General features: G+C 72.1%; 173 protein-coding genes, 7 tRNA genes and 1 pseudogene (2 of these 181 running past the window's edge). 98 read left to right on the plus strand and 83 right to left on the minus strand.

Going from position 1 to position 230,686, the window contains the following annotated elements; all coding sequences use genetic code 11:
* Positions 1-1,153, minus strand: partial view of a hypothetical protein gene (locus tag WMF36_RS01810; protein WP_437577830.1) — the 5' portion only. 203 nt of this gene lie to the left of the window's left edge; the window shows 1,153 of its 1,356 coding nt (coding positions 1-1,153); its start codon is at positions 1,151-1,153; its stop codon lies off the left edge, out of view.
* Between the two features lie 19 nt (positions 1,154-1,172).
* On the minus strand, positions 1,173-1,751 hold the full coding sequence (locus WMF36_RS01815; protein WP_437577831.1) for a protoglobin family protein: 579 nt from the start codon (positions 1,749-1,751) through the stop codon (positions 1,173-1,175).
* Between the two features lie 363 nt (positions 1,752-2,114).
* Here WMF36_RS01815 and WMF36_RS01820 point away from each other — a divergent pair, with 363 nt between their 5' ends.
* Positions 2,115-3,002 carry an SDR family oxidoreductase gene (locus WMF36_RS01820; RefSeq protein ID WP_437577832.1) on the plus strand — a complete coding sequence of 296 codons (888 nt, stop codon included), beginning with the start codon at positions 2,115-2,117 and terminating at the stop codon, positions 3,000-3,002.
* Here the strand turns inward: WMF36_RS01820 and WMF36_RS01825 are convergent.
* Together WMF36_RS01825 and WMF36_RS01830 are read right to left on the minus strand one after the other, a co-directional pair.
* Entirely contained in the window at positions 2,999-3,433 is a 435-nt protein-coding gene (locus WMF36_RS01825; RefSeq protein ID WP_437577833.1) for a hypothetical protein, read from the minus strand. The two genes, WMF36_RS01820 and WMF36_RS01825, sit on opposite strands and share 4 nt — an antisense overlap.
* Before the next feature lie 68 nt (positions 3,434-3,501).
* Positions 3,502-4,215, minus strand: coding sequence for a hypothetical protein (locus tag WMF36_RS01830; RefSeq protein ID WP_437577834.1), 714 nt, complete (start codon positions 4,213-4,215; stop codon positions 3,502-3,504).
* An 86-nt stretch (positions 4,216-4,301) separates the two neighbouring features.
* Here WMF36_RS01830 and WMF36_RS01835 point away from each other — a divergent pair, with 86 nt between their 5' ends.
* The 3 genes from WMF36_RS01835 to WMF36_RS01845 all read left to right on the plus strand — a co-directional run bounded on the left by WMF36_RS01835 (position 4,302) and on the right by WMF36_RS01845 (position 7,002).
* Positions 4,302-4,943 (plus strand): O-methyltransferase, encoded by a 642-nt coding sequence (locus WMF36_RS01835; RefSeq protein WP_437577835.1) that lies wholly within the window; start codon positions 4,302-4,304, stop codon positions 4,941-4,943.
* Between the two features lie 104 nt (positions 4,944-5,047).
* Entirely contained in the window at positions 5,048-5,947 is a 900-nt protein-coding gene (locus WMF36_RS01840) for a type III pantothenate kinase (protein ID WP_437577836.1), read from the plus strand.
* A complete protein-coding gene (locus tag WMF36_RS01845) occupies positions 5,944-7,002 on the plus strand; it encodes a FecCD family ABC transporter permease (RefSeq protein ID WP_437577837.1) in 1,059 nt (352 codons plus the stop codon). Before WMF36_RS01840 ends, WMF36_RS01845 begins: the two co-directional genes overlap by 4 nt.
* Positions 7,003-7,042: 40 nt before the next feature.
* On the opposite strand, the gene WMF36_RS01850 is transcribed toward WMF36_RS01845, so the two are convergent.
* The 4 genes from WMF36_RS01850 to WMF36_RS01865 form a co-directional block, all read right to left on the minus strand.
* Positions 7,043-7,441 carry a (deoxy)nucleoside triphosphate pyrophosphohydrolase gene (locus tag WMF36_RS01850; protein WP_437485865.1) on the minus strand — a complete coding sequence of 133 codons (399 nt, stop codon included), beginning with the start codon at positions 7,439-7,441 and terminating at the stop codon, positions 7,043-7,045.
* A 90-nt stretch (positions 7,442-7,531) separates the two neighbouring features.
* Complete coding sequence (locus tag WMF36_RS01855) at positions 7,532-8,644, minus strand: FHA domain-containing protein (RefSeq protein ID WP_437577838.1); 1,113 nt, start codon at positions 8,642-8,644, stop codon at positions 7,532-7,534.
* Positions 8,645-8,792: 148 nt separating this feature from the next.
* Positions 8,793-9,413: a Holliday junction branch migration protein RuvA gene (gene ruvA / locus WMF36_RS01860; protein ID WP_437577839.1), complete on the minus strand. Its 621-nt coding sequence runs from the start codon at positions 9,411-9,413 to the stop codon at positions 8,793-8,795.
* Positions 9,410-9,928 (minus strand): hypothetical protein, encoded by a 519-nt coding sequence (locus WMF36_RS01865; protein ID WP_437577840.1) that lies wholly within the window; start codon positions 9,926-9,928, stop codon positions 9,410-9,412. The genes ruvA and WMF36_RS01865 overlap by 4 nt, the downstream gene beginning before the upstream one ends.
* A 116-nt stretch (positions 9,929-10,044) precedes the next feature.
* On the opposite strand from WMF36_RS01865, the gene WMF36_RS01870 reads away from it, so the two are divergent.
* From WMF36_RS01870 to WMF36_RS01880, 3 genes are all read left to right on the plus strand, one after another.
* Positions 10,045-10,455, plus strand: a complete 411-nt coding sequence (locus WMF36_RS01870) for a hypothetical protein (RefSeq protein ID WP_437485873.1) — start codon at positions 10,045-10,047, stop codon at positions 10,453-10,455.
* Positions 10,452-11,780 carry a LysM peptidoglycan-binding domain-containing protein gene (locus WMF36_RS01875; protein WP_437577841.1) on the plus strand — a complete coding sequence of 443 codons (1,329 nt, stop codon included), beginning with the start codon at positions 10,452-10,454 and terminating at the stop codon, positions 11,778-11,780. The genes WMF36_RS01870 and WMF36_RS01875 overlap by 4 nt, the downstream gene beginning before the upstream one ends.
* A gap of 324 nt (positions 11,781-12,104) precedes the next feature.
* Positions 12,105-13,757, plus strand: a complete 1,653-nt coding sequence (locus WMF36_RS01880; RefSeq protein WP_437577842.1) for a tetratricopeptide repeat protein — start codon at positions 12,105-12,107, stop codon at positions 13,755-13,757.
* Positions 13,758-13,802: 45 nt separating this feature from the next.
* Here WMF36_RS01880 and WMF36_RS01885 read toward each other — a convergent pair whose 3' ends face one another.
* The 3 genes from WMF36_RS01885 to WMF36_RS01895 are packed head-to-tail and all read right to left on the minus strand — an operon-like array spanning position 13,803 to position 19,786.
* Positions 13,803-14,153: a hypothetical protein gene (locus WMF36_RS01885; protein WP_437577843.1), complete on the minus strand. Its 351-nt coding sequence runs from the start codon at positions 14,151-14,153 to the stop codon at positions 13,803-13,805.
* A complete protein-coding gene (locus WMF36_RS01890) occupies positions 14,150-18,832 on the minus strand; it encodes a sigma 54-interacting transcriptional regulator (RefSeq protein WP_437577844.1) in 4,683 nt (1,560 codons plus the stop codon). The genes WMF36_RS01885 and WMF36_RS01890 overlap by 4 nt, the downstream gene beginning before the upstream one ends.
* Positions 18,833-18,844: 12 nt before the next feature.
* On the minus strand, positions 18,845-19,786 hold the full coding sequence (locus WMF36_RS01895; RefSeq protein ID WP_437577845.1) for a hypothetical protein: 942 nt from the start codon (positions 19,784-19,786) through the stop codon (positions 18,845-18,847).
* Between the two features lie 321 nt (positions 19,787-20,107).
* Between WMF36_RS01895 and WMF36_RS01900 the strand changes: the two genes are divergently transcribed.
* The 3 genes from WMF36_RS01900 (at position 20,108) to WMF36_RS01910 (ending at position 23,106) form a co-directional block, all read left to right on the plus strand.
* Entirely contained in the window at positions 20,108-21,271 is a 1,164-nt protein-coding gene (locus WMF36_RS01900; protein WP_437577846.1) for an alpha/beta hydrolase, read from the plus strand.
* Positions 21,272-21,341: 70 nt separating this feature from the next.
* Entirely contained in the window at positions 21,342-22,562 is a 1,221-nt protein-coding gene (locus WMF36_RS01905; protein ID WP_437577847.1) for a GNAT family N-acetyltransferase, read from the plus strand.
* Positions 22,563-22,575: 13 nt separating this feature from the next.
* Positions 22,576-23,106, plus strand: coding sequence for a DnaJ domain-containing protein (locus WMF36_RS01910; RefSeq protein WP_437577848.1), 531 nt, complete (start codon positions 22,576-22,578; stop codon positions 23,104-23,106).
* 77 nt (positions 23,107-23,183) lie between these two features.
* Here WMF36_RS01910 and WMF36_RS01915 read toward each other — a convergent pair whose 3' ends face one another.
* From WMF36_RS01915 to WMF36_RS01950, 8 genes are all read right to left on the minus strand, one after another.
* On the minus strand, positions 23,184-26,510 hold the full coding sequence (locus WMF36_RS01915; protein ID WP_437577849.1) for a protein kinase domain-containing protein: 3,327 nt from the start codon (positions 26,508-26,510) through the stop codon (positions 23,184-23,186).
* 549 nt (positions 26,511-27,059) lie between these two features.
* Complete coding sequence (locus WMF36_RS01920) at positions 27,060-27,773, minus strand: thioredoxin family protein (RefSeq protein WP_437577850.1); 714 nt, start codon at positions 27,771-27,773, stop codon at positions 27,060-27,062.
* A 38-nt stretch (positions 27,774-27,811) separates the two neighbouring features.
* On the minus strand, positions 27,812-28,705 hold the full coding sequence (locus WMF36_RS01925; protein WP_437577851.1) for a hypothetical protein: 894 nt from the start codon (positions 28,703-28,705) through the stop codon (positions 27,812-27,814).
* Between the two features lie 2 nt (positions 28,706-28,707).
* On the minus strand, positions 28,708-29,670 hold the full coding sequence (locus WMF36_RS01930) for a phosphatase PAP2 family protein (protein ID WP_437577852.1): 963 nt from the start codon (positions 29,668-29,670) through the stop codon (positions 28,708-28,710).
* 17 nt (positions 29,671-29,687) lie between these two features.
* Positions 29,688-30,044 (minus strand): cupin domain-containing protein, encoded by a 357-nt coding sequence (locus WMF36_RS01935; RefSeq protein WP_437577853.1) that lies wholly within the window; start codon positions 30,042-30,044, stop codon positions 29,688-29,690.
* Positions 30,045-30,157: 113 nt separating this feature from the next.
* Positions 30,158-31,900, minus strand: coding sequence for a DUF4139 domain-containing protein (locus WMF36_RS01940; protein WP_437577854.1), 1,743 nt, complete (start codon positions 31,898-31,900; stop codon positions 30,158-30,160).
* A 19-nt stretch (positions 31,901-31,919) separates the two neighbouring features.
* The gene (locus WMF36_RS01945; RefSeq protein ID WP_437577855.1) at positions 31,920-34,196 is read right to left on the minus strand and encodes a DUF4139 domain-containing protein; all 2,277 of its coding nucleotides are present in this window, start codon (positions 34,194-34,196) and stop codon (positions 31,920-31,922) included.
* A gap of 74 nt (positions 34,197-34,270) precedes the next feature.
* Entirely contained in the window at positions 34,271-35,992 is a 1,722-nt protein-coding gene (locus WMF36_RS01950; protein ID WP_437577856.1) for an Eco57I restriction-modification methylase domain-containing protein, read from the minus strand.
* Positions 35,993-36,346: 354 nt separating this feature from the next.
* Here WMF36_RS01950 and acpS point away from each other — a divergent pair, with 354 nt between their 5' ends.
* Both acpS and WMF36_RS01960 read left to right on the plus strand, forming a co-directional pair.
* Positions 36,347-36,874, plus strand: coding sequence for a holo-ACP synthase (acpS, locus tag WMF36_RS01955; protein ID WP_437577857.1), 528 nt, complete (start codon positions 36,347-36,349; stop codon positions 36,872-36,874).
* Positions 36,871-38,676, plus strand: a complete 1,806-nt coding sequence (locus WMF36_RS01960; RefSeq protein WP_437577858.1) for an NAD(P)H-hydrate dehydratase — start codon at positions 36,871-36,873, stop codon at positions 38,674-38,676. Before acpS ends, WMF36_RS01960 begins: the two co-directional genes overlap by 4 nt.
* 132 nt (positions 38,677-38,808) lie before the next feature.
* Here the strand turns inward: WMF36_RS01960 and WMF36_RS01965 are convergent, their stop codons facing one another.
* A complete protein-coding gene (locus tag WMF36_RS01965; protein WP_437577859.1) occupies positions 38,809-39,456 on the minus strand; it encodes an NADPH-dependent F420 reductase in 648 nt (215 codons plus the stop codon).
* Positions 39,457-39,833: 377 nt separating this feature from the next.
* Here WMF36_RS01965 and WMF36_RS01970 point away from each other — a divergent pair, with 377 nt between their 5' ends.
* From WMF36_RS01970 to WMF36_RS02030, 13 genes are all read left to right on the plus strand, one after another.
* Positions 39,834-40,553 (plus strand): RNA polymerase sigma factor, encoded by a 720-nt coding sequence (locus WMF36_RS01970; protein ID WP_437577860.1) that lies wholly within the window; start codon positions 39,834-39,836, stop codon positions 40,551-40,553.
* Positions 40,554-40,868: 315 nt separating this feature from the next.
* Positions 40,869-42,227, plus strand: a complete 1,359-nt coding sequence (locus WMF36_RS01975) for an NAD(P)/FAD-dependent oxidoreductase (RefSeq protein ID WP_437577861.1) — start codon at positions 40,869-40,871, stop codon at positions 42,225-42,227.
* A 58-nt stretch (positions 42,228-42,285) separates the two neighbouring features.
* On the plus strand, positions 42,286-42,951 hold the full coding sequence (locus WMF36_RS01980) for a helix-turn-helix domain-containing protein (RefSeq protein ID WP_437577862.1): 666 nt from the start codon (positions 42,286-42,288) through the stop codon (positions 42,949-42,951).
* Positions 42,952-43,111: 160 nt separating this feature from the next.
* Entirely contained in the window at positions 43,112-43,435 is a 324-nt protein-coding gene (locus WMF36_RS01985; RefSeq protein ID WP_437485918.1) for a DUF2325 domain-containing protein, read from the plus strand.
* 15 nt (positions 43,436-43,450) lie between these two features.
* Positions 43,451-44,470, plus strand: coding sequence for a sulfate ABC transporter substrate-binding protein (locus WMF36_RS01990; protein WP_437577864.1), 1,020 nt, complete (start codon positions 43,451-43,453; stop codon positions 44,468-44,470).
* Positions 44,471-44,476: 6 nt separating this feature from the next.
* Complete coding sequence (cysT, locus tag WMF36_RS01995; RefSeq protein ID WP_437577865.1) at positions 44,477-45,373, plus strand: sulfate ABC transporter permease subunit CysT; 897 nt, start codon at positions 44,477-44,479, stop codon at positions 45,371-45,373.
* Positions 45,373-46,278 carry a sulfate ABC transporter permease subunit CysW gene (cysW, locus tag WMF36_RS02000; RefSeq protein ID WP_437577866.1) on the plus strand — a complete coding sequence of 302 codons (906 nt, stop codon included), beginning with the start codon at positions 45,373-45,375 and terminating at the stop codon, positions 46,276-46,278. The genes cysT and cysW overlap by 1 nt, the downstream gene beginning before the upstream one ends.
* A 248-nt stretch (positions 46,279-46,526) precedes the next feature.
* Positions 46,527-47,351: a hypothetical protein gene (locus tag WMF36_RS02005; protein WP_437577867.1), complete on the plus strand. Its 825-nt coding sequence runs from the start codon at positions 46,527-46,529 to the stop codon at positions 47,349-47,351.
* 197 nt (positions 47,352-47,548) lie between these two features.
* A tRNA-Cys gene (locus WMF36_RS02010) sits at positions 47,549-47,620 on the plus strand.
* A 110-nt stretch (positions 47,621-47,730) separates the two neighbouring features.
* The gene (locus WMF36_RS02015; protein WP_437485927.1) at positions 47,731-48,234 is read left to right on the plus strand and encodes an N-acetyltransferase family protein; all 504 of its coding nucleotides are present in this window, start codon (positions 47,731-47,733) and stop codon (positions 48,232-48,234) included.
* Between the two features lie 121 nt (positions 48,235-48,355).
* On the plus strand, positions 48,356-50,962 hold the full coding sequence (locus WMF36_RS02020) for a penicillin-binding protein 1A (protein WP_437577869.1): 2,607 nt from the start codon (positions 48,356-48,358) through the stop codon (positions 50,960-50,962).
* A 137-nt stretch (positions 50,963-51,099) separates the two neighbouring features.
* Positions 51,100-51,465, plus strand: coding sequence for a c-type cytochrome (locus WMF36_RS02025; RefSeq protein WP_437577870.1), 366 nt, complete (start codon positions 51,100-51,102; stop codon positions 51,463-51,465).
* A complete protein-coding gene (locus WMF36_RS02030; protein ID WP_437577871.1) occupies positions 51,462-51,929 on the plus strand; it encodes a hypothetical protein in 468 nt (155 codons plus the stop codon). The genes WMF36_RS02025 and WMF36_RS02030 overlap by 4 nt, the downstream gene beginning before the upstream one ends.
* A gap of 49 nt (positions 51,930-51,978) precedes the next feature.
* Here the strand turns inward: WMF36_RS02030 and WMF36_RS02035 are convergent, their stop codons facing one another.
* Genes WMF36_RS02035 through WMF36_RS02045 form a run of 3 tightly spaced genes read right to left on the minus strand, consistent with a single transcriptional unit; the run spans position 51,979 to position 60,369 of the window.
* A complete protein-coding gene (locus tag WMF36_RS02035; RefSeq protein WP_437577872.1) occupies positions 51,979-55,587 on the minus strand; it encodes an AAA family ATPase in 3,609 nt (1,202 codons plus the stop codon).
* Between the two features lie 26 nt (positions 55,588-55,613).
* Positions 55,614-59,204 carry an AAA family ATPase gene (locus tag WMF36_RS02040; RefSeq protein ID WP_437577873.1) on the minus strand — a complete coding sequence of 1,197 codons (3,591 nt, stop codon included), beginning with the start codon at positions 59,202-59,204 and terminating at the stop codon, positions 55,614-55,616.
* Positions 59,205-59,262: 58 nt separating this feature from the next.
* Positions 59,263-60,369 (minus strand): cytochrome-c peroxidase, encoded by a 1,107-nt coding sequence (locus WMF36_RS02045; RefSeq protein WP_437577875.1) that lies wholly within the window; start codon positions 60,367-60,369, stop codon positions 59,263-59,265.
* 387 nt (positions 60,370-60,756) lie between these two features.
* Between WMF36_RS02045 and WMF36_RS02050 the strand changes: the two genes are divergently transcribed.
* Together WMF36_RS02050 and rd are read left to right on the plus strand one after the other, a co-directional pair.
* Positions 60,757-61,596 carry an SDR family NAD(P)-dependent oxidoreductase gene (locus WMF36_RS02050; RefSeq protein ID WP_437577876.1) on the plus strand — a complete coding sequence of 280 codons (840 nt, stop codon included), beginning with the start codon at positions 60,757-60,759 and terminating at the stop codon, positions 61,594-61,596.
* A 159-nt stretch (positions 61,597-61,755) separates the two neighbouring features.
* A complete protein-coding gene (gene rd, locus WMF36_RS02055; protein WP_437485945.1) occupies positions 61,756-61,920 on the plus strand; it encodes a rubredoxin in 165 nt (54 codons plus the stop codon).
* Between the two features lie 400 nt (positions 61,921-62,320).
* Here rd and WMF36_RS02060 read toward each other — a convergent pair.
* Together WMF36_RS02060 and WMF36_RS02065 are read right to left on the minus strand one after the other, a co-directional pair.
* A tRNA-Ala gene (locus tag WMF36_RS02060) sits at positions 62,321-62,393 on the minus strand.
* Positions 62,394-62,526: 133 nt separating this feature from the next.
* Complete coding sequence (locus WMF36_RS02065) at positions 62,527-64,680, minus strand: hypothetical protein (RefSeq protein WP_437577877.1); 2,154 nt, start codon at positions 64,678-64,680, stop codon at positions 62,527-62,529.
* Positions 64,681-64,910: 230 nt separating this feature from the next.
* Between WMF36_RS02065 and WMF36_RS02070 the strand changes: the two genes are divergently transcribed.
* Entirely contained in the window at positions 64,911-65,219 is a 309-nt protein-coding gene (locus WMF36_RS02070; RefSeq protein WP_437577878.1) for a hypothetical protein, read from the plus strand.
* On the opposite strand, the gene WMF36_RS02075 is transcribed toward WMF36_RS02070, so the two are convergent.
* On the minus strand, positions 65,180-65,614 hold the full coding sequence (locus tag WMF36_RS02075) for a hypothetical protein (protein ID WP_437577879.1): 435 nt from the start codon (positions 65,612-65,614) through the stop codon (positions 65,180-65,182). The genes WMF36_RS02070 and WMF36_RS02075 overlap by 40 nt on opposite strands.
* Positions 65,615-65,730: 116 nt before the next feature.
* On the minus strand, positions 65,731-66,558 hold the full coding sequence (gene argB / locus WMF36_RS02080; RefSeq protein ID WP_437577880.1) for an acetylglutamate kinase: 828 nt from the start codon (positions 66,556-66,558) through the stop codon (positions 65,731-65,733).
* A gap of 153 nt (positions 66,559-66,711) precedes the next feature.
* On the opposite strand from argB, the gene WMF36_RS02085 reads away from it, so the two are divergent.
* Positions 66,712-67,881 carry a M20 family metallopeptidase gene (locus tag WMF36_RS02085; protein WP_437577881.1) on the plus strand — a complete coding sequence of 390 codons (1,170 nt, stop codon included), beginning with the start codon at positions 66,712-66,714 and terminating at the stop codon, positions 67,879-67,881.
* Positions 67,882-68,141: 260 nt separating this feature from the next.
* Here the strand turns inward: WMF36_RS02085 and WMF36_RS02090 are convergent, their stop codons facing one another.
* Positions 68,142-69,422 (minus strand): class I SAM-dependent rRNA methyltransferase, encoded by a 1,281-nt coding sequence (locus tag WMF36_RS02090; protein WP_437577882.1) that lies wholly within the window; start codon positions 69,420-69,422, stop codon positions 68,142-68,144.
* A 30-nt stretch (positions 69,423-69,452) separates the two neighbouring features.
* Between WMF36_RS02090 and WMF36_RS02095 the strand changes: the two genes are divergently transcribed.
* The 14 genes from WMF36_RS02095 to WMF36_RS02160 all read left to right on the plus strand — a co-directional run bounded on the left by WMF36_RS02095 (position 69,453) and on the right by WMF36_RS02160 (position 88,303).
* A complete protein-coding gene (locus WMF36_RS02095) occupies positions 69,453-70,526 on the plus strand; it encodes a hypothetical protein (RefSeq protein WP_437577883.1) in 1,074 nt (357 codons plus the stop codon).
* Between the two features lie 509 nt (positions 70,527-71,035).
* A complete protein-coding gene (locus WMF36_RS02100) occupies positions 71,036-72,247 on the plus strand; it encodes an FIST signal transduction protein (RefSeq protein ID WP_437577884.1) in 1,212 nt (403 codons plus the stop codon).
* A gap of 23 nt (positions 72,248-72,270) precedes the next feature.
* Entirely contained in the window at positions 72,271-74,139 is a 1,869-nt protein-coding gene (locus tag WMF36_RS02105; RefSeq protein ID WP_437577885.1) for a GAF domain-containing sensor histidine kinase, read from the plus strand.
* A 110-nt stretch (positions 74,140-74,249) separates the two neighbouring features.
* Positions 74,250-76,217: a 4-alpha-glucanotransferase gene (locus tag WMF36_RS02110; RefSeq protein WP_437577886.1), complete on the plus strand. Its 1,968-nt coding sequence runs from the start codon at positions 74,250-74,252 to the stop codon at positions 76,215-76,217.
* 147 nt (positions 76,218-76,364) lie between these two features.
* On the plus strand, positions 76,365-78,050 hold the full coding sequence (locus tag WMF36_RS02115) for a serine/threonine-protein kinase (protein ID WP_437577887.1): 1,686 nt from the start codon (positions 76,365-76,367) through the stop codon (positions 78,048-78,050).
* Complete coding sequence (locus tag WMF36_RS02120; RefSeq protein WP_437577888.1) at positions 78,047-79,042, plus strand: hypothetical protein; 996 nt, start codon at positions 78,047-78,049, stop codon at positions 79,040-79,042. The genes WMF36_RS02115 and WMF36_RS02120 overlap by 4 nt, the downstream gene beginning before the upstream one ends.
* Positions 79,043-79,055: 13 nt before the next feature.
* Complete coding sequence (locus WMF36_RS02125) at positions 79,056-79,457, plus strand: hypothetical protein (RefSeq protein ID WP_437577889.1); 402 nt, start codon at positions 79,056-79,058, stop codon at positions 79,455-79,457.
* Positions 79,458-79,497: 40 nt separating this feature from the next.
* Positions 79,498-80,688, plus strand: coding sequence for a substrate-binding domain-containing protein (locus WMF36_RS02130; RefSeq protein WP_437577890.1), 1,191 nt, complete (start codon positions 79,498-79,500; stop codon positions 80,686-80,688).
* 282 nt (positions 80,689-80,970) lie between these two features.
* Positions 80,971-81,927, plus strand: coding sequence for a hypothetical protein (locus WMF36_RS02135; RefSeq protein WP_437577892.1), 957 nt, complete (start codon positions 80,971-80,973; stop codon positions 81,925-81,927).
* A 42-nt stretch (positions 81,928-81,969) separates the two neighbouring features.
* Positions 81,970-82,740 carry a thioesterase II family protein gene (locus WMF36_RS02140; protein ID WP_437577893.1) on the plus strand — a complete coding sequence of 257 codons (771 nt, stop codon included), beginning with the start codon at positions 81,970-81,972 and terminating at the stop codon, positions 82,738-82,740.
* A gap of 91 nt (positions 82,741-82,831) precedes the next feature.
* Positions 82,832-84,478 (plus strand): fumarate hydratase, encoded by a 1,647-nt coding sequence (locus tag WMF36_RS02145; RefSeq protein ID WP_437577894.1) that lies wholly within the window; start codon positions 82,832-82,834, stop codon positions 84,476-84,478.
* Positions 84,479-84,851: 373 nt separating this feature from the next.
* Entirely contained in the window at positions 84,852-85,166 is a 315-nt protein-coding gene (locus WMF36_RS02150; protein ID WP_437577895.1) for a hypothetical protein, read from the plus strand.
* 14 nt (positions 85,167-85,180) lie between these two features.
* Positions 85,181-86,107, plus strand: a complete 927-nt coding sequence (locus WMF36_RS02155) for an alpha/beta fold hydrolase (protein ID WP_437577896.1) — start codon at positions 85,181-85,183, stop codon at positions 86,105-86,107.
* A gap of 546 nt (positions 86,108-86,653) precedes the next feature.
* Positions 86,654-88,303, plus strand: coding sequence for a serine/threonine protein kinase (locus WMF36_RS02160; RefSeq protein ID WP_437577897.1), 1,650 nt, complete (start codon positions 86,654-86,656; stop codon positions 88,301-88,303).
* Between the two features lie 398 nt (positions 88,304-88,701).
* On the opposite strand, the gene WMF36_RS02165 is transcribed toward WMF36_RS02160, so the two are convergent.
* The 4 genes from WMF36_RS02165 to treS form a co-directional block, all read right to left on the minus strand.
* Positions 88,702-89,289, minus strand: a complete 588-nt coding sequence (locus tag WMF36_RS02165) for a superoxide dismutase family protein (protein WP_437577898.1) — start codon at positions 89,287-89,289, stop codon at positions 88,702-88,704.
* 214 nt (positions 89,290-89,503) lie between these two features.
* Complete coding sequence (locus WMF36_RS02170; protein ID WP_437577899.1) at positions 89,504-90,043, minus strand: hypothetical protein; 540 nt, start codon at positions 90,041-90,043, stop codon at positions 89,504-89,506.
* Positions 90,044-90,148: 105 nt separating this feature from the next.
* Positions 90,149-91,015, minus strand: coding sequence for a hypothetical protein (locus WMF36_RS02175; protein ID WP_437577900.1), 867 nt, complete (start codon positions 91,013-91,015; stop codon positions 90,149-90,151).
* A 463-nt stretch (positions 91,016-91,478) separates the two neighbouring features.
* On the minus strand, positions 91,479-94,874 hold the full coding sequence (treS, locus tag WMF36_RS02180; RefSeq protein WP_437577902.1) for a maltose alpha-D-glucosyltransferase: 3,396 nt from the start codon (positions 94,872-94,874) through the stop codon (positions 91,479-91,481).
* Between the two features lie 422 nt (positions 94,875-95,296).
* Here treS and WMF36_RS02185 point away from each other — a divergent pair, with 422 nt between their 5' ends.
* Both WMF36_RS02185 and WMF36_RS02190 read left to right on the plus strand, forming a co-directional pair.
* A complete protein-coding gene (locus WMF36_RS02185; RefSeq protein ID WP_437577903.1) occupies positions 95,297-95,896 on the plus strand; it encodes a hypothetical protein in 600 nt (199 codons plus the stop codon).
* 138 nt (positions 95,897-96,034) lie between these two features.
* Positions 96,035-97,636 (plus strand): serine/threonine-protein kinase, encoded by a 1,602-nt coding sequence (locus tag WMF36_RS02190; RefSeq protein WP_437577904.1) that lies wholly within the window; start codon positions 96,035-96,037, stop codon positions 97,634-97,636.
* 26 nt (positions 97,637-97,662) lie between these two features.
* Here the strand turns inward: WMF36_RS02190 and gspC are convergent, their stop codons facing one another.
* From gspC to WMF36_RS02205, 3 genes are all read right to left on the minus strand, one after another.
* Positions 97,663-98,619 (minus strand): type II secretion system protein GspC, encoded by a 957-nt coding sequence (gene gspC, locus WMF36_RS02195; protein WP_437577905.1) that lies wholly within the window; start codon positions 98,617-98,619, stop codon positions 97,663-97,665.
* A gap of 284 nt (positions 98,620-98,903) precedes the next feature.
* Positions 98,904-100,691: a cytochrome b N-terminal domain-containing protein gene (locus WMF36_RS02200; RefSeq protein WP_437577906.1), complete on the minus strand. Its 1,788-nt coding sequence runs from the start codon at positions 100,689-100,691 to the stop codon at positions 98,904-98,906.
* Entirely contained in the window at positions 100,688-101,275 is a 588-nt protein-coding gene (locus WMF36_RS02205; protein WP_437577907.1) for a ubiquinol-cytochrome c reductase iron-sulfur subunit, read from the minus strand. Before WMF36_RS02205 ends, WMF36_RS02200 begins: the two co-directional genes overlap by 4 nt.
* 247 nt (positions 101,276-101,522) lie before the next feature.
* On the opposite strand from WMF36_RS02205, the gene WMF36_RS02210 reads away from it, so the two are divergent.
* The gene (locus WMF36_RS02210; RefSeq protein WP_437581841.1) at positions 101,523-103,883 is read left to right on the plus strand and encodes an autotransporter assembly complex protein TamA; all 2,361 of its coding nucleotides are present in this window, start codon (positions 101,523-101,525) and stop codon (positions 103,881-103,883) included.
* A 66-nt stretch (positions 103,884-103,949) separates the two neighbouring features.
* On the opposite strand, the gene WMF36_RS02215 is transcribed toward WMF36_RS02210, so the two are convergent.
* The 5 genes from WMF36_RS02215 to WMF36_RS02235 all read right to left on the minus strand — a co-directional run bounded on the left by WMF36_RS02215 (position 103,950) and on the right by WMF36_RS02235 (position 109,305).
* Entirely contained in the window at positions 103,950-104,210 is a 261-nt protein-coding gene (locus tag WMF36_RS02215; protein ID WP_437577908.1) for a hypothetical protein, read from the minus strand.
* A gap of 273 nt (positions 104,211-104,483) precedes the next feature.
* On the minus strand, positions 104,484-106,862 hold the full coding sequence (locus WMF36_RS02220) for a (Fe-S)-binding protein (RefSeq protein ID WP_437577909.1): 2,379 nt from the start codon (positions 106,860-106,862) through the stop codon (positions 104,484-104,486).
* A 217-nt stretch (positions 106,863-107,079) separates the two neighbouring features.
* Entirely contained in the window at positions 107,080-107,775 is a 696-nt protein-coding gene (locus tag WMF36_RS02225) for a hypothetical protein (protein WP_437577910.1), read from the minus strand.
* A 13-nt stretch (positions 107,776-107,788) separates the two neighbouring features.
* The gene (locus WMF36_RS02230; protein WP_437577911.1) at positions 107,789-108,625 is read right to left on the minus strand and encodes a TrmH family RNA methyltransferase; all 837 of its coding nucleotides are present in this window, start codon (positions 108,623-108,625) and stop codon (positions 107,789-107,791) included.
* A gap of 152 nt (positions 108,626-108,777) precedes the next feature.
* Positions 108,778-109,305 carry an ureidoglycolate lyase gene (locus WMF36_RS02235; RefSeq protein ID WP_437577912.1) on the minus strand — a complete coding sequence of 176 codons (528 nt, stop codon included), beginning with the start codon at positions 109,303-109,305 and terminating at the stop codon, positions 108,778-108,780.
* A gap of 251 nt (positions 109,306-109,556) precedes the next feature.
* Here WMF36_RS02235 and WMF36_RS02240 point away from each other — a divergent pair, with 251 nt between their 5' ends.
* From WMF36_RS02240 to WMF36_RS02255, 4 genes are all read left to right on the plus strand, one after another.
* The gene (locus WMF36_RS02240) at positions 109,557-110,141 is read left to right on the plus strand and encodes a LemA family protein (protein ID WP_437577914.1); all 585 of its coding nucleotides are present in this window, start codon (positions 109,557-109,559) and stop codon (positions 110,139-110,141) included.
* 17 nt (positions 110,142-110,158) lie between these two features.
* Positions 110,159-110,959, plus strand: a complete 801-nt coding sequence (locus tag WMF36_RS02245; RefSeq protein ID WP_437577915.1) for a TPM domain-containing protein — start codon at positions 110,159-110,161, stop codon at positions 110,957-110,959.
* 200 nt (positions 110,960-111,159) lie between these two features.
* Positions 111,160-112,371, plus strand: a complete 1,212-nt coding sequence (locus WMF36_RS02250) for a thiolase family protein (RefSeq protein ID WP_437577916.1) — start codon at positions 111,160-111,162, stop codon at positions 112,369-112,371.
* Between the two features lie 132 nt (positions 112,372-112,503).
* Entirely contained in the window at positions 112,504-113,073 is a 570-nt protein-coding gene (locus WMF36_RS02255) for a peptidylprolyl isomerase (protein WP_437577917.1), read from the plus strand.
* Between the two features lie 188 nt (positions 113,074-113,261).
* Here the strand turns inward: WMF36_RS02255 and WMF36_RS02260 are convergent, their stop codons facing one another.
* The 3 genes from WMF36_RS02260 to WMF36_RS02270 all read right to left on the minus strand — a co-directional run bounded on the left by WMF36_RS02260 (position 113,262) and on the right by WMF36_RS02270 (position 117,278).
* Complete coding sequence (locus WMF36_RS02260) at positions 113,262-114,338, minus strand: hypothetical protein (protein WP_437577918.1); 1,077 nt, start codon at positions 114,336-114,338, stop codon at positions 113,262-113,264.
* Between the two features lie 163 nt (positions 114,339-114,501).
* Positions 114,502-115,590: a CHAD domain-containing protein gene (locus WMF36_RS02265; protein ID WP_437577919.1), complete on the minus strand. Its 1,089-nt coding sequence runs from the start codon at positions 115,588-115,590 to the stop codon at positions 114,502-114,504.
* Positions 115,587-117,278 (minus strand): ribonuclease J, encoded by a 1,692-nt coding sequence (locus WMF36_RS02270; RefSeq protein ID WP_437577920.1) that lies wholly within the window; start codon positions 117,276-117,278, stop codon positions 115,587-115,589. Before WMF36_RS02270 ends, WMF36_RS02265 begins: the two co-directional genes overlap by 4 nt.
* 324 nt (positions 117,279-117,602) lie before the next feature.
* On the opposite strand from WMF36_RS02270, the gene sppA reads away from it, so the two are divergent.
* The 3 genes from sppA (at position 117,603) to WMF36_RS02285 (ending at position 124,030) form a co-directional block, all read left to right on the plus strand.
* The gene (sppA, locus tag WMF36_RS02275; protein WP_437577921.1) at positions 117,603-119,390 is read left to right on the plus strand and encodes a signal peptide peptidase SppA; all 1,788 of its coding nucleotides are present in this window, start codon (positions 117,603-117,605) and stop codon (positions 119,388-119,390) included.
* 540 nt (positions 119,391-119,930) lie between these two features.
* Complete coding sequence (locus WMF36_RS02280) at positions 119,931-123,350, plus strand: vitamin B12-dependent ribonucleotide reductase (RefSeq protein ID WP_437577922.1); 3,420 nt, start codon at positions 119,931-119,933, stop codon at positions 123,348-123,350.
* A 173-nt stretch (positions 123,351-123,523) separates the two neighbouring features.
* The gene (locus tag WMF36_RS02285) at positions 123,524-124,030 is read left to right on the plus strand and encodes a hypothetical protein (protein ID WP_437577923.1); all 507 of its coding nucleotides are present in this window, start codon (positions 123,524-123,526) and stop codon (positions 124,028-124,030) included.
* Positions 124,031-124,066: 36 nt separating this feature from the next.
* Here WMF36_RS02285 and thiL read toward each other — a convergent pair whose 3' ends face one another.
* The 6 genes from thiL to WMF36_RS02315 form a co-directional block, all read right to left on the minus strand.
* Positions 124,067-125,056, minus strand: a complete 990-nt coding sequence (gene thiL, locus WMF36_RS02290; protein WP_437577924.1) for a thiamine-phosphate kinase — start codon at positions 125,054-125,056, stop codon at positions 124,067-124,069.
* Positions 125,057-125,066: 10 nt separating this feature from the next.
* A complete protein-coding gene (locus WMF36_RS02295; protein WP_437577925.1) occupies positions 125,067-126,671 on the minus strand; it encodes an ATP-binding protein in 1,605 nt (534 codons plus the stop codon).
* Positions 126,668-127,396, minus strand: coding sequence for a GTP-binding protein (locus WMF36_RS02300; RefSeq protein WP_437486028.1), 729 nt, complete (start codon positions 127,394-127,396; stop codon positions 126,668-126,670). Before WMF36_RS02300 ends, WMF36_RS02295 begins: the two co-directional genes overlap by 4 nt.
* A gap of 99 nt (positions 127,397-127,495) precedes the next feature.
* Positions 127,496-129,313 carry a dynamin family protein gene (locus tag WMF36_RS02305; RefSeq protein ID WP_437577927.1) on the minus strand — a complete coding sequence of 606 codons (1,818 nt, stop codon included), beginning with the start codon at positions 129,311-129,313 and terminating at the stop codon, positions 127,496-127,498.
* A gap of 48 nt (positions 129,314-129,361) precedes the next feature.
* A complete protein-coding gene (locus WMF36_RS02310; RefSeq protein ID WP_437577928.1) occupies positions 129,362-130,255 on the minus strand; it encodes a M48 family metallopeptidase in 894 nt (297 codons plus the stop codon).
* Between the two features lie 162 nt (positions 130,256-130,417).
* Positions 130,418-131,473: a homoserine kinase gene (locus WMF36_RS02315; protein WP_437577929.1), complete on the minus strand. Its 1,056-nt coding sequence runs from the start codon at positions 131,471-131,473 to the stop codon at positions 130,418-130,420.
* A 326-nt stretch (positions 131,474-131,799) separates the two neighbouring features.
* Between WMF36_RS02315 and hflX the strand changes: the two genes are divergently transcribed.
* A complete protein-coding gene (gene hflX, locus WMF36_RS02320) occupies positions 131,800-133,662 on the plus strand; it encodes a GTPase HflX (RefSeq protein WP_437581842.1) in 1,863 nt (620 codons plus the stop codon).
* 45 nt (positions 133,663-133,707) lie between these two features.
* Here the strand turns inward: hflX and WMF36_RS02325 are convergent, their stop codons facing one another.
* The 6 genes from WMF36_RS02325 to WMF36_RS02350 all read right to left on the minus strand — a co-directional run bounded on the left by WMF36_RS02325 (position 133,708) and on the right by WMF36_RS02350 (position 139,281).
* Positions 133,708-134,658, minus strand: a complete 951-nt coding sequence (locus tag WMF36_RS02325) for a hypothetical protein (protein ID WP_437577930.1) — start codon at positions 134,656-134,658, stop codon at positions 133,708-133,710.
* A gap of 10 nt (positions 134,659-134,668) precedes the next feature.
* Entirely contained in the window at positions 134,669-135,892 is a 1,224-nt protein-coding gene (locus tag WMF36_RS02330; protein ID WP_437577931.1) for a PEGA domain-containing protein, read from the minus strand.
* A gap of 151 nt (positions 135,893-136,043) precedes the next feature.
* The gene (locus WMF36_RS02335; RefSeq protein ID WP_437577933.1) at positions 136,044-136,652 is read right to left on the minus strand and encodes a precorrin-2 dehydrogenase/sirohydrochlorin ferrochelatase family protein; all 609 of its coding nucleotides are present in this window, start codon (positions 136,650-136,652) and stop codon (positions 136,044-136,046) included.
* Positions 136,653-136,749: 97 nt separating this feature from the next.
* The gene (locus tag WMF36_RS02340) at positions 136,750-137,535 is read right to left on the minus strand and encodes a hypothetical protein (RefSeq protein ID WP_437577934.1); all 786 of its coding nucleotides are present in this window, start codon (positions 137,533-137,535) and stop codon (positions 136,750-136,752) included.
* The gene (locus tag WMF36_RS02345) at positions 137,532-139,094 is read right to left on the minus strand and encodes a BamA/TamA family outer membrane protein (RefSeq protein ID WP_437577935.1); all 1,563 of its coding nucleotides are present in this window, start codon (positions 139,092-139,094) and stop codon (positions 137,532-137,534) included. Before WMF36_RS02345 ends, WMF36_RS02340 begins: the two co-directional genes overlap by 4 nt.
* Positions 139,063-139,281 (minus strand): pentapeptide repeat-containing protein, encoded by a 219-nt coding sequence (locus tag WMF36_RS02350; RefSeq protein ID WP_437581843.1) that lies wholly within the window; start codon positions 139,279-139,281, stop codon positions 139,063-139,065. Before WMF36_RS02350 ends, WMF36_RS02345 begins: the two co-directional genes overlap by 32 nt.
* Here WMF36_RS02350 and WMF36_RS02355 point away from each other — a divergent pair.
* Positions 139,247-139,324: pseudogene (locus WMF36_RS02355) on the plus strand (hypothetical protein); the annotation flags it as partial. The gene WMF36_RS02350 and the pseudogene WMF36_RS02355 overlap by 35 nt on opposite strands.
* Here the strand turns inward: WMF36_RS02355 and WMF36_RS02360 are convergent.
* Complete coding sequence (locus WMF36_RS02360) at positions 139,308-140,210, minus strand: hypothetical protein (protein ID WP_437577936.1); 903 nt, start codon at positions 140,208-140,210, stop codon at positions 139,308-139,310. The pseudogene WMF36_RS02355 and the gene WMF36_RS02360 overlap by 17 nt on opposite strands.
* Before the next feature lie 169 nt (positions 140,211-140,379).
* Between WMF36_RS02360 and WMF36_RS02365 the strand changes: the two genes are divergently transcribed.
* Complete coding sequence (locus WMF36_RS02365) at positions 140,380-140,934, plus strand: hypothetical protein (protein WP_437577937.1); 555 nt, start codon at positions 140,380-140,382, stop codon at positions 140,932-140,934.
* Between the two features lie 19 nt (positions 140,935-140,953).
* On the opposite strand, the gene hisIE is transcribed toward WMF36_RS02365, so the two are convergent.
* Together hisIE and WMF36_RS02375 are read right to left on the minus strand one after the other, a co-directional pair.
* Complete coding sequence (gene hisIE, locus WMF36_RS02370; protein WP_437577938.1) at positions 140,954-141,643, minus strand: bifunctional phosphoribosyl-AMP cyclohydrolase/phosphoribosyl-ATP diphosphatase HisIE; 690 nt, start codon at positions 141,641-141,643, stop codon at positions 140,954-140,956.
* 3 nt (positions 141,644-141,646) lie between these two features.
* Complete coding sequence (locus tag WMF36_RS02375; RefSeq protein ID WP_437577939.1) at positions 141,647-143,116, minus strand: prolipoprotein diacylglyceryl transferase; 1,470 nt, start codon at positions 143,114-143,116, stop codon at positions 141,647-141,649.
* Between the two features lie 214 nt (positions 143,117-143,330).
* Here WMF36_RS02375 and WMF36_RS02380 point away from each other — a divergent pair, with 214 nt between their 5' ends.
* The gene (locus tag WMF36_RS02380) at positions 143,331-144,083 is read left to right on the plus strand and encodes a hypothetical protein (RefSeq protein ID WP_437577940.1); all 753 of its coding nucleotides are present in this window, start codon (positions 143,331-143,333) and stop codon (positions 144,081-144,083) included.
* 5 nt (positions 144,084-144,088) lie between these two features.
* Positions 144,089-145,663 carry an MXAN_5187 C-terminal domain-containing protein gene (locus tag WMF36_RS02385; protein ID WP_437577941.1) on the plus strand — a complete coding sequence of 525 codons (1,575 nt, stop codon included), beginning with the start codon at positions 144,089-144,091 and terminating at the stop codon, positions 145,661-145,663.
* Positions 145,664-145,862: 199 nt separating this feature from the next.
* Here WMF36_RS02385 and WMF36_RS02390 read toward each other — a convergent pair whose 3' ends face one another.
* Both WMF36_RS02390 and WMF36_RS02395 read right to left on the minus strand, forming a co-directional pair.
* A complete protein-coding gene (locus tag WMF36_RS02390) occupies positions 145,863-146,015 on the minus strand; it encodes a hypothetical protein (protein ID WP_437486057.1) in 153 nt (50 codons plus the stop codon).
* Positions 146,016-146,380: 365 nt separating this feature from the next.
* The gene (locus WMF36_RS02395; RefSeq protein WP_437577942.1) at positions 146,381-148,177 is read right to left on the minus strand and encodes a serine/threonine-protein kinase; all 1,797 of its coding nucleotides are present in this window, start codon (positions 148,175-148,177) and stop codon (positions 146,381-146,383) included.
* Positions 148,178-148,862: 685 nt separating this feature from the next.
* Between WMF36_RS02395 and WMF36_RS02400 the strand changes: the two genes are divergently transcribed.
* The 18 genes from WMF36_RS02400 to panB all read left to right on the plus strand — a co-directional run bounded on the left by WMF36_RS02400 (position 148,863) and on the right by panB (position 167,910).
* Positions 148,863-148,935 (plus strand) — tRNA-Thr (locus WMF36_RS02400).
* An 81-nt stretch (positions 148,936-149,016) separates the two neighbouring features.
* Positions 149,017-149,098: transfer RNA gene (locus WMF36_RS02405), tRNA-Tyr, on the plus strand.
* An 80-nt stretch (positions 149,099-149,178) separates the two neighbouring features.
* Positions 149,179-149,251: transfer RNA gene (locus WMF36_RS02410), tRNA-Gly, on the plus strand.
* Between the two features lie 16 nt (positions 149,252-149,267).
* Positions 149,268-149,343 (plus strand) — tRNA-Thr (locus tag WMF36_RS02415).
* 52 nt (positions 149,344-149,395) lie between these two features.
* On the plus strand, positions 149,396-150,586 hold the full coding sequence (gene tuf, locus WMF36_RS02420) for an elongation factor Tu (protein ID WP_437577943.1): 1,191 nt from the start codon (positions 149,396-149,398) through the stop codon (positions 150,584-150,586).
* 10 nt (positions 150,587-150,596) lie between these two features.
* Positions 150,597-150,767, plus strand: a complete 171-nt coding sequence (gene rpmG / locus WMF36_RS02425) for a 50S ribosomal protein L33 (protein WP_437577944.1) — start codon at positions 150,597-150,599, stop codon at positions 150,765-150,767.
* A 29-nt stretch (positions 150,768-150,796) separates the two neighbouring features.
* Positions 150,797-150,869 (plus strand) — tRNA-Trp (locus tag WMF36_RS02430).
* 186 nt (positions 150,870-151,055) lie between these two features.
* Complete coding sequence (secE, locus tag WMF36_RS02435) at positions 151,056-151,574, plus strand: preprotein translocase subunit SecE (protein ID WP_437577945.1); 519 nt, start codon at positions 151,056-151,058, stop codon at positions 151,572-151,574.
* Between the two features lie 30 nt (positions 151,575-151,604).
* Positions 151,605-152,135, plus strand: coding sequence for a transcription termination/antitermination protein NusG (gene nusG, locus WMF36_RS02440; protein WP_437486067.1), 531 nt, complete (start codon positions 151,605-151,607; stop codon positions 152,133-152,135).
* 117 nt (positions 152,136-152,252) lie between these two features.
* The gene (rplK, locus tag WMF36_RS02445; protein WP_437577946.1) at positions 152,253-152,696 is read left to right on the plus strand and encodes a 50S ribosomal protein L11; all 444 of its coding nucleotides are present in this window, start codon (positions 152,253-152,255) and stop codon (positions 152,694-152,696) included.
* A gap of 146 nt (positions 152,697-152,842) precedes the next feature.
* The gene (gene rplA, locus WMF36_RS02450; protein WP_437486071.1) at positions 152,843-153,553 is read left to right on the plus strand and encodes a 50S ribosomal protein L1; all 711 of its coding nucleotides are present in this window, start codon (positions 152,843-152,845) and stop codon (positions 153,551-153,553) included.
* 3 nt (positions 153,554-153,556) lie between these two features.
* The gene (gene rplJ / locus WMF36_RS02455) at positions 153,557-154,087 is read left to right on the plus strand and encodes a 50S ribosomal protein L10 (RefSeq protein WP_437577947.1); all 531 of its coding nucleotides are present in this window, start codon (positions 153,557-153,559) and stop codon (positions 154,085-154,087) included.
* Between the two features lie 98 nt (positions 154,088-154,185).
* Positions 154,186-154,572, plus strand: a complete 387-nt coding sequence (gene rplL, locus WMF36_RS02460) for a 50S ribosomal protein L7/L12 (RefSeq protein ID WP_437577948.1) — start codon at positions 154,186-154,188, stop codon at positions 154,570-154,572.
* Between the two features lie 369 nt (positions 154,573-154,941).
* A complete protein-coding gene (gene rpoB / locus WMF36_RS02465; protein WP_437577949.1) occupies positions 154,942-159,078 on the plus strand; it encodes a DNA-directed RNA polymerase subunit beta in 4,137 nt (1,378 codons plus the stop codon).
* A 141-nt stretch (positions 159,079-159,219) separates the two neighbouring features.
* Positions 159,220-163,503, plus strand: coding sequence for a DNA-directed RNA polymerase subunit beta' (gene rpoC, locus WMF36_RS02470; protein ID WP_437577950.1), 4,284 nt, complete (start codon positions 159,220-159,222; stop codon positions 163,501-163,503).
* Between the two features lie 390 nt (positions 163,504-163,893).
* Positions 163,894-166,107: an HD domain-containing phosphohydrolase gene (locus WMF36_RS02475; RefSeq protein ID WP_437577951.1), complete on the plus strand. Its 2,214-nt coding sequence runs from the start codon at positions 163,894-163,896 to the stop codon at positions 166,105-166,107.
* 23 nt (positions 166,108-166,130) lie between these two features.
* Positions 166,131-166,760 (plus strand): GNAT family N-acetyltransferase, encoded by a 630-nt coding sequence (locus tag WMF36_RS02480; protein ID WP_437577952.1) that lies wholly within the window; start codon positions 166,131-166,133, stop codon positions 166,758-166,760.
* Positions 166,761-166,962: 202 nt separating this feature from the next.
* Complete coding sequence (panB, locus tag WMF36_RS02485; RefSeq protein ID WP_437577953.1) at positions 166,963-167,910, plus strand: 3-methyl-2-oxobutanoate hydroxymethyltransferase; 948 nt, start codon at positions 166,963-166,965, stop codon at positions 167,908-167,910.
* Between the two features lie 106 nt (positions 167,911-168,016).
* Here the strand turns inward: panB and WMF36_RS02490 are convergent, their stop codons facing one another.
* Both WMF36_RS02490 and WMF36_RS02495 read right to left on the minus strand, forming a co-directional pair.
* Positions 168,017-170,110, minus strand: a complete 2,094-nt coding sequence (locus WMF36_RS02490; protein ID WP_437577954.1) for a VWA domain-containing protein — start codon at positions 170,108-170,110, stop codon at positions 168,017-168,019.
* Complete coding sequence (locus WMF36_RS02495) at positions 170,107-171,051, minus strand: DUF58 domain-containing protein (RefSeq protein WP_437577955.1); 945 nt, start codon at positions 171,049-171,051, stop codon at positions 170,107-170,109. Before WMF36_RS02495 ends, WMF36_RS02490 begins: the two co-directional genes overlap by 4 nt.
* 263 nt (positions 171,052-171,314) lie before the next feature.
* On the opposite strand from WMF36_RS02495, the gene ftsH reads away from it, so the two are divergent.
* The gene (gene ftsH / locus WMF36_RS02500; RefSeq protein ID WP_437577956.1) at positions 171,315-173,174 is read left to right on the plus strand and encodes an ATP-dependent zinc metalloprotease FtsH; all 1,860 of its coding nucleotides are present in this window, start codon (positions 171,315-171,317) and stop codon (positions 173,172-173,174) included.
* Positions 173,175-173,235: 61 nt separating this feature from the next.
* On the opposite strand, the gene WMF36_RS02505 is transcribed toward ftsH, so the two are convergent.
* The 3 genes from WMF36_RS02505 to WMF36_RS02515 form a co-directional block, all read right to left on the minus strand.
* Positions 173,236-174,675: a choice-of-anchor D domain-containing protein gene (locus WMF36_RS02505; RefSeq protein ID WP_437577958.1), complete on the minus strand. Its 1,440-nt coding sequence runs from the start codon at positions 174,673-174,675 to the stop codon at positions 173,236-173,238.
* 62 nt (positions 174,676-174,737) lie between these two features.
* Positions 174,738-175,976, minus strand: a complete 1,239-nt coding sequence (locus WMF36_RS02510; RefSeq protein WP_437577959.1) for a serine/threonine-protein kinase — start codon at positions 175,974-175,976, stop codon at positions 174,738-174,740.
* A complete protein-coding gene (locus tag WMF36_RS02515; protein ID WP_437577960.1) occupies positions 175,973-176,905 on the minus strand; it encodes a LysM peptidoglycan-binding domain-containing protein in 933 nt (310 codons plus the stop codon). Before WMF36_RS02515 ends, WMF36_RS02510 begins: the two co-directional genes overlap by 4 nt.
* Before the next feature lie 164 nt (positions 176,906-177,069).
* On the opposite strand from WMF36_RS02515, the gene WMF36_RS02520 reads away from it, so the two are divergent.
* Positions 177,070-178,110 carry an OmpA family protein gene (locus tag WMF36_RS02520; protein WP_437577961.1) on the plus strand — a complete coding sequence of 347 codons (1,041 nt, stop codon included), beginning with the start codon at positions 177,070-177,072 and terminating at the stop codon, positions 178,108-178,110.
* A gap of 145 nt (positions 178,111-178,255) precedes the next feature.
* Here WMF36_RS02520 and WMF36_RS02525 read toward each other — a convergent pair whose 3' ends face one another.
* On the minus strand, positions 178,256-179,782 hold the full coding sequence (locus tag WMF36_RS02525) for a glycosyltransferase family 39 protein (protein WP_437577962.1): 1,527 nt from the start codon (positions 179,780-179,782) through the stop codon (positions 178,256-178,258).
* A complete protein-coding gene (locus WMF36_RS02530; RefSeq protein WP_437577963.1) occupies positions 179,775-181,433 on the minus strand; it encodes a helix-turn-helix domain-containing protein in 1,659 nt (552 codons plus the stop codon). The genes WMF36_RS02525 and WMF36_RS02530 overlap by 8 nt, the downstream gene beginning before the upstream one ends.
* A 220-nt stretch (positions 181,434-181,653) precedes the next feature.
* Here WMF36_RS02530 and WMF36_RS02535 point away from each other — a divergent pair, with 220 nt between their 5' ends.
* The 5 genes from WMF36_RS02535 to WMF36_RS02555 all read left to right on the plus strand — a co-directional run bounded on the left by WMF36_RS02535 (position 181,654) and on the right by WMF36_RS02555 (position 187,032).
* Entirely contained in the window at positions 181,654-182,877 is a 1,224-nt protein-coding gene (locus WMF36_RS02535; RefSeq protein ID WP_437577964.1) for a DUF1015 domain-containing protein, read from the plus strand.
* Between the two features lie 32 nt (positions 182,878-182,909).
* The gene (locus WMF36_RS02540) at positions 182,910-183,347 is read left to right on the plus strand and encodes a rhodanese-like domain-containing protein (RefSeq protein WP_437577965.1); all 438 of its coding nucleotides are present in this window, start codon (positions 182,910-182,912) and stop codon (positions 183,345-183,347) included.
* Between the two features lie 166 nt (positions 183,348-183,513).
* Positions 183,514-184,278 carry a glycosyltransferase gene (locus WMF36_RS02545; RefSeq protein WP_437577966.1) on the plus strand — a complete coding sequence of 255 codons (765 nt, stop codon included), beginning with the start codon at positions 183,514-183,516 and terminating at the stop codon, positions 184,276-184,278.
* Between the two features lie 220 nt (positions 184,279-184,498).
* Positions 184,499-186,667, plus strand: coding sequence for a HAMP domain-containing sensor histidine kinase (locus WMF36_RS02550; RefSeq protein WP_437577967.1), 2,169 nt, complete (start codon positions 184,499-184,501; stop codon positions 186,665-186,667).
* Positions 186,664-187,032, plus strand: coding sequence for a response regulator (locus WMF36_RS02555; RefSeq protein ID WP_437486111.1), 369 nt, complete (start codon positions 186,664-186,666; stop codon positions 187,030-187,032). Before WMF36_RS02550 ends, WMF36_RS02555 begins: the two co-directional genes overlap by 4 nt.
* Here the strand turns inward: WMF36_RS02555 and WMF36_RS02560 are convergent.
* Together WMF36_RS02560 and WMF36_RS02565 are read right to left on the minus strand one after the other, a co-directional pair.
* Positions 187,020-188,033 (minus strand): squalene/phytoene synthase family protein, encoded by a 1,014-nt coding sequence (locus tag WMF36_RS02560; protein ID WP_437577968.1) that lies wholly within the window; start codon positions 188,031-188,033, stop codon positions 187,020-187,022. The two genes, WMF36_RS02555 and WMF36_RS02560, sit on opposite strands and share 13 nt — an antisense overlap.
* Positions 188,034-188,779: 746 nt before the next feature.
* Entirely contained in the window at positions 188,780-192,721 is a 3,942-nt protein-coding gene (locus WMF36_RS02565) for a serine/threonine-protein kinase (protein WP_437577969.1), read from the minus strand.
* A 538-nt stretch (positions 192,722-193,259) separates the two neighbouring features.
* Here WMF36_RS02565 and WMF36_RS02570 point away from each other — a divergent pair.
* Together WMF36_RS02570 and WMF36_RS02575 are read left to right on the plus strand one after the other, a co-directional pair.
* Positions 193,260-193,781 carry a hypothetical protein gene (locus WMF36_RS02570; RefSeq protein WP_437577970.1) on the plus strand — a complete coding sequence of 174 codons (522 nt, stop codon included), beginning with the start codon at positions 193,260-193,262 and terminating at the stop codon, positions 193,779-193,781.
* A 317-nt stretch (positions 193,782-194,098) separates the two neighbouring features.
* Positions 194,099-195,235 (plus strand): hypothetical protein, encoded by a 1,137-nt coding sequence (locus WMF36_RS02575; RefSeq protein WP_437577971.1) that lies wholly within the window; start codon positions 194,099-194,101, stop codon positions 195,233-195,235.
* Positions 195,236-195,299: 64 nt separating this feature from the next.
* On the opposite strand, the gene WMF36_RS02580 is transcribed toward WMF36_RS02575, so the two are convergent.
* The 4 genes from WMF36_RS02580 to WMF36_RS02595 all read right to left on the minus strand — a co-directional run bounded on the left by WMF36_RS02580 (position 195,300) and on the right by WMF36_RS02595 (position 200,561).
* Complete coding sequence (locus WMF36_RS02580) at positions 195,300-197,090, minus strand: glycoside hydrolase family 15 protein (protein WP_437577973.1); 1,791 nt, start codon at positions 197,088-197,090, stop codon at positions 195,300-195,302.
* A 220-nt stretch (positions 197,091-197,310) separates the two neighbouring features.
* Positions 197,311-198,867: an AMP-binding protein gene (locus tag WMF36_RS02585; RefSeq protein WP_437577974.1), complete on the minus strand. Its 1,557-nt coding sequence runs from the start codon at positions 198,865-198,867 to the stop codon at positions 197,311-197,313.
* Between the two features lie 10 nt (positions 198,868-198,877).
* Positions 198,878-199,147, minus strand: coding sequence for an acyl carrier protein (locus WMF36_RS02590; protein WP_437577975.1), 270 nt, complete (start codon positions 199,145-199,147; stop codon positions 198,878-198,880).
* A gap of 28 nt (positions 199,148-199,175) precedes the next feature.
* Complete coding sequence (locus WMF36_RS02595; RefSeq protein ID WP_437577977.1) at positions 199,176-200,561, minus strand: cystathionine beta-synthase; 1,386 nt, start codon at positions 200,559-200,561, stop codon at positions 199,176-199,178.
* Positions 200,562-201,024: 463 nt separating this feature from the next.
* Here WMF36_RS02595 and WMF36_RS02600 point away from each other — a divergent pair, with 463 nt between their 5' ends.
* Positions 201,025-202,392 carry a sigma 54-interacting transcriptional regulator gene (locus tag WMF36_RS02600; protein WP_437577978.1) on the plus strand — a complete coding sequence of 456 codons (1,368 nt, stop codon included), beginning with the start codon at positions 201,025-201,027 and terminating at the stop codon, positions 202,390-202,392.
* A gap of 97 nt (positions 202,393-202,489) precedes the next feature.
* Here the strand turns inward: WMF36_RS02600 and WMF36_RS02605 are convergent, their stop codons facing one another.
* A complete protein-coding gene (locus WMF36_RS02605; RefSeq protein ID WP_437577979.1) occupies positions 202,490-202,789 on the minus strand; it encodes a CsbD family protein in 300 nt (99 codons plus the stop codon).
* Positions 202,790-203,216: 427 nt separating this feature from the next.
* Here WMF36_RS02605 and WMF36_RS02610 point away from each other — a divergent pair, with 427 nt between their 5' ends.
* Both WMF36_RS02610 and WMF36_RS02615 read left to right on the plus strand, forming a co-directional pair.
* Entirely contained in the window at positions 203,217-203,474 is a 258-nt protein-coding gene (locus tag WMF36_RS02610; RefSeq protein WP_437486136.1) for a GlsB/YeaQ/YmgE family stress response membrane protein, read from the plus strand.
* Between the two features lie 357 nt (positions 203,475-203,831).
* Positions 203,832-205,046 (plus strand): pyridoxal-phosphate-dependent aminotransferase family protein, encoded by a 1,215-nt coding sequence (locus WMF36_RS02615; RefSeq protein WP_437577980.1) that lies wholly within the window; start codon positions 203,832-203,834, stop codon positions 205,044-205,046.
* Between the two features lie 40 nt (positions 205,047-205,086).
* Here WMF36_RS02615 and WMF36_RS02620 read toward each other — a convergent pair whose 3' ends face one another.
* Together WMF36_RS02620 and WMF36_RS02625 are read right to left on the minus strand one after the other, a co-directional pair.
* Positions 205,087-206,985 (minus strand): chloride channel protein, encoded by a 1,899-nt coding sequence (locus WMF36_RS02620; RefSeq protein WP_437577981.1) that lies wholly within the window; start codon positions 206,983-206,985, stop codon positions 205,087-205,089.
* A gap of 1 nt (position 206,986) precedes the next feature.
* The gene (locus WMF36_RS02625; RefSeq protein ID WP_437577982.1) at positions 206,987-207,460 is read right to left on the minus strand and encodes a MarR family winged helix-turn-helix transcriptional regulator; all 474 of its coding nucleotides are present in this window, start codon (positions 207,458-207,460) and stop codon (positions 206,987-206,989) included.
* A 338-nt stretch (positions 207,461-207,798) separates the two neighbouring features.
* On the opposite strand from WMF36_RS02625, the gene glyQ reads away from it, so the two are divergent.
* A complete protein-coding gene (gene glyQ / locus WMF36_RS02630) occupies positions 207,799-208,746 on the plus strand; it encodes a glycine--tRNA ligase subunit alpha (RefSeq protein WP_437577984.1) in 948 nt (315 codons plus the stop codon).
* Between the two features lie 57 nt (positions 208,747-208,803).
* Here glyQ and pyrE read toward each other — a convergent pair whose 3' ends face one another.
* Genes pyrE through WMF36_RS02650 form a run of 4 tightly spaced genes read right to left on the minus strand, consistent with a single transcriptional unit; the run spans position 208,804 to position 210,890 of the window.
* Entirely contained in the window at positions 208,804-209,382 is a 579-nt protein-coding gene (pyrE, locus tag WMF36_RS02635) for an orotate phosphoribosyltransferase (RefSeq protein ID WP_437577985.1), read from the minus strand.
* Positions 209,379-210,092, minus strand: a complete 714-nt coding sequence (locus WMF36_RS02640; RefSeq protein ID WP_437577986.1) for a bactofilin family protein — start codon at positions 210,090-210,092, stop codon at positions 209,379-209,381. Before WMF36_RS02640 ends, pyrE begins: the two co-directional genes overlap by 4 nt.
* A 3-nt stretch (positions 210,093-210,095) precedes the next feature.
* A complete protein-coding gene (locus tag WMF36_RS02645; RefSeq protein ID WP_272097558.1) occupies positions 210,096-210,410 on the minus strand; it encodes a bactofilin family protein in 315 nt (104 codons plus the stop codon).
* Positions 210,411-210,464: 54 nt separating this feature from the next.
* Positions 210,465-210,890 carry a bactofilin family protein gene (locus tag WMF36_RS02650; protein WP_437577987.1) on the minus strand — a complete coding sequence of 142 codons (426 nt, stop codon included), beginning with the start codon at positions 210,888-210,890 and terminating at the stop codon, positions 210,465-210,467.
* Between the two features lie 375 nt (positions 210,891-211,265).
* Between WMF36_RS02650 and WMF36_RS02655 the strand changes: the two genes are divergently transcribed.
* Both WMF36_RS02655 and WMF36_RS02660 read left to right on the plus strand, forming a co-directional pair.
* On the plus strand, positions 211,266-212,660 hold the full coding sequence (locus tag WMF36_RS02655) for a styrene monooxygenase/indole monooxygenase family protein (protein WP_437577988.1): 1,395 nt from the start codon (positions 211,266-211,268) through the stop codon (positions 212,658-212,660).
* Between the two features lie 309 nt (positions 212,661-212,969).
* On the plus strand, positions 212,970-215,423 hold the full coding sequence (locus WMF36_RS02660; protein ID WP_437577989.1) for a family 43 glycosylhydrolase: 2,454 nt from the start codon (positions 212,970-212,972) through the stop codon (positions 215,421-215,423).
* 51 nt (positions 215,424-215,474) lie between these two features.
* On the opposite strand, the gene WMF36_RS02665 is transcribed toward WMF36_RS02660, so the two are convergent.
* A complete protein-coding gene (locus WMF36_RS02665; protein WP_437577990.1) occupies positions 215,475-218,594 on the minus strand; it encodes a VWA domain-containing protein in 3,120 nt (1,039 codons plus the stop codon).
* Positions 218,595-218,979: 385 nt separating this feature from the next.
* Here WMF36_RS02665 and WMF36_RS02670 point away from each other — a divergent pair, with 385 nt between their 5' ends.
* The 4 genes from WMF36_RS02670 (at position 218,980) to WMF36_RS02685 (ending at position 222,897) form a co-directional block, all read left to right on the plus strand.
* A complete protein-coding gene (locus WMF36_RS02670; protein ID WP_437577991.1) occupies positions 218,980-220,128 on the plus strand; it encodes a serine/threonine-protein kinase in 1,149 nt (382 codons plus the stop codon).
* Between the two features lie 126 nt (positions 220,129-220,254).
* A complete protein-coding gene (locus tag WMF36_RS02675) occupies positions 220,255-221,631 on the plus strand; it encodes an AAA family ATPase (RefSeq protein WP_437577992.1) in 1,377 nt (458 codons plus the stop codon).
* Between the two features lies 1 nt (position 221,632).
* Positions 221,633-222,181: a hypothetical protein gene (locus tag WMF36_RS02680; protein WP_437577994.1), complete on the plus strand. Its 549-nt coding sequence runs from the start codon at positions 221,633-221,635 to the stop codon at positions 222,179-222,181.
* Positions 222,182-222,303: 122 nt separating this feature from the next.
* Positions 222,304-222,897: a Uma2 family endonuclease gene (locus WMF36_RS02685; protein ID WP_437577995.1), complete on the plus strand. Its 594-nt coding sequence runs from the start codon at positions 222,304-222,306 to the stop codon at positions 222,895-222,897.
* Between the two features lie 662 nt (positions 222,898-223,559).
* On the opposite strand, the gene WMF36_RS02690 is transcribed toward WMF36_RS02685, so the two are convergent.
* Together WMF36_RS02690 and WMF36_RS02695 are read right to left on the minus strand one after the other, a co-directional pair.
* Positions 223,560-225,626 (minus strand): VWA domain-containing protein, encoded by a 2,067-nt coding sequence (locus WMF36_RS02690; RefSeq protein WP_437577996.1) that lies wholly within the window; start codon positions 225,624-225,626, stop codon positions 223,560-223,562.
* A gap of 1 nt (position 225,627) precedes the next feature.
* Positions 225,628-226,530, minus strand: coding sequence for a DUF58 domain-containing protein (locus WMF36_RS02695; RefSeq protein ID WP_437577997.1), 903 nt, complete (start codon positions 226,528-226,530; stop codon positions 225,628-225,630).
* Positions 226,531-226,874: 344 nt separating this feature from the next.
* Between WMF36_RS02695 and WMF36_RS02700 the strand changes: the two genes are divergently transcribed.
* The 3 genes from WMF36_RS02700 to WMF36_RS02710 form a co-directional block, all read left to right on the plus strand.
* On the plus strand, positions 226,875-228,032 hold the full coding sequence (locus tag WMF36_RS02700) for a zinc-dependent alcohol dehydrogenase (RefSeq protein ID WP_437577998.1): 1,158 nt from the start codon (positions 226,875-226,877) through the stop codon (positions 228,030-228,032).
* Between the two features lie 456 nt (positions 228,033-228,488).
* Positions 228,489-229,946: a hypothetical protein gene (locus WMF36_RS02705; RefSeq protein ID WP_437577999.1), complete on the plus strand. Its 1,458-nt coding sequence runs from the start codon at positions 228,489-228,491 to the stop codon at positions 229,944-229,946.
* A gap of 11 nt (positions 229,947-229,957) precedes the next feature.
* Positions 229,958-230,686: the 5' end (the start) of a vWA domain-containing protein gene (locus WMF36_RS02710; RefSeq protein WP_437578000.1), read on the plus strand. It continues 837 nt past the right edge of the window; only the first 729 of its 1,566 coding nucleotides appear in the window; the start codon lies at positions 229,958-229,960; its stop codon lies beyond the right edge, outside the window.

The raw sequence follows: 230,686 nt of genomic DNA on the forward strand, positions 1-230,686 counted from the left end.
GGCGCGGCTCGCCCTCGTCGAGCGCCGCGCCGCCGTAGAGCTGCCACAGCGCGGCCTCGATGCCCGCCGCGGCCTCGGGGTCGTCCCACGCCGAAGCCCACGCGGTCCCGGTCGCGTCCGTCTGCCGATCGCGCACGAACAGGGCGCGATCGCCGTCCCAGGTCGCGGCGAGCGCGCGCATGTCCCCGAGCGAGGGCGCGCCGTCGAGCGGGCGCAGGAGCAGGTAGGAGAGCCACTCGCCGAGCGAGTCCCAGTCGAGCGGATCGAGCCGGTCGGCGAGCTCGGACGGCACCTCCTCGAGCCCGACGCGCACCACGGGATCCTGGCCGTCGAGGGTGAGGATCTGCTGGGTGGTCGCGGGGATGCGATCGGAGAAGAGCGCGTCTTCTCGCGACCAGTCGAACGGGAACGGCCTGTCGGACCTGGGCGACGCCGCGCTGGCGCCGGTGAGGTTGTGGACGCAGTACTCGAACCCGAACCCGTAGGCGAACGACGGATAGTCGACGAACAGGGCGGGGAGCTCGTTCTTCTCGAGGATCTGCTCTCCCGCCGAGCGCGCTGCGTCGATGAGGACAGCCCAGTTGATCTGGTCCAGATCGGCGTCGCTCTGTTCCTGCACGAGGAAGCGCACCTCGGCGAGCATCGCGTCGCCCTCGACCGCCGCCCTCAGCGCGAGGTGCGCGTCGCTCGTCAGCGTCGCTTCGAGGAGCCCGCCGAGGTCGAAGTGCTGGTCCTGGAGCCCGTGGACGTACTCGTGGATGAGCACCTGGTCGTCCACCTCGCCGATGAGCGAGATCGCCTTGTTCTCGGGCGAGTACCAGGCGGCGAACAGGTCCATCGACTGGCCCAAGGTGGCGTGCAGGTCCATGTCCGGCGGGAAGTAGCCGAGCCGGCCGTAGGTGGCGGCGAGCGTGGCGAGCTCCTCTTCCGCGATGGCGGCCGCGGCCTGCGCCGCCTCCGCGTCGACCTCGTCTCGCGTGACGGTGCGGACCGGCACCTCGCGCTCGAACGACAGCTCGCGCACCTGCTCGGCGCGCGTGGCGAGCCAGGCGAAGCGGCTGGCCGCGGGGTCGTCGTCGTCGCCGCAGCCGGCGATCAGGGGAATGGACGACAGCAGGAGAACGAGCGCGGGTTGCCGGAAGAATCGACGCATGGCGCTCCACCTCGCATGTTCACGCCCCCTGCACGTGGTGGCGCGCGAGGAGATCGTTCTGGATCCAGAGCAGCTTGTTGAAGGCGCGCAGCGTGCTCACCTCGGTCTGCCGGTCGAGGCCGAGGGACAGGATCGTCTGCAGCAGGGCGTCCGCCACGAAGCCCATGAGCGCGTTGATCTGCACGAGCGGGACGACGAGCTCGGGATTGCCGGCCTTGGCCGTGTGGATCCGCCCCACCATGTCGAGGTAGGCGACCATCTTCACGTCGTAGGCGTGGGTCACGAGCCGGACGAGGTAGTCCGCGAGGTGCTTCTTGCGGAACTTGACCTGCTCGTGATCCAGCGTGAGCGACAGGAGGTCCACCGGGGCTTGCCCCTCGTAGCCGTGCTGCTTTGGCACGAAGTGGCGCTTCGTGGCGTCGTAGAGGAACAGCTTCTCGTACACCGCGTCGACGAGCCCCTCGACCCGCGGGGCGAGGTGCTGCGCGGCGCCGTGGATCGCGGCGATGTCCGCCTGTCCAAAGCCGATGAACTCGATGAGATACCCGAACCTGGTTTCGAGATCTGACTCCAGCAGCTTTTCGTCGATGTGTTTCATGGCAACCGATGCTCCTCTTCGCCTTCGCGCGGGCGGCGTGCCGCGGAACAACGCAGGCCGACGACACAGGAGCAGCTGTCCGCTGTCAAGCCTTGACTTGGCGGGGCCATCGCGGGCTCATCGGGCCGCCGCGCCGCGCGCGCGTTCGCCGCCGCGCCCCGCGCTCGATCGCGGAAAGCCACCTGGCGCCTTCACGGCGCACGGAGGCCCCGGCGGTGATGGCCGCTCGTGCGGCCGGGTAGGGGGAGCTCTGATCCAGAGTGCAGGCTGCGACCGATGGTCGGGCTGGCCTGCCGTTCTTATTGCCATGTACCGCTGGGAGGGCGATCGGCCTCTCACCACGAAACGGCATCAGGAGGAGGCATGCAGAACACTGGACCGAGCGAGGATCCGAAGGGCGCGGGCCCGAAGCCGCCTTTCGAGGGCAAGAGTCAGGACCGGCCCGGCATCGAGGCCAAGATGGATCCGAGGCCCGATTACGGCGAGTCGTCGTACAAGGGGCTCGGCCGGCTGAAGGACCGCGTCGCGCTGATCACCGGCGGCGACAGCGGGATCGGCCGCGCCGTCGCGCTCGCGTTCGCCCGGGAGGGGGCCCACGTGGCGCTCTCTTACCTGAGCGAGCACGAGGACGCGAAGGAGACGGCGCGGGTCGTCAAGGAGGCGGGGCGCGATGCGATCACGATCCCCGGGGATCTGGCCGACGAGGCCCATTGCCGGAAGGTGGTCGAGGAGACGGCGCGCAAGTTCGGGCGGATCGACATCCTGGTGAACAACGCGGCGGAGCAGGGCAAGGCCGCCGAGCGGTTCGAGGACATCGACGCCGCGCGCCTGGAGCGCACGTTCCGCGTGAACATCCTCGCGATGTTCCACCTCGTCCGGCTCGCGCTGCCGCACATGAAGGAAGGCAGCTCGATCATCAACGTCGCCTCGATCCAGGCGTATCAGCCGAGCCCGACTATCCTCGATTATGCGTCCACGAAGGGGGCGATCGTCACCTTCAGCAAGGGCCTGGCGCAGGACCTCATCCAGCGCGGCATCCGGGTCAACACCGTGGCGCCCGGCCCCGTCTGGACGCCGCTCATCCAGCAGTCGTTCCCGGAGGAGAAGGTGGCCACCTTCGGCAAGGACTCCCCGATGCAGCGCCCTGCGCAGCCGGCCGAGCTCGCCCCTGCGTTCGTGTTCCTGGCCTCGAACGAGGCCAGCTACATCAACGGCGAGGTGCTCGGCGTCACGGGCGGCAAGCCGCTCTAGGAGCCGCTGAACTGCGTCAGATCGATGCGGACACCGAGGTGGAGGAGCGCCTCCTCGGGCCGGGTGAAGGTGCCCACCGGCCTGACCTGCCCCTTCGAGAGCCGCTCCACCTGGAGCACCCCAATCGCGCTCTTCAGGAGGACCGCCGTCTTCTTGAACCCCTGCATCAACCGCGCGTTGGACGGCGCGAACGTCGCCTCGAACCGGTCGTCGTTGCGCATCGGTGCGTCCCGGGCGTCCACGAACAGGAGAGAGCGCGGTCTGGAGATGATCCCGAGCGCCTGCTCCAGGCGCTGGAAGTTCTGCTCGACCTCCCCGAGGCTCGGATAGGGCGGCGAAAACCGCTTGAGGAACACGAGCTGCTGGGCCGGGTCGTGGTAGACGGCCGTATACGGGTTCCGCTCGAGCTCGATCAATCCGCGGAGAGGCACAGCCAGATGTTAGGCCCATTCCCCTTTGGCGTCGACCCCCGCGGCGCCGCGCCGCGGACCGCGGCGGCTCACCGCTCCTCACAATCGACGCTGCACTGCGCCCCTTCGCACGCGAAGACCTCGGCGGCGGCCGGCGCGCCGCTCTCGTACAGCATGGCGCACACCCCGGGGCAATCGGCGTCGTCGGCGGCGCACGCGTCGGTGCACGCGAGCAGCCCCCTGCACACCGGGTCGGCGACGCACGCGTTCATCTCGGCGGCGCACCGCGCGTAAAGGCAGGACCCGCAGGGAGACAGCGGAGCGCGCGACGGGCACTGCGCGTCGCACCGCTCGGCCGCACAGCCGCCTTCGAGCAACACGTCAGAGATGCCCGCCTTGTGCGCGGTCATGCACCTCTGCCGGCACGGCTCGTCTCCCGTGGCGCAGCCGAGAAAGCAGTTGGCCAGCGCGTCGCACTCCGCGCTCCGCTGGCACGCGCAATAGCTCTCCTGACAGCGCAGCGCGAGGCACGTCGTGCACGGGTCGCCGAGCGAAGCGCAGGCGTACTCCGGTGCTCCGCCCGCCCCGCCGCCGCCCGCCCCGCCGCCGGTCGCGACGGAGCTCGCCCCGCCGCTTCCCCCGGCGCCCGCGCCGCCCGCGCCCGCCGGACCGGCGCCGCCCGCGCCCGCACCGCCCGCGCCCGCACCGCCGGCCCCGCCCGTCCCGGGGCTGCCCGGCGCCGAGCTGCAGGCCGATGCGAGGAGCGCCACAACAGCGCACTTCTTCCAGGAAGAACGGGCCATGGTCGACGCTACCCCGAAGGCCGGCGGTAGCTCAAGGTGGGGGGCGGAGCCCGCGTGCTACCGTGGCCCGACCAAGGAACGTCCTCATGGCCCTCATCATCGATCGAGACCTGGAGCGCTACGTCCACGACCACACCGAGCCGCCCCCCGCGCTCCTCGACGAGCTGCGCGAGCACACCCTCGCCAACGAGCCGAGCGCCGGCATGCAAGTGGGGCGGGTCGAGGGCACCCTGCTCAAGCTGCTCGTCGCCCTCATGCAGGCGCGCCGCGTGCTGGAGATCGGCACCTTCACGGGCTACTCGGCCCTCAGCATGGCCGAGGCGCTCCCGCCGGACGGCGAGCTCATCACCTGCGACCGCGACCCGGACGTGAGCCGCGTCGCCCGGTCGTTCTTCGACCGCAGCGAGCACGGCAAGAAGATCAGGATCGCCCTCGGCGACGCGCTCGACACGATCCGCGCCCTGCCGGCGAGCCCGACCTTCGATCTCGTGTTCATCGACGCCGACAAGGAGCGCTATTCGACCTACTACGAGGAGGTCCTCCCGCGCGTCCGCCGCGGCGGGCTGATCGTCGCCGACAACACCCTCTGGAGCGGCGAGGTCCTCGCCCCCCAGACGGTCGACGGCCGCGCCATCGCCGCCTTCAACGATCTCGTTTACCGCGATCCCCGGGTCGAGAAGGTCATGCTCTCCGTTCGCGACGGGGTGACGCTCGCGCGCAAGCGCTGAGCGGCCAGGGCCCTCCGCGCGCGCGGGCCCGCGCAGGCGCCGGCCCGCGCGCGTCCGAAATCCTGGCGGAGTCCAGGGCGCGCGGCGCTAGAGTCCAGCCCAGCATGCTGCTCACCATCGACGTCGGGAACACCAACATCAGCTTCGGGGTGCTGGAGGGCGTGGTGCTGCAGCACCACCTCCGGTGCGAGAGCGCGCGCTCGCGCACCGCGGACGAGTACGCCGTGCTCGTCCGGCAGATGCTCGACCTCCGCCGCGTCGATCTGGCCCGCATCGACAGCGCGATCATCGCCAGCGTCGTGCCGACGCTGACCGACACGATGGTGGGGCTCGTCGAGCGGGCGTTCGGGATCGAGCCGCTCGTCGTGGGCCCGGGCATCAAGACCGGCATGGCCATCCTCTACGAGAACCCGCGCGAGGTCGGCGCCGACCGGATCGTCAACGCGGTCGCGGCGCACGAGTGGATCAAGCGGTTGCCAGAGCCCGCGCCCCGCTCCGCGCCGGCGCGCGAGCCCGCGGCCGATCCCGGCCGGGGCGATCACGCCGCCACCGGCGTCATCGTCGTCGACTTCGGCACGGCGACGACGTTCGACTGCGTCACCCCGAAGGGCGAGTACCTGGGCGGCGTCATTGCGCCGGGCATCCAGATCAGCGCCGAGGCGCTCTTCTCGCGCGCCGCGCGGCTGTCCCGCGTGGAGATCGCCCTCCCGCCCCGGGTCGTCGGCCGCAACCCCGTCCACTCGATGCAGTCGGGCATCGTGTACGGCTACGCCGGGCTCGTCGACGGGCTCGTGACCCGACTCCGGCGGGAGCTCGGCTACCCGTGCCGGGTCATCGCGACGGGCGGCCTCGCGCGGCTCATCGCGCCGCAGACCGAGACGATCGAGGAGGTCGACGACGACCTGACGCTCACCGGGCTGCGCCTCATCTACGAGCGGAACGCCGAGCGCAACAGCGGCCCCGCCACGCAGCCGCCCGCGGCGCGCGGAGGCGGCCAGGATTGACGACGCCCGCGTCCGGCCGCGATCCCGCGCGCGCCCCCGCCGCGGCGCCCGCGTCCGGCCGCGCGCCCCGGGGCTCGCTCGCCGTCGTCGCGGCGCCCGTGGTGCTCGTCGGCGCGCTGCTCCTCGCGGTCCTCCTCGGCGCCGAGCCCGTCTCGGTCGAGCGCGCCCTCGCGGGCCCGGGCCTCGACCGGACGCTCCTCCTCGATGTGCGCCTGCCGCGCGTGCTCCTCGCGGCCATCTCCGGCGCCGGCCTCGCGGCCGTGGGCGCCGCGTTCCAGGCGCTGCTCCAGAACCCGCTCGCCGAGCCGTACGTGCTCGGCGTCTCCGGCGGCTCCGCGCTCGGCGCCTCGGTCGCGATCGCGCTCGGCGTCGGCTCGGCGACCGTCCTCGGCGCCACGCTCCTGCCCGCGGCGGCGCTCGTCGGCGGCCTTGTCGCGACGGTGCTCGTCTACGCCATCGCGCGCGGCGCGGCCCAGGGCACCTCCGGCGCCTCGATGCTCCTCGCCGGCGTGATCGTGAACTCGATCGCCGCCGGCCTCATCTCCTTCCTCAAGACGGTCGTCTCCCCCTCGCGCTCCCAGCAGCTGCTCCGGTGGCTCATCGGCTTCATCGAGCTGCCCACGACCTCGGCCCTCCTCGGCGTCGCCGCCTACGTCGTCGCGGGCTGCGCGGTGCTCCTGGCCGACGCCGCGCGCCTGAACCTCCTCTCGCTCGGCGACGAGTCGGCCGGGACCCTGGGCGTCGAGGTGCGCGCCGTCGAGCGCCGGATCTTCTTCGCGTCCTCGTGCGTGGTCGGCGCGATCGTCAGCCGCACCGGCCTCATCGGCTTCGTCGGGCTCATCGTCCCGCACGCGGTCCGCCGGCTGGCCGGCGCGGATCACCGGCGGCTCCTGCCGCTGTCGCTCGTCGCCGGCGCCGTGCTGCTGACGACGTGCGACCTCGTCGCGCGGCTCCTGTTCCGGTGGCTCGGCACGGAGCCGCCCGTGGGCGCGGTGACCGCGGTCCTCGGCGGGCCGCTGTTCCTCGCGCTGCTGCGGCGCTCGCCGCGCATGTGAAGGGGGCGCGCCGGGCCGATGTCGGACCGGCGCGGGGGCGTCAGGCCATGCCGAGGAGCTTGTTCATGCTGGCCTCGTCGGCCGGCGTGAACGGGTAGCGATCGAACTCGGCGCTCGTGACCCACCGGAAGGCGTTCACGGCCAGCGACGCGAGCTCGCCGCTCTCGATGTGGCACTCGTAGAGGTACAGGTCGACGACGTAGCGCTCGTACGGGTGGCTCACGAACGAGATCAGCTGGCGCACGTCGATCTCGACGCCGAGCCGGTGCCGGACCTCGCGCTTCAGCGCGGCCGCGTCGGTCTCGGACTCTTCCACGCGTCCACCCGGGAACTCCCAGAGCATCGGCAGCACGGCGGTCGGGCGGCGCTGGGTGATGAGGTAGCGGCCGTCCTGTTCGATCACGGCGGCGACCACGCGGATGGTGCGGACCATTTCCATGGCGAGTGCCTCAGCGACGCCCAGCGTACGACGGGGCGCGGGGTTGTGCGAGCGGGACGGTCGCGTCCTCGGGGCCCAGGTCGCGCGGCCTCACACGGACACGCGGAACAGCTGCTGACCCATGAGCAGGATGTCGCCCCCCGTGATCTCGGTCTCGCCGAGGACGCGGAGGAAGGTGCCGTTCGAGCTGCCGAGGTCCGTGAGGAACAGCCGGCCGCCCTGGAGCGAGATCTGGCAGTGGAGCCCCGAGACGTAGCCGTCCTCGGGGAAGAGGATGTCGCCGCGCTCGCGCCCGAGGTGCAGGCCGGTGTCGGGGACGGGGAACGCGTTGCCGGTCGCGTCCCTGCCGATGATCAGCGCCAGCCGGGCGACGTAGCCCTTCGAGGGGCTGCCGAGCCGCTCGACCCCGTCGGGCGTCGCGGGCGCGGGGGCGAGCGACTCCAGGCGGACGATCTCTTGGCCGACGCGGAAGACGTCGCCGGTGTCGAGCTGCACCGGCGTGTCCCTGCGCAGCCTGCGGTAGACGCCGTTCAGCGAGCTCTCGTCCTTGACGAACAGCCGCCCGCCCTTGATCGAGAACGTGGCGTGGCGCGGGGAGAGGTAGCTGTCGCCGCCGAAGATCGCGCCGGCGTCGCGCCCGATCGTCGTGGGGTTCGCGGGCAGGGTGTACGTGCCGGCCTCGGTGCCGTCGGCCCGGAGCGCGGTCAGCACCACGCTCGCGGCGCCCGACGTGGACACGACCGGCGCGGGCGGCTGCACGGACAGGCCCGTCGGCTTGAGGAGCTTGAAGCCGCAGAGCGCGCAGAACTTGTTCGACGGCGGGTTGGGCTCCTGGCACTGCGGGCAGACGACCGTCCCCGCGCCGGCCGACGCCGCGGGCGTCGACGGCTGCGCGGCGGCTGCGGCTGCGGCCTTCCTGCTCGTGCCGGTGTCCTCGCCCCGGACCGGCGCCATGAACGCCGCGGGGTCGACGAGCGCGGGCGGCGGGAGCGCGCCCGGGGCCCCCTTGTGGGCGCCGGTGCCGATGGCGGTCGGCTCATCGCCGTAGTTGTTGTTCGACCGCGAAGCCGCCGGCACGCCATGGGGCGGCGTGCCCGGCGCGAACTTTTTCGGCGAAACGTCGCGAGGCAGCTCGGCGCCGCAGCCGAGGCAGAACTTGTAATGGTCCTGATTTTCCTTAGAGCACTTCGGGCAGGTGATCACCAGGCCTCCTCACAACGAGCGACCGACGGGGTCCCAAGGCGAACGGCGGCGGGAGCATATTCGCCGCGGCCGCCTTCTGTCGACTGTCTGTCGCACCTCTGTGCGCTTAGGGCCCGGAGCGGGCGGCGGCTCGCCTCGCGCGGGCGCATCACTTGGACAGCATCGCGAGCGCGTCGCGCACGAGGTCCCCGAGCGGGGCGCTGTCGACGCGCGCGCCGAGGGCGGTGACGGCCCGCTCGGCCTCGGCCGGCCGGTAGCCCATGCGGGTGAGCGCGCTGTGCAGGAGGTCCTGCTTCGCGGCGCTGACCGCGGGCGGCGAGGCCGCGGAGGAGAGCGGGACCGAGGGGAGGTGGACGAGCTTGTCCTTCAGCTCGAGCACGAGCCGCTCGGCGGTCTTCTTGCCGACGCCGGGGATGGCGGTGAGGCGCGCGGTCTCCCGGCGGGCGATCACCGCGGCGAGCTCCCCCGCGCCGAGCGCGCTGAGGATGGCCACCGCGATCTTCGGGCCGATGCTGGAGATGCCGATGAGCATGCGGAAGGCCGCCCGGTCCTCGCGCGTCGCGAAGCCGTAGAGGAGGAGCGCGTCCTCGCGCACGTGGGTGTGGACGAACAGGGTGATCGCGTCCGAGCCGGCCGGCGCGGCGATGCCGCGCGCGCGCCCCAGGGCGCCGAGCGGGACCGTCACCTCGTAGCCGACCCCGCCGACGTCGAGCACCACCGTGCCCTCGTCGCCCTCTTCGACGACGTGGCCGGAGAGCCGGCCGATCAATTGACCTTGGCCCCTTGCTGGATCCACCGGCGGACGGCGTCGCGCTCCGCCGCGGCCAGGGTGTCGCCGGTGTAGGGCATCGGTTCCCCGCACTGTTGATCGGGGGCGCACTCGAGGTCCCCGCAGCTCAGGGTGTCGTCCATCTTGTGCATGAGGAAGCTGTTCGCGGGGTCGCCGGCCGCGATCCGCGGCATCCCGGACGGCGCCCGCGACGCGGCGCCGACGTTCTGGGCCACGATCGCGTCGATCTGGGCCGGCGTGGCCTGCTCGCTCAGCCCCGGGCCGAGGTACGTGAACCCGGCCGAGCCGGCCTCGGCGCCGTGGCAGGTCGAGCTGAACGAGCAGGACCGCTGGAAGATCGGGAGGACGTCGGTCGCGAAGCTCACCTCGGGGGTCGCTCCGTCGAATGTGCTGTAATCGAAGCACTCGGTCGCCGAGGGCTCCGGGTCGCCGTCGCCGCACGCGGCGCCCGCCGTCGCGATCAGGAAAATCAAGAAGAGTTTCCGCACGTTCACCCCTCGCAGCTCCATCTGGGATGGCGCGACCCTAGCAGAACTGCGCGCGCTCTGTAACGCGCGAGATCGCCGTGCGTTTGGCCGGCCGGCGCGGCGGCGGGTAGGCTGGGCGCTGCATGAGGACTGGCCTGGGCATCTGCTCGATGGGGCTCACGCTCGCCGCGCTCTCCGCCGGGTGCGGCGGGGGGCGGGACGCGGTCGGACAGCAGCTCTCCGAGCTGCGCGCGGAGCTCGTCAGGGTGCGCGCGGACAACGCGGTGCTCTCGGACCGGGTGGGCTCGCTGGAGCGCTCGCGGGCCGCTCCGCGCGGCGCGGCGCGCCCGGGCGAGGCCGAGGCGCGCGCCGCGGCCCCGGAGGAGCCGGACAGGCCTGACCTCGAGGTGGTGCGGCTCGCGCCGGAGGACGGCGGCGCGCGGCCGCCGGTGCTCCGCTCGACCGCGAAAGGCGTCGTGATCGACGAGCCTCCGGGCGGCGGATCGACGCCGCCGAGCCCGCCACCCTCCACCCTGTCGAGGCGCAATCGATGAAGTTCCACGCGAAGGCAACGCTGGTCCCGGTCTCCCTGGCGCTCGCCGCGGCGTCGACGCTGGCGCTGGCCCAGGAGGAGGGCGCCGGCGCCGGTCAGGGTCCGGGCGTCACCGTGGTCCAGCTCCCGCAGGCCGAGCCGACCGTCGAGACGCAGGTCGTGGTGCCGGGCTACCCGCAGCCGGGGTTCGATCCGAACGCCCACCTGCCCTCGAGCTCGCGGGGCACCACGGACACGTCCCGCCCGTCGGACGGCTTCGATCTGGGCCGCCGCAGCGAGGGCCCCGCCTCGGTGCGGGGCAGCGCGGGCGGGAGCTACGTCGTCGAGGGGCAGTTCGTGCCCGAGTCGCACTCGGTGCGGCGCGGCGACACGCTCTGGGACATCTCGGGCAGGTACTACACGAACCCCTACGCGTGGCCGCAGGTCTGGGCGCTGAACCCGCAGCTCCAGAACCCGCACTGGATCTACCCGGGCGACCGGATCCGGCTCCGCGACCCGAACGAAGGCCCGACGCGCGGCAGCATCGGGCTCGGGGCGAGGCAGGCGGGTCGCGGGTCGCGGGTGCCGGCGAAGACGATCTTCCTGCGCGACCTCGGCTGGGTCGACGACGTCGAGAAGGACACGTGGGGGGAGCTCGTCGCCAGCCCCGAGGACCAGATGCTCCTCAGCGAGGGCGACGACGTCTACCTCCGTCTCTCGGACGATCACGACGTCGCGATCGGCGACGACCTCACGATCTTTCGCGAGATCAAGAAGGTGAGGAGCGGCGGCGACGCGAAGGGCGAGCTCGTGACCGTGCGCGGCACGGCGCGCGTGGACCGCTACAACCCGAAGACGCACATGGTGCGCGCGCGGCTCATCGAGTCGCTCGACGTCGTCGAGCGCGGGGACAGGGTCGGCTCGGTGGTGCGCCGCTTCGACGTGGTGCCGCCGGCGAGCGCCGAGCAGGACCTCGAGGCGAGGATCATCGCGGCGATCTACCCCTACCAGCTCTTCGGGCAGCACCAGGTGGTGTTCATCGACAAGGGCGAGAAGGACGGCGTGAAGGTGGGGCAGCGCTTCTTCGCGGTCCGGCGCGGCGACCGCTGGGTGCAGCAGCTCGGGGGCGCCGGCAAGCTGGCGACGCTCAGGCCGCGGCTGCAGGACGAGCGGCCGGCGCAGGTCGACGCGCCGAAGTTCGGCGTCGACGAGGAGCTGCTGCCGGACGAGACCTACGCCGAGCTGCGCGTCATGCACGTGCGCGAGCGCACCGCCGCGGCGCTCGTGACGCAGGCGATGCACGAGGTCGAGCGGGACGCGGTGCTCATCTCGCGCAAGGGCCTCTGACCGCCTCGCCGCGGCGCGGCGGAGGTCGCGCCGCGCGAGGTCGCGCCGCCCGCGCGAGGTCGCGCCGACGCCGCCTGCGTGAGGGAGCGAACCGTGGCGCGCGGCGGCCGGCGCGCCGCCGCTCGCGACCCGGACGGCGCGGCCGAGCGCCGCGCTGACCGCGACGAAAAGCGCGAAATTGGAATGTACGTGGACGCGTGGACGCGCGTACGGGAACGGACCGTAGGCGTGGAAGGCCCGGCAGCGGAATGTGCGTGAGCGCGCGGCCGCCGGCGCAATGTCCCCACGAGGGGGGCGCCGCCGCGGTATGATGTTCCGTCTATCATGCGTCGCCGCTCAGAAGCCCAGTCCGAGCTGAAGGGCGTGGATGGAGATCCTCCCACGCAGCGCTCGTTCGACAGCGCGTTGGATCGCTGCGCCTCGAAGAGCGGATCGCTGGCCGAGGTGCTCGGTGACAGCGCGATGCGGGGGCCCCGATCGAGCGCCGCGCCTCCGAGCCTCAACGGCACGGCGCCGGAGGCGCGCGGCCACGCGCTGCGGGAGCGCGGCAACCTGCTGCTCCGGCGGAACGACACCGTGAGCGCCGGGCGCGACTACGACGAGGCGCTCGCGATGTTCCAGGCCTCGGGCGACGTGCTCGGCCAGGCCCAGGTGCTCATGGATCGCGGCGCGCTGCGCCTGCGGGAGGGGGTCCCCGTCCAGGCGGTGCGCGACTACGACGAGGCGCTCGCGCTGTTCCAGGCCGCGGGCGACCGCGCGGGGGAGGGGGACGCGCTGCGGGCGCGGGGCTTCGCGCGCGCCGAGGAGGGCGATCTCGGCGGCGCGGTCTGCGACTACGATCTGGCGGTCCACGTCTTCCTGCAGCTCGGCGATCGCGAGCCGCTCAAGCCCCGCGCCGGGTCGCGCGGGGCCGCCGAAGGCGCCGACGGCCAGGGGCCCACGGAGTCGCCCCGCGCCCGCCCGCACGGCGCCGCGCACGCGCGGGCGCTCAAGTCGCGCGGCGATCTGCGCGTCCGCCTCCGCAACCTGCCGGGCGCGGCGCGCGACTACAGCACCGCGCTCGCGCTCTTCCAGGGCGCGGGGGATCGGAGCGGGCAGGCCAGCGTGCTCAAGGGGCGCGGCGACATGCGGCTCGGCCAGGACAACGTGACGGGCGCGGCGCGCGACTACGACTGGGCCCTCACGCTGTACCAGGCCACCGAGGACCACCTCGGGCACGCCGGCGTGCTCAAGGCGCGCGGCGACCTCCGGACCCGGCAGGGGGATCTCCTGGGCGCCGAGCGCGATTACGATCAGGCGCTCGAGCTGTTCTCGGCGACGCGCGACGTGCTGGGCCAGGCCGCCGTGCTGAAGGCGCGGGGGGATCTGCGCTCGCTGCAGGAGGATCTCGTGGACGCGGTGCGCGACTACGATCGGGCGCTCGCGCTGTTCCGCACCGGCTTCGAGCGCCGGGGCCAGGCCGCGACGCTCAAGGCGCGGGGCGATCTCCGCCGCAGGCAGTTCGAGCTTGTGGCCGAGCTCGTGGGGGTCGCGGCGGCCGACGCGTCGGACCTGGAGGGCGCGCTCTCGGACTACGAGCAGGCGCTCGCGCTGTTCGAGGTGCTCGAGGACGGCGCAGGCCAGGCCGGCGTGCTCCGGGCGCGCGGCGATCTGGTGCGCATCCAGGGGGATCTCGGCGCGGCGCTCGAGCTTTATCTGAGCGCGAAGCGGCTGCTGGACGTCGCCGGCAACGCCTCGGAGCTCTCCGCGACGCTCGCCGAGATTGCCCGGACGCACGCGCTCGGCGGCCGCGCGGCCGAGGCCCGCGCCGCGGCCGAGCAGGCGCTCGCGCGCGTCGATCGCGCGACGAGCGCCGAGGTCCGCGAGCTGGCGGAGGCGGTCCTCTCGGGGCGGATCACCGAGCGCCAGGAGGAGCGCGCCACGCGCGACTCCAAGGTGCCAAACAGCCCGAGGCGCCTCGAGCGAGACCGGTATTGAACCACAGCGCGTCCGGCGCCCGCGATCGCGCCGGCTGACGGGCGCTCAGCGCTGCCGCCTGCCGCGCGCAGGCTTGCCGCTGCCGCGCGGGGTCGGCTTGCCGCTGCGGCGTGGGGGCGGCTTGCCGGCGCCGCCGCGCGCGGCCGGCGAGCCGGCGTCATCGCGGCGCGGCGCGGGCTGCTCCGGCGGCGCCTCCGTCGTCCGGACCACGAGCAGCGCTTGTCCGCGCTCGAAGGTCGGCGTCACGCTGACGTAGCCGTTCTCGCGCGCGAAGCCCGCCGCGTCGCCGCGGTGCTCATCCATGTACCGGCTGAACCGCGTCCACAGATCGCGCGCCTCCTCGTCGGGGAGGGGCGCGCCGTCGATGGAGGCGGCGAGGTTCGATCGATCGCTCACTGGATCCCGTACTCCTTCAGGCGCCGGTAGAACGTCCGGCGGGGCAGGCCCACCACCTGCGCCGCCTTCACCCGGTTCCAGTTGCAGCTCGAGAGCGCAACCAGGATCCGCTCTCGCTCGCTCGCCCTGTGCGCGTCGAGCGACGTCCCGAGGCGGTGAAGGTCGCTCGACGGCGGCGCCCGGCCGGCGCTCGCAGGAGCGCCACCGCCGCCGAGCGGCGCGCGCGACGGGGGCGCGGCCTCGGCGCTCCGCAGCGACCGCGGCGCCGCGTCGGGGAGCTCGAAATCGTCGCTCTCCAGCTCGGGGCGGTCCGAGAGGACCCACGCGTTGAGCAGCACGTTCTCGAGCTGCCGCACGTTGCCGGGCCAGCTGTACGCCGACAGCCGCTTCAGCGCGGCGCGCGAGACGCTGCGCCGATCGCGGCCGTAGCGCGCGGCGAAGATCCCGAGGAAGTAGTCGATGAGCAGCGGGATGTCCTCGATCCGCTGGCGCAGCGCCGGGACCCGCACCTCGACGACGTGCAGCCGGTAAAAGAGATCCTCGCGGAACGTGCCGCGCGAGACCATGTCGGCGAGGTCCCGGTGCGTCGCCGCGATGACCCGCGCGTCGACCGGCTCCTCGCGCGCGCCCCCGACAGGACGGACGACCTTCTCCTGCAGCACCCGGAGCAGGCCCGCCTGCATCTTCTGCGGCATCTCGCCGATCTCGTCGAGCAGGATGGTGCCGCCGGTCACCTCCCGGAAGAGCCCCTTGCGGTCGCGATCGGCGCCCGTGAACGCGCCGCGGACGTGCCCGAAGAGCTCGCTCTCCAGCAGGTGCTCCGGGATCGCGCCGCAGTTGATGCCGACGAACGGCTTCTTCGCCCGCGGGCTCGCGTTGTGGATCGTGCGCGCGACGACCTCCTTGCCCGTCCCGCTCTCGCCGGTGATGAGCAGCGGGATGTCCGTGTCCTTCACCCGGTCGATCAGCGCGTACACGCGGCGCATCGCCTCGCTCGTGCCGACCAGGCCCTCGTAGCCGAAGTGGCCGCGGATCACCGCGCGCGCCGAGCGCAGATCCCGCCGCGTCGCGGCGAGCTGCGCGGTGCGGTGGCCGAGGAGCTCCTCCAGCTTGGCGCGCGCGGCGCGCAGCTCCTCGTTGGCGCGCTCGAGCTCGCGGGCGCGGCGCTCGTTCTCGCTGACGAGGCGCGCGGTCTCGATCGCGATCGCCACCTGATCGGCCAGCGCCGTCAGCGTGGGGAGCTCGGCCTCGAACTTCGCCGCCGCGCTCAGGCGGGTCTCCAGGTACAGCGCGCCGATCACCTGCCCGCTCCGCTGCCGGATCGGCACGCACGCGACCGACTGCAGCATGAGCTGGTGGACCGAGACGTAATCGCTCATGCGCGCGTCGTCCCGCGCGCTCGCGGTCACGACCGGCTCGCCCGTGGAGATCACCCGCTCGGCGATCGAGCTGGAGAAGCGCGCGTGCGGGTCGTCCCCGGCCTGGTCGCGCGAGGCGTGGATCGAGAGGTCGGCCGCGGCCTGGTCGCGCGAGGCGTGGATCGAGACGTCGACCGCGGCCTCGCCGGCGGCGGGTGGCGGCTCGTCGCGCGGCGGCCGCTGCAGGATGATGAACCCGCGCTCCGCCTGGAGGAGCGCGATCGCGTGATCGGTCACCTTCGCGAGCAGGCGCGTGAGATCGTGCTCGCCCGCGATCGCCCGGTTGATCTCGAGGACCCGCGCCAGCCGGTCCTCGCCCTGCTGGGGCGCCGCGCCGGGCGAGGGCGCCGCGCCCGGCTGGGTGAACGGCACCGTGCGGCTGCTCATCAGCTCGAGCATCGCCGCCGCCCGGATCTCCTTGCGCCGCCCGTCGTTCCAGAAGACCTCCCGGAGGTCGCGCGGCAGCTTCGAGGCGATCTCCTCCAGCGTGCTCAGCGCCTCCTCGCGGTCGTGGCGCGCCCGGATGAGGTGCCCCCGCTCCGTCTCGAGCTGCGCCCGCGCCTCCAGCGCGCGCCAGATCCAGTCGCGCTGGCCCGCGGCGCGCGCCGCGTCGAGCGCCTCGTCGTACGCAGCCCGGGCCCGCCGCTCGTCGCGCGCGAGCGCCGCGACGCGCCCGCGCGCCAGCGCGAGCAGCGCGCGGTGGGCGCCGGTCGTCCCCAGGCGCTCCGACGCCACGTCGATCTCCTCGCCGAGGACGCGCGGGTCCGCGCCGGCGCGCGCCACCGCGAAGAGCACGCGCTCGAGCCGCGCCTCGACCCCGTCGATCCGCCGGCCCATCGCCTCGTACGCCTCGGCGCACTCCAGGCAGAGCCGCTCGGCCTGCTCGAGGTCGCCGGAGCGCGCCGCGTGCTCCGCCTCGAGCGCGAGCAGCTGCGCGTGCTGCTGCGGCGCGAGATCCGCGCGCTGGGCGGCGAGCGCGTCGAGCGACACCCGGGCCCGCGCGAGCCGCCCGAGGTAGAGCTCGAGGTTCGCGAGGTTGAGGAGCGCCTGCCGGATCGTCGCCACGCGGCCCGAGCGCCGGCCCAGGTCGACGGCGGCCTCGAGGTGGCGGATGGCCGCGCCGAGGTCGCCCTGCAGCTTCGTGAGCGCGGCGAGGTTCAGGCGGGTCGTCGCGAGCGTGCCCGCGTCGCCGGCCTGCTCCGCCGCCGTGAGCGCCTCCTCGTAGACCGCCTTCGCCTCGCTGAGGCGGTCGTCCCGCTGGAGCGCGAACGCGAGCGAGACGAGCGCGACCGACAGGATCCGCGGCTCGCCCGTGAGCCGCGCGAGCCGGACCGCGTGCTCGAGCGTGCGCTTCGCGTCCTCGTGCCGCGAGGCGAAGCTCTGCGCGAGCCCGCGCGTCGCCACCGCCTCGGCGACGATCGCCTCGGGCGAGGCGCCGAACGCGGACGCGGTCGCGATCTGCGAGCGCGATCCCCCGGCGAGCTCCACCTCGAGCTTGACCGGGCCCACCCGCTCGACGGCCTCGCCCGCGCGGCGCTCCGCCTCGCCGTAGTCGCCGGTGCGGACGAGCGCCCGGGCCATCTGCAGCGACCAGAACGCCGCCAGCGCGGGGTCGCCCGAGGCCTCGACCTGGTCCTTCACGCGCGCGAGCTCCGCGAGCGCCCGCGCGGTGTCGCCGCGGTTCATGGCGAGCCGCGCGCGCGCGATCGTCAGGATGGACACCACGACGGGCGAGCAGTCGCCCTGGTACCGGCCGAGCGCCTCCGCGGCCGCGTCGAAGTGGCCGCGGTCGAGCAGCCGGTGGATCTCCGCGGGCGGCAGCGCCGCCCGCTCCTCGCCGGCGCCGCCCGGCCCGGACGCCTCCGCCCGGGGGGCGGGCGGCGCGTCGAGCAGCCGATCGACGTCCTCGGTCGACGCGACGGGCGCGCGCGCGATGCGCGCGACGATCTCGCGGATGCGCCCCGGCCACCGGCCCGCGCGCGCGACGACGTGCGCGGCCACCGCGTCGCTCAGCGACGGGATGGTGCGCTGCACGAGCTCGCGGGCGACCTGCTCGTCGAGCGGCGCCATCTCGAAGCGCTCGAACCCGCGCTCCGGCGGCTCCCCGAGCACGAACACGAGCTTGCCGCCGGCCCTCCGCACCTCGTCGAGCCGCTCGCGCTCCGCGTCGCCGAGCCGGTCGGCGTCGTCGACGAGCGCCGTCACCCGGCCGAGGTCGTGCCCCGACAGCTCGATCGCGAGCGCCTCGCGCGGGTCGGCCACGCTGGCCGCCTCGACCCACGCGACGGCGTACCCGCCGACCTCGAGCGACCACGCGATGCGCCGGAGCAGCGCGCTCCGCCCGGATCCGGGCGGCCCGGCGATCGAGAGACCGCCGCCCGCGGGCAGCGCCAGGATCTGCGCGAGCAGCCGCGTGGACGGCGCGTCCAGCCCGACGATCGGCCAGACCACCGCGTCCGCGCCCGCGTCGGGCCGCGCGCCCGCGTCGGCCGGCCCCGCGGTCTCCTCGTTCTGCCCGCAGGGCAGCCGCGCGGCGCGCCGGAGCGCGTTCGCGAGCTCGTCCGCGCTCGGGTAGCGCGCGTTGGGGTCCCTGGCGGTGGCCCGGTCGACGACCTCCTGGAGCGCGTCGACGACCTTCGGATCGCGCCGGACCGCGCTGTCGCGGAGGGCCTCGGAGAGGGTCGCGCCGAGGGCGAACACCTCGGCGCGGACGGTGAGCGGGTCGCCCTTGAAGAGCTCCGGCGCGGCGTAGCGGGGCGTGAGGCCCACGGGCCGCGAGCCGTCGTCACGGAACGGCGCGGCGAGTCCGAGGTCGACGAGCGTGGCGCGCCCGTCCTCGCCGACGATGATGTTCGCGGGCTTCACGTCGCCGTGCAGCAGGAGCGCGCGGTGCAGGCGCGTGAGCTGGTCGGCCGCGTCGGCGATGGCCGCGACGTTCCTGGCCAGGTCGCCTTTGCGCGCGAGCAGATCGGCGAGGCTCGTCCCCTCGACGAGCTCGCGCACCATGAAGGGCCGCCCCGACGCGGGCAGCCGGCCGAAGCGCAGCACGCGCGGCACGCCGAGGCCCTCGACGCCCGACAGCGCCGCCGCCTCGCGGACGAGCGCGAGCACCTCCGGCTCGTCCGCGTCCTCGCCGAGCGTCTTCAGCGCGACCGCCTTGCCGGTGATCCGGTCGCGGACCGCCCACACCTCGCCGCCGCCGCCCTTTCCGAGCGTCCCGATCGGCTCATACCGCGGGGGGAACAGCGGAGGCGGCGTCACCTGATCCCTCGCTCAGAGGCCATACCCGGCGGACAGCCCCATGAAGAAGCCCGTGATGGAGAAGCCGGCGTCGAGCCGCGTCTGCAGCTGCTTGATCGGCTTGTACCGGAAGCTCACCTGCGGAAACGAGATCCACGGGAACACCGATGGCTTCGAGCCCCCGTTGATCCAGCTCGGCTCGTCGTAGTCGCCGTAATGGTTGTTGGAGGCGTCGCAGTAGGGGCTGCCCGCGCCGGAGCACTTGTTCCAGGCGCTCACGTCGTCGGGGCTCGGGCTCGACGCCGTGCCGCCCGGGTACGCCTGGGCGCGGTAGAGGTTGCCGAACACGACGCCGATCCCGACGCCGGCGCCGACCAGGAACGAGAAACGGCCCTTCTCGTCGATCGGGACGTCGAAGAGGAGATCGCTCGTGAAATAGACGAGCTTCATGTCGCTCGACACCATCTCCCAGGCGAACTGGTTGTCGTTCTTCCCCTTGAAGAGGAAGGGATCCATCGAGTAGTCCGCGTAGGACACGGCCAGATCGATCTCGAGCCCGTTCTTGCGCGAGGTGAACTCCGGGCCGATCATGAAGACGTTCACCGACGCGCCGCCGTCGGCAAAGAGGTTGATCATGAACTTCGGGACGATGACGTTCCGGAGCCGGAGGCCGATGAACTTGTGGGCCTTGCCGTCCTTCTCGAGCGGGCTGTTGTCGTCGGCCGCCTCCGGCAGCGCCTCCGGCGGCGTCTCCGGCAGCTTGTCCTTCTCACCCGTCGTCTTGTCGCCCTGCGCCTGCTCGTCCTTGGCCTGCTTGTCCGCGGCGAGGGAGTCGTCCAGGTTGCTGTCGAGCCCGTCCTCCGACTGCGCGCGGGCAGTCCCGGCGAAGCACACGGCGCCGAGCAGCGCGGCGAGCGCGGCGGCCCTGGCATGCACCCCGACCGCGAGCTGCCGACCCATCTTCGAGTGGTACATTGTAGGTCACCTAGCGATGCGTAAGGTCAGGGCCGGACCCGGGCATGCACGGAACGAACGCGCCGAGGCCAGACTCCGGCTCTCCGCGCGCCCCGGTGCACCGGGTACCAGCCGAGGGGAGGGTACACGAGACGCAGCGCCGTGTGACGCCTGCGGACCGCCCGAGGCAGAGCTTTTTCCACCAGGGCATGCCAGAGAGCGCCCGCTCGCGCCCGGCACGACGACGGCGCGGGCGGCCGCCACGGCGCCGGTGTCGCACGGCGTCGAAGCGCGCCTGGCCGAGGTTGCGCACAGCAAAATAATCCGCAATAGACGGAAAGGATGATCCTGCACCAGTCTCACGTGGAGCAGACGGTCGACCGCGATGAGCGGGACAGGTTCATCAAGGAGCTGGTGGTGGTGCGGGTCCGCAGCACCGCGCACGAGATCGCGCCGGCGAGCCGTGGGATCGAGGGGGCGCGCGCGCCGGGGGTGGAGGACTCGGCCGGCGACAGGGAGGCGATCGTCCACGATGTGCCGCTCGCGATGATCCGCAAGCGGAGCGCGCGGCTGCGGAACACGGTGGCGAGCGTGCTGCTGATCCACGGGTACGGCCAGAACCGTTACATCTGGCACCTGCCGTCGCGCAGCTTCTCGAACTACCTGGCGCGGGCGGGCTTCGACGTCTTCAACCTGGATCTGCGGGGGCACGGGCGGTCGCGGCACCTCGGGGCGCGGCGGCCGGGTCACGTGACCGATTTCGTCCGCGAGGACGTGCCGGCGGCGATCGAGGAGATCCGGCGCATCTCGGGGCCGCGGCCGGTGTACCTCATCGGGCACTCGCTCGGGGGCCTCGTCAGCTACGCGACCGCGCCGACGATGGGCGACGCGGTGGGCGGGATCGTCACGCTCGGGAGCCCTTACCTGTTCACGCACGGGTCGCGGGCGCTCGCGCTGCTCGGCCGGCTGATGCTGACGGTCGACCAGCGCGTCCCACTCGGGCAGGGCGCGCTGCCGCTGTCGGCGTGGGGGGAGCCGTTCCGGTTCGTGCGCGCGTTCATCGAGAGCCCGATCTTTCCGCTGCCGATCCGGGGGTTCGTCCCGGGCTCGATGGAGACCCGGGTGCTCACGCAGCACATGTCGCTCGCCATGGACAGCGGCAGCATCACGGTGCTCCGGAACATGTTCCTGGACGCGGCTGCGTCGCGGAAGAGCGGCCACCACATGGGGAGCCTCTTCGGTTACGCCGAGCGGTTCGAGCAGCTGGACGTGCCGCTGCTCATCATCGCGGGCACGCGCGACGACCTCGCGCCGCCGGCGTCCGTGAAGCCCGCCTACAATTTCAGCCGCTCGTCGGACAAGACGTACCGCGAGTTCCCGCGCGGCCACCTCGACGTCGTGGTCGGAAGGGACGCGCCGCTCACGGTGTGGCCGCTCATCGAGGCCTGGCTGAAGACGCGCATCCGGCGTGCGGCCGCGCGAGAGCGGGAGCGGCTGAGCGCGTAGGCCGCCGCGCGCACGGCGCCGCCGGAGATCTCGGCGCCGGGATGCGCGGCTTCTTTGGTATCGTGGCCGCATGCACATCGAGCTCCGGCAGATGACCGCCGAGCAACAGGCCGAGTTCAGTCAGCCCATCCTCACCGCGTTCGGCGCGCTCCCGAACCCCGAGCGCCTCGAGGGCATGAGCCGCCTCCCGGAGCTCACGTCGCGCCTCGGCGCCTACGACGGCGAGTCGCTCGTCGGAGCCGCCGGCTCGTTCTCGCTCACGATGACCACGCCGGGCGGCACCGTCCCGGTCGCCGGGCTCACGATGGTCGGGGTGACCTCGACGCACCGCCGCCGCGGCATCCTCACGTCCCTCATCCGCCGGCACCTCGACGACGCGCGGGCCGAGGGGCGGCCCATCTCCTCGCTCTGGGCCACCGAGGGCGCCATCTACGGCCGCTTCGGCTACGGCCTCGCGTCGCAGGCGTGCTCCATCTCGATCGAGCGGGAGCGCACCGCGTTCCGCCACGAGACGGGCGCGCAGGGCCGGGCGCGGCTGCTCGGGGAGGCGGAGGCGCTCGAGGCCTTCGCGCCCGTCTGGGAGCGCGCCCGCGCGTTCGCCCCGGGGATGCTCGCGCGCTCGGAGGTGTGGTGGCAGGTCCGCCGGCTGGCCGACGACGACTTCGCCCGCCAGGGGGGCGGCCCCGTGCAGCGCGTCGTGATCGAGGTCGACGGGCGCGCGGAGGCGTATGCGCTCTACTGCATGCACCACCGGTGGGACTCGTCCCACATCCCGATCGGCTCGATCCGCGTGATCGAGGCGATCGGCGCGACGCCGCTCGGGACCCGGCTCGTCTGGCGCTACCTCTTCGACCTCGACCTGGCGCAGCGGATCGAGGCGAGCCTCCTGCCGCCGGATCACCCGCTCGGCCTGCTCCTCGTCGAGCCGCGGCGCCTGCGCCTCACGGCGAGCGACGGGCTCTGGGTGCGCATCGTGGATGTCGAGGCCGCGCTCGCGGCGCGCGCCTACGGCAGCGGCGAGCCGCTCACGCTCGAGATCACCGACCGCGAATGTCCCTCGAACGCCGGCCGGTTCCGGCTGCACGGGGGCGAGCGGCGCGCGGCGCGGACCCGCGAGGCGCCGGACGTCCGCCTCGACATCTCGGCGCTCGGCTCGGCGTACCTCGGCGGCGTCTCGTTCCGGTGCCTCGCCGACGCCGGCCAGGTCGAGGCGCTCTCGGAGGGCGCCATCGAGCGCGCGGATCGCCTGTTCCGCGCCGCGCGCGCCCCGTGGTGCCCCGAGATCTTCTGAGGGCCCGGCCCCGATGACGCTCCCGCTCCGCGGCGTCTACGCGGTGACCCCGACGCGCCGCCGCCGCTTCCTGTGGGCCGCCTGGTGGACCGATGAGCCGGCGCGCGAGCCGTTCCGCCCGCCGGACGCGAGCCAGGGCGGCGCGCGGACCGCGGAGGAGGCGCGGGCGCAGGCCGAGCGCGCCGCCGGGCGCCCGCTCGTCGAGATCGAGCCGGCGTGGGCGACGGCCTGGACGCGCATCCTGCGCGGCGAGCCCCCCTGGCCCAGGCCGCGCGCGGCGGGTCGGAAGGAGGCGCCCCCGCCGCCTCCTCCCGATCCGCCGCGGCGCGCCCCGTCGCGGCCCGCCTCCGCGCGCGGCGTGTCGCCGTTCGCGGTGCTCGGCCTGACGGAGGCCGCCGGCGCGGCCGAGGTCCGGCGGGCGTTCCGCCGGCTCGCGCTGGTCACGCACCCCGATCGCGGCGGCGACGCCCGCGAGTTCATGCGCGTCAAGTGGGCCTACGACGAGGTCATGTCCAGGCTGTCGCGCCCGAAGCGCCGCCCGTAGCGCTCGCAGCCCGCGCTGCCCGGCAGCGCGAGCGTCCCCAACGCCGGTAGCGCACGCGCTGCCCGGCAGCGCGGGCGCTACGGCCGGTCCCCGCCCGCCTCCGCGACCTTCCGCGCCTCGTCGAGGAAGCGCGCGTACTCGCGCGCGAGGAGGGGGGCGTCGCGGAGCGCTCGCTCGAGCCGCGCCCCGGCGTGCCGGGCCAGATCCCGGCGCGGCGCCGGCTCGGGCTCCGCCTTCGCCTTCAGCAGGAGCAGCGCGCCCTGCTCGGCGCTCGCCGCGGGGAGGTCCGGATCGATCGCCAGCGCGCGATCGATCAGCGCGAGCCCGGCCTCGACCTCCGCGCGCGCGTCGAGGGGGCCGGGGCCGAGCGAGGCGGCGCGCAGCCGGTGGACCTCGGCCAGGGCGCCGAAGATCCTCGCGTTTCGCTCGTTCGCCTCGAGGGCGCGGAGCAGCGAGCGCTCCGCGGCGTCGAGCGGCGGCGCAGGGCTCCTGCCCCGGGACGCGAGCCACCGCGCCGAGAGCAGGTCGATGTGCCCGAGCGCGAGGAGCGCCCCCGCGTTGCGCGGCCTCGCGGCCAGGGCGCGATCGATCGCGCCCCTCGCCGCGTGGAGCGAGGCGGTCGGATCCTCGCCGCGGTCGAGCGCCCACCGCGCCGCCTCGAGGCGGGCGAGGCCCACCCCCTGCTGCGCCTCGAGATCCTCCGGACGGAGGCGCAGCGCCGCGCCGTAGCCGTCGAGCGACCGCGCGAGCCAGACCTCCGGGCTCCCGCCGGCGAGCCGCTCGTGCCGGCCCTGGATCAGGTAGGTCAGGGCCAGGGCGCCGTGCGATGGATGGCTGTCCGGGCGCAGCCTGAGCGCCGCCTCGAGGTTGTCCTTGGCGAGCTCGAGCGACTCCTCGGGCGGCGTCCCGTGGTCGAGCTCGTACTGCGCCCGCTGCGCGTAGAACCAGCCCTGGCTGAGGAGCGGCGGCGCGTCGTTCGGGGCGATCTCGATCGCCCGCTCGGTGTGCGACGCGCTGAGCGCGAAGAGGGGGAGGGGATCGGCGCCGCGGGACGCTGTGTGCTCGGCCATCATGCCGTAGGCGATGCCGGCGTCGTTCCACGCCCAGAAGGAGCTCGGGTCGAGCGCGAGCGACCGCTGCATGCTCTCGACCGCGCGCCCGAGCGAGGGCCACACGTCGAGCCCGAGGGCGCTCTCGTGGGACGCGAGGAGGAAGAGGCTCGCCCCCATCGCGCCGTGCGCGGTCGCGTCCGACGGGTCCCCCTCGACCGCCTGCTCGCTGGACGCGATCGCCTGCACGAGGTCCGGCTTCGGGTCCGCGCCCCGCGCGAGATCGCGCCTGGCCCGGTGCACGAGGGCCCAGGCCCTCTTCGCGTGGGCGCCGCTCGCGCGCGGGCTCGCGCGGAGCGCCCTGTCGCAGCGGGCGATGACCTGCGCGAAGATCTCCTCGGCGTCCCCGCCGCGCTGCGACTCGATCAGCATGATCTCGCTCAGGGCGCGGGCGGCCGCCTCGTGGACGTCGGGATCGCTCTCGGCCATCTCCGCCGCGGCCTCGTACGAGACGACGGCGCTCCGGAACTCGGCGAGCGCCGCCGCGTGCTCCCCGAGGTCGCGCGCCGCCGCCCCCTTCGCGAACAGGATGTCGCCCTCGAGCATCCTCGCCTCGTACTCCCAGGGCGATCGCGCGAACGCGCGCCGCGCGTCGGCGAGGGCCTCGTCGAACCGCCCCTCGTAGAGCTCGATGAGCGCCGCGGTGTACGCTGACGGCGCCGCGGCCGATCTCACGCTGTCCCTCAGGTACTTGAGCGCCGGGGCCCTGTGCCGCGCCTCCAGCTCGAGCTGGTGCGCGGACCGCTCCCCCTTGTCGGCGAGGCGCCGCGCCCGGTCGAGCCCCTTCCTGTAGAGCATCCCGTGCACGAGGCCCGCCGCGAACTTCGCCTCCTTCGCGGCATACCCGCTCTCGAGCGCCGCCTCGAGGTGCGCCAGCGCCTCCTCGGGCTCGTGCAGCGCGAGGTGCCCGCGCCCGAGCGCGTAGTGGCCCGGACCCTCGACGAGGTCGCCCGCGGCCTCGCGCATGGCCTGCATCTTCCGGTCGATCTCGCCCATGCGCGCGCGGATGACCTCCTTTTCCCGCGATACCTCGTGGAGGGGGAGCGCGTACGCATAGCGCATGAACAGCTCCATCTCCTTGATGTCCTGGCCGAAGCCCTGGGCCAGGGACGCCACGTGCGCCGAGAGCTCGGCCTGGCGCGCGGCGGCGAGCTTCGCGCGGAGGGCGACGGCGCCCGAGAGCGCGAGCACGAGCAGCGCCGCGGCGCCCGTCGCGACCGCGAGCTTGTGCTTACGCGCCCGCTTCAGGGCGTGGTAAACGAGGCTCCGAGGCCGCGCGTCGATCGGGTCGCCCTCGAGGTAGCGCCCGAGATCGAGGGCGAGCATCTTCGCGGAGTCGTACCGCCGCTGAGGCTCCTTCTCGAGGCACTTCATCACGATGGTCTCCAGATCGAGGGGGATCCCCCGGTCGATCTGGCGCACCGGCACGGGCAGCTCGTGCGCGACCCGCAAGACGAGGCTTGCCACCGACGGGTCGACGAACGGCGGGCGCCCGGCGAGGATCTCGTAGAGCGTGGCGCCGAGGCAGTAGACGTCCGTGCGCCGGTCGAGCTGGCGCTGGCCCCCGGACACCTGCTCGGGCGCCATGTACGCCGGCGTCCCCTCGCCGCTCATGGTCGCGCGGACGTCCACGGCCGTGTCCCGCGCGAGCCCGAAATCGAGGAGGTAGGGGCGGAAGGCGCCGTCGGCCGTCCGCTCGACAAGGATGTTCGCCGGCTTGATGTCGCGGTGGATCAGCCCGAGCCGGTGGGCGGCGTGGAGGCCGTCCGCCACGTCGGCCACGATCTTCACCCGCTGCTCGAGCGACATCTGCTGCGCCACGCGGTGGAGCGGCTGGCCGTCGATGTACTGCATGGCGATGAACGGCTGGCCCTGCGCCTCGCCGACCTCGTACACCTTGCAGACGTTCGGGTGCTCGACGCGGGCCTGGGCCTGCGCTTCCCAGATGAAGCGCTGGGCGAGAGCCGGGTCGTTGCCCCGGATCAGCTTGAGCGCCACGTACCGCTGGAGCCGCGGGTCCCTGGCCTTGTAGACCGTTCCCATGCCCCCTTTGCCGACGAGAGACACGCACTCGTACCGGTCCCAGTCGCGGATGGGAAACCGGCTCGGCACGCGCGAGGAGGGCGGATCGACGCACTCGAACACCGTGTCCTGGCCGGCGCCCGAGCTCCCCGGCGGAGCGGTGCGCGACGGCTGGCTCTGGGGCGCGAGCGGGACGGACCTCGACGTGAGCTCCTCGTCCGTCGGTCTCGCGACCTTCGTGCTCTCCGGGCCCGCTCTTCCCATCCGGCTCATGAATCGGACCCTCTTCAACATCGAAGGCGGAGGCCCCCGGGCTCGGCGCGCCGAGCCCGTCCGAGGAGGGGCTCGGCGACCGCGCCCGAACGGCAGCGCTCTGCATAGCCCATCGCCGGCGCGCGCATCGACATGAACCTTCGCATCAGCACCTGCCTCGGCAGCTCCCAGCGCGATGGCCTCGACTCGCCATCTTCCCGAACCGCCTGGTCGCTTGCCAATGAGCGTCTCGCCTGGGGCGTGGGCTACGAGCGATGTTGTTACAGAAATGTTGTGCAACGGTAAACCGGGGTTTACGCGCATGTCAACACCCGGGACGTTCCGTGTCCCCGTGCCGTGGAATCTTCCAGGAGGGCGCGCGGGTGCGATGCGGCCCGTGCGGTGATGTCCTACGCGGCGGGAGCAGGTGGCGGGTGCGCTGTCGACCTACGAGCGACGAAGGAGATCAACGAGGGGAGACAACGTCCGTGGCGCTATTTGTGGGGCGCGCGACGTGACGCCGAGGTGGGTCAAGCTGCGATGCGGCGGATGGGCCCGCTGGCGGGTCGCTCAATACTTGACGGTGCAGCCGAACGCCTCGGTCTCTTTCGTGGAGATCGGCTTGCCGGCGGCGAGCTCGGCGATCGCTGCATCGACGTAGTTCGTGACCTGCTCGCCCGGCTCGGGCTCACCGCCCTTCGTGCTGTCGATGGCGCCCGCGTAGACGAGCGTGCCCTGCGGGTCGATGATGTACATATGCGGCGTGCGCTCGGCGCCGTACGCGCGCCCGACATCGCCCTTCTCGTCGATGAGGAGCGGATAGCTCATCCCGAACTCCTGCTTTGCCTTCGCGTTCTCGTCCTTGGCGGTGCCCTGCTTGCCCGGAGCGCCCGAGTTGATGGCGAGCCACACGACGCCCTTCTGGGCTTGCTGCGCCGGCGCGTCCTTCAGACCGCCCTTGCGGTGCGAGAGCTGCACGAACGGGCAACCGGGGTTGAACCACTCGAGAACGACCGTCTTGCCCTTGAAGTCGGCCAGCTTGACGGGCTTGCCGTCGAGGTCCGGCAGCGTGAAATCGGGCGCGGGCTGGCCGATCTTCGCGTTCTTCGCCTGCGTCGCCGGCGCCTGGGCCGCGTTCGCCTCGGCGGGCTTCGCCTTCGGGGCGTCGGCCTTGGCGGGCTGCGCTGCAACGGCGCCGGCCGCCGCGGGCGCGCTGGCCTCGCCGGGCTGGGTGCACGCCGCGAGCGCCGCGGCGAGGAAGGTCAGGGGGATGAGCTTGGTCATGCCGAGACGCTTACCACGCCCCGCGACGGGCGCATGCGTCAGGGGAACTCCGGCCAACGATCGCCGGTCGCCCACCGGTACCGCAGGCCGAGCTGCCCGAGATCCGCGCCCAGCAAGCCGAGCTGATCGGGCGTCGCCGCCACCACCATCACCGTCCCGACTGCGTCCAGGTGGTGTGTCAGCGAGACGGCCAGCACCGGGCCGATGCGCACGATGACGCTGCCGCGGCCGGGGTTGCCGAGCACCTCGGCCGCGGCGCCGAGCCGGAGCTCGCCGTACCGGTCCATCTCCCCCAGGAAGCCGAGCCGCGCGCGGTAGAGATACGGCGGCTTCATCACCGTGTGGAGCGATTCCTCGTAGAGAGTGAATCCCTCGGGCGCGCCCAGCACCGCATAACCGGTCGCCACGCCGAACAGGTTGCCTCCGAGCAGGGGTATCGAGCCCGACACCTCGATCTCCCCGGCGACGTAGCGCGACAGGGGGCCCAGCATGAGCTCGGTGTCCCTGCGCGTGTACGACGCCCGGGGCTCGAGGAAGTACTGGCTCGTCGAGAAGGCGTATCGCGCGCCGCCGCGGATCTCCACGCCGGGCAGCGCCGCGTGGAGGCCCACGTACTCCGCGCCGCCGCTCGGCGAGACGCTCGCGTAGCCCTCGATCCCGAGCCAGGACCAGTGCGGCTTGCCGAAGCCGACCGCGAGGCTCGGCCTGTAATAGATGACGCCGAGATCCATCACCGCGGAGACGAACGGGCGCGCGCCCGCGCTCCGCGCCCAGTACGAGCGCTTCTGCAGGAGATCGACCCCCGAGGGCATCGGCGGCGGATCGACGGCGGGCGGCGGCAGGTCGGCCGGGTCCTGGGCGCGGGCCCCGGCGGGCGGGAGGGCGAGCGCGGCGAGCGCCGCGGCGGCGGCGAGCGTGCGGCGCGGCGCCATCGCTAGAACCTGCCCACGAGGGTTCCGCCGAGCGGCGCGGGCACGAAGCGGATCGAGACGCCGTCCCCGCGCGGCGCGTCCGCCGCCGGGGCGCCGCCGCGGTAGTGCAGGAGCCACGGGAGCCCGAAGCCCGTCAGGGCGCCGACGGTCGCGCCCGTGAGCGCGTCGGTCGCGAAGTGCTGGTCCGAGACGACCCGCAGCGTCGCCACGGCGGCCGCCGTCCCGAGCGACGCGGCGCACGCGAGCGCGTCGGGCGCGCCGCCGCCGTACAGGGGCAGGTGCGCGTGGTGCGAGCACACGAGCCCCGCCGCCGTGAACGCGGTCGAGCTGTGGCCGCTGAAGAAGCTCCGGTACCGCTTGCTCCCCCGGCAGTCGCGGTCCTGCTGCTCCTCCGGTCCGGTGCACCCGGCGCGGTAGGGGCGCTCGCGGCTCGTGAGCCCCGCGACGACGCCGTTCAGGGCCGCGTTGAACGCGAGCGCCTCGATGTCGATCATCGCCATCTCCCACGCGACGCTGCCGCGCCCGTGCCCCCACCAGGTGACGAGCAGGGCGTCCACCGCGAGGTGGTTGGTCATCAGCGTGAGCAGGAGATCGCTCGCGTCGCGCGCCATCTCGCGCTGGCGATCGCTCCGGATGCGCAGGGCGTGGCGCGCCGAGCCGTCGAAGCCGTTCACGGTCGTCCACCGGCCCTCCGACGGCGGGATGGCCAGCGTCCCGAAGGCGGTCGCGGCCAGGAGGCCCGTGGCCACGTACTCGCTCGCGCGGAAGCCCGTCCAGCGCGGGTCCCACGCGACCTCGCGCCGCGCGCGCTCCGGCGGCGCCGCGGCCTGCGCGCCGGGCGCCGCCGCCGCGCCGGGCGCCGCCGCGGCCGGCTCGGCCTGCGCCGCCGCCGCGCCGAGCAGCGCCGCCGCGCCGAGCAGCGCCGCCGCGCCGGAGGCGGGCCGTAGGGCGGCGGTGCACCTCACGGGGCGGACCGCGCGAGTCAGAAGTCGGGGTGGCCGATGACGAGGAACTCGAGCTGCCCGGCGCCCGCGTTGCGCAGCCCATGGTGCACGTTCTTCTCGACGTGCATCATCTGGCCGGGGCCGAGCGGCACCTCGCGGTCGCCGACGATGCCGAGCGCCTTGCCGGCCAGGATGTAGATGGTCTCGCTGGTCTCGGTGTGGAGCTCGCGCGAGATCTCACAGCCGGGGTCCATCTTGCCCTTGTAGAAGCCGAAGCCCTGTCCGAGCCCCCTTCCCAGCAGCTGTGCCAGGAAGACCCCTCGGTTGGGCAAATACTCCATGACGTCTTCGTCGGCCGCGGTCAGCACCACGGCCCCGTCGATCTGCTGCCTCATGGCGATCCTCCTCCTCCGCGAGTGAAGCTGCTGGAGAATCCACCAGTTACAGAAGCGCACGGCGTCCTGTCAACGCGCTTCACGGCGAGGATCGCGACGGCGGCGGTCGCATGTCAAAAAGGCAACACCACGCTCGAGGCGGCGCGGAGCTCGTAGCTGAACGACATCGTCCTCAGCCCCTTGGGCGGCAGCTCGATGCGGCCGCGGAGAAAGCCGTCCTTCTCGTCGAGGGTCCAGCCGGCGGCCTCGCCGAGCGCGACCTCGACGTCGGCCACCTCGCTGACAGGGATCCGCTCGGTGACGAGCACCCGCTTCACGCTGCTGGAGAGGTTGGAAACAGAGAGCTTCACGCGCCGGCGGATCTTTCGGCTACCGGTGATCGCCGAGGTCTCCTGCTCCTCGTCGACGGTGCGTCGCACGCGCACGGCGTCGTCCACGCCGAAGCCGAGCTCGAACGGCTCGCCGGCGCCGACGAAGTCGAGCCGGGCACGGCCGATGAGGCTGCCGCCGCGCGCGACCTTCACCGGGCCCGCGAGCAGCGGGCGCGGCCTCCCGCCGGCGCCGCCGCCGTCGAGCGTCACGGTCGCGCGCAGGTGCGCCGCGGGGTGGGCCTCGGGGTACAGCACGAGCGCGAGCTCGGCCGGAATCGAGCGCCGCGCGATCTCGATACGCGTCGGGCGGCCGTCGGAGGGGAGGGTCACCGGCTCCGCCGCCTCGAAGATCAGCGGCTCGCCCCCGTCGTCCACGCCCGGCATCTCGTCGACGGCCCGCGCCCCGCGGCCGAGCCCGGCCATGGCGATCGCCTGGTCGCGCGCCTCGACGACGACGCGGCGGCGGTCGACCTCCGCCCTTCGCCGCACCCGGAGGACATCGTCCGCGAGGAGCGGCGCCTCGGCGCTCCGCGACGGCCGCGCGGTCGAGAAGCGCGCGGTGACGTTCTCCCAGGCCTCGCCCGTCGCCTGCCACGCCGCGGCCCACGTGGTGAGCTCGACCGAGCCGCCTGCTCCCTGCGCCTCGGGGCCGCCCGCGCCGGCGGCGGCGTGGGCCGAGAGCCGCGCCAGGTGCTCGGGGCGCCAGATCGCGCACGCGACGCGGTACGTCAGCTCGATCTCGATGGGCTGCGGCGCGGGCGCGTGCACCTCGACCTCGATCACCGCCTCGTAGCGCGGCTGCTCGATCGACCCCTCGCGCAGCCGCGCCGCGGCGCGCCGGGCGTCGTCCTCGGCGTGCGCCCGCGCCGCGCGCGCGTCGGCCGATGCGCCGAGGGCCTCGGTGAGCGCCGCGTGCAGGGCCTCGACGCCGGCGCGCCACGAGGCGAGGCGCGCGGGCTCGCCGGCGTCCTTCGGGGCCTCGCTCATCGCGTGCGCCCACTTCGCGACCAGCTGGTCGAGGTGCGCCTCGCGGCGCGACGCCCGGTCCCGCGCGCGCTCGGCGGCGCCGGCCCGGCGGGACGCCTCGCGCTGCTCTCGCTCCAGCGCGTCGATCGCCTCGCGCCCGAGCGCCGCCTCCCGGTGCGCCCTCCACCGCACGCGCGCCGCCGTCACCCGGACCGCGCCCTGGCCGTCGGCGCCCGCGCCCTGGCCGTCGGCGCCCGCGCCCGCGACGCGCGCCTGCACGGTGCGCTCGTCGACGAACACCGACACGCCGCCGATCGCGATCCACTGCGCCCCGGCCGCGACATCGACGCGCGCGGCGCGCACGACCTCGGCGCGATCCTCGAACAGCGTCACCACGCGCGCCGCGCTCGGGTGGGGCGCGCCCTCGGCGGCGCTCGCTCCGCTGCCGGTCACCTCGCTTTCGTCCCCTCCGCCGGCGCTCCGCTCCGCCCCGTCCGAACCGTCTGCATCCGTTGCCATGGTGCGCCTGTTTCCCCTGTTATTCCCGACGGTTACCGCCGACGACCTCGTTCCTGGAGGAGAACACCACGCGGTAGGTAAAGGCGACCGAGGCCTTGCCGCCGGGCGCGATCGGGACGCGCCAGCGCAGGCCGCCGCGCACGGGCTCGCCGAGCTCCTCCTGGGTGAACGGCTCGGCCTTCGGCTGCGACGAGACCAGCTTGATCTCGACGTCCTTGTCGTCCGTCACGGGGATGCGGTCGAGGACCTCGACCTCGACGCCCACGCCGAGCGACGAGGAGAGATCGATGGTGATCGTGTGCTCGACGGCGAGCGAGCCGCCGAGCAGGCCGGCGCTCGACTCCTCCACGCGCGCGTTCCTCGCGACCCGGATCCGCTCCTCGACGCCGAGGCCGGCGCGGAGGAGGCCGCCCCGGTCGACGTGACCGAGCGAGGACTGCGCCGCGAGGGCGCCGTCGACGAAGATCTCGACCGGCCCCGCGAGCAGCGGGGCGTCGAACGGGTTCTCGACGCGCGCCTCGCGGTAGACCTCGGCGGCCTCGCGCGGCACGGTCACGAACCGGGGCGCCGCCGGGGCGCGTGCGGCGCTCAGCGCGACGCGGTGGCGCCTGCCGTTCGACGGCACGTCGGCGGCGCCTTCGCCGGCGTAGAGGTGATCGAATTGCCCGCGCGACGCGCGCGGGTCCACGGCCCGGGGCGGGGCGCCGAGGTGGTCGATGTCCATCTGCGCCCGGCGCGCGGCGCGCCTCGAGGGCCCCGGCTTGTCGTGCGCGAGCCGGCCGCGCTGCGGGCCCGTCCCGGGGAGCTGCAGCGCGTCGAAGTCGAGCCACCGTTCGACCTGCGCGGGATCGAGCGGCGCGGGGGCCGCGCCGGCGCCTTCGAGCTCCTCGTCGTGGCCGAGCGAATCCTCCGCCAGATCGGCCGTGCGCTCGGCGCTCGCCATGCGGGCGAAGGCGGCGCTCGGCGCCTGGGGCGCGCTCGCCTGGAGCGCCTGCGGCGCGGGCGGACCGCCGAAGCTGCCGCCGAACGAGGGGAGCGACAGCCCGCGCGACTTGCTGCGCGCCGGCGCGGGGAACGGCATGGAGAGCGGCGCAGCGGCCGGCACCGGGGGCGGCTCGGGGGCCGAGCCGCGCTCCGGCCACGTCGTCGCCGGCGGCGGTGCGGCCCCGCCGGGTGAGGGTGCGATCCTGTCCATCGCCTCCCGCATCTCCTGTCTGGTCTGGCTCGGCACGGGCCGACTCAGCGTGGGCTCGTCGTCGTCGTCATCGTCGTTCTCGTCGGACGCGGGCGGGAGCTGACCCGGGGCGGCCGTGGCTCCCGCGGCGGGCTGGGGGAGGGCGGCGACGAAGCGGTCGAACCCCTCGAACAGGGCGTCGAGCCCCTCCGGCGCCGGGCGGTAGCCGCGGCGCGGGGGGCGCTGCGCGCGGCTCAGCCGCAGCGAGGCGAGCTCCGGCAGCCGCGTGTCCTGCACGAGATCGGCGGTGGCGAGCGCGAGGCGCACGTTCTGCCAGTCCTCGCCGGAGGCCTGCGCGACGAGGGCGTCGAGCTGCAGGGCGACCTCCGTCGCGCCGCGCGAGAACCGCGCCGCGTAGGCGGGCCACCACCGCGCGGCGCCGACGGCGTACTCGAGCCGGAGCGCCGGCTCGCCGCCTGCCCCGCCGCGCGCGGGCGCGAGCCGCACGACCACGTCGAGGCGCGCCGGGGCGCGCTCCTCGACCTCGCCGCGGGTCGCCTGGGCGGCGTCGAGCTGCGCCGAGAGGAGCTCCTTGCGGGCGCGATCGAGCTCCGCCTCGAGCGCCGCGGTGCGGGCGTCGAGGGCGGCGAGCTCGTCCGAGAGCAGCCCGCTCACCGCGAGCGCGTCGCGGATGCGGGCCGCCGGGTCGCCGGGCCGGAAGCGCCGCGCGAGCTCTGGATCGAGCGCGACGGCCGCGAGCTGGTCGCGCCAGCGGCGGAGGTGGTCGTGCTCGGCCGACAGGCGCTCGATCGCGAGCTCGAGCTCGCGGAGCTGCGCCGAGAGCGCGCTCCGCGAGACGGGCGCCGGGGGCACGACGAGCCGCGCCCGCACGCCGACGACCTCGCGCGGCGCGGCCGCCGCGTCCGGCGAGGCGCCCGCCGCCGCCACGAGCGCGCGGAAGCTCCCCGGCTCGGCCAGCGGCGTGATCCCCGGCACCGCGATCTCGATCGCTCCGCGAGGGAGCGGCTCCGCGAGCTCGACGCGTCGGGTGACGATCGCCCCGCGCGCGTACACGACGACCGCCTCGATACGGCTAGCGCACCCGATCTTCTCCGCCGTCATCCGTTCGTCCCTCGCCCGCGAACGCTGTGTGGGAGCGCGAAGCTATCACGCCGCGCCCGACGCCTGATAGCGCGCTATCGCCTCGTGTCGACGAAGCTGAACCCCGGGAGCGCGTCGATGCCATAGGCGCGCAGCGCGAGCGCGTCGAGACGGTGGAAGTCGCGCTGCCGGAAGGAGCTCCGTAGATCGCTGATCAGCGCCTCGGCGACGCTCTCCGGCGGGGGCAGGCGGATGCGCCGCAGGTACTGGGCCTGGAAGCGCAGGTAGCCGCCGCGCATCTTGACCGCGTAGGACCACACGAAGAAGAGGGCGACCCTGGAGCTGAGCAGCCCGCCGAGCGCCTCCATGTCCCAGCCCTCCGACGTGATGAAGTAGAGGTTGTGGTGCGGGTGGAACCTGCCCTCCTCGTAGACCACCTCGTTGGATCCTGCGATGTCGGGGATGAGGAGCTTCGGGATGGAGGCGAGCTCTGGATATACGCGATCGATGGTGCGGAACCAGCTCGCGGCGTTCCTCCCGGCGATGTAGCGCTTCCTGACGTCGGCCTCGTGGGCGCGCAGGTATCCGGCGAGCTTCGGGTACTGCTCGAGATTGACCACCTTGCCGTCGTCCCCGAAGGTGTTGATGACGAACCGCCCGGCGTCCCGGATGCGGCCGTCCTCGATATCGCCTCGCATGACGAGGGGCACGAGGCGGTCGCGCTCGATATCGACATCGTCGCCGCCGCCGACGATGTAGATCCTGTCGCTTCCGGTGGCGACGCCGATGCCGACGCGGGTCCCGCCCACCTCCTCGATCGGCGCGAACCGCGCCTCGAGGGCGCGCAGGGCATCGAGGTGCTCCGGTGAGCTGAGCACCCACGGGTCGTCCCCCTCGAACCAGGAGGGGTACTCCGACACGGCGACGGCGGCGCCGCGCTCCGGCGCGCCCCCCTCCGCGCGCCCCTCTGCGCGTCGAAGAGCGGCGGACGCGGCCTCGCACTCCTCCGGAGAGGCGGTGCGGAGCGTCGCGACAGGGACGCTCCCCGTCTTGCCGGGCGACACGGCGAATATCGACGGATAGGCGACGACGTCGGACTCGAACGGGGAGGCGCTGTGCAGATCGATATAGCACCGCACCCGGAACCACCTCGAGAGCATCCGGCGGAGCGGGGCGCCGTACCGGTTGAGGGTCCACCGGTCGGCGCAGATGAAGGAGAGGACCCCGCCGGGCGCGAGGAGGTCGAGGCCGCGCTCGATGAACGCGACGTAGAGATCGGCGCGGTCGTAGAGCGACCTGTACCGGTCGCGATACTCCTCCTGCAGCTCGGGCGAGAGCTGCTCGATCCGGATGTAGGGTGGGTTGCCGACCACCGCGTCGAAGCGGCGCCCCTGGCTGGTGAGCAGGAAGTCGCCGTGGGCGATCCAGGCCTCCGAGAGGCGTCGCGCGTCGCCGGGGGGCAGCCCGAGCCGCGCGAGCGCGCCGGCGACGGCGAGGCGGGAGCGGTCGACGTGATCTCGCGCGATGTCGTACGACCGGATGGCGGACTCGATCTGCAGGAGATCGCGGTCGTGTCGGCGCGCCGACTGGATCAGCCGCTCGGCGGCGGGGACGAGGAAGGCGCCGTGGCCGCAGGCCGGCTCGAGCAGCGACAGCGACGCGAGATCCCGGTCCGCCGTGTAGCCCGCGAGGTCGAGAATGAGATGCACGACGTGGGGCTTGGTCAGCACCACGCCGTGGGCCTCGCCCGACGAGCGCTCGCCGTAGTCGTAGGCGCTCTGCGGGAGCATGACCGTCAGATCGAGGGCTGTCTGCATGGGCGCCGCGGGGATGCTAGCCGCGATCGGCGCGTTTCGGCGACGCGCGACGCGCGATGCTCCGCTGCCGCGCTCGCCGCGGTCGCCGTCAGCAGCGCGGCGCCTCGGGCCGCGGCCGCCTGCCTCGCATCGGGCCTCCGCCCCGCCGGCGCGCGGCCGCGAGGGCGTTTCTCCGCGATCGGGCGAGAGGCGGCTCGCGTTTCACGGGCGTCGCGATTGAATAGGGTAGAGTCGCCTCATGGCCTTCCCCCTGCGTCTCTCTTCTGCCGATCGCATCGGGGCGAGCGCCGCCCGCGAGGGCGCCGCGGCGCCGCCGGCCGCCGGGCCGGGCTGCCGGCCCCTCGAGGTGGCTGCATGATCCTCGGCATCGGTATCGACGTCTGCGGCATCGGACGCATGGAGGAGGCGCTCGCGCGATGGGGGGAGCGGTTCTGGGAGCGCGTGCTGTCCGAGCCCGAGCGGCGCTCGCTCGCGCACCGTGTCGACCGGGCGACGGCGCTCGCGGGCCGCTTCGCCGCGAAGGAGGCGGTGGTGAAGGCGCTGGCCGGGGCGCCGGGGGTCGGCTGGCACCACCTGGAGGTGCGGGGCGCGCCGCGCACGCCGCCGACGATGGCGCTCCACGGCCCGGCGCGCGCGCTCGCGGATCGCATGGGCGTCAAGCGGGTGCACCTGTCGATCACGCACGACGCCGGCGTGGCGGCGGCGGTGGTGATCCTGGAAGGGGACGGCGAAGGCCGATCCCCGACGACGAATGACGAGGACGGCGAAGGCCGATCCCCGACCACGAATGACGAGGACGGCGAAGGCCGATCCCCGACCACGAATGACGAGGACGGCGAAGGCCGATCCCGCCTGGACGACGAAGGGAAAGAGCGCTCGTGATTCCGGTCCTCTCGCGCGCGCAGATGCGCGCCTTCGACAAGCACGCGATCCACCATTGCCACGTCCCCGGCGTGGTCCTCATGGAGAACGCGGGCCGCGGCGCCGCCGACGTCATCTCGGCGATCATCGAAGCGCGCAGCGCCGCACAGGCCGGCGCCGCCGGGCTCTCCGGCCACGCCGCGCCGCACCTGCCCGCGCCCGGCCAGGCGCCCGCGCGGGCGCGCTGGCCGGCGACGTTGCCCTCCGGAGGCGGCCCTCGCTCCGGGAGCCTCCCGCCGCCGCCGAACGGCCGCCGCGACGCCGACGATGCCCGCGCCGCGCGGGTCCGCTCGTTCCCGGTGCGGCACGTCCCGAGCCCCGGGCAGCCCGCGACGTACCCGCTCCACGCCCGCGTCGTCGTCGTCTGCGGCGCCGGCAACAACGGCGGCGACGGCTTCGTCGTGGCGCGCCACCTCCTCGCCCGCGGCGCCGAGGTCCAGGTCTTTCTGGCCGCCCCGTCCGAGAAGGTCACCGGCGACAGCCGCATCAACCACGACGCGTACGTCGACCTCGGCGGCGCGCTGACCGAGCTCCCCCCTGGCGCGTCGCTCGCCCCGCTCGAGGCCGCGCTCGCGGAGGCCGACCTCGTGGTCGACGCGATCTTCGGCACGGGCCTCGCTCGCCCGATCGAGGGCCACCTCGCCGACGTCATCGGCGTCCTCAACACCGTGACCTGCCTCTGCATCGCGCTCGACGTGCCCTCGGGCCTCGACGCCGACAGCGGCGCGCCGCTCGGCGCCGCGGTGCAGGCCGACGAGACCGTCACGTTCGGCCACCTCAAGATCGGCCTGCTCACGCCCGAGGGCGCGCGGCTCGCGGGCAACGTCCACGTGGTCGATCTCGGCGTCCCGGACCGGCCGATCCTCGCCGAGGTGGGGCACGTCGCGGAGGTCATCCGCAAGGAGACGATCGGCGCGTCGTTGCGCCCGCGCGAGGCGAGCGTCTACAAGCACCAGGCGGGCAACGTGCTCGTGATCGCCGGCTCTTCCGGCAAGCTCGGCGCCGCGCTGCTGACGGCGCGCGCGGCGATGCGCACGGGCGCGGGCCTCGTGACGATCTGCACCTGGGCCGACGCCGCGCCCGCGATGGAGTCGCGCGTCGTGGAGCTGATGACGACCGCGATCGATCCGGCCTGCATCGCGGCGTCGCTCGACGGCGCGCTCGCCGGGCGGCGGGCGGTCGCGATCGGCCCGGGCCTCGGCCTCGACGAGCGGGCGCGGGCCGCGGTGGATCACGTCGTGCTCGGCTGGGACGGCCTGAAGGTCGTGGACGCGGACGCCCTGACGCACTTCACCGGCCGCCCCGAGGCGCTCGCGACCGCGCGCGGGAGCCTCATCCTGACGCCGCACTCCGGCGAGCTCGGCCGGCTGCTGGGCCGGAGCGCGCGGGCCGTCGAGGAGGACCGCTTCGGCGCGGTGCGCGAGGCGGTGGCGCTGACCCGGGCGATCGTCTTGCTGAAGGGGGCGCGCACCGTCATCGCGCTCCCGGATGGCCGCATGCTCATCTGCATGGCGGGCAACCCGGCGCTCGCCACCGCCGGCTCGGGCGACGTCCTGACCGGGATGATCGCGGCCCTCCTGTGCTCGATGGATCCCCCCGCCGCCGCGAGCGCGGGGGTGCTGATCCACGCGCTCGCCGGGGACGTGTGGAGCGCGCAGACGGGCAGCGATCGGGGGCTGCTCGCGAGCGAGCTCGCCGAGCTCGTCCCCGGCCTGATCGCCACGCTCGCCGCCGGAGGCGATCCGCTGTCCGGGCAGGTCTAGGGCGCCAGGGACGCCAGGAGAACCCAGAAGATCTCTTTATCTTGGCGTCCTTGGCGTCCTTGGCGTCCTGCTGATTTGCTCTCTTCTCTTGGCGCCTTGACGGTTCCTATCCTCCTCGCTCGAGCTGCCGGGCTACTTCTTCAGGAGCTTGAACGCATGCGTCCACCGGTTGTTCAGCAGGCCGGGGATGCACCAGAGCATGCAGAGCGGCTCGATCGCGCGCGCCGCCTCCACGCTCCCCAGGTCCTCGGTCTCCCACCCGAAGGCGTCGAGGATGCCCTCCACCTCCTTCTTCGCGCGGGCGTCGTCGCCGCAGATGAACATGGTCGGCCGGACGCCATCGAAGTCTGGATTGACCATCCACACGCTGCCGACCGACGAGAAGGCCTTCACGAAATGGGCGTCGGGCGCGCGCCGCACCAGCCTCTCGAGCAGCGACTCGTTCGGCCCCGTGAAGAACTTGAGCACCCCGTTGACGGGCGGCTCGTCCGCGATGGGGTTCGTCGCATCGATGACCGTCTTCCCCGCGAGCGCCCCGGGGCCCGCGAGCTCGATCGCCTGCTCCGCCGCGGTCCCCTTCACGGCGAGCACGACGAGCTCGCCGAACTGCGCCGCCTCCGCGAACGTCCCCACCGTCGCCTTCGCACCCGCGTCCGCCAGCCAGGTCGCGAGCTTCGAGGGCTGGCGCGTGGCGCGCATGACGCTGTGACCGTGCTTGAGAAACCCATCCGCCAGCGTCTGCCCGACAATCCCTGATCCGAGAACCGCGATCTTGTTCATGGCAGGATCATCGCACGCCCATGGAGCCGGGCTCCAGCGCCCGGATCGACGTCGAGGATGCGCCGCAGGGCAGCACCTCGGGTTCGACTGCAGCGCGATCGTGCTCCAGCGGGCGATGAACCCTGATGCGCCGGCTGCCCAGCCCAGCGAGACGAACCCGATGCCTGCGCCGCTTGCGCCCGGCGCGGGCGGCCCAACGTTCGGCCCGCTCCCGCGCCGCGGGTCGGCTCGCCACTCTGACGGGCCTCGGCGACCTGCTGTCGATTTGACACGCGCCCGCGTGCCTCCGCCCGCGCCATCCCGCGCTTTTCGCGTCGTTCGCGCGGTCCGCTCGGTGGCACCTGCCTTGCCAGGGTCGATGCGCAGGAGGTCCCGCCATGCTTGTCCACGCTGCCCATGTCCCCGCCCGGTCCCCGAACCCAGCGCCGCTGTCGCCCGGCGTGACACGCGCGGCCGGGCGCGGGCCGTCGCTCGGCGCGGCCCGGACGGCACCGGGCGAGGGCTCGCGGGCGGCGGTCGACGAGCTGCTCCGGGGCCTTGTCGAAATGACACCTGAGCTCTTCGGCCGCGCCCTGCGGCTCTCCCGATCGCCCGCGACGGCGGAGGATCTCGTGCAGGACACGGTGGAGCGCGCCATCCGGTTCGCGGGAAGCTACGAGCGTGGGACCAACCTGCGGGCGTGGGTGCATCAGATCCTCTTCAGCGTCTTCATCACCCGCTGCCGGCGCAGCCGCCGCGAGCGCAACGCCCTCGACGTGCTCGCGACCGACCCGTGCGCGTGGACCGCGCCGGAGCGCCGCGCCGAGGTGCACTTCCTGTCGCCCGGCGTGCGGCGCGCGCTCGCGACGCTCCCGCCGACCTTCCGCGACACCGTCGTGCTCGTGGACCTCGAGGAGATGTCCTACAAGGACGCAGCGACGCAGCTGGGCGTCCCGGTCGGCACCGTCATGAGCCGCCTGCACCGCGGCCGGAAGCTGCTCGCCGAGGCGCTACGCGGCGAGGCCGAAGGCCCGAGGATCGACGCGAGCGACGCGCAGACCGACGCGCAAACCGACGCGCAGACCGACGCGCAGACCGACGTGCAGGCCGCCGCATGAGCGGTGGCGGCGGCGCTCCTCTTTGCCCGCGACTCGGTTCCTCCTCGCTTCCTCTCGCCACCAGCGCCCGGGCTCGTCATCGCAGCGAGCGCTCCTGCCGCCGCCCGGACGTCGGGGGGTGGCCGGGTTTGAAGAGGACGGCAGCAAGGCAGTAGAAAACTTGATGATTTTCCCGTCGTCCCGTCGTCCCGCCCCCCTGTGAAATCTCGCCGGGAAAGCGCGATCGCGACCCGAGATCGCGCCCGCTTGCCGCGCTGATCGGCGGCCCCTACCATCGGCGTGCCACCGAGGAAGCGTTCCTCGCCAGGAGGCACCATGGCATCGACCGCGAAAGAGCCCCACGTCGTGATCGTCGGCGGAGGCTTCGGCGGCCTGAACGCGGCGAAGGCGTTTCGCAACGCGCCCGTCCGGGTCACGCTCGTCGACCGGACCAATCACCACCTGTTCCAGCCGCTGCTCTACCAGGTGGCCACCGCCAGCCTCTCGCCGGCCGACATCGCGGTTCCGATCCGATCGGTCCTGTCGCGCCAGCGCAACGTCCGCGTCCTGCTCGGCGAGGTGACGGGCGTGGACCTCGCCGGTCGGCGCATCACCGTCGATGCCGACGCGATGGAGTACGATTACCTGATCCTCGCGGTCGGCGCGGCGAACAACTACTTTGGCCACGAGGAGTGGGCTCGCTTCGCGCCGGCGCTCAAGAACCTCGACGAGGCGCTCACCATCCGCGAGCGCATGCTGCTCGCCTTCGAGGCCGCCGAGCGCGAGGAGGACCCTGTCGTGCGGCGGCGGCTGCTCACGTTCGTCGTCATCGGCGGCGGCGCCACGGGCGTCGAGATGGCCGGCGCCTTCGCCGAGCTCGCGCGCTACATCCTCGCCCGTGACTTCCGCTCCCTCGACGCCTCGCTCTCGCGCGTGGTGCTCGTCGAGATCGGCCAGCGCATCCTCCAGGCCTTCCCCGAGGGCCTCTCGGCGAGCGCCGAGCGGCAGCTCACGTCGCTCGGGGTCGAGGTCATCAAGGGCCGCCGCTTCCGGACCATCGACGAGCAGGGGGTCGAGTTCGAGGACGGCGAGCGCCTCCTCGCGGCGACCGTCATCTGGGCGGCGGGGGTCCGCGGCACCCCGCTCGCGCGCTCTCTCGGGGTCGAGCTCGATCGCATCGGCCGCGTGAAGATTGAGCCGGACTGCTCCCTGCCCGGGCACCCGAACGCCTTCGCGATCGGCGACATGACCCTGCTCCGCGACCGGAACGGCGTCGACGTGCCCGGCCTCAGCCCCGCCGCGATCCAGGAGGGGCGCTTCGTCGCGCGCTGCATCCTCGGCGACCTCGAGGGCCTCCCGCGCGGGCAGTTCGCCTACCGCGACAAGGGGACGATGGCGACCATCGGCCGCTCGCGCGCCATCGCGAAGGTCGGGCGCCTGCAGATGTCCGGCACGCTCGCGTGGCTCGCCTGGCTGGGCGTCCACGTGCTCTTCCTCATCGGCTTCAAGAACCGCTTCGCCGTCATGTTCGCGTGGATGTGGCAGTACATCACCTTCAAGCGCGGCGCCCGGCTCATCACCGGCCACACCGCCCGCGCCGCGCTCCCCGCGGCGGCGCCCGCGATCGCGCCCCCGGCGCCCGGCCCATCACCGGCCCGGCGCGCGGTGGCGGACGCCGTCTCCGGCGGCGCCTGAGCGCCCTCGGCGCTCGCTTGCTTGACGCGCGGCCTCCACCATGGCGGATACGCCTCCAGTGAAGGCACGCAGAGCTCAGTCATCCGCGCGACCGGCGACCCCCGAGCCGCCGCCGCCCCCGGCGAGCGATCCGGGCGGTGACGAGCCGGTGCTCGACGAGTCCTCGGACCTCACGCCGGTCGTCGCCTCCAACCTGAAGCGGTTCCGGGCCGAGCGCGGCCTGTCGCTCGAGCGCCTGGCGAAGGCGTCCGGGGTGAGCCGGGCGATGCTCGGGCAGATCGAGCTGGGCCAGAGCACGCCGACCATCAACGTCCTCTGGAAGATCGCGCGCGCCCTCGGGGTCCCCTTCTCGGCGCTGATGAGCCAGGCGGCCTCGCCCGTCACGACCGTCATGCAGGTCTCGCACGCGCGCATCCTGCGCTCGCGCGACGGCGACTTCTCTTCCCGGGCGCTCTTCCCGACGGACCGGCCGCGCAACGTGGAGTTCTACGAGCTCCGCCTCGCGCCGCGCTCGGTGGAGAACGCCGACGCGCACGCCCCCGGCACCTCCGAGAACCTTGTCGTCACGGAGGGCTCGGTGGAGATCATCGTGGCCGGCGAGCGGCGCGTCCTCGAGACCGGCGACGCCATCCTGTTCGAGGCCGACAGCCCCCACAGCTACCGCAACCTGGGCAGCTCCGAGGCCGTCATGTACCTCGTCATGACCTACGGATCGCGCGGGTAACCCCCCCGGGTTTCACGAGCTCCAGCGGCCCCGTGTCCCTCCGGTATCCAAGACGTGTCGTCCGTTATACTGTCAGATCTCCCTTGCGCCCTCTGCTTTAGCGTGAGATATGTCCGCTATAGCGGCGGTCACCCGCTGCGGGTAGCAAGGAGACGGGGCGATGCGGATCACCTGGATCGGTGGGTTGGATCGCAACCAGGCGCAGCTGGAGCGGATGGCGCTGCAGGCCGGGCACCATCTGGAGTTTCACACGGGCAACACGGGGGGCCGCGGGGCGGCCGAGCTGCGGGCGGCGATCGAGCGGGCCGATCTTGTGATTGTGCTCACCGACGTGAACAGCCACGGCGGCGTGCTGCTCGCCAAGAAGCTCTGCCACAAGCTCGGCCGCGCGGCCTTCATGGCGCGCCGCTGCGGCGCCTCGCGCTTCCAGCAGCTCCTCGACGCGCTCGCGCAGCGGGAAGCGCGGTTTCTGGCGACCGGATAACGGAGAGTACGACCGATGCGATGCTTGATCATGGTGCTCTGCTGCGTGCTGGCGCTGGCCGGGTGCTCGAAGAGCGAGGCGAGTAAATCGGGCTCGGTGGAGCTCCTGAACGTCTCTTATGACCCCACGCGCGAGCTCTATGAAGAGGTGAACGCCGCCTTCGCGAAGCGCTGGAAGGAGCAGAGCGGACAGGGCGTCACCATCAAGCAGTCGCACGGCGGCTCGGGCAAGCAGGCCCGCTCGGTGATCGACGGGCTCCAGGCGGACGTGGTCACGCTCGCGCTCGCCTATGACGTCGATGCGCTCGTGCCGAGCGGTCGTCTCAAGGAGGGGTGGCAGGCGCGCCTCAAGGACAACAGCGCTCCTTACACGTCGACCATCGTCTTCCTGGTGCGCAAGGGCAACCCGAAGGGCATCAAGGACTGGGACGATCTCGTGAAGGAGGGCGTCGCGGTCATCACGCCGAACCCGAAGACCTCCGGCGGCGCGCGGTGGAACTACCTCGCCGCGTGGGGGTACGAGCTGAAGCGAGCGGGCGGCGACGAGGCCAGAGCGAAGGATTTCGTCGGCCGTCTCTTCAAGAACGTGCCCGTCCTCGACACGGGCGCGCGCGGCTCGACCACGACGTTCGTCGAGCGCGGGCTCGGCGACGTCCTGATCGCCTGGGAGAACGAGGCGCTGCTCGCGGTGAAGCAGAGCGGCAAGGACAAGTTCGAGGTGATCGTGCCGTCGATCAGCATCCTCGCCGAGCCTCCTGTCGCGGTGGTCGACAAGGTGGTCGACAAGCGCGGGACGAGGGCGGCGGCGGAGGCGTACCTCGACTTCCTCTACACGGAGGAGGGGCAGCGCATCGCGGTGAAGCACTTCTACCGCCCGCGCCATCCGGCGGTCCTCGCGGCGGCCGAGTCGGAGGGGGTCTTCCAGAAGGTCGCGCTCTTCTCGATTGACGAGGTGTTCGGCGGGTGGCAAAAAGCTCAGAAGGCGCACTTCTCCGACGGCGGCGTCTTCGACCAGATCTACCAGGCCGGTAAGTAAATTTCGGTGGCTCTCCTCTGGCGGCGACAGAGCGTTCTGCCCGGCTTCGGGCTCGCGATGGGGATCACGGTAACGTACCTGTCGTTGCTCGTGCTGGTCCCGCTGTCGATGATCTTCCTCAGGACAGCGACGCTCTCGCCCAGCGATATCTGGGCCGTGGTGACCTCTCCGCGCGCCATCGCCTCCTTGAAGATCAGCTTCGCCGCGTCGCTCATCGCGGCGGGCATCAACGCGGTCTTCGGCGTGCTCGTGGCGTGGGTGCTCGTGCGCTACAGCTTCCCGGGCAAGTCGATCGTCGACGCGCTCGTCGATCTACCGTTCGCGCTCCCGACGGCGGTCGGGGGCATCGCGCTCACGGCCATCTATGCGCAGCAAGGGTGGGTCGGCCAGTTCCTCTACCCGCTCGGGATCCAGAGCGCGTTCAGCCGTCTCGGCGTGGTCATCGCGCTCACCTTCGTGGGGCTCCCGTTCGTCGTGCGGACGGTCCAGCCGGTGATGGAGGAGCTCGAGGTGGACCAGGAAGAGGCGGCGGCGTCGCTCGGCGCGGGCCGCTTCCAGATCTTCCGTCGGATCCTCCTGCCGGCGCTCTGGCCCTCGATCCTCACCGGCTTCGCGATGTCGTTCGCGAGGGCGTTCGGCGAGTACGGGTCGGTCGTGTTCATCTCGGGGAACATGCCTTTCAAGACCGAGATCACGCCGCTCGTCATCATGACGAAGCTCGAGCAGTACGACTATGCGGGGGCGACGGCGCTCGCGCTCGTGATGCTGCTCTGCTCCTTCGTGCTTCTGTTCGTGATCAACCGGCTCCAGTCCTGGAGCGGCGCGCGCGGCTCGTCGCGGAGCCCGGTCGAGGCGCCGCGCGCGGCGCCCGCGGGCCCGGGCGCGCCCGGGGTCGCGTCGTAATGGCGGGCGCGGCGGGCAAGCTGCGGGTGAGGTCGCGCGGGGCGGTGCGCGGCGCGACCTCCGAGCCCCCGCTGGTGCGCTGGGCGCTCACGGCGGTGGCGCTCGCGTTCCTCGGGTTCTTCCTCTTCCTGCCGGTCGTGGCGGTGTTCATCGAGGCGCTGAAGGACGGCCTCTCGGGCTACTGGCGGGCGATCACCGCGCCGGACGCCGTGGCCGCCATCGAGCTGACGCTCACGACCGCGCTCATCGCGGTGCCGCTCAACCTGGTCTTCGGCGTGGCCGCGGCCTGGGCGATCGCGCGCTTCGAGTTCACCGGCAAGAGCCTGCTGGTCACGCTGATCGACCTGCCGTTCGCGGTCTCGCCGGTCATCTCCGGCATGATCTTCGTCCTCCTGTTCGGGGCGCACGGGGTGATCGGCCCCTGGCTCATCGATCACGACATCCAGGTGATCTTCGATCGCCCCGGGATCATCCTCGCGACCACGTTCGTGACGTTTCCCTTCGTCGCGCGCGAGCTCATCCCGTTCCTGGAGAGCCAGGGGGCCGACGAGGAGCACGCGGCGCTGTCGCTCGGCGCGAGCGGGTGGAGCATGTTCTTCCGCATCACCCTTCCCAACGCGAAGTGGGGTTTGCTCTACGGGGTGGTGCTCTGCAACGCGCGGGCGATGGGCGAGTTCGGCGCGGTGTCGGTCGTCTCCGGCCATATCCGGGGGCAGACCAACACGATGCCGCTGCACGTCGAGGTGCTCTACAACGAGTTCCACTTCTCGGCGGCGTTCGCCGTCGCCTCGCTGCTCGTCCTTCTCGCGCTCCTCACGCTCGTGGTGAAGCGCCTGATCGAGCACCGGGCGCAGCGCGAGACCGGCCCGGAGCTCGAGAAGGCCGCGAACGCCGGCGCAGGGTGACGCGCCCGCGCGGTAGACAGCAGATCTCGGCGCTCCGCCCCGGGTGAGCGCGGCGACAGGCGCGCTGTCGGGTTGGGTCTTTCCGCCGAGCAGGAAGGCGAGGAGGCGGGAAGAAGCGCTTGAGGATCTTCATGCCTTCCCGCCTTCATGGGAGGCCTCGTCGGGCGAGCGATAGCGAGGAGCGCCGTCGGGCTTCGCCCAGCTTGCGATTGGCCGCCTGCGCTCCAGGTTCGAGCGAGGGGAGCACCATGCGGATCTTTGAAGCGATGGGTCGTGCGATCGGGGGAGCCCTGTCTCCCTTCGTCTGGCAGGGCAGCCTTGTCCGGGGAGCGAGGCTGTTCCATCCCGACGGCGTGGTTTACTGCGCGGGGGTGAAGGCGCTCGCGATGGAGGGCGAGGTCGGCGCGCTGGCGCAGCGGCTGGCGGGGCCGGCGCTGGTGCGGCTGTCGGGCGGGATCTGGAGGTGGCGGGGCGGCAAGGGCGAGCGCCGCCCGGACGTGCTGGGGGTCGCCGTGCGCTTCCGGACCAGCGAAGAGGTGACGCCGGCGGCGAGCGCCGGCGATCAGGATCTCATCTTCCTGAGCGCGCGCCGCTTGTCGCTGCTTCCGATCGCGATGTTCACGACGAGGAGGCGTGACTTCCTGGACAACGATTACTACGCGCAGCTGCCGTTCGACGTGGAGGGCTTCGGTCGCGCGAAGTTCCGTCTGGTACCGCTGCGCGCGTCGACGACGAAGGGCAATCGCCGGGAGAGGCTGGAGCGCGCTGCGGCGGCGGGGCTCGCGCTGCTGCGGCTCGAGGTCAGGCGCGGGGGAGCGCGCGCGCGCTGGATGGCAGTGGCCGATATCGAGCTGTACGAGCCGGTGGACATCGACCAGAACACGCTTCGCTTCAACCCGTTCCAGACGGGGAAGGGGATCGTGCCGAGCGGGCTGCTCCAGGCGACGCGGCTCGCGACCTACGCGGCCAGCTACCTCGGGCGGACGCTCGGGGCACGGGTACGGGCACGGATGCCGGGCGCGCGGGGGGAGCGGCGAACGCGGGGAGAGCGGCGGAGCGAGCGGGAGCGGTAAGGGGCGTATTCCCGAGGGGCAGAGGCCGGCGGAGGGAAGCGGCAGACCTCCGCCGGCTCACGGAGGCGAAGTGCCCGTGCGAAATGCCCGTAAAGGCCGCGCGGGCGTGTAAATGTGTAAATGCGGGCGAGGGCGGCGGCGAAGGCGTTGACAGCTGGGCAGAAGTGAGGCATGACCTCCCGCCGCTTCGAACAGTCGGTGAGGTAGCCAAGTGGTTAGGCAACGGTTTGCAAAACCGTTATACGCGGGTTCGAATCCCGTCCTCACCTCCGCAAGGACGACAGTCCGGCCTGCGCGCTGAAACAGCCCCGGGGGGCGAGCGAGGAGCGGTGGGCCAGGCTGGAGCACGATCGCCGGCGACGGGATCCTCGGAAGGCTCATGATTCGCCTCCTGACCCCGGCCGACGAGCCTTTGCTCTGGGAGATGCTCTACCAGGCCATCCATGTCCCGGAAGGCAGCCCGCCGCCTCCACGGGACATCGTGCACCGGCCCGAGCTCTCCAGGTACGTGCAAGGCTGGGGACAGCTGGACGATCTGGGCGTCGTGGCGCTCCAGGAGGGCGAGGCCGCAGGCGCCGCCTGGCTCCGGCGGCTCACCGGCGCGCTGCGAGGGTACGGCCACGTCGACGACGAGACCCCGGAGCTCGCCATCGCGCTCCTGCCCCAGCACCGGGGACGAGGGCTGGGCACTCGGCTGCTCACCTCCCTGCTGGACACGGCACGGAACCGTTATCCGGCGATCTCGCTGAGCGTCTCGCCGGACAACCCTGCAATACGGCTGTACCGGCGCCTTGGATTCGTCGATGCGGGCCGGAACGGCACGTCGCTCACCCTGGTGCTGGCGCTCTCGGCTCAGCGAGGCGCGAACCCGGTGCGGCCGTAATCCAGGCCGGCGTCCGGCTCGTGATACCGTGGCGCGTTCGGAACACCTCACCCGCGCCGCCATGGCGCTGCTGACCCCGGCGCGCTGACAGATGGCCTCGGATCCCCCGCGAAGACCCGCCGTGCCGCCCCAGGCGCCCGGCCCCCAACAAGGGCCGAGCGCCCGCCCGGCCCCGCTGGAGCCCACGCTGCCGTACGACGCAGGCGCGGCGAGCTCCGACCCGACGCCGAGCGAGCGCGCACCGACGCGGCACTGGTCGCCCCAGCACGCCGCGCCGGCGCCGCCCGCGCCGGGGAACCCACCGGCGGCACCGCCCGCGCCGGGGAACCCGCCGGCGGCACCGCCCGCGGCCGGGCACCCGCTGCGGGCGCGGGCCGCCGCGGCGCTCCGCGCAGCCCTCGCGGCGCTCCGCGCGGTCTTCCAGCGGAAGCCCCACGGCGCCGGACCCAGGCCGCCGCTCCGCCCGCAGCTCGTCCGCTGGGGCAAGCGGCTCGCGATCGCCCTCACTTGCCTGGCCCTCGCCGCGGTCATCGCGTTCTTCCTCGTCGTCCGGCACTACGAAGCCGATCTGCCGACAACAGCAGAGCTGAAAAATTACAATCCACCGCAGGTGACGCGGTTTCTCGCGCGCGACGGCACGGTGATCGGCGAGCTCTTCGTCGAGCGCCGGACCCTCGTGCCCGTCACCGAGATCCCGCCGGCGATGAGCCTCGCGGCGCTCGCGGCCGAGGACGCCAGGTTCTACAAGCACGACGGCCTCAACTACCTCGGCATGCTGCGCGCGCTGATCGTGAACCTGCGCTCCGCGGAGGCGCGCCAGGGCGGCAGCACGATCACCCAGCAGGTCGTGAAGAACGTCCTGCTCACGCACGAGCGCACGCTGGACCGGAAGATGCGCGAGCTCCTCCTCGCCCGCCGCATCGAGCAGGAGCTCACGAAGGACCAGATCCTCGAGCTCTACCTGAACCACATCTACTTCGGTCACGGGCGCTACGGGGTCGAGGAGGCGGCGCGGTTCTACTTCGGCAAGAGCATCCGCCAGGTGACGCTCGCCGAGGCGGCGCTCCTCGCGGGCATCGTGAAGGGGCCCTCCATCTACTCGCCGCGCGTGAACCAGGAGCGCGCCGAGAAGCGCCGCGCCTTCGTGCTCGGCCAGATGCGCGAGAAGCGCTTCCTGCCCGCCGCGCAGATCGACGCCGCCCTCGCGGAGCCGATCCGCCTCGCCCCCGAGCCGGAGCACTCGGACGAGCTCGCGTCCGAGGTCCTCGCCGAGGCCGAGCGCGCGCTGCGAAAGGCCGTCGGACCCGAGGCCAGGTACGGCGGCTACACGGTCGTGACGTCGATCGATCCGAAGATGCAGGCCGCCGCGCGCGCGGCGGTGCGCCAGAACCTCGACGCCTACGCCGCGCGCCACGGCCTCGCCGCGCCGTTCGCCCGCGCCAAGGGGGATCCGGCGCCGTTCCAGGGCGCCCCCAGGGACCCGAACCGCGTCTACCTCGGCGTCGTGACCGGCGCCGACGACGCGCGCGGCACGCTGACGATCCGCGTGGGCACGGCGCAGGGGACCGCCGACCTGCGCAAGGAGCGTCGGTACAACCCGCGCGGGCTGCCGCCGAGCCGCTTCGCCGAGGTCGGCAAGGTGCTGCGCGTGCGCTTCGCGGGCGAGCCCGAGGCCGGCAAGCTGCGGCTGGACCTCGGACCGCAGGGCGCGCTCATCGCGCTGGACGCGCGCACGCGCGAGATCGTCGCGCTCGTCGGCGGCTACGAGGGCGCGCGCGGCGGGCTCGATCGGGCGAGCCACGCGCACCGGCAGCCGGGCTCGACGTTCAAGGCCATCGTCTACGGCTACGGCATCCACGCGCGGAAGCTCACGGCCGTGTCGATGCTCGAGACGAACCCGGCGGCGCTCGAGGGCTACAAGCCCGGCAACTACGACGAGAGCGAGGGGCAGAGCCCGAAGCGCCTGCGCGAGGCGCTCGCGCACAGCGTGAACGTGGCCGCCGTGTCGGCGCTCCGGGACGTGGGCCCCGAGGCCGTGGTCGCGTGGGCGCGCGAGCTCGGGATCACCTCGAAGCTCGGCGCCGACCTGTCCCTCGCGCTCGGCTCCTACGAGGTGACCCCGCGCGAGATGGCGGCCGCCTACGCGACGTTCGCGGCGGGCGGCGCGTACCAGGAGCCCGTCCTCGTGACGAAGATCACGGGCCTGCGCGGCGAGGCGCTGCCCGTGCCGGCGCGGCCCCCGCCGCGGCCGGCGATGACCGCGGCGGAGGCGTACATCACGACGGACCTGCTCGCGTCGGTCGTCGAGGTCGGCACGGCGAAGCAGGCGCTCTCGCTGCGCCGGCCGATCGCGGGCAAGACCGGCACGACGAACAGCGCGAAGGACGCGTGGTTCGTCGGCTACTCGACCGACATCGCGTGCGCCGTGTGGACCGGCTTCGACGACGCCACGCCGCTCGGCGCGCGCGAGGTGGGCAGCAGCGCCGCCCTGCCGGCCTTCATCGCGTTCATGGACAAGGCGCACGCGGGGCGGCCGGCGACCGACTTCCCGGAGCCCCTCGGGATCGTCCGCCTCGAGATCGACCCGGAGACGGGCGGCCTCGCGATGCCCGGCCAGGAGAACGCGGTCGAGGAGGTGTTCCTCGAGGGCACCGAGCCGGCCGGCGTGGCGCTGCCGGACCCGACCGCGATCGGGCAGGGGATCCTGGACCTGTTCAAGACGCAGTGACCGCCGTGGCGTGCCGTGCGCCTCCTCGGGCACGCGCGCTGCGGCCTCGAGCGAGCTGGCCCGGTGCCCTGGCGAGCCCTGCGTCACAACGTCGCGTTACCGGGGCCCGCGGGCGCGCTATGTTCCGGCCCGCCCGCATGACACGGTCGCCGATCCTCGCCGCCCTGCTCCTGCTCCTGCTCGTGGCCGCGTGCAAGGAGCCGGCTCCCGACGAGGGGCTCGCGCTCTCGCCCCGCGCCGCGAAGGGCAAGGCCCTGTTCTCCACCCTCTGCGCGGCCTGCCATGCCCCCGCCGCCAAGCTGGTCGGCCCTCCGCTCAGCGAGATGGCGGCCCTCTATGCGACCGACCCCGAGGGCATCGTCCGCTGGGCCGTGACCCCGGGCCGCAAGCGCACCGACGTCCCCCCGATGCCCAGCTTCCGCGGCGTCCGCGAGTCGGACCTCGCCGACGTGGCGCAGTACATCATCGAGGTCGGCACCGCGGCCGGAAAGCAGCGTCCATGATCTACTCGTTCGTCCTCGTCGTGCACTCGTGGCTGCGCTGGGCCGTCCTGCTGTTCGGGCTGGCCGCGCTGGTGCGGTCGGTCCAGGGCTGGGCCCAGCGGAGGCCGTGGACCGAGACGGATCGCAAGATCAGCGCTGCGTTCGTCGGCTCGCTCGACACCCAGCTCCTCCTCGGCCTCCTGCTCTACGTCGTGCTCAGCCCGCTCCGGCCCACCTCGATGGCCGCGCTGAAGGCCGCGATGCCCATCGCCACGCTGCGCTTCTTCGCCGTCGAGCACATCTTCACCATGATCGTGGCGGTGGCGGTCGCCCACATCGCCTTGAGCCGGGCGAAGCGGGCCGCGGATCCCACGGCGCGGCACCGGCGCATGGCGCTCGGCGTCCTCTTCGCGCTGCTCATCATACTCGCCGCGATCCCCTGGCCGTTCCTGCCCTACGGCCGCCCGCTGTTCCGGCTGCCCTGAGGCGCCGGGCGCTCGAGGTCGCTCGGAGAGGCGCGGAAAAGCGCGCCCGCTACGCCACGTCCTCCCGGCTCATCCGGAGCAGCCACAGCGGCGCGAGCGCCTGCGACAGGCTCCTCACCAGCGCCGCCTCGGCGTACCCCATCGCGTAGTCCTCGATCTCGATCGGCGCGGCCCTGCCCGGGCGGCGCGGCGGGTCGAACCGGATCCTCCGCACCACCGGCAGGAGCGCCGCCGGGTTCGGCGGGAGCGCGCGCCCGTGCCGCGCCGCCTCGTCGAACGCCGCCTGCCGCTCGAGGTGCTCCCGGACCGCGGCCGCCGGCGAGAGGCCCGGCCGGGCCGGCAGGACGCGCACCCGCACCACCTCGGGGCCGCGCGCGAGCGACGTCCAGACGTGCGCGCCGGTCTCGAGCTCGAAGAAGTCGAGCACGCACAGGCCCACGACGCTCAGGACGAGGAGCTCCGCCCCGCCCGTGAGGATCGCGTCGAGCCCCGCCGTCCCGCGGCCCTGCTCGATCGCGGGCGCGTGCCCGTGCCGATCCCCGGAAGGCGCGCGGCCGGAAGGCGCGCCCGCCCACCCCTCGACCTCGCCCCCCGCCTCGCTGTACGCGCGCGCGAGCGCCTCGAAGAGCCCCTCCTCCCGCGCGCCGCCCGGGCCGCCGGCCGGCCCCTCCTCGAAGTGCGCGGCGCGGAGCAGCTCGATCAGGACCGCGTGCTGGCCCGGCTCGTCCACCTTGCGGAGCGCGCGCCGGAGCGCGTGGCCCTCGGCGATGCACTCCAGCACCTCCTGCTTCGCCAGCCGGCGCAGCGGGCCCGGCAGCTGGCGGCGGTGGAAGAGGCGCACCCGGGAGCGATTCCACTCGTCCTCCCTCAGGGTCACGTAGCCGAACCGCCGCATCTCCAGGTCGAGCTGCTGCTGCTCGTCGTCGTCGCCGCTCCGCCGCTGGATGAGCTCGATCCGCTCGCGGAACGCCTGGATCGCGCCGCGCATCGCGTCGAGGTTGTAGACCGCCTCCGCGTGCTCGTGCGCCTCGGGCCCCTCCGCGGTCCGGCCGTGCTCCGCGAGGTGGTAGCGGATCCGCGCCGACAGGCGCGCGAGGCCGTCGTCGCGCTCGAGCTCGTCGACGAACTCGAGCAGCGGCGAGAGCTCCGCCGTGAGCGCGTCGAGCGGCCTCGCCATGAGCGGCGCGAGCGCCCACGCCGCGGCCGCGGGCTCGGCCTCCTCGAGCGCCTCGCGGTGCAGCGCGAACGGGGGCGACGCGGCGCCGTCGCTCCCGGCGGGCATGGTCGTGAAGATGCGGAGCAGCTGCATCGCGGCGGGCGCGCCGCGGGTGAGCGCGTCGCTGAGCAGCGAGCCGATCTCGTCCTCGATGAACCGCTTCACCGAGCGGGCGCCGTCCTCGGCCACGAACGCCTCGCGCGCGATCCGCTCGGCCACGCCGGCGCCCCGGCGCACGAAGACGCTCCGCTCGGCGAGCCCGCGCCGGCAGAGCAGCCGGTCGAGCTCCTTCTCGGCCACCCGCACCGCCACCTCGGGCGTCAGCGGCCGGAACGGCACGACGCGATCGATCCGGTTGAACAGCTCGGGCGGGAAGAACTCGCGCACGGCCCGCGCGACCTCCTGGGCCGACTCCTCCGCGATCGCGAGCGCCCGCGCCTCCGGGAGCCCCGCGCGGCCGAAGCCGACGCCGAAGCCGACCAGGGATCGCGCGCGCGCGCCCAGGTTGGAGGTCATCACCACCACCGCGTGGTTGAAGTGCGCGGGCCTCGCCGCCGCGTCGGTGAGCCGGCCGTCCTCGAAGAGCTGGAGCAGCAGGCTGTGCACCGACGGGTGCGCCTTCTCGATCTCGTCGAGCAGCACCAGCGAGAACGGCTGCTCCCGCACCCGCTGCGTCAAGAGCCCGTCGGGCGCGTAGCGATCGCCGATGAGCCGCGCCGGCGCGTCGGGGCCGCTCTGCTCGCTCATGTCGAAGCGGAGCAGCCGCGACGCGCTGCCGTAGATGAGCTCCGCCATGCACTTGGCGAGCTCGGTCTTGCCGGTCCCCGTCGGCCCGGTGAAGAGGTACACCCCGTACGGGCGCCGCGGATCCACGAGGCCCGCCTTGATGCGCGCCACGAGATCCGCCGCGGCGCGCACGGCCTCCGGCTGGCCGATGACCCGGCGGCCGAGCTCCTCCTCCAGCGCGCCGGCGTCGAGCGGCTCGTCGCCGCCGAGCAGGAGCCTCGGCACCCCGGTCTTCTGCGACAGGAGCCGGAGCACGTCCTGCGACGCGACCGGCCGCGGCCCGCGCGGCGCGTCGCCGCGCGCCGCCGCCTGCTCCGCCGAGGGGCTCCCGCCCGCGCGGACGACCTCGCGCAGGAGATCCATGGCCTTGCCCGGCAGCGCCTGCGCCGACAGGAGCGAGCCGCCGAGGTCGAGGATCGTCCGCAGCACGTACGGGCTCACGCGGGCGGCGTGGCGCTGCTCGAGGGCGCGGACCTCCCGCACCATGAGGCGGAACGTCTCGGAGGGGGTGGCCTCGGGGAGGAAGAGCGGCGTGAACAGGGCCGTGAACGAGGGGGCGTCCTGCTCGAGGAGGCGGAACGCCTCGGGGGAGCACTCCCCGACCATCACGATCTCGCGGCGGGAGAGCGGGCCGCGGAAGAAGTCGGCGAGCGAGCGCTCGCTCTCGCGCGACCTCCCGATCCGGCCGAAGTGCTGGATGTCGTCGACGACGAGGATCGCGCCCCGGCTGCGCGCGTCCTCGACGAGATCGACACAGCGCTTTTCCCAGTCGCCGAGGTGGCTCATCCCGGCGATGAGCCTGCGGCCGCTCACGGCGACGACGTCGCGCGCCCGGTCGAGGTTCTTGTGGGCGCCGTACCCGTCGGCCTCCAGGAGGTCGACCACCGCCCGGTGGATCAGGGTCGTCTTGCCGCACCCCGACGGGCCGATGACGATGACCGGCTGGGCCCGGCCCGCGCCGAGCAGCAGCGCGAGCTGCTCGCGCTGCGGCGACCGCGGCACGCCCGCGTCGAGTCCGCCCTCGGCCGCGCGCTGGGTGAGGCTCACGCCGAGGCTCGGCAGGACCTTCAGGCCGCGGCGCTTCTTCCAGCGGAACGCCGGGTCGGCGCCTGTGTCGTCGTCGCCCGGTCGATCCGGCAGATCCGCGAGGGCCGAGCGCGGGGTGCACGAGAACGACAGCGCCGTGATGCGCTCCTTGCCCTGGCTCCAGAGCCGCGCGATCTCGTCGTCGTCGAGCCCGGCCCACGCGACCTGGAACAGCGCGCGGAGCTGCTCATCGAGCGGGAGATCGTCGCGGATGGGCGCGGCGTCGCCCTGCCGGGTGGGGTGGTAGGCGAAGACGATGCGCTCGTGCTCCGAGGCCCAGCGCGGCTCGAGCACGACGGGGCAGAGCCCGCTCACCTTGCGGCGCTCGCCGGACCCGGAGAGCGAGAGCTCGAGGCGCACCTTCTCGAGCCGGAGGCCGCGCGGCATCTCGAACCGCGCGAGCTGCGCCGCGCGCGCCTTCTCGAAGAGGGGCCTGAGCTCCTCGATGAGCAGGCGCCGGACGCGCTCCGGGTGCCGCCCCGCCCGCGATCGCGTGCTCGGGCCGAGGCCGAGCGTCACGCACTCGACGTTCGTGGTCCGGCGTTCGAAGAGCGGGATCGTGAAGTGCACAGCCGCAGGGTAGTGGCTCCGCCGCGTCAGGCGTCCGGCAAATCCTCGTCGGACGCCGCGCCGTCCCCGCCCGCGCTGAAGTACTCGCTCCGATCGAGCCCGCTCCCCTCATCCTCGAACAGGAGCAGGTGCGCCAGCGCGATCTCGTCGAGGCGCTCCCAGTACCACGCCGGATCCATGGCGATCCGCGCCCGGCGCCCCGCGATCAGCACCGCGCCCTCCACCTCGTCGTGCTCGCGCGCGGCCGCCCCGCGCCGCCGCGCCGCGGTCGAGCCGGCCGGCGGCGGCGCGAGCGACTTATGCTCCCACTGATCCTCGGCGATGCTGGCCGCGTGCGCGACGAAGTGCACGAACACGTGCAGCCGGCCGTCGTCTGAGGCGTCGCGCGCGGCGCCCGCGTCCCGCTTCCGTACCACGAGCTCGTGGTGCCCCCGCTCGAGCGAGAGGAACGCGCCGGCGTACGCGCCGGTGCAGCGGAAGAGCACGCTCCGGAACCCCCGCTTCGGCTGCTCGAGCGCCTCCAGCACGTCGCCCGGAGAGCGCGGCGGGCCCCACCGCCGGCTCGCGGGCCACACGCCGTCGCCGGGTCCGGCCCGGTCGCCGTCGATGTGCAGCGTCGCGCTCCACCCCCGCCTCGGGAGCGCCCGCAGGAGCGGCGCGAGCCACCGCGCGAACGCCCCCTCGTCGAGCTCCTCCAGGACGAGCGTGATCGCGTCGCGCCGCGCTTCCGTCGCGACGAGCGCGCGCGGCAGCACCTTGCGGACGCCCTCCCACGCGGCGCGCGCCTCGCGCGCGAGCTCGCGCACCTCCTCGCCCTCGAGCAGCGCCATCAGGGCGAGCTCCTCGACGCTGTGCATCTCCTCCTGCGCGCCCTCGAGCTGCCTCCAGAGCTCGCTCAGCCGGTGGTGCTCGGCCTGCAGCCCCGCGGCGTCGCTCTCGTTCCGGCGGTCGCGCGAAGGGCCGCTCGCCAGGCTCAGCTGCGTCAGCAGGAACTCGATCTGCTCCCGGAGCTGCTCGACCGGCCCGAGGCCCATCCACTGGTCCACCTCGCGCCGGAGATCGCCGACCTGCTCGACGCCGAACGCCTGCTGCGCCGCCCGCGCCGCGCGCCGCCGCCGCGCCACGAGGCGGAGCGCGGGCGTCTCCGCGCGGCCGACCACGACGCCCTCGACCGGCGCCTCCGGCTCCCCCGCCTCGGCGACCCACACCGTGAGATCCCGCGCGTCGCCGCCGAGCCCCGCGAGCAGCCGCGCGAGGGGCGCCGCGAGGTGCTCCTCGACGTGGCGCCGGAGCGCCCGCGCGCCGTAGGCCGGCGCGTGGCCGTCCTCGGCGAGCCGGGCGAGCGCCCGCGGCGAGACCTCGAGCGCGACGCCCGCCTCGGCGAGCCCGCGGCGCTGGCTCAGGCGCTGCGTCGTGAGCCGCGCGACCTCGGACAGCTCCGCGCGGGTCAGGGTCCGGAACGGCACCACGCGATCGATGCGGTTCACGAGCTCCTGCCGGAACGCGCCCGCGACCACGCGCTGGTAGTGCGCCTCGTCCAGCGCGGCCTGCTCCTCCGGGGGCGCCGCGCCCCGATCGCCGGCGAACCCCGCCTGCCCGCGCCGCTCCGCCCCGCCGAGGTTCGAGGTCATGATCACGATCGCGTTGTGGAAGTACGCCGTCCTGCCGCGCGCGTCGGAGAGGCGCCCCTCGCCGAGCACCTGCAGCAGCAGGTCGAACACGGCGCGGTGGGCCTTCTCGATCTCGTCGAGCAGGAGCACGCAGAACGGCTGCTCGCGCACCCGCTGCGTGAGCAGCCCGCCCGCGCCGTCCGTCCCGCGGATCAGGCGATCGGCCGCGCCCTCGCTCGAGAACTCGCTCATGTCGAACCGCGCGAGCCGCTCGGGTGATCCGAAGAGGAGCCCGGCGAGCGCGCGGGCGAGCTCGGTCTTGCCGATGCCCGTCGGCCCCACGAACAGGAACGTCGCGAGCGGCTTGTCCGGCGGCGACAGCCCCGCCTTCACCACCGCGATCGTCTCGGCGAGCGCGCGCACCGCGCGCTCCTGTCCGATGACGCTCGCCCCGAGCTCGCGCGCCACGCGGTCGACCCGGAGCGGCAGATCGTCGCGCAGCAGGAACGCCGGCATCCCGGTGCGCGTCGAGAACAGCTCGTAGAGGTCGCTCCGCCCGAGCGTGACCGGCTCCCCCTGCGCGGTCCGCTCCCGCTCGTGCACGGTGCGCAGGTCGTCGTAAAGGCGCACCGCCTTGCCCGGGAAGGCGCTGTAGGGGAGGTACCGCTCCGCGAGATCGACGAGCGCCGTCAGCGCGTCGCCCGCGACCGAGGGGCGGTGCGGCTCGACGCGGCGGTCGCGCTCGGCGCGCTCGGCGAGCGCCCTGCGGGTGTCTTCGGCCGAGAGCGGCTCGACCCGGATGCGGCTCAGGCCGGCGAAGAAGGCCCCGTGCCGCCCCTCGAGCGCGTCGAGCCGGTCGTCCCGGAGCTCGCACACGACGCGCACCCGCCCCTCGTCGAGGTAGGGCCGCATCGCGCCGGCCAGGTCCACGTGCCCCCCCTCGGAGCGCTCGGCCAGCAGGTCGTCGAGGCTCTCGAAGTAGAGCACCGCGTCGAGCGCGGCGGCGGCCTCCATCACGCCGTGGATGCGCTCCTGCCACTGCCCGAGCCCGCTCATGCCCGCGACGAGCTGCGCGCCCGAGGTCGCGTAGACGAGCCGCGTCTGGCGCGCGACGTAGGCCTGCATGAGCGCGGTCTTCCCGGCGTGCTCCCGGCCGACGAGCAGCACGCCGAGGCGCTCCTCTCCGTCGAGCAGCGCGGCGAGGCGCGCGAGCTCCGCGTCGCGGCAGGCGAGCGGCGGCGTCGCGGTCGGGCTCCGCTGCGCCGCCACGTGGAGCGGCGTCGCGACAGCGACGAGCGCGTCCACCGCCTGCTTCCGCCGCGCGCGCTCGGCGATGGAGACGCCCCGCCGCGGCCCGCCCCCGCCCGCGGGCTCGGGCTCCGGCAGCGGGGCGTGGAGCACCTCCAGCCGGTGCGCGCTCCCGGGCAGGAGCCCCATGTGCTCCCACGTCGACAGCGTCTGCGAGGCGAGCAGCCGGCGCACCTCGTGCCGGATCGCCGGCTCGATCGGCTCGCCGGCCTCGACGTAGAACGCGTGGCCGAGGCTCGGCACGAGCACCCACGCGTCGCGCTCGTCGCGCGCCGCCGGCCTCGGCGCCGCGTGCGCCGCCCGTTCGCCGGCGGGCACGACGACGCAGGGGAAGCTCACCGGCGCCTCGCTCCGCAGCTTGCGCGGCAGATCGTCGCGCGGGACGGCGACGTCCACGGAGAGGAGCGCGGTCCCCTCCGGGAACGACAGCCGGGAGATCGCATCGGGCTGGGCGCGCGCCGCGTGCTCGCGCAGGAAGAGCTGCTGCTCGACGAGGACGTCCTCGTCGCGGCCGAAGCTCGCGGTGTCGGGCGCCGCGACGGGGAAGGCGACGCACGCTCCGTCGAAGCGCTCGCGCACGAAGACGAGCGCCCTCGCGGTGCGCCCCTCGCCTGCCTCGGGAGCGCCCTCGACGGAGGCGCCCGCTCCGTCCTCAGGAGCGGGCGCGGATCGGTCGTCGTCGCCGGAGCTCGTGCTCATCCGAGAGGGCGGAGCAGACCCGATCGGCCCGTCCGGCGCAATCGGATCGGCGCTCAGCTCACGACGGGTCGGCCTTGGGCGTGGTCGGCGTGCTCGCGGGCAGCTCGGGCTTCTTGATGTACTCGGTCGGGAGATCGCCGGTGAGCGCCTTGAGGTAGGCGACGATCGCCTTCACCTCGTCGGGCTTGGCCTCCACGCCGAGCTGGTGCCACGCCATCTTGGTCACCGTGTCGTCGAGCGTCGTGATCGAGCCGTCGTGGAAGTAGGGGAAGGTCTTCTCGATGTTCCTGAGGCTCGGGACGCGGAAGAAGAACTTGTCCTTCTCGTCCTTCGTGTGATCGAAGCGCCCGTTGTCCTTGAGGCCGGCGAACTCCTTCACGAGGCCGAGCTTCTGGAACGTCGAGCCGCCGACGGCGACGCCCGTGTGGCAGGTCGGGCAGCCGAGCGAGATGAACTTGTGGAACCCGGCCTTCTCCTCGGAGGTGAGGGCCTTGTCGTCGCCGTCGAGGTACTTGTCGAAGCGCGACGGCGTGACCAGGCCGCGCTCGAACGCGCCGATCGCCTTGGCCATGTTGTCGTAGGTGACCGGCTCCTTGTCGTCGGGGAAGGCGGTCTTGAAGAGCTTCACGTACTCGGGGATCGACTTGAGCGTCGTGATGACCCGCTTCTCGTCCGGCATGGCCATCTCGACGGGGTTCAGGATAGGCCCCTTGGCCTGGTCCTCGAGCGTGGCCGCGCGGCCGTCCCAGAACTGGGCGACGTGGTGGCCCGCGTTGTAGGCGGAAGGCGAGTTGCGGCCGCCGAGCTGGCCCTTGTGCCCGGAGGAGAACGCCTTGTTGTCCACGCCGTAGGCCGAGAGGTCATGACACGAGTTGCAGGAGATATCGTGGTTCTTCGAGAGGCGCGCCTCGTACCAGAGCATCCTGCCCAGGGTCACCTTCTCATCGGTGATCGGGTTCTTGTCGTACTCGAATTTGGCTGGCAGGACCTTGAAGGCCTTGACGTCGTTCGGATCGAAGACGAGCGGCTTCACGTCGCCCGTCGTGGAGGGCTTTGCCGCGGTCGAGGGCTGGGGGGCCTGATATTGGTTATCCGCGGATCGTTCGCAGGCGCTCAGCCCGGCGGTGACGAGGAGCACACAGATGAGAGATGAGGGCCAACGCATGATGTCTCCTGGCTCGTGAGGACGACGTCCACGGTAGATAGAGCCGCCTGCCACGTCAACGCGCGCCTCGGCCGCGCCGCCGCCGCGCCCACCGGCCAGGGCGCGCGGCTCGGCGGCCGCCGCGAGGGGCGCCTTGTGGCGCGATGTGTGTTACGGCGGGGTTGCGACTCCTGGTCTCGAAGGTAGCGCAAGGGGGGCTGAGGTGCCTCCGGAGCGCCTGTCTCCCTCCGAAGTGCGCATTCCTGCCTCGTTCGATTTGTCCAGGTACACGCGATGCGCGCCCGCCCGGCGGGCGGGAGCCGGGCGGGCGGTCTAGGACGGGAGGGAGAGGACGCCCGTCGACGGGCCTCTTGCGCGGCCCGGGGGCGCTGGGCAACCCTTGCGGCCGTGCAATCGCCGATCGACAGCGGGGTCGTGCTCATCACCGGCGCGTCGTCGGGCATCGGCCGCTCGCTGGCGCGCGAGGTCGCCCGCCGCGCCCGGGCGCTCGTGCTTGTCGCGCGCCGCACGGATCGCCTGGATGCGCTGCGCGCCGAGCTCACCGCGGCGCGGCCGGGGCTCACCGTGCTCGTCTTCGGCTGCGACGTCACCGATCGGGCGGCGGTCGACGCGATGCTCCTCTCCGTCGCGGCCGAGCTCGGGCCGGTCGACGTCCTCGTCAACAACGCCGGTTTCGGCGATCTCAGCCTGTTCGATCTCTCGGCGTGGTCGCGGACCGAGCAGATGATCGCGCTGAACGTGACGAGCCTCGCGTACCTCACGCACCGGCTCGTCGGCTCGATGGTGTCGCGCGGCCGCGGCGCGATCGCGAACGTGAGCTCCGGCTTCGGCCTCACGTTCGGGCCGGGGATGGCCTCCTACGTCGGCACGAAGCACTTCGTCACGAGCTTTACCGAAGCCCTCCGCATCGACCTCGCCGGCACCGGCGTGCGGGTGACGCAGGTCTGTCCGGGCCCGGTGCAGACGGAGTTCGCCGAGATGGCCGGCAACTTCACGGGCCTCGAGCCCCCCGCGCTCCTGTCGATCTCTCCGGAGCGCTGCGCGCGCGCCCTCGTCCGTGCGGTGGACCGGGGGCGCGCGCTCGTGGTGCCCGGGGTGGTGGCGTGGTTCGTCGTGTACCTCGGCGCCCTCTGCCCCCGCTGGCTCCTGCGGCTCGTCTACCGGCCGATCGCGCGCCTGCTGCGCAAGAAGCAGCTCGCCGTGCGCGGCGCTCCGGCGCCGCCCTGAGGCGCGCCGTCGCGGCCGCGTCCACGCAGCGCGCGCAGCGCCGATGAGCCGGCCGGGGCCGCCGCGCTGCGGGGCGGCGCGGCAGGTTCGCCTCCGGAGGCGACAGCCCTTGTGGTAGCGTCTTTCGCGGCTCGCCAAGCCCCCTGAGGAGAACCACGGATGAAGAAATATCGGTGCCTGGTCTGCGAGTTCATCTACGACCCGGCGGTCGGCGACCCCGACAGCGGCATCGCGCCGGGGACCTTGTTCGAGCACCTGCCCGACACCTGGGCTTGCCCGGAGTGCGGCGCGACCAAGGCCGATTTCGAGCCGATCGAGGATTGAGCGATCCGCTCCTCCCCCCGTCTCGACGGGGCGCGCGCCGCGGGCAGCACGGGAGGCACGGGCGGGCGGACACGTCGGTTGTCCGCCTCCGTGCCTCTCTGTGCTTCGCGGCTCGCTCCGTGTGCCGCACGCCGCGCGCGACAAGCACGGTGCCGTGAGGGCGAGGAGCTCCGCGCGCTGCGATCGGAGCTCACGCCGCTGACACGAGCTCCCTGCAGCGGAGCCGCTCCGCGCGCGGAGACCGTGGATCCGACACCGGACCGGCTCACGCAAGGCATGCGCTCGAACGCTTGCCCGGGTCGCTTCGCCGCGAGCTCACGCTCGCCGGGGATCAGCGATCAGCGACGGTGCGGAGGGGAAAGAAGAACTGCTAAGAAAGAGAACTGGACGGCTTCGAGGGTGGACCTGACAGGGATCGAACCTGCGACCTCTAGAGTGCGATTCTAGCGCTCTCCCAACTGAGCTACAGGCCCTCGCTTTCGAGAGCGCGGACTCTACTCGCCGGGACGCGGCTGTCAAGCGAAGAACGCGGTTTTCTGTCCGGCGTCCCTGTGCCTCGCCTGCGCGCGCGCCCCCCTTGTCCTTGCCCTCGCCCTGCTCCTGGTTCTAGTCCGCGGGGCTCTCGTCCGGCTGCGCGAGCGCTCCGGGCGGCTCGGCCGGGATGCGCGCCTGGGCCTTCGGGTTGTGGAAGGAGAAGAGCCGCTCGCGCTCCTCCCCGTAGCTCTCCGTCTTGCCCCACTTCGGGTTCCAGTCCTTCACCCAGTACACGTCCCCGGAGACGATCGCGTCCTCGGGCCGGCCCGTGCGCTCGGGGTAGCGGTACATGTACTCCTTCATCGCGTCGCGGTACGACGTGTTGGCCGGCAGCTTGATGCGGGCGAAGTAGTCGCACCAGATCTGGGTGTACGCGAAGCTCTTCGCGTGCAGGAGGTCGAAGTTCGGCGGCTTGCCCGTGAAAGGATCGATGTGGCGGCCGTCGACCGTGAGGGCGTCGACGACGATCGTCCCGTCATCCATCACCGGGTTGGGGGAGAACATGAACCAGCCCTGGAGGAACCGGAGCTTCTGCGCGAGGACCCGCGTCTCCTCGGGGTGAGGCACCTTCCAGCGGTTCTTGATGACCCAGAGCTCGACCGCCGCCTGGTTCACGGCGCCGGCGAACATCGCGAGCACGGCGAGCTCGCGCAGCGCGGCGAGCGTCTTCCGGCCGGCCAGCCGCAGCGGCGCCGGCGGGGCGGCGACCTCCGAGCGCTCCGGGATCCGCGCGCCGAGCGCCCGGCCCAGGCTGCGGCGGTGCGCCGCCGCCATCGCCGCGGTGGCCGCGTCGCGCGCGAGCGGCAGGCGGAGCCCCCACGCCACGGCGGGGCCGAGCGGGATGGCCGCGACGATGTCGGCGAGCGCCCCGGCGCCCTCGACCGGCGCGCCGTCGGGGCGCCGCACCGCGAGCCCGTGCGCCGCGGCGCTCGACGCCTCGAAGGTCAGCAGCCCGAACCGGTCCATCCGCTTCAGCACGCGGCAGGCGAGGACGGCGCCCGGCGACCGCGGGTCGAACAGCACGACGCGGGCCCGGTGCGCGCGCCGCATCGTGCGCGCGGCGATCTCCCAGTCCTCCCGGCCGAAGAGGAGCGTGGACAGCACGCAGAGCGCCCACGCGAACGGCCCCAGCACGAACGTCATGCCGAAGCCGATGTGGAGAATGTTCATCATGACGAGCGCGAGCCGCCGCGCCCACACGCGGCCGAGCGGCGACAGGAGGCACACCGGCAGGGCCGCCTCGAACGCCATCACCATCTTCGTCATGAACAGGATGAGGAATTTCGGCGCGTAGTCGCGGACGTCCGCCACGATCGGCGTCACCATCCGGTCGACGTAGAGCACGTAGTGGATCGCGGTCCCGTTCTTCCAGGCGGGGCCGGTCTTGTGCACCACGTTGAAGAAGTAGATCGCCGCGATCTGGATCAGCAGGACGGGCCCGAGGACGGTCACGTGATCGTTCGGCTTCAGCGGGTCGTCGATCGTGGTGCGATCGTTCAGATCGTCCGCGGTCCGCTCGCGGCTCCGCTTCAGTGACGCGAGGAGCGCGTCGACCGAGAAGCGATCGCCGAGCGGCAGGAAGCACGTCCAGAGCAGGAGCAGGTTGTGGACGACGTAGCCGCCGTTCTCGATGAGCAGGACGCGCCCGTTCATGCTCGTGACGAACACGAGCGAGAGCACCTGCATGAGCTTCGTCTTCCAGCCGACGAGCAGGCAGACGTAGGTCGCGAAGATCACGGCCCAGAGGACCCAGACCTCGCCCGGCGTGGAGAACGCGTTGACGAGCGAGAAGTTCCCGCTGCCCTGCGGGCGCCAGAGGTTCACGTGGTTCGGCAGGACGCCGATGTCCGCGAACATGTCGGTCCACGCCCACGTGCGGCGGAGCAGGTCGCCGATCAGGAAGAAGCCGAGCAGGATGCGCGTGAAGCCGAGCGTCCGCCGGTCGAACGTGAAGAAGCTGTCCCGGAGGATGTCCCACATCGAGGGCCTGCGCGGGGGCGCCGGCGGCGGGGCGTCGTCCTCGCCCTCGGCTTCGCGGTCGTCGTCCGCGGCGGCGTCGCGCCCCTCGTCGTCCGCGGCGCTGCCGCCCGCGGGCGCGCCCTCGCCTGCGCCGGAGGCTCCCGCGGCGGCAGCGGCCTTGCGGCCATCTCCGCGTCTCCCGCTGGGGTCCTCGTCCCGGAGCGTGCCCTCGGGCCCGCGCTCGTCGCGATCGTCGTTTGCGTTCATAAGGCGTCGAGGTCGATTCTATACGAGCGCAGCGCTCGCCGGTTCCCGGCTCCTACCTACCGCAACCGCGCTGGCGCCGCACGAGGCGACCAGGGTCGCGACGCGCGGGCGCGCCGGCTCCCCCTGGAGATCGCGCGGCGCGCTCGATGCGCGCGGGCTCACCGCGGCGGCGGCGCGGCGCGCTTGATGCGCGCGGCGCGGGGCGGTAACGAGGAGCGAGAGTGCCCCCGATGCCCGACGCGGAAGAGCGCCTTGCGCTCGCGGCCTGCGCCTCCCTGGCTGGCTGCATGCTGCTCGCGCCGCGCGAGTGGGTCTCGGCGGGGCTCGCCCTCGCGCTCGCGGCGGCGCTCTTCGCGTGGCACCTGCGCCTGCGCGCGCGGGCCCAGAGGGGCGTGCCGGCGGCGGGCTCGCCGGGCGCTCAGGGCTCGCCGGGGGCCGCGGGCGCTCAGGGCTCGCCGGGGGCCGCGGGCGCTCAGGGCTCGCCGGGGGACGCGGGCGCTCAGGGCTCGCCGGGCGAGGAGCCGCGGGAGCCCGCCTGAACGCGCAGCGGTGGGCGGCCGAAGCGGGCGCGCACGCGATCGACGACAGCGCGCATCTTCGGTGTCCCGAGGATCCGCCGCTCCATGCGCCGCTTGCCGGGGAGGTCGAGGAGCATCGCGCCGATCAGGATCACCAGCGCGCCCGGGCCCGGAATGCCGGGCAGCGAGAGCATGATCCCGAGCGCCACCGCGACGACGCCGAGCAGGTTCTTCCCGATGCGCGCCGACACGCGCATCCAGCCGGGGCGCCCTGGCAGGAAGGGCTCGTCTTCCTGCTTCTCCAGGTAGTCCTCGGGCAGCCGGACAAGCACGAACGCGACGAGCGACGTGGCCACGATGAAGCTGGCGACGGCCACGCCCGCCCCGATCGCGAACTGGTCGCGATGCGCCTGCACGAACAAGATCGCTGATCGGACGGCATCCATGATCGAGGCCGCGAGGAGCATAGGGCGCGCAGGCAGCCGGGGCGAGGCTGTCCGCGCGGCTCAGCGGCCGAGGCCGGCCGCGCGGCTCAGGGGACGAGCACGGTGCCGATCGAGCCCGGCGCGCTCGCCTCGCGCGCGAGATCGCCCGGGCTCAGCCGTCCCACGATGTGGATGCGGCGGACCCCCTCCGCGAGCGCGGCGAACGACTCCTCGAGCTTCGGGATCATCCCGCGCGTGACGGCGCCGCCCGCGATGAGCGCGCGCCCCTCGGCGACCGTGAGGCTCGGGATGCGCGAGGCGGGATCCGAGACGTCGCGCAGCACGCCCGGCACGTCGCTCACGAGGAAGAGCCCGGCGGCGCCGAGCTCGATGGCGACCCGGTTGGCGACCGTGTCGGCGTTGATGTTGTAGACCTGCCCGTCCGTGCCGGCGCCGAGGCAGGCGAGCACGGGCACGTAGCCGGCGCGCCCGAGCAGCTCGAGGAGCCCGCGGTCGACGCCCGTGATGTCGCCGACGAGGCCGAGGTCCACCGGCTCGGGCCCGGCGCTCCTGTAGACCTGCGGCGGCCGCTTGACGGCCGAGAGGGCGGGTCCGCTCGCGCCGTGGAGCCCGACGGGCCGCGCGCCCGCGGCGACGAGCGCGGCGCAGAGGTCGACGTTGAGCTTGCCGGCGACGACCATCTTCATGACGTCGAGCGTGTCCGCGTCGGTGACGCGCTGGCCCGCGACCTGCCGGACGGGGATGCCGAGGCGCTCCTGCAGCCGGCTCGCCTGCGCGCCGCCGCCGTGGACGACGACCGCGCGCGCGCCGTCGCGGGTGAGCGCCGCGAGGTCGCCGGCGAGGACGGCGAGGGCAGGGCTGCCCACGACCTCGCCGCCGAGCTTGATGACGAGCGGCCCTTCCGACGCTCTCACGGGTGCCTCCGCGCTGCTCTGGGACGGTTCATGAGCGCAACACGTACCACTTCTGCAGCGGGCAGGGCAGAGGTCGCCGGGTCCTCCCCGCGCCTGACCTCGCGGCGGCGCGGCAGCGCGGCGGCGCCCGGGCTTCCGTGGCATGCTGGCGTGGTGATCCAGGCCCTCCGACAGGCGCTGTCCAGCCGCACGGAGCCGATGCTCGCGCTCCTCGAGCGGCTGGTGAACCTCAACTCGTTCACGGACAACCCGCGCGGCGGCGACGCGGTGGGCGAGGTCATCGCCAACGAGCTCTCGACGATCCCTGGCCTGTGCGTGCGGCGGCACGCGAGCGCGCGGTTCGCGGCGCACTGGGTGGTGGAGAGCGAGGCGGCGAAGGCGTCGCCGGCGGGGCACGTCGCCCTCGTCGGGCACCTCGACACGGTGTTCCCCCCGGGCGTCTTCGAGGGCTTCCGCCTGGACGGCGACCTCGCGCGCGGGCCCGGCGTGCTCGACATGAAGGGCGGGCTCGTGGTGGCGATCGAGGCGCTCAGGGCGCTCGAGCAGATCGGCGCGCTGCCGGGGATCGCGGTGCGGCTCGCGATCGTATCGGACGAGGAGGTCGGGTCGCCCGAGGGTCGCCCGCTGCTGCAGCGCGAGCTCGCGGGCGCGGCGTGCGCGCTCGTGTTCGAGGCCGGGCGCGAGGGCGACAGGATCATCACCGCGCGCCGGGGCACGGGCGCCGCGGTGGTGAGGGCCACGGGCAAGGCGGCGCACGCCGGCAACGCGCACCAGCAGGGCGCGAACGCCATCTGGGCGCTCGCCCGCTTCATCGACTGGGCGCAGCGGCTCACCGACTACGGGCGGGGGGTGACGGTCAACGTCGGCAAGGTGAGCGGCGGGCAGGGCAGGAACACGGTGCCCGACGCCGCGGAGGCCGGGGTCGATGTCCGCTTCGTGAGCCTCGCGGACGGCGAGGCGATCCTCGCGGCGCTCGCCGCGGCGGCGCACGAGGCGGCGCTCGAGGTGCCCGGCACCGCGGTGCACGTCGACGGCGAGATCGCGCGGTCGCCCCTCGTGCGGACCGAGGCGAGCGCGGCGCTTTGCCGGGAGTACGCGGCCTGCGCGCGGGCGGCGGGGCTTGGCGACGCCGAGGCGCCGCTCATCGGCGGCGGGTCTGACGCGAGCTCGACGGCCGAGATCGGGATTCCGTCGATCGACGGGCTGGGGCCGCGGGGCAGCGGCTTCCACACGAAGGACGAGCTCATCGAGGTGAGCACCCTCGTGCCGAAGGCGGAGGCGCTGGCGTCGTTCCTTCTAGGGCGGCGCGCCTCGGCGAGGTGAGGTTGATCGAGAGCGCACGGCGAGCGAGGCACGCTGCGAGGCGGCCGGCCTGCGCTCGCCGCGGGCCTGCGGGCTCGTCCAGGCCAGCAAGCTGGATTGAGCCGGAGCTGGGTGGTGGCCTGATTTGAACATGAAGCCGGGGAGGCGGGAAGAAAGGACAACGGATCTTTGATGTCCTCGAGGCCCATCTTCCGCACCCACGAGGGCTCCCACATCAGCGACCGCGCCCGCGCACCTCCGGCCGCAGCGCATCGACGAGCTCACTCCAGCACAACGAACTTGAGATACCGCCCCTCCCACCACGCCGGCAGCGTCGGGTGGTCCTCCGGCTGCCCGTGGATCGCCCGGACCCGCAGGTCGTCCCGCTCCAGCGTGGCGTCGTCGAGCGTCGCCAGGAAGTCCTCCATCGTGATGTGGCTCGAGCACGACGCGGCGCACAGCACGCCGCCTCGATCGAGCACGCGCGCGACCGCCGTGTGCAGCCGCCGGTAGGCGCCGAGCGCGCGCGGCTTGGCGCGCTCGCTCGGCGCGAAGCTCGGCGGATCGCAGATGACGAGATCGTACCGGTCGCCGCGGCCGCGGGCCTTCTCGAGGAAGTCGAACGCGTCCGCCGTCACGAAGTCGTGCGCCGCCGGATCGACGCCGTTCTCGCGGAACGTGCGCTGCGCCGACGCGTGCGCGGCCGGCGCCGAGTCCACGGAGGTGACCCGCCCCGCGCCGCCGAGCGCCGCCGCCACCGAGAAGCCCCCCGCGTAGCTGAACAGGTTCAGCACGCGCCCGCGCCCCGCCGCGAGCGCGCGCACGCGGGCGCGGTTGTCGCGCTGGTCGAGGAACGCCCCCGTCTTCTGCCCTCGCGCGAGATCGACCTCCATCGCGACCCCCGTCTCCCGCACGAAGAGGCGATCCGGCAGCGGCGGCCCGTGCAGGTGCGCGAGCTTCTTCCCCTCCGCGTCGCCGCTCGCCGAAGGCGCACGCAGGCCTGCGTCCCCGCTCGCCGAAGGCGCGCGAGCGCGCAGGCCGATCGAGCGCACGCCGCAGGCGCCCAGCGCGCGCGCGAGGTGCGGGAGCAGGCGGTCGAGCCACGGCGCGAGCATGCCGCCGTCGAGGCGGATCACCGCGACGCGCTCGTACCGATCGATGACCAGCGAGGGCACCCGGTCCCCCTCGCCGTTGCACAGGCGGTAGGCCGTCGTGTCGCGGCCGGCGAACCAGCCGTCGCGCAGGGCGAAGGCGCGCTCGAGCCGCTCGGCGATGGCGCGCTCGTCGAGCGCCGGCGCCTGCGCGCGCTGGAAGACGCGGACGGCGATCGCCGAGTCGGCGTCCCAGAGCCCCCGCCCGAGGAACGCGCCCTCGGCCGACAGCTCGACAACGTCCCCCGACGCGGCGGCAGCGGCGCCGCCGGCGCGAGGCGAGCGCTCCCCGCGCCGGCGCTCCCCGGGAGGGCCCGCGCTCCCGCCGCCGCCTGTGATGCCGTCTCGGTACACCCACGGGTGGCCGCGGCGGACGGCGGCGGCGGCTGTCGCGGTGAGATGGACCCGCATCGACCCCGCCTAGCACGGTAAGCTCGCAGCGTGCTGCACCGTGTTCTCTCGATCGGCTGGGCCTGCCTCGGAGGGATCCTGCTCGCCGCGCTCGGCGGCGCCGGCTGCTCGCAGGACCACGACCTCCTCGGCCGAGATCCGCCGGGCGCGGCGAGCACGTCCGGCGCCGGCGGCGGCACGGGAGCGACCGCGAGCAGCGCGACCACCACCGGCACGGGCGGCGGCGATGCGGTCGAGCCGCCGGGGCCGACGAAGCTCACGGTGGTGAACGGCATCGGCGATCACGACGCGGTCCGCTTCTGCTTCCTCGCCTACCCCGACGGCACCGGCGCCGGCGTGGAGCCCTGGCCGAGCGCCGGCCTCGCGTTCGCCCGGGCCCGCGTGATCGAGCCGCTCGGCGCGGCGATCCCCGAGGGTACGAGCGTGCAAGCGCACGCGATCGCCGGCGACCTCGACGGGACGGAGGGGCTCGACTGCGCCGAGATCCTCGCGCTCGCCGCGGAGCCCGCGGCGCAGGTCGTGGCCGCGGGGCTCCCCGTGCTGCCGGCGTCGGTGTTCGCCGAGGAGAAGAGCCTTCTCCTGGTCGCCACCGGCTGCCTCGGCGGCGAGGGGCACACGCACGATGGGGAAAAGCAGGGCTGCGGCGACGCCTACACGGCCGACACGCCGACCGCCGGCCTCGTGGCGGTCGCCATGTCGCGGCGGACGAGCTTCGACAGGCTGAGCCTCCAGGTCGCGCACGCGAGCGCGGCGACGCCGAGGGTCCACGTGCGGCTCGCGCCCGGGCGCGCGGACGCGAGCGAGGCGGCCGTCGCGCAGGACCTCTCGTACGGCGCGATCTCGCCGTTCCCGCCGTTCACCGGCCTCTCGCGCGGCGATCTGGGCACGCTCGAGGAGGTCGAGATCGAGACCTACGATCCGCTCGAGGCGAAGGTGACGTCCTCGGTGCCGATGCGCGAGATCCTGGCGAACAGCGATGTGCCGGCGGACAGCATCGCGAACGGTCAGGGGTTCGTGCTCGTGGCCATCGGCGCTGCCCCGGAAACGGCGCGCGGCGGGTTCTGGCATCCCCTGACGTACGCGCTGCTGTGGGCGGATCCCTGAGCAGGTCCTGATCCTCCCCTCTCCGGACTCCCGCGCTGGCCGCCCCGTCAGGAGCTCAGCCACACCCCGTCCGGCCGCTCCCAGGCGACGCGCTGCAATTCCGCCTCGGGCATCAAGACGTCGTCGACAGCGGCCCGCAATCCCACGTTGACTCGCGTGGTGCGCTGCGTTGTCCGGCATTTGCGCACGACCCTGATTGCTTCTGTGCAATCGACTCAGGGGTGTCCTGCGTGCCGACGAGCTTGCAGGGGACGTTGTCGTATTGAAGGATAAGGATTCTGCTCCCTCGGTCTCGGGCGCCTACCTCCGCTCCGCAGGTCTCGTCTCGCAGGCCCTTCCGCGGCTCTGTCCGGCTCTTCTCCAAGGGCGTCGCGCCGGGAAAATCGCGAGTCGAGTGAGGAGCGGGAGCGCCCTGTACGGACGACATCCCAGGAGAATGCGCGCGTCGTGACGTTCGGGTGAATCTCCAGTATAACGCGAGTGCCTACATTCCGAGGGGGGAAGAGAACATGGCGACACAGGTGTTTGTCGGGGCGAGCTCCACGGCGGATCCAAAGAAGGCTGCCTCGGAGGCCGTGGCTGCGGCGCTCCGCGAGTCGGCGCGCTCCGAGCACGCTTCACCGCTGCCCGGACCGGCGCGACCCGCATTCGCGCTCGTCTTGTCGACGGATCAATACGACGCCGACGCGCTCGCTGCGGCCATGACGAGCGAGCTGCCCGGGGTCCCGTGGGCGGGGTGCTGCACGGCGGGGGTCTTCGCGGGCAGCCGGCTCCTCCGGCAGGGGCTCGTCGTGGGGCTCGTCGTCTCGGAGACCGTGCGCGTCGGCGTCGGGGTCGCGCAGCCGGTGAGCCAGGACGGGCGGCGCGCCGGCGTGCTCGCCGCCGCGCGCGCTCTCGAGGCGTTCCCCTCGTCCGTTCCGGCGGGGTGGAGCCGCGCGCTCATCGTGCTGCCGGACGCGCTCACGGGAAACGCGGCCGACGTCGTGCGCGGCGCGGTCGAGGTCGGCGGCACGGGCGTCGTCTGGGCCGGCGGCGGCGCGGGCGACAACCTCCGCTTCGTGCGCACCGCGCAGTTCGCGGGCGGCCGCGCCTACTCGGACAGCGTCGTCGTGGTCGCGATCGACTCGCCGGCGCGCATGGCCACCGGGATCCGCCACGGCTTCCGGCCCTATGGGCCGCCGACGATGGTCACCCGCGCCGAGGGCACGGTCCTCGCGGAGCTCGAGTACGAGGGCGCCTTCTCGGTCTACCAGCGCACCGCGCGGGCGAGGGGCGATCAGGTCAACCTCGACGGCTTCGCCACCTTCGCCATGACCCACCCGCTCGGCATCCCGCAGGCCGACGGCGAGCACGTCATCCGCGACCCGCTGCGCGTGGTCTCGCCGGGCGGCCTCTACTGTGTCGGCGAGGTCCCGGACGGCTGCCTCATCCGCGTCATGGAGGGCGACCCCATCGGCCTCGTCGGCGCCGCGCGCGAGGCCGCGACCACGGCGCGCGACGCGGTGGCCGGGCCGATCGCCGGCGCGTTCGTGTTCGACTGCATCTCGCGGTGCATGATGCTCGGCGACACGGTGCGCGACGAGCTGGCGACCTTCGAGAGCGAGCTCGGCCAGAGCGTCCCGGTGATGGGCTGTCTGACGTTCGGTGAGGTGGGCACGCTCGGCCGGGGAGTGCCGCAGTTCCACAACAAGACCGCCGTCGTGCTCGCGCTGGGGGCCTGAGCCAGGCGCGGCGGGAGCCCTGTATGCCGAGCGGTTCAGATCACGAGATCCAGGAGGAGAGGCTGGCGCTCCTCAGCGTCCTCCAGGAGCTCACGGTCGCAGCGCTCGACCTCTTCGATCCGCGCCAGTCGATGGCGATCTTCCTGGAGCGGCTCGCCGAGCGGCTGAGCTGCATCGCCGTGCTCGTGCTCGTCGAGCCGACGCCCCTCGCCCCGCGGCTCCTCGACGCCGCGGGGCTATCGGCGAGCTCGCGCGCGCTGCCCATCCCGCCGCGGTCGCCGGCCGCGGCGGGCGAGCCTGCGGGCGAGGGCGCGGGCCTCCGCTTGCCGTACCCCGAGCTCGCGCGGCCCGGGCTCGTGACGTGGCACTTCTCGCTGGAGGGGCAGGGCGACAGCGGCGCCTCCGGGCTCCTCCTCTGCTTCGAGGGCGAGCCCCCGTTCGCGCCGCGGTACCGGGGCATGATGCGCCGGCTCGCGGGGACCTTCCGCACGGCGCTCGTGCACCGCCTGCTCTACGCGCGCATGATCGAGAACGAGCTCGAGCGGGCGCGGAACCTCGCCGCGGCGGAGGCGGGGCGCGCCGCGGCGGAGGCGGCGCAGCGCCGCGCCGCGTTCCTCTCGGAGGCGAGCCGGCTGCTCTCCAGCTCGCTCAACTACGAGGCGACGCTGGTCCGCGTCGCGCGGCTGCCGGTCCCGTTCGTCGCGGACTGGTGCATGGTCGACATCATCGAGCGCGAGGCGATGCTCCGGCGCGCGGTCGTCGTCCACGCCAACCCCCAGAAGAGCGAGCTCGCGCGCCTGCTGCAGGGCCAGATGCCGATGGACGTGGTCCTTCCGTCCGGCGTGGCGCGCGTGCTGCAGACGGGCGAGGCGGTGCTCTGCGAGATCGCCGGCGCGCCCGCCCCCGAGGGCGAGCGCGGCGCGGTGGACAGCGAGCCGCCGGTGTCCGCCAGCGAGGCGCTCCTCCGGGAGCTCGGCCTCCGGCGCTACATCTCCGTGCCGCTCGTCACGCGCGGCACGATGCTCGGCGTGCTCACCATCGCCTCGGGCCGCGACGATCTCCTGTACGGCGTCGAGGACCGGGCGCTCGCCGAGGATCTCGGGCGGAGGGCCGCGCTGGCGATCGACAACGCGCGGCTCTACGAGAGCGCGCAGCGGGCGATCCGGGCGCGCGAGGAGCTCGTCGCGGTGGTGTCGCACGATCTCAAGAGCCCGCTCGCGACCATCGTCATGAACACGAGCCTCCTGCGCCGGAAGCTGCCGAGCTCGGACGAGGCGGCCGAGCTGCGGCGCCCGGTCGAGCGCATCCAGAAGTCGGCCGATCGCATGAACCGACTCATCCGCGATCTGCTCGACCTGGCGAAGCTCGACGGCGGCCACATCTCGATCCAGCCGGTGCCGCACGACGTCGCCCTCCTGCTGAGCGACGCCTTCGAGCTCCTGCGCGAGGAGGCGGCGGAGAAGTCGCTGCGCCTGGAGCACAGCATCGAGCTCGGCGTCGAGCGGGCGCTGTGCGACCGCGAGCGGGTCCTGCAGGTGATCGCGAACATCGTCGGCAACGCGATCAAGTTCACGCCCGCGGGCGGCGAGGTCGCGCTCCGCGCCGAGCCGTGGGGCAGGGAGGTGCGCCTCTCGGTGCGCGACACCGGCCCGGGCATCCCGGACGACCAGCGGGCGAGGATCTTCGAGCGCTACTGGCAGGCGAAGGAGACCGCCCACCAGGGCACGGGGCTCGGCCTCTCGATCGCGAAGGCGCTCGTCGAGGTGCACGGCGGGCGGATCTGGGTCGAGAGCAAGGTGGGCGAGGGGAGCACGTTCTTCTTCACGCTCCCGGCGGCGGAGGCCGCGGGCGCGACCGCGGGAGTCGCGGCGGGCACGCGCCTCGGCGCCTGATCGCGGTGATCGGGTTTCGCCGGACAGCGATGTAATCAACCCACCTAGGCGCATCTGTCCTTGATTTCGCGCCTTGGCGGGCCGATCCGTTCATCGCTATACCTACCGCGATGAACGACGTCGGCGACGACAGGGGCAACGCGGCAGAGGCCCAGGCGCGCGGGGACGAGGACGAGCGGGGGCTCGTCAGGGCCGCATTGCAGCTCCTGGGCATCCGCAACCTGGTGCTCGCGATCCACGATCCGAGCTTTCCGTCGGACGACGCGGAGGACACCGGGCGCGGGTCTCCGTACACGGAGGGGGGGCGCCGGTTCCTCCGGTTTGCGCGCGATCTCGGGTTCAACGGCGTCCAGCTCGGGCCCCAGGGGGAGACCTCGGCCGACAACGCGTCTCCGTACGACGGCACCATCTTCTCGCGGAGCACGCTGTCGATCGCGCTCGCTCGGCTGGCGGAGGACGGCCCCTGGGGCGTGCTCCTCCGCCCCGAGTCGGTGACGAAGATCGTGGCCGGGAAGCCCGGCGGCAGCGAGGGGCGCGCGCTGCACGGCTACGCCCACCGCGCGCAGCGCGCCGCGCTGCGCGAGGCGTACGCGTCGTTCGTCGACGGGCGGAGGCGCGGCGAGCTCGGGGCCCTCGCCGCTCGGCTCGACGCGTTCAGGAAGCGGAACGCGGCGTGGCTCGAGCGGGACGGGCTTTACGGTCCGCTCTGCGACGAGCACCGGAGCGGCTGGTTTCACGGCTGGTCCGGCGCGCCGGATCTGGATCGCCGCCTCTGGGCGCCCGGCCCGGGCGAGGCGGTCGCCTGCGCGGAGCGCAGGAGGGAGCTCCTCGACCGGTACCGCGACGAGCTCGACCTCTACGCCTTCTGCCAGCTCCTCGCGCACGAGCAGCACGCGGCGCTCCGGGCGGTGACGGCCGAGCTCGGGCTCAAGCTCTATGGAGATCTGCAGATTGGCTATTCGCCTCAGGATGCCTGGGCCCATCAATCGGTCTTCCTGAAGGGTTATCTGATGGGGGCGCCGCCGAGCCGGACCAACCCGGAGGGCCAGGTGTGGAACTACCCTGTCCTGGATCCGGCGCAGTACACGGACGGCTCCTCCGGCGCGCTCGCGCTCGTGCGGGCGCGGATGGACAAGATGTTCGACGAGTTCGACGGGGTGCGCCTCGATCACCCGCACGGCCTCGTCTGCCCGTGGGTGTACGCCGCCGGCGCCCCCGATCCGCTCCGCGCGGTCCAGGGTGGGGCGCGGCTCTTCTCGTCGCCCGACCTGCCGGACCACCCGCTGCTCGCCCGCTACGCGATCGTCTCTCCTGCGCAGCTGAACCGCGCCGTGCCCCGGTACGCGGACGACTGGGTCGCCTCGCTGACGCCGGAGCAGGTCGGGCGCTACAGCGTGATCTTCGACACCATCGCGAGCTGCGCGGAGGCCCACGGGCGCGCCATCACCGACGTCGTGTGCGAGGTCCTGAGCACGCTCCCGTACCCGCTCAGGGCCGTCCTCGAGCGGCACGGGCTGGGGCGCTTCCGGGTCACGCAGAAGGCCGATCTCGACAACCCGAAGGACGTCTATCGCAGCGAGAACGCCGCGCCCTCCGACTGGATCATGGTGGGGACCCACGACACGCCGCCGCTCTGGAGGCTCGTCGACACGTGGGCGCGCGCCTCCGCGCTCGAGCGGCAGGCGGCGTACCTCGCTGCCCGGCTGGCGCCCTCGCCGGCCGAGGAGGGCGCGATGGCGCGCGCGCTCGCGTCCGACCCGCGCGCGCTCGCGCAGGCCAAGTTCGCCGACCTCTTCGCGAGCCAGGCGTCGAACGTGATGGTCTTCTTCTCCGATCTGCTCGGGGTGAAGGAGATCTACAATGCTCCCGGGACGATAGGCGATCACAACTGGTCGCTGCGGGTGCCCCGCGATTACGAGCGCTCCTATTCCGAGATGCGCGCGCGCGGCGAGGCGCTCGATCTCCCGCGCGTCCTCGCGCTCGCGCTGCGCGCCCGGGGAGGCGCGGAGTCGCAGGAGCGCCGTGACCTCGCCGCGCGGCTGGAGCGCCGGTCCGGCCCGGCCCGCGGTCAGCGCTGAGCGCGCGCGGCCAGTGCTGGCCGCGCGCGCCCCCCCCGCTCGCGGCCTAATTCGCGCGAACGTCACCCGGCGTTTGCGTGCAAGTAACAGGCTGAGCGCATCCTCGGGCCTGGCTTTCCCCTCGGGGATGGAGCTGGCCTAGGTCGAATGAGCGTTCCCAGCGACCCCCAAGGTTGGCGCAAGTACCGCCCCATCGCCGAGATCGGCAGGGGCGGGATGGCCGACGTCTGCCTCGCGGTCGCCCGCGGTCCGGCCGGCTTCAACAAGCTGGTGGTGCTGAAGAGGGCGCGGGTCGAGCTCTGCGAGGACGCCGAGATCCTCGCCATGTTCCTCGACGAGGCGCGCCTCGCGGCCCGGCTCAACCATCCGAACGTCGTGCAGACGTACGAGGTGGGCGAGGACGGCGAGCGGCTCTTCATCGCCATGGAGTACCTCGACGGCCAGCCGCTCAGCCAGCTCCGCACCCGCGTGGGGTTGACCGATCTGTCGCTCCCCGTTCAGGTGCGGATCCTGACCGACGCGCTCGCCGGGCTCCATTACGCGCACGAACTGCGCGATTTCGACGGCACGCCCATTCAGGTGGTCCACCGCGACGCGAGCCCGCAGAACATCTTCGTCACCTACGACGGCGTCATCAAGGTCGTCGATTTCGGGATCGCGAAGGCGGCAGATTCGTTGTCCGAGACGCGCGCCGGCATGCTCAAGGGCAAGGTGGCCTATATGTCGCCGGAGCAGTCGCGAGGCGAGCGCGTGGACCGGCGCTCCGACGTCTTCGCCGTCGGCGTGATCCTCTGGGAGGCCATCGCGGGGAGGCGGATGTGGAAGGGCTACAACGACCTCGCGATCCTCGGGCGGCTCGGCCTGGGCGAGCTCCCGGATCTCCGGGTGGCCGCGCCGCACGTCGACCCCGAGCTCGAGCGGATCTGCGGACGGGCGCTCGCGCCGGCGCTCGGCGAGCGCCACGCCACCGCGGCCGAGCTGCACGCGGATCTCGAGCGCTGGCTCCGCGAGCACCATCCTGGAATGAGCGCTCGCGAGGTCGGCGTGTTCGTGGCGAGCCGGTTCGCGGACGATCGCGCGCGGATCCAGCAGCTCGTCGAGGAGCAGCTGCGCGACGTGCGCTGGTCCGGCAGCTACCCGAAGATCACCATCTCGGACCTCCCGAAGATCGGCGCCGGTCCGGTGTCGATGACCCCGACCTTGACGGCCCCCGCGGCGTTCAGCCCGTCGGACGCGAGCTCGATGCCGCCCTCGGTGAGCTCGACGGGGACGGGGCAGACCGGGCGAACCAGGCACCGCGGGCGCGCCTCGCGCCGGAGTCGGGTGGTGGCCGCGACCGCGATCGCCTTCCTCCTCGCCGCGGGCGTCGTGGGTGCTGGACTCCTGCGTCCACCGCTGTCGCGCACGGCGCCGGCCGGCCCCCTCGAGGCGCTCACCGCTCCGCCGGCGGCGGCGCCTTCCGCGCAGCCGGAGGAGGTGCGCCTCGTGGTCCGCGTCTCGCCCGCGGAGGCGCGGCTCTTCCTCGATGGAGCGCCGCTGTCGAGCGGCGGTTACGAGGGCCAGCTCCTCAAGGACGGGCGCGTGCGCGTCGTCCGCGCCGAAGCGCCGGGTTTCCTTGCGCAGGAAGAGAAGATCACGGCGAGCAACGATCTCGTCGTGAAGCTCGCGCTGGAGCGCGATCCGGGCGCGCTGCGATCAAGACCGGCGCCGATCGCCCGGAGCACGCCGGCGATCGCGGCCTCCTCGGCGGCCGCGACGCCGCCGCCTGTCCCGCCGCGCGGCGACGAGAAGCGGGGGCGCGGAATCGACCTGGAGAGCCCCTACGCCCGATGACGACCTCGCGAGCCCTCGCCCTCGCCGCCGCGGCGATCGTCTTCGGCCTTCCGGGCGTCGCGCTCGCCGGGCCGACCGACGGTACCGCCGAGGCCGACGCGCGCTTCCGGCGCGGCGTCGAGCTCTACAACGAGGCCGATTACAGCGCGGCGCTCACGGAGTTCCGCCGCGCCTACGCGCTCGCGCCTGCGTATCAGGTGCTCTACAACGTCGCGGGGGCGTGTTACCAGCTCAGGGACTACGCCTGCGCGCTGCGCGCCTTCGAGCGGTACCTGACCGACGGCGGCGCGCAGATCGCGGCCGACCGGCGGGCCGAGGTCGAGCGGGACATCGCCGTGCTGCGGGGCCGCGTCGCGACCGTCGCCCTCTCGACCTCGGTGCCCGACATGGAGATCGCCGTCGACGACGTCCCGGTGGGCAGGACCCCGCTCGCCGAGCCGTTGCTGATGAGCGCCGGGCGGCGGCGCATCGTCGCTGCGGCGGCGGGCCGCCCGGCCGTCACGCGGGTCATCGACGTGGCCGGCGGCGATCAGGTCGAGCTCAGGCTCGAGATCCCCGACGCGCAAGCCCAGCAGGCCGTGCGCGCCGGCCCTCGCCTCGTCGCGCCTTCGCCGGAGCAGCCCGGCGTCGCCATGGACCGAGCATCTCGCCAGGAGCGGAGCGTGCCCGTCCTGCCCTGGATCGCGACCGGCGCCCTCGCCGCGGGCGCGGCGGTCACCGGGGTCCTCGCGCTCGGCGCCTCGCGCGCTCTCGGCGCCGAGCTCGCCGACTTCCCGGGCGACGCGCAGGCGATCGAGCGCGCGCGGACCCGGACCGCGACGCTCGCGGTCACCACCGATCTGCTCGCTGGCGCCGCCGTGCTCGTCGGCGGGGTCGCGCTCTACCTCACCGTCGCCGGCGGCGCGGAGCGCTCCGGCGGAGCCCACGCCTCGTTGCCCTCGATCCGGGCCGTGGTTGCTCCGTCGTCCTTCCGGCTCCTCGGCACCTTCTAGGGCGGCGCGCGTCATGCAACGGCAGCCCTTCGCAGCGGACCAGCGGCACCTCACGCGGCGGTCATCGCGCGCGCTTGGCGCCTGCCTTTGCGCGGCGCTCTCGCTCGTGCTCGCCTCGTGCTCGGTGATCGTCGAGCAGCGGGATCGGCAGTGCGCCACGGACGCCGACTGCGCGCGGTTCGACGGCGCCCGGTGCGACCCCGGCGGGCACGTCTGCGTGCCTGCGGACGGCGCCTCGCCGGGCGGGTGCGACGGCGACAACGGTTGCTACAGCTGCACGCCAGCGACGAACGAGCAGCTCCTCAACGCCTGCACCGACGCGGCGTGCCGGCCGTTCGACAACGGGAGGCTCACGAACCTCCGCGACGGCGAGCTTCCGCCGTTGCCGGAGACAGGAGCGGGCGGGGGTCGCTGACCCAGGCCGCGGATGTGATGCGACGATGATGTGCGATGGGATGTTCCGGTCCTGCCCGATCTTCCACCCCGCGGCGGCGCTGCTCGGCGCCCTCGCCGTGGCGTCGCCCGCGGCGGCGCAGCAGGCCGTGCCGTGCTCCTCGCTGCCGTTCCCGGTCTACGTCACCGGATCGAGCGCGGTGAAGCCGTTCCTCGCCGAGCTCGCGAAGGTGCTCAGCGCGTCGACACCCCCCATCTCCGTCGTCTACCAGGGGCAAGGCTCGTGCTCCGGGGTCACCGCGTTCTTCGAGGGCGCGCCGCTCTCGGGCGCCGGCCTGACCTACTGGGACGCCGACACCGAGCTCCTGTGCGACGCCGATCCGGCCGGGAGCCCGATCGACGTCGCGGTGTCCGACGTGTTCGCGACGACCTGCGACGCCGCCTTCACGACCTCGAGCACGGTCAGCGATTTCACCGGTCCGATCCAGCCGATGACCTTCGTCGTCCCCAACGCCTCGACGCAGGAGTCGATCAGCGCCGAGGCCGCGTACTTCGTGTACGGGTTCGGCCAGGGCTCCGGCGTGGCCCCGTGGCTCGACGAGCGCTTCATCTTTCAGCGCAACGCCGGCTCCGGCACGCAGCAGATGATGGCGGCGGCGATCCGTGTCCCGGCGTCGCGCTGGCTGGGGACGCCCACGACGTCGAGCGACGACATGAGGAACAGCGTGGCGTTTTCGACGGCCGGGGAGAGCACGCTCGGCATCCTCGGCGCCAACGTGGCGAGCGAGAGCGCCTCGCTGCTCAAGGTGCTCGCTTACCAGCACTACGACCAGCAATGCGGTTATTACCCCGACTCCGATCCTCTGAAGCGCGACAAGCGCAACGTCAGAGACGGCCATTACGCGATCTGGGGCCCTCTCCACTTCCTCACCCACGTCAACATCAACACCGGAGCTCCGCTGAGCGACGGCGCGGCGCTGGTGATCGACTATCTCACCGGCAGGAAGCAGCCGCCCGCGGGGCTCGATCTCATCAAGCTCGAGGCGCAGCACGATGTCGTCCCCGAGTGCGCCATGCGGGCGCGGCGCACCGAGGAGATGGGGCCGCTCGCGTCGTTCATGCCGACGCGGTCGTGCTGGTGTTACTTCGATGCTGTCGCCGGCGGCGGCGCCGACTGCGCACCTTGCGACAGCGACGCGGACTGCCCGGCGGACGCCCCGAAGTGCAACTTCGGCTATTGCGAGCCGCAATGATCTGACGCCCGCGCCGGCTGCCGCTCGACGCCGCTCCGGTCGCGACGTTGCGCTGCCTCGCCTCGATCGGGCGACCTGCCCGCCCTCCGGCGCGGCCGCTCGACGCAGGGCGTCGCACGGTCGCGTCGGTCAAAAAGCTTGCATCCAGCCCCCTCGGGCTGCATTGATCCGGGCGAGCGCCGCGGTCATGGGGCCTCGCCCGTACGACGCGGCGGCACAGTGCGACAAGGTGGTCAATCGCCCGCAGAGCCCGTGAGTCGAGAACGAGATGGGAGACACCAGGTGAGCACGACCAAAGCGTCTCTTGGCACCCTGTTCCTCATGCTCTCCCTGGCCGCGCCTGCGCTGGCGCAGGAGGCGGCGCCGCGGCAGCCCATCACGGACAAGACGAAGGAGCGTTGGGCGAAGACCCAGGGAGGCCGGTTCGGATTCGAGGTCGACGTCCTCACCTCGTCGTACCAGGAGCAGATCATCGAGGCGCGCCCGGGGCCGGATGAGGTCACGCTCTCGGAGTCCGATCGGCTCGGCATCGCCATCACCGCCGTGATGCAGTACCAGCTCTTCGCGGGTCTCCACCTCGACGCCGAGATGCCGTTCGCTTACGGCGACGTCTCGGGCCCCCACTCCACGGACCTGTTTGGCAAGCGATTCTGGAGCACCGCAGACTACAGCGATTTCTTCCTCGGCAATCCCACGTTCGGCCTGCACTACGCCCTCAACGCGCTGCCGAACCTCGCGCTCTTCGGCGGCATGAGCGTGACGGTCCCGCTCCACCCGCACCCGAGCGCGGACCTCGAGGTCGCGGCGGTGGCGAATTTCCCCGCGCGGGCCTACTTCGACGCGCAGCGCGTGCTGCTCGGGCACTGGGCCCTCCGGGCGCGCGTCGGGACCGAGATCCACTTCGGCAAGGTCCTGTTCCTCACCCACGACGTCGCGACGCAGATCTTCATGCCGACCCGGGAAGGGGACTTCACGAAGACCGTGATCGAGCAAGGCAACGAGATCGAGTTCCGCCCGTTCGGCAACTTCGGCATCGGCATGCGCCTCCAGGCTGCCTTCCCCCTCTCGTCGAGCAACTCCGCCCAGCTGGCGGCGGAGCCGTTCATCGGCTGGGAGCCGCTCGTGAAGGGCTCCTTCACCCGCGTCGGCGCGCTTGTCGCGCTGGACGACGACCTCGGCTTCGGCCTGAACCAGGGGAAGGTCGCCACCATCCGCGTCGCCCTCGGCAGCAAATGGTAGGAGGCGAGCGCGGCAGCGTCGAGCTACGCTGAGCGCCGCACGATGACCACGAGCTCGATCTCCGATCCTTGGGTGGGCTGCCCTCGGCCGAACCCCGCTGCCCGGCTTCGTCTCTTCTGCTTTCCCTATGCCGGCGGCGGCTCGTCGATCTACGGCGCCTGGTGGCGCGAGCTCCCGGCGCACACGGAGCTCTGCGCGATCAAGCTCCCGGGCCGGGAGGCGCGCCTGAGGGAGCCGCCCTTCGAGCGCCTCACCCTGCTTGTCCAGGCCCTCGCGACCGCGCTCGAGCGCTGGCTCACGAAGCCGTTCGCCTTCTACGGCCACAGCCTCGGCGCGCTGGTGAGCTTCGAGCTCGCGCGCGAGCTGCGCCGGCGGGGCGCTCCCTCGCCGCGCCATCTCCTCCTGTCGGGCCGGCGCGCGCCCCACCTGCCCGGCCCGGCGCCGCTCCACGGCCTGCCCGATCACGAGTTCCTGGCGTGGCTCCGCCGCATGGGCGGCACGCCCGACGAGGTGCTGCGCGAGCCGGAGCTCCTGGCGCTCTTCCTGCCCACCCTGCGCGCGGATGTGGCGGTCAACGAGGCCGAGCCGTTCGTCCCCGAGGCTGCGCTCGACTGCCCGATCTCCGCCTTCGGGGGCATCGAGGACGAGCGCGCGGACCGCGCCGAGCTCGAGGCCTGGCGCGAGCACACGCGCGGGCCCTTCCGGGTCGAGATGTTCCCCGGCGGGCACTTCTTCCTGCGGAGCGCCCGGCAGCCCCTCCTGCGGTCGATTGGAGCCCTCCTCGACGGCGCCGAGCGCGAGCTGCCCGTGTGACGCCCGGCGCTGGGTGGGTGTTGAGCCCGGGGCCGGAGCCATGCAAAAACAGGGGGACCCGCAGCCTCCCTGCCCCCCGGAGACCCGAACGATGACCGATTTTCAGTACCAGGACATGCTGCCCCTCGGCCATGACGAGACGCCTTACCGCCTCGTCAGCCGCGACCATGTCTCCACCTTCGAGGCCGCCGGCTCGACCTTCCTCAAGGTCGAGCCGGCGGGGCTCACGCTGCTCGCGCGCGAGGCCATGCGCGACATCGCCCACCTCCTCCGGCCCGGTCACCTCGCGCAGCTCGCGCGGATCCTCGCCGATCCCGACGCCTCGTCGAACGACCGCTTCGTCGCCCTCGAGCTCCTCAAGAACGCGAGCATCGCCGCGGGGGGCGTGCTTCCGTCGTGCCAGGACACCGGCACGGCCATCATCATGGGCAAGAAGGGCCAGCTCGTCTTCACGGGCGGCGGCGACGAGGCGGCGATCGCGCGCGGCGTCTTCGAGACCTACCGCGTGCAGAACCTCCGCTATTCGCAGCTCGCGCCGCTCGACATGTACAAGGAGGTCAACACGAACGACAACCTCCCTGCGCAGATCGAGATCTTCGCGACGGACGGCGACGCCTACAAGCTCCTGTTCATGGCGAAGGGCGGCGGCTCCGCGAACAAGAGCTATCTTTACCAGGAGACCAAGGCGCTCCTGAACCCGGAGAGCCTGCTCTCCTTCGTCGAGGCCAAGATCCGCGCGCTCGGCACGGCGGCGTGCCCGCCGTACCACCTCGCCATCGTCGTCGGCGGCACCTCGGCCGAGCACACGCTCAAGGTCGCGAAGCTCGCCTCGGCGCGCTACCTCGACACGCTCCCGGCCGAGGGCAACGCGCGCGGTCGCGGCTTCCGCGATCGCGACCTCGAGCAGAAGGTCCTCGAGCTCGCGCAGCGGACGGGGATCGGCGCCCAGTTCGGGGGCAAGTACTTCTGTCATGACGTGCGGGTCATCCGCCTGCCGCGGCACGGCGCCTCGTGCCCGGTGGGCATCGCCGTCTCGTGCTCCGCGGACCGGCAGGCCCTCGGCAAGATCACGCGCGAGGGCATCTTCCTCGAGCAGCTCGAGGCCGATCCCGCGAAGTACCTGCCCGACACCACGGACGCGGATCTGGGGGGCGAGGTCGTGAAGCTCGATCTCCGCCGCCCCATGCGCGAGATCCGCGCCGAGCTCTCGAAGTCCCCGATCCGGACGCGGCTCTCGCTGAGCGGGCCACTGATCGTCGCGCGCGACATCGCGCACGCCAAGATCAAGGAGCGCCTCGATCGCGGCGACGGCATGCCGAGCTACATGCAGGAGTTCATGGTCTACTACGCGGGGCCCGCGAAGACGCCGGCGGGCTATGCCTCCGGCTCGTTCGGGCCCACCACGGCCGGCCGGATGGACGCGTACGTCGATCTCTTCCAGGCGAACGGCGGCAGCCACGTTATGCTCGCCAAGGGCAACCGCTCGCCCGCGGTCACCGCGGCGTGCAAGAAGCACGGCGGCTTCTACCTGGGCTCGATCGGCGGCCCGGCCGCGCGCCTCGCCAAGGACTGCATCAAGAAGGTCGAGGTGCTCGAGTACCCCGAGCTCGGCATGGAGGCGGTCTGGAAGATCGAGGTCGAGGATTTCCCCGCCTTCATCGTGGTCGACGACAAGGGCAACGATTTCTTCGCCGACATCAACAAGCCGGCCGGCCGGAAGCTCGACGTCGCGGGCTGAGCTCCCGAGCCCGGGAATCGCGGCCGGGCAGCGCTCCCTCGGCCTCCAGCGCCGGCGCGGCCGCGGCCCGGTCGCCCCCTCTCTGCGCGCACCCGATCTTCCAGGACCTCCGGGCGCTCCGCGTCGGCGGAGCGGAAATAACGAGTTGGACTGACGATCATGTCCTCCGGATCGAACGCGGAGAGCCCCTGTTTCGTCCACTCGTGACGCGGCTCCTGACCTGCTGCCATGAACGGGGGTCGACCGTGGCAAAAGGTCACATTCGAGGCGTCTTTGCGCCTGTTCAGTCCGGTTTCGGCTCCACGAGCGTCCCTGGATCTGCGGTCCGCGGGGGCACGGTCCGTGCTTTGACCTCGTGCGGAAGGAGCTGAGAATGACACTTCGACCTGATCGCACGGTGTTCCATGGCCCTGCAGATGCTGGGCACCACCGTTTCGAGGATCGGCACGGCGGTCCGGACGGGGCTCGCCATCACATGGAGGAGGAGCGCATGGAGCGGCTGGTGCGCGCGGCTCAGGAGGTCTCGGATCAGGTGGAGCGCGGAGAGCGCGACAAGCGCCGCGACGCTGGGCAGGGTGGACGGGCCGATGCTGGCGGCGTCGAGGCGCGGCCGGCTCCGAGGACCGCGAGCATCGCCGATCTCGAGCGCGCGGATGATGAGGGGATGCCCTCGCCGGAGGAGACGTGATGGGAGCGCGTGCGATGAGCCTTGATGGGGTCGTCGATCGGTTCGTGCCGAGCGCGCTTCGCAGGACGGAGCGCGCGCCCCTGGCCGGTGCGCTGGACGCGGAGGTCCGGCACGTGGACACGTGGAGCGCGGGGCGCCTCGCCTATTATGTCGACACGCGCGCGGCGGGGCGCCCGGTCGTGCTCGTTCATGGGGTCGACGCGGCCGCCTCGTCCAAGGAGATGGCTCCCCTGTTCAATGCGCTGCGCCGGAATAGGCCTGTCTATGCGCTCGATCTCCCGGGATTCGGCCTCTCGGAGCGATCGGACCGCGCTTACGATCGCGAGCTCTACCGCGCCGCCGTGCGCCGCTTCCTCACGGACGTGGTGCGCGAGCCGGGCGGCGCCGATGTCATCGCGCTCTCCCTCTCCTCGGAGTTCGTCGCCGCCGTCGCCTGCGAGGAGATGAGCCTCGTCCACAGCCTCGTGCTCGTCTCCCCGACGGGGCTCGGCCGCGAGGCGCCCGGCGCCAACGTCGTCCTCCGGGCCGTCTCGCACGTTCCCCCCGTCGCGGAGGCGCTCTATCGCGTGCTGGCGTCGCCGCCGAGCATTCGCTGGTTCCTGAAGAAGAGCTTCGTCGGCGCCCCGGATCCCGGCCTGGTCGACTACGCCATCCGCACCTCGAAGGAGCCTGGCGCCCACCGCGCCCCCCTCGCGTTCATCTCCGGCGCCCTGTTCACGGAGGGCGCCTTCCAGCGCCTTTATGCGCGTCTGCCCGTCCCCACCTTGATCGTCCACGATCAGGACCCGTATTCGCGCTTCGACCGTCTCGACGATCTCCAGCAGCAGAATACGCGTGTGGAGGTCGCTCGCGTCGCGCCCACGCGGGGCCTCCCCCACTTCGAGCAGCTCGACGCCACGCTCGAGGTCGTGCGCAGGTTCTGGGCGCAGGACCCCTGGTAGACGCTCCTCGAAGAACGACCAGGACAGCGCGGGGGCAGCTCCGCGCAGGGCGGACGTCGAGTTCTTGCTGAGCCCCGGGGTTGGTGGCGAACGACGAGACAACCGGCGTCCTCGGGGTCCTTCCAGGAGACGCCAGCGATCGAGTGGGCTGCATCACGGCAAGGCCTCCTCTCCGACTTCGACTCGCGCGGCGCCCGCTTCCGCGGCGGACCTCCGAGGACCTGCGTCGTCCATCGCGTTCCCTCGCCGTGAACCATGACGCCGTTGCCGGGCGGCTGGTGAGGTAGCGTGGGCGCTCCGTGTGCACGGTCACATGCGGACCGGTCCAGTTTTGGCGAGTTCGTTAGGACCCTGACATTCGTTGCCTCGACGGCGTTTCCCCCCGCGGCCTGCGATGGAGCGCTGCGCAACAATGCCACGGTGTGACGGCCGGACGATGGAGCGGCGCGGCACGCGTCCGGGAGGTGCGCGGCGTGTTTCCAAACATAAAAGTCTTTGCAAACTTCCGGTCAACGGGGTAATTAAGCTCTTATAGCGGGGGATGTCGTGAATGCAGGCGGCCAAACCATCTCGACGAACAAGCAAGCGAGCAGTAGCTTGCTTGGTCGATACCGCCTGATTGCAAAATTAGGCCGCGGTGGAATGGCGGATGTGTTCCTCGCCGTCTCCCGCGGGCCTGGGTCGTTCAACAAGCTTGTTGTTGTGAAGTGTCTCCGCGTCGGGATGGCGGAGGACCCGCGCTACGTCCTGATGTTCCTGGACGAGGCCAAGCTCTCGGCCCGGCTCAACCACCCGAACGTCGTTCAGACCTACGAGATCGGGGGCGAGAGCGGCGGGTACTTCATCGTGATGGAGTACCTCGAGGGGCAGCCGCTCAAGGACATCGTGAGGGCGGTGGTCAGCGGCTGTCCCGGCGCCGCGAGCTTCACGCGCGCGGCGTGGGTCAGGGTCATCGCCGAGGCGCTGCGCGGGCTGCACTACGCGCATGAGCTCACGGATTTCGACGGCGACCTGATCGGCGTCGTGCACCGCGACGTCTCGCCGCACAACATCTTCGTCACGTACGACGGCGCGGTAAAGATCGTCGATTTCGGCGTTGCGAAGGCGTCCCTGAACGCGGCGCACACCGAGAATGGAACGTTCAAGGGCAAGATGGCGTACGCCGCGCCCGAGCAGGCGATGGCGAGCGCGGATGTCGACCGGCGGGCCGATATCTTCGCGATCGGCATCGTGCTCTGGGAGCTCCTGGCGATGCGGCGGCTGTTCGACGGCGATCATGTCGCCGTCATGCACCAGCTGCTCTCGCGGGACATCCCCCGGCTCTCCACCGTCGTGCCGGACATCGACCCGGAGCTCGAAGAGATCGTGGCGCGGGCGCTCCAGCGGGACCCGGCGCGACGATTCGCCACCGCGCAGGAGATGGGCGACGCGCTGGAGAGCTACCTGCGGGCCTCTGGCGAGGACATCCGGACGGAGCAGCTCGGCGCGCACGTGCTCGAGATGTTCGCGGAGAGCAGGGCGCTCGTGCGCCAGCAGGTCACCACGCAGTTCGAGTACCTGAGCTCGCTGGACGTCACGGGCGACATCCAGCGCACCTCGATGCTCGGTGAGTTCCCGCGCGCCTCGATGGTCATGGGGATGAACCGCTCCATGTGGCCCTCCGCGACCGCGGCGGGGCTGCCTGTCCTCAGCGATCACAGCAGCCCCGTGAACTACCAGCACGAGCCTGCGGCCGTCGATCCCGACAGCCTGGGCGCGACGGTGGGGCGCGTCTCGTCCTGGCGGCAGCGCGGCTATCTCGCCTCCGCGCTCGGCGTGGCGGCGTTGCTGGCCGCCGGCGCCGGCGCGATGCTCCTCGAGAGGCAGGTGGGGCCGGTGGAGACTGCCTCGTCAGACCGGCCTATCGTCGATTCCAGGGCCGAGCAGGTGGTCGAACCGAACGTGGCGAAGGCCAAGGTCACGATCCGGAGCGAGCCTGCGGACGCGAACGTGAGCTGGAACGGGAGCATGCTCGGCAAGACGCCGCTCAGCGTCGAGCTGCCGCGGGGAATGCAGGTCGTCGTGGTGTCCAGGTCCGGCTGGTTCGACGAATCGATCTTTCTGCAGCTCTCTGCGTCGGACGTCATCGAGCGCACCGTCACCCTCCGGCGTCAGGAGGTCACGGTGATGCCCAAGCGAGACTCCGAGCCCCGTTAGAGCGGCGGTCACCCGCTTCGGATACGGGCCCACCTCGACGTTTTCGGTGCTCAGCGCACTGGAGTGCGCTTCCGCGCCGAAAACGCCGATCTGGGCCCGTCTCCTGTGCGGGTGACCGCCGCTCTGCGCGGCATGTACAGATGCGGAGGACCGTCGCTCTGGCTGGCTGCGGCCGAGTCCCGCGTTGTCTCTTACGGACGGCGCGAGCGGCTCCGAGCCCAGGGAGAGCGCGCTAGCCGGGGGGCCGATACGCCCCCCGGAGGGGGTGGCCGGATTTGAACAGGAAGGCGGGAAGGCGGGAATAAAAGATCAATGAACTTCCTGCCTTCATGTGAATCACTCCGGGGCAATTAGGCCACCACCCCCGGAGGGCCCGGACGGGCGAGCTCCGCGGAGGGTTACTCCTGCTCGATGAGGCCGCAGCCGATGCGGCCGCCGGCGTCCGGGTCTGCCGCGGCGTGCACGACGATCGCGTACTTCGTCACGTCGGTGTCCGCGCCGTCGCCGACGGTCCAGACGTCGGTCCCGCGCTTGACCATCTGCGTGCCCAGGCCACTCGCATCGCACGTGAAGCCGCCGAGTCCTTCGCCGTTGGGCACCCAGTGGGCGCCCGCATCATCACCGTTGCTGCCGCAGCTCTTGTTCTCGTGGATGTGAGCGGAGTGCTCGCCAGCAGGGCAGCCCGACAGCGTGATGGTGAGCGTCACCTCCTCTCCGGTCTGCGTGAAGGCCGCGGTCCCGGTCAGGTCGCTCGAGTTCAACCCCTGGATCTCCGCCTCGGCCCGCAGGGACGCGCCGCCGCCGTTCCCGCCGTCGCCGCCGCCGCTCCCCGACGCGGAAGTGCTCGTCGAGGCGTCGCCGCCACCCGCGCCGGTCGTGGACGACGTGCTGCTGGTACCAGCGGACGACTCGCCGTCATCCCCGCACGCGGTCAAGAGAGCGCCAGCGCCAAGGGCGAGCAACGAGAGCTTCAACCACCGTGACATAAGTCTCCTTTTCTCGGCGCGACCCGAGCGGGCAGGCAGTTGCCCCCGGACGCGACCAAGCCATCGAGGGCACGAGTATGTCCTAACATGGCGAGCGTCCAAGCAGCTCCGCCATAAAAATCGCGCATGGATCGCCCGTCCGGTGACGAAATTGCGTCGATCATAGAAAGATGTGGCCCGGCCGCCCTGCTTCGGCGCTCCGGCGCGCGGTGGGCTATCCAGTCCTGAGCGCCCGCGTGGACGAGACCGCCCTGGCAGCGAGACGATCCACTTCTCGACCAAGCCAAGCGAGAAAACCCTGGTTCCAGGGAGGGCCCTCTGGCCAGCTTGCATGGATGCGATCGGCGAGCTCGAGATCCCAGCTCCCGTAGAGGTCCACGAGAGCGTCATGGGCCCTGCGGCCGGCCAGCGCTTCAGGGGCCCCGCGAAGCTCGCCCCCGTGCGCGAAGGCGTCGTCGCAGACATAGTAATTGCACGTCGCCGCGCGCCGCTGCGGCGGGATGGTGCAGCCCTCGGGACCGTGGAAAGCGCACCTCTTCGGCAGCGGGTGGCCGTCGCTGCCCTGGGGCTCGACGCGCAGGATGAGCAGGCCGCGCCGGCCGGGGCGCAGGGTGCCTGCGGTCATCTGATCGAGCAGCCAGCCTGCGCCGCCGAGCGACACGATCCTCCCGATGTCCGACCACTCGACCCCCGGCGGGCTGGCGCAGCAGCCGGTCGGCCCCTGCGGGCAGGCGCCGCACAAGGTCGAGTGCAACCGCGTATGCGCACCTGCGAGCTCCAGCCGGATCATCCAGCGCTCGAGGATAACGGCGCATCCCGCTTCGTCCAGCGCGCCGGCGCGCTCAGCGGAGGACCGGGATCACCACACCCCGCTGAGCGTCATGCCGCTGGCCGACGCGGTGATCTCGGCGTGCGGGTGTGTGAAGAGCGCAAACCCGAGCGTGCCGGCGGCCAGCACGCCGCCCGTGATGAAGCTGGCGGCGCCGAGCTCGCGCGCCGTGAACATGGTGTTCTCGTACCGGGCGGCCCGCTTGCACTCCGGCGCGATGAGGCGAAGGCAGTTGTTGCCGCCGACGCTGCGCGCGGTCTCGTTCCGGCTCATCTCCGCGTCGTGCGCCACGACCATCAGCCCGCCGCCGAGCGCCAGGAAGAGCGTCGAGGCCGCGACGCCCCCGAGGATGAGGCCGGTCCGCAGCCCGGAAGCCGGCGGCGAGCTCGCGAGCGCAGGGCCCCTCGTCGGCGTGGGCCTGAGCGCCGGAGCCGTCACATCGAGCCGTACGTCGCGGATCTCCCCGCGGCGGACATCGACGTCGACCCGGACGGCGGCGCCGCTCAGCGTTGCCACCACGGCGTGGCGCCCCGGGTTGACGGGGATCGTCTTGTCGCGCTCGACCGAGACCTGCTCGCCGTCGATGGTGCAGGTAGCCCCGGCAGGGAGGACGATGCGGAGCTCGCCGACGAGCTGGCGCGCGCGCGCCAGGTCGAAGATCCGCGACTCGTAGAGGTCGCGCTCCCCCGGCGTGCTCGGCGGCCGCATGATCTCCTTGCAGAGCGACAGCCAGCGCACGGCAGCGGGCGCGTCGCCGATCCGGTAGGCGAGCGCCCCGATATTGCAGGCGGCGACCTGCGAGCGCTCCAGTTTCCAGATCGCCTCCCAGAGCTCCCGCGACTCGGCGAAACGACCCTCCGCCTGCGCGGCGTTCGCCTGCGCACGCAAACGGGTCACCGCATCATTATTTGAGGGCTCGGCGTGAACATTGGATGAGAAAATCAGAAGAGCGGCGGCAATGCGCAGTCCCAAGCCGAGTTGCGACATCGTGCTCACTGGGTAGGACCTCCTGGCCCGAGGTTCAGGTCAACCGCGCTCCTGGGGCTGTCCGTCGGCCGCGCAGGCTGGCAGCCTAGCAGAGACAGCCGCCGCACGACTCGACTCTTCGCCTGTCGAGCGGGCCAATCGCTCCACACCAAAGCACCTTCCCCTGTCGAGCCCCGATGCGAGCGCCGCCGGATGCGTCTCGCGGCGTGACGCGGGCGGGCTCGGGCACCGAGCAGCCCACCACGCGCCTCCGTCAGGTCTCCGCGGGCGCTGTACACGTCGGGCGCGCGCTCGGCAGGGCGCGCCCGATGCGTTCTGACCGGCTGAACGGAGAGGAAGAGGGAGGGGGGAGGAGGGGGAGGCAGGCGGTGAATTACGCCTTGGGCGTAATCAACTGCTCCAGCCCGCGCAGCGGGATGTCCAGCCAGTCGGGTCGATTGTTGAGCTCGTAGCCGACCTCGTAGATGCACTTTTCGAGCATGTAGAAGTCGAGCAGGAGCACCGTGTCGGCGTCGCTCGCGGGCACGAACGGAGCCCAGTCGTCGGTCCGCGCCTCTGCCGTGGCCTGGGCGCGCGCGATCGTCTCCAGGTAGCCCGCGAGGTAGCTCGCGGAGACCCAGGCCACCCAGGCGTCGGTCCACGGCTTGAGCACGGCGACGTCCTCCGGCCGGATGCGGTTGTCCCGGAGCGCCGAGGCGCCGGCGTAGTCGAACGAGCGCAGCATCCCCGACACGTCCCGGAGCGGGCACCGCTTGTAACGGCGCTCGCTGAGCGGCCGCGCCGGCTCGCCCTCGAAATCGATCAGGATGAAGTCGTCGCCCGTCGAGAGCACCTGGCCGAGGTGAAAATCTCCATGCGAGCGGATGCGGGTGACGTTGAACTTCCGCGACAGGACCTGCTGGAGCTTCGCGTTGATCTCGGCCTCGCGCGCGAGCAGCGCCGCCGCGTGCTCGCGCACGTTCTCGGGGAGCGCGCGCTCGCGCTTCCGGATCAGGGTGAAGGTGCGCGAGAGCATGCCGTGCGCCGACTGGAACAGCGACTGCTGGTGCAGCGTCGTGAACGGCTGCTGCCCGAACGCAGGATCCTTGCTCTCCTTCCCGAGCGTGAGGTGAAGCTGCGCGGTGCGCTCGCCGAGCAGCCGCATCCGCACGAGATCGGTGCCCATCAGCTGGTTCACCACGGGGGGAGGCGTCGCGCGCGACGCGTCGACGAGCGTGCCGGCCGGCATGGGCGGCGCGCTCCCCTTCACCGACTCCTCGTCGGCGAGCACCCGCTCGAAGAAGCGGTTCAGCGACTCGAGCGTGGTCTTCCACGCGTCGCTCTGGCTCTGCACGAACTCCTGCAGCATCGCCACCGTGGTCGTCTCGCGACCGCGGCCCTGGTACTCGATCGCCCCGGCGAGCCGCGCCGTCGCGGGGAACTGCTGGTCCGTCAGGAACCTGCCGATCTCGAGCTCCGGGTTGATGCCCTCCTCGACCTGCCGGAAGATCTTGAGGAGCAGCTTGTCGCCGTAAATGATGGTCGTGTTGCTCTGCTCGCTCTCGGCGATGCGCGCCGTGAGCTCTCCCTCCGCGCCGAGCGCCTCGAGCGTCGTCCCGAGCGGCAGGGCATGGAGCTCGCCGGCGGCGCCCGTGGCGACGCCCCGCGCCCGGATCGCGGCGAGGATCAGCGCGGCGAACTCCGGGGTGGTCAGCGCGTCGTACAGGACGCCCTCGGGCGACGCCGCGCTCTCCGGGTCCGGATCGCGCACCGTGACGTCCGCGATCACCGCGTGGCGCGTGCGCGTCGCGAGCGCCCGCGCGTGATCGCCCGTGGCGAAGCCGATCGGCACGACGTACGTCTCCGGCGAGCCGTCCGTGTACTCGATGCGCACCAGCAGGAGGTAGTGCTCCGCCACCGTCTGCTCGTTGCGCACGATCGGGACGACGTCCGCGAGCGTCGTGGCGCGCCGGGTGCGCGCCTTGCCGCGGAACCAGCGACGTGCCGCGATGAACTTCCCGAGCGCCGGCTCGAGCGCCCTGCGCCCGTCGGGGGAGAGCAGCGCCCGCCACGAGCCCTTCGTCGAGATCGCGGGCGCCGCCTGGCTCTCGCCCGCGGCGGCCACCGGCGTCGCGGGCTCCAGCGCGAACCAGAAGAAGTCATGCGGCCCGAGCGAAAGCGAGTAGCCGCGGCTCGTGACCTCCGGGAAGCGACTCCTGCCGAACAGCTCGACAGGCACCATGCCCTCGAAGCGCGCGAGATCGAGCTCGACGTACTGCGCGTACCGCGACAGGTTCGCCACGATGAGCAGCCGCTCGTCCCCGTGCGCGCGGATGAACGCGAGCACCTTGCTGTTGTCCGGGTGCAGGAACTCGATCGTGCCGCGGCCAAGCACCTTGTGCTGCTTGCGCAGGGTCATGAGCCGCTTCATCCACCAGAGGAGCGAGGCGGGGTTCTGCTGCTGCGCCTCGACGTTGATCGCCTCGTAGTGGTACTCGGGGTCGATGATGATCGGCAGGTAGAGCTTCTGCGGGTTCGCCCGGGAGAAGCCGGCGTTCCGATCCGCGCTCCACTGCATCGGTGTGCGCACGCCGTCGCGGTCGCCGAGATAGATGTTGTCGCCCATCCCGATCTCGTCGCCGTAATAGAGGACGGGCGTCCCCGGCAGCGAGAAGAGCAACCCGTTCATCAGCTCGATCCTGCGCCGCGTCTTCATGAGCGGGGCGAGCCGCCTCCGGATGCCCAGGTTGATCCGCGCCGTGTGCTCCTGCGCGTAGACGCGGTACATGTAGTCCCGGTCCTCGTCGGTCACCATCTCGAGCGTCAGCTCGTCGTGGTTCCGGAGGAACGTCGCCCACTGGCAGGTCTCGTGGACCACGGGCGTCTGCTTCAGGATGTTGACGATCGGGAAGCTGTCCTCGAGCTCCACCGCCATGAACATCCTGGGCATCAGCGGGAAGTGGAAGTTCATGTGGCACTCGTCGCCGTCGCCGAAGTACGCCGCGGCGTCGGCGGGCCATTGGTTGGCCTCGGCGAGGAGCATGCGATCGGAGAAGTTCGCGTCGATGTGGCGCCGGACCTTCCGCAGGAACTCGTGCGTCTCCGGCAGGTTCTCGCAGTTCGTCCCCTCGCGCTCGTAGAGGTACGGCACGGCGTCGAGCCGCAGCCCGTCGACGCCCATCTCCAGCCAGAAGTCGATCACCTTGAACACGGCGGCGTGCACGTCCGGGTTCTCGAAGTTGAGGTCGGGCTGGTGGGAATAGAAGCGGTGCCAGTAATAGGCGTTGGCCACCGGATCCCACGCCCAGTTCGACGTCTCGAAGTCCTTGAAGATGATCCGGGCGTCCTTGTAGAGGTGGGGCGTGTCGCTCCACACGTAGAAGTCGCGCCAGCGCGAGCCCTTGGGCGAGGTCCGCGCCCGCTGGAACCACTCATGCTCGTTCGATGTGTGGTTCAGGACGAGCTCGGTGATGACGCGGATGTCGCGGCGGTGCGCCTCGCGCAGGAGGCGGGCGAAGTCGCGCCGGGTCCCATAAGACGGGTTGATGCTGGCGTAGTCCGCGATGTCGTATCCGCCGTCGCGAAGCGGCGAGGGGTAAAAAGGCAGGAGCCAGATCGCGGTGACGCCGAGGTCTTGAAGGTAGTCGAGCTTGTCGACGAGCCCCTCGAAGTCGCCGATGCCGTCGGCGTTCGAGTCGCTGAACGCGCGGACATGGACCTCGTAGATGATCGCGTCCTTGTACCAGAGGGCGCTGCCTTCGGCGGGAGGGGGCTTCTGATCCTGGCTCATAGCTGCTCCGACGGATGCGCGTTATCCGCGCGACGATGCCGGGCGCTCAGGACACAGCGGTGCGGGCCTGATGCGGCGTGAGCACGCCGCCCGGGCCAGAGGAGGCCAGGAGGCAAGGCACGCTGCGGAGGTCCACCACTGGGCGCGCACTGCCGTCCCACGCAGGTGACGCGAATCACGTGTATAGTTTAACTACTTGGAATTGCAAGACCGCGCAGGCCCGACCTCGGATAGCACGCCACGCGCGGGGCGCAAAGCGGCGCGGCGACAGCGAACGCGTCGCGCAGCGCTGCGCGGCGCGTTTGCTGTCGAGATCGCTGCTTCGCGAGCTCGACCCACACGTCGAACCGCAGCCGGTGTAAGAAGCGCCGGCACCTCGTCCTGTGATCGGGCGAGCTCATGCCCATCGAAGGAGCATTCTCATGATGCGTGTCTTCCAGGTACTCCCGCTCTCCCTCGCAGCGCTCGGAGCGCTCGCGTGCTCGTCGACCCCTGAGCCGACGATCGACCCGAGCAACCCCTGCCCGCCGGGTCAGTGGTGCGCCTCGGCGGTGCCGACCACGACCGCGACGGCGGTGCCCACGACCACCTCGGTCGCGCCCGCGGGCCCCGCCGCCACGCCGATCCCGCCGGTCGCCGCGGTGGCCGCGACGCCGATCCTGCAGGGGATGGGAACGACGGAGGCCCCGGGCATGAAGGCGGACGGCGGGCCGTTCGCGGGGCAGTTCCAGGAGGGCCAGACGCTCGAGCAGGACATCAACATCTCGGCCGGCAAGTGCTACACGGTCGTCGGCATCGGCATCGGCGTCCAGGAGCTCGACATCCAGCTCGTGTCGCAGCCGGCGCCCGCGCTCCCGCCCGTCGTCCTCGCGCAAGACAGCACCACCGGCGCCGCGGCGACGCTCGGCGGCAAGGCCTCGGGCTGCTGGAAGAACCCGCTGCCGGTCGGCGGACCGGGCAAGGTGATCCTCAAGGCGACGAAGGGCGCCGGGCTCGCGGCCGCGCAGGTCTTCTCCAAGTAAAGTAACGCCGCCGCGCGCGGGCAGGGAGGGCGAGTCGGCGGAGCGCGGCGGCGAGGGCGCCGCTCGGCTCTTCTATTCCCGCCGCCTGCGTGCTCCCCTAAATGCAGGCGGACGCGGCCGCGCGCCGCGCGCGACGCCATGAGCGAGACCGTATTTCTCGGCCCCGATGCCAGCAGGACCTGCGCGAGGTCGCGCTGGGACTGGCTGGCGCCGCGGCTCCCCCCGGACCTCGAGCAGGAGGCGGTGCGGCGCGTCGCGTGGATGTCGCTCTGCACGCTCCTCGTGGGCGCCTTCGGCTTCATCGTGTCCGAGCTCATCCCGGGCCTCGAGCTCGGCCCTCACCTGATCCGCTTCGCGGTCTACCTGCCGTTCATGCTCGTCTCGGCGGCGCTCTTCGTGGTCGCGCGGCGTCGGCTGCTCTCGCCGTCGTGGATCGTCGATCTCTCGTTCGCCTACAAGATCCTGGGCGCCGCCTCGATCGCGGTCGTCACCAACGCGCAGCCGTGGCCGGAGGGGCCGATGCTGCCGGGCTGGTCGCCGGTGGCCATCTGGGTGCTGATGTTCCCCATCATCGTCCCGGCCCCGAGCGTGCGCACGCTGCTCACGTCGACGATGGCGATCCTCACCGAGCCGGCGTGCCTCTGGGTGCTCGTCCGGTCGGACTTCATGGAAATGCCCTCGCGCGAGGCGATGTTCCGCCGCTTCTTCCCGAGCGTCATCGCGCTGGCGCTCTCCGTGTTCGTGTCGCGCGTGGTCTTCGGGCTGGGGCGCAAGCTCGACGCGGCGCGGGAGCTCGGCAGTTACCGCCTCGTCGAGCGGCTCGGCGGCGGCGGCATGGGCGAGGTGTGGCGGGCGAAGCACCGGATGCTCGCGCGCCCCGCGGCCGTGAAGCTGATCCGCCCGGAGGCGTTCCAGGGCGAGGCGGCGAGCAACGGCAACGCGAAGGCGCGGTTCGAGCGCGAGGCGCAGGCGACCGCGGCGCTCCGGTCACCGCACACGATCGGCATCTTCGACTTCGGCGTCGCCCACGACGGGTCCTTCTACTACGTGATGGAGCTGCTCGATGGCATGGACCTCGACACCCTCGTCAAGCTGGACGGTCCGCAGCCGCCCGCGCGGGTGGTCCACCTGCTCCGGCAGGCCTGCCATTCGCTCCACGAGGCGCACAAGGCCTTCCTTGTGCACCGCGACATCAAGCCCGCCAACCTCTTCCTGTGCCGCTACGGCGCGGAGCTCGATTTCTTGAAGGTGCTCGACTTCGGGCTGGTGGCCGAGCGCAGGAAGGACGCGGCCCCCTCCACGCTGACCGCGGACAACGCGATCACCGGGACGCCTGCCTTCATGGCCCCGGAGGTGGTGCTCGGCGATCGCCCGGTCGACGGCCGGACCGACATCTACGCGCTCGGGTGCGTCGCCTACTGGCTGCTCACGGGCGCCCTCGTGTTCGAGGCCGAGACCGCGATGAAGACGGTGCTGCTCCACGCGACGGAGGTGCCCGTCGCGCCGTCGAAGCGCGCGGCGCGCCCGATCCCGCCGGCGCTCGATCGCCTCGTGCTCGACTGCCTCGAGAAGGATCCGGCGAGGCGGCCGCAGTCGGCGCGCGAGCTGTCCGAGCGGCTCGCCGCGCTCCGCATGGACGCCGAGTGGACCGAGCGCCACGCGGGGGCGTGGTGGGAGTCTGTCGCGCCGCCGTCGCTGGCGGGCCGGGCGGCCAAGGCGGCCGTCGACGCCTTCGGCTGAGCCCCGCGGGCATCGGGCCGAGGTCCTCAGCGGATGTTGAAGTCGACGGTCATCAGCTGGCCGCCGCGCTCGATCGCGACGGACAGGTGGTCCGCGGTCCGGAGCCGCGCGTAGGCCTCGAGCGCCTTCTGCGGATCGGTGATGTCGAAGCCGTTGATCGACCTCAGCGAGTCTCCGCTCTCCAGCCCGAGCGACTCGAGCAGCGAGCCCCGCTTGATCCTGAGCTTCAGCCCGACGACCCGGCCCCCTTGCCTCTCCGGGATCACCCGGGCGGAGCGCATGAGGAGCGCCTGCTGATCGAGGATCTGGTCGACCGCCGCCCGGTCGACGTGGATCTCCGTGGCGCTCACCCGCCGGATGCGGGCGGCGATCTCCGGCGGGATCGAGCTCATGCCGTCCTCGCTCCCGACCGGCCTCGCCTGAGGCCGCGGCGGCGGCTGCGGTTCCGGCGCCTTCTCGCGCGCGGTCTTCCCGAGCTGCAGCTGGCAGCGCGCGCCGCCCGCGGCGATCCAGACGCGGTCCCAGGCGATGCGCGCGAGCGTGCCGCCCGGCGCGTCGCCGCCGAGCCGCCGGAGCTGCGTCCGCCCGTCGGGGTCCTCGATCGCCGCGAACGACCACGCGTCGTCCTGCGAGGCCGCGATGAGCACCACGCGTCCGGCATCGCAGAGCGGATCGCTCCACGGATCGCCGCCCGCCTCGGGCGTGCGCTCCTCGGGATCGCCGCCCGGCGGCCGGAGGAGCGGCCCCGTCGTCGAGTCGAACGGGTTGCGCTGCAGGATCGGGTCGGCGTTCGTCGCGTGGAGATCGTCGCGCTGCGCGCGGCTTTCGACCTGCGGCAGGGAAGCCACCCTGGAGGCTCTGTCCGGGATGATCGTCCTCCCGAGCAGGTGCGAGACCCCCGCTGCCTGAAAATAGGCTGCGGACGCGATCAGCGTGCCCGCGATCCACGGGAAGTGATGCTTCACAGCCGCATCCAGGTCCACGGATCCTGCTCTTTCTGGGCTCGCGCGCGCCGCCGCCGGGGCGAGCGCCGCGCGCACGCAGGTGTGGAGGCGACCGTGCACGATGCCGCCACCGGCGCCCCCTCTCGGAGCGCAGAGCACCGCGCGTGCCGGCATGCCGCGACACGGCAGCGCGCGCGATCACCGGCCAGAGTGCGCCTTGACCCGAACGGATCAGCGCGCTCCGGCGAGCGCCGCGCCGGCGTTCATCGAGAGAGCGTGTAGGGAGGGAGGTCTGGGACGGCGTCAGCCCGCGAGCGGATCGCTCAGGGCTTCTTCTCTGGCGCGCTGGCGGCGGCCGCGGGCTCGCCGCGGCCGCGGCGGTGAACCCAGGCGGCGAGGACCTTCCGGTCGTTCGCGGAGATCTTCTCCTCGAACGCCGGCATGTGGCCCTCCAGATCCTTCGCCATCGCCGCCGGCGGGTAGGCCTTGCCGCTGCCGGGGTTCGTGATCTGCGCCTCGATCCATGCGACCGAGGCCCAGCCGCGGAGCTCGGGCGCGGCCGACTCCTCGTCGTCGGTCTTGCCGTCGAGCCGGTGGCAGCTCGTGCACCGCTGCCGGACCAGCGTCTCTCCCTGCGTCCCGGCGCTCGGCTCCCCGCGCGCCTGCGCCTCCAGGAACGCCGCGATCGTCTCCTGGTCGGCCGCGCTCATCGGCGTGAACATCTTCGCCGCCTCGGGATCCGCGGGCGGCTTGACCATCGACGGCATCATCTCCTTGAACGCCGTCTTGCCGAAGAGGTGGTCGGCGTCGGGGTTCCTCAGCACCTCGAGCGCCCAGGCCTTCGTCCCGAACCCGGTGAGGTCCGGCGCCGTCTGCTTGTCCTTGGGCGGGCCGAGATCGTTCAGCCGGTGGCAGCTCGCGCACTCCTTCTTGTAGAGGTCCTCGCCGCGGATCTCGGGATCGTTCCGGAGCATCGCGAGCGCGCCTTCGGGCGGGACGCCCTGCTTGAACAGCGCCATCGCGCGCGCGGTCCGCTGGGCGTTCTGCGCCTGCGAGCGCTGGAAGCCCTCGTCCTTCGCGTCGGACGCGTACGACTTCGCCAGGAAGCCCACGGCCCCGAGGCCGATCAGGAACAGCGGCGCGAGCGCCAGCAGCCGCGCGCGGAGCGGACCGGGCTTCCTGTCGATGAACGGGAGCAGGGCGAGGTACAGCCCGATCACCCCCGGCAGGCCGACCGTCGCGATGAGCTCCAGCGAGCCGGGGAAGAACTTGCGCAGCTCGAAGAGCGGGCGGAAGTACCACGCCGGGCGGGCGTTGTAGTCGCTGACCGGGTCCGCGGGCGCCTCGAGGGGGGCGCCGTGCTCGATGGCCGCGAGATCGAAGAGGACGACGAGCACGACCGCGCCGGCCAGGAGGATCATGCCGAGCTGCTTCGGGTAGAACCGGTCCGCCTTCGTGAGGTTGGCGCCGTGGGGCGCGCTGAAGCCGTGCTTGCGGAACAGCGCGAAGCTCGCGGCGAGCAGCAAGGCCGTGACCGCCGGCAGCACGAAGACGTGCAGGGTGTAGAGCCGCGTCAGCGTCATGTGGCCGAGCGAGCTGCCGCCGACGACGAGCTCCTGCGTGAGCGGCCCGACGACGGGGACCGCGCCCATGATGCCCGTCTCGACGCGCGTCCCCCAGTAGCCGTCCTGGTCCCACGGGAGCGGGTTGCCCGTGAAGGCGAAGCCGAGGATCACCCCGAGCAGGCCGAGCTTCAGGAACCAGCCGACCTCGCGCGGGGCGCGGTACGCCCCGTGGATCGCGATCTGCGCCACGTGGACCGCGATCAGGATGACGAGCGCCTGCGCTCCGAAGTAGTGGAGGCCCCGGATGAGCCACCCGGCGCGCAGGGTGAAGTTGATGTGCGCGACGCTCGCCCACGCCGTGGTCGCGCTCGGCGCGTAGGCCGACATGAGCAGCGCGCCCGTGACGGCCTCGACGAGCAGCAGCAGCGCGAGCGCGCCTCCCCAGACGTAGCCGATGCGCGCGCCGCCGGGGATGGGCTCGTCAAGCAGGCGACGGAGCGGCTCGCGGTACCCGATGCGCTCGTTCAGCCAGTCGCCGAGACTCATCCTGCGATCTCCTCGAGCGCGGCGGTCCCGTCACGGTAGCGCCGGTAGTCCACCTCGACCCAGCCGTCCACGACGCGCGTCGCGAGCGGATCCATCGGGCGCGGGGACGGTCCCGTCTCCGGCGCCCCCGACAGGGCGAAGCGCGACGAGTGGCACGGGCAGTTGAAGGTCTTCTTGTCGCCGTTGAGCTCGATCCCGCAGCCGAGATGGGGGCACGTGGCGCTCATCGCGCGGATCTTCTCGCCCTCCCGGATGACCCAGATCGCGCCGAGCATCTGGTCCTTCGCGACCGTGAAGGCGTCGCGCTCCTCGCCGATCACCTTGAGGCGCCGCGGCTCGTCCGGCGGGAGATCCGCGAGGCGCCCGACCCGGACCCAGCGCTCGCGCCCGCCCGCCGAGCCGGCGTTGCCAGCGGCGGGACCGGCGATGAAGCTCGCTGCCGGCACGGCGATCGCGCCGGCGTAGGCCAGGCCGCCGAGCGCCACCAGCGCCTTCAGGGCGCCGCGCCGCTCCTCGGGGGGCGGACCTCCGAAGGGCGCGCCTGCGCTCGCGGGCACCCCGTGGGCCCCAGGCTCGTGCGGCAATCCATATCCCGGGTACCCCGCGGCACCAGGTTCCTTTTGCGTCGGCTCTGCCATCTCGTAGGCTCTCCCTCGCTCGCGCCGCTCTCCGGAGGCCCACCCAGACTCGGAGCGGGCCTCCGGCGGCCGAAGCGGACGGCAGCATATCGAAAACACAGGCGTAACGTTGAATCCTCGCCATCGCGCCCACCGAGGCGATCGCATCGCCGCCGGCTCAACCGAAAGTTCTCTTTCAGGTGTTCAGGTCCCGCTGGCTCGGTTCGTCGCCGCAGCGCTCACGACGTGCGCGGCGCTCGGAGCTTCCGCCTGTGCCGCTTCGCGTCAACCGCCGGCGTGCACGCGTCCCGATCTCAGCGGGTGCGCCATCGAGGAGGTCTCCTTCGACGGTGACGAGGTGATCAGCGGCGACGAGCTCGCCGAGCGGATCGCGACGGCCGAGAGCTCGCATCTGCTCGGCGGCGCGCTCGAGCCCGTGCCGATCCTGAGCATCTGGGACGCGCTCACGGTCGAGTACGAGCGGTTCGATCGGTTCGTCCTCGAGCGGGACATGGCCCGCATCGAGCGGTACTACCGGGCGCGCGGGTTCTACAACGCGCGGGCGCGCGCGGCGCGGGTGCAGCGCACCGGCGGCCCCGGCAAGGAGGGGCGCGTGCGGGTGCGCATCGTCGTCTCCGAGGGACAGCCGGTGACGATCGCGTCGGTGGACCTCCAGTGGCGGGACTGGACCCTGGAGAAGGGCAAGGACATCGCCCGGCCGGTGACCGAGGCGAAGGGCCGGCTCCGGGTCGGCGAGCGCCTGGACGAGGAAGAGTACGAGGAGCTGAAGAAGACGCTGCTCCGGGTCCTCACGGATCGCGGCTTTGCCTACGCGACCGTCGAGGGGCACGTCGACGTCGACCTCGTGAAGAACGAGGCGCGGGTCCGCTACACGATCGAGCTCGGCCCCGAGAGCACGTTCGGCAAGGTCAAGCTGGAGGGGCTCGGCGAGCTGCCGGAGGCGCCCGTCAGGACGGCGATCGGCATCGAGGAGGGCGAGCGTTTCTCTACCGCGGCTCTGGCGGACGCGGAGCAGGCGCTGGCCGATTTCGGCGTGTTCGGCGCCGTTGCCGTGAAGCCCGAGCTCGCGCCCCCCGGGCAGCCGAGGAACCCGGTCGTCCCCGTGACGTTCTCCGTGGAGCCGGCCGCGCTGCGCGCCGTGAAGCTCGGCGGCGGCGCCGAGGTCGGCTCGCGCGTCGAGGCGCACCTCGTCGCCGGGTGGGAGGATCGCAACTTCCTCGGCGGCTTGCGCCGCTTCAACATCGAGGCCCGGCCGGGGCTGGTCTTCTATCCGGTGGAGTTCGCGAACCTCTTCGGCAAGGAGCTCGGGGACACGTTCCGCCTCCTGCCCGAGATCCAGCTGCGGTCCGAGCTCCGCCAGCCGGGGGCGTTCGAGCGGCGCACGGCCGCGGTGCTGCGCGGCTCGTTCAAGCTCTACTGCCCGCAGACCGGGGAGTTCTGCACCAAGCCTGATGAGAAAGCCGACACGGACGAGGGCGAGCCAGGAAGTCCCTCAAACCCTCCTCAGGAGCCCTCGGACCACGCGATCGTCGGCTACCGCGAGTACGTCGGTTCCATCGGCCTCGAGCGGCCCTTTCTCAAATCGGACCTGAACGCGGCCCTCCTCTACAACGTTCAGCTGAACAGCCCGTTCACCTACAACCCGGCACCGTTGCCCCCGGGTTTCGGGACCCTCTTCATTCCTTACCTCCAGGCGCTCGTGTCCTATGACCGCCGTCTGAACCGGGCGGGGAAGCCCGACCGGCTCACCCCCCATCACGGCTACTACGTCGCGCTGGACACGCAGCTGGCCGGCTATCTCGGGTTCGACACCGCGCTGGCGAGGGCCGTGGTGGGCGAGCAGGACGAGAGCAACAAGCGGTTTCACTCCGCGCGCGACATCCGCTTCCAGCCCGAGTTTCGCGCCTACCTCCCCGTCTCGAGGCGATGGACCCTCGGCTTCCGCCTGATGACCGGGTGGCTGTTCACGGGCGACTACGGCGACGCCTCCCTGGAGCCAGCCGCGTGCGACGCCCTCGGGGGCGAAGCCAGGAATTCGTGCCAGAGAGCGGTGGGGGCCGACCTGCAGCTGATGCAGTTCCGCGGGTTCTTCAGCGGCGGCGCGACAAGCAACCGCGGATATGGGTACAACGAGGTCGGCCCGCACGCCCGCGTGCCGAGCCTGACAGCCGATGAGAATGCGAACGCCGAGGACGCCCCCCTGGTCCCCATCGGGGGCAGGCTGCTCTGGGAGGCGAGCCTCGAGCTCCGGATACCGCTCGGCGAGAGCTTCGGTACCGTGATCTTCGCCGACGCGAGCGACGTCACCCGGGAGCACCGGCTGTTCCGCCCGGACGCGCAGCGCCTGCACCTCTCGGCGGGCATCGGGCTGCGCTACACGACGCCCGTCGGCCCGCTGCGGTTCGACGTCGGCTACCGCGTCCCCTGCATGCAGGTGCTCGGCGTCTGCCATGAAACCCAGGCAGATGGCTGGCCCGACGACGAGAGGCGTCCGGGCAAGCTGTTCGATGTGCTGCCCGTCGCCGTGAACCTGGCTATCGGCGAGGCGTTCTGATGTCCAGGGTTGCGCCCGGCGGGCGGCGGGCGGCCCGCATCTGACGGCGGGCCGCGGGAGGCGGGCTCAGCCCTCTTCTTCCTCGACGTTCCAGGCGGACAGCGCGGTCATCCCGATGGCGACGGCGCAGCCGCCGCACAGGGCGGGCTCCTCGATCCGGAGCTCATCGCCGCGCGACCACACGTAGAGGCCGCGCCCGGCGGGCTCTCCCTCGATGGCCGCGTCGCACACGTCGCAGCGGAGCTCGGCAGCGCCCGAGGCTGCTTGACGCGCGCGCAGCGCGCTGTCGGCGATCGCGTCGACCGAGATGCAGATCGGATGAGTCAATGTCCCCGTGAGCCGGTACTCCGCGTTTGCGGTACCCTCCGGCGTAGGGCGGGGGTCCAGGTTCGCGGTCCCCTTCAGAGCGCCTTCAATCACATCCACCTCCGGCGGCACGGCCGAATCTAGCTCAGGCCGAGACGGGACGCACGAGAAGGCTGCGCCTGATCCTCGTCAGGCGTGCTCCAGGGCGCAAATGTAGGCAGATACGCGGAACCGTACGCCGCGGAGCCCCGCGGCGCGGCGGCTCCGCGTGCGCTCACAACGGAAATGGAGGGATCAGGCGCTGGCGGACGCGGCCGTCTCGGAGCCGGCGGCGTCCTGGGAGGCGGCGTGGCTGCCGGCCGAGCGGTCGAGGGCGCAGCTCTCCTCGAGCAGCTCGACAACGTCGAGCTGGCGGATCGACTCCTCCTTGGACTGATCCTTGAGGCCGTCGGTGATCATCGTCTGGCAGAACGGGCAGGCGGTCGCGATCGTCTTCGCCTCGGTCTGGAGCAGCTGCAGCGTCCGCTTGACGTTCATGCGGTCCTTGTTCTGCTCCTCCATCCACATCTGCGCGCCGCCGGCGCCGCAGCAGAGCCCCTTCTGCCGGTTCCACCCCTCGGCCTCGACGAGCTGCAGGCCGGGGATGCGCTTCAGGATGTCGCGCGGCTGCTCGTACACGTCGTTGTAGCGGCCGAGGTAGCAGGAGTCGTGGAAGACCACCTTCCCCTCGACCGGCTTCCTCGGGACGAGCTTCTTCTCGGCGACCAGGCCGAGCAAGAAGTCCGTGTGGTGCACGACCTCGAACTTCGCGCCGAAGTCCGGGTACTCGTTGGCGAGCGTGTTGAAGCAGTGGGGGCAGGTCGTGACGATCTTCCGGATGCCGCCCTGCTCCTTGTAGCCGTTCAGGGTCGCGGCGTTCTGCTCGGCCAGCATCGCGAAGAGGTACTCGTTGCCCGCGCGGCGCGCCGGATCGCCGGTGCAGGTCTCCTCCTGGCCGAGGATCGCGAAGTCGACGCCGGCCGCCTTCAGGAGCCTGGCGGTCGCGCGCGCGATCTTCTTCGCGCGGTCGTCGTAGCTCGCCGCGCAGCCGACCCAGTAAAGCACGGGCGCCTGCGGCTTCTCGGCCAGGGTCGGGATCTCGAGCCCCTCGGCCCAGTTGCCGCGATCGATGCGCGCGAGGTTCCACGGGTTGCCGTTGACCTCCATCGCGTTGAACGGATTCCCGAGCTCGGCCGGGAACTCGCCCTTCACGAGGACCAGGTGGCGGCGCATGGAGACGATCTTGTCGACGTAGCTGATCATCACCGGGCACTGCTCCTCGCAGGCCCGGCACGTCGTGCAGGCCCAGAGCACGTCCGGGTGGACGACGTTCGCCACGAGGTCGACCGGCTTGTACCCCGCCTCCGGGACCGGGACCGGGTTCTCCGGCGCCGCCTGCTCCGCGTGCCCGGCGCCTTCCTGCGCCTCCGCTCCCTGGCCTTCCTGCGCCGCTGCGCCGTCGCCGGCTTGCCCGTTCGCCTGGGTCGCGTGGCCGTCGCCGGCGAGGCCCCTCGGACCGCCCGGCCGGTTGATGAACTCGCTCTCCCGGCCGTACAGGTGGTCGCGCAGGTCGAGCGTGAGCTGCTTGGGGCTCAGGATCTTGCCCGTCTTGTGGGCCGGGCAGTTGTCGCTGCAGCGGCCGCACTCGGTGCACGTGTAGAAGTCGAGGATCGCCTTCCAGGTGAAGTCCTCGATGCGTCCGATGCCGACCGGCGCGGCCTTCTCGGGCTCCTCGGCGGCCTTCATGACCATCTCGCCGATCGCCTCGGCGTTGCCCGCGACGAGCGGCAGCCGGCCGCGCGGGTCGAGGGCGCGCGTGAAGACGTTCGGGATCGCCGTGATGATGTGGAAGTGCTTCGAGTGCGGGAGCAGGTTCAGGAACACGAGCACCAGCGTGACGTGTGTCCAGAACCCGATGTGCGCGAGGACGACGAGGGTCCCCGGGCTGGCGCCGCCCAGGAGCACGGCGAACAGCGAGCCCGCCGGGGCGGGGAACAGGTGCCAGCGGAGCGCCGCCGGGTCCGCGGGGACGCCCGCGAACGGGGCGGTCACGGTGGCGATGCGCTCGCAGAGCGTCGCGTCGTCGGGGCCGCACGCCGCCGTGGACCCGCGGTGGTGCAGCGCCAGCGCGGCGCCGTCATAGAGCATGTCGGCCACCATCATCGTGACGATGATGCCGAGGATGAGGAGCCCCTCGCCGGACAGGGTCATGCGCCGCTCGCGCTTGATCGCCCGGTAGTAGATGAACACGAGCGCGCCGGCGACGACCAGCGCGGCCATGACGTCCTTCACGAACTCGTAGATGCCGCCGAGCGGCACCGCGCCGATGCCCGGCAGCCTCACCGGCTCATGCCCCAGGATCCAGAGGTCGAACGCCGGATCGAAGCCGCGCCCCCACAGCATCACCGTGCGGAGCAGGAGAACCAGGAATCCAACGAAGATGAGCTTATGCGCCAGCCCGGCGAGCGGGTAGTAACCCATCTTCCGCTGGCGGAAGGCGTACTCCCAGGTGCCTTTGAGGCGCTCGGCGAGTCGGTCGAGCCGATCTTCCCCGCGCCCGACCTTGAGGAGCTGCCAACGCCGGTTGGCGCTCCACGCAAAGGCCGCGAAGAGGCCGACGAGCAATGTGAGCATCCAAATGGGATTCATTCGCGGGACGTCTCCGGGTGTAAAATGGCCACATCTTTTAAGGTGGGGGGATGGTGGACGTCAACCGCGCGGCGGCGGCGAAGCGCTGTCGCCGGATCCCTTTCCTGCAAGGGCGGATACGCCGGTGCGCGATCGCATCGCGGGTCACGTCGCGCTTTGGTCGGGACGCGCGGCGGTGCGCCTCGCGCGCCTCGTCAGCGGCTCAGAGCGTGAACTCGACGCTCTTCTCCTCGCTCGCGGCGGAGGGAGACAGGTCGAGCGCCATGCTGTACGAGCGCTGGCCGACCCGCGCGCTCAGGCGGACGCGGATGGGCGCCGTCGCGTCGTTCAGCTTGTCGAGCCGCACGACGACGCGGTAGCGGCCCCGGGCCGGCTCGCCCTCGGTGAGGAAGACGTTCTCCACGTTCTGCTCCTGGCACTCGCCGCTCACGCGCGGGCAGTCGCGGTCCTTCATCAGGCCGCTCGCCGTCGGCTCCCCGACGCGGGCGAGCTCTCCCGACGGGTCGTAGACGTTGAGATCGACGTCGGCGTCGGCCTCTTCCCAGGCGATCGTGAACTGGAGGATCCCGGTGTGGAGCCCGCACCCCTCGTCGATCACGCCGTTGCAGTTGTTGTCGCGGGCGTCGAAGCAGAGCTCGACCCCCGTCGGCGTGCAGGCGATCTCGAGCCCGACGCCCTCGGGGACCCGGAGGTCCTTCGGCTCGAGGGGCGGCCTGGGCGGGGGCGGCGGCACCTCGATGCAGCCGGCGAGGGGCAGGGCGACGAGCGCCGCGCGCAGCGCGCCGCCGAGCGCCGCGCGCGCGACGGCGAGGCGCGCGAGGAGGCCGCGGGGTGCTGGCGGGCGCGGGACGGCGCCGCGGGCGCGGCGCTCGCGCCGCGGGGGACCGGGGCTTCGCATGGGGTGCTGCATGCTACCCGCCTTCCGGCTCCTTCGGGGCGCCGGCGCCGCGCTCTTCCCGCGCGGGCGCCGCGGGCGGCGTCCGCGCCTTGGGGCCGCGCGGCTTCGGGGGAGGGGACGGCGCTCCTCCGAGCGGCAGGGGCAGGTGCATGCCCCGCGCGGCGAGGATCTCCGCCGCGTGGGCGACGGTGAGCACCAGCGCGCGGGCGTAAAGCCTGATCTGGGTTGGCTCGGGCAGATCGCCCGGCCGGCCGTACGTCGCGTGCTCGAGCAGGATCGCCGCGGTGACGCTCACGTTGAGGCTCTCCGCGAAGCCCCGCATCGGGACGCGCACGGCGCGGGCGCAGGCGGCGGCCAAGTCGGGGCGGATCCCGTCGCGCTCGTTGCCGAGCACCAGCGCGAGGCGGGGGATGCCCGCGAGATCGCGCGGGGTCAGCTCGCCGTCCGGGTGCGTCGCGACGAGCTCGTGCCCCGAGGCGCGGAGCGTGGCGATCGCGGCCTCGGTGGTCGCGTGCGTGCGCACGTCGACCCAGCGCTCGGAGCCGCGCGAGACGGTGTTCGAGACGAGGAACGGCTCGGCCCGCTCGATGATGTGCAGCCGCTGCAAGCCGAACGCGTCGCACGAGCGGAGCACGGCGGCCCCGTTGTGCGGGTCGTGCGGCGCGTCCATGGTCACGGTGACCGCGTCGAGGCGCGACGCGATCACCCCGCGCAGCCGAGCCCTGCGCTCGTCCGTGACGAACTCCTCCAGGATGCGGGCGACGGCGGCGATATCGAGGGCATCGAGCGCGGCGAGCAGCCTTCGCTGCTCCTGCGCGACGAACGAGCAATTGGGGGTCGAGCGGCGCATGGACGGTTCGGGGCGCCTCTATAGCGCGGCGCGCGCCCGGAGGCTGCGGCGCAGCGCGGCCTTTGGGACCGCCTCCCGCCGCCGCGGTCCCTGCTGGCGGCGCCGGCGCCGCGCTTTGCCGGACCCCCAGCGACGGCGGAGCGGTCCGGCGGTCAGGGGTCGATCGCGATCGCGACCCGCTCGCCCTCTCCGTACTCGACCACGGCGCAGTCGCCGGGGGAGCCGTCTTCCCAGACCAGGCAGACGAAGTCGACCTCGGCGTCGAGCGCGATCATGGGGTGGTGCCACACGCCGGGGCGATAGGTGATGCCCTGGGCGCCGTGGGCGATGAAGGCGGCGAGCGTCGTGAGGTCGGGCCGGTCGCCGCCCAGGGCGACCACGACCAGGTAGCGCCGGGCGTTCATCGGCACGAACGCCTGCGTCGAGCCGGGGTGCTTCTCGAGCAGCGCGATCGGGAGCGGAAAGCTCGGGCGCGGGGCGCAGCGGAACACCGAGACGTTCAGCGCGGCCTGCTCGGGGCGGAGGTTCTCGATCGCGGCGAGGTGATCGAAGCGACGGGCGGTCCCCTGGTTGGCCGGCCTGCCGGGCTGGCCGTGCGGCGAGGCCATGAGGATGTCGCCGTACGGCGCATAGGCTGCAGGGGTGAGCGAATGGGCTGCGATGCGCGGGCGGTGGCTCATCGGAACGGGCGGCTGTGGCGGTGTGCCACGCGTGTGGCCCTCCTGCGGCGAGAGCGCCGGGCTGCGGGCACGATCACGAGGGCGAAGGGTATCACATCACCGGAGTCCCCGCGGCGCGGCGGCCCCGCGAGCGGCACGGGGCCGGGGTCTTGCATGCCGTGGACCGACGCCGTCCCCGGCGGGTAATGCAAGCGACCCTGGAGCCAGTCATGCGGATTGTTCACAAATCGACATTTCGGAAGCGCCTCGCGGTGGTTTCCCTTTTCCTGGCGGTGCTCGCCCTCATGACGTCGATGGTGGGCTGCCAGCGCTACGACATGCTCGTCGAGAAGGATCAGATCGCGGCCCAGAAGTGGTCGGATCTCGAGGCGAACCTCCAGCGGCGTTACGACCTCGTCCCCAACCTCGTGGCGGTGGTGAAGGGGTCGGCCAAGCATGAGGAGCAGACGCTCTCGAGCGTCGCCGAGGCGCGCGCCCGCGCCACCGGCATCCAGCTCAAGGCCGAGGACCTGACGGATCCCGAGAAGGTGCAGGCCTTCCAGAAGGCGCAGGAGCAGCTCAGCGGCTCGCTCTCGCGGCTCCTCGTGGTGCAGGAGCAATACCCGGATCTCAAGGCCAACCAGGGCTTCCACAGCCTCCAGGTCCAGCTGGAGGGCGTCGAGAACCGGATCCTCCGAGCGCGCGAGGAGTACAACCAGGCAGCGCGCGAGTACAACGCGGAGCTCCTGAAGATCCGGGGGCAGGTGGTGAACAAGGCGACGGGCCAGCCGTTCAAGCCGCGCGTGTACTTCACCGCCTCTCCCGAGGTCCAGTCGGCGCCCAAGGTTTCGTTCTGATGACGAGGGAGGCGGCGATGCGCGAGGTTGTCTCGAGCGGAGCTCGGCTGCGGGCCGTGGCCAGGGCGGTCGCCGCCGCGGTCGCGCTGGTCTGCGCGCTCGTCGCCCGGCCCGCCCTCGCCGACTTCACGCCGCCGCAGCTCACGGGGCACGTCGTCGACACCTCGGGGCGGCTCGACCCGCCCGACCTCCTTTACCTCGACCAGAAGCTCGACCGCATCCGCCGTCAGACCGGGTTCGAGATCGTCGCCTTCGTGGCGGGATCGCTCGAGGGCGAGACGATCGAGGACGTCGCTTACGAGGCCTTCAACACGTGGCAGCTCGGCCAGCGTGGGGCCGACAACGGCGTCCTCCTGGTGATCGCCCCGTCCGAGCGGCGCGTCCGCATCGAGACGGGGAAGGGCGTGGGCGGGGCGCTCACGGATCTCCAGTCGAACGACATCATCCGGCAGACCATCAACCCGCTGCTCCGGCAGGATCGGTTCCGCGACGCCATCGATCAGGGGACGTCCGAGATCGCCCGGACGCTCATCGCCGGGACGCCCGAGGAGGAGCGGCGGCCGGCGCCCGGAACCCAGCCGGCGCCCACCCCGGTCTCGCCGATCAAGATCGGCGTCACCCTGGTCGCCATCGTGGCGGCGCTGCTGCTCGCGCTCATCTCACCCGCCTTCCGCTGGTTCCTGTGGTTCGCCCTGCAAGCGCTCCTCTTCCGAGGCGGCGGAGGCGGCGGAGGCGGCAGAGGCGGCGGCGGAGGGTCCGGGTTCGGCGGTGGCGGTGGCGGTCGCTCCGGCGGCGGCGGATCCAGCGACAGCTACTGAGCCGCTGCGCCGCGCCAGCTCGTCCTGTGCTGAACGGAACGGGCCGCTCGGTCGCCGCGACGTCGGCCTGCGGAGCTGTGCTCCACCGGGCGTGACCCGGCGGGCAGGCGTGACATGGCCGCCGCCCCGGCGCGGAACGAAGGCTCGGGCGCGCGCGATCTCGAGGCGGCGCCCCGACGGGGCGAAGCTACGCTCTCTTCATGGCTGCTGCCCTGCGCCCCGTCTTCATCGTCGACGCCGTCCGGACTCCGATCGCCCGTTACGCCGGCGCCCTGGCGACGGTCCGCCCGGACGATCTTGCGGCCCACGTCCTCGAAGCGCTCGTGCGCCGCCAGCCTTCGCTCGCGCCGCGGCTCGACCAGGTCGTCCTCGGCGCGACGAACCAGGCCGGAGAGGACAACCGCAACGTCGCGCGCATGGCCGCCCTGCTCGCCGGCCTCCCCTACGAGGTCCCGGGCGTCACGGTGAACCGCCTCTGCGGCTCGGGGCTCGAAGCCGTGGCCGACGCCGCGCGCATGATCGCCACCGGCGAGGCCGATTGCGTGATCGCGGGCGGCGTCGAGAGCATGACGCGCGCGCCGTTCACGATGCCCAAGCAGGCCGAGCGCTTCGACCGGAGCGCGCCGACGGTCCACGATACGACCCTCGGCTGGCGCTACCCGAACCCGAGGATGGCCGCGCGGTTCGAGCTCCTGTCGATGGGGGAGACGGCCGAGAACGTGGCCAAGAAGCACGGCGTCAGCCGCGAGGATCAGGATCGGTTCGCGCTGCTGTCCCACGAGCGCGCCACGCTCGCCTGGGAGTCGGGCGGGTTCGCCGCCGAGGTGGTCCCTGTCCCCGTCCCCCAGAAGAAGGGCGCGCCCGTCCTGTTCGAGCGCGACGAGGCCGTGCGCGCCGATGCCTCGCTCGAGGCGCTCTCGAAGCTCAGGCCGGTCTTCCGCGAGGGCGGCACCGTCACGGCGGGCAACGCGTCGCCCCTCAACGATGGCGCCGCCGCGCTCCTGCTCGCCTCGAGCGACGCCGTGCAGTCCGCCGGGGTGACGCCGCTCGCGCGCGTCGTCGCGACCGCGACCGTGGGGGTGGATCCCAACCTCATGGGCGAGGGGCCCATCCCCGCCGTGAAGAAGCTCCTCCAGCGGACCGGGCTGCGCGTGCCCAACGTGGACCTCTTCGAGCTCAACGAGGCGTTCGCGGCGCAGGCGCTCGCGTGCTCGCGCTCGCTGGAGCTCGATCCGGCGCGCGTCAACGTCCGCGGCGGAGCGATCGCGCTCGGACACCCGATCGGCTGCTCGGGAGCGCGTATCGCCTGCACCCTCGTGCATGCGATGCGCGCGCGCGGCGCCAAGGTTGGGGTCGCCTCGCTGTGCATCGGCGTGGGCCAGGGCATCGCGACGCTCTTCGAGCGCGCCTGAGGTGATTTCGCCGCTCGTTCGCGCCGCCAGATGAGATAAGACCGCCGCAGCAGAACGCAGGAGGGGGGTCTCGCGGCTCTCCTCCCTCGGCTGACGGCGCCGCCTCGGCGGCAAGGAACAGGAGAAGGCCCGATGGATTTCCCCCCGATCAATGTGCCCGGCACCGGCCAGCTTCACGCTCGACTCAAGACCTCGCTCGGTGACATCACCCTCCGGCTCGAGGAGCAGCGCGCTCCCGACACCGTCAAGAACTTCGTCGGCCTCGCCACGGGCGCCATCAACTGGATCGATCCGAAGACCGGCGAGGGGATGCAGGGGACGCCCTGTTACGACGGCGTCCGTTTTCACCGCGTCATCTCGGGGTTCATGATCCAGTGCGGCGATCCGCTCTCGCGCTACCCGGACAAGGCGGCGCTCTGGGGCACGGGCGGCCCGGGCTACAAGTTCGCCGACGAGTTCACCCCCGAGCTGCGGCACGACGGCCCCGGCGTGCTCTCCATGGCCAATTCCGGCAAGAACACGAACGGCGCGCAGTGGTTCATCACCGAGGGGTCGACGCCGCACCTCGACAACCGGCACACGGTGTTCGGCAAGGTCGTGAGCGGGTTGGACGTCGTCCATAACATCGCCAACGTGGCGACCACGCGCGATCGGCCGAATCAGGACGTCGTGATCGAGCGCGTCGAGATCTTCCGGCAGTAGCCGCGTCGAGCGCCGCGCGATGGCCTCCAGCGTCGCGCGGCGCGGCCAGCGCCGCCGGCGGACGGCGGCCGGGTTGCGGGAGGTCGGAAGGAAGGCGTAAGTCAGGAAGAACGTTCAGTTTTCTTCCGATCCGTCCGCCCTCCTACGCTCTCCCGGACACACCGGGAGGCGCGCCGCGCTTCGATCGATCAGCGGGCGCAGCAGACGGTGATCCTGTCCTCGCCTTCCTCGATTTCCCCTCTGGGAGCGCCGCCGCGCGGCTGGCAGCTGCCAGCTCCGGTCACCTCGAGCGACACCGAGGCGGCGGGGGGCGGATCGCCGGCGCAGGTCCCGTTGAACGACACGGTCTCGACGGGCGTCCGGCAGCGGGACCTCTCGAAGAGCGTCAGCGTCGCTGCGCAGGCCACGCCGCTCGCGTCGCACGTGCATGGCGTGCAGTCGCGGTCGTCGATCACGGAGCTCGCGAACACGTGTCGCTCGCCGAATTCATCAGGGCAGCGCCGCTCCCCCTCGCGCCAGATGCAGACGCCTTGCTCGAACGGCGCGTCGATCTCGCGCGGGGCGCAGACCTCGGCGGCCGCGCAGCCGCCGGTGTCCGGACCGGGGGCGCACACGACCCCCTCGGTACCGAAGCGCGGCGGCGGCAAGGTCGCCTCGCCGCCCGACGCGGGGCAGGTCGCCGAATCCACGTCGGGCGCTCCGGCGCTGTAGCTGCCGGGCTGGAAGCCATCGCCGAGGTCGATGCAGTTCTCCGATTCTACCGGCAGCGTCAAGCTCGCCCCGTCACACTCGTCGCCCCCGTACACCGTGACCGCCGGCGTCTCGCACGCCACGGTCGGCGCGCCGCACGAGCACGGGCTGCAGGTCGCGGGCGTGTCGAGGACATCAAGGCCGCCCACGTCCACCCGCGTGGGGAGGCCCTCGGGACAGGCGACGTCCGCTGCCTCGGGGCCCTGGTACAGGATGCCGGGCCCTTGCCAGTCCTCGGGCACGGCGACGCACGCGAACCCGCCGCAGTCGTCGTCGGCGCAGTCGACCGCGCCGTCACCGTCGTCGTCGTCGCCGTTCAGGCAGTGCTCGGCCCCGCTTCCGCCGGTGCTCGCGGTCGTCACCTGGCCGCCTCCATCACCGCCGGCCCCGCCGGAGCCGCTCCCGGACGACTCCGGGAAGAGCTCGGGCTCGAACTGATCGAAGTCCAGGGTGCAGGCGCTCGCCGCGAGGAGAGCGATGAGCGCGGTGACGCTTTGGAGGGCAGAGCGGCGCAACACGACCTCCGGGATGGCGAGCTTCGCCTCGGTGAATGCAGCGATGGCGACGGTATCACGAACCGCCTGCCGTCATGGCGCGCTCCTCGGTCGGCGAGGCGCCGTGCCGTTCGAAGCCTTCATGCTGCGGCGCTCCTTGCTGCACCGCGCCCCGCGCGCCGCGTCACCCAGGCGGGAGCGCCGGAGGCTCGTCCGACCAGAGCGAGGTGAGCGTCTCGAGCTCTTGCGCGAGCTCCTCCGTCGCCTTGCGAGCGAGCCGCGCCCGCTCGGCGTCGAGCGCCTCGACGATGGCCGCGCGCTCGTCGGACGACAGCTCCTCCGCCTTCCTCATCTGTGCGAGCGCCTCATCGACGTCGTGCAGCTGGCCGAGGCGGCGCTGCAGCCGTGACGCGGATTTGGCGATGCGCTCGGCGCGCTCTCCGAAGAGCGGCGAGAACGTCTCCGCGGAGTAGCGCAGCCGCTTGAAGCGGATCCGGAGCGCGTGCATGGCCGCGCCGTCGTTCGGATCGCTCGCCGCGAGCGCGCGCACGTCCTCCAGGGCATCGCCGATCGCCAGCCGCGCGAGCGCCTTGGCGCCGCGCTTCTTCGCCTTCTTGCGCGAGATGCGCCGCTCGAGGCGTGCGAGGTGCGGCTCCAGCCGCAGCCTCCTGCCCTTTGCGGGCGCGTCGGCCCGCGTGTCGCCCGCCGGCGCGTCGGCCCGCGTGTCGCCCGCCGGCGCGTCGGCCCGCGGCGCGCCCTCGTCGCCCGCCGGCGTGTCGGCCCGCGGCGCGCCCTCGTCGCGCGGATGGTCCCGCCGGAGCAGCTCGACGATGTGGGCCCTCGCCTCGTGCTCGCGGCGCGAGCGCTGCGCGACCCAGGCGGCGACGGCCGCCCGCGCCGCCTCGCCCAGATCGAGCGCGGTGAGCGTCTCGCGCAGCACCTCCTCGTCGCGCAGCGTCCCGGTCGCCCCCGCGAACTCCCGGAGCCCGTCGGCGACGGGGCGGATCCGCTTCCTGCCGTAGATGCGGCGCGCCGGTTTGAGCAGCGTCCGGAGCCGGCGCAGCGAGACCCGGAAATCGTGCACCGCCTCCGCGTCCGGCTCGGCGCCCTCGCCCTGCGCGCTCGTGGCGACGACGCGCCGCGCCTCGGCGCGGACGTTCTCGATGTGGGAGAGCAGCACCGGCCCCAGGAAATCCCGCGCGGAGAGCTTCGCCCGGCCGCCGCCTCCCCCGCCGCCGTCCGCCTTCGGGGCGCCCCCCTCGAGCGGCGTCACAGCCGTGTGAGCGCCACCGTCACCAGCGGTCGCCTCCCGAGCTTCGCCTCGATCGTCCGGCGCGCCGCGAGCCGGGCGACCTCGATGATGTCATTGTCCCGGCGCCGCGCGCGCGGCTCGCAGTCGTTCACCGCCTGCGCGACCGCGCGCGCCGCGGCCCGCAGCGCGTTGCCCTCGAGCTCCCCGGTGACCCCGCGGGCGAGGACCTGCGGCGGCGCCGCGAGGGCGCCGTGCACGTCGACGACCAGCGACACGAAGGCCACCCCGGCGCGACCGAGGTTCGCGCGCTCCCGGAGGACCTCCTCGCCGAGCTCATGGCCTCCCGCCGTCGCCACGCGGCCGGTGACGGCCCGGCCGCTCCGGCCGAGCGGCTGCGTCTTGCCGATCTCGACGACGTGGCCGTTCTCGGCGACGAGCACCTCGGCCACGCCGCGCTCCCGCGCGAGCGCCGCGTGCCGGGTCAGGTGGTGCAGCGCGCCGTGCACGGGGAGGAAGCTGCGCGGCTGGGTGAGGTCGATCATGCGCGCCTGTTCTGTCCGGTGCGCGTGACCGCTCGCGTGCACGCGCCGGTCCGTCGACCACGTCACGAGCTCGACGCCGAGGCGGAGCAGACCGGCCATCATGTCGACGACCGGACGGTCGTTGCCAGGGATGACGCGGCTCGAGAGCACGACCCTGTCCCCCTCTTCGAGGCGCAGCAGCGGGTGCGTCCCCGACGCAAACCGCATCAGCGCGGAGGACCGCTCGGCCTGGGTGCCGCTCGCGACCACGAGGAGCCGCTCGCGCGGCATGGAGGAGGCGACCTCGGGCGGGACGAGCAGGTCGCTCGGCCACGGGAGCCGCCCCACCGCCTGCGCGGCCCGCACGTGCGTCTGCACGCTGCGGCCGAGGAGGCAGATCTTGCGGCGCGCGCGGACCGCGGCCTGGCCGAGGGCGAGCAGGCGCTGGACGTTGGAGGCGAAGACGCCGACCACGACGCGCGCCGGCGCGGTCTCGACGAGCTCCGCGAGCGCGTGGGCGACGTCCCGCTCGCTCCCCGCCTCGCCGGGCGAGTCCACGTTGGTGCTGTCGGACAGGAGCAGCCGGATCCCGGCGTCGCCGAGCGCGCGGAAGCGAGCCTCATCGGTCGGCTCGTTGTCGAGCGGCGTCGGATCGAGCTTGAAGTCCCCGGTGTGGACGACGAGCCCCGCGGTCGTGTGGATCGCGAGCGCCGTGGCGTCGACGATCGAGTGCGTCACGCGGAGCGGCTCCACGACGAAGCCGCCGATCGCGACCTCGCGCCCGACCTGCGTCGGCAGCAGCCTCACCTTGTCCTCGAGGGCGTGCTCCGCGAGCCGGTAGCGCACGAGCTCCAGCGCGTGCGGCGGGCCCCAGACGGGGACGTCGAGGTGCCGCAGGAGGAAGGGTAGCCCGCCGATGTGGTCCTCGTGGCCGTGCGTCAGCACGACGCCGCGCACCCGGTCGCGGAGCGCGAGCACGTGGTCGAAGCGCGGGTGGTACACGTCGACGCCGAGGTCCGAGCTCGGGAACGTTACCCCGCAGTCGATGAGCAGCACGCCATCGGCCTGCTCGAGCGCGAGGCAGTTCATCCCGACCTCGCCGAGCCCTCCGAGAGGCACGAGCCGCAGGGTGGACGGGGCTGGCGGGGGGAGCTGGCTCGGGACGGGGGCGCTCTGCTCGGGATGCACGTTCAGTGAGGGGGGTCTGCCACCCAGGGCGCCGGGGGCCCACGGCCCGCGGCTTGCTGAGCTGGTCTGTTAAGAGAGAGGACGGCTTCTTCAAGACCTAGCCGATATCGGCTCGCCGTCCCCTTCGAAACTTGGAGCGACAGTGTAGCCACAGGGTGGCCCCTTGCGTCACGCTCTCTCTTTCCAGCGCCGGCGTGAACCTGGCGGCGCCGGCCTCGCCCCGCTCGGACCGGTTCCTGCGCACCTTGTCTTCTCCGCCGTCTGACTTCCGCCCGAGGGCGGACGCCGAGCCCCCTTTCCCCTGAACGTTCCGAGGAGCCACCGGTGATCGCTGCCCTGTTCGTCAATCTCCTCCGCCTGCTGCTGCTCCCGGTCAGCGCGCTTCGCTGGGCGTTTGCTGCACCAAGGGGCGGGTATGTCGTCCTCGAAATCGACGGCCGCGTGGTCGATCTGCAGCCTCCCCGGGTCCGTCTCGGCCTCTGGTGGCGTCCCGGGAAGAAGGCTCCGCTCTCGGTGGAGCGCGTCCGGGAGCTCGGCAAGCACCTGATGAAGGACCCGCGCCCGGCGGGGCTGCTGCTCCGGATGCGGTCGGTCCATGCGGGGCCTGCGGTGCTCGCCTCGCTGCGGGACGCGCTCCTCGAGATCCGGGCAGGGGGCAAGGACATCGTGGCGTACCTGCCGAGGGGCGCCGACACCGCGATGCTCCTGCTCGCCTCGGCCGCGCGCGCCGTCGTCGTGGGGCCCGAGACGCTGGTGTCGCCGCTCGGGTTCGCGGTGGAGGGCCGCTACGTGCGCCGCGCGCTGGAGCAGGTCGGCGTCGAGCCCGAGGTGTTCGCGAAGGGCATGTACAAGAACGCCGGCGAGGTGCTCGTGCGCGACACGATGAGCACGGAGCAGCGCGAGCAGGTCGGCGCCCTGCTCGACGCGCGCCTCGGCGACCTGATCGCGGCGCTCGCCCAGGGGCGCCGCGTCGATCGCGAGACGGCCGCGCGGTGGATCGACGAGGCCCCCTACGGCGCGGAGCAGGCCGTGGCGCGGGGCATCATCGACGCGGTCGCGTACGAGGACGAGCTCGAGCACATGCTCGCGTCGGGGCTGCTCCCGGGCACGACCGCGCCGCGCCGCGCCGAGGCCTCCGCCAGCGGCTCGGCGGGCGTGGGAGCTCTTGCGGCGGGTCGGGACGAGCGGGCCCGCTTCGTGGCAGCGGGTCGTTACCTGAGCGCGCGGCGCGGGCTGTCGCTGCGGCCAATGCTGCCGCGCCCCATCCTCGGCGTCGTCGAGGTGCACGGCGCGATCGTCAGCCGCGCCCGCTTCCGGGGCGCCTCGCTGGCCAGCGAGGAGCGGCTCGTCGCGAGCCTGCGCGCGGCGCGGCAGAACCCGCGCATCCGGGGGGTCATCCTCCACATCGACTCGCCGGGCGGCTCCGCGCTCGCGTCCGACCGGATCCACCACGAGGTCACGCGGCTCGCCGAGGTGAAGCCGGTCGTGGCGTGCATGTCGAACGTGGCGGCGAGCGGCGGCTACTACGTGGCGGCGGCCGCGCACGCGATCATCGCGCAGCCGCAGACGATCACGGGGAGCATCGGCGTGGTCTCGGCGCGCTTCGCGCTCGGTCCGCTGCTCGATCGCCTCGGCGTCTCGACCGACGTCGTGAAGCGCGGCGCGCGGGCCGACCTGTTCTCCCCGTCGCGCAGGCTCGACGCGGGGGAGCGGGCGGTGATGGAGCGCGAGCTCGACGCGATCTACGCGACGTTCCTCCGCGTGGTCGCGCGCGGCCGGAGGCGTCCGGTCGAGGAGATCGAGCCGCTCGCGCAGGGGCGCGTCTACAGCGGCGCCGAGGCGCAGGCGCGCGGGCTCGTCGATATGCTCGGCGGGTTCGAGCGGGCGCTCCACGAGCTACGCCAGATGATCGGGCCGAAGGCGACCGCCATCGAGCCGGTGATCGTGCGCGCGTCGCGGTACATCCCGCCTCCGCCGCTGCTGCCGGCGCCGGTGCCGACGCTGCTCGAGCTCGTCGGGCTGCGAGGGGTCGCGGGGGAGGTGGCGCTCGCGATCCACTGCGAAGGGGAGAGGGTGCTCGCCTACTGCGCGGAGGCGACGGAGCTCGACTAGGACGCAGCGGTCGGGCGAGGTGCTCAGACAATGGCCCGTCCCCAGCGCGCCCCCCTGCACGCACCCACACCTCGCCCGGCTCCTTTGGAGGATAGGGCGGTCTGGAACCCATTCCGGGAGGGGGGAGGATTCTGTCGGGGAGAAGCTGTGCGTAATCTGTGCGCCCGGTGGGTAGCACCTGTTCAGAACTGCTCAGGGATCGCTACGAATCCCGCGGCGAACGGGCAGACCCCATATGTGGGCCCTGTTCGGCCGGAGATCCCAAGATGTAGCGGTTCTCCTTGACGCACGGGCCCGTCGCGGGTTTGACTAGCTGGCGGTCAGGCGCTCCCGAATGTCGGCGCACGCCTTTCAGACATGGCACCTGGACCTATGCTCACTGGCCGGAAGACGGAACGTTTGAGCAGGTAGCAGGGGAGAAGCGACGGGACCTGTGGAGATCCGAGGCGATGAGGCCTCGGCGTTCTCCCGGGAACTATTTGTGCTTTCGGTAGGACCCGAGTCACCGCCAGGTGCGGTAGCTCACAGGAGGACTTGGAAATGGCCCAGTCGGCAGTTGTGGGTGACGGCGGTAAGCTTCCCGCCGGGAACGGCAAGATGACGGCGCGGACGAAGGAAGATGCAGGGGCCCGTCCGGTGACCGGGGGGGCTGCCAAGGCGCAGACCAACGGCGCGGCCGCGAAGAAGGCCGCGAAGAAGGGGGCCTCGCGGCCGCGCGGGCTCGGGTTCGACCGGCGGTTCACGCAACGCGGCGTGGACCCGCTCGACGAGGTCACCTGGGAGCGCCGCTCGAGCATCATCACCAACCCGGACGGCTCGGTCGTCTTCAAGATGGAAGGGGCCGAGATCCCCGCCGGCTGGTCGCAGCTCGCGACCGACATCGTCGTCTCCAAGTACTTCCGCAAGGCTGGGATCCACGGCAAGAAGGAGCTCGGCGAGACGAGCGTCCGCCAAGTCGTCCACCGGCTCGCGCGCACCATCCGCGAGGCGGGCGAGCACTTCGGCGGCTACTTCGCCTCCACGAAGGACGCGGACTCCTTCGAGGCAGAGCTCTCGTACCTGCTCGTCCACCAGTATGGCGCGTTCAACTCGCCCGTGTGGTTCAACTGCGGGCTCTTCCACCGTTACGGCATCGAGGGCTCGGGCGGCAACTACGCCTGGAACGAGGCCTCGGCCGACGCGGGGAACGGGGGCGCCGTGGCAAAGTCGGGCGCGTCCACGAGCCGAACGAGCGCGGCGGGCGCGCTCGACGAGATCATCGAGACCCGGAACGCCTACGAGCGGCCGCAGTGCTCGGCGTGCTTCATCCAGGCGATCCAGGACGACCTGATGAGCATCTACGACCTCGTGAAGAGCGAGGCCCGCCTGTTCAAGTACGGGTCGGGGACGGGGACGAACTTCAGCGCGATCCGCGGGAAGCAGGAGAAGCTATCGGGCGGCGGGACGAGCTCGGGGCTCATGAGCTTCCTCGAGGTGTTCGACCGCGCCGCCGGCGCGACAAAGAGCGGCGGCACGACGCGGCGCGCCGCCAAGATGGTCTGCCTCGACATGGACCACCCGGAGATCGTCGACTTCATCCAGTGGAAGGTCCGCGAGGAGAAGAAGGCGATGGCGCTCATCGCCTCGGGGTACCCCTCCGACTTCAACGGCGAGGCGTACCACACCGTGAGCGGGCAGAACTCGAACAACTCCGTGCGCGTGAGCGACGATTTCATGCGCGCGGCGGCGACGGCCGCGTCGTGGGAGACGCGCTCCCGGACGACCGGCGAGGTCGTCGACACGCTGAGCGCGAAGGATCTCTGGCGCCAGGTCGCCGAGGCGGCGTGGGGCTGCGCCGATCCGGGCGTGCAGTACGACACGACCATCAACCGCTGGCACACCTGCCCGAACACGGCGCGCATCAACGCCTCGAACCCGTGCTCCGAGTACATGTTCCTCGACGACTCGGCCTGCAACCTGTCGAGCCTGAACCTCACCAAGTTCCTCGGCGAGGACGGCTCGTTCGACATCGAGGGCTACCGCCACGCGGTGCGGGTGTTCTTCGTCGCGCAGGAGATCCTTGTCGACTTCTCGGCGTACCCGACCCGGGGCATCGCGAAGAACTCGCACGACTACCGCCCGCTCGGGCTCGGCTACGCCAACCTGGGCACCCTGCTCATGCTGCAGGGCATCCCGTACGACTCCGACCAGGGCCGCTCGGTGGCGGGCGCGCTCACCGCGATCCTGTGCGGCCACGCTTACCGGGTCTCGGCCGAGATGGCCGCCGCAAAGGGGCCGTTCGCCGGGTTCGCGAGGAACCGCGAGCCGATGCTCCGGGTGATGGGCATGCACCGCGACGCCGCCTACGCGCTCGACCGCGACCGCTGCCCGGAGTCGCTCTGGCGGGCGGCGTGCGCCGACTGGGACGAGGCGGTCCGGATCGGGCAGGAGCACGGCTACCGCAACGCCCAGGCGACGGTGCTCGCCCCGACCGGCACCATCGGCCTGCTGATGGACTGCGACACGACGGGCATCGAGCCCGACTTCTCGCTCGTGAAGTTCAAGAAGCTCGCCGGCGGCGGCTACTTCAAGATCGTGAACCAGTCCGTACCCGAGGCGCTCCGGCGGCTCGGCTACCCCGAGGCCGAGGTGCAGGAGATCGTCGCCTTCGTCTCCGGCACGAACACCCTCCTTGCGGCGCCGCACGTGAACCGGGCGTCGCTCAAGGCCAAGGGGCTCAACAACGACGACCTCGCGAAGATCGAGGCCGCCATCCCCGGCGTCTTCGACCTGGATCTCGCCTTCGGCCCCTGGATCCTCGGCGAGGAGACCTACGACCGGCTCGGCGTCTCCAAGGAGTCGCGGGCGCGCTTCAGCTTCTCGCTGCTCCAGCACCTCGGCTTCTCGCCCGCGGAGATCGAGGAGGCGAACGAGACGATCATCGGCCGCATGACGGTGGAGGGGGCGCCGCACCTGCGCGAGGAGCACTACGCGGTGTTCGACTGCGCCAACCGCTGCGGCAGGAAGGGCCGGCGCTACCTCGCGCCGATGTCGCACGTCCGGATGATGGCCGCGGCGCAGCCGTTCCTGTCCGGCGCCATCTCGAAGACCGTGAACCTGCCGAACGACGCGACGGTCGAGGAGGTGCAGCGGATCTACGAGGAGGGGTGGCGCCTCGGGCTCAAGGCGGTCGCGCTCTACCGCGACGGTTGCAAGGCGTCGCAGCCGCTCTCGTCCACGAGCGACAGCAAGTCGACGGAGACCAAGGGCAAGGCGGACAAGGCCGAGATCGCCGGTCCCGTGCTCCAGGCGGCGACCGCGCTGGCCAGCCAGGCGCGCCCGCGCTCGCCCTCGGCGGCGGCGCCCGAGCGGTTCCGCCTGCCGAGGAAGCGCAAGGGCTTCACGCAGGAGGCGCGCGTCGGCGGGCACAAGATCTACCTCCGCACCGGCGAGTACGACGACGGGACGCTCGGCGAGATCTTCATCGACCTCCACAAGGAGGGGGCCGCGTTCCGCTCGATGATGAACTGCTTCGCGATGGCGGTGTCGATCGGGCTCCAGTACGGCGTGCCGATCGAGACCTTCGTCGAGCAGTACACCTTCACGCGCTTCGAGCCGCAGGGCGTGGTCGAGGGGCACGACTACGTGAAGTTCTCGACCTCGATCGTGGACTACCTCTTCCGCGTGCTCGGGGTCGAGTACCTGAACCGCTACGATCTGGCCCACGTGCAGCCGGTCACCTCGGCCATGGAGGACCCGGTCGAGTCGCGGGCGCAGGAGAGCGGCGTGGCGTCGTTCTCGCAGGCCTCCCCGGCGTCGGCGCTGCTCGAGGGCGGGGGACGGGCGTCGAGCGCGCTCGACGCGCAGCTCGAGGACATGATGGGCGACGCGCCGGTCTGCGACGGCTGCGGGCACATCACCGTGCGCAACGGGGCCTGCTACAAGTGCCTCAACTGCGGCAACAGCATGGGTTGCAGCTGAGGGGCGACGGGCGGGGGTAGGGGGAATGAGGGAGGGGCCGGCGGGGGGCCCCTCCCACGAACTCGCGCCTCTGGCGGGCCGTGCTGCGCGGGAGATCTGCGGGGACGTCCGTACGCGGTTCTACTTTGCCAACCGTATGGCTGTGCTCTGCGAAGCTTTGTAGAAGACGGGGCATGATCCGGTTGCGCTCGTCCATGGCCTTCGTCGTTCTCACCTGCGGCATCCTGTCCAGCGCTTGCCAGAAAGAAGAAGCAGAGCCGGAGACGATCCCCGCGCCCGCGCAATCGGTCGCGCCGGTGGCCGCCGATCCAGTGCCCGCTGCGACCCAGGAGCCCGCTGCGACCCAGGAGCCCGCCGCTGCCCAGGAGCCCGCCGCAGCGGCGTCCGCCGAGCCTGCGGCGGCGGCTGCAGAGGCAGACGCGGGGGCGGCGGCGGCCGAAGCGGCAGCGGGGGCGTCCCGCGGGGGAGGCGCCTCCATCCAGGCGTGCTGCACGGCGCTCCACGCGGTCGCCACCAAGTCGGGCAAGTCGCCGGAGGCCAAGTCGAAGGCGGCGACGGCATCCCATCTCTGCGCCGGGATCGATAAGCTCGTGAAGAGCGGGAAGACCCCGCGCGCCAAGGCGCTCACCCAGATCCGAGCGAGCCTCGCCGGAACCACACCGCCCGCCGAGTGCAAATGAGCGCGGGCCGGGCGCGGCGAGCGCCGGAGAGCGGCGTCAGGCGAAGTGGTCGTACCCCCGCGCCGCGAGGCTCGTGAGCTGCCCGTCCGGTCCGACCAGCGCCACGTCGCTCGCGCCCTCCTCGCGCGGCGCGCAGCGGCCGATCGCCACGAAGCCGGGGAGCGCCCCGACGTCGGGACCCGCGACCGCGATCGCGTAGTCCTCGCCGCCGTACAGCGCGAGCTCCAGCGCATCAGCGCCGAGCAGCGCGGCGGCCTCGCGGAGATCCGAGCCGACGAGCGCCCCTGGATCGAGCAGCACGCGTACGCCGCTCGCGCGCGCGAGGTGCGCCAGATCCGCGGCGAGGCCGTCGGAGATGTCGATCGCCGCGCGGGCGCTCGCGGCCGCGCGGAGGCCCGCGTCGATGCGCGCCGCCGGCCGGCGAAATGCCCGGATCGCCAGCGCGGCCGCCGCGCCGGACGGCGCGATGCCCCGGTCGAGCAGCGCAAACCCCGCCGCGGCCAGGCCGACCGGTCCCGCCAGCGCGAGCGCGTCGCCGGGGCGCGCGCCGTCGCGCCGGAGCGGCGCGGCCGCGACGCCGAGCGCCGTCGTGGTGATCGAGATCTCGCCGCCCCGGGAGAGGTTCCCGCCGATGACCGCCGTGCCGATCTCGTCGCACGCGGCGCGCTGGCCCGCGGCGAGGGCGCCGAGCTCGTCGTCGCTCACGTCCGGAGGCAGCACCAGCGCGGCGAGCAGGCCGACCGGGCGCGCCCCCATCGCGGCGAGATCGCTCGCCGCGGCCATCGTCGCCCGGTAGCCGAGATCCTCGAAGCTCAGGAGATCGCGCCGGAAATGCACGCCCTCGACGGCGCTGTCGACCGTCCAGACGAGCGGCGCCGCGGCGCCCGGGAGCGCCCCGCCCTGCGGGGCCGCGGGCGCGAGGATCGCGGCGTCGTCGCCGATGCCGCAGAGCACGTGCTCGCCGGCCGCACCGCCGAGCACGGCGCGCAGCAGCTCGATGCGCTTCCACTCGGAGCGCCCGCTCATGGAAACCCGCTCATTGAAAGATGGGCGGCACGACGCTGTTCGCCGGCGAGCCCGCGACCGTGGGCAGCTTGACCACGAACACGGTGCCGCGCGGCTCGTTCGGCTCGATGCGGACCGTGCCGCTGTGCGCCTCGACCAGGCGCTTGACGATCGAGAGGCCGAGGCCCGTGCCGCCGTGCTCCCGGGTCGAGCTCTGATCGATCTGGTAGAACGGGTCGAACACCTTCAACCGCTCGCCAGGAGGAATGCCGATGCCCGTGTCCACGACGCGGATCTCGACCGCCTGCTGGAGCGGCGCGACGAGCACCAGCCCGGGGAGGTCGTCCGTGTCGTCGCTCACGGCGCGCGCGACGAGCTGCACCTCGCCCCCGGCCTCGGTGAACTTCACCGCGTTCTCGACGAGGTTGATGAACACCTGCCGCAGCCGGTCGCTGTCCCCGAGCACCGGCGGGAGATCGCTCTCGGCGCGGATCCGGAGCTCGACGCCCTTCTTCGAGGCGGCCGGCGTCATCGTCGACGCCGCCTCGACGAGCACCGGGCCGACCGCCACCTCGGTGCGGTGCACGATCAGCGTGCCGCTCTCCAGCTTCGAGAGATCCAGGAGGCTCATGATGAGCCCGAGCAGCTGCTCGCTCTTCGACCGGATCGTATCGATGAACTCGCGCTGCTCACCGGTCAGGGGCCCGCCGATGCCCTCGGCGAGCATCTCGCTGTAACCCATGATCGACGTGAGCGGGGTCCGGAGCTCGTGCGACACCGTGGCGAGGAAGTTCGACTTGAGCCGGTCGAGCTCCTTCAGCCGCTCGTACGCCTGCTCCAGCTCGGCGTTCTTCTGCGAGAGCTCACGGAAGCTCTCGCGGATCGACGCGACGTGCATCGTCGACGTGAGGAGCGACTTGTGCCCGCTGAACAGGATGAGATCGAGGACGGCGCGGAGGTGATCCGCGATCTCGCCGAGCCGCTCCGGCCGGAGCCTCGGCAGCCGCGGCAGCCCCTCCGCGGCGCGCGCGAGCTGGGTCTGCGCCGCCGCCGCGAGCTCGGCAGCGGGAGGCTCATCGACGCCCTCGGGCAGGTACGGGCCGAGGATCGACCGGCCGATCGCGCGCCCGTCGTACTCGATCGGGAACACCTGGTAGAGCGCGCCGGCGAAGCGGGGATCCGCGTGCTCGCCGACGGCCGCCGCGCCGCGCCGCTGCGCCCGATCCGCCGGCGCCGCGCCGGCCCGTGCGGTCTCCGGCTCGTCCCCGACCGGGTCGGCCGGCGGCGCGAGCGTCGCGAGCGCGCCGGACTCCGCGAGCGTCGCGCCGCTGATCGACTGGATCCGGATCGGCAGCCCGAACAGCTTGTGGAACGAGGCCGCCATCTCGCCGAGGGCCTGGCGATCCACGAGATCCTCGAGCGAGAGCGGGCCGATGCCGACCAGATCGACGACCGGTGCAGCCGCAGGGGGCGGCAGCGTCGAGGGCTCGGGCGCGCTCGGCGCTCCGTCGCGCTTCGAGGAGCTGGGCGCGTCCGCGACGCGGGCCGACGGCAGCGCGGAGCTCGGCACATGGAGGAGATCCTCGTCGTCGAGGCCGAAATCAGCCGGCGTCCCCTTGTGGGCGTCGGGCCTCATGGAACGATCCGGGAGCTCTTCTCGAGGCTGCCGCCCATGCGCCTCGCCAGGAGCTCGCTCACCGAGCTCGTCACACCGAGCTGGCGCACCGCGCTGTTGAGGAGCTCCTCGCCGCTGATCGACAGCCGCTTCGAGAGCTGGTGCGTCTGATCGAGCGTCTCCCACGTGAGGTGGAGCAGGCCCATGAACGTCTCCACCGTGCCCATGCCGCGGGTCGCGATGGCCCTGTATACCGGCTCCTTGCCCCGCGCGGCGAGGCGCGCCAGCTCCTCGTCGCTCCGGATGTCGGGGAGGTCGCGCTTGTTGAACTGGATGACGAGCGGCATCCGCGCGAGATCGAGGCCGTTCTCCCGCAGGTTCTGGCGAAGGTCGAAGAACGCGTCGGCGTTGCGCTGCGTCTCCGTGAGCTGGGAGTCGGCGATCAGCGCGACCCCATCCGCGCCCTGGAGCACGAGCCGCCGCGTGGCGGCGTGCATCGGCTGACCGGGCACGGTGAACAGCTTGATGCGGAGCGAGACGTCGCCGTCCTTCGCGCGGAAGGTGAGCGGCAGGAGATCGAAGAACAGCGTGCGATCGTCCTGCGTTTCGAGCGTCATCAACCGTCCGCGAGCGTCCGACCCGGCGAGCCCGTGCAGCGAGACGAGGTTCGTCGTCTTGCCGCTGAGCGCCGGGCCGTAATAGACGAGCTTGATCGTCACTTCACGGGCTGCGAAGTCGAGCTGCACAGCCGCATTCTCGCATGAGCGCCGGACGATTGGATATGGCCACGGCGCCCGGCCGAGCCGGGCAGCGCCTCCTCCCTTGTCAGGAGGCGTGCGCCTCGCTCAGGCCGAGCCGCCGGGCGCGTTGGGCACGCTGGACACGGGGGGAGGGATCGGCATGCTCTCGCCGTTCTCGACGGTCCAGAGCGCGCTTCGCAGCCCCTCCAGGCGCCCCGTCAGCGTCTGGAGCGCCTCGGCCTGGGCGTCGCACGCCTTGAGCTGGCTCTCGCTGCTCGGCTCGGAGCGGACCCGCTCCTCGCGGGCCGCCTTGAGCACCTCGATGACCTCCCGGTGCAGCTCCTGGCCTGCCGTGACCACCCACGCGTCGAGCCGGCTCGCGAACTCCTGGATCATCTCGTCGAGCTTCGGCCCGATCCGGGTGGCGGCCTCGCGCAGGGCGATCGGCGCCATCTCCTTCGCCTTCTTGCGGGTCTCGGCCTCGACCTTGTCCTTCACGTACACGGCCAGGACCGGCGCCGCGAGCGCCAGGATCCCGCCGAGCAGGGCGTTCGTGAACATCACGCCGAGGCCGATCGTGAAGAGCGCGAAGACGCCGACGTCGTAGCCGAACGTGTCGACCTCGACGTTCGGCGTCTTCACGTCGCCCCCGAGCGCCTCGCTGACCCGCTTCGCCACGTCGTGCGCGTCCTCTCGGACGAGCGCGATCGTCTTCTCGGCGAGCGCCTCGAGCGCCGTGGCGATCTCCTTCGTCTCGGCCTGCGCCCACTCGGCCAAGGTGCGCTCCAGGAACGCGCCGAGGTAGACCTTGATCTCGTCGGTCTGGGCCTCGTCGATGATCGCCGGCAGCTGCCGGAGCACGTCGTCGACGAAGCGATCCAGATCGCGGCGCACCCACGCCCGGATGGCGCTCACCTCCTCGCGGATGCCGGCGCGCCGCTCCTCGATGGTGCGCGACTGGCCGGCCAGATCCTTCTCGATCATCTCGATGCGACGGCTGAGCTCTTCGCGCGACATCGCGGCCGCCCGCCGCCGCGCGTCCACGCCCTTGCCGAGCAGGCGCGAGGACTCGAGGCCCTCGCCGAGCGCGTTGTCGAGCAGGATGCGCCCGCGCTCCTCGGCGAGGAACCGGGTCAGGTGATCGAGCAGCTCCGGCATCCCGCTGCCGGCCCGGTCCGCCTCCAGCGCCCGCTCGCTCGAGATCGGGAAGACCACCGGCGTCTTCACGAGCTTCCCGAGCTCGCTCCGGATGTAGGCGAGCGCCTCGACCTCCTCGTCCTGGCTCCAGATGTCGCGCTTCGTCACGACGAAGAGGATCTTGTCGCGGGACTGCCCGAGCAGCTTGTCCTGGAGGAAGACGCGCTCGCTCTCCTTGAGCGGCTGGCCGGCGTCGATGAGGAACAGCACGGCGTCCGACCGCGGGATGTAGCTGTAGGTGATGTCCGCCCGCTGGAGCGAGAGATCGTTCACCCCCGGGGTGTCGACGAGGACCACGCGCTCGCGCAGGAGCTCGGCCGGGTACCCTACCTCGAGGAATTTGACCTCGCCGGCGCTCGACGAGCGCTCTCCGCCGACGGTGAACGCCCGCACGTCCTCGAAGGGCAGGCCCACGCGCTCGCCCGACGCGTAGACCACCTCGGCGCGCGGCTCGGCCGCGTACTCGAGGTGGTGGATCACCGCCGTCGTGGGCGTCACGCCGACGGGCAGGATCGAGGCGCCGAGCAGGGCGTTCACGAAGGTCGTCTTGCCGTGGTTGAACTCGCCGACCACGACGAGGTGGAACCGATCGGCCTCGAGTTTCTTCACGAGATCGTTCGCGATGCGCGTCGCGACGCTCTTGGCGCCGAGGGCCTCGGCGAACTCCACGAGCTCCCGGAGCGCCCCGGTCACGTCGTCTTTGCGGCTGTGGAAGGATTCGAGCATGTGCGTTGGACCTCGGCCTTGGGTCGGGAGCCAGGAGGAGAGAGCCCCTCAGCCCCAGATCTTGATGACTTCGTGCACCTTCTCGTCGACCTCCTCCATGGAGAGGCCGCCCGCGCCGAGCCCGGCGTGGCGCTGGTAGAGCTCGCTCTCGGCGAAGGCCCGGAGCGCCAGGACGCGCTTCGGCAGCCACGGGTGGTTGGCCGTGAACTCGGCGAACCTGCCGATGCCGCCCTTGCCCTCCTCGTGCTGGGCGATGAACGCCTCGAGGTTCAGCTCCTCGTAGAGCTTGGTCGAGCCGAGCGCGAGCTTGGTGAGCGCGCGCGTCGAGACGTCGAGGCTCTTCGCGCAGAGCAGCCCGGCGCGGTCGCAGGTGACCTCGGCCCGGCGCGACCAGCCGGAGAGCGCGATCATCGCCGGGCCGACGATCCACTTCACGAAGACCGACGCCATCCGCGTCAGGTAGTGCATCGCGGTCAGGTAGACGACGTGGCTGTTGTGGATGTGGCCGCACTCGTGGCCGATGACGCTGAGCAGCTCGTCGTCGGTGAAATGGTCGACGAGCGCCGAGTGCACCATGATGAACGAGTCGTCGTTCGTGCCGTAGGTGGCGGCATTGAGGTAGGGGCTGTTGACGATGTAGAGCGTCGGGGTCGCGATCCCGAGCGTGTCGGCGCAGCGGAGCGCGAGGTTGTGGACGCGCGGGAACTGCGTGGGGCCGACCTTCACGGCGTGGCCGAGGAGCTCGTTCTTGCCGACCGTCTTGAACAGCCTGACCGCGGCGGTCACGGCGAGCTCGACCGGACGCATCTTCTCGAAGGCGAGCCGCGTGTTCTTATCGGACACGTAGGCATACGCGTTTCCAGCGCCGTCCCCGCCGCCCGCGCGCTGGCCCTTCCGTCTCTCGATGAAGCCCTTGAAATCGAGCGTTCCGACCTGTGCCATCCGGCGAAGGTAATGGCCAGGCCGCGGACGCGCAACGCCGCCCTCGCCCGGCGCCGCGAACTTAACGCAAAATCACGGGGCGACTTTCGCGCACACCCGCGTCGGACGCGAGCTGGCGCAAATCAGGCGAGAGCAGACGTGAGCAGGCGTGAGCTGACGCGATCAGACGCGAAGCAGCGCGAGCAGCCCCTCCGGGCCGAGGCGCTCGAGCGTCCGCTGCCGCGCGAGGAAGCGCCGGAAGTCCTTGTAGACACCGCTGCCCTTCGGGCGGAGCTCGAAGTCGGTGATCCGCGTGATGGAGAACCTCAACGCGGCGACCAGGCTCTCGTGGAAGATCCGGCCGCGCTCCTCGGTTGAAAGCGGCCGCACCGACGTGTAACCGGCGGCGAGCGCGGCCGCGAGATCCGGGTCGAGGTCGTCGCCGAAGCACCACGCCAGCATCGTGACGGCGAGATCGAAGACGGCGCTCCCGCGCGAGGCGCTCTCGAAATCGAGCAGCGCCGAGATCTCGCCGTCCTGCCAGAGCACGTTGTCGCGGAAGAGATCGCCGTGGATCAGCGTCTCGGGTCCGGACGTCCGCGGCGCCGCGGCGCGCATCCGCTGGAGCCGGCCGGTGAGCTCGTCGACGGCGGCGGCCACCTCGGACGGGAGGGTCGAGGCGGGAGGACCGGCGGCCTGCGCAGCGCTCGCGGCGGGTCCGGGCGCACGGAGGCCCTGGAGCCGCTGGTCGAGGCTGTCGAGGTCGAACCGGCTCGTGTTCGCCCCCTCGAACGACGCGCCGACGAGGTGCACGCGCGCCAGGGCCGCGCCGACGCGACGGGTCGCGTCGGGCGTGACGCGCGCCTGGCAGAGCGAGTCGCCCGCGACCCACGGGAACACCGCGACCGGCTTGCCGGCGTGCTCTGCAATGAACGCGGCGCCCTCCGACCCGGACGCCGCATCCCGGCGCCGGAGCGGCTGCGGCGTGGCGACGCCGCTGGCCGCGAGGTGCTCCAGCATGTGCGCCTCGCGCGAGGCCGCATGGAGCTGCTGCTCCTCGTAGACCCGCAGGAACGCTTGCCCGCGGCCGTCGGCGAGCGTCAGCGCGAAGTTCGAGTTCACGCTCCCGGCGAGGAGGCCGCGCACGTCGGCGATCTCCAGGCCGTAAAGCGCGCCGATGCGGCGGGCATCTGCGAGCGAGAGGGGGGTCAGGATGGCCATCGTGGGCACGGTTGCCACGGCTCGCGCGCGGCCTCCACAGGAACCTGGAGGAGCACGCCGGGCGAGAGACGCGACGGGGCGGGAATCGGGAGAGGGTCGACGGAGAGGAGAGGGTCGACGGAGAGGGGGCCGACAGAGGCGAGCGACGAGGCGGAATGACGAAGGGGGAAGGGGAGGGGGGAAGCGACAGAGGGGGGAAGTAGAGAGGGGGAAGAGGGAGGGAAGAGGAATGAGGAGCGACGAGAAAATGCGCGCCCCGCGTGAAGATCCGCGGTGGCCCAGGTCGCAGACCGGTTCCGCGTGCGTTATGAATGAGCGGGAGCAACATCCCCTTCGACTATCGAATGCCCACCATCTACGGAAACACCACCGGACTCAGCCCCCTCGCCACCAAGACCCTAGAGCGCATCTACCGCCGCAAGGTGCCGCTCGCGAGCCTCGCCACGCCCGAGCTCATCAAGGCGCTCGCCGAAGCGTCGCACGAGACGGGGCGCCAGGTCGGCGCCCTGGTCCACCGCTCGGGCGAGGTCGACTATGTCGTCGTCGGCGACGCGACCCGGCTGATGCTGCCCGACATCGGGCGCCTCCGCGCGGCGCAGGGGCGCTTCAGAGCGCTCCGGCTCGTCCACACGCACCTCTTCAACGAGCCGCTCACGCGGGACGACCTTGTCGACCTCGTCCGCCTCCGGCTCGACCTGGTCGCGGCCGTGCAGCTCACCCCGCAGGGCGAGCCGAAGACCATCCAGTACGCGTACAACGTGCCGGTCCGCGGGAAGGAAGCGGTCACGGTGACCGTGGACGACGCCGACGGCGACGCCGACGGCCGCGGGAAGGCGGAGCTTCCGTACCGGACCGTGGGCCCCGTCGCGGTCGGCCGCGTCGACGTCGATTTCGGCGCGCTCATCCAGGCGCTCGAGGACGAGTTCGCGAAGCGCTCGCGCACGCGGTCGGTTGCCGCCAAGGACGGCCGGGCGATCCTCGTGCACGTCGCCGAGAAAGCCAAGACGGGCGCGCTCGCGCGGGCCGAGGAGAGCCTGCGCGAGCTGACCGAGCTCGCCGGCACCGCCGGGGTCGACGTCGCGGACAGGGTGCTTCAGCTGCGCGACCGCATCGATCCGCGGCTCGTGCTCGGCAAGGGGAAGCTCGACGAGGTCGTGCTGCGCGCCTCGGAGCTCGACGCGGAGACGCTGGTCTTCGACCGGGATCTCACCCCCTCGCAGGCCTCGGCGATCGCGAAGCACACGGACCTCAAGGTGCTCGACCGGACGCAGCTCATCCTCGACATCTTCGCCCAGCGCGCAGAGTCGTCGGACGGCAAGCTCCAGGTCGAGCTGGCCCAGCTGAAGTACACGCTCCCGCGCCTCGGGCAGAAGGACGACTCCCTGTCCCGCCTGACCGGCGGCATCGGCGGGCGCGGCCCCGGCGAGACGAAGCTCGAGATCGGGCGCCGCCGCGCGAAGGAGCGCGTCAGCTTCCTGGAGGCGCAGCTGAAGCGGCTCTCCCGGCAGCGCGAGCAGCGCCGCCGCCGCCGCGCCCGGCTCGGCGTGCCGGTGGTCTCGATCGTGGGCTACACGAACGCCGGCAAGAGCACGCTGCTGAACACGCTGACCGGCGCCGATGTGCTCGCCGAGAACAAGCTGTTCGCGACGCTCGACACCCGCTCCAGGCGGCTGCGCTTCCCCGAGGAGCGCGAGGTGGTGATCACCGACACGGTCGGCTTCATCCGGGAGCTCCCGAAGGACCTGTTCGCCGCCTTCCGGGCGACGTTCGAGGAAGCCGCCGACGCCGACCTCCTGCTTCACGTCGTGGACGTGAGCGATCCCGCGCGCGATCAGCACATCGAGACGACCGAAGCGCTGCTGACCGAGCTCGATCTCATCGGCATCCCCCGCATCCTGGTGTTCAACAAGGCGGACCTGATCGCCCCGGAGGAGGGGCGGCGGTCGCTCCTCGGGCATCCAGACGCGGTGCTCCTGTCCGCCACGGACAGGGAGACGACGCGGGAGCTGCTCACGAAGCTCGCGGCTCGGCTCAAGAGCCGCTGGGACGAGGCCGCGACGGTGCCTGCCTACGAGCCCGAGGCCGAAGGCGTCGAGCCGGAGGACGGTGGCCTGTTCGAGGGAGAAGCCGAGTCGATGACGGTGCTCGGTCCGCCATCGGGCGCCGGGGAGATCCGCGCGCGTGTGAGAGGGACGTTCGAGGCGTGAGCTCCGCCGGGCTCCTCGAGGAGCCCGGCGGGAGCCGAGGAGAGCTCAGGGCGTCTGGATCTCGTCACACGTGAAGACGGTGCCGAGGCAGTTGCCGCTCGCGCACTCCACGTCCTCGCCGCACCGCTCGCCGGCCGCCAGCTTGCAAGCGCCCTGGCCGTCGCAAACGTTGACGTCGCTGCAGTCCGTCCCGTCCTCGCCGCCGAGCGGGACGTTCGAGCACGTGCCCTCCGACCCCTCGACGTTGCAGGCCTGGCAGGCCGAGTCGCAGCCGGTGTCGCAGCAGACGCCGTCGACGCAGCTACCGCTGCCGCAATCGGCCGCGTCCGTGCATTCCTCACCGTTCGCGGCCTTGCACTCGCCCATGGCGTCGCACGCCTGCTTCTCCTCGCAGCCGAGGCCCGGCGTGCCCGCCGGAGCGAGCGCGCAGGTTTCCGCGTCGGCGTCGCAGACATGGCACTTCGCGCACTCCGTGTCCTCCGAGCACTCGGCGAAGCACGCGTTGGCCTCCGTATCGCAGGCGAACGTCTCGCACGACGTCGCCTCGCCGGGCTTGCACTCCACGTCGGTCCCGTCGCAGGTGCCGCGGGCTGTCTGGACGCCCTCGGAGCACGTCGCCTCGCCGCACTCAGCCTCGGCCTTCGAGGGGCCGCACGTGCCGTCCTCGTCGCCCGACGCCTTGAGCTCGGCGGTGCAGGCGTCGCATTCCTCGTCGCAGGCGGCGTTGCAGCAGACGCCGTCGGCGCAGGAGCCGCTCGCGCAGTCGTCCTCTGCCTTGCACGCCTTGGCGATCTCGCACTGCGGGCAGGTGGTGCCACCGCAGTCGACGTCGGTCTCCTCGCCGTTCTTCGTACCGTCAGCACAGCCGTTGGTGACGCCTTCGTCCCCCGGGATGCGCGAGCGGTCGACCGTGGCGATGAGCTCGCAGCCCATCCCGAGGGTCGAGAGCGCGCCGGCGCAGAGCGCCATCGCGAGAAGGTACTGGTTCTTCCACATAGTAGTCCCCTTAGAAGGTAAACCGCGCGGCGGCGCCGCCGCCTGTCGGGCTGACGAACGGAGTGACGAACGCCCTCTTCGTCACGCTCGAAGCTGCGGCCTTCGGTTCGGCCGTCGCGTCATCGGTGAGGAGCAGGACCGCGCCGGTGACGCCGAACGTGAGCGCCACCGCGAAGGACATGTCCGAGATGAGCGCGAAGCGGTCGACGCGATCCGCGGCGTCGGTCGTCGGGCTCTCGTCGAAGTCGCCCTTCGCGCCGAGCGCCTGGATGCCGAAGATCGTCCCGACCACGACGCCGGCGCCGGCGAGCCCGAGGGTCACGTAGGCCGGCACCCGAGAGCGCGGCTCGACCGACGGTGCAGGCGGCGGCGGCTGAGCCGGAGGCACCTCGGCGGCGGGCGGCGGGGTCGGAGGCTGCGCCGGCGCCGCAGCGACCGGCGCAGGCGCCTTCGGCGTCAGCGCGACGCTGACCTCGCGCGTCTCGGCGAAGGTGACCTCGAGCTCCTGGCTCGCGTCGGCGAACCCCTCGGCCGAGACGGTGAGCGTGTGCTTGCCGGGCGGGACCGAGAGCTCCTGGCCGGTCTGGGCCACGCCGTCGACCGTGATCTTGAGTCCCTGCGGCGCCTCCGGAACGGTCGCGACCTTCACCTTCGCCGGCGTCTTCTTCAGGGACTCCACGCGCCCCTGCGCCTCGGTGATCTTGTCCTTGAACTTCTCGGCGTCCGGCTTCGAGTCGAGGAACGACTGCCACGCCGCGACCGCCTCGGTCACGAGCCCCTGCTTGTCGAGCGCGAGGGCGAGCTTGTACTTCGGTGCGGCGCCGGGCACGTGCTCGTCCGCCTGGCGGTACAGGCCGGCCGCGACGGCGTACTCGGCTTTCTCGAACCTGGCTTCGGCTTCCTTGTAGAGCTTCTTCGCCTCGTCCTTCTTCTGCTTTTCCGTCAACGCCTTCTTCGGCTTGGTGATGGTCACCTTCGCCGCGGGCTCGGCGGCCTTTCCGGGCGCCGCCGTCGCGGGCGTACCGGCCGCAGGCGGCGTCGCGCCGGTCGCGGGCGGCGCTGCGGCGGGGGGAGCCGCCTGCGCCGCGGCTGCGGCGGGCTTCGCAGGAGCCGGCGTCGGCGCGGCCCCGGCGGGCGCCTGCGCAGATACCGGACTGACGTTCGTCAGCGTCAGGAGCCCAGAGACCATCGCCGCCGAGGTCAACATCGTCAGCCGGCCCGATCGTGAACGCATACCGTAAGCCCTCCTCCGCGGATAGTGTCGCGTGGGCGCCCACTTAAGCCTTGAAGGCCGCTTTACACAAGGGTTTTCGCGTTCGTTGGGTCGCGCGCGCCCTCACGTTCGCGGCGCCGGCGCCCCGGCTCGACCGCTGCGTCTCCGGACATCAAGGCTCGTCGCCTCGCTCCAGCCATGGAGGGAACCGAAGCCTCGCCTCCAGGCCAAAGCCCGAGGTGGCCTGGCGCATTCGCGCGGCCCGCTCGGCGCCACGAGGGAGGCTCTCGCGGAGCCGCCGCAGCGCCTCGATGTAGCGCGCGAACCGAGGATCCGAGAAGAGCGCGCTGAGGTCCTCCCGGATGCGCCGTATCGTTCCTGGGCTGACGCCGTGGCTGCTGAAGCTCATGGTCAGTCCGGAGGCGGAGACCACCGAAGGATTGACGAAGCTCGATACCTCCGGGCGATCCAGCGTGCAGACGAGGCGTCCGGCGTCCGCGAGCTCGCGATGGAGGCGCCGCGAGAGCGCGTCGTCGCCCGGCGCGAGGAACACGATCGCCGCGCCGGCGAGGTCGCCGTCCGCGAACGGCCGCCGGTGCAGCTCGAGCCGCCCTTCCCGGCTGGCGCGCTCGATCGACGCGTCGACCTGCCCCGGCGCGACGACGGAGACGCGGGCGCCCGCCGAGAGGAGCCGCTCCACGGTGTAGGGCACCTCGCCATCCGCGCCGATGACGAGGGCCCGCCGGCCGTTGAGGTCGAGCGCGATGGGAAAGAGGCGCATGAGGGTGGAGTAGACACGAACGGGGACGGCCGCGCAGCGATTGTAGACCGGCGGGCGCGGCGCGCGTGACGGCGGGCGAGCTCGCCGTCCGCGCGGCTCAGCGGCCGGGGGGGCTCCGGGGCTGCGGGGGAGGGCTCGGCGGCGGAGCCGGCGGGAGGAAGGCCTGCGTGCGAAACGCGAGCTTCCTGTCGGCGTTGCCGATGCGCGTAACGAACAGGCCGACGAAGGAGCCGAACAGCGAGTCGCCGGGGCCGATGGCGGTGGAGCCGGGCGGGCGGGTGACCCACCGCTTGATGCGATCGAGCATCTCGGCGCTCATGGGGTTCACCTCGACCAGCACGGCGACGAAATAGCGGCTGCCGTCGCGGACGAGGGACCGCTCGACGAGCGGCAGCTTCCGGGCTTCAGCGCAGTTGCGGAGCACGCCCTCGACGTTGATCGCGACCGTGCTCGACGGACTTCCCGCCTGGATCAGCTGGATCCGGAACACCTCGTCCCAGAGGTCGTAGACGATCCGGCAACTCTTGGCGGCGAGCGCGACGGGGTTGCCCCCGCTCTCGTGGAAGAGGTAGCCGCGCATCGTGATGACGGTGGGGAGCCCGCTGAGCAGCTTCTTCGAGATCTCGCCGTCGACCACGTCGCGGAAGCCGACGGTGAGCTGCACGATCGTCTTGTCGAGCGAGAGGCTCGCCACGCGGATGGGCAGCGCGGCCGGCGTGCCGAGCGCCTGTTGCGCGTCTGCGTCAGCGATCTCCTTCGGCCCCTGCCGGCCCTCCGCTCCGCCGGGCCCCTCCTGGGCCGCCGATCGGCGCGCGCCGAGGGAGAGCGCGGCGAGCAGCGCGAGCCCGAGCGCCGCGGCGCGACCTGCGCCCGGGCAAGTCATTTCCGCTCACCGCGCCGCGCTGGGATCAGCCCGAGCAGGTTCGAGAAGGCGAGCGTCACGCCGCCGATCGCCGTGTCGACCCGCAGACCGAGGTTGTAGGTGATGTCCACGGGCACGCGGGCGAATCCCTCGTATCCGGTCGGCGCATCGGTGAGCTCGCGGCGGGTCGCCAGCCCGTACAGGCCCGCGGCGCCGAAGAGGTCGACGCCGTAGATCGAGCCACGGCCGGCATAGACCGGGATCCGGTACTCCGCCTCGAGCTTCGCGGCGAAGTCCCCGTACCGGACCTCGATGATGTCCGTGCTGAGGAAGTTCGGCGGCTGCCTGCGATCTGGGGCAAGGTCGAGCAGCCGATCCGGCAGGAGATCGGTGAGATCGCCGACGTAGAATTTCTCGAAGAAGGGCGCGTCTCCGGCGACGGCGCCGGCGAACGCCTCCACGCGGAGCACGTGACGCAGCGGGAGGCGGAACCAGCGTTGCGCGGCGAACTCGAACCTCTGGTAGCCGTAATCGCTGCCGAACGGCGGGACGCCCACCGTGACCGAGACGGAGGCGAGCGTGCCCTGCGTCGTCAGGAAGGGCGCGTCGCGCGTGTCGTAGTCGATCGCAGCGCGCAGCGACGAGAGCACCGTCTTGCCGCCCAGGATGTCGAAATCGATGGGCTCGCGGCTGTTTCCGCGCATGTGGGAGGCGACCGTGGGCACGGTCGCGTCGATCTGCTCCAGGTGGTAGTCGAGCGACAGCCGCGAGGAGGAGGAGACGTCGTGGCCCGTTCCGAGCGTTGCGCCGAAGCGCTTGTAGGCGACGACCGCGTATCCCGTGACCTCCCGCTGCTCGAGGAGCGGGGACTCGAACGAGACGTCCCGGTTGCCGAAGAAGTCGCGGGCGTCGTTGTAGAGCACCGTCACCGTGGCCGACCAGCGGGTCCCGACGAACGCGGGATCGACGAAGCGGGTCCTCAGGGCGAGCTGGTCCGCCGCGAGGCCGACGCCGGCGCCGAGCGTGATCCCCGTCCCCGCGAGGTTGGTCTCGGCGACCTGGACGCCGGTGAACGCGGAGAGCGGCCGCGCGTTGCCTGCCGTGTCCTCGTCGGCCGCGATGCCGAGCCAGAGATCCTGCACGACGAACGTGTTGCGTTCGACGACGTCGATCACGAGCGTCGCGCTCCCGCGCTCGGCCCCTTTGCGGAGCGACAGCCCGATCGAGGTGAAGAACCCGGTGCCGAGGAGGCGGTAGCGCGTGAGCTCGATTCCCGGATCCTCGACGTCGAGCACGTCCCCCGCGCGGAACCTGACGTAGCGGAGGATCACGCGCGCGGCGGTGCGCACGTTGCCTCGGATCTCGATGCCATCCAGGGTGTACCGGACGCGGTGCCTCTCCTGGGGCGTCGCGCCCGCGGACAGCCCTGCCGCGCGGGTGCGCGCGACCGCGTGAGGTGGCGGCTCCCGCGCCGCGGGCCCTGCAACGGCGGCGTCCTCCGCGCCTTGACCGAGCGCGCGACCCGGGTGCGACCCCACGAGCAGCGCGCTACAGAGCGCGAGGAGCGCGCGGCGGAGCACCGGGGGCAGGGGAATGGCGGGGGAGCGTGAAGAGCTCCGGAATCGAGGAGGATTCACAGGATCCCTGCGACGCCGCCGGAGCCTCCTGCGACTTCAGCGATGCGCCCTTCGACGACGCACCGTTCAGAGACGCACCGTTCAGAGACGCACCGTTCAGAGACGCACCGTTCAGAGACGCACCGTTCAGAGACGCACCGTTCAGAGACGCACCGTTCAGAGACGCACCGTAACACGACCGACTCCTTCTCCGGCGGGATCGGCCGCGTTGAGCTCGACCACCGGCGCGGCGTCCTCGGCGACGGGGTCCGGAGGGGCATGGCGCGACGGCGTCCCGCGGCGGATCCGTGCCCCCGCAGGCTCGTGCTGCTGCCGCGGTGGCTCGCGCGAGGTCGGGGCGGCATCGGTGTGCTCCGCCAGCACGAGCAGGTCCAGCCGGGCCGGTGTCGGCTCGAACAGGTGATCGGCCGCTGCGAGCAGCAGCGTCCGGACCTCGGTCCGGACAATCGCGTCGCGCGTCCAGCGCGCGCCGGCGCTCGCTGCGATGGCGCGGGCCAGGAGGAGCTCCGCGCGGCCGCGCACGTCCGCGGGGATCCAGTCGGCGATGAGCGGATCCGCGAGCATGGAGAGCGTCCTGCGCAGCGCGGTGACGCGGCGGGGGCCGAACCGCTCCGGCGCGCGCGCCGCGTGGCGCGCGAGGCGCAATGCCCTGCGGAGCGCGCGCCTCGCCGCCGTGCCGACCACGGCGCCGCGCACGGTGAGCCGCTCGCGCGGCGCATCGAGGGCGCGCAGCACCGCGGCCAGCGAGAGCCCTCCCGCGATCACGAGCGCCACCGTCGCGGCGGTCGCCCCGACGCCGTGCAGCTTCCAGCCGCCGGTCGCCGCGACGAAGGCGCAGGCGGCCACGAGCAAGAGCCCCAGCGAGCCCAGCGCGCCTGCCACATGCGAGCGGTCGCGCCAGGAGCCGCGTTCGCCCTGGAGGAGCCGGGCGTAGCCGTCGGGCGCGATGAGCCTTCCGCCGCTCGGGATGAGGCCCACCATGGCTCGCCGCGCCGCGCGCCCGAGGCCGACCTCCAGCGGGCCGAGCTCGACGCCGGGCGGCTCACGGAACGGGCTCACGCGTCCAGGATAGCCCATCCCTCGCCGGCGCGGAGGGCGCGCCGCGGAGCAGCGGTGACGGCGGTGGGCGCGCTTCGTCCGGCGACGCAGCGCGCGACGAGCGCCCGGGTCGCCCAGCGGAGCGCCGCGACGGATTGCGCCCGCTTTTCACGGTCTATACCCTCGGCGCGTGAAGAGCATCGCCGTCTGCAGCCTCGCTCTCGCCGGCGCCGCCGCGGCCGGGGCGATCCTGATCAGCAGCCCCGGTTGCAGCGATACGGTCTCGTCCGTCTGCGATGGGCTCTGCGACTGCTGGCAGTGCAGCGCTTCGGAGTACGAAGAGTGCGTGGACGACGTGGAGGACGCTGTTCAGAGCGCCGAGCGCAGGGGCTGCCCGGTGGCGGCAGACGCCTTCATGCGCTGCGTCGACGCGGACATCGAGTGCATGGGCGACAGGAACGCTGCCGAGCCCACGCGCTGCGAGACAGAGAAGGACGCGCTCGCGACGTGCGGCGTCAGGGTGCCCCTCCTGGGCCCCCTCTGCGAGCGGGGTGCCCAGAGGGTACGGGACTGCGCGGGGGGCCTGTTCGAGCCCGCGCCGTGCGCGGGGCCGTCTCGATGCACGTACGCGTGCTATGCGACGGCGACCTGCGACGAGGTGCTGTCCGGCCGCTCCCCGCAGCTCACTGAGTGTGTCGCGCGATGCGTGGAGGGCATGCCTCCGCCCGGGCCGTCGCCGCGCTGAGGCGGCGACGCCCGGCGCGTCACGGTGCTCCCGCCCGGTCCTTCTGCGCCCGCAGCGCCTTCTCGACGAGGCCGCTCGTGCCCATGCGCGACGCGAGCGCGGCGAGCACGGCGCGCAGCGGGATGCCGCGCGACGCGAGGCCGACCAGCAGGTGGTAGATGACGTCCGCCGCTTCCGACGCGACGCGCTCGTCGCTCTCCCCGGCGATCGCCTGCGCGAGCTCGCCGGCCTCCTCGCGCAGCTTCGCGCCGATGAGCGGCGCGCCGCCGTCGAGCAGCTTCCGGCTGTAGCTCTTCGTCGCCGACGACGCCTTGCGCGCCTCGATCTCCCGCTCGAGCGACTCGAGCAGCGCGGACGCGTCCTGGCCCTCGTCGGCGGCCTCCGGCTCGCCGTCGGCGCGAGCGTCGACCTGCCGGAAGAAGCAGCTCGCGCTGCCCGTGTGGCACGTCGGGCCGTGGGGCTCGGCGAGGATCAGGAGCGCATCCCCGTCGCAATCGGCGTGGAGGCTGGTCACCGCGAGCGTGTTACCGCTCGTCGCCCCCTTCTCCCAGAGCTCGCCGCGCGATCGGCTGAAGAACGTGGCGCGCCCCGTCTCCAGCGTCCGGGCGAGCGACTCCCGCGTCATGTACGCGAGCATCCGGACCTGTCCCGTCAGCCGATCCTGCACGACGGCCGGTATGAGCTTGCCCTCTCCGAATGCGATCTTCACAGCCTATGCCTCTCCGGTGGTGTCGGGCGCCTCGGCAGCGTCGCCGCGTTCGCGGGCCGTCGCCCGGTCTCCGTCCTTCGCGCTGCCGCGCCTGGCCCGCGACGGCTTGTCGCCGGCCTCCGTCGGCGCGCCCTGCTTCTCGCTCGGCGTGCCGTCCTCGTCCTCCCCGTCGCCCGGCGCGTCGTCCTCGTCCTCTTCTTCCTCGTCAGCGGCGACGGTCCGGCCCTCCGGGAGGTTGAGCGCCATCGCCTGCTCCGGGTGGTCCAGGGCGGCCTTGTAGTAGATCGCGAACGCGATCGACGCGGCGAGCCCGGTCGCCAGAGCGACCGCCTGGGAGGTCGAGTACTGGAGCGACGTGGACGCGCCGAACGTCTCGGGTTTGAGGGCCAGGTACAGGGCGACCGCGGGCACGAAGGAGAGCGCCTGCGTCACCTTGCGCGCCACGTTGTCGCGGATCACGTGGGAAAACCCGATCGTGTACCCCACGGCGAAGACGAGCAGGCCGGCGGGGAGCAGCACGTGCTCCGGGAGCGTCGGCGGGATCGAGCCGCGCTCCGCGTCGTCCCGCAGGAGCTCGAGCAGATAGCGGCAGACGCCGTAGGAGAACGTGAAGAGGAGGAAGATCTCGCCGCGGAACTTCTGTCGCCGGCGCGCGAGGAGCAGGAGCGCGAGCAGCCCTGCGCCGACGAGCGACTCGTAGATCTGCGTCGGGTGCACGGCGAGCGACGCCTCGGCGGTCGGATCCAGCCCGCGCTCCTTGACGTGCTGCACCCACGCCGGGGACCCGCTGCCGTGCTCCAGCGTGCCGTCGGCCCAGTGCGGGAACGTGCCGAGCTTCTTCAGCCAGGCTGGCGCCGTCTCGCCGAGCGGCCGGCCGAAATCGCAGCCGAAGAGATAGCAGCCGATGCGCGTGATCATGAGGCCCGAGGCGAGGCTCGGGACGGCGACGTCGGCCCAGGGGAGCAGCGGGAGGCGATGGGAGCGCAGGAACAGGTACGAGCCCAGGAAGCCGCCCAGGAAGCCGCCGTACGCCACGAGCCCGCCGCGGCGGATGTCGAACATCGCGCCGAACGAGTCGAACTCGTCGAGGTTCGTGAGGATGTAGAGCACGCGCGAGCCGAGGACCGCGGCGAGCGCGGTGACGACGTAGCAGTTGGCCATCGTCTCCTTCGGCAGGCCGTCGCGCTCCGCGAGCCCGAGCGTCAGGTACCAGCCGACGACGAGCGAGAGGCCGAGCATGACCCCGTAGCTGTAGATGGGGATCGGACCCAGGGTGTAGGTCTGCTCCTTGAACTGGGACGCGAGCACGGCGAGCGCGACGCCCGCGATGCCCGCCGCGGCGGCGCCTGGTCTGTTCTTGCCGACGAGCAGCCCGATCGCGCCCGCGAAGGCGATGCCCGCAGCGATCAGGAAGACCCAGAGCAGGGGCACGGTCCAGACGGGCAGCGGGACGCGGAACAGGATGGGATGCATGGCGCCTCTCCTTACGCCTGCGATTGGGGACCATCAAGCGCCGTCTCTCGGGCATGACGCGGCGAGCCAAGGCGCTCGCGGACGCTGGTCCAGCCGCATCGGGCGGTCGCGATGCGCCCGGGCTGGCAGCGCGGCGCAGCTCCGTCCTCCATCCCGGCGACGGCGTCCGCGAGCGGCCTCGAAGTCCGCGCGCGCCGCTGCTAGCATCGATTCCGTGCTCTCTGGCCGTGCCACCCTCAGCGTCTTCGCCGTGCCTGGGCTGCTCGTGAGCGCGTCGTGCATCCCCGAGGGGCCGGCCACCGGTGACTCGAGCACGCGGCCAGCCGGGACGGTCGCGACGTCGGCGTCCGCGTCGACCGCAGGGGGCGCTCCGGGGACGCTGCGTGCGGGCGTGTTCGAGGACGATTTCAACCGGTCAACGCTCGGCCCCGACTGGAACGCGCTCAGCCCCAGGTGGAAGATCGAGGAGGGGCGGCTCTGCGTCCGCGGCGCGAGGAATCGCGGCGTGTGGTTGAAGCGCCCGCTGCCGGAGAACGCCCGGATCGAGTTCGACGCCATCGCCGAGGCTCCCGACGGCGATCTGAAGGTGGAGCTCTGGGGCGATGGTCGGAGCGGAGCGACGGCGGCGAGCTACACGAACGCGACGAGCTACCTCGTGATCCTCGGCGGATGGAAGAACACGAAGCACGTGCTCGCCCGTCTCGACGAGCACGGCGCAGACCGCCTGGAGATCGACGTGGATCTGGAGAGCGACGACGAGCGCGCGCGCCCGGTCGCGCCGGGGCAGCCGTATCGCTTCCGGATCGAGCGTCACGATGGCAGGACGCTCGCCTGGTCGATCAACGATGTCGAGTACTTGGAGCTCAACGATCCCGCGCCGCTCACCGGCCCGGGGCACGAGCACCTGGGCTTCAACGAATGGGATGCGCCGGTCTGCTTCGACAACCTGCGCATCACGCCCCTCTAGCCGCGATGGAATCGAGCGAGGTCGAACGGGAGCTTGGGGAGCTGGAGACGCGCATCGAGCGGCTGCGCGCGCTGTATGAGCAGTACTTCATGGGGATCGAGCGGCTCGAGCCGCTCATCCCGCGCAAGGACGTCGAGCGCCGCATCTGGGTGATGCGGCGCGAGCAGATCAGGAACACCGGGCTCCGGTTCAAGTTCCAGATGCTGATCCAGCGCTACAACACGTTCCAGCAGTACTGGGGCCGCATCTCGCGCGAGATCGAGAACGGGACGTACCGTCGCGACGTCATCCGCGCAGCGAAGCGGGTCGGAACGAAGGAGGCGCTCACGATCGTCGGCCGGAAGCGGGCGGAGCGCTACGCGGAGCTCGCCGAGCAGCAGACGGCAGCGGACGTCGCGGCGCGCCGCGACGTCGGCGACGACCATGAGGAGATCGACGTCGACGACGAGGCGGTCACGCTGGCGCCCCCGCCTCTGCCCGCCGCGCCGGCGGCGCGAAAGCAGCCGCTTACCGCGCTGGCCGCGCTGGCCGCGCTGACCGCCGAGGAGGCCCTGCCGCGCGAGGCCGTCGTGACGTCGGCCGTGCCGGAGGCGTCGAGCGCGGCGCCGGCCGGCCCACAGGTGCGCCCCGCGATCGTGCCGCCCGCCACGCCTCAGGCGGCGGCGGCCGTGAAGCCCGCGCCGCTGGGCGGGTTGCCCCGGGGGCTCGGCCTGACCAGGCCCCAGCAGAAGCCGCCGGAGGTCAAGCCGGCGGAGGCAAAGTCGACCGAGGCATCTGGAGCGGGGAACAGGACAGCCGCGCGCCCCACCGCCGACCGGAACCAGCCTGCGGCGGCGGGCGCCAGCCGCCAGCGACTGGCCGAGCTCGCGGCGGAGATGCGTGCTCAGCGCTCGCAGAGCGCCAAGAACGGCGACGCGGCGGCGGTCGCCGCCGGGCCGCCGGGGGCCTTGACGGACGTCGCATCTGAGCCGCCGTCCCCTCTACCGAAGCGACCGCCGCCTCCGCTCCCCATCAAACCTCCGCGGAGCCCTGCCACAGCACCGGCAGCCGCAGCGCCGGCAGCCGCAGCGCCAGCAGCCGCAACGCCAGCAGCCGCAGCGCCGGCAACCACCGCCGCGGTAGTTGCCGGCGCTGCGGCTGCTGGGGCGAGGCGGCAAGAGCGCGTGCACTCGGAGCGTCCGCCGCCGAGCCGGCGCCGTCGCTCCACCGCGCCGCCTGCAGCGGACACCGGCACGGCAGGCGGAGCTCGGCACGCGGCGCCGCACGCGTCCTCGCGCCCGCCGGACGCAGCGCGCGCCGGCCTCGACGTTGCGAAGCGCCCGCGGCCCGGGCCGCCTCCGCAGCGGTCTGCCGCGCGCGACGATGAGCTCCCGGAGCAGCGTCTGCGCCAGATCTACGCGAAGTACGTCGAGACCAAGCGCGCCGCGCGGGAGTCGACGGCCGGCGTCACCTACGAACGCCTGGCCGAGAGCCTCCGCGCGCAGGCCGCGAAGCTACGCGCGACGAACCCGGCCAAGTCGGTCGACTACGATGTCGTCGTCAAGGACGGCAAGACGCTGCTGAAGCCGATCCTGAAGTAGCCCGACATCGTCCCGCAGCCGGACGTCACCGGCGCAGCCACAGATGGCCGGGCGGGCGCGGCCAGCCAAGGAGGGAGCAGGCGCGCGCACGGAACCCACGGCTGCGAGCTCCAGGAGCTGAGCTGGCCGGCGAACCTGGCCAGCTGTGTCGCCCCGGAGAGCGCTCGCTACGTCAGATCGATGAGGTTGTTCGGGCGGATCAGTGATGTGCGACGCGGCGCCAGAGCTGCGGCAGGCGCTGGACCCGCGCGGGTACCCCGGCCTCCTGCTCGACGAAGAGGATCGCACAGGCCGTGCGGTCGGCCTCGCGCATCCTTGCGCATAAATCGGCCAGGTCATCGTCGGCGTCCACGACGTCGGCCTCGGCCGGCTGGGAACAGCCTTGCGCGTACTTTACATTGTCAAGGGCGATCCATCGCCCAGCAAACTGTTCAGAGCGACATATGTCTCGCCACGTCATTCGAGGCGCGGCCAAACGAATCTTACTGCCCATTTCCCGTGAGCGACCTTCTCCCCCATGTTCCAAAGTCAAGCGCCGACCTACTAAGTCAGATCGTGGCGTTCACTGAACTTTCAGAACCATCAGGGCAGGATCTAGCACCGGTCAAAATCGGGCGTCAAGGCAAGCCTGGAACAGTCCGGACCCGTCCGACGTTACGCCCGATCGTTCACAGCCGTCCCAGACGCCACGTTACGTTCGCCGACTGGGTTCCGTTGTCACTGACATTTTGACGGCAACTGGGACATCGCCTCGCCCGCCCCGATGCGCGCGGCAGCCACGGCGTGGGACTTGGCCGCGCACCCCTTGGAGGCGACGGCTCGCTTGGCGCTCGCGCCGATCGCGGCCCTGGCCTCGGCCTTCTTGGGGCCGTCGCAGCCCGCGAAGCGCTTCACCGCGAGATCCGTGTTGCCGCCGTTCGCCAGGTTGATCGCGGCCCTGCACTCCTGCTCGGCCTTCTCGTTGCCGGCGGGCGGGGTCTTGGGCCCCGTGGTCGCGGTCGGCGTGCTCTTCGGAGCGTCAGGGGGCGCCTTGACCTGACCGGTCTGCTCGGGCGGGGGCTCTGGGGTGGAGGGCTCGCTCGTCGGCAGGGCCACGATCGGGTCCGACGTGACGGTGACGGGCGGCGTGCCCGAGGGCGGGGGGATCGCGGTCGATGTGCTCTCCTCGGTCGCGCTCCCGCTGTCCCCCTTCGTCATCATGACGATGCCCACGACGCCGAGCACCGCGACGGCAGCGACCGCGGCGAGGATCGGGGCTGTCTTGTTCTTCTGCGCCGGCGGCGGCGGCGGCGCGGGGAACACCTGGCCGCTGCCCGTGTTCACGGGCGGGTGCGCCGGCACGGCGCCTCCCCGCATCGCCGCCTGGTCCATGACGGTGGCGGCGGCGTGATGGTTATGGTTGACGACGGTCTTGCTCGGTCCCGTGGGCGGTCCCGCGACGAACAGCGGCTCGCCCATCTGCGTCTGACCCGAGCGCGACGGCATCAGCGCGGTCCCGCTGGTCGGGGCCTCGAGCCCGACGTGGGTGCGGGGCGCCGTCCCGAGCACCGAGAGGCGGGGCCCCGCGCCGATCGTGAGGTCCTCGTAGAACTCCCGGGCCGACTGCTGGCGGTCCTCGCGGTTCTTGCTGAGGGCCCTCATGACCGCCGCCTTCATCTTCGCCGGCGCCGCGGCGCCCATGGGCACGGCCTCGAACGGGAACGGCTGCGCCGTCATGTGCTGCGTCGCCCACGCCCACGGCGTGTCGGCGTCGAAGGGCAAGCGCCCGGTGAGCATCTCGTAGGTCAGCACGCCGAGCGAGTAGATGTCGCTCCTCGCGTCGAGCTCCTTCCCCGTGAACTGCTCGGGGCTCATGTACGGCGGCGTGCCGAGCACCGTGCCCTGCTGCGTCAGCTTCTGCTCGGCCCTGGCGCTGCGCTCGTCGCGCTTCGCGATGCCGAAGTCGAGGACCTTGACGTAGTCCTCCTCGCCGGCACGCCTGGTCAGAAAGAGGTTGGCGGGCTTCAGGTCGCGGTGGACGATCCCCTTCTCGTGGGCCTCCTGGAGCGACCCGCACGCCTGCGCGACGATGCGATCGACCCGCTCGGGCGAGAGCGCGCCGCCCCGCTCGAGCGCCGTCTCCAGCGACTGCCCGGTGAGGAGCTCCATCGCGATGTAGAGCTCCCCGGTGTTCGTCTGCCCGAAGTCGTAGACCTTGATCGTGTTCGGGTGCTCGAGCTCGCTGACCGTGCCGCACTCCCGCATGAAGCGCGCGACCACCTGCGGATCCTTCGCGTGCTGCGAGAGGAGCGTCTTGATGGCGACCTTCCGCACCGACGTCCCCATCGGCTGCTCGCCGTCGTAGACGCGGCCCATCCCGCCCTCGCCGAGCACCCCGACGATCCGGAACCGGCCCCCCACGATCGTGCCGATGAGCGGATCTGCCTCCACCGGCGCGACAGGGAGGAGCGCGCCGCACGTGGCGCAGAAGCGCGCCCCATCGATGTTTGGCTGATGGCAAGCGGGACAGTCCATGCGATCGAACCTCTACCCCCGAAGCATGACGAAACGCCACCGCCGCCCGGCGCTGCTTTGCTGCGCGCCCGAGCGAACGTGCGCCGGGCAGGATCGCAGCAGCCGCGCGCCGAGCGCAAGGGAGCTCTTGCGCGCCCGAGGTGCTGCCACCGCTCGTCACGCCCGTGAGCGCGTGCGCGCCGCGACGCGCACGCGCGACGACGGCGAGTTCGGGCCCCAAGCGCGTACCCGTGCCGAGCCGCGCCGCCTCGCGCGTTGTGCGGGAGCGCTCAGCTCGACGTCCACCTTGAAAACGGTCGGCACTCGAGCGAGATCGGCGCTGCCGGACGAAGCGCGAGCTCCGGCCCGCCGCAGCTCGATGGCGCGCTTGCCCCGCGCTCCCGCAGCCGATTCCAGCGAAACGGACGAAAACGATGCACACCGCTTGACACGTCTCTTGCAGGGGGCTAAGAGCCTCCTCCCTTCGCGGGACTCGTCTACCTTCGGAACGACGTGAACGGCACCAACACCTTCACCTCGCTGCGGTCCAGCCCGGCCGGGACACTCAACTCCCGGGCCGCGCAGGCAGGCGGTCCAGCAGGACCGGGAGTTGATTGCTCGCACAGAAGTGATCGGTCTTGGGACATTTCGCTAGGTCAGCACGCTCGCCTCCGGGAGCCCCGGGGACGGGCAGCGGGTCGATGTCGCTGGCGTGGCTCAATCGGTAGAGCACCTGCCTTGTAAGCAGGGGGTTAGGGGTTCAAGTCCCCTCGCCAGCTCCGATGCAAGGCAGCAGGTAGACGGTTCGGGAGGTCACGGGAGAGACAGGGAGCGGTAAGCTCGAAATACAGAGATAATCTGGAGGGTTGCCCGAGCGGCCAAAGGGAGCAGACTGTAAATCTGCCGGCAATGCCTACGATGGTTCGAATCCATCACCCTCCACCGGAGTGAGCTTTCGCTCCGATAGCGGTCCGACCAAGATGTAGCTCCGCCGGGGTCACTCCTGGTGGAACCCCCCGCTCGCGGGCGTAGCTCAGTTGGTAGAGCGTCAGCCTTCCAAGCTGAACGTCGCCGGTTCGAACCCGGTCGCCCGCTCCGTGGTCGGTCGTTTGCCCACCTAGCTCAGTTGGCAGAGCACGTCCTTGGTAAGGACGAGGTCGTCGGTTCGATCCCGATGGTGGGCTCCAGCGAGGACAGCGCAACGCAGCCGCGAACTTCATTTCGGCAGGAGACATCTCGATGGCCAAGGAGAAATTCAGTCGTACGAAGCCGCACGTGAACGTGGGCACCATCGGCCACATCGACCACGGCAAGACCACGCTCACGGCCGCGCTCGTCAAGGTGCAGTCGAAGCGCAACCTGGCGAAGGCGATCTCGTACGCCGACATCGCGAAGGGCGGGACGGTCCGTGACGACACCAAGACGGTGACCATCGCGGCGGCGCACGTCGAGTACGAGTCGGTGAATCGCCACTACGCGCACGTCGACTGCCCCGGACACGCCGACTACATCAAGAACATGATCACCGGCGCGGCGCAGATGGACGGGGCGATCCTCGTCGTGTCGGCGCTCGACAGCGTGATGCCGCAGACGCGCGAGCACGTGCTGCTCGCCCGGCAGGTCGGCCTGAACCACATCGTCGTGTTCCTCAACAAGTGCGACGCCGTGGACGACCCGGAGATGCTGGACTTGGTCGAGATGGAGGTCCGCGAGCTCCTGTCGAAGTACAAGTTCGACGGTGACAACGCGCCGGTCATCCGGGGCGCGTCGCTGCCGGCGCTGCAGGGCGACCCCAAGTGGGAGGAGACGATCCAGCAGCTGCTCGGCGCGCTGGACAGCTACATCCCCGAGCCGGTGCGCGACATCGACAAGCCGTTCCTGATGGCGATCGAGGACGTGTTCTCGATCAAGGGCCGCGGCACCGTGGCCACGGGCCGCATCGAGCGCGGCATCATCAAGGTCGGCGACGAGGTGCAGATCATCGGCTTCAAGGACACGAAGAAGTCGATCGTCACCGGCGTCGAGATGTTCCGGAAGCTGCTCGACCAGGGGCAGGCGGGCGACAACGTCGGATGTCTGCTCCGCGGCGTGGAGAAGGAAGAGATCGAGCGCGGCCAGGTGCTCGCGAAGCCCGGGTCGATCACGCCGCACACGAAGTTCACCGGTGAGGTGTACGTCCTCAAGAAGGAGGAGGGCGGGCGCCACACGCCGTTCTTCACCAACTACCGGCCGCAGTTCTACATCCGGACGACGGACGTGACCGGCACGGTGAACCTCCCCGAGGGGGTGAAGATGGTGATGCCGGGCGACAACATCACGATGACGATCGAGCTCATCGCCCCGGTCGCGCTGGAGGAGCAGATGCGCTTCGCCATCCGCGAGGGCGGCAAGACGGTGGGCGCCGGCGTCGTCACCAAGATCCTCGCGTAGGGAGACGGACATGAGCGAGCAGGCCGGTGGGTGGCGTGCGGCGCGCATCGCCGTCTCACTGGCCTGCTGCGAGTGCAAGTCGCGGAACTACAAGACCACGAAGGCGCCCGACCAGGTGGTTTCGCTCAAGAAGTTCTGCAAGCAGTGCAAGAAGCACACGGTTCACAACGAAACGAAGTGAACGGGTGCTCAGGAAGGCGCAGCGATTCTAGGGGTATAGCTCAGTTGGTAGAGCAGCGGATTCCAAATCCGCAGGTCGGGAGTTCGAGCCTCTCTGCCCCTGCCGGGGAATGTGGGCGCCCAGGGGGCGCCTCCGAAGCCCCATCGAGCAGGCTTCTGTCTGCCGCGGGCCGGCGCGTTTGGTGTGGTTATGGCGAAGGGTCAAAAAGACAAGCAAACGCCGAAGGTCGCGGAGGATGGGGAGCCGGACGAATCTGGATCGGCCGAGCCCACCGAAGCGTCGTCCCTCGTGACGCAGGGCGAAGAGCCGGCGGCCGCTGACGCCGAAGATGGCGAGGCGCTGCGCGCCGGTGAGCCCGGGGAGGCCGAGGAGGAGGTCGCGGCCACCCAGCTCGGGACGGAGCGCTATGTGCTCGCCGGCTTCTTCGCCGCCGGGATGTTGCTCGCTTACCTCCTGGGCAAGATCGTCCACGGCGTCTGGGCGACCCTCTCCAACAAGGACTGGTTCAGCCGGGCGCTGCCGGCGGTCTCCGCGGTGGGTGACGACGACAAGATGACCTACGGCATGGTCATCGGCGGCGTCATCGCGCTCATCGTCGTGCTGCGCATGTTCCGCAACGCGGAGCTCCGCACCTGGAGCGACGAGGTTGCCTCCGAGCTGGCGAAGGTGAAGTGGCCGACCAAGAAGGAGGTGACGAACTCGACGTTCGTCGTCATCGCCACGACCACCGTGGCGACCCTCTACCTGGCGCTGCTCGACCGCTTCTGGGCATTCGTGACCAACATCGTTTACGGCGATGGAAGCTGAAGCAGGGAGACCCTGAGGGAATCAAGCGCCATGGCCAAGAAGTGGTACGTCATCCATACCTACTCGGGATACGAGGCGAAGGTGCGCGACGCGCTCCAGCAGCGCGTAAAGCAATACGGACTGGAAGATCGGTTCGGCGAGATCCTCATCCCGAGCGAGACGGTCACGGAGAACCGTCCTGGCGGCAAGACGCGCGTTCGTCAAAAGCTCAGCTTGCCCGGCTACATCTTCGTCGAGATGGAGATGAACGAGCAGGTCTGGCACCTGGTCAAGGACACGCCCAAGGTGACCGGCTTCATCGGCAACCAGGCGCCGCAGGAAGTCCCGCTGGTACAGATCGACAGCCTGCGGCGGGGGATCGTCGAGGGGGCAGTCAAGCCGAAGCCCCGGCTCACGTTCGAGGTGGGTGAGGAAGTGCGGGTCCTGGATGGGGCCTTCGCGAACTTCACCGGCACGGTCGACGACGTGAAGATGGACAAGCAGAAGCTCAAGGTGAAGGTCAGCATCTTCGGCCGACCCACCAGCGTGGAGCTCGACTTCTCAGCCGTGGAGAAGCGCTAGTCGGGGGCGAACGGCTGCAAACCTGCGGGCGAGGACCGCGTCTCCGCGGTGCTTCGCTGTTTCTCTGAATAGTAGACCGCCCGTCGGGCGGCGGTTCGATAGGGTGCGAGATTCATCATGGCGAAGAAAGTCACTGGGTACGTGAAGCTGCAGCTTCCGGCGGGCAAGGCCAACCCGTCGCCCCCCGTCGGTCCGGCGCTCGGCCAGCACGGCGTCAACATCATGGCGTTCTGCAAGGACTTCAACTCGCGGACGGCAACACAGGGAGACATGATCATCCCGGTGGTGATCACGGTCTACTCGGACCGCTCGTTCACGTTCATCATGAAGACGCCGCCGGCCTCCGTGCTCCTGAAGAAGGCGGCGGGGCTCGAGACCAAGAAGAAGCCGGGCGCGGGTTCCAAGGAGCCCAACAAGGTCAAGGTGGGCAAGGTGACGCAGAAGCAGCTGCAGGAGCTTGCCCAGCTCAAGATGCAGGACATGAACACGACGAACCTCGACTCCGCGATGCGCAGCATGGCGGGCACCGCCCGCTCGATGGGCATCGACATCGTCGACTGAGGTTGGTCGCAGCGCTCCCCGCCGTCGGGGATGCGCGCCGCCCTGGCGGCGCTCCGAACGAGGGCGCCCCGGCGGACTGGGAGAAGACTTACCACGGTAGTTTTAGGCGCACCGTGGGAGGCGAGAGCCGTTACGAAGGAGGGCATATGCCGAAAGTCGCCAAGAAGAAACTCGCAGCGCGAACATTCGTCGATCGCGCGCGAAAGTACACATTGCAGGAGGCGTGCGCGCTCGTGAAGCAAGCCGCGCCCGCCAAGTTCGACGAGACGGTGGACGTTGCGGTTCGGCTGGGGGTCAACCCGCGGCACGCAGACCAGATGGTCCGCGGCGCCGTGGTGCTCCCGCATGGCACGGGGCAGTCGCTCCGCGTGCTGGTGTTCGCCAAGGGTGAGAAGGCCAGGGAGGCCGAGGCTGCCGGAGCCGACTTCGTCGGCGAGGCGGATCTCGTGAACAAGGTCCAGGAAGGCTTCATGGACTTTGATCGCGTGATCGCGACGCCCGACATGATGGGCCTGGTGGGCAAGCTCGGCCGTATCCTCGGTCCGCGCGGCCTGATGCCGAACCCCAAGGTGGGGACGGTGACGTTTGACGTGAAGACGGCCATCTCGGAGGCCAAGGCCGGCAAGGTCGAGTACCGCGTCGAGAAGGCGGGCATCGTCCACGCTCGGATCGGCAAGGTCTCCTTCGCGGAGGACGCGCTCCAGGTCAACGCAGACGCGCTGATCCAGGCGCTCGTCCGGGCCAAGCCGGCGACAGCCAAGGGCATCTACCTGCGGAGCATCACGATGTCCTCGACGATGGGCCCGGGGGTTCGCATTGACCCGGTCCACTTCGTCGGCAAGGCAGAGGAGGCGTAGCCCATGGAACGGTCCCAGAAGGAAGCGGTTGTCGGCTCAGTCCGGCAAAAATTCGAGCGGATGTCTTCCGCGGTCTTCCTGGATTTCAAGGGAATGAACGTCGAGGCGGTCACCAAGCTTCGCGATGAATTCCGGAAGTCCGGCGTCGAGTACCGGGTCGTGAAGAACACGCTCGTCCGCCACGCCGTCAAGGAGCATCCCTGGGCGAACACGCTGGCGAAGAGCCTGACCGGCATGACCGGCGTGGCCTGGAGCTACGAGGATCCGAGCGCGGCAGCCAAGGTCGTCAAGGCGTTCCGCAAGGACAACCAGAAGCTCCAGATCAAGGCTGGGCTCATCGAGGGGCAGATCCTCTCGGGCGACGCCGTCGAGACGCAACTCGCGACGATGCCCGGCAAGGATGAGCTCCGTGCCACGCTGCTCGCGACGTTCCAGGCGCCGCTCCAGCAGTTCGTACAGCAGCTCAACGCGCCTCTCCAGAATTTCGCCTATCTCCTGAAGGCGAAGGAAGACGCGGCGGGTACGCCGGCCTGAGAGGGCGCTTTCGTAATAAATGGGCCTTGCGCCCGTCTGGTTTTGGTTTACATCGCCCCCTCCCCGGGGCGCGCAGAAGAGTTTGAAGGAGTCTTGCAATGGCTGAGATCACGCGCGAGCAGGTCGTCGATTACCTCTCCAACCTCCCTGTCATCCAGATCGCCGAGCTCATCAAGGACCTCGAGAACAAGTGGGGCGTCAAGGCTGCCCCCGCGGCTGTCGCCGTGGCCACCGGCCCCTCGACCGCCGCTCCGGCCGAGAAGCCCCCGGAGCAGACCGAGTTCGACGTCATCCTCGCGAGCGCCGGCAGCAACAAGATCGGCGTCATCAAGGCGATCCGCGAGATCACCGGTCTGGGCCTGAAGGAGGCGAAGGACCTGGTCGAGGCCGCGCCGAAGACCGTCAAGGAGCAGGTTTCCAAGGCGGACGCGGAGGAGATGAAGAAGAAGCTCGTCGAGGCAGGTGCTACCGTCGAGCTCAAGTAACGATCACCGTTCCCTGCCAGGGGAAATCGGGATCCGCCGGAGGACGGCGGCAGGGCGATCGTCCCTGCCGCACGTCCCGCTTTTGTCTGAAGAAAGGGACCGCGGGTGCGGGTCCTTGCGCAACGCTGCTGTAGAGGACCGCGGCTACGGGTCCTCGGTCAATTCTGACGAGGACCGCGGGTGCGGGTCCTCGACCAATGCCGGAGCTCAATGGGTCGCCACGCGGTCCGCTCTGCCCCCACAGCCAAGATGTTTTGGGTCCTCACACCCTGGGGACGCTCGCTCGCCATTGGTGCGTAGCTTCGTGTTCGTTGCTCGGTTCGAGTCGTGCGCCCGCCCCGCACGGCTCGTGTGAGCCGGAGGAAATCGATGCCGTCGGTCGTCCAATCCAACTTCCGCGTCCGTAAGAACCTGGGTCGCGTTCGTCGCATCATCGACGTCCCCAACCTGATCGACATCCAGAAGTCGAGCTACGACAAATTCCTCCAGATGAGCGTTCCGCCGAACGAGCGGGAGGAGATCGGGCTGCAGGCGGTGTTCCGCTCGGTTTTCCCGATCAAAGACTTCAACGGCACGAGCGAGCTCGTCTTCGTCTCGTACAACCTCGAGCCGCCGAAGTACGACGTCGATGAGTGCCGCCAGCGCGGCATGACCTACTCGGCGCCGATCAAGGTCACGAACCAGCTGATGATCTACGACACCCGCGACGGCGGGGAGCGGATCGTCCGCGACATCAAGGAGCAGGAGGTCTACTTCGGCGAGCTCCCGCTGATGACCGAGACGGGCACGTTCATCATCAACGGGACCGAGCGCGTCGTCGTCAGCCAGCTGCACCGCAGCCCCGGCGTCTTCTTCGACCACGACAAGGGCAAGACGCACTCGAGCGGCAAGCTGCTCTATTCCGCGCGCGTCATCCCGTACCGCGGCTCGTGGCTCGACTTCGAGTTCGACCCGAAGGACATCATCTACGTTCGCATCGACCGCCGGCGGAAGATGCACGCGACCGTGCTGCTGCGCGCGCTCGGGTACTCGACGCAGGACCTGCTCAACTACTTCTACTCGACCGAGACCGTGTATCTCGAGCAGGGGGGCAAGTACTCGAAGAGCATCGAGTACGACCTCCTGGCCGGCCAGCGGACGACGCGCGACATCAAGATCGGCAGCGATGTCATCGTCAAGAAGAACACCAAGTTCACCCGCGCCGCCATCCGGAAGATGAAGGATGCGAAGCTCGAGCGGCTCAGCCTCGAGCCCGAGGAGCTCGTCGGGAAGGTCGCGGCGCACGACATCGTCGACCCGGAGACGGGCGAGGTCGTGGTCGAGGTGAACGAGGAGCTCACCGAGGCGAAGCTCGAGCGGCTGCGCGACGCGAACATCGAGCAGTTCCGCATCCTCTTCATCGACGGCCTGAACGTGGGCTCGTACCTGCGCGACACGCTGCTCACCGACAAGGTGAAGACGATGGAGGACTCGATCCTCGAGATCTACCGGCGGCTGCGTCCGGGGGATCCGCCGACGCTCGAGACCGCCAAGACCCTGTTCCACAACCTGTTCTTCAACGCCGAGCGCTACGACCTGTCGAAGGTCGGCCGGCTGAAGCTGAACTACAAGTTCTACCGGGACGTCCCCGAGGACGAGCGGCCGGGGCTCGACCTCACCGTGCTCACGCCGCAGGACATCCTGGAGACGGTGCGGCACCTGATCGAGCTGAAGAATGGGCGCGGCTCGGTCGACGACATCGACCACCTCGGCAACCGCCGCGTGCGCGCGGTCGGCGAGCTGATGGAGAACCAGTATCGCATCGGCCTCGTCCGCATGGAGCGCGCGATCAAGGAGCGCATGAGCATGTCGCAGGAGATCGACACGCTCATGCCCCACGACCTGATCAACGCGAAGCCGGTCAGCGCGGTCGTGAAGGAGTACTTCGGGAGCTCGCAGCTCTCGCAGTTCATGGACCAGACCAACCCGCTCTCCGAGGTCACCCACAAGCGCCGCCTCTCGGCGCTCGGGCCGGGCGGCCTCACGCGCGAGCGGGCCGGGTTCGAGGTGCGTGACGTCCACGCGACCCACTACGGCCGTATCTGCCCGATCGAGACGCCCGAAGGGCCGAACATCGGCCTCATCGCGTCGCTGTCGACGTTCGCCCGCGTGAACGAGTTCGGCTTCGTCGAGACGCCGTACCGCAAGGTCGAGAACGGCCGCGTGACCGAGGACGTGATCTGGTTCTCCGCGCTCGAGGAGGAGGGCAAGTACATCGCGCAGGCGACCGTGAACCTCGACGAGAGCGGGCGCTTCAAGGAGTCGCTCGTCTCGGCCCGCTACAACGGCGAGTTCAAGATCGTCACGCCCGAGATGGTGGAGCTGATGGACGTCGCGCCGAACCAGATGGTGTCGGTCGCCGCCGCGCTCGTGCCGTTCCTCGAGCACGACGACGCGAACCGCGCGCTCATGGGCGCCAACATGCAGCGCCAGGCCGTGCCGCTGGTCCAGTCGCACGCGCCGCTCGTGGGCACCGGCATGGAGGAGCGGCTCGCCCGCGACTCCGGCGTCTGCGTCATCGCGCGGCGTCCCGGGGTCGTCGAGAGCGTCGACGCGACGCGCATCGTCGTCCGGGCCGAGGGCGAGGGCGCCGAGGTGCCCGATATCTACCACCTCATGAAGTTCCAGCGCTCGAACCAGTCGACCTGCTACACGCAGAAGCCGGTCGTCAGGACGGGCGAGGTGGTGAAGAAGGGCGACGTGCTCGCCGACGGCCCGTCGACGGACATGGGCGAGCTCGCGCTCGGCCAGAACGTGCTCGTCGCGTTCATGCCGTGGCAGGGCTACAACTTCGAGGACTCCATCCTGGTGTCCGAGCGCATCGCCAAGGACGACGTGTTCACCTCGATCCACATCGAGGAGTTCGAGTGCGTCGCCCGCGACACGAAGCTCGGCAAGGAGGAGATCACCCGCGACATCCCGAACGTCGGCGAGGAGGCGCTCAAGGACCTCGACGAGTCCGGCATCGTCCGCATCGGGGCCGAGGTGCGTCCCGGCGACATCCTGGTCGGCAAGATCACCCCGAAGGGCGAGACCCAGCTCTCGCCCGAGGAGAAGCTGCTCAGGGCGATCTTCGGCGAGAAGGCGGGCGACGTCCGCGACAGCTCGCTCAAGGTGCCGCCCGGGGTCGGCGGGATCGTCATCAACGCCCGCGTGTTCTCGCGCAAGGGGACCGAGAAGGACGACCGCGCGCGGGACATCGAGGACCAGGAGCGCGCCAGGATCGAGCGGACGCGCGACGAGGAGATTAAGATCCTCCGCGACTCGTTCTTCCGCCGCATCCGCGAGCTCCTGCTCGGCAGGGAGGCGTCGGGCAAGCTCGTCGACGACAAGGGCAAGGTGCTCTTCCAGAAGGGCTCCATCATCGACGAGGCCTCGCTCGCCGAGATCCCCCGCAAGTACTGGGGCGAGATCCCCGTCGACGACGCCGAGCGGGTCCAGCAGATCCTGCGTGACCTCGAGGAGCTCGTCCGCACGCGCGAGGAGCACTTCCGCGACAAGATCGATCGCCTCTCCAAGGGCGACGAGCTGCCGCCGGGCGTCATCAAGATGGTGAAGGTCTATATCGCCATCAAGCGCAAGCTCCAGGTCGGCGACAAGATGGCGGGCCGTCACGGCAACAAGGGTGTCATCAGTCGCATCCTCCCCGAGGAGGACATGCCGTATCTGCAGGACGGCAGGCCGGTCGATCTCGTGCTCAACCCGCTCGGCGTGCCGAGCCGCATGAACGTCGGTCAGATCCTCGAGATCCACCTCGGGTGGGGCGCCTTCGAGCTCGGCAACCAGCTGCAGCGCATGGTCGAGCAGCAGCGGGCGACCACCGAGATCAAGGCGCACCTGAAGGCCATCTATGCGGGCGACGAGGCGATGGACGGCTTCTTCGACGACCTCGACGACGGCGACGTCAAGCGCTTCGTCAAGACGGTCGACGAGGGCGTGTTCATGGGATCGCCGGTGTTCGACGGCGCTCACGAGTCGGATATCAAGGGCGCTCTCGGTACCGCGGATCTCCCGACCTCAGGCCAGGCGATCCTCTTCGACGGGCGCACGGGCGAGGCGTTCGATCAGAACGTCACGGTGGGCATCATGTACATGCTGAAGCTCCACCACCTGGTCGACGACAAGATCCACGCTCGCTCGATCGGGCCCTACTCCCTCGTTACGCAGCAGCCCCTCGGCGGCAAGGCGCAGTTCGGCGGGCAGCGGCTCGGCGAGATGGAGGTCTGGGCGATGGAGGCCTACGGCGCGGCCTACGCGCTGCAGGAGTTCCTCACCGTGAAGAGCGACGACGTGATGGGCCGCACCCGGATGTACGAGGCCATCGTGAAGGGGGACTACACCCTGGAGGCGGGGCTGCCGGAGAGCTTCAACGTGCTCATCAAGGAGCTCCAGTCGCTGTGCCTGAACGTCGAGCTGGTCGAGTCGACCGGAGGCGTGGAGGCCTCGGCCGCGGAGGAAGAGGAGTGATGCAGTTCGTCACGTCACGAGCGCCGCGCGCCGGGTCGGTGATGGCGAGGGAGGCGCGTCGCGCGGGCGGCGCGCTCCCGAAGGCCGACACGGTGGGCGCGGACAGGTTCATCGGTTTCGTTTCCGTCTCCGGAGGTCTCCATGCGTGACATCTTCAGCTTCTTCGAGAAGCCCAAAGACCCGCTGTCGTTCAGCGCCATCCGCATCTCGCTCGCGAGCCCGGAGAAGATCCGCGAGTGGTCCCACGGCGAGGTGAAGAAGCCGGAGACCATCAACTACCGGACGTTCAAGCCGGAGCGAGATGGTCTGTTCTGCGCCAAGATCTTCGGGCCGGTGAAGGACTACGAGTGCAATTGCGGCAAGTACAAGCGCATGAAGCACCGTGGCATCGTGTGCGAGAAGTGCGGCGTCGAGGTCATCCAGTCGAAGGTCCGCCGCGAGCGGCTCGGGCACATCTCGCTGGCCACGCCGGTCGCCCACATCTGGTTCCTGAAGAGCCTGCCGTCGCGCATCGGCAACATGCTCGACATCACGCTCAAGGACCTGGAAAAGGTGCTCTATTGCGAGGCCTACATCGTCATCGATCCGAAGGAGACCGGCCTCATGAGGGGCGATCTCCTGAGCGAGGAGCGCTATCTGCAGCTGCTCGACGAGTACGGTGACGACAAGTTCAGCGCCGGGATGGGCGGCGAGGCGGTCCTCGAGATGCTCAAGCAGGTCGACGTCCACGGCCTGGCCGAGCTGCTCAGGACCGAGATGCGCGCGGCGACCAGCGAGGCCAAGCGGAAGAAGCTCGCGAAGCGGCTCAAGGTCGTCGAGGCCTTCCGCGAGAGCGGCAATCGGCCGGAGTGGATGATGCTGACCGTGATCCCGGTGCTTCCGCCGGATCTGCGCCCGCTCGTGCCCCTGGACGGCGGCCGCTTCGCGACCAGCGATCTCAACGACCTCTACCGCCGCGTCATCAACCGCAACAACCGCCTGAAGCGGCTCCTCGAGCTGAACGCGCCGGAGATCATCATCCGGAACGAGCGCCGGATGCTGCAGGAGGCGGTCGACGCCCTGTTCGACAACGGCCGCCGCGGCAAGACGATCACCGGCCCGAACAAGCGCCCGCTCAAGTCGCTCTCCGACATGCTGAAGGGCAAGCAGGGCCGGTTCCGTCAGAACCTGCTCGGCAAGCGCGTCGACTACTCGGGCCGCTCGGTCATCGTCGTCGGCCCCACGCTGCGCCTGCACCAGTGCGGTCTGCCCAAGAAGATGGCGCTCGAGCTCTTCAAGCCGTTCATCTACAACAAGCTGGAAGAGCGCGGCTACGTCAACACCATCAAGAGCGCGAAGAAGATGGTGGAGAAGGAGCGCCCGGAGGTCTGGGACATCCTCGAGGAGGTCATCAGCGAGCACCCGGTGCTCCTGAACCGCGCCCCGACGCTCCACCGCCTCGGCATCCAGGCGTTCGAGCCGGTCCTCATCGAGGGCAAGGCGATCCAGCTGCACCCGCTGGTCTGCGCGGCGTTCAACGCCGACTTCGACGGCGACCAGATGGCGGTCCACGTGCCGCTGTCGGTCGAGGCGCAGATGGAGGCGCGCGTGCTCATGATGAGCACGAACAACATCCTCTCGCCCGCGAGCGGCAAGCCGATCATCAACCCGACTCAGGACATCGTGCTCGGGCTCTACTACGCGACCCGCGAGCGCAAGTTCGAGAAGGGGTCGTACCGCGCGGACACCCTCTCCTTCGGCGAGGACGGCGTGGCGCAGGGCTACCTGCGGGGCATCTACGCCTCTCCCGAGGAGGTGCGGATGGCCTACGACAACGGCGAGGTCGCGCTGCACGCCGGCGTCCGCGTCCGGGTGCCGATCATCGACGACGACGGGAACCCGCAGCTCGACGAGTTCGGCCACGTGAAGCGCCGCATCGTCGAGACCACGGTGGGCCGCGTCATCATCTCCGAGGTCCTCCCGAAGGGGGTCGCGTTCGAGTACGCGAACAAGACCCTCGACAAGAAGGCGCTCTCGGCGCTCATCGACGTCTGCTACCGCATCCACCGCAACAAGGAGACCGTCCTCCTCGCGGACCGGCTCCGCACGCTCGGCTTCGACCACGCGATGCGGGCGGGCATCTCGATCTGCATGGATCACATGGTGATCCCGGCGGCCAAGAAGGTCCTCCTGGGCGAGGCCCAGAAGGAGGTCGAGCGCGTCGTCGAGCAGTACCAGGAGGGGCTCATCACCGACGGCGAGCGGTACAACAAGATCGTCGATATCTGGGCGAGCATCGCCGACCAGGTCACGACCGAGATGATGGCCGGCATCGGCAAGGAGACGATCGTCGATCACGAGACGGGCAAGTCCTCGATCGAGCCGAGCTTCAACCCGATCTACATCATGGCCGACTCCGGCGCGCGCGGCTCCACGCAGCAGATCCGGCAGCTGGCCGCGATGCGCGGCCTGATGGCCAAACCGTCCGGCGAGATCATCGAGACGCCGATCACCGCGAACTTCCGCGAGGGTCTCAGCGTGCTCCAGTACTTCATCTCGACGCACGGCGCGCGCAAGGGCCTCGCCGACACCGCGCTCAAGACGGCGAACTCGGGTTACCTCACCCGGCGGCTCGTCGACGTGGCGCAGGACGCGGTCATCTCCGAGTTCGACTGCGGCACGCTCGACGGCATCCGCGTGGCGAAGCTCGAGGAGGCCGGCGAGGTCATCCAGCCGCTCGGCGACCGCATCCTCGGCCGCGTCGCGCTGGAGGACGTCGTCGACCCGCTCACCGGCGAGGTGCTCATCACCGCGAACACCGAGCTCGACGAGCAGGCGGTGCGGTCCATCGAGGACGCCGGCATCGAGGAGGTCGTCATCCGCTCGGTGCTCACGTGCCAGCTGCGCCGCGGGGTGTGCGCGCTCTGCTACGGCCGCGACCTCGCGCGCGGCTACCGGGTCAACATCGGCGAGGCGGTGGGCATCATCGCCGCCCAGTCGATCGGCGAGCCGGGCACGCAGCTCACGATGCGCACCTTCCACATCGGCGGCACCGCGGCGCGCGGCAAGATCGAGGCGAGCTACCTCGAGGCCCGCACCGAGGGCACGGTCCGCCTCCGCCGCGCGGTCGTCCAGAAGAAGAAGGACGGCACCATGGTGATCATGAACCGCCACGGCGAGATCGTGGTCGTCGACGAGACGGGGCGCGAGCGCGAGCACAACCGCCTCGTCTACGGCGCCATCCTCAAGAAGCCCGACGGCGAGCGCACCAAGGCCGGCGAGCTGCTCGCCGAGTGGGACCAGTTCGCGACGCCGATCCTCACCGAGGTCTCCGGCGTGGTGAAGTTCGGCGACCTCATCGAGGGCGTCAGCGTGCAGGATCGCCTCGACGAGGTGACGGGCCTCTCGCGAAAGGTCGTCATCGAGTCGAAGGCGGCCGACGTCCGCCCGCGCATCTCGCTGAAGGACCCCGAGTCCGGCAGGACGCTGAAGCTGCCGAACAGCGAGCTCGAGGCGCGCTACCTGCTCCCCGTCGGCGCGCACATCGTCGCGCAGGAGGGGGATCTCATCGAGGCCGGCGAGGTCATCGCGAAGATCCCGCGCGACACGACGAAGGTGCAGGACATCACCGGCGGTCTGCCCCGCGTCGCCGAGCTGTTCGAGGCCAGAAAGCCCAAGGATCACGCGATCATCAGCGAGATCGACGGCGAGGTCACGTTCGGCAAGGACACGAAGGGCAAGCGGAAGGTCATCATCACGCCGTACTCGCCGGACGGGCATGCGCTCGGCGATCAGGCGCGCGAGTACCTGATCCCCAAGGGCAAGCACATCCAGGTGCAGCCGGGCGACCGGGTGCGCGCGGGTGACCCGCTCCAGGACGGCCCGCCGAACCCGCACGACATCCTCCGGGTGAAGGGCGAGAAGGAGCTGTCGGCCTGGCTCGTGAACGAGATCCAGCAGGTCTACCGGCTCCAGGGCGTCGGCATCAACGACAAGCACATCGAGGTCATCGTCCGGCAGATGCTCCGGCGGGTCCGCGTGCGCGAGGTCGGCGATACGAACTTCCTGGTCGACGAGCAGGTGGAGAAGCACATCTTCGAGAAGGAGAACGAGACCGTCCTCGAGCGCGGCGGCAAGCCCGCCATCGCCGAGGCGCTCCTCCTCGGCATCACCAAGGCCAGCCTGTCGACCGAGTCGTTCATCAGCGCCTCGTCGTTCCAGGAGACGACCAAGGTGCTCACCGAGGCCGCGATCAACGGCAAGACGGACGATCTCCGCGGTCTCAAGGAGAACGTCATCATGGGCCGCCTGATCCCGGCCGGGACGGGGCTGCCCGCCTACAAGCGTCTCCAGGTCGTGGTCGAGGGCGAGCCGGTGGTGCAGGCGCCGTACGTCGCCCCGCGGCCGCGTCCCGAGGAGACGCTCACGGCGGTGAACGAGGAGTAACGGCCACCGGCGCGTCCAGGGCGGGGTCGACCCCCGCCTCCGGGCGCGCCGTCCGTCCCCTGGATACCAATTCGGGGGCGGCCTTCCTCTTTCAGCCCTGAGCTTGCCGGCCTGGCGAGCAGCGCCGACGTGGCGTGCGCGCCTACCCGGGGTCAGCCTTCACCTCCACACGTAGCAGCGCATCGGGTCGAGCGGGGCCTCGGGAGCCAACCGGCGTTGGCCGGGGTGCTCACGGGGCTCGCGCACCGAGCCGAGCTCTGCTCTCATCCATCGAGCGCACCCCATGGCTGCACACGCCGCGAGCGGCTGGCCAGCTTTCCCCGCGTGCTTTCGTTCCGCGAGGGTTCTTGGGCGCGCCCACCTCCAATTTCCGAGTAGAATCAGGTTTCGATGGCTTCCGTTCACGGATTGAACCAGCGGATTGCCGATCGCCTCGTCCTTGAGGGGCGCATCACCCCGGACGACCATCGTCGTGCGGTGGAGTACGCGATGCGTACCCGCGGCCGCATCGAGGACGCCATCATCGAGCTCGATATCGTCAACGAGGCCGAGCTCCTGAAGTTCATCGCGACCGTCCACAACACCCGCTTCGTCTCGACCGAGAAGCTCTCGAAGGCGATCATCGAGCCCCGCGTGCTCGCCAAGGTCTCGGCGATCACCGCGACGTTGCACGGCGTCTTCCCGGTCCTGCTCGACGAGCGGAACACGACGCTCTCGGTCGCGACTGCAGATCCCGACAACGACGTCGCGCTGCACGAGATCCGGCTGGCCGCGGGCGTGCGGGACGTACGCGCCATCGTCGCCAGGCCGGCGGCAGTGCGCGCGGCCATCGCCTTCCATTACCGGGGCGACACGACCGCCTTCAATTCGCTGCTGCGGCCGGTCAGCTCGTTCGACGAGATCCTCTACAACAACAACAATAACCCGTTCGAGCGCACGTCGATGACGCACGAGCGCGCGTCGATGACGCACGTGCCGGCCGCGCATTCGCAGCCGATGCACGGCCAGCCGGTGCACGCGCCGGCCGCGCATTCGCAGCCGATGCACGGGCAGACGACGATGCACGGGCAGACGACGATGCACGGGCAGCCGGCGCACGCGACGCCGCAGCTCGCGCCTATGCCTGCGGCGCTCGTCACGGCGCCGCAGGCTCCCGCGGTGATGCGGGCGCCCTCCGCGCCGCCGCGCGTGGCCCAGGCCGGGCCCCCGCCCACGCCCGTGCCGCCCTCGCCCCCCGCTCCGCCGCAGGTCGCCCCGATCTCCGTGCCGGTCGCGGTGGCAGCGGCGCCGCCGCCGCCGCACCCGACCACGAGCCACGCGTACGTCGAGACGCTGAACGTCCTCGTGAGCCTGCTAGAGAACGCGCGGCAGGACCTCCGGGGTCACTCCTCCACGGTCGCGCGCATCGTCCGCAAGCTCTGCGAGCGCATCGGCCTGCCGCCGACGACGGTCGCGAGCTACGTGGCCTCGGCCTACCTGCACGACCTCGGCAAGAACGGCCCGTACCACCTCACCGCGCTCAACGTCGCCGAGTACGAGGGGCACCGGCTCGCCGCGACGAAGAGCGTCGACCTCCCGGCCCACCTCATGGAGTCGGTGGGCCTGCCGCAGGACGTCGTCTCGGCGATCAACCTGATGTACGAGCGCTACGACGGCAGCGGCTTCCCCGACGGCCTGTCAGGCAAGGAGATCCCGCTCGGCGCGCGCATCCTCGCGGTCGCGGACACCTACGCCGACCTCACCCAGAACCCGCGCAACCCCTACCGCAAGGCGCTCCGCCCGCCCGAGGCCTGCGACGTGCTCGCCCAGTACCGCGGCACCATCTTCGATCCGAACATCGTCGATCTCTTCCGCCAGGTCATGACCGGCGACGACATGCGCGCGAAGCTCCTCGCCGACCGGCATCAGGCGCTCATCGTCGACCCGGATCCCGAGGAGACGACGGTGCTCGAGCTGCGGCTCCTCGAGCAGGGGTTCGAGGTCTCGATCGCGCGCAACGTGGCGCAGGCGCGCCGCGAGCTCGAGACGAAGGACATCGAGGTGGTCGTCAGCGAGATCGACCTCGAGGAGCCCGACGCCGGCCTCGTGCTCCGCGCCGACGCGCTGAAGCTCGGCTTCGGCCGCGACAAGACGTGGGTCATCCTCACCGCGAAGACCGACCGGCAGACCGCCCAGCGCGCCTTCGATCTCGGCGTCGACGACTTCGTCTCGAAGCCGGCGTCGACCGACGTCATGGCCGCCAAGCTCCGCCAGCTCATCGAGCGACGCTCCGCGACCGCCGTCCCCCGCGGCGTGTCCGGCTCGCTCGCCGAGATGGGCCTGCCGGACATGATCCAGATCCTCTGGCACGGCCGGAAGACGTGCGCGCTCAAGATCCAGGCGAACTCCATGGCCGGCGAGATTCACTTCGCCGACGGGCAGGTCGTCCACGCGCTCTGGGCCGGCGCGCTGGGCGAGGACGCGTTCTACAGGATGCTCACGCTCCGCGAGGGCGACTTCCGCCTCGACCCGAGCTTCTCGCCCAGCACCCGCAGCATCACCGCCTCGCCGGAGGCCCTGCTCCTCGAGGGGATGCGCCGCCTCGATGAAGGGACCCTGTCGTAGGAGCGGCGCGCGGGGAGGCCGGGTTGAAGAGCTCCGTCTGCATCGAGACCCCGCGGCTGCGCCTCCTCATCCCGCCCCTCGACTTCGCCGGCCGCTACCTCGCCTATTTCGAGCGCAATCGCGAGCACCTGGCCCGGTGGGATCCGCCGCGACCCGAGGGCTTCTACACCGAGGCGTTCTGGCGCGAGCGCCTCCTTCGCGATCGCGACGATTTCGTCGCGGACCGGGCGCTCCGGCTCGCGCTGCAGTGGCGCGGCGCTCCCGCGGGCGAGGTGATCGGGGTCTGCAACTTCACCCAGTTCGTTCGCGGCGTCTTCCAGGCCGCGACCCTCGGCTACTCGCTCGACCAGCGCGTCGTGGGCTCGGGCGTGATGTTCGAGGCGCTCGAGGCGACGATCGCGTACATGTTCGGCACGCTCGGCTTCCACCGGGTGATGGCGAATTACCTGCCGCACAACGAGCGCAGCGGTCGGTTGCTCCGGCGCCTCGGCTTCGTCGTCGAGGGGTACGCCCGCGATTACCTGTTCATCGACGGCGCCTGGCGCGACCACATCCTGACCGCGCTGACGAACCCCAGGCCGGCGCCCCCGGGCGCATCGCGGGCGCCTGCCGCGGCGCTCCCTTCTGGCGGCGCCGGCCAGCGCCGCGGATGATCGATCGGCGCTGCAGCGACCGCCGAGCGGCGCCTGGGCCCCCTACCTGCCGCGGCTGCTTCCGTCGGTAACTTTCCACGATCCTTGGTGATTGTGACGAGATCGGCCGCGGCCGCTGCGCGCCGCGTCTTGCCCTGTAGCGGGCGCGGCTCTAGCCTTTCCGGAGGCGTGGACCGCAGGTACGGCCGCGACCTGGAGGCACATGTACGGTCCGCAAGGCAATGGTGGCGGCAGCGCGCGCAGACCAGCGCAGCGCTCGACGAAGGTCATGGTCCCCGAGATCCGCGCCCGCAAAGGGGTCTCGCCGATCGCGATGGTGACGGCCTACGACTTCACGATGGCGCGGCTGCTCGACGAGGGCGGCGCCGATCTGCTGCTCGTCGGCGACTCGCTCGGGATGGTCGTGCAAGGGCACCCGACCACCCTCCCCGTCACGGTCGAGGAGATCTGTTATCACGGGCGCGCGGTGACGCGCGGCGCGCGGCGCGCCCACGTCGTGGGCGACATGCCGTTCATGAGCTTCCAGCTCTCTCCGATGCACGCGCTCGAGAACGCCGGGCGGATGATGAAGGAGGGCAGCTTCGAGAGCATCAAGCTCGAGGGGGGCGCCGAGATCGCGGAGCACGTGCGCCGGATCGTCGCCGCGGGCATCCCGGTGATGGGTCACCTCGGGCTCACGCCGCAGTCGGTGCACGCGATGGGCGGCTTCAAGGTGCAGGGCAAGGGCGACGAGGCGGCCGAGCGTCTCCTCGCCGACGCGCGCATCCTCGAGGAGGCGGGCGCCTACGCCATCGTGCTCGAGGCCATCCCGCCGGACCTCGCGCAGGAGGTGACGGAGGCGGTCTCCGTGCCGACGATCGGCATCGGCGCCGGGGCCGGCTGCGATGGGCAGGTGCTCGTCTGCTACGACCTGCTCGGGATGTTCCGCGAGCTGACGCCGAAGTTCGCGAAGCGCTTCGCCGAGGTCGGCGACCAGATCGTGGAGGCGACGCGCGCCTACGTGGACGAGGTGCAGTCGCGCACGTTCCCGGCCGCGGAGCACAGCTTCAAGCCGAACGGGCCTCGCCGGGCGGCCGCCGTGCCCGCCTCGCCGGCCAAGCCCGAGTTCGCGCCGGCGGACGAGATCCCGGCGCACTGGCAGACGCACTGAGCCGTGGCGGTGGGGCCTGGCGGACGCCGGCCGCCCCGCTGCCAGGCTGCGCTGAAGGTGGCCGCCGGCCTCAGCTCACCCGGGCCTCGGCCGGCTCCCGCCGGCCTCAGCTCGCCTGGGCTTCGGCCGGCTCCCGCCGGCCTCCGAGGGCGCGCAGCAGGAGCTCGGCCGCGAGCAGCGCGAGCAGCAGCAGCGCCACGTAGGGCGATCCGTCGATGGATGCCGACATGCCGCCCAGCTCCGCCGCGCGGGCGCTCTCGGCGACGCGCCGGGGGCGAAGGTCGATCTCGCGCTCCGGCACCGACACGACGCGCGTCGAGCGCTCGCCGTCCAGGGTGAGCTCGTAGCGCCCGGCGAGCGGGGGCGAGACGCGCAGCCGCCGATCGACCTCCACGACGGGGAGCGCCTCACGCCCCGTGGGGCCCTGGCCGCGGTCGACCCGCACGCGCTCGACCTTGACGTCGTGATAGCCGTCGAAGGTCCACGTCTCGCCCGCGGCGAGGCGTCGCGCGCCGCCGCGGGCGCGCGCGGCGCCGACGAACCCGTCGAGCAGCGAGAGGAACGCCGGCCGCAGCGCGACGTCGCTCTCCTCCGTGCTGAGCGGCAGCGTCATGAACAGCACGACGCCGCGCCCGAGCGGGCGGCGCACGAGGAATGGGGCGCCGTCGGTCCACCGGGCGAGCACCTCGGCGCCCTCCGAGGCCTCCGCGCCCAGCGTGGCCCGGCCGCGCGGGGCGACGTCGGCGAGGCCAGCCGCGGACGGTCCGAGCCAGCCCGCCGTGGCGGGATCCAACCCGGGCACCGGGGACGCCGACCAGCGGACGACGCCGGGCACCAGCGGCTCGAACCCGGCGCCGAGCGGCGCGGCGGCGGCGCGCTGGCCGAGCGTCAGGAGCGCGACGCCGCCGCGCTCGACCCACGCGGCGAGCGAGCGGCGCACCTCCGGCGTGAAGCCGGGCGCGTCGTCGACGATGAGCCCCGCGTGCGCGGCCAGCTCGTCCGCGTGCTCCGGGACCGAGGGCAGCGGCCTGATCTGCGCGTCGAGATCCAGCGCAGAGAGCGCCTGCTCGAGCGGCGGCGGGCCGCCCGTCTCGACGTGCGTGGTCGCGGGGTCGACCACGACCGCGATCGAGAGCGGGCCGCCGGCGGAGATGATCGGCGCGCGGTCGTCCTCGGCGATCGCGTCGCCGCCGGTGAGCACGGCGAGCAGGAGCTCGGGCGCCCCGGAGGGCAGATCGATCGTGAGCTCCTCGGCGCGCAGCGCCGGATCGAGCGCGACCTTGCCGAGCACCGCGTCGCCGGCGCGCACCTCGAGGGATCGCCCCGCGGCGGCGGAGGCGCCCGCGGCGGAGGCGGCCGGCGCCGCCGCGCCGCCGTCGCGCTCCGCGGCGGCGGGGTCGGGCCCGGGCGCGGCGGTCGACGCGGCGGTGCAGACGACGCGGATGCGCGCCTTCTGACTGGATCGATCCGCGCGCACGATCCCGCAGTCCTCTCCCGCCGCCTCGAGCTCCTCGAGCGGCACCCACGTGGCGATGTCGGGGGTGCCCGAGATGGGCGGGGCGCCTGGCGCGCCGTCCGCGAGGTCGCTGAGGAGCACGATGCGCTTGTCGCTCTGGGGCAGCCCCCGGAGCAGATCGCGCGCGAGGTCGAGGGCGCCGTCGAGGTCGGTGGCGCGGTCCGACGGCGTCACCGCGGCGAGCGCCTCGGTGAGGGCGGTGAGGTTGGTCGTCGACGCGAGGGCGACCCGGGCCGGGGCGCCCGCGAGGACGAGCGCCGCGGCGTCGCCGGGCGCGAGCCCGCCGGCGAGCTCGCGCGCGGCCGTGAGCGCGCGCTCGAACCGCGCGGGGCCGGCGCGCTCCACGCCGCCGGCGCCCGGGCGCGCGCGCATGCTGAGCGAGTCGTCGACGACGATGGCGAGCGCGACGGACGCGCCGGCCCTGCGGCTGAGCGCCAGGTGCGAGCAGCGCAGGAGCGGCGTGGCGCCGAGCACCGCGAGCGCGAGCACCGAGACGGCCCGGGTGGCGAAGAGGGCGCGGTCCTCGAGGAGGCTCCGGCGCCGCGCCGTCGGCGGCGTGGGCGGGACCAGGCGCGCGGGCGGGAACGGCCGCTCCTCGGCGCGGCGACGGCGCAGGAGGTGCGCGGCGACCGGCGCGCCGACGAGCAGCGCGACGAGCAGCGCGCCCAGCGTGACGAAGCTCATCGCCGCACCTCGGCGATCGCCTGCACCAGGGAGCGGACGACGTCGGTCGGGGGATCGGCGCTCGTCGCGCGCAGCAGGCGGCCGCCGCGCGACGCGAGCGCGCGCGACCAGACCTCGGTCAGGGCGGCGAGGCGCGCCTTGTACTGCGCCCGGACCGCGCCCGCGTCGGCCTCGATGACGGCGCCGCCCTCGAGCGCGCGGAGGCGCACGTTGCCCTCGAAGTCGAGCTCCGCCTCGCTCGGATCGAGGACCTGGAGGGCGATCAGCGTGCGGCCGCCCGTGCTGAGCGCCGTGAACGCGGAGAGCGCGCGGTCCGTGCCGGATTCGTGAGCAAGATCGAGTAGATCCGAGATGAGCAGGACGACGGCGCCGCGGCGGGCCTTCTTCGCGATGGGCGCGAGGGCGCGCTCGATGGCGCCCGCGTCGCCGCTCCAGTCCTGGGCCGCGGAGGTGGCCTCGAGGGCGCCCACGATCCGCTCGAACGCCTCGCGCCCCGCCATGGCGGGCAGGCCGTGGGTGCCGGCGCCGCCGAGCCACGCGAGCCCCACCGGGTCGCCGGTGGCGAGCGCGACGCGGGCCATGGCCGCGGCGATCAGCGCCGCGTAGGCGAGCTTGGCGCCGGGCGCGCGCCGGCCTCGGTAGGACATCGAGGCGGTCGCGTCGACGCACAGCCAGAGGGCGCGATCGGTCTCGGTCTCGAACTCGCGCACCATGAGGCGATCGTGGCGGAGCAGGGCGCGGCGATCGAAGAAGCGGAGATCGTCGCCGGGCACGTAGGGCCGCTGCCCGCCGAACTCGACGCCGGCGCCCTTGCGGATGCTCCGGTGCATCCCCGCGTAGACGCCCTCGGCGACGGCGCGCGACTTGAGCCGGAGCGGGGCGAGCCCGCCCCAGTCGATGGGGAACGTGGCGAGCGAGGCGCGGTCGGAAGCGAGCGGCACAGGGGCGCTTCTTAGCCTGGATCCACGGGGCGATCACCCCGCGCCAACCGGGCAGCACGAGCGCGGTGGAGCCGCGGAATCGATCGGTGATCGAGTGGTGATCGAGCGGTAGACGCGCGGTCCCGGGCTGTAGAACCGCGGCCGGGCGGCTCCCGGCCAGGCTCCTGGGCTCCCTCCCTCGCGCGGCTTTATCGTGTGATTTCCGGTTCTTCCGGAGCCCGGGGCTTGCCGAGGCGACGTCCGCCACACATCAGCTCCATGGGATGGCTGACGAGAAAAGGCCGGCGTCGCGCACGTGGCTCGGGTACCTGCTGATCGCCGCCGCGGTCCTGGTCTTTTCCGGGATCGTCAAGCCGCCGGGGTCCCCGCTCGTGCCCTACGACGAGGCGGTCGCCGAGGTGCGGCGCGGGGAGGTCGCCGCGGCGGTCGTGAAGCCCGACGAGATCGAGCTCGTCCGCCGCGGCGGCGGGCAGCGGCCCGAGGAGCGCGTCCGCGTGACGCGGCTGCCCGGCGTCGAGGACGAGCCGATCGTGCGGGCGCTGCTCGAGCAGCAGGTCCGCATCGAGGCGAAGAGCGCCCGGTCCGCGGCGTGGACGCAGGTGGCGATCTGGCTCTTGCCGCTCCTGCTCATCAACGCGGTGTTCTTCATGATGCTGCGCCGGGCGGGGCAGGGGGCCGGCGGGCCGCTCGGGTTCCTGCGCAGCAGGGCGAAGATCTACGATCGGTCCAGGCAGGATCCGGTGCGCTTCTCCGACGTCGCGGGGGTCGACGAGGCCAAGGACGAGCTCGTCGAGGTGGTCGACTTCCTCAAGGAGCCGTCGCGGTACCGCTCGCTGGGCGGGCGGATCCCGCGCGGCCTCCTGCTCGTCGGGCCGCCCGGCACCGGCAAGACGCTGCTCGCGCGCGCCGTGGCAGGCGAGGCGAACGTGCCGTTCTTCTCGCTGAACGCGAGCGAGTTCGTCGAGATGTTCGTGGGGCTCGGGGCCGCGCGCGTGCGCGAGCTCTTCGAGGAGGCGCGCAAGAGCGCGCCCAGCATCGTGTTCCTCGACGAGATCGACGCCGTGGGCAGGACCCGGGGCGGCCTCAGCGCCCTCTCGACCCACGACGAGCGCGAGCAGACGCTCCACCAGCTCCTCGCCGAGCTCGACGGCTTCGACGCGCGCACCACCGTGATCCTGATGGCCGCCACCAACCGGCCCGAGGTGCTCGATCCGGCCCTCATGCGGCCCGGGCGCTTCGACCGCCAGGTCATCGTGGATCGGCCCGATCTGCGCGGCCGCGAGGCGATCCTCGCCGTGCACGCGCGGCGGGTGCCGCTCGCGAAGGACGTCGACCTCGGGCTCGTGGCGCGCCGCACGCCGGGCATGGTCGGGGCCGACCTCGCCAAGATCGTCAACGAGGCGGCGCTCGCCGGGGCGCGGCGCGGCGCCCGGGAGATCGGCCAGGCCGACTTCGACGAAGCGCTCGATCGGTCGCAGCTCGGGCTCCGGCGCCGCGGGCAGATCATGACCGCGGAGGAGCGGCGGCGCGTGGCGTACCACGAGGCCGGGCACGCGCTCGTCGCGCTCGCGCTGCCGTCCGCCGATCCGGTGGAGCGGGTGTCCATCGTGGCGCGCACGATCGGCGCGCTCGGCGTCACGATCCAGGTACCCCGCGACGAGCGCCAGCTGGTCACCGAGCAGGAGATCGAGTCGCGCGTCACGGTGATGCTCGGCGGCAGGGCGGCGGAGGAGATCGCGCTCGGCCAGGTCTCGAGCGGCGCGCACGACGATCTCGGGCGGGCCACGGCGCTCGTCCGCGAGATGGTGACCCGCCTCGGAATGAGCCGGCGCCTCGGGCTGCCCGCGCTCTCGCGCCCCGTCGGCGCGCCGATGCTCGGCGTGATCCAGGAGGAGCGCATGTGCAGCGAGGAGACCGCGCGCGAGGTCGACGAGGAGGTGAGGGAGCGGCTCGGCGAGATGTATCTGAAGGCCAAGCAGCTGCTCGTCGATCGCCGCGAGGGCCTCGAGGCGGCCGCGGAGGCGCTCGTGCTCAAGGAGACCCTGCGCGGCGAGGAGCTGGAGCAGATCGCGGCCGTGTCGGCGCGCCGGAAGATCTCCGTGGGGTCGCCGAGCGCGGCCTGAAGCTCGGGGCCGCGCGGCGCCGGGGCGCGCGGCCAGGGCCGCACGGTTCCGGGCACGAGGCTCAGGTCGCGCGGCGCCGGCGCCTGAGGCCGCCCGCGAGCGCGGCGAGCGACAGCCCGGCGGCCGCCCACGCCCCGCCGCCCGCGCCCCCGCGCGGCGCGCTTCCGGCCGCGCGGCAGGCGCAGCCGCCGTCCTGATCCGTGGGCTCACCGCTGTCCGGCCCGTCGTCCGGCGCTGCGACGCCGATCCCCCTCACCGTGATCTCCTGCACCGGATCGCTCGGGTCGTTCGACTCGACGAGGACGGTCGCCGCGAACGCGCCGCTCGCCTTCGGCGCGAAGCGGATCGCGAAGTCGACCGCCGTCTCCGGGTCGACCTCGAGCGCCGTGTGCGCGAGCTCGAAGCTCTCCGGATCGTCGGTCGTCACGGCGACGTCGAGCAGCGCCTCCCCTGCGTTCGACAGCTGGACGATCTCCACGTTGGCCTGCCCGACCTCCACCGCGCCGAAGTCGATCTCCTGCGTGTCCAGCGCGAGATCCGGGAGCGGGACATGGACGCGCTCGCTCTCGAAGCGCCATTCCCGCTCGGTGAGCGGGAAGGCGAGCGGGAGGTCGACGATCGGGATCGACCACTCGCGGCCGAGCAGGCTGACGCTGAACGCGGGGATGAGGTGGAGCGTGCCCTCGTAGCGCACCGAGCCCTCCGGGCGGACGTTGAGCTCGACCGACGGGCCGCCCAGGTACTCCGTGGAGGAGGCGCTGCGCTCCGAGGTGATGTCGCCTCCGCTCACCGTCGCCTGATCGAGCGTCTCGATGGCCACGCGGTGGGTCACGTACCGCGCAGCGACATCCATGGCGACGTCGAGCTCGAACCTCCCCTCGATACCGGGGATCGACCCGCCGATGAGGTCGCCGAGGGCGACGGACGCGAGCCGCTGCGGCTCGGTCGAGCTCGCCAGCGCAATGCCCGGCTCCCAGCCCCAGGCGTCGAACGGCGCGCTGGCGTGCACCTGGAAATCGAGCTGGGGCACATAGGGGATTTCGCCTGTCCAGTCGAAGTCCTGGCCGAGGACGGATAGGCTGATGCGCCCCTGTGCGCTGACGTCGAGCCCGTAATCGCAGCTGAACGTGCCTCCGTCCTGGTCGCCGGGGGCCGTGAGCGCGAGCGCCTCTGGCCACGACGCCTCGAGCGCTCCGCTCAGCGAGACCTTCGTGTTCGCATAGACCGCGGCCCGGAGGTTCAGTTGCAACGGTGAGCCCGGTGGGACCCAGCCCGTCTCGAAGTCGAGCTCGAGCGGGATGGCCTCGCTGCGCTCGAAGGCGACCGCCCCCCGCTCGCAATAGAACGGGTCGTCGACGCACGGTGCAGCGAGCGAGTCGTAGGCCGACGCAGCCGCGGGGGCGAAGAGGGTGAGCGCGGCGGCGGCGCAGGAGAGAGCGCGCCGGGGCCGAGCCGCGCGGGAGGCCGTGAGTGCAGCGTCGCCGGGCAGCAGAGAGCGCATGATAACGATTACCACGATCCGCGCGCTCCACGCCATGGCCGCATTCCGCGATGACGGCGTCGCTAACGTGCCCCGAACAGCGTGCCGACCACGATTCCGGCGGCCGCACAGAGAATGGCCACCACGGTCCAGAGGAGCCGCTCGCGCGAGAGGCTCGCCGCCGCCAGCGCGCCGTTGCCGGACGTGCCCTCGACCATCGCGGATCGGTCCGCGGGCAGCGCCCTGACCTCCGCGCTCTCCCGGGGCGGAACGGAGGGACCGACGTCCGAGGTGGACGCGTCGTTCTGGGGCGTCGCGGCGTGGTCCAGGCCGGTCCGCTCGAGCTCCAGCTCGGTGATCGAGATGGCGTCCGCGAGGTTCGCTGGCGTGTGGCCGACGACGCGCCGTTCGCGGCAGGCGCGCAGGGCGTCGGCGAAGGCCCGGGCGCTCCGGTGCCGCTCGGCCGGGTCCTTGGCGAGGGCCCTCAGGATGACCGCCTCCAGCCCGGCCGAGATGAGCCCGTCGCGCTTGCCAGAGCGCGGCGGCGGCGGCTGCTCGGCGATCTGCGCGGTCATCACGGCGATGGGCGTCCGCTTGCTGAACGGCACGGCGCCGACCACCATCTCGTAGAGGATGCAGCCGAGCGCATAGATGTCGCAGCGCGGATCGACGTCCTCGCCGCGCACCTGCTCCGGCGCCATGTACTCCGGCGTCCCGAAGATCATGTCCTGCTCGGTGAGCCCGGTCGTCATCTGCTCGCCGTGCACCACCTTCGCGAGCCCGAAATCGACCACGCGGACGCGGCCCGCGAGCGGCGACGGCGCGCCGCCGGCGTGCCCGCCCGAAGGCGGCGCGCCCGGGCGCTCGACGAGCACGTTCGCCGGCTTGAGATCGCGATGGACCACGCCCGCCGCGTGCGCGGTCTCCAGCGCGGAGCAGATCTGGAGGGCGATCTCGATCGCGCGGTCGACCTCGATCGGCGCGCGCTCCTGCAGGAGCTCCTCGAGCGAGCTGCCGTCGATGTGCTCGAGGGCGATCACGAGGAGCCCACCCTCCTCGACGAAGTCGAGCATCCGGACGACGTGGGGGCCCTCGATGCGCTTCAGGATGGCGGCTTCCCGGTGGTAGCGCCTGAAGATCTGCGGTGTGCCGGAGAGGTGTCTGTGGATCACCTTGAGCGCGACGCGCCGGCCGTCCTCGTCGCGGGCGGCGCGGTAGACGACGCCGGATGCGCCCTCGCCGACGACCGACTCCACGGTGTACTGCGACGCGACGCGGTGCCCGGGAGGCAGGCGCTCGGGCGCGATGGGCTGCGAGGTCACCGCGCACCACCTGCGTCCGCGGGGTTCGGCGGGGCAGGCTCCGGCGGAGGCAGCCTGAGGTGCAGCTCGGTCGATGAGGTGCAGGCGCTCACGATCTTCGGGCTGAGCTCGATGGGGTCGAGCCGGGCTGTCGGATCGTGCTCGCGCCACGCGGCGCAGGCGGTCTCGGCGAGCCCGGCGGCGTCGAGCGCGACGTAGGCCTCCAGCAGGTGCCGGTGCAGCGTGGCGATCTGCATCCGGGCGAGCTCGCCGTAGCCGAGCAGGCGGCTCGCCCGCGCCACCGCGTCGATGTACCGGCCGCTCCGCACGTCGCTCGCGAGCTGCGGCAGCTCGGCGTCGACCCGGCGCTGGGCCTCGCGCGCGCGGCCAGCCCCCTCGGAGCGCACCAGCGCGCCGGCGTTCGCTGCCTCGGCCTTGCCCTGGGTCGTGAGCGGCAGATCCGTGAGCGGCACGAGGATCACCGCGCCGCGGCGCAGCGTGTCCTTCTTGAAGTGGTTGTACTTGTGGAGCATCCACGCCTTGTCCCGCTTGCCGAGGAAGCGATAGGCGATGGTGAGCAGCGTGTCGTTCTGGCCGACGACGTACCGCAGGTTGTACGGGACGATGATCTCCTGCCCGTCGCTCGGCTCGATCCAGGGCATCGTGTCGTTCGAGAGCGCGAGGACGTCGCTCCGGTCGGCGGCGCCGAGCATCCGCTCCGCGAGGATCGCCCAGGTCTCGCCGGCGGTGACGCGGTGGTGGCCGAGCGCGGGCACCTCGAGCCGCAGGCCGGGCATGATCGGCACGCCGGCGCCCGCGTCGAGCGCGTTCGCGGCGACGAGCACCTGCTCCATCTGCACGCGCCCGTAGGTGCGCTCCGCGATCTGCGCGAGGGTCTCGCCCTCGCGGACGACGTGCGGGAACGCCGCCGCGGCGCTGGCTGCGAGCATCGTCGCGGCCAGGGCGCCCACGGAAAACCAAGTTTGCCGAGAGCTCACGCCGCGGAGGGTACCAGGGGTTTGTCCGCCGTGGGACGGCTCGTTCGGCGGCGCTGGCGGGATGTTCGCCGCGATTTCGGCGCGCCGACGGTTTCGTGCCAGAGTGCGCGCGAAGCATGAAAACCACGACGACGGCCGGCAAGATCCCGGCGTGGCTGTCGCGGCGCTCGCCCGCCGCGGCGCGGCTCCTCACGGCCGGTCTGCTCGGGCTGGCGACGCCGGGCTGCCTTGTCCGGCAGGACCTGTACGACCAGGCGCGCGCCGAGATCCAGAGAGAGCGCGAGGGGGGAGAGAAGGCGCGCGCCGAGGCCCAGCTCGCCCGCGCCGAGGCGGAGCAGCGGTCGATGCAGGCCGCCGCGATCGAGGCCGAGCTCTCGCGCCTCGCGGAGGACCTCCGGGCGCGCGATCTCAGGCTGTCCGAGGTGACGACGGCGGAGGCCGGGCTCGTGCGGCGGCTGGACGAGCTCGCCGCCATGAACGAGGAGCTGTCGGCGCGGCTCCGGAACGCGGGGCAGAGCGTGGGTCAGCTCGCGAACGAGCGCGGCAGCCTGTCGGCAGAGCTCGCCGAGACGCGGGCCAAGGTCGACGAGCTGCGCCGCCATCAGGCGGCGGCCGAGGCGCGGGCGGCGCGGATGCGCGACGTCATGGAGCAGCTCAAGGAGCAGGTCGACGCCGGCAAGGTCCGCGTCGGGCTGCGCGCCGGGCAGCTGCTGATCGAGGTGCCGGGCGACGTGCTTTTCGGCGCCGCGAGGGCCGAGCTCACGCCGGGAGGGCGAGCGGTGCTCGACGAGATCGCCGGGGTGCTCCGGGCGATGCCGGAGTGGCGATTTCAGGTCGCCGCGCACACGGACAACGACCGGAAGCGGATGAAGAGCGCGCGGTTCTCGTCGAGCTGGGATCTCTCGGCGGCTCGGGCGACGGCGGTGGTCAAGCGGCTCGTCGAGCGCGGGATGTCGTCACGGAGCCTGTCGGCCGTCGGATATGGCGAGTTCAGCCCGGTCGGGCCGAACGACACGGAGGCGGGGCGGGCGAAGAACCGGCGGATCGAGATCGGTTTGGTGGCGGAACCGGAACAGACTGGGGGGACTGGGCAGCCTGGGCAGGCTGGCGAGACGGGGAAGGCAGCCGGCGCGAAGGGGGCTGTGGCGGCGCCGTGATGGGCATGAAAGCCGCTGCTCGGCATGTTCCGAGCCGGCGGCGGGTCCACGGGTCCCGCGGCCCAACGTCGCGATGGTCGTGACGCGCGGCCTGTCTGCGTAGCCCTGTACGTCGGCCGCAAGCCGGCCTTGTTCTCGCCGGGAGCTACCGTAGCAGGCGGCTGATCCGCATGGTCAACGCCTCTTGTGGGGCCGCCCGCTTCGGAGCCGGCGCCGCCTCCCCACGCCGCAGCGCGCACGCCGCGAGGATGCACAGCGCCGGGGTCACGACCATGTGATACCGGTCCTCGCCGAAGAACACCGCATGCGTGAGCGCCACCGAGGCGACCGCGAACGCGAGATAGCCGACGACTCCCCCGTTCGCCGGCCGGCCCGGCAGCGGCAGCGCCGCGATGAGCGGGATCGCCACCGCGAGCGGCCAGAACGCGTGCTCGTCCCCGAGCACCCCCCACGCGATGAGCCCGAGCACCGCCGCGAGCGCCAGGAGCTGCGCGACGAGCGCCCGCCACGGCCTCCACCGCGGCCGCGCCACGACCCCGAGCCCCGCGACGGCGAGCAAGGCGAGGTGCGACGTCGTGAGCACGCGGCGCCCGGCCGCGCGACGCTCCTCGGGCCACGCCGCAGGGTTCGCCTCGCCCAGGTAGCCGATCGGGAACGACTCGTGATCGAACGTGAAGCTCAGCTTCCTCGGGATCAGGCCCAGCCAGCGGACTGGATCATTCTTGATCCACCTGAGCCCCTCGACCGTCCAGCAGCGGTCCTGCGCCACCTGCCCGCGCGCGATCGGGCAGCCGTCGCCTGCGCGCAGCGTCTCGAAGCGGCCCGTGGCGCGCGGGAACGCGCCGATGGCGAGGTTCCAGCCGCCGTTCGTCGAGACGAGCGCGCAGCCGTCCATCACGCGGCAGTTCCGGATCGTCCACGGCGCCACCACGGCGAGGGCCGTGGCGGTCGACAGCGCCGCCGCGAGCGCGCCGCGCCTCCACCCGGCCCGCGCCCCGCCGGACGCCGCGCCCGGGCCACCCCGCGCGAGCAGCGCGAACGCCGGCGCGCAGAGCAAGCTCTGCGGCCGCACCAGCGTCGCCAGCCCGAGCGCCACGCCCGCGAGGACCGCGCCGCGGATGGGGCGCCCGCGCGCGACGCCGCGCGCGAGCAGCCACGGCGCCGTCACCAGGCCGAGCGCCGCGAGCGGCTCCGTCATGACGAGCGCCGCGTAGAGGACGAGCCCCGGCGAGAGCGCCGCGAGGAGCGCCGCCACGCGGGCGCGCGCCGGCGTGGTCGCGTACCGGGCCAGGCGATGGACCACGACGACGAGCAGCGCGCCGAGCACCGCGTTCGCGACGGTCGCCACGTGCGGCCCGGCGCCGAACAGCCGGTAAACGAGGCCCAGAAACCCGCTGTAGCCGACCGGGTAATGGCACCACGGGTGCCACACCGGCTGGCCGCCGACGATGAGATCGTCCGAGTAGCCGAGGCCGGCGGCGATCCGGCGCGCGCCGAAGTCGTAGTAATGGCCGTCCCAGACCGGCTCGCGCGCCCACGCGATCGCCACGTAGAGCCGCGGCAGCAGCGCGAGCACGAACGCGAGCGCCGAGAACGCGAGATCCCCGCCGGCGCGGGGCGGCGCGCGGCCGGGTCGCGCCGCCTCGGCGCCGGCGCGCGCCGCCTCAGCCATGCTGCCTGGCGCGCGTTCCGGCGGAGATCTCGCGCAGGCGACGCATGTACGTCTTCACCACCTGGGCCGGATCGAGCCGCAGGAATTTCGCAAATTCTTGAATGAATCCCTGTACATAGACGGGCGCCGGCAGGTCGCCCATCGACTCGTTCTCGATCGCCTGGAGGTGCGCCAGGGAGATCTTCGTCCGCTGCGAGATGTCGGTGAGCTCGACCCCCTGCGACTCGCGCACCTTGCGCAGCAGCGCGCCGCTGAACTGCGTCTCGGCGTTGATCTCGCGCGCGAGCTCGGCCTGGAGCATGGCGAGCTCGGCCGCGGCGGCGGCGTTCTCGGCGCGCGCCGGGCCGAGCGGCGTGCGCGGGTCGTCCGGGTAGGTCGAGAGGTCGTAGGCGCGGCGGCGCACCGGATCGAGCAGGGTGTCGTGCGCCTCCTCGATGCGCGCCTGCTCCCGCTGGAGCACCGCGGGGCTCAGCACGCTCACGACCGGCAGGCTGCCCTCGCGGTAGGTGTCGCGCTGCCGCTTGTAGGCGCGCCGGATCTCGTCGTCGGCGGCCGTCCGGGCGAGGCCGAGCGCCTCGTACAGGGTGGCCGGCGCGGCGCTCTTCGCGGCGGCGGCGAGGGCGCGCGCGTGCGCCTCGGCGGGGCGCGAGTCGCGCGCGGCGAGCAGCGCGAGGATGCGCCGGGCCACGCGCTCGAGGTTGCGCGCGCTCTTCGAGGTCGGGCTGTCGATGAGGAGCGGCTGGCGCCGCCGCGCGGTCAGCCACACCGCGTCGTCGTGCTCGATGTGCCCGAGGTAGTCGAGGGAGATGCCGAGGAAGCGCTCCGAGACGGCGCTCATCGCCGGGCCGAGCTCCAGGTCCGAGCGGTGCCGCGTCTGGCTGACCACGAGGTGCGGCGTCACCCGCGGCAGCTGCGCGGCCGCGAGCGACGCGACCCCCTCGTCGAACCGCTTCACCTCCATGATGAAGTCGCGCGGCGTCGCGAGCGCCGGGAGCGACGAGGCCACCTTCTCGACGAGCCGGATCTTGAAGCGCTCCTTCATGAGCGCCCGGCGCAGGGTGCGCTGGTAGAGCGCGCGGCAGAAGCGGTAAGAGTGCTCGACCGCGAGCGGCTCGGGCGTGGTGACGCAGATGCTGACGTCGGCGTGCAGGAAGAGGTCGAGCGTCGAGGAGCCCGTCGCCGCGCCGAGGCTGACGATCACGTAGTCGACGTCGAGCTCCTGGATCATCTTCATCCAGTAGGCGGCGCGGCTCGGCCGGAGCGGCGTGGCCGTCATCGGGTCGTACGCGGTCGGGACGAGCCGGAGCCCGGGCACCGTGGTCGCGATCGGCTCGGCCTTGCCCTCCTCGATGTCCTCGCGCGTGACGAGCGGCGGCGCCTGGATCCCCAGCGCCGCGTGCAGCCCAGGGCTGTAGGCGTCGGTGTCGATGATGACCACGTCGCGCCCGAGCTGCGCGAAGTACACCCCCAGGTTGACCGCGAGCGTCGCCTTCCCGACGCCCCCGCGGCCGCCCCCGACGGCGATCACGCGGCGGGATCGCGAGCTGGAGAACGAATGGGCCTCGCCCGGCAGGGCGAGGTCGTCGTCCGACGAGCCGGGCGGGAGGGTCGAGAAGCGCGACGGAGGGTAGGACTCACCGGAGCTGGACAAGGTTCCTCTTCGTGCGGGCGGGGGCGGCGTGCGGTGTGCGGTCTCGATCCACCTGCGCGCTGCTCGAGAAGCGCGCGTGTCCCTCCTAGCACGCGTCGCGCGCCGCCATCAGCGCCGCCGTCGCCGGGGCTCGGCGCGGGCGCGCGCGCCGTCTGCCCGCGCCGCCCGGCCCGGCCGGAGCCGTCTCGACGCGCCCCGGCCGCTGGGCTAGTCGCTCGCCGTGGCCACCGTCCGACCCTTCCGCGCTTACCGACCTCCCCAGGCGCACGCGGCCCGCGTCGCCAGCCCGCCGTACGACGTCATCTCCACCGCCGAGGCGCGCGCCCTCGCGGCCGGAGGCCTGCACAGCTTCCTCCGCGTCTCCCGGCCCGAGATCGACCTGCCCGAAGGGACGGACGAGCACGACGACGCCGTCTACGCCCGCGGCGCGCAGAACCTCGCCGACCTCATCGCCAGCGGCGATCTCGCGCAGGACCCGGAGCCGCACCTCTACCTCTACGCCCAGAAGATGGGCAATCACGGGCAGATCGGCGTCGTCGGCTGCGCCTCGGTCGCGGAGTACGAGCAGGAAGTCATCAAGAAGCACGAGAAGACGCGCCCCGACAAGGAGGACGACCGCACTCGCCACATCGAGGAGCTCGGCGCCCACGACGAGCCGGTATTCCTCACGTACCGCGCCGACACGGGCATCGACAGCGCGGTCGCGCAGGCCACGCAGTCGCCGCCCATCTACGATTTCACGACGGCCGACGGGGTCGAGCACAAGCTCTGGGTCCTCGGCCGCCAGGCGACCGCCGAGCTCGAGGAGCACTTCCAGGCGATCCCGACGCTCTACATCGCCGACGGCCACCACCGCAGCGCCGCGGCGGCGCGCGTCCACAGGACGCTGCGCGGCGACGGCGGCGAGCACGACGTCTTCCTCGCCGTGGTCTTCCCGCACGACCAGATGAACATCATGCCGTACAACCGCGTCGTGCGAGACCTCGCCGGCCGCAGCGCCGAGGCGCTCCTCGGCGCCCTGGGCGAGCGGCTCGACGTGGCGCCGGCCAGCGACGGCGCGGCCGCGACCCCGGCCAGCCCGCGGTCGTTCGGGCTCTACCTCGGCGGCCGCTGGTACACCGCGAAGGCCCGCCCGGGGTCGTTCGACGCGAAGGACCCGGTGGCCTCGCTCGACTGCTCCATCTGCCAGGACCAGATCCTCGGCCCGATCTTCGGCGTCAGCGACCCCCGCCGGGACAAGCACGTCGATTTCGTCGGCGGCATCCGCGGTATCGCCGAGCTCGAGCAGCGCGTCGACTCGGGCGCGTTCACGATGGCGATCCACCTCCATCCGACGCAGATCGGCGAGCTGTTCGCGGTCAGCGACGCGGGGCTGCTCATGCCGCCCAAGAGCACGTGGTTCGAGCCGAAGCTCCGCAGCGGGCTCTTCATCCATACGTTCTGACGAAAGCGCCGCGCTGGGGGTAGACTGCGCCCATGGCGGACATCAAGCGCGTATCACCCGAACAGGCAAAGAAGCTCATCGACGAGGAGGGGTATCTCTACCTCGATGTCCGGAGCGAGCCCGAATACGGCGCCGGGCACCCGAGCGGCGCGCACAACGTGCCGCTCCTGCACGCCGCTGCCGGCGGCATGAAGCCCAACCAGGACTTCCTCGACGTGGTCTGCTCCCTCTACCCGAAGGACGCGAAGATCATCGTGGGTTGCCGGTCCGGACAGCGCTCGATGCGCGCGGCCGAGGCCATGGTGTCGGCCGGCTACACGGCCGTCATCGATCAGCGCGCCGGCTTCGAGGGGCCGCGCGACGCGTTCGGCGCGCTCACCGAGAAGGGGTGGGGGCCGGCCGGGCTGCCCGTCGAGACGACCACGCCCGGCGCATCGTACGCCGAGCTCCAGCAGAAGGCCGGCAGGTAACGACCCCGCCGAGAGATCCCGGCGCAGGCGGGCGATCCAGCCGAGCCGCGCCGGCATCGCGACCCGGACGTCCGCGCCGTCGGCGTGCGCTCTGTACGGCGCGAGCAGCTTCGACCGCTCCGGATCCGCGGTTTGCCGAGGGCCGCGCCTTCCGCTAGGAACCCGCGTGCTCCACGGTGCGCGCGTCGCAGTGGTCATCCCCGCGCGGGACGAGGCGCGGTGGATCGCCGAGGCGGTGGGGTCCGTCCCCGCCTTCGTCGACCACGTGATCGTCGTGGACGATGCCAGCCGGGACAGCACGGCCGAGATCGCGCGCGGAACCGGGGACGAGCGCCTCGAGGTGCTCGTGCACCCCGAGTGCCGCGGCGTCGGCGCGGCGATCGTCGGCGGCTACCGGCGCGCTCGCGCCCTGGGGGCCGCCGCCGTCGCCGTCATGGCCGGCGACGGGCAGATGGACCCCCGCGACCTCCCGCGCGTCATCGCCCCGATCACCACGGGGGAAGCCGATTATGTGAAGGGCGATCGGCTGCGGCACCCGGACGTCTTTCGCGTCATGCCCCTCCAGCGGCTCGCCGCGACGGCAGCGCTCGCCGCGCTCACCCGCCGCGCGGCGGGGCTCGACGCCCTCTCCGACAGCCAGTGCGGATACACCGCCATCTCGGCCCGCGCGATCGACGCGCTCGACCTCGACGGCCTCTGGCCTCGCTACGGCTATCCGAACGACCTGCTCGCCGCCCTCGCGGCGCGCCGCCTCCGCGTCCGCGAGGTCACCGTGCGCCCCGTCTACCGCGGCGAGGCGAGCGGCTTGCGCGCGCGCCACGTGCTCACCATCCTTCTCCTGATTGCCAGGAATGCCATAAGGCATCGCCTGAGCCCATCAGGGAAATCGCAGATCGCCCAGGCCAGGACGGAACGCGTGAGTCGGAGTTGACCAAAGTTGACCGAAGTTGACCGAATCGACAGGAACCCTCGCGTAAAAAGGTCGACAATCCGCCCGTTGGTTCCATAGCAAAGCTGCCTGGCGACCTGACTCATCGGCTTGGCGCAGCGTGCCCCGCAGGCGTGGGCCCCGCAGCCATGCTTCAACACGGGGGGTGACGGACGTGGCGATCAGCCGAGCCGCCTGGTCTAGAATCTGGAATCCGGGGAGGGTGCGGACTCCGTCCTTCACGCCCCGGGTCGTGGCTTATGCGTTCGGCATCGAGCTGCCGTATAGCCTGCTCGTCCCGGTCGCTCACCTGCGGCTCCTCGGCGTCGTGGACTCGTCGGTCCAGGCGCGTGTGCTCGGGCTGATCGGGCTCATGTATGTCGTGAAGACCGCGGGCCTCATTGCCCTGCTCGTCCACATGCTGCGCCCGATCGAGCACCTGCGGCGGTACGCCGTGGGCCACCCCCTCCAGAGCGGCGCGGGCGTCGAGGAGCCGGGCGTCGGCGCGGCGCCGCCGGAAGAGCTCATCCTCGCCGCGGCGAACGCCGCCTACGACACGCCGCTCGCGTTCGCGACGGTCTGGGCCGTCTCGTGGGCGCTCCTGTACCTGCCCGTCACCGCGGCGTTCTACTACATCGCGCCGGCCCAGAGCCCGCTCGACGTCCAGCGCGCCGTCGCGCTGGCCCTGTTCGCGCTGGCCCTCTTCGCGGCCGCGCTGCCGCTCGCCTACAGCATCCTCGGCCGCCTGCTCTCGCCCGCCGCCGGCGTCATCTCGCTCATCGCCCGCGAGCGCGGCCTCTCCGTGCCCGGCAGGGGCTACTCGCTCGCCGTCCGCCTCGTGATCCTCGGCGCCTGCCTCGCCATCGCGCCGACGAGCTGGATGGCGGCGATGGTGCTCGGCGAGACGGCGGGGCCGGCCAAGCCCGGCCTGAAGCTCACGCTGGCGATCTTCTCGATGGTCGCGGTCACCTGGGCGCCCGTCTGCGCCGGCTTCCTCGCGGGCGCCCTGGCGGGCCCGCTCCAGCAGGTCGCCGCGGTCATCCAGAAGATCGTCCAGCGCGGCGAGGTCGATCGGCTGGAGCGGATCCCTGTCTACTTCAAGGACGAGATCGGCGCCCTGGCCGGCGGCGTCAACGCGATGGTCGATCGCCTGGAGGAGTCGTCGCGGCGCAGGCGCAGCTACCTGGCGGAGCGCGAGCGCCTGCTGCAGGACGCGGCGCAGCGCGCGGCGCAGCTCGGGGCCGTGCTGGACAACCTCGTCGAGGGGGTGTTCGCGTGTGACCGCCACGGCCGGCTGACGATGATCAACGCCTCGGGGCTCCGGCTGCTCGGGCTGTCGGGCCGCTCGGAGCAGGACGGCCGGATGGTCGAGGAGGTCATGGACCTCAGCCGGATGCGCCACAGCGACAGCCGCCCGTTCACGCGCGACGAGCTGCCCATGGTGCGGGCGCTCGCCGGCGAGACCATCGTGCAGGAGGAGCAGGTGCTCGCGAACGGCCGCGCGGGCCGCGACGTCTTCCTGCGCACCAGCGCGGCGCCGATCCGCAGCGAGGGCGGGGCGATCCTCGGCGCGGTCACGGTCGCCCGCGACGTGACCGAGCTCATGGAGCTCGATCTCGTCAAGGACCAGTTCATCCGGGTCGGCGCGCACGAGCTCAAGACGCCGGTCGCGATCATGAAGGGCTACGCGCTCGCGCTCCTGCGCAACACGAACGATCTGCCGGCGCCCCGCCGCAAGATGCTCGAGGCCATCGACCGCGGCGCGGACAGGATCAACCGCATCGTCGACGATCTCCTGGCCATCTCGCAGGTCTCGCTCGACGTCCTCCACGTCTCGGAGGAGGACGTCGACCTGAAGGCGCTCCTGAACGAGACGGTCGACCGCGTCGCGAAGTCGGCGAGCCGCCACCGCGTGCGGCTGTCGCTCGACGCCGAGCGGCCGCCCGTCGTGCGCGCCGATCCGGAGCGGCTGCGCCAGGTGCTCGCGAGCCTCCTCGACAACGCGGTGAAGTACTCGCCGGACGGCGGCGACATCGACGTCCGCGTCGCCGTGGCCGAGCGCGCGCCGGTGTCCTCGCCGCCCCGCTGCGACGCCGCGCTCTTCTCGCAGCGCCACGGCCCTTCGCCGGGCCTCGAGGCGGTCGTGTCGGTGCGCGATCAGGGCGTCGGTATCCCGACCCACAAGCAGGAGCGCATCTTCGAGCGCTTCTTCCGCGCCCACACGGACACACGACATGATTACGGTGGGATGGGGATCGGGCTGTTCCTTGCGAAGGACATGATCGCCCGTCACGGTGGTCGTATCTGGTTCGAGAGCGAGGAGGACAAGGGCAGCACCTTCTATTTCACCGTTCCACTCAGCAGCGAGGCCCCCGCGGTCGACCGACAATGAGCGAAAGACACGCAAAGACGGTGCTCCTCGTGGAGGACGACGCGGACCTCGTGGCGCTCGTCTCCCTCGTGCTCCAGGAGGGCGGTTACCGGGTCCGGATCGCGTGCAACGGCCGCGAGGCGCTGGCCAAGCTGGAGCACGACCTCCCGGATCTCATCCTGCTCGACATGAAGATGCCGGTGATGAACGGCCCGGAGTTCGCCCGCGAGCTCGAGGTCCGACACGGGCGGCAGGCGCCCATCATCGTGCTCACCGCCGCGGCCGACGCGCACCGGCGGGCCGCCGAGGTCGGCGCGGATGCGTGGCTGGGCAAGCCGTTCGACCCGGACGCGCTCCTCTCGACGGTGAGGCGTTACACCGGGTGAGCGCGCGGGAGCTGCCGCCGCTCGGCGAGGTCGCGTCGCACCTCGGCCCAGTACCGCGCGGGGAACCGGCGGTGATCGAAGCCGATCGCGCGGAACACCCGGGTGATGCGGGCATAACGGCGCAGGCTCCACTCCCTCATGATCTCGAGCGAGGGGTGCAGCCCGCGCGCGTCGATGAACGGCGCTGCCCGCGCGTAGAGCGACGGCATCACGTCATCGAGCCAGGACCGCATCAGGCGCTCGTATCCGGGCGTATCGACGCACCGTCCGGAGATCACCTGAGCGCGCGTGACGCCGTGACGCGCGAGCTCCTCCTCGGGCAGATAGCAGAGGCCGCGATCGGCGTCCTCCTGCATGTCTCTCAGGTTGTTGAAGAACTGGTCGAGCCGGCCGAACTCCCCGGCTGCATCCCAGTGCTCCTTCGTCAGGAACGGAACCAGCTGGAAGATATGCCCCGACAGCCGCCCCAGCATGATGTCATGTTCCTTCATGGTGCGGATGAGGAGGCCGGGAGCGTGGTAGTCGGCGAGGGCGAGCAGGTAGGCGTGCCAGGCGGCGAGCGAGCGCGCCTGCATGTCGTCCTGGTCGCGCGCGGGATCGTGCCCGGGGTAGGCCGCGTCCCGGAGCCACAGCGCGCGGATGGCCGAGAGCTCGCCGGCGAAGGGGCAGCTCGGATCGACGAAACCGCGTGAACGGAGCAGCCTCCAGGCCTCCATGAACCGGCTGAAGCGCCGCTCGTGAGGCTCGATGCGCTCGTTCTCGGCGAGCCGGTCGACGATGCGGATCCAGCGGATGCGGTCGAGCCACGCCTGCTTCACGTCCGGTTCGAGGCCGAGCACCCAGGCGGCGTTGTCCTCGTCCTTCAACGCGTCGTCGGACAGTGCGCGATAGTGCGATGAGCCGACGACCGCCGAGATGGTCTGGTAAGCAGTCCGCTCCGACGCCGGCGCCGCAGCGGGCAGGCAAGGCAGTCGGGTGGAGATGGGTTGAATAGGTTTCACGAGATCGCGTGCCGCACGTTGATGGTGCCTGTTTCTGGTGTCGCCCTGGGCTCACGCGCGGTCGTCGGTGATTATGGACGTGGCCCATCCTGGCTACTTGGGATCACCTGTGTCGATGATGGCTTGTGGTCCTCTGTCTTGCAGGGCTTTCCGCTCTTCCGCGAGATGCGGGATGACGCCCGCTCGCCTTCCTTTATGAGACCTTATAGTCTCCCAGTCGACGCGGAAATTCGTCGTCCCGGGCACGGGCTCCGGAGATAATGCATGGATTCCTTGTGTGTTTTGCCCGTGTGTTGGGGACACGCCGGCAATGATCGTCGGTATATACCCTGGGTTGATACATTGTCGAACGGACAAAACCGGGATTGGATCGACGTTCTCGCCCCTTTGTGCTCCGTCGCGGCGGTCCTGGAGACGTCCTGGGCAGATGGGTTTTCCGGAGCTCCGGGTGGATGGCGGCTCTGCCCACATGACGTCCTGCGGCCCGACGGCGCGTGTGCGCCGCGGGGCGAGCCACTTTCCCTGTCGCCCAGTCTGCTTTGGCGCGCGGCGCGATCGGGCCGATCGGAGACGCGATCCTGCGCGGTGCTAGACGCTCTCGTGCGCTTTATGATTCAGCGCTTGTCTTCGCACCGCTCGTGATGCGGTGAACGCGGCGATTCCGTGGTTGTGATCACGACCCAAAGCGGTCATCCGTGCCTGTCGGACCCTCCGCTCCAGACACACGTCCGGCGCGGCCCTGCGCGCTAGCGCTCGCGCAGCCGGGCCACCCGGTCGCGCCAGTACTGCAGGTCGAGCGTCGAGAAGAGCGCGACGGCGCGCGCGATCTGGCGCTCGCGCTGCGGATCGCTGCGCGCGAGGTGCCGCGCGAGCTCGAAGCGGGCGCGCGCCTCGTCGACGGGCAGGCCGCGCCGCAGGGCCTCGTCGATCGCCGCGGCCCAGAGCCGCCGCGCGCGCGCGCGGCCGCCGGCGAGCCACGCGGCGAGGCCGCGCAGGCGGAGCGAGATCGAGCGCCCGAGCGGGAAGACGCGCGCGTACCGGTCGAGCGCGCGGCACGCCTCCGCCGAGAGCCGCCCGAGCTCGCGCCGCTCCGACGGGGCAGAGGCCTCCTCGAGCAGCGCGAGCAGCACCTCGCTCGTCGCCGCATAGCCGTACAGGCAGTGATAGCCGGCCGGCTGTCCGTCGCGGATCATCGGGAGCGTCCGCTCGGCGGCCGCGCGCGCCTCGCCGCGCGCGCCGCGGAGCAGGTGCCCCAGCGCGACCTGGCCGTGCGTGATCTGCTGCGTGCGGTCGCCGAGCCGCTGCACCTCGTCCGACAGCGCGTCGAAGAGGGCCGTCGCGCCCTCGCCGTCGCCGAGCAGCAGCCGGCACTGCGCGCGCCCGCTCTCCGCCCAGAGGTGGCCCTGCGCGTTGTCGCTCGCGCGCGACGCCACAGCGAGCGCGCTGTACCGATCGAGCGCCTCCATCCAGCGGCCCTCGGTGTGCGCCACGCCGGCGAGCAGCGTGATGCACTCCTCCCTGCGGCGGCGGTCCTGCAGCGCCTCCGCCAGCCGCTCCGCCTCGGTGAGCAGCGCCCGCGCGTCCCGGCACCGGCCCTCGCCGAGCGCCGTCAGCCCGCGCAGGAAGGAGACGAACGCGACGCCCCGTGGATCGTCGAGCGCCGCGGCGGCCTCCGTCGCGCGCGCGGCGTAGGCGTCCACGACGGCCTTCCACGGCACGTACCCGAACGCGACGCTCAGGGTCGCGTAGCCGCGCGCGAGCGCGAGCGACGGGCCGAGCCGCGCCGCGGCGTTCGTCGAGGCCAGCGCGGCCAGGAAGGCGAGCGCCGGCTCGTTGCGGAACAGGTAGGTCTTGGACAGCGTCTCCGCCGCGAGCGACGCCTCGGCGAGGCGCTCGCGCTCGGCCGCGCCGCGCGCGACCGGGATCGGCAGGCCCGCGACGTGCGCGAGCTGCAGGCCGAGCTGCTTCATCGAGGCCGTCGCGGCGCGGAGCCGCTCCCGGAGCGGCGCGCGGCCGCCCGCCGCGCGCAGCCACGTCGCCTCGCCCCGCGAGAGCAGCTCGAGCGCCGCCGCGCAGTGCCGCTCCGCGCCGAGCAGGTGGCCGACGTTGTAGTGGGCCTGGCCGAGCCGCCGCTCCCAGCGCGCCCGCCGGAGCGGCGACGCGCGCTCCTCCGCCGACAGCGCGCCGTCCAGGGTGAGAGCCCTCCTGTAAAAATCCACCGCGTCGCCGGACGCGCCGGTCGTGAGGGCCTGGTCGCCCGCCTTGTCGAGGTACTCGAGCGTCTTCTGGACGACGCCCGCGATCGCGTAGTGGTGGGCGAGGAGCGGGTACGACAGCGCGAGGTCCGGCGCGTCGCGGTGCCGCTGCTCGATCGCGCGCGCCGCCGCGCCGTGCAGGGCCCGCCGCTCCGGCTCGGGGGTGCCGGCGTAGACGACCTCGCGCAGCTTGTCGTGCACGAAGCGGAGCTGCCCCGGCTCGGTCTCCTCGAGCACGTGGCGGCCGGCGAGCTCCGCGAGCGCGTCCATCGCCTCGACCTCGGCGAGGCCGGCGGCGCCGAGGAGCAGGCGCTCCTCGAGCTCGCGGCCGAGCACCGAGGCGAGCCGCGCGAGCGCGAGCGCCTTCCGGCTCAGGCCCGACAGCCGGCGCGCCACGAGCTCGCGCAACGAGCCCGGCAGCGGCAGCGACGCGGGCGGCTGGCTCGCGCGCGCGGCGCGGGCGAGCGCCTGCGCGGCGGCGCCCTCGGCGCTCGCGCGGATGCGCCACACGTAGGCCTCGTCCCGGTAGATCATCCGCTCCTGGATCGCGGCCCGGAGGTACTCGGCGATGAAGAACGGGTTCCCCTCCGACTGCTCGAAGAGATAGCGGACGAACGCCTCGGGCGGCTCGTCCAGCGCGAGCATGTCGCGCACCATCCGCCCGACCGAGCCGCGGTCGAGCCGCCCGAGCTCGATCCGCGACGCCCAGGGCGCGCCGAGCAGCGGGGCGAGCGCGGGCGCTGCCTCCTCGGTCCGGTACGCGCCGAGCAGGACCACGGGGTGGGCCGCGAAGTAGGCGGCGTCGAGGTGCTCGAGGACGTCGCGCGAGCTCGCGTCGGCCCACTGGAGGTCGTCGAGCACGAGCAGGACGGGCCTCGTCGCCGCGAACGCGGCGAGCGTGTCGGCGAGCGCGGTCCGCAGCCGGTAGCGGGCCGCGTCCGGCGGCAGCTCGGGCGGCTCCGGGGCGCGCTCGTGGCCGCGGAGCTGGGCGAGCGACGGCTCGTACGGCGCGAGGACCTGGCCGCGCGGGCCGAGCAGCGCGTCGTAGCCGCCGGGCCCGAGCTCGTTGCACCGGTCGGCCACCGCGAGCAGGAGCGGGCGGAACGGGTGGAGCGGCGCGGCCTTGACCGTGCCCTCGCGCTCGCCCTCGGCGGACACGGCCGCGCACGCGCCCGTGACCACGGCCATGTGGACGAGCGCCGCCTGGTGCACCGCCTCGACCGCGAGGCGCGTCTTGCCGACGCCGCTCTCGCCGCCGACGAGGACGAGGCTGCCCTGGCGGCGCTCGTTCGCGCGCTCGATCGCCTCGTTGATCTGCCGCAGCGCCTCCCCGCGCCCGGCGAGGCGCGGCCGGTACAGGTACGGCTGCGCCGGCGGCGCGGGCGCCTCGTCGCGGCGCGGCGGCGCGTCGTCGGCGCCGAGCTCGGCGAGCGCGGTCGCCACGTCGTCGGCGTAGCCGATCCGGTCCTCGGGGCGCTTCTTCAGGAGCCGCGCGATGAGGGCGTCGAGCGCGGGGGGCACCTCGGCGACGAGCTCCGAGGCCGGGAGCGGCTCGGCGTAGAGGTGCATGGACAGCACGACCGAGCTCGAGTCGCCGAGGAACGGGACCGCCCCGGTCACGGCCTCGTAGAGCATGCAGCCGAGCGCGTAGAGGTCCGCGCGCGCGTCGACGAGGTCGCCGCGGATCTGCTCGGGGGACATGTAGTCGGGGCTGCCCATCAGCCTGCCGCCGGCCTGGAGCTCGTCGCGCCCCTTCTGGCCCTCGAACCGGAAGGCGAGCCCGAAGTCGAAGAGCACCGGCGCCCCGTCCGCGCGGATGAACACGTTGTCCGGCTTGAGGTCGCGGTGGACGAGCCCCCGGCCGTGGACGTACGCGAGCGGCCGGCAGATCGCGCGGAGGAGCGTCAGCGCCTGGCGGAGCGCGCCGCCGGCCGCGCGGTGGAACGGGCGCGGCGCGAACGGCTGGTACGAGCGCGGGATGACCGAGGCGGGCGCGATCTCGGCCGTGGCGGTGCTCGTCTGCGCGTGCGCGTGCGCGTCGACGCTCGCGGACACGCTCACGGTCACCTCGCTGTTCACGGTCACGCGGGCGCGCCAGCGCTCCTGGTTGTGATCCCGGAGCGTGCGCCCCTCGAGCAGCTCCATCGCGTACCACGGGATCCCCCCCTCTACCCCCTCGTCGAGGATCCGCACGACGCCCGGGTGCTGGACGCCCCGGAGCGCGTGGATCTCGCGGCGGATGCTGGAGACGAGGCTCGCGTCGCCGACGCAGACGGTCTTCAGCGCCGCGAGCGCGCCCGTTCCGCCGTGCTGGGCGCGGTAGACGACCCCCATGCCGCCGCGGCCGAGGGGCGCGAGCACCCGCCACGGCCCGATGGACACGGGGAGATCCGGAGAGTGCCTGGCCTGTCCCGAGCTCGGCGTCGTGATCATCTGGGGACCGAGGCCCTCCGGGCCTGGGCCGGGATGAGCTCCAGGTGGCAGGCCAAAGGCGGTTCCCCCACATCGCCGCTGGGACTGAGCACATCCACCCGAGGGGCTGCGATGATGTCACGAGGCGGCCGACCCTACAACAAGTCCGTGTCGAACCCCGATCATCGCACGAGCGCCGAGTCCTGTGGCCTCTGCACCGACAGGCGACTACACACGGTCACGTGTCTACGTCGAGTCGCACGTCGAGTCGCGCGTCGAGTCGCGCGTCGAGTCGCGATGTCGCGGAGAGCCTCCCGGGGCGGCGCTCGGGCCAGGACGTCTCGACCCCTCTGAAGGCTCGGGCGGACGCTCGGGTTGTCAAGAATGGTTTTCTTTTCTCGCTCGGTGCATTCCGCATCTCCGAGGTCGATGTCCTCTTTTTCCGGGCCGTCGCCGCGCCGAGCGGTCGAATCGTGCACAGCTGTGCTCGCGGTACATGGCTTGCTCCCGGGTGCGCCACGGCCGCGCTCGCGGCCGCACTTAGAAAGGAAGATAGCGAATGAAGCGAACGACTCGTATCGGGGCCTTTCTGACCGTCCTGTCCCTCGTCGCGTGCGGCGGCGAAGGTGCGGATATCGCCCCGACGGACACCGCCATGAGCAGCAAGCAGCTCAAGGACCTGACGGCCGATGACGTCCAGTCCACCTGCGACTCGCTCCAGGCGAGGGTGAAGCTCTCCAAGGAAGATGCGTGTGAATATATGGGTCTCCTCGCGGCTCCCACCCTCGAGAAGCCGTGCGGCACGTTGAGGGACGAGTGCGTCTCCGCGGCGGATCCGGCCGAGGACGCGAACATCGACGCGGACTGCATGCCTCCGACCGACCAGCGCGCGGGCTGCACCGCCACCGTGGCGGAGTACGAGGTCTGCCTGATCGCCCAGACGCAGCTGGTCCGGGCGCTCACGTGCGACTCTGCCCTGAGCTCGCTGGACGCCGTTCCTGCGGAGTGTGATGCGGTGGCGCGCAAGTGCCCGCAGCTCGTCGCGACCGAGGGCGAAGGCCAGGGCACCGAGGACCCCTGACCGCGGCGCCGCGGAGCCGGTGATTGGCAATCGTCGGCGATCGATCGACCGACCGAGGCGCGCGCGCCTCGCTGCCTGAACGAATCGCGGGTAGGCCCGACACGGCCGCTCAGCGGTCGTGAACCCCCTTATCCCACCTCCGTTCTCGTGGATCTTTTGATTCCCACCGATATTCGCGCTCGTCCGCGCCTTCGAGGGCAACTCGTCGTAGGATGAGCCCCGACGCCGGCGCGTCCGGGGGGCTTTCGGCCCCGGCGCATCGGCACGAGCGAGGCCGCGGCTCCCGCCGGGGGCTCGCTCGAACCGAGGAGGATTTCATGAAGATCACCAAGCTTTCCGGAGTGTTCGCCCTGCTGCTGATCGCCGCTGCGCCCGCATGCGGCAAGGACGAGCAGCCGGCCGAGGCGACCGCGACGGTCGAGGCGACCGCCACCGCCGAGTCGACGATCGGCGAGGGCGCCTACGTCGAGGAGCACGAGAGCGGCAAGGCCGCCTTCAACGTCGCCGCGGACGGGAACGTCAAGGCCGCGGTCACCGGTCCGGACGGCAAGCCGATCCGCGAGGACGTGAGCGGCACGCTGCTGTGGAAGGATGCGTCCGGGGAGAAGAGCGTGCCCCTGACGTTCGACGCGAAGGCCGGCGTCCTGGTCGCCGCGGGCCCCAAGCTCGACGCCGACCTCACCGAGATCGGCTACACGCTCAGCGTCGCCGGCAAGCCGTGGAGCGGCACGCTGCACGTCCCCGCCGGCGGCACCGCCGAGCTCTACGCCAACGCCAAGGGGGCGGCGGATCTCGGGCTCCCGGAGGGGAAGCTCGGCCCGCACGGCGGGCGCATCGAGATCGTCGGCGACGACCGCCTCGAGCTCCTTGTCGACGAGGTGAGCGGCGAGGTCCGCGTCTTCGCGCTCGACGCCGATCTGAAGCCCATCGACATCGGCGAGCGCAAGGTCACGCTCGGCGTGGTGGCCGAGGCGCCGCAGGTGGTCGTGCTCGCCCCGGTGGCCGCGACCGCGGGCGTCGCCGCGGGGGCGTACCTGACCGGCAAGCTCGCGCTCGCCGCCGATCCGCTGAAGGTGACCATCGCGGTGCGGAACGCGGGTCGCTCGGCGGTGGCCCTGTGCGGCTACCGGGCCGGGGCGGCGTTCGCCGTCCACGCGCGCGCCCCGCGCGTGAAGGTGCGCATGAAGACCGACTGGCACGCGCACGCGCACGCGCATGCGCACGCCGACCTGAAGGCGAAGGCCGATCTCGATCCGAAGGTCCACGTCCACACCGGGGCCGGCGCGAAGGCCAACGCGAAGGCCCACGTGAACGTCAAGGCGCCGAGCATCCGGGTGACACCGCCGAGCGTGAACGTGAAGATCAAGGCGCCCAGCATCTCGATCCCCAAGCCGAGCTTCAAGGCGTCGGCCTCGGCGCGCGCGAGCGCGGGGGCGAAGGTGGGGACGCACTGACGCGCGCCCCGGGGGGAGGGGTGGGCGGCGCGGGCCGCCCGGCGAGCTCTCTCCCGCGGGCTGCCTACGGGTGCTGGCGGTCCTCGGCGGGGCCGCCGGCGTGGTCGAGGTTGCGCGCCGTGTTGATCAGCCCCACGTGCGAGAAGGCCTGGGGGAAGTTGCCCACCAGCCGGCCGGCGCTCGGGTCGTACTCCTCGGCGAGCAGCCCCACGTCGTTCCGCAGCGAGAGGAGCCGCTCGAACAGCGCCCGCGCCTCGCCGACCCGCCCCTGGAGGGCCAGGTTGTCGGCCAGCCAGAAGGAGCAGAGCAGGAAGGCGCCCTCGCCGGGCGGGAGCCCGTCGACGCCGGAGCGCGTCGCGTAGCGCTCCACGAAGCCGTCGCGGCTCAGGCGCGCCTGGATGGCGGCCACGGTGCCGACCATGCGGGGATCGGTCGCGGGGAGGAAGCCGACGAGCGGCAGCATCAGCAGGCTGGCGTCCACGTCCGTGGAGCCATAGTGCTGCACGAAGCTGTTCAGCCCCCGGTCGAAGCCCCGCGCGCAGACCTCGGCGTGGATCTCGTCGCGCAGCCTTCGCCACGTGGCCGCATCGCCCGGCAGCCCGAAGCGCTCGACCGCCCTCACCGCCCGGTCCATGGCCACCCAGGCCATCACCTTGGAGTGGGTGAAATGGCGGCGCGGCCCGCGGATCTCCCAGATCCCCTCGTCGGGCTCGCGCCACGCCGTCTCGAGGAAGCCCATCACCGCCCGCTGCACCTGCCAGGCCTCGTCGCTGCGGGTCAGCCCGGAGCGCCGGGCGAGGTGGAGCGCGTCCATCAGCTCGCCGTAGACGTCGAGCTGGTGCTGATCGTAGGCGGCGTTGCCGATCCGCACCGGCGCCGAGCCCTCGTAGCCCGGCAGCCAGCCGAGCGTGAGCTCGGTGATGCGGCGCTCGCCCGAGAGGCCGTACATGATCTGCAGCTTCGCCGGCTCGCCGGCCGCGGAGTTGACGAGCCAGGTGCGGAAGGCCTGCGCCTCGTCGAGGTAGCCGCCCGCCATCAGCGCGTAGAGCGTGAAGGTCGCGTCGCGCAGCCAGCAGTAGCGGTAATCCCAGTTGCGCACGCCCCCGATCAGCTCGGGCAACGAGGTGGTCGGCGCCGCGATGATCCCGCCGGTCGGCGCGTAGGTGAGGGCCTTGAGCGTGATGAGCGAGCGCAGGACGTCGTCGCGATAGGCGCCCTCGTAGGTGCAGCGGTCCGACCAGGCGCGCCACCAGGCCGCGGTGGCGTCGAGCTCGTGCACCGGGTCGAGGGCGAAGGGCACGGGCGCATACGTGGGCGACCAGGTGAGCGCGAACGGCACGCGGTCCCCGGCGGCGACGGTGAACTCCGCGACCGTCCGCAGATCTTCGCCGTGCAGCGGGACGGGCGTGTGCAGGAAGAGGGTGTCGGGCCCGGCCGTGGCCCGGATGCCGTCGGGGGTGCGCTGGACCCACGGCACCACCCAGCCGTAGTCGAAGCGGATGATCAGCTCCATGCGCAGGGGCACGACGCCGCGGCGGCCGACGACGAGGCGCATCACGTCGGGGGCGGCGTCGCGGGCCGGCATCCAGTCGATGACGGAGACCACGCCGCGCTCGGTCTCGTGCTCGGTCTCGAGGATCAGCGTGCCGGGCCAGTAACGCCGGCGCACGCTGCGCGTGGGCTCGGCCGGCGCGATCTGCCAGCGGCCGTGCTCGGGCGTACCGAGCAGCGCCGCGAAGCAAGCGCCCGAGTCGAAGCGCGGGAAGCAGAGCCAGTCGATCGACCCGTCGCGGGCCACGAGGGCCGCCGTCTGACGGTCGCCGATCAGCGCGTAGTCCTCGATCCGGGAAGGCATGGGGCGGCTCCTCTCAGCGGGAGGTGATGGCCTAATTTGCCCCGGAGTGAACCCCATGAAGGCGGGAAGGTAGGAAGATCATTGATCTTTTTTTCTCGCTTTCCCACCTTCATGTTCAAAACCCATCACGCTCTCCTGGTGCCTTCGGGGGAGGGACGGAAGCGGGGGAGGGGCACGTGCTGCTCGTTGCGACTTGCGGTCGCTCCCTCAGGGCCGATGTTCACCGCGCACGTCGCAGCTCCCGATAATCGATCTTCCCCGTCGGCGTCCGCGGCAGCTCGTCCATCGTGACGATCTTCTCCGGGATCATGCAGGGCGGCAGCCGCTCCGCGAGGTACATCCTGAGCGCGCGGTCGTCCGCGTCCCCTGCGAGGGCGACGAAGCCGCGGAGCGTCTTGCCGAGGCGCGCGTCCTCGACGGCGATCACGGCGGCCTGGCGCACGGCGGGGTGCGACGCGAGCGCCGCCTCGACCTCGCCCGGCTCGACCCGGTAGCCCCGGACCTTCACCATCCGGTCGATGCGGCCGCGGAAGTAGAAGAGCCCGTCGGCTCTGCGCTCCACCCGGTCGCGCGTCCGGTACGGGCCACCGTCGATGGTCGTCGGCCCCGAGACCATGAGCTCGCCCGTGCCGGGGCCCTCGATGACGCGGCCGTCCTCGTCTTCAGCGAGCAGCGCGCAGGCGGCGTAGGGGCACGCGACGCCGATCGGGAGCTCGCTCACCCCGTCGAGCGCCGAGCGGTCGACGCGGTGGAATGTGCAGACGTTCGTCTCGGTCGGGCCGTACAGGTTGTAGAGGGCCGCGCCGGGGACGCGCGCCGCGAGCGCCGCGAGCTCGCGCGGCGGGAACACCTCGCCGGCGAACAGGATGGCGCGCACCGTCGGGGAGAGCGCCCCGGCCGGAGCGCCCGCGTCCGCCCCGGGGAGCGCCCCGGCCGGAGCGCCCGCGTCCGCCCCGGGGAGCGCCGCGGCGAGCTTCATGAACATCGACGGCACGCCGTAGATGACCGTCGGCGCGAGCGCCGAGACCGCGTCGCGCAGCGCGCGGCCCGAGGCGAGATCGCGCCGCGCCATCGTCGCGAGCGTCGCGCCGGCGCGGAACGTCGCGAGGTGGTCGAACCACGCGAGATCGAAGACGAGCTCGGCCACGCGGAGGACCCGATCCGCCGGCGCGAGGCCGATGAGGTCGATGCAGAAGGCGGTGAACGCGTCGAGCCCGGCCCACGTGATGGGGACCGGCTTCGGCTCGCCGGTGCTGCCGGAGGTGTGCAGGATGCACGCGAGATCCTGCGCCCCGGCTTCGCAGGCTTCGCCGCCCGCGCCGGCGGCACCGACTTCGCCGCCCGCGCCGGCGGGCGCCGCCCCGCGCAGCACCCGCCCCTCGGCGTCGAGCTCCACGCGCGCAAGGCCCCCGTCGAGCTCGGCGCCGATGCCGTCGGCGAGGGCCGCGGCCGCGGCGTCGAGCACGATCGCGCGGCATCCCCGGGCCCGCGCGATCCGCCCGAGCCGCGCGGGCGGCGCGGTCGCGTCGAGCGGGACCGCCACGACGCCGGCCGTGAGCACCCCGGCGAGCGCCACCGGCTCGTCGTGCGCGCGGCCCGAGGAGAGCAGCGCCACCCGGTCTCCGGGGCGCACGCCCGCCCCGGCGAGCGCCGCGCCGACGGCCGCCGCGCGCGCCGCGAGCTCGGCGTACGTGACCGCGGCGCCGCGCGACGCGAGCGCGACGGCGTCGCCGCGCGCGGCCAGGTCCTCGACGCGCAGCCGGTAGGGGCCGGCCACCGCGGCCTCGCTAGCCCTGCGCGGCCGCGATGCGGCCGGCGACGAAGCGCGCCATGCGGTCCACGGTCGACACCTCGTCGAGGTCCACCTCCTCGTCCGGGATCTTCACGCCGAAGCGCTGCTCGATGAACACGAGCACCCGCGTCAGCGACATGGAGTCGAACCCGGACCCGCCCTCGAAGAGATCCTCGTCCGGGGCGAGCGGCGCCTTGCGAAGGAGGATCTCGTTCACGATATGGTCGTGCAGCGCGCGCCGCACCGCCTCGAGGTCTTGTGTCACCGCGATGAGCCCTTTCCTGTCCGGGCGCTCAGCCGAGCGCCGGCGTCGCCTTGCGGGCAAGATAGTCGATGAGGTCGATCTTGGACACGACGCCGAGGACCGTCTCCTTGTCGACGACGAGCGCGATCTTCGCGTCGCTCAGGACGCCCTTCAGGAGCTCGACCTTCGTCGCCGGCGTCACGGTCGCATAGTCGCTCTCGACGAGCCCGCCGATGCTCGAGTCGAGCGTGCCGCTCCCCTTCACGAGGTGCCGCAGCAGGTCGACCTCGTGGACCATCCCGCGCAGCTTGCCGTCCTCGGTGACCGGGAGCTGGCTTATCCCGTGCGATTTCATCATGTCGATGACCTCGCGGACCCGGGCGTTCGCGTCGGCGGTGACCACCGCCCCGCTCGGCTTGACGGCGAGCAGATCGCGCACCGTCCCGAGGCCCTTGTCCTCCTCGAGGAAGCCGTTCTCTCGCATCCAGTCGTCGTTGAAGATCTTCGAGATGTACTTGGACGCGCCGTCGGGCAAGAGGACGAGGATATTCTCCTTCCTCCCGCTCTGCCGCGCATACTTGATCGCGCCGGCGACCGCCGCGCCCGCGGAGCCGCCCACGAAGAGGCCCTCGAGCCGCACGAGATCCCGGGTCATGAGGAAGCACTCCTTGTCGTCGACCCGGACGATCTCGTCGATGATCTTTAGGTTCATCGTGCTCGGAAAGAAATCCTCGCCGATCCCCTCGACCTTGTAGGCAAAAGGCTTCGTGATCCGCTGGGTCTTCACGTAATCGTAATAGAGCGATCCCACCGGGTCGACGCCGACCATCTTGATGTCCGGCTTGCGCTGCTTGAGGACCTTGCCCACGCCGCTGATGGTGCCTCCCGTCCCCATGCCGGTGACGAAGACGTCGAGCTCGTCGCCGCACTGCTCCCAGATCTCGGGGCCGGTGGAGCCGACGTGGGCGTCGGGGTTCGACGGGTTGTGGTACTGGTTCGCGTAGAAGCAGTTAGGCGTCTCGTCGGCGATGCGCTTCGCTACCTGGTAATAGCTGCGCGGGTCGTCGGGCTCGACGGCGGTCGGACAGACCACGACGCGGGCGCCATAGGCGCGCAGGGTCGCGATCTTCTCCTGCGACATCTTGTCTGGCATGACGAAGACGCACTTGTATCCGCGGATCGCGGCGACCATGGCGAGGGCGGCGCCGGTGTTGCCGCTGGTCGCCTCGACGATCGTCCCGCCCGGCCTGAGCCCGCTCGCCTCGGCGTCGCGGATCATATTCAGCGCGACCCGATCCTTGTGGCTGCCGCCCGGGTTCAGGTACTCGCACTTGACATAGATGTCGCTCTCGATCCCCTCCGTGACCCGGTTCAGCTTGACGATCGGCGTGTTGCCGACGGCTCTCGTGATATCGCTGAGCGCGCCTCGCATCATGGAGGGACCTCTAGCCGCCGCGCGCCGCAGCGACAAGAGGAGCGAGCGGGCGCGGAGGGCCCCGTTACATCGCCTCTCGCACCCCGGCGCGCGGCGGTCACGGGCGCTTTCGCGATCGTCGGGCGGCGAGGGGTTAGGGTCTTATCCATGCTCTCCCGCCGAGCCGTGATCGCCACGTGATGAGCTACACGCGCACCGGAGCGCCCGTCGCCTTCGACGGGGCGCCGATCGAGGAGATCCGGTCCGCCGCGCGCGGGTACGCGGCGAGCAAGGCGTTCAGCCGCGACACGGTGGGCGAGATCGCGCCCGGGCCGGTCGAGCCGCGGCGGCGCGCCCGGCGGCGCCGAGCAGCGCGCGGAGGTCCTGCGGGAGCAGGCTCGCGAGGGCAGGGCGCCGCGCGCCCCCGGGGAAGATCGCCGGGCGGCCCCGGCCATGCGCCGCACCGTCGTGGTAGGCTGGCGAGATGGGCTCCGAGCCGAAGGTTCACCCGAGCGCCGAGACGGCGCTCCTCAAGGTCCGCTCCAAAGAGATCGCGTTCAGCCGCTTCCGCGTGCAGGTGACGGCCGGCCCCGACGCCGGGGCGTCCCAGATGTCGGACGCGACCGAGTTCGTGATCGGCACCGCGCCCGGCAACCAGATCATCCTGACCGACCGGGCGGTGTCGCGGCACCATTGCGTGATCACCGTCACCCCGCGCGGCTTCCTGCTCCGCGATCTGGGCAGCAAGAACGGCACGACCCTCTCCGGCTTCCGCGTCGAGGCGGCCTACCTCCAGCCGGGCGCCACGCTCGGGCTCGGGCAATCGACGCTCCGCTTCGAGCCGCTCGCCGAGGAGATCCGCGAGCCGCTCGGCGACGAGGAGCGGTACGGCCGGGTGCTCGGGCAGAGCACCGCGATGCGCCGGATCTTCGCGGCGCTGCCGCGGATCGCCGCGTCGGACTCGACGGTGCTCATCGAGGGAGAGACGGGCACGGGCAAGGGCCTGCTCGCCGAGGCGATCCACGAGAGCAGCCCGCGGGCGGGCGGGCCGTTCGTCGTGATCGACTGCGGATCCATCCCGCCGACGCTGATCGAGGCCGAGCTCTTCGGCCACGCGAAGGGGGCGTTCACGGGCGCGCAGGCGGCGCGCGCCGGCGCGTTCGAGGCCGCGCGGGGCGGCACCGTGCTGCTCGACGAGATGGGCGAGCTCCCGCTGGACATGCAGCCGAAGCTCCTGCGCGTGCTCGAGGAGCGACAGATCCGGCGCATCGGCACGATCGAGCCGATCAAGCTCGACATCCGGATCATTGCGACGACCAACCGCGATCTTCGCCAGGAGGTGAACCGCGGGAATTTCCGGTCGGACCTCTATTACCGGCTGAACATCGTCCGGCTCCGCGTCCCCGCGCTGCGCGAGCGCCCCGACGACATCGCGCTGCTCACGGCGCACTTCTACCGGCAGCTCGCGCAGGGGACGGACCAGAGCCCGCCAGGTGACCTGCTCGATGCGTTCATGCGCCAGGACTGGCCGGGCAACGTCCGCGAGCTGCGCGGCGCGGTGGAGCGCGCGGTGCTGATGATCGATCCGGCGCTGTTCCGCGAGGCGGTGATGGGCTCGGGGGAGAGGGAGAGCGGCCCCCCGGCGCCGGAGGCGCTCCGGGACGACGATCTCAGCCTGTCGTTCCGAGAGGCGAAGGAGCGCGCCGTGGCGCGCTGGGAGCGGATGTATCTGAGGGCGCTCGTGCGCGAGAACGGCGGCAACCTCTCGCGCGCCGCCCGCGCGGCGCGCATGGACAGGAGCCACCTGCGCGAGCTCCTCCAGCGGCACAGCGTCTCGGCGACCGAGGTGTGACGGCGCGAATCTGCACGGAAGTCCGGCCTTCCCCGGCCGGACTTCCGTCGGGCGAGCCAGCGCCCGCCCTCTGCTGCGGGCGAGCAGGGGGCGCCGTCTACTGATTGGCCTTCTGCCGGCTCTCTCCCTTGAGCTCCTTGGCCTTCCCTTCAGCGGCCATCTGCTCGTTGTCGACGAGCTTTCCGATCCGGTTCTTGATGGCGCCGGCGGCCTCCTCCAGCGCGCCCTGCGCGCGCTCATCCGCCTTGGCGTCCTCCTGCTGGACCTTTCCTCGGAGCTCCTTGGCGCGGCCCTCCGCTTCCATCTGCTCGTCTCCGATCAGCTTGCCGAGGCCCTTCTTGATCTTGCCGCCCAGCTCGTCGGCAGCCCCTTCATTGCGGTCGCTTGCGTTGCTCATTGTACTCTCCTCCGGGTGGACACCCGCAGAACCTGTCTGCGGTGCGCCATGGCCTCTGCACCTGGCACCTGGCAACATCATCTAGCAACCGCTGCGCCACCGCGGCGCGCCGGGTCTTGTCGAGGTCGTGAAGGCGATTGGGGCAGGCTACCTCGCTCGCCCTCTGTTTTTCAGCTCGCCTGAGACAATACGCCACGCTGCCATCAGGCAAGCCGTCGCACGGCGCAAGCCGACCGTCCTGGCTCTCCAGAACGCATTCTGCGCCGCGGTCGGATTTCGCGATGGAAAGGTGACCCGGCGCTCTGTCCGCGGCGCTCAGCTCGCCTGTGGGCCTGTGGAGAGGCCGGACTCCACGGCATGGCGCGGCGCTTGCTGAACAGGCTGCATAGCAACCAGGAGCGCTTCGCTCCAATCCGGGAGGTTCATCATGTCGTTCATTCTCTTTCTCCTGTTTGGCCTCGTCATCGGCGCTCTGGCGCGCCTTATTGTCCCGGGGCGTGAGCCTGGCGGGTGGGTCGTCTCGATGATTATCGGCGTCGTCGGCTCCTTCGTCGGCGGGCTGCTCGGCCGCATGCTCTTCATGTACCGCGAGGGCGAGCCGGCGGGGTTCTTCATGTCCCTGATCGGCGCCATCCTGCTCACCGCCGGGTACCAGGCGATCGCGCGGCGCCGTTCGGTGGTATGAAAGGGTCGATTGACCCTCTCGTGAGGCGCTACGCCCGAGCTCGTCCCGGGGCGCGACGTGGAGGAGCTCTCGCTCCGCTGCAGTGCCCTGTGACGTCCGGGATCACCTCGGGTCGACCGCACGACGAGCGGTGGATGAGGCGTCGCTGTTCATGAGCCCGGATCTCGGGCTCAGGCGCCGCGGCGCTCTCCTCCCCCCCGCGGTAGGCCGGAGGGGGCCCTGCTCGTCGCATGGCTCATCCCCCCAGGGTCGTGCGGCGAGCAGGACCTCCTCTGGCCGGCTTGCCGGGTAGCGCTTGACGCGGCAGGATGCTTTGGGCTTGCTAGCGCGCTCCGCGCTCTCGCCCAAGGTCCTGCCATGTCGTTCTCCATTCTGCCCCCGCCGATCACGCCCCTCGCCGCGATCCTGCCGTCCGAGCCGCTGCTCCTCATGGGCGCCGGTCCGGTGCCCATCCCGCAGGCGGTCGCCCAGGCGAACGGGGTCATCATCAATCACCTCGGCCCCACCATGGATCGCGTCATCCAGAACGTGAAGTACATGGCGGCCTACGCGTTCCAGACGCGCAGCGACAAGATCATCGGCCTCGCCGGGCCCGCGTCCGCGGCGATGGAGATGGCCGTCTCGAACCTGTGCTGGCCCGGGCGCAAGGTCCTCTGCCTGAAGGTGGGGACGTTCAGCGGGCGCCTCGGCGAGATGGCGCTCGGCGTCGGCGCCGACGTGACCTTCCTCGAGGGGCCGCCCGGCCGGCCCGTGACGCTCGCGGATGTGCGCGAGGCGATGAAGAAGCAGCGGTACGATGTGATCACGATGGCGCACGGCGAGACGTCCTGCGGCGTCCGCATGGTGGAGCTGCCGGAGATCTGCAAGCTCGCGAAGGCGCAGGGCACCCTCACGATCGTCGACGCGGTGGTCACGCTCACGGCCATGCCGGTGCACATGGACGAGTGGGGCATCGACGTCGGCATCGTCGGCGGGCAGAAGGCGCTGTCGTCGATCCCGGGCGTGTCGGCCTGTGCGTTCTCCCAGGACGCGTGGAAGGTCGTCGAGGAGCGCCCCTCGCCGCGCCCGCACTGGTGCTACGACGCCACGCGCGCGCAGCGGTTCTGGGGCTACCAGCAGTACCACTACACAGCGCCGGTGCCCGGCGTGCTCGCGCTGCACGAGGCGCTGCGCCTCGTCTGCGAGGAGACGCTCGAGCGGCGGTTCCGCCGCCACGAGATGAGCTCCCTGGCGATGCAGGCGGGCCTCGAGGCGATGGGGCTCGAGCTGTTCGCTTCGAAGGACGTGCGCCTCAACAGCGTGCTCGCCATCAAGCTGCCGACCGGCGCCGACAGCGCCCGGATCCGCGAGTACATGACCAAGGCCTTCCGCGTCGAGATCTCGGGCGCCTTCGGCCTGAACATCGTGCGCGTCGGCCAGATGGGCGAGCAGTGCCGCTCGCACAACCTGTTCAAGACGCTCTACGCCATGGGCATGAGCTTCCAGCGCGAGGGCGTGAAGCTCGACGTCTCCGAGGGCATGGCCGCGCTCGAGCAGGGGCTCGCGGGTGACCGTGAGTACTTCGTCGACTAGCTCCGCCCGCCGGCGCCGCTAGCTCCGCCCGCCGGCGCCGCTAGCTCCGCCCGCCGGCGCCACCGGCGGTCCGGGGAGGGATCACCTGGCTTTCGCTAGGCGTCGCGGCGGTGAGCGCCGGCTCGCGGCGCTGCGCGGCCTCGAGCCGGCTCCGGTGCGCGTCGAGCAGGTCGCTGCGCGTCAGCATCCCGAGCACCTTGCGGGGCGCCTGCCTGGACACGACCGGCAGCCTGCCCACGCCCTCGGTGACCATGTGATCGGCGGCCTCGCGGAGGGAGCTGTCGTCGAACACCACGGCGGGCGGCCGCCGGATGAGGTCGCGGATCGCGAGCGCGCCGGGTTGCTCGGTGAGCACATCGCGCTGGGTGACCACGCCGACGAGCTCCCCTCCGCCGTCCACGACCGGGAAGCCCTGGTGGCGCGAGCCCTCCGCCTGCGACAGCAGAAAGGCGCGGGCCGCCTCGACCGTGTCGTCGGCGGCGAGCGTCACGGCGGGGCGGGAAGCGGCGTCGCGCACGGTGATCTGCGCCAGGTGATCGGCCGCGTACTCGGCCATCACGCGCGCGCCGCGGCGGGCGAGCTTCTCGGTCATGATGGAGTGCCGCATCAGCAGGATCGAGACGAGGAACGCCGCGCTGCAGCCGCCGAGCAGCGGCAGCAGCCCCATCGGCTGCCGGGTCGTCTCGAACGCGAAGACGACCGAGGCGAGGAGCGCCCGGGAGGCGCCCGCGAAGATCGCCGCCATCCCGACGAGCGCGGCGACGCGCGCGTCCACGCCGAGCCAGGGAAAGAGCGCGGCGGCGGAGAGGCCGAGGATCGCGCCGAGCCCGCCGCCGATGGTGAAGAGCGGCGCGAGCGTCCCTCCCGAGGTGCCGCTGCCGAGCGCGATCGACCAGGAGACGAACTTCAGCACCGAGAGCGACACGAGCGCGGCGAGCGCGAGGCGGCCGCTCAGGATGTCGTCGATGTTGTCGTACCCGACGCCGAGCGTCCGCGGCGCGACGTAGCCCACCGCGCCGATCGCGACGGCGCCGATCGCCGGCCACCACATCCAGTGGAGGGGCAGCCGCTCGAACGCCTCCTCGATCGCGTAGATCGCGCGGGTCGCGCCCATCGCCGCGAGGCCGAGCGCCGCGCCGAGCGCGATGTAGAAGACGAGCGCCGGGCCGGTCGAGGGCGCCACGGCCGCCATCTCGAACGCCGGCGCGGTCTCGCCCGCGGCCAGGCGCGCCGCGGCGGCCGTGGAGGCGGCGAGGGCGACGGGGATCACCGAGCGCGGGCGGTACTCGAAGAGCAGGAGCTCGATGGCGAGCAGCACGGCCGCCACCGGGCTCCCGAAGGTCGCTGACATGCCCGCCGCCGCGCCCGCGGCGAGCAGCGTCTTGCGCTCGTCCGCGGTGATCCGGAGCAGCTGCCCGACGAGCGAGCCGAGCGCCCCGCCGGTCGCGATGATGGGCCCCTCCGCGCCGAACGGCCCGCCGGTGCCGATCGCGATCGCCGCGGAGAGCGGCTTGAGCAGCGTCATCCGCGGCGGGATGCGGCTCTGGTTGAAGAGCACCTGCTCCATCGCCTCCGGGATCCCGTGGCCGCGGATCGCCTGGGAGCCGTAGCGCGCCATCACGCCGACGACGAGCGCGCCGGCGATCGGCACGACGAGCACGAGCGCGCCCACGTGGTGCTCGGCGGGCGACGCGGGTCCGGCGGAGAGCCGGCCGAAGAACGCGAGGTTCGTGATGACGGCGATGAGCGCGGTGAGCAGCTCCGCCGCGAGGAAAGCGACGCCGGCGATCGCGATCGCGAGGCCGCTCACGAGGACGACCCGCCGGTCGACGGCGGCCCTGGGGGCGGGGACGTGGAGGACCTCGAGGGCCGGGCCCATCGAGGGGGCGACCGGGATGCTCTCGGCGGCCGCGGTGTGGGGGGCATTCACGCTCGACATGTCAGCTCTCGTCTCCGGCCCCGGCGGCGGTGAGGGCTTCTTCGCCCTCGAAGAACAGGGGCGGGGCCTCGTCGCCGGCGCCGAGCGCCCGGGCGAGGGTGGTGAGGCTCTGCGCGAGCCCGCGGCGCTCGTCTTCCGGCAGGCGGTCCACGGCGGAGATGAGCTCGGCCTGCACGGTGCGCGGCGCGCGGCGGAGCAGCGCGCGACCGGCAGGGGTGAGCGAGATCTCGGTCCGGCGCGCGTCCTCCGGCGAGTCGCGCCGGGTGACCAGGCCGCGCTCGGCGAGGCGCGTCACCACGACCGACACCGAGCTCTGGTGGGTGAGCGTGCGCCGCGCGAGCTCGGCGACCGACGCGGCGGCCGCCTGGTCGAGCTGCTGCAGCACGAACAGCTGCGCGCTGCTCAGGCCGAGACGCCGCTCGCACGCGCGCGAGGAGACGCGCAGGCGCTGCACGATGGCGCGGATCGCGTCCATGACCCGCTGCGCGTCCGGCCCGCCGGGGGCCTGCGGCGCGGCGGCCTTCCGCCGCGCTGGTGGAGATGCATGGGAGCCCATATATTGCGCGGGAAGCTACGCCGCGCGCCGACCGGGCGCAAGCGGCGTGCGGCGCCTCGCGGGGTCAGTCGGGGCCGAGGCGGGGCCGTCCTCGACGGGGTACGCCGGGGCGGGCGGCAGAGGCGGTCTTCCACCTGGGCGTGCGGCGCGCGGCGCGAGCCCACGTGGAAGAGCGCCCATCGGGCGGACCGTGCGGGGGATCCTTCGCGGGGCGTCGCCTGCGCGGGCGATCCAGGCTAAGAACCGGCCCTCCCACCATGACCTTTCAAGACCTCATTCTCACCCTGCAGAAGTTCTGGGCCGATCGTGGCTGTCTCATCGTGCAGCCGTACAACTCGGAGGTCGGCGCTGGCACCTTCAACCCGGCGACGTTCCTGCGCGCGCTCGGCCCCGAGCCCTGGAATGTGGCCTTCGTCGAGCCTTCCCGGCGGCCCGCGGACGGTCGTTACGGGGAGAACCCGAACCGTATGCAGCAGTTTCACCAGTTCCAGGTGATCCTCAAGCCGAGCCCGCTCGACATCCAGGACCTCTACCTGGAGTCGCTGCGCGCGATCGGCACGAACCCGCTCGATCACGACGTCCGGTTCCTCGAGGACGACTGGGAGTCGCCGACCCTCGGGGCGTGGGGGCTTGGCTGGCAGGTGTGGATCGATGGGCTCGAGATCTCCCAGTTCACCTACTTCCAGCAGATCGGCGGGATCGACTGCCGCCCCGTCTCCGGCGAGCTCACGTACGGCCTCGAGCGGATCGCGATGTACCTGCAGGACAAGGACAGCATCTACGACGTCGTCTACTCGGACAGAGGCGGGAAGGTCGTGCGCTACGGGGATCTCCACCAGCGCGCCGAGTGGGAGTGGTCGACCTACAACTTCGAGGAGGCCGACATCCCCGAGCACTTCGCGGCGTTCGACGTGTGCGAGGCCGAGGTGAAGCGGCTCCTCTACCGGGGCGCGGATCCGGCGGCGAAGGGGGCGGCGATCGACCCGAAGAAGGCGCTCGTGCTCCCGGCCTACGATTTCGTGGTGAAGGCGGCGCACCGCTTCAACGTGCTCGACGCGCGGGGCGCCATCAGCGTGACCGAGCGGCAGCGCTTCATCGGCCGGGTCCGCGCGCTCGCGCGGGCGGTCGCGGAGACGTACCTCGCGCAGCGCGAGGCGCTCGGCTACCCGCTCCTCGGCGAGCCGCAGGCGAAGGCGGCGGAGTAGCGCGCCGCGGGCGGAGGCGGCGCAGCGGCGCGCCGCCTCGCCGGGCGGCCGTCCGCCTCAGGCGAGCGGGCTGTCCGGGAGGAAGTCGCGGCGCGTGCAGAGCGCGACGAGCGGCAGCCCCGCGGCGCGGATGGCCTCGGCGCCGCCCTCGAGGCGGTCGACGAGGGCGATCACGCCGACCACCGAGGCGCCCGCGGTGCGCAGCTTCTCGACCGCCTTCAGCGTCGAGCCGCCCGTCGTGATCACGTCCTCGAGGATCGCGACGGGCATCCCGGGCACGAGCCCGCGATCCCCCTCGACGAGGCGGCGCGAGCCGTGGTCCTTGACGTCCTTGCGCACGTACAGCGCGGGGAGGGGGCGGCCGCGCAGGAAGCTCGTGAGCGACACCGCGCTCGCGAGGGGGCACCCGCCGAGCTCGACGCCGGCGACCGCCTCGCACCGGGGGAGCGCGTCGAGCGCCTCGAACATCAGCGAGCCGACGAGGGCGTGGCCCTCGGCCGTCAGCACCGACTGCTTGCAGTCGATGAAGAAGTCGCTCTCGCGACCGGACGCGAGGACGACGCGCTTCTGCTCGAACGAACGCTCGCGCAGCAGCGCGACGAGCCGCTCCCGCTCCGAGGCGCCGGCGACGCTCACCGCCCGCCTCGCTTGCGGAGCGACGCCTTCGCGGCCCCCTTCCGGAGCGCGGGGACGACGGGCGGCGGCGGCCCGCCGGCGCCCTCCGCCGCGTCGGGCTCGTCGCCCTCGCCGGCGGCCGAGGCCGACAGGTCGGCCTCCTCGTCGTCGTGCACCGCCGCGAGGCGCGGCTCGGGCGCAGGCGCGGGCCTCGCCTCGACCGGCGCGGGGCGGGGCGCAGGCGCGGGGCGGGGCGCAGGCGCGGGGCGGGCCGCAGGCCGCGCGGCCGGCGCGGGCGCGCGCTGCTCCGCGGGGGCCCGCGCCGGCCGCGCAGCCGCAGCCGCAGGCGCGGCCGCTGCGCGCGGCGCGACCGCAGCGGCGGCGGCCCGGACCGGGGCGGGCGCCGCGGCGAGCGGCGCGCCGGTGGTGACGTTGCCTCGCACCAGCGCGCCGGCGTGGATGCCGATCTGCGGCGCGCCGAGGTCGCCGACGACGCGCGCGCCGGGCTCGAGGATCACGGCCTCCTCGCCGGAGATGTTCCCGGCGACCGAGCCGCGGACGACCACGCGCCGCCCCCGCACGTCGCTCTGGATGAGCGCGCCTTCGCCGATGGTCACGTCGCCGGTCATGACGACGCTCCCCTCGACGTGGCCGAGGATCTCGAGATCCCCGTCGCCCTGCACGTTGCCGCGGATGGCCGTCGTCGGCCCGATCGAGGACTGGGCGGCCATCGGCTACACGTCCATGTCGACGTTGCCCTTGAACGAGGCTCCGTCCGCGATGGTCAGCCGCGACGCTTTCACGTCGCCGACGAGGCGACCGCCCGCGAGGAGGTCCACGCGGTCGGCTGCCGTGACGTTGCCGGTCACGTTGCCGCCCACCTGGAGCGACGCCGCCCCGATGTCCGCTTCGACCAGCGCCCCTGCGTCGATGGTCAGCGGCCCCTCGACGGTGAGCTTTCCGCGCACCGTCCCGGCGACGATCACCTCCTCGTCGGAGGTGATCTCGCCCTCGATCGTGAGCCCGTTTCCGATGATCGTACCCGCCACGTTCGTGCTCCTCGTCGCGCCTTGGCGGCGCGATTCTTCGTCCGTCAACGCGCGCTACCGCCCCGCCGATTCGCGTCGGGGGCTCTGTGCGCGCCCGCCGGTCCGCTCCGAGAGCTCGGCCGGCAGGTCGAACTCCGCCTCGATGCGGCCGGCGAACGCCGCGCCTTCCTCGAGGATCACCTCGCTGCCGCCCACGTTCCCGGCGTACTGCGCGGTCGCCCGGATGGTGACGGGGCCGCGCGACGTCACGTCGCCCGTGAGCTGTCCGGAGACGACGAGCGAGCTCGCCTCGACGTCGCCGGTGACCGACGCTCCGTCCTCGATCTCGAGATCGCCGGTCAGCTGGATGTTCCCCTCGACGCTCCCCTCGACCCGGAGCGAGCCGTCGCCGTGGACGCGCCCGCGGATGCGGGCGCCCCTTCCGATGAGCGATTCGGCGGCGTCCGGTTCGCGGTGCGTGGTTGTCGAGCCTCGGGCCATTCTCGTCTCCAGTGCGCGGTGGGGGCCGCGCGAGCCGGGGCGCGCACCTGATGCCCGGCTCGTCCGCTGGAGCTGGGCGAGCGACATCGCCCGGCCCTGCGGCGGCGCGGACGCTACTCCAAGGCGCTGCGCCTCGCAACCGGCGGGCGGGCTCGGTGCGGGCGGCCTCGCAGGGCGGCCTCGGTGCGGGGCGGCCTCCGCCCGCTGCAGGGGAGCCCTCGGGGGAGGCTTCCGGCGCTCCTGGTCGAGGTGATACGGTCTCTCTTGACTGGGCTTTCCTTGCTCGCGACGCCTCCGGTGCCCCTGACGGCGAACCGACGTGGACGGCTCAGCGCGCGTCGTCGATCGCTGACCAACGCAACCCGGGGGTTCCTCATGCGCAAGATAGCTATCGTGGGATCTGGACAGGCTGGCCTGCTCGCGGCGCACGCCCTCGTGAAGGCCGGCTACGACGTGACGCTCACCTCGGATCGCACGCCAGAGCAGTGGCTGAACGAATCGAAGCCGACCGGCACCGCAGCCCGGTTCGACAGGGCGCTCGAGTTCGAGCGCGAGCTCGGCCTGGCCTTCTGGGAGGACGCCGCGCCCCCGGGCCAGGGCGTTCAGCTGACCGCGTGCCCCGCCCCGGGCAACCGCCTCCTGACGCTGGCAGGCCGCCTGGAGCGGCCCTTCATGGCGATCGACCTGCGGCTCCAGAGCCACCGGTGGATGCTCGAGCTCGAGCGGCGGGGAGGCAAGATCGTCATCGAGCCCGTCACGGTCCCGCGGCTCGACGCGATCGCGGCGGAGAACGATCTCACCATCGTCGCCGCTGGACGAGGCGACCTGTGCAGCCTGTTCGAGCGCGACGCGGGGCGCAGCGTCCACACCGAAGCGCAGCGCAACCTCGTCATGATCTGCGTGACGGGACCGAAGCTCGGGTTCGACGGCGTCCCGCTGCTCCCGGTCAAGTTCAACCTGTTCGGGGGCCTCGGGGAGGCGTTCTGGGTGCCTTACCACCACAAGGACGTGGGACCGAGCTGGAACTGCATCGTCGAGGCGATCCCCGGAGGGCCGATGGACCGGTTCCAGGGCGCGACGTCGGGAGAAGAGATCCTCGCGATCACGAAGGAGCTGGTGAAGGAGCTCATCCCCTGGGACCATGAGTGGTTCAGGACAGCCGAGCTGTCGGACAAGCATGGATGGCAGAAAGGGCGGGTCGTCCCGGCGGTGCGCAAGCCGGTCGGGCGGCTGCCCTCCGGCCGGATCGTGACGTCGCTGGGCGACACGGCGATGTCGCTCGATCCGATCGGCGGCCAGGGGGCCAACAGCGGCAACAAGATGGCGCGCAACCTGGTCGAGTGCATCGTGCAGCACGGCGACCGCCCCTTCGACGCCGAGTGGATGACGCGCACCTTCGATCGCTTCTACGCGCGGCACGGCGGGCCCATCGATCGGTTCAACAACCTCCTCCTCTCGGGCGCGTCTGCGGGGATCTTCCACCTCCTCTTCGCGCAGTACGGCAGCGACGGGCGGGCGGACAACCTGAGCCGGCAGCAGGCGCTCGCGAACGCCTTCGTGAACAACTTCAACGATCCGGCTCAGCTGACGCCGGTCCTCGAGGACGTGGGGCGGGTGCGCGCGTTCATCCAGCAGACGACCGGCAAGCCCTGGCCGCTCGCGCTCGCGGCGGGGGGCGTCGGCGTCGGCCTCGCGCAGGTGCGGCAGCGCCTCGGGCTCCCTCCCGGGCACCCGAGAGCGCCGGCGCACGCCGGGGGACCGAGCGCGTAACGCCCCTGCCGGCCGCTTCGGCATTGCCCAGGACTGGCGTCGTCATGACGGTGGGGCAACGCACGTCGAGCGACCTCTGATTGAACCCCCATCTACACGTCGTGCTTCTCGACGGTACCTATCAGGGCGAACTAAACCGTTTGACGCGCGCCATCAGGAGTGCATAGAGCCATCTCGTCGATCGTGTCAACGTTCACACTGTGGTGTTGACGGATTATTACCGGGTGACGGTCTTCGAGGTGCGGACTGTCGCTGCCGGTACCCGAGGCACAACCATGGCGCCGACACGACGTCAGTGAGGAGCAGACGATGAAACGATGCAGCGCGCCTGTCATGGCGATTCTCCTGGTCGGGTCTCTGGTCGCGGCGTGCGGAGAGGGCGGCGATCCAAAATACACGCTCACCATCGAGACCGGCGGCGAGGGCACGACCGATCCCGCGCCTGGAACCTACACGTACCCGTCTGGCAGCTGGGTGACCGTGACCGCGACGCCCGCCGCGGGCCGCAACTTCCTGGGATGGAGTGGAGCCGGCGCCGGGCTGGACAACCCCGTGACCATCCCCCTGGACGCGAACAAGACGCTGACGGCCACGTTCGGCGCGGCCTTCGAGCCCACGACCTACCAGAACCCCGTCCTGCCCGGGGATCACCCGGACCTGAACATCTACCGGGAAGGCGACGCTTTCTACCTGGTCGGGTCCACCTTCCACATGATGCCGGCCTTCGAGATCCTGCGCTCGACGGATCTCTTGCACTGGGAGCGCGTGACCCGGGTGGTCCACTCCACCGCGACCGCGCTGGACGAGCAGACCGGCCCTGGCAAGGGCACCTGGGGCGGCTTCATCACCAAGGCCGGCGATGTGTACCGGGTCTACTACTCCATCGGGGCCACCCAGCACTTCTCTTCGGCGCCGAGCCTCGCGGGCCCATGGTCAGAGCCCACCAAGGTCGACGTCTTCCCCTACACGCCGCCTGGCAGCGAGACCTCGTACGAACGAGGGACCGGCTCCGACAACTCCGTGTTCGTCGACCCTGACAGCGGCAAGACCTACATGCTCATCAAGAATGGACTGTGCAAATGGGACGCAGACCATCCCAACGACTTTGGCATCAACCTGGCCACGGAGATCGATCCTGCCACCGGGATGCTGGTGCCGGAGTCGACCATCGATCTGAGCTTCATCAACTGGGACCAGGAGACCGGCGGCTGCGGGGACTTCACCGATCCTGACTGGAGCAAGTGGGCCGAGGGGCCGACCATGGCCAAGCGCGGCGAGTGGTACTACTACTTCGTGTCGACCCACACGGCCTGCGGCGGGCAGCTGCACGCCTGGGCTTCGAAGAAGCTGGTCGGCAGCACCTCCGAGGACTGGACGTGGCTCGGCTATGTCCTGACCGGCGAGGAGCCGTACGCTGGCGTGCAGCACATCACGGCTCCGTTCGAGCTCGAGGATGGCACCTGGTGGACCTTTGCCCACTCGTACGACTGCAGCAAGGTGGGTACCCAAGACTGGAAGAACGGCGAATGGATGGGGCTGGGCCGTGAAGGGCTGCTCCTGTCGGTGGACTGGGTCGAGCAGGAAGTGGGCGAGCAGACCATCCCGGTCCCGCAGTTCGTGACCCAGGTGCGCGATCTGCCGGCGCCCGAGCTGCCGCGGAGCAGCGCGCCCTTCCTGCTGCCCGTGAACGATGAGTTCTCGTCGGACAAGATCGGACCTGCCTGGACCTCCTACGGCCGGTCGGAGGACAGGTACTCGGTGACCGACCGCCCGGAGTGGCTGCGGATCAAGCCGGGTGCCGCAGAGACCACGTGGGTGGTGCAGAAGGACGCGCTGCGCTCGAGCACCATGGCCGTGAAGATGGAGTTCACGCCCGAGGCCGACGGCGACGCGGCCGGCGTCCGGCTGGGCAACGGCTACTGGCAGGACGAGCAGCTGCTCTCTGCCCCGACGTGGATGGCCAGCGACGAGAAGTTCATGCTTCCCGCCATCATGGAGGTCTCCGTGGCGCGGGTCATGGAGGACAAGGCCGACAAGATCCGGTTCTCCTTCCGCTCGCGCTCGGTGATGCCCCCGACCGAAGAGGGGGGAGCGTACACCGAGCTCGCCGAGCCGGTCGTGGTGGGCGCATCGGTCCCGGCGCCCTCCGGCGCGGCGGTCTGGCTGAAGCTGGTCCGCACCGGCCACATGGCCACGGGCTGGTTCAGCTCCGATGGCGTCGACTGGACCCAGGTAGGCACCGAGATCGACCTCTCCACGCTCGACCACTTCTATGCGATGGCCCACACCTGGATTGGCAACCAGGCTGGCATGTTCGCGACCAACAGGAGCGCCGACTTCGACCTGTTCACTTACCGCGACGGTTTCACCCCGATCCCGGCCGCGGAGGCGAACCAGGAGTCCGGCGCCGGCGTCGTGTCGAGCGAGTCGGCGGGATCGGTGCTGGGCGAGCTGGAGAACGGCGACTGGGCCATGTATGGCAGCGTCGACCTCGGCAGCGGCGGAGTGAGCTCGAAGGCCATCGAGCTGAAGGCCGCGAGCGCCGGGCAAGGCGGCGCCGTCGAGGTCTGGATCGATCCGCTGGGCGGTGGCTCGGCGATCGGCACGTGCAACATCCCCGGCACCGGCGGCTGGGAGGAGTGGGCGACCACCACGTGCGACGTGAAGCCCACCGCGGGCACCCACGAGGTCTACTTGAAGGTGACGGGCGGCACGGGCGAGCTGCTGCGCCTCGCGTCGCTGCGCTTCGTGCCGGCCAGGTGACCTGTCGGGTTGTTCGTCCCCGATCCCGTGATGAGCGGCCGACAGGCCATGTCACAGGCGCCCGCGGCGGCGCGCCAGGATCTTCTCCGCCGCGCTGAGCGGCCGCTCCTCGCGCGCCGCTTCGCGGCCTGCGGGGGCCGCTGTCCCGTGCGTGCTTCGCCCCGCCGCCGGCGCTCCGGCCGCTCCGCGCTGCTCCGGCCGCGCGCCTGCCTGCTCCGCCGGCGATTCCGGCTGCGCGGGCCCCTCGGGCGGCGTCTCCCATCCCGTCTGCGCCGGCCTCGGCGGGGGCGCCGTCCACGTCGGCCCGCCCCCGCCGCGGTCGCCGCCCCCGCCGCGGCCGTCATCGCGCTGCGCCGGGCCCCCCTGCTGCGCGGTCCCACGCTGCGCGCGCCCCCGCTCCCGCGCCGACAGCAGCGCTCCCACGGTCGCCCCCGCGCCGGCCGCCTCCGCCGTGGCTCCCCACCGCCTCGCCCGCAGCCGCTCTCCCGCCCGCGCGGCCCACGCCCCCGCCGCCTCCGGCAGCGCGAGCCGCCGCGCCGCCACCGCGAGCAGCAGCGCGAGCGCGGCGAAGCTGACCAGCCCCGGCGTCGCGTCCCGGTACGCGAAGCGCTTCGACGCCCGGTCCTCGAAGATCCCCGCGAGCGTGTCGCGCCGCTTGCCCCCGGTGAACTCCGCGATCCGCCCGAGCAGCGACAGATCGCTGCCCGTCGGGCGCAGCTCCTCGCCGGCCGTCATCGCCGCCCCCGTGGTCCCGACGGCCTCCCCCGTGAGCTCGTCCCGGGCCACCGCCACGTACGTCCCCGGCCGCGACAGCGGCAGCGTCGCCGTGTACGCCCCCGCGCCCGTCGCCTCGAGCGGGAGCTCGCGCGCGAAGCCGTCGGGCCCCGCCACGTGCACGACAAGCCGGCGGAACGACTGCGCCCGCCCGTCGTCGCCGATCACGCTCGCCCGCACCGACAGCTCGCCGCCCGACGCTTCGGCCTCGAGGCGCACGCGCGGATCCTCCGCCTTGCGCGTCACGTCGCGCGCCGCCTGCGCGATCATCCGCGCCGCGCCGGGCCAGCGCGTCCACGCCGCCCCCCAGCGGTCCTTGAGATCGCTCGTGAACGCCGCGGCCCGGCCGAGCCCCGCCGACCACACCGCGAGCACCGGATCCCCCTCCGGCCCGGACAGCAGCACCGTCGCCCGGCTCTTGGGGACCGTCACCACGTAGCCCGCGAGCGGCGGCGCCTCGCCGAACGGCACGCCGGCCGTGATCGACGACGGTGCGCCCAGCGCCACGTGGAACGGCTCCTCCACGATCGCGCTCCTCGCGGCGAGGATGGTCTCCTGCGTGAACACCGCGGGCAGCCGCCCGGCGTCCTCGACGAGGTAGAAGCGGCCGCCGCCGAGGCGCGACAGCGTCTCCAGCTCCGGCACGTCGTCGCCCTGGCCCAGCGCCACGACGCTCGTCGTGATCCCGCGGCGCATCGCCGCCTCCACCATCGCGCGGCAAGGCCCCATGTTCTCCGCGTCCGACCCGTCGGCGAAGAGCAGCACGTGCTTCAGGTTCGAGCCGTCCCGGTCGAGCGCGCGGTAGGCCGCCTCGAGCGTGATGTCGACGTAGATCCCGCCGCCGCCCGGGCCCACGGCGCGGATCGCCCTGTCGATCGCGGCCTTGTCCGCGACCGGCCCGAGCGGCACGCTCCACTGCACCGCCGTGTCGACGTGCGCGACGCCGAGCCGGTCGCCGGGGCCGAGCAGCGACGCCGACCGGGACGCGGCCTCGTTGGCGAGCTCGAGCTTCGTCTGGGCGCCGGCGCTCGCCGCCATCGAGCCGGAGATGTCGATGCCGATCACCTCGGCCAGGCTCGCCCGGCGGCGCTCCTGCTTCAGGTCGAACGAGACCGGGGAGACCTCCTCGAGCGGCGTCCGCGCGTAGCCGCCCGGCCCCATGCTCCGATCGCCGCCCATCAGGAGCAGGCCGCCGCCGAGGTCGCGGACGTAGCTCGCGAGCGCGTCGATCTGGCCCGGCGACAGGTCCGCCGCGCGGAGGTCGCTGAGCACCACCACGTCGTAGCCGGCGAGCGCCCCGAGATCGGCCGGGACGCGGCTCAGCCCTCCCTCGTCCACCCGGAACGCGCCGTCCGCGAGCGCCCGCGCGATGAACGCGCCCTGCCCGGCGTCGCCCTCCAGCACGAGCGCGGCCGCGGCCCCGCGCACGCGCACGAACGCGCTCCCCGCGTTGTCCTCGGCGGCCTCGTCGAGCCTCGGATCCTTCGCGGTGATCTCGACGTCGTAGCGGTGCAGCCCCGGCCCCGGCGCCTTCTCGCGGATGCGCAGCACGTCCTCCCCCGCCGCGATCGAGGCGTCGGCGCGGGCGATGAGCTCGCCGTCGCGGCGCAGGCGGATCTCGACCTCGGCCGGGGACGGCGACGACGTGACGAGCCGCAGATCGAGCGCCTCGCCCTCGTCGGCCCGCGAGGGCGCGCGGAGGGCGACCACGCGGATGTCGGGGACCCTCCGCTGCTCCAGCGGGAGCACGTCGATCGGCGCTCCGGCGGCGACGGCGGCCGCGGCCGCGGCCATCGTGTCGCCGCGGGTGGCGACCCCGTCGGTGAGCAGCACGACGCGCGCCGCGGAGTCGGGCGGCACCTCGGCGAGGGCGCGCCGGATGCCCGCGGCGAGGTCGGTTCCGTCGCGGCCGAGCGCGACCCGCTGCGGGGCGGGGAGCTGCGAGCGCGGGCGCGGCGGATCCTCGGTCGCCGCGCTGGCGGCGAAGACGATGGTGGCGATCCGGTCGTCCTCGCGCATGCCGAGCTCGGCGACGGAGAGCTCCTGCGCGACGCGCTGGTCGGCGCTCGGCACGAGGTCGATCGAGCGGCTGCGATCGATCGCGAGCAGGACGGTGAGCCGGTCGAGTGGCCGGCCAATCTCCGGCCCGGCCACGGCCATGGCCGCCGCAAACGCCGCGAAGGGGGTGAGCAGGTCACCGAGCCGCGCGCGCCACGCCCCCTGCCCGCGGGCGCGCGCCGAGGCGAGCGCGAGCCCGAGGTACCGGAGCGCGATGAACGACGTCGCGCCCGCCGCGAGCAGCGCGCCCCAGGGCCGCGCGAGCCGGAGATGGGCGTCCGGGAGCAGCCCGCACCAGACCAGGCCCACGTGGAGCGCCGGAAGCGCGCCTGCGATCATCCAGGCGAGCAGGATCGGGCGGCGGAGCGCGCCGCGCCGGAGGGCGAGGCGGAGCAGCGCGGCGAAGAGGAGCGCGCCGGCCAGCGTGGCGGCGTAGGGCAGGGCGCGCAGCGCGGCCGCCGGGATCAGGGAGGCCTCCGTTCGATCCGCATGCGGTGGAGGCGCAGTAAATCATCTTTGCGGCGCCCCGGGGATGCCGCTTCGGCGAGGTGTGGCCGAGTGCCCCATCGAGGCAGCCGTGCGGCGCCCCTGTCGGTTTAGAGCGGAAATCAGGCGGCATTTTGGCCCGTCCTGTCCCCATTTCCATCTTTGTCCAAGATGGCACGTTGTCTGCTTCAGCGCGGGCACGGGCGGCGAGGCCGCGCAGCAGGGGGCAGGAGAGATCATGTCGCGCATCGAGACCACGGACGCCTGGAGCACCTCGGACGACGGCTCATGGGACCTGGACGAGGGGTTCGGCGAGCCCCCGTGCAGCGCGCGCTACCAGGAGGGGGATCTCGTCGCGGGAAAGTACCGGCTGGTCCGCAAGCTCGGCGAGGGCGCGATGGGCACGGTCTGGGTCGGGGCCCACGTCGTGCTCGGATCCGAGGTCGCGATCAAGCTGATGCGGCCCGAGCTCCGCTCGGCGGAGCTGGCCGAGTATTTCCTCCGCGAGGCGCGCGCCGCCGGCCGGCTGAATCATGCGGAGGTCGTCCGGATGTTCGACTTCGGCGAGGACGCCAAGGGCGATCCCTACCTGGTGATGGAGCTCATCGAGGGCGAGTCGCTGAGGAGCGTGCTGTCGCGCGAGGGGAGGATGACGTCGGAGCGGGCGATCGCGCTGCTGTTGCCGGTCGCGGGCGCGATGCATGCGGTGCACGAGAAGGGGGTCGTCCACCGCGATCTCAAGCCGGACAACGTGATGCTCGTGCGCCGCGCCGGCGGCCGGCTGCAGCCGAAGGTCGTGGATTTCGGCGTCGCGAAGCTCGTCTCCGAGCGCGAGGAGAGCCAGGCGTCGGGGAGCTTCGATGTCTTCGGGACCCCGGACTACATGCCGCCGGAGCAGGTGCTCGCCGCCCCCGACCTCGATCGCCGCGCCGACATCTGGTCGTTCTGCGCGATGCTGTACGAGCTGCTGTCGGGCCGCCCGCCGTTTTCGTCGAGGAACGCGCTGGACGGCCTGCGCGCGGTCCTGCAGGACGCGGTGCCGTCCCTGGTCGATACGCGCGGCCTCGACGCGGATCTCTGGGCGATCATGGACCGCGGGCTGCAAAAGGAGCCGACCTCGCGCTGGTCGAGCATGCGCGAGCTCGGCGAGGCGCTCGCCGCGTGGCTCCGGTCGCGGGGCGTCCGGGAGGACGTGCGGGGCGTGTCGCTCGAGGGGGAGTGGCTCCCGCAGGAAGAGACCTGCGCGCCCGTGAGCTGTGGCATAGCGCCACGCTTTTCATGGGTGGAAGAGCGGGCCAGGCCAAGCCGCCGGTGGTCGTCGCGCCGCCGGGGGCACCGGCTGCTGCACCGGGGCCGGTCGTCTGCCGAGCAGGTGGTTTGCCAGTGAGGACGCGCCGCTGAGCGGTCCGGGCCCAGAGCGGTGGGGGTGAGCGAGCGGCGGGCTGGCTGGAGCAGGGGCCCGGCGGGCTGCTTCGCTTGACCTCGCGGCCCGCGTGTTGCTCTGCTTTGGCGGGTGAACGCTCGCGCTACACCGTCGCTGCGCATCGCGCGGCTCGTGATCGAAAATTTCCGGACGTTTCGGAGGCCCACGGAGATCGTCTTCACGTCCGACGGCGTGGCGGACGAGATGCCCGTGTTCCACGGGGCCAACGGCGCCGGCAAATCCAATGCGCTGGCGGCGATCGACCTGTTCTTTCGCGTTGCCTCGTACTGCTTGCGCTCGGTCGCTGGCGCTGGCGGGACGAGCCCACCGGACGCCGCGCGCAAGCTGCCGTGGGGGTTTCGAGACGAACACTTCGGCTTGTGGATGAACCACCGGAGCTGGCCTCCCGGTGTTCGCGATCCGCAGTGGGTGGAGGTTCACTTCGATGATGCGCGCCTCGGCGCGCTCCGCGTCACGCTGACCCCGTCGGGCAACGACGTCCTCCTGCGGCTGGAGAGGAGGCGTTCCGCCCCGGCGAACTTGTGGGAGGCGCCGCGAGCGGGCAAGAACGCGGGCGGCGTCGTGCTGAAGGATGGCACGGGAAACATCCTGCAAATTGATGAGATCTCCCCGCTGCAGAACGCCCTCGTGGCGCCGCTCGGCCCCGGGAGCAAGCCGTTCTTCCTGCTGGACGCTCGCCGTCGCGACTTCCGGGCCATCGGTGAGGGGGGGCCGCGCGACGAGGGGAGCAGCACGCTGTCCGCCACCACGGCCGAACGCCTCCTGGCGCTGGCGACGTCGCTCGATCCGGAGGAGACGGAGCGCTGGCGCGTCTTCGTGGAGCTCATCCATCGGTTCAAGACGCTGTCGGATCGAGAGATCTCCGTGCTCCGCGCTCCAGTGGCTGGCGGGGAGGTCACCGATCTGCGCTTCGAGGTCCGGGGCAAGCAGATCCTACGGCTCTCCGAGCTCAGCTCGGGCGAGCAGCAGGTGGTCGCTCTCGTCGCGGCCGTGCTCACGTCCCGCGCCGGCCTGGTTGCCATCGAGGAGCCGGAGATGAGCCTGCATCCCGAGAACCAGGAGCTCGTCCGCGATATCCTGCGCGAGCAGGTGCAACGCGGGATCGTCGACCAGATCTTCCTCGAGAGCCACGTCCAGGTCTTCGACGGCCCGGAGGTGCTCCGGTTCAGCCGCTCCCCCGAGGGGGAGACGCTCGTCACGCGGCAGCCTTCGCGCTCGGATCGCGACTTTCAAGATCGCGCGAGCAAGAGCGGCGCCAAGCAGCACTGGGTGACACCCGAGGGCTACACGCAGATCCCCGCGGAGATGCGCGGCGATCTCGAGCTGCAGAGCGGCGGGTATCTGTGGTTCCTGCGTTCCCGACCGGAGGGCCGCTGGGAGGCATGGACTGCCTCAGAGCTCGACGAGCAGTTCGGTCTTGGCGATGCATCCTCTAAGGATGCCTGACGTGCGGCTCTGGATTGACACCAACGTGGCGCGCAGCGTCACGGCCATCGAAGAGCTGTGCAGTCTGGCCGGGAGCAAAGGGATCGAGGTTGTCGTCCACGCGCAGGTCTACCTCGAAAGGCGTCGCCAGATGCGAGTACGCGCCGGCGGCCGGTTCTCGGAGGCCCGCTTCGATAGCTTCCTCCGCCAGTGTGGCATCCAGATCATCGACATCCACCTTGATCATCCGACGGCCGCTCGATGGGCCGACAGCTTGTGCCAGCGGTATCCGACGGACCGCGATTGGGAGCTGGCGAAGCAGTGTACCCTCGGGGGCGAGCTGATCGCCGATTTCAAGATCCTCCCTGGAAAGATGCCGATGACCACGGACTGGCTCATCGCCCTCGCCGTCGAGGAAGACGCCGCATCGCGCATCATCACCCATGACGCGGGCGAGGAATGGCGGCGGCTTCGCGAAGCCGATCCGAGGCGCGCCTTGAGCTGGGACGAGGCGGTCACCTGGCTTCAGGGCCTGCCCGCGGACGAGCCGTCGCCCGGCCGAAGCGCGTAGTGCGCCGCGCGGGGGTACGGGATCGACCCGGGGAGGTGTGCCGGCGTTTGCTCGGCGGTACCGAACCTGCTCGGGGCCCCAGCCCCCGATGCCGCGGCGGTGTATGCTCGCGCAGGTAGCGCATGAACCTCGCTGAGAAGCTCGTCCGGCCCGCCACGCTCGCCGATCTCGACGAGCTGCCGCCCGGCTGGCGGGGCGAGATCATCGACGGCACGCTGTACGCCTTTCCACGCCCGCGCTTCGTCCACGCGAACATCGAGGATCTGATCACGGCCGACCTCAAGAACCCCTACCAGCGGGGCAGGGGCGGTCCGGGGGGATGGTGGATCCTCTCCGAGCCGGGCATCCAGCTCGAGCGCGCGCCCGAGATCTCGCCCGACGTTGCAGGCTGGCGCCGCGCGCGCATGCCCGCACCGCCGCAGCCCAGGGAGCCCATCGCGCTCGTCCCCGACTGGTGTTGCGAGCTCCTCTCGCCGCGCACGGCGAGCTACGACAACCTCGTGAAACGCCGCTTCTACGCCGAGATCGGTGTGCCTCACCTCTGGTACGTGGATCCCGCCCGGCGGACGTTGCTGGTCAGCCAGCTCGAGCACGGGCGGTGGGTGGAGCTGGGTCTCCACGGGCGAGACGAGAAGGTGCGCGCCGCGCCGTTCGAGGACGTCGAGATCGACCTGGCCGAGTGGTGGGAAGGGCTCGACGAGGACGACGCACTCTAATACCGCGCCGCTCAAGGTCACCGCCCCCTCGCTGCCCCGAACCGCCTCCTTGCTGCCCCGAACCGCCTCCTTGCTGCCCCGAACCGCCTCATCGCTGCCCCGAACCGCCTCATCGCTGCCCCGAACCGCTCCACGGTTCCCCTGAAGGGCTCCACGGCTGCCCTTTTCGCCTCGGACCCCCCGTGGCCCCCCGGTCAGGCGCCCTTTTCGCCTCGGACCCCCCGTGGCCCCCCGGTCAGGCGCCCTTTTCGCCTCGGATCGTCCCCCCACGGCTTTCCGGGAGGCACCGGCTGCAACGCGCGGCCGCCGGTCGAGCAGACGGTCGGCCCTTGAGGGCGGGGCGAGTGGGCGACGAGGCATAGAGCGACAAACGGGTTGAAACCCCGAAAAAAAGCAGAAATTTCACAGGGAGGCGAGGAGGCGGGGAGCGAGAGACGGCGAGAGGGAGAGATTCTTTTTTTTCTTCCTCCCCGCCTCCCCGCCTCCCCGCCTCCCTGTGAAATTTCTCCCGGTTTCAACATGATTGGTGTTCTAGTACTACAGCCGCACGTCGCGGAATCTCCGCGGATTTCGATGAGCGGGCGGACGATCGTGACGCTTGGCTCCTCCGCACACGGATGGAGCCCAGCTCGTTCGGTGCTCACCGACGTGCGGCTGTAGTACTAGGCTGCAGGCGGCTCGTGCCCCCGCAGCGGCCGGGGCACGCGCGTGAAGTACCAGACGTCGAAGAGCACGAAGGCGAGCGCCGCGAGGGCGACGAGCCAGGTCCACTCGATGTGGGCGTCCGGCTCGCCCGCCGCGCTGGAGACCGCGACCTCGCCGCCGCCCTCCGTGACGAGCGGCCTCGGCGCAAGATCGCTCTCGGCGACGCTCGTGAGGTTCGCCGGCACGACGACCGACCCGGCCTGCGGTCCCTGCCAGGCGAGGCGGTAGAGGCCGGCGCGCGGCGTCTCGGCGATCACCGCGACGCCGGCGCGCTGCGCGACGTCGAGCCGCTCGCCGGCAGGGCCGGTGGCCTGGAGATCCCGCGCCGTCGCGGGGACGCTCACGCGCAGCGGCTCGCCGGTGCGCGCCGGGCCGGTGATGCCATGGGCGCGGTGCGCCCGCGCCTGCTCGAGCAGGTTGCGCACGAAGAGCACGAACGACGCCTTGAGCGGCCAGTCGCTCTCGCCCACGTCGAAGCCGAGCAGCGTGCCGGTCCGCGACGAGGTGGAGATGTCGGTCGCGATCGTGCCCTCCTGGGCGCGGATGAGCGCCTGCGCCGCGCCCTCCGGCGTGAGGGACGAGGCGGCGCGGAGGTGCACGCCGTCCAGCGTGAGGAAGCGCAGCCGCGGATCGGCCGTGTCCCACGACGTGAGGGTGGGGCGCTCGAGCGTCTGCCCGACGAGCGTGCCGAAGCAGCGCCCGGGCGGCGGGTTCACGATCAGCAGATCGCCGCCCGGCGGATCGGGCGGACAGGCGCCGTCGATCACGACGAACGTGTCGGGATCGAGCCCGGGCGCCCCCAGGAGATCCGCGAGCCCGCCCGAGGTGACCGAGGTCATCGGGTCCGACGCGAGCGCCCGCTCGAGCCACGCGGAGCTGCCCGAGGCCGTCGCCGGCTGCCCGCCCCGGCCCGGATCGCCCTCACCCCCGCCGCCCGACGCGAGGAACACCGGGAGCCTGTCGCCGGCCGGCACGCGGCCGTAGGCGACGTCGTCGAGCGGCATCGCGTCGGGCGGCGAGAGCTCGAAGACGAGCCCCTTGCGGTAGTCGCCGGGCGACGGGCGGAACGTGAGCACGACCGGCAGGCGCTCGCCCGGCTTCACCAGCACGCGCCGCGAGCTGAGCACGTCCACGGCGCTGTCCTGCCGCATCGTCACGTAGACGTCGCGCGGCTGCGCCCCGAAGTTCGCGACCACGAGGAAGGCCTGCACCTCCTCGCGGCCCTCCGGTCGCTCGCCGCTCGCGCCGGCCGCGCCGCTCGCGCCCGCGCTCTCGCTCCCGGAGCGCACGTCGACGCGGACGATGGCCGCGTTGTCCACCGGATCGCCGACGGTGATGACCTCGAGCGGGACCGACACCCCGCGCAGCGAGCCGGGGCGGGCCAGGTTGCCGTCGGTGATCACGACGATCCGGCGGGCGCCGCCGAGCTGCCGGAGCCGGTCGGCCGCGAGGGCGACCGCGGCGCCGAGGTCGCCCTCGACGTCGCGCGCGGCGATCGGGTCGATCGCCGCCCTGAGCCGCACGAGATCGCGATCGAGCGCCGCGACGAGGCGCGCGTCGCGCCCCGCCTCGAGGATCAGCGCGTCGCTGCCCGGGGCGAGGCCGGCGAGGAGGTCCCTGGCGAGCTGCTTGGCGAGCTCGATGCGCGTCGTCGGCTCGCCGGACGGCCCCCGCGCGGCCGCGGACATCGAGGCGCTCGCGTCGAGGAGGATGGCCACATGATCGCCGGTGAGCTCGCGCCCGCGCGAGGCGGGGCGGGCGAGGGCGAGCGCGAGGAGCGCGAGGGCGAGCGCCTGCAGGACGAGCGGCAGCTGGGCGATGAGCTTCCTGAACGGCGCGCGCGCCATGAGGTCGCGCTGCGCGGCGGCCCAGAGCCACGTCGAGGGGACGCGGCGGCGGCTGCGCTTGATCTTGAGGATGTAGAGGAGCACGAGCGGGCCGAGCAGCGCGAGCAGCCAGAGGCCGCCGGGCGAGAGCAGCGCGAACGGAGCCCCCGCGGAGGCCTGGGCGAGCGGCGCGGCCACGTCAGTCGACGCTCCTCGAAACGAAGCGGCGGACGGCGCCCTCGAGCGGCTCGTCGCTTCGCGCCCGCACGTACGTCGCCCCGTGGCGGCGGGCCCAGCCGCGCAGCGCCTCGCAGAGGCCGGCGAAGCGCGCCGCGTAGGCGGCCAGGGCCGCGGCGTCCAGGGTGACGTCGACGAGCGCCCCGGTCTCGGCGTCCTCGAGCGTCAGGTCCCCCTCGAAGCTCGGCGCGAGCTCCTCGGCGGCGACGACCTGGAGGACCGCGACGTCGTGGCCCGCCTGCGCCGCGCGCCCGAGCGCGGCCGTGACGGGGCCGGGGTCGAAGAAATCGGAGACGACGCAGAGGAGGCCCGGCCGGGCGCTCTGCCGCACGACGGCGTCGATGGCCCGGGCGAGGTGGGTCCCGCCGGCCGCCTTCACGCCGTCGAGGGCGCGGAGGAGCGCGGCGAGCCCGGCGCGCCCGCGCACCGGCGCGTGCTTGCGGGCGATGCCGTCGCCCGCCACGAAGAGCTGCGCGCGCTCGGAGCGCGCGAGCGACATGTAGCCGATCGCGGCCGCGAGCCGCCGGGCGGCGTCGAGCTTCGTGGGCTCCCCGAAGTCGAGCGACGCCGACGCGTCGCACACGATCCGGGCGATGACGTCCTCCTCGGCGCGGAACAGCTTGAGCACCGGCTCACCGGTGCGCGCGTAGGCCGCCCAGTCGATGCGCCGCATGTCGTCGCCGGGCGCGTAGGCCCGGTGCTCCTTGAACTCGGCCGACCCGCCGCGGCGCCGCGCGAGGTGCTCGCCGGCGCCCCCGGAGCGGGCGCGGATCTCGAGCCGCCGCTGCAGGACCTCGAGCTCGCGGACGAAGCTCGCGCCGAGGAGCGGCTCGGAAGCGGAGTCGGAAGAAGAGGAGCGGAGCACCGGAGACGAGTAGACCTCGGCGCGGGCGGAGGTGCCAGCGGGCCGCGGAGGAACGGCCGCCCGCGCACCGAGGAACGGCCACCCGCGCGCCGCGAGAGGCGGCGGGCGGGCCCGGCCCACGGCTGCCGCGCCGGCTCCGAGACAAACCGTCACCCTGGGGCGCGGCGCCACATCTGGATTCGCCATGGCCCTCCAGGTTTCGTCCGCTGGCGCGCCTTCCCTCCGTGGCTCGCTTTATGCCCGCCACAGTGAGCCACGCAGCGGTCCAGCTGTTCGTGCGTGGGCTCGACCGGCCAGAGCCGTCGATCGCCCTGTACCGGTGGTTCACCAGAGGAGGAGGCATCGTGAAGGCGCTTGTTTTCCACAAACCCTCCGACGTCCGCGTCGAAGACGTCCCGGATCCCAGGATCGAGGAGCCCACCGACGCCATCGTGCGCGTCACCGCGACCGCGATCTGCGGCTCCGATCTTCATATCTACAACGGCTTCTTCCCCCAGGCGAGGCCCATGGTGCTCGGCCACGAGTTCATGGGCATCGTGGAAGAGACAGGCTCGCTGGTCACGAAGCTGAGGAAGGGGGACAGGGTCATTGTCCCGTTCCCCATCGCGTGTGGACGTTGCTTCTTCTGTCAGGCGGAGCTCCCCGTCCACTGCGAGCAATCGAATCCAAAGCACTATGGCCCCGAAGGCGGCGTGATCGAGAGCAAGGGCGCTGCCCTCTTCGGGTATACGGACCTCTACGGCGGTTACGACGGGGGTCAGGCCGAGCTCGTCCGCGTCCCGTACGCCGACTTCGGGCCGCGGAAGGTGCCCGAGGGGCTCACCGACGAGCAGGTCCTCTTCGCGACCGACGTCCTGCCCACCGGGTGGACGGCGATCGAGTGGGCCGAGCTCAAGGGCGGAGAGACGGTCGCCGTGTTCGGGTGTGGGCCGATCGGGCTCGCGACCATGAAATGCGCCTGGCTGCGCGGCGCGGGGCGCGTCATCGGCGTCGATCGGGAGGAGTACCGCCTGAAGAAGGCCCGCGAGGTCGCCCGGGCCGAGACCCTCCAGCTCGACAAGGTCGATGTCGTCGAGGCGATCCGCTCGATGACGGACGGGCGCGGCGCGGACGTGTGCGTCGACGCGGTCGGGATGGAGGCGCATCGCACCGTCCTCGAGAAGGCCGCCAACGTGCTTCACGGCCAGGTCGGGACGATATCGGCCCTCAAGCTCGCCTTCAGCGCCGTGCGCCGGGGCGGGGTCGTTCCGGTCGTGGGCGTCTACGGCGTGCCCTACGACAACTTCCCGCTGGGCCAGTTCTTCGACAAGGGCCTCAGGATGAGGGCCGGCCAGGCGCCGGCGCACAACTTCGTCGACCCGATCCTGAAGCACATCCAGGAGGGCCACCTCCGGGCGGACGACATCATCACCCACCGCCTGCCGCTCTCGCGCGCCCCGCACGGCTACGAGGTCTTCAACAAGAAGCTCGAGGACTGCGTCAAGGTCGTCCTCACGCCCTGACCCGGATCCACCGCCCTCCGCGCGCCCAGCGCGCGCTCCGCACCCAACCTTTCCCCCGTCGGCGAGGGAGACGTCGCCGAAGCTCCCGCCGACGGCGCTCGCCCTCGGATCCGGCCCGAGCGCGCGGGACGCGGGCGCCACGGCGCACCCGTCGCGCGGCGCGGACCGGCCGCCTGACATCGGCGTCAGGGGGCGCGCCGCTGTGTCGTTGCCTAACCTATTGTTTCTGTGAATATTTTTTCGGGGTATGCCCCTTGCTTTGGGGCGGTCCTCGGCAAGCCACTCGCTCGCTTGCTTGGCCACCGTGCTGGCCCCTCATCGCACGGAAGGACAGCTCTGATGCATCGAGATCTGCGCTCGTATCGATCGCTCCTTCACCCACTATGGATAGGAGCCCTGGCGCTCCTCGTCCTCAACGATCACGCCCTCAAGGGATCCGGCCTGCTCCCCGGATGGGTGACCGGAAAGCTCAGCGACTTCGCCGGGCTGCTGGTCGCGCCCGCGGTCCTCGCCTCGCTGCTCCGCGTCTCCTCGCGCCGCGGCTTCCTCGGGGCGCACGTCGCCACCGGCTCCGTCTTCTCCGCCATCAAGCTCGCTCCGGAGGCCGCCCGCGCGGTCGAGGGGCTCATGGCGCTCACGCCGCTCCCGTGGCGCATCACCGTCGACCCGACCGACCTGCTCGCGCTGCCGGTGCTCCTCGTGTCGTACCGCGTGCTCGGCGAGGCCGCGCGGCGGCCCGAGCCCGCGCAGCGCCCGATCGCGCACCGGCTGGCGCTGATGGTGGGCAGCCTCTCGTGCGTGGCCACGAGCTACGAGCCGCCCCCGTGCGGCGAGGCCGAGGGCTGCTTGCCGCCGCAGCCGCAGGAGCTCGCGTCGCTCGTGATCGGCAATGCGACCGAGACCGAGCAGCTCTTCCGCGTGCGCCGGCTCCGGGAGACGGCGCGGGTCGACTGCAGCGCCATGCTCGCCGATCCGGCGGGCACCCTCTCGCGCGATCTGTTCGCGAACGCCGAGACCTGGCTCATCGCGCCCGGCCGCGCGCTCCCGCTGGGCAACGCGGGGTGCGAGGCCTACCTGATCGACGCCGACGGGCTGCCGCTCACGCTGCTCGCGTGGTCGGCGGAGCAGTTCCCGGAGCAGCTCCTCGTCACCACGACCGAAAACTCGCTGCCGGATCGGATGATCGCGCTGCAGCGCGCCGGGGCCAGGCTCGAGCTCGCCGAGCACCCGGCGGTGTTCGACGCGCCGCCCGCCGAGCCCCCGCCGCCGGCGGACGCGTGCGGCGTCTCCACCCAGGGGAGCCGCCTCGACTGGACCCTGCCCGTCTCCCAGGCGGCGGTCCTCACCGGCATCACGTCGTCTCCGGACGGGTGCCACGCCCTCGCGCTCGAGCGCGGCGGTCGCGGCGATACGTTCTTCCTCTGCGCCCCCGCGGAGGCGATCCCGTTCAGCGAAGGCGAGCTCCTCCACGTGAGCCGGGTCGCGATCGACGGCGGCGACTATCCGGAGCGCCCGGAAAACGAGCGGGCACTCGCGCGCGGCATCCACATCGAGAGCGAGACGCACGCCGTGCTCGTGCTGCAAGGCAACGTGCTCGCCCGCGGATCGATGGTCGGACGGCAGGCGTCCACCGATTTCCTGGCCGAGCTCACCCCGCTCAAGGGCTGCAGCGGGTTCCACGACGCGTGCGGCAGCCTTGTCGCGCCGCTCGAGGTGTCGCTCCTCGGCGACGGCGTCTCCGGGGTCGTCTCCCTGCGCGCCGGAGAGAGCGCGACGCTCGCCGAGGGCGCCGAGACGCTCCTCGTCGTGCGCGCCGAGGACATGCCCGTCCGCAACGCGGAGTGCTTCACCGCTCCCATCGATCAACCCCGCCTGCTCGAGTCGGTCTGGATCGCCGCCACCGCGGCGCCGTAGGAGATCACGCCATGAAGCTTCGAATCCATCATGTCCTCGCGCTCGGCGCCGCCGCGGCGCTCGGCGCGATCGGCTGCAGCTCCGATGAGGGCGATTCCGGCGACTTCGCCTCGCCCGAGGCGCCCCCGGGCAGCGTGGGTGTCTCCCAGGGCGGCTCGCAGGACTTCGGCCTGTTCCGCCAGATCCTGGAGGACGGCGAGATCCCCGGGCCGGACACGCTCGACGACGTCGGCTTCTTCGCCGAGCACAAGCTCGACTACCCGGCCGCGACCTGCGGCGACGACGTGTGCATGCACGGCCTGCTCGGGATCATGGGCAACATGATCAGCGGGTCGCCCTGCACGCTCATCCAGATCGGGATGAACTCGCCCGTGGACCTCGGCGCGCTCGAGCGGCCTCCGCTGCACCTCGTCATCGCGGTCGACACGAGCGCCTCGATGCTGGGCGACCCCATCGCCTACCTGAAGGCGGGGCTCGTCGAGATGATCGACGCGCTCGGGCCGACCGATCGGATCTCGCTCGTCCGCTACTCGAACACCGCCGAGGTCGTCCTGGAGCAGGCGGAGGGCTCGGACCGGGAGGCGCTCACCGAGGCGTTCGAGGGCCTCGTCGCCGCCGGGTCGACCAACCTCTACGAGGGGCTCTTCACCGCGTTCGCGGTCGCGGAGCGGCACCTCGATCCGGCCTGGCAGAACCGCGTGATCTTCCTGTCCGACGGCGTGGCCACCGCCGGGCTCACC

The sequence above is a fragment of the Sorangium sp. So ce887 genome (assembly GCF_051521455.1).
In the GTDB taxonomy this organism is placed as follows: Bacteria; Myxococcota_A; Polyangia; order Polyangiales; family Polyangiaceae; genus Sorangium.

Excerpts from the sequence above, each read along its gene's own strand:
- rplL (WP_437577948.1), top strand. The coding sequence starts at position 154,186 with ATGGCTGAGATCACGCGCGAGCAGGTCGTCGATTACCTCTCCAACCTC.
- WMF36_RS02305 (WP_437577927.1), bottom strand. The coding sequence starts at position 129,313 with ATGCTCGAATCCTTCCACAGCCGCAAAGACGACGTGACCGGGGCGCTC.
- WMF36_RS02230 (WP_437577911.1), bottom strand. The coding sequence starts at position 108,625 with ATGCGCCGCTCGACCCCCAATTGCTCGTTCGTCGCGCAGGAGCAGCGA.
- nusG (WP_437486067.1), top strand. The coding sequence starts at position 151,605 with ATGGCCAAGAAGTGGTACGTCATCCATACCTACTCGGGATACGAGGCG.
- WMF36_RS02165 (WP_437577898.1), bottom strand. The coding sequence starts at position 89,289 with ATGTCACGGTGGTTGAAGCTCTCGTTGCTCGCCCTTGGCGCTGGCGCT.
- rplA (WP_437486071.1), top strand. The coding sequence starts at position 152,843 with ATGCCGAAAGTCGCCAAGAAGAAACTCGCAGCGCGAACATTCGTCGAT.
- WMF36_RS01900 (WP_437577846.1), top strand. The coding sequence starts at position 20,108 with ATGATCCTGCACCAGTCTCACGTGGAGCAGACGGTCGACCGCGATGAG.
- WMF36_RS02330 (WP_437577931.1), bottom strand. The coding sequence starts at position 135,892 with ATGCGTTCACGATCGGGCCGGCTGACGATGTTGACCTCGGCGGCGATG.
- WMF36_RS02145 (WP_437577894.1), top strand. The coding sequence starts at position 82,832 with ATGACCGATTTTCAGTACCAGGACATGCTGCCCCTCGGCCATGACGAG.
- WMF36_RS02580 (WP_437577973.1), bottom strand. The coding sequence starts at position 197,090 with ATGCCTTCCCGGATCGAGGACTACGCGCTGATCGGCGACCGTCAGACG.
- WMF36_RS02385 (WP_437577941.1), top strand. The coding sequence starts at position 144,089 with ATGGAATCGAGCGAGGTCGAACGGGAGCTTGGGGAGCTGGAGACGCGC.
- WMF36_RS02525 (WP_437577962.1), bottom strand. The coding sequence starts at position 179,782 with ATGGCTGAGGCGGCGCGCGCCGGCGCCGAGGCGGCGCGACCCGGCCGC.
- WMF36_RS01985 (WP_437485918.1), top strand. The coding sequence starts at position 43,112 with ATGCGGATCACCTGGATCGGTGGGTTGGATCGCAACCAGGCGCAGCTG.
- WMF36_RS01910 (WP_437577848.1), top strand. The coding sequence starts at position 22,576 with ATGACGCTCCCGCTCCGCGGCGTCTACGCGGTGACCCCGACGCGCCGC.
- WMF36_RS01990 (WP_437577864.1), top strand. The coding sequence starts at position 43,451 with ATGCGATGCTTGATCATGGTGCTCTGCTGCGTGCTGGCGCTGGCCGGG.
- WMF36_RS02105 (WP_437577885.1), top strand. The coding sequence starts at position 72,271 with ATGCCGAGCGGTTCAGATCACGAGATCCAGGAGGAGAGGCTGGCGCTC.
- WMF36_RS01950 (WP_437577856.1), bottom strand. The coding sequence starts at position 35,992 with ATGCAGACAGCCCTCGATCTGACGGTCATGCTCCCGCAGAGCGCCTAC.
- WMF36_RS02235 (WP_437577912.1), bottom strand. The coding sequence starts at position 109,305 with ATGAGCCACCGCCCGCGCATCGCAGCCCATTCGCTCACCCCTGCAGCC.
- WMF36_RS02685 (WP_437577995.1), top strand. The coding sequence starts at position 222,304 with ATGAACCTCGCTGAGAAGCTCGTCCGGCCCGCCACGCTCGCCGATCTC.
- WMF36_RS02030 (WP_437577871.1), top strand. The coding sequence starts at position 51,462 with ATGATCTACTCGTTCGTCCTCGTCGTGCACTCGTGGCTGCGCTGGGCC.
- WMF36_RS02325 (WP_437577930.1), bottom strand. The coding sequence starts at position 134,658 with ATGTGGAAGAACCAGTACCTTCTCGCGATGGCGCTCTGCGCCGGCGCG.
- WMF36_RS01940 (WP_437577854.1), bottom strand. The coding sequence starts at position 31,900 with ATGGCAACGGATGCAGACGGTTCGGACGGGGCGGAGCGGAGCGCCGGC.
- WMF36_RS02115 (WP_437577887.1), top strand. The coding sequence starts at position 76,365 with ATGAGCGTTCCCAGCGACCCCCAAGGTTGGCGCAAGTACCGCCCCATC.
- WMF36_RS01830 (WP_437577834.1), bottom strand. The coding sequence starts at position 4,215 with ATGGCCCGTTCTTCCTGGAAGAAGTGCGCTGTTGTGGCGCTCCTCGCA.
- ftsH (WP_437577956.1), top strand. The coding sequence starts at position 171,315 with ATGGCTGACGAGAAAAGGCCGGCGTCGCGCACGTGGCTCGGGTACCTG.
- WMF36_RS02200 (WP_437577906.1), bottom strand. The coding sequence starts at position 100,691 with ATGAGTCTCGGCGACTGGCTGAACGAGCGCATCGGGTACCGCGAGCCG.
- WMF36_RS01840 (WP_437577836.1), top strand. The coding sequence starts at position 5,048 with ATGCTGCTCACCATCGACGTCGGGAACACCAACATCAGCTTCGGGGTG.
- WMF36_RS01905 (WP_437577847.1), top strand. The coding sequence starts at position 21,342 with ATGCACATCGAGCTCCGGCAGATGACCGCCGAGCAACAGGCCGAGTTC.
- WMF36_RS02310 (WP_437577928.1), bottom strand. The coding sequence starts at position 130,255 with ATGGCACAGGTCGGAACGCTCGATTTCAAGGGCTTCATCGAGAGACGG.
- WMF36_RS02125 (WP_437577889.1), top strand. The coding sequence starts at position 79,056 with ATGCAACGGCAGCCCTTCGCAGCGGACCAGCGGCACCTCACGCGGCGG.
- WMF36_RS01915 (WP_437577849.1), bottom strand. The coding sequence starts at position 26,510 with ATGAGCCGGATGGGAAGAGCGGGCCCGGAGAGCACGAAGGTCGCGAGA.
- WMF36_RS02065 (WP_437577877.1), bottom strand. The coding sequence starts at position 64,680 with ATGAACGCAAACGACGATCGCGACGAGCGCGGGCCCGAGGGCACGCTC.
- WMF36_RS02375 (WP_437577939.1), bottom strand. The coding sequence starts at position 143,116 with ATGCATCCCATCCTGTTCCGCGTCCCGCTGCCCGTCTGGACCGTGCCC.
- WMF36_RS01850 (WP_437485865.1), bottom strand. The coding sequence starts at position 7,441 with ATGGAAATGGTCCGCACCATCCGCGTGGTCGCCGCCGTGATCGAACAG.
- WMF36_RS01880 (WP_437577842.1), top strand. The coding sequence starts at position 12,105 with ATGCGTCGCCGCTCAGAAGCCCAGTCCGAGCTGAAGGGCGTGGATGGA.
- WMF36_RS02015 (WP_437485927.1), top strand. The coding sequence starts at position 47,731 with ATGATTCGCCTCCTGACCCCGGCCGACGAGCCTTTGCTCTGGGAGATG.
- WMF36_RS02540 (WP_437577965.1), top strand. The coding sequence starts at position 182,910 with ATGGCGGACATCAAGCGCGTATCACCCGAACAGGCAAAGAAGCTCATC.
- WMF36_RS02335 (WP_437577933.1), bottom strand. The coding sequence starts at position 136,652 with ATGCGCCTCTTTCCCATCGCGCTCGACCTCAACGGCCGGCGGGCCCTC.
- WMF36_RS02255 (WP_437577917.1), top strand. The coding sequence starts at position 112,504 with ATGGATTTCCCCCCGATCAATGTGCCCGGCACCGGCCAGCTTCACGCT.
- WMF36_RS02600 (WP_437577978.1), top strand. The coding sequence starts at position 201,025 with ATGGGCTCCGAGCCGAAGGTTCACCCGAGCGCCGAGACGGCGCTCCTC.
- rd (WP_437485945.1), top strand. The coding sequence starts at position 61,756 with ATGAAGAAATATCGGTGCCTGGTCTGCGAGTTCATCTACGACCCGGCG.
- glyQ (WP_437577984.1), top strand. The coding sequence starts at position 207,799 with ATGACCTTTCAAGACCTCATTCTCACCCTGCAGAAGTTCTGGGCCGAT.
- WMF36_RS01835 (WP_437577835.1), top strand. The coding sequence starts at position 4,302 with ATGGCCCTCATCATCGATCGAGACCTGGAGCGCTACGTCCACGACCAC.
- WMF36_RS02605 (WP_437577979.1), bottom strand. The coding sequence starts at position 202,789 with ATGAGCAACGCAAGCGACCGCAATGAAGGGGCTGCCGACGAGCTGGGC.
- WMF36_RS02220 (WP_437577909.1), bottom strand. The coding sequence starts at position 106,862 with ATGCTCACATTGCTCGTCGGCCTCTTCGCGGCCTTTGCGTGGAGCGCC.
- WMF36_RS01935 (WP_437577853.1), bottom strand. The coding sequence starts at position 30,044 with ATGAGGCAGCAGATCGACGGGGCCGTGGTGCTGACCGCGGCCGACGAA.
- WMF36_RS02515 (WP_437577960.1), bottom strand. The coding sequence starts at position 176,905 with ATGCTCGCAGCCAGCGCCGCGGCGGCGTTCCCGCACGTCGTCCGCGAG.
- WMF36_RS02130 (WP_437577890.1), top strand. The coding sequence starts at position 79,498 with ATGTTCCGGTCCTGCCCGATCTTCCACCCCGCGGCGGCGCTGCTCGGC.
- WMF36_RS02520 (WP_437577961.1), top strand. The coding sequence starts at position 177,070 with ATGAAAACCACGACGACGGCCGGCAAGATCCCGGCGTGGCTGTCGCGG.
- WMF36_RS02475 (WP_437577951.1), top strand. The coding sequence starts at position 163,894 with ATGGCTTCCGTTCACGGATTGAACCAGCGGATTGCCGATCGCCTCGTC.
- WMF36_RS02025 (WP_437577870.1), top strand. The coding sequence starts at position 51,100 with ATGACACGGTCGCCGATCCTCGCCGCCCTGCTCCTGCTCCTGCTCGTG.
- cysW (WP_437577866.1), top strand. The coding sequence starts at position 45,373 with ATGGCGGGCGCGGCGGGCAAGCTGCGGGTGAGGTCGCGCGGGGCGGTG.
- WMF36_RS02655 (WP_437577988.1), top strand. The coding sequence starts at position 211,266 with ATGCGCAAGATAGCTATCGTGGGATCTGGACAGGCTGGCCTGCTCGCG.
- WMF36_RS02045 (WP_437577875.1), bottom strand. The coding sequence starts at position 60,369 with ATGCGTTGGCCCTCATCTCTCATCTGTGTGCTCCTCGTCACCGCCGGG.
- WMF36_RS01895 (WP_437577845.1), bottom strand. The coding sequence starts at position 19,786 with ATGTACCACTCGAAGATGGGTCGGCAGCTCGCGGTCGGGGTGCATGCC.
- WMF36_RS01875 (WP_437577841.1), top strand. The coding sequence starts at position 10,452 with ATGAAGTTCCACGCGAAGGCAACGCTGGTCCCGGTCTCCCTGGCGCTC.
- WMF36_RS02625 (WP_437577982.1), bottom strand. The coding sequence starts at position 207,460 with ATGGACGCGATCCGCGCCATCGTGCAGCGCCTGCGCGTCTCCTCGCGC.
- WMF36_RS02090 (WP_437577882.1), bottom strand. The coding sequence starts at position 69,422 with ATGCGGGTCCATCTCACCGCGACAGCCGCCGCCGCCGTCCGCCGCGGC.
- WMF36_RS02005 (WP_437577867.1), top strand. The coding sequence starts at position 46,527 with ATGCGGATCTTTGAAGCGATGGGTCGTGCGATCGGGGGAGCCCTGTCT.
- WMF36_RS02150 (WP_437577895.1), top strand. The coding sequence starts at position 84,852 with ATGACACTTCGACCTGATCGCACGGTGTTCCATGGCCCTGCAGATGCT.
- WMF36_RS02615 (WP_437577980.1), top strand. The coding sequence starts at position 203,832 with ATGTCGTTCTCCATTCTGCCCCCGCCGATCACGCCCCTCGCCGCGATC.
- WMF36_RS02565 (WP_437577969.1), bottom strand. The coding sequence starts at position 192,721 with ATGATCACGACGCCGAGCTCGGGACAGGCCAGGCACTCTCCGGATCTC.
- WMF36_RS01820 (WP_437577832.1), top strand. The coding sequence starts at position 2,115 with ATGCAGAACACTGGACCGAGCGAGGATCCGAAGGGCGCGGGCCCGAAG.
- WMF36_RS02245 (WP_437577915.1), top strand. The coding sequence starts at position 110,159 with ATGCGCGAGGTTGTCTCGAGCGGAGCTCGGCTGCGGGCCGTGGCCAGG.
- WMF36_RS02505 (WP_437577958.1), bottom strand. The coding sequence starts at position 174,675 with ATGCGCTCTCTGCTGCCCGGCGACGCTGCACTCACGGCCTCCCGCGCG.
- WMF36_RS02660 (WP_437577989.1), top strand. The coding sequence starts at position 212,970 with ATGAAACGATGCAGCGCGCCTGTCATGGCGATTCTCCTGGTCGGGTCT.
- WMF36_RS02120 (WP_437577888.1), top strand. The coding sequence starts at position 78,047 with ATGACGACCTCGCGAGCCCTCGCCCTCGCCGCCGCGGCGATCGTCTTC.
- WMF36_RS02340 (WP_437577934.1), bottom strand. The coding sequence starts at position 137,535 with ATGACTTGCCCGGGCGCAGGTCGCGCCGCGGCGCTCGGGCTCGCGCTG.
- treS (WP_437577902.1), bottom strand. The coding sequence starts at position 94,874 with ATGAGCCAGGATCAGAAGCCCCCTCCCGCCGAAGGCAGCGCCCTCTGG.
- WMF36_RS02295 (WP_437577925.1), bottom strand. The coding sequence starts at position 126,671 with ATGAGGCCCGACGCCCACAAGGGGACGCCGGCTGATTTCGGCCTCGAC.
- WMF36_RS01870 (WP_437485873.1), top strand. The coding sequence starts at position 10,045 with ATGAGGACTGGCCTGGGCATCTGCTCGATGGGGCTCACGCTCGCCGCG.
- hflX (WP_437581842.1), top strand. The coding sequence starts at position 131,800 with ATGCCCACCATCTACGGAAACACCACCGGACTCAGCCCCCTCGCCACC.
- WMF36_RS02155 (WP_437577896.1), top strand. The coding sequence starts at position 85,181 with ATGAGCCTTGATGGGGTCGTCGATCGGTTCGTGCCGAGCGCGCTTCGC.
- WMF36_RS02070 (WP_437577878.1), top strand. The coding sequence starts at position 64,911 with ATGCCCGACGCGGAAGAGCGCCTTGCGCTCGCGGCCTGCGCCTCCCTG.
- WMF36_RS02640 (WP_437577986.1), bottom strand. The coding sequence starts at position 210,092 with ATGGCCGCCCAGTCCTCGATCGGGCCGACGACGGCCATCCGCGGCAAC.
- rpoC (WP_437577950.1), top strand. The coding sequence starts at position 159,220 with ATGCGTGACATCTTCAGCTTCTTCGAGAAGCCCAAAGACCCGCTGTCG.
- WMF36_RS02555 (WP_437486111.1), top strand. The coding sequence starts at position 186,664 with ATGAGCGAAAGACACGCAAAGACGGTGCTCCTCGTGGAGGACGACGCG.
- WMF36_RS01945 (WP_437577855.1), bottom strand. The coding sequence starts at position 34,196 with ATGACGGCGGAGAAGATCGGGTGCGCTAGCCGTATCGAGGCGGTCGTC.
- WMF36_RS02250 (WP_437577916.1), top strand. The coding sequence starts at position 111,160 with ATGGCTGCTGCCCTGCGCCCCGTCTTCATCGTCGACGCCGTCCGGACT.
- panB (WP_437577953.1), top strand. The coding sequence starts at position 166,963 with ATGTACGGTCCGCAAGGCAATGGTGGCGGCAGCGCGCGCAGACCAGCG.
- WMF36_RS02595 (WP_437577977.1), bottom strand. The coding sequence starts at position 200,561 with ATGATGCGAGGCGCGCTCAGCGATATCACGAGAGCCGTCGGCAACACG.
- WMF36_RS02110 (WP_437577886.1), top strand. The coding sequence starts at position 74,250 with ATGAACGACGTCGGCGACGACAGGGGCAACGCGGCAGAGGCCCAGGCG.
- tuf (WP_437577943.1), top strand. The coding sequence starts at position 149,396 with ATGGCCAAGGAGAAATTCAGTCGTACGAAGCCGCACGTGAACGTGGGC.
- rpoB (WP_437577949.1), top strand. The coding sequence starts at position 154,942 with ATGCCGTCGGTCGTCCAATCCAACTTCCGCGTCCGTAAGAACCTGGGT.
- WMF36_RS02140 (WP_437577893.1), top strand. The coding sequence starts at position 81,970 with ATGACCACGAGCTCGATCTCCGATCCTTGGGTGGGCTGCCCTCGGCCG.
- WMF36_RS02610 (WP_437486136.1), top strand. The coding sequence starts at position 203,217 with ATGTCGTTCATTCTCTTTCTCCTGTTTGGCCTCGTCATCGGCGCTCTG.
- WMF36_RS01920 (WP_437577850.1), bottom strand. The coding sequence starts at position 27,773 with ATGACCAAGCTCATCCCCCTGACCTTCCTCGCCGCGGCGCTCGCGGCG.
- WMF36_RS02620 (WP_437577981.1), bottom strand. The coding sequence starts at position 206,985 with ATGTCGAGCGTGAATGCCCCCCACACCGCGGCCGCCGAGAGCATCCCG.
- WMF36_RS02395 (WP_437577942.1), bottom strand. The coding sequence starts at position 148,177 with ATGGACTGTCCCGCTTGCCATCAGCCAAACATCGATGGGGCGCGCTTC.
- rplK (WP_437577946.1), top strand. The coding sequence starts at position 152,253 with ATGGCGAAGAAAGTCACTGGGTACGTGAAGCTGCAGCTTCCGGCGGGC.
- WMF36_RS02040 (WP_437577873.1), bottom strand. The coding sequence starts at position 59,204 with ATGAGCACGAGCTCCGGCGACGACGACCGATCCGCGCCCGCTCCTGAG.
- WMF36_RS02490 (WP_437577954.1), bottom strand. The coding sequence starts at position 170,110 with ATGAGCTTCGTCACGCTGGGCGCGCTGCTCGTCGCGCTGCTCGTCGGC.
- WMF36_RS02570 (WP_437577970.1), top strand. The coding sequence starts at position 193,260 with ATGAAGCGAACGACTCGTATCGGGGCCTTTCTGACCGTCCTGTCCCTC.
- WMF36_RS02670 (WP_437577991.1), top strand. The coding sequence starts at position 218,980 with ATGTCGCGCATCGAGACCACGGACGCCTGGAGCACCTCGGACGACGGC.
- WMF36_RS02185 (WP_437577903.1), top strand. The coding sequence starts at position 95,297 with ATGATGCGTGTCTTCCAGGTACTCCCGCTCTCCCTCGCAGCGCTCGGA.
- WMF36_RS02650 (WP_437577987.1), bottom strand. The coding sequence starts at position 210,890 with ATGGCCCGAGGCTCGACAACCACGCACCGCGAACCGGACGCCGCCGAA.
- rpmG (WP_437577944.1), top strand. The coding sequence starts at position 150,597 with ATGAGCGAGCAGGCCGGTGGGTGGCGTGCGGCGCGCATCGCCGTCTCA.
- WMF36_RS02575 (WP_437577971.1), top strand. The coding sequence starts at position 194,099 with ATGAAGATCACCAAGCTTTCCGGAGTGTTCGCCCTGCTGCTGATCGCC.
- thiL (WP_437577924.1), bottom strand. The coding sequence starts at position 125,056 with ATGAGCGGGCGCTCCGAGTGGAAGCGCATCGAGCTGCTGCGCGCCGTG.
- acpS (WP_437577857.1), top strand. The coding sequence starts at position 36,347 with ATGATCCTCGGCATCGGTATCGACGTCTGCGGCATCGGACGCATGGAG.
- rplJ (WP_437577947.1), top strand. The coding sequence starts at position 153,557 with ATGGAACGGTCCCAGAAGGAAGCGGTTGTCGGCTCAGTCCGGCAAAAA.
- WMF36_RS02285 (WP_437577923.1), top strand. The coding sequence starts at position 123,524 with ATGATCCGGTTGCGCTCGTCCATGGCCTTCGTCGTTCTCACCTGCGGC.
- WMF36_RS02665 (WP_437577990.1), bottom strand. The coding sequence starts at position 218,594 with ATGATCGCAGGCGCGCTTCCGGCGCTCCACGTGGGCCTGGTCTGGTGC.
- WMF36_RS02225 (WP_437577910.1), bottom strand. The coding sequence starts at position 107,775 with ATGCGAAGCCCCGGTCCCCCGCGGCGCGAGCGCCGCGCCCGCGGCGCC.
- WMF36_RS02190 (WP_437577904.1), top strand. The coding sequence starts at position 96,035 with ATGAGCGAGACCGTATTTCTCGGCCCCGATGCCAGCAGGACCTGCGCG.
- WMF36_RS02100 (WP_437577884.1), top strand. The coding sequence starts at position 71,036 with ATGGCGACACAGGTGTTTGTCGGGGCGAGCTCCACGGCGGATCCAAAG.
- WMF36_RS02280 (WP_437577922.1), top strand. The coding sequence starts at position 119,931 with ATGGCCCAGTCGGCAGTTGTGGGTGACGGCGGTAAGCTTCCCGCCGGG.
- WMF36_RS01975 (WP_437577861.1), top strand. The coding sequence starts at position 40,869 with ATGGCATCGACCGCGAAAGAGCCCCACGTCGTGATCGTCGGCGGAGGC.
- WMF36_RS01925 (WP_437577851.1), bottom strand. The coding sequence starts at position 28,705 with ATGGCGCCGCGCCGCACGCTCGCCGCCGCCGCGGCGCTCGCCGCGCTC.
- WMF36_RS01815 (WP_437577831.1), bottom strand. The coding sequence starts at position 1,751 with ATGAAACACATCGACGAAAAGCTGCTGGAGTCAGATCTCGAAACCAGG.
- WMF36_RS01970 (WP_437577860.1), top strand. The coding sequence starts at position 39,834 with ATGCTTGTCCACGCTGCCCATGTCCCCGCCCGGTCCCCGAACCCAGCG.
- WMF36_RS01965 (WP_437577859.1), bottom strand. The coding sequence starts at position 39,456 with ATGAACAAGATCGCGGTTCTCGGATCAGGGATTGTCGGGCAGACGCTG.